This window comes from Pseudomonas sp. KBS0707 (genome assembly GCF_005937945.2).
In the GTDB taxonomy this organism is placed as follows: domain Bacteria; phylum Pseudomonadota; class Gammaproteobacteria; order Pseudomonadales; family Pseudomonadaceae; genus Aquipseudomonas; species Aquipseudomonas amygdali.
In genome coordinates this window covers 229,489-460,174 of the sequence record NZ_CP041754.1, presented here as the reverse complement: position 1 = coordinate 460,174, position 230,686 = coordinate 229,489, and the positions used below count along the sequence as shown (strand labels likewise).

203 protein-coding genes, 1 other RNA gene, 7 pseudogenes and 1 riboswitch (1 of these 212 cut by a window edge) are annotated in these 230,686 nt (G+C 59.3%); of the genes and pseudogenes, 129 read left to right on the top strand and 82 right to left on the bottom strand.

Features of this window, described 5'->3' with window-relative positions; translation table 11 throughout:
• The 4 genes in view from FFH21_RS02275 to pilG are tightly spaced (at most 48 nt apart) and all read right to left on the bottom strand, a layout consistent with a single transcriptional unit that may run on beyond the window.
• Nucleotides 1-1,952, bottom strand: the 5' portion of a protein-coding gene (locus FFH21_RS02275) for a methyl-accepting chemotaxis protein (RefSeq protein ID WP_011167501.1). 91 nt of this gene lie to the left of the window's left edge; only the first 1,952 of its 2,043 coding nucleotides appear in the window; the start codon lies at nt 1,950-1,952; the stop codon falls past the left edge of the window.
• Between the two features lie 48 nt (nt 1,953-2,000).
• Nucleotides 2,001-2,540 (bottom strand): chemotaxis protein CheW, encoded by a 540-nt coding sequence (locus tag FFH21_RS02270; RefSeq protein ID WP_011167500.1) that lies wholly within the window; start codon nt 2,538-2,540, stop codon nt 2,001-2,003.
• A 14-nt stretch (nt 2,541-2,554) separates the two neighbouring features.
• Complete coding sequence (gene pilH, locus FFH21_RS02265) at nt 2,555-2,920, bottom strand: twitching motility response regulator PilH (protein ID WP_002551739.1); 366 nt, start codon at nt 2,918-2,920, stop codon at nt 2,555-2,557.
• Nucleotides 2,921-2,966: 46 nt separating this feature from the next.
• Entirely contained in the window at nt 2,967-3,377 is a 411-nt protein-coding gene (gene pilG, locus FFH21_RS02260) for a twitching motility response regulator PilG (RefSeq protein WP_004654414.1), read from the bottom strand.
• 244 nt (nt 3,378-3,621) lie between these two features.
• On the opposite strand from pilG, the gene gshB reads away from it, so the two are divergent.
• From gshB to FFH21_RS02220, 7 genes are all read left to right on the top strand, one after another.
• Entirely contained in the window at nt 3,622-4,581 is a 960-nt protein-coding gene (gshB, locus tag FFH21_RS02255; RefSeq protein ID WP_011167499.1) for a glutathione synthase, read from the top strand.
• A 156-nt stretch (nt 4,582-4,737) separates the two neighbouring features.
• Complete coding sequence (locus FFH21_RS02250) at nt 4,738-5,640, top strand: energy transducer TonB (RefSeq protein ID WP_041924402.1); 903 nt, start codon at nt 4,738-4,740, stop codon at nt 5,638-5,640.
• 75 nt (nt 5,641-5,715) lie between these two features.
• Nucleotides 5,716-6,288 (top strand): YqgE/AlgH family protein, encoded by a 573-nt coding sequence (locus FFH21_RS02245; protein WP_002551735.1) that lies wholly within the window; start codon nt 5,716-5,718, stop codon nt 6,286-6,288.
• Nucleotides 6,288-6,728, top strand: coding sequence for a Holliday junction resolvase RuvX (gene ruvX, locus FFH21_RS02240; protein ID WP_004666453.1), 441 nt, complete (start codon nt 6,288-6,290; stop codon nt 6,726-6,728). The genes FFH21_RS02245 and ruvX overlap by 1 nt, the downstream gene beginning before the upstream one ends.
• Nucleotides 6,729-6,970: 242 nt before the next feature.
• On the top strand, nt 6,971-7,483 hold the full coding sequence (pyrR, locus tag FFH21_RS02230) for a bifunctional pyr operon transcriptional regulator/uracil phosphoribosyltransferase PyrR (protein ID WP_002551733.1): 513 nt from the start codon (nt 6,971-6,973) through the stop codon (nt 7,481-7,483).
• A 12-nt stretch (nt 7,484-7,495) separates the two neighbouring features.
• Complete coding sequence (locus FFH21_RS02225; protein ID WP_004666454.1) at nt 7,496-8,500, top strand: aspartate carbamoyltransferase catalytic subunit; 1,005 nt, start codon at nt 7,496-7,498, stop codon at nt 8,498-8,500.
• Complete coding sequence (locus FFH21_RS02220; protein WP_004654402.1) at nt 8,497-9,768, top strand: dihydroorotase; 1,272 nt, start codon at nt 8,497-8,499, stop codon at nt 9,766-9,768. Before FFH21_RS02225 ends, FFH21_RS02220 begins: the two co-directional genes overlap by 4 nt.
• A gap of 1,070 nt (nt 9,769-10,838) precedes the next feature.
• On the opposite strand, the gene FFH21_RS02210 is transcribed toward FFH21_RS02220, so the two are convergent.
• A complete protein-coding gene (locus FFH21_RS02210; RefSeq protein ID WP_004666455.1) occupies nt 10,839-11,243 on the bottom strand; it encodes a TM2 domain-containing protein in 405 nt (134 codons plus the stop codon).
• Between the two features lie 250 nt (nt 11,244-11,493).
• Between FFH21_RS02210 and FFH21_RS02205 the strand changes: the two genes are divergently transcribed.
• Complete coding sequence (locus FFH21_RS02205; protein ID WP_019740415.1) at nt 11,494-12,171, top strand: C40 family peptidase; 678 nt, start codon at nt 11,494-11,496, stop codon at nt 12,169-12,171.
• 94 nt (nt 12,172-12,265) lie between these two features.
• On the opposite strand, the pseudogene FFH21_RS02200 reads toward FFH21_RS02205, so the two are convergent.
• Nucleotides 12,266-13,300: pseudogene (locus FFH21_RS02200) on the bottom strand (type IV pilus twitching motility protein PilT).
• Nucleotides 13,301-13,355: 55 nt separating this feature from the next.
• Between FFH21_RS02200 and FFH21_RS02195 the strand changes: the two are divergent.
• From FFH21_RS02195 to FFH21_RS02160, 8 genes are all read left to right on the top strand, one after another.
• Nucleotides 13,356-14,042, top strand: coding sequence for a YggS family pyridoxal phosphate-dependent enzyme (locus FFH21_RS02195; protein ID WP_004666456.1), 687 nt, complete (start codon nt 13,356-13,358; stop codon nt 14,040-14,042).
• Between the two features lie 22 nt (nt 14,043-14,064).
• Nucleotides 14,065-14,883, top strand: coding sequence for a pyrroline-5-carboxylate reductase (gene proC, locus FFH21_RS02190; RefSeq protein WP_019740614.1), 819 nt, complete (start codon nt 14,065-14,067; stop codon nt 14,881-14,883).
• 25 nt (nt 14,884-14,908) lie between these two features.
• Nucleotides 14,909-15,499, top strand: a complete 591-nt coding sequence (locus FFH21_RS02185) for a YggT family protein (RefSeq protein ID WP_004666457.1) — start codon at nt 14,909-14,911, stop codon at nt 15,497-15,499.
• 192 nt (nt 15,500-15,691) lie between these two features.
• Nucleotides 15,692-16,831, top strand: coding sequence for a homoserine O-acetyltransferase (locus tag FFH21_RS02180; RefSeq protein ID WP_011167495.1), 1,140 nt, complete (start codon nt 15,692-15,694; stop codon nt 16,829-16,831).
• A gap of 7 nt (nt 16,832-16,838) precedes the next feature.
• Nucleotides 16,839-17,459: a methionine biosynthesis protein MetW gene (gene metW, locus FFH21_RS02175; RefSeq protein WP_004666458.1), complete on the top strand. Its 621-nt coding sequence runs from the start codon at nt 16,839-16,841 to the stop codon at nt 17,457-17,459.
• A 33-nt stretch (nt 17,460-17,492) separates the two neighbouring features.
• The gene (gene rdgB / locus FFH21_RS02170) at nt 17,493-18,086 is read left to right on the top strand and encodes an RdgB/HAM1 family non-canonical purine NTP pyrophosphatase (protein WP_004654385.1); all 594 of its coding nucleotides are present in this window, start codon (nt 17,493-17,495) and stop codon (nt 18,084-18,086) included.
• Nucleotides 18,083-19,297: a radical SAM family heme chaperone HemW gene (gene hemW / locus FFH21_RS02165; protein WP_011167494.1), complete on the top strand. Its 1,215-nt coding sequence runs from the start codon at nt 18,083-18,085 to the stop codon at nt 19,295-19,297. The genes rdgB and hemW overlap by 4 nt, the downstream gene beginning before the upstream one ends.
• 9 nt (nt 19,298-19,306) lie before the next feature.
• Nucleotides 19,307-19,630, top strand: a complete 324-nt coding sequence (locus tag FFH21_RS02160; protein WP_002551720.1) for a DUF3392 domain-containing protein — start codon at nt 19,307-19,309, stop codon at nt 19,628-19,630.
• 69 nt (nt 19,631-19,699) lie between these two features.
• On the opposite strand, the gene ilvD is transcribed toward FFH21_RS02160, so the two are convergent.
• Entirely contained in the window at nt 19,700-21,547 is a 1,848-nt protein-coding gene (gene ilvD, locus FFH21_RS02155) for a dihydroxy-acid dehydratase (RefSeq protein ID WP_004667272.1), read from the bottom strand.
• Nucleotides 21,548-21,884: 337 nt separating this feature from the next.
• On the opposite strand from ilvD, the gene alaC reads away from it, so the two are divergent.
• The 7 genes from alaC to otnI all read left to right on the top strand — a co-directional run bounded on the left by alaC (nt 21,885) and on the right by otnI (nt 29,195).
• Nucleotides 21,885-23,093, top strand: coding sequence for an alanine transaminase (gene alaC, locus FFH21_RS02150; RefSeq protein WP_002551718.1), 1,209 nt, complete (start codon nt 21,885-21,887; stop codon nt 23,091-23,093).
• 174 nt (nt 23,094-23,267) lie between these two features.
• Nucleotides 23,268-23,723: a YkgJ family cysteine cluster protein gene (locus tag FFH21_RS02145; RefSeq protein WP_003422458.1), complete on the top strand. Its 456-nt coding sequence runs from the start codon at nt 23,268-23,270 to the stop codon at nt 23,721-23,723.
• 227 nt (nt 23,724-23,950) lie between these two features.
• Nucleotides 23,951-24,856, top strand: coding sequence for an L-threonate dehydrogenase (gene ltnD, locus FFH21_RS02140; RefSeq protein WP_011167493.1), 906 nt, complete (start codon nt 23,951-23,953; stop codon nt 24,854-24,856).
• 10 nt (nt 24,857-24,866) lie between these two features.
• On the top strand, nt 24,867-26,156 hold the full coding sequence (gene otnK / locus FFH21_RS02135; RefSeq protein ID WP_004666462.1) for a 3-oxo-tetronate kinase: 1,290 nt from the start codon (nt 24,867-24,869) through the stop codon (nt 26,154-26,156).
• Nucleotides 26,156-26,794, top strand: coding sequence for an aldolase (locus FFH21_RS02130; protein WP_011167492.1), 639 nt, complete (start codon nt 26,156-26,158; stop codon nt 26,792-26,794). The genes otnK and FFH21_RS02130 overlap by 1 nt, the downstream gene beginning before the upstream one ends.
• Before the next feature lie 135 nt (nt 26,795-26,929).
• Nucleotides 26,930-28,387: an SLC13 family permease gene (locus FFH21_RS02125; protein WP_011167491.1), complete on the top strand. Its 1,458-nt coding sequence runs from the start codon at nt 26,930-26,932 to the stop codon at nt 28,385-28,387.
• Between the two features lie 22 nt (nt 28,388-28,409).
• The gene (gene otnI / locus FFH21_RS02120; RefSeq protein ID WP_011167490.1) at nt 28,410-29,195 is read left to right on the top strand and encodes a 2-oxo-tetronate isomerase; all 786 of its coding nucleotides are present in this window, start codon (nt 28,410-28,412) and stop codon (nt 29,193-29,195) included.
• Between the two features lie 154 nt (nt 29,196-29,349).
• On the opposite strand, the gene FFH21_RS02115 is transcribed toward otnI, so the two are convergent.
• A complete protein-coding gene (locus tag FFH21_RS02115; protein ID WP_004409331.1) occupies nt 29,350-29,745 on the bottom strand; it encodes an acyl-CoA thioesterase in 396 nt (131 codons plus the stop codon).
• Nucleotides 29,746-29,965: 220 nt separating this feature from the next.
• A riboswitch (S-adenosyl-L-homocysteine riboswitch) is annotated at nt 29,966-30,076 on the top strand.
• Between the two features lie 23 nt (nt 30,077-30,099).
• On the opposite strand from FFH21_RS02115, the gene ahcY reads away from it, so the two are divergent.
• From ahcY to FFH21_RS02100, 3 genes are all read left to right on the top strand, one after another.
• Complete coding sequence (ahcY, locus tag FFH21_RS02110; protein WP_011167489.1) at nt 30,100-31,509, top strand: adenosylhomocysteinase; 1,410 nt, start codon at nt 30,100-30,102, stop codon at nt 31,507-31,509.
• Nucleotides 31,510-31,701: 192 nt separating this feature from the next.
• Nucleotides 31,702-32,547, top strand: coding sequence for a methylenetetrahydrofolate reductase [NAD(P)H] (metF, locus tag FFH21_RS02105; protein WP_041924401.1), 846 nt, complete (start codon nt 31,702-31,704; stop codon nt 32,545-32,547).
• Between the two features lie 311 nt (nt 32,548-32,858).
• Nucleotides 32,859-34,736 carry a DEAD/DEAH box helicase gene (locus tag FFH21_RS02100; RefSeq protein WP_002551708.1) on the top strand — a complete coding sequence of 626 codons (1,878 nt, stop codon included), beginning with the start codon at nt 32,859-32,861 and terminating at the stop codon, nt 34,734-34,736.
• A gap of 277 nt (nt 34,737-35,013) precedes the next feature.
• Here the strand turns inward: FFH21_RS02100 and FFH21_RS02090 are convergent, their stop codons facing one another.
• The 3 genes from FFH21_RS02090 to FFH21_RS02080 all read right to left on the bottom strand — a co-directional run bounded on the left by FFH21_RS02090 (nt 35,014) and on the right by FFH21_RS02080 (nt 38,384).
• Nucleotides 35,014-35,592 (bottom strand): YceI family protein, encoded by a 579-nt coding sequence (locus tag FFH21_RS02090; RefSeq protein WP_002551707.1) that lies wholly within the window; start codon nt 35,590-35,592, stop codon nt 35,014-35,016.
• A gap of 27 nt (nt 35,593-35,619) precedes the next feature.
• Entirely contained in the window at nt 35,620-36,168 is a 549-nt protein-coding gene (locus FFH21_RS02085; RefSeq protein ID WP_002551706.1) for a cytochrome b, read from the bottom strand.
• A gap of 356 nt (nt 36,169-36,524) precedes the next feature.
• Nucleotides 36,525-38,384: a flavin monoamine oxidase family protein gene (locus tag FFH21_RS02080; protein WP_004667268.1), complete on the bottom strand. Its 1,860-nt coding sequence runs from the start codon at nt 38,382-38,384 to the stop codon at nt 36,525-36,527.
• A gap of 209 nt (nt 38,385-38,593) precedes the next feature.
• On the opposite strand from FFH21_RS02080, the gene FFH21_RS02075 reads away from it, so the two are divergent.
• A complete protein-coding gene (locus tag FFH21_RS02075; RefSeq protein WP_004666469.1) occupies nt 38,594-40,000 on the top strand; it encodes an adenosylmethionine--8-amino-7-oxononanoate transaminase in 1,407 nt (468 codons plus the stop codon).
• Between the two features lie 142 nt (nt 40,001-40,142).
• Nucleotides 40,143-40,862: a 16S rRNA (uracil(1498)-N(3))-methyltransferase gene (locus FFH21_RS02070; protein ID WP_011167487.1), complete on the top strand. Its 720-nt coding sequence runs from the start codon at nt 40,143-40,145 to the stop codon at nt 40,860-40,862.
• A gap of 21 nt (nt 40,863-40,883) precedes the next feature.
• On the opposite strand, the gene FFH21_RS02065 is transcribed toward FFH21_RS02070, so the two are convergent.
• Complete coding sequence (locus FFH21_RS02065) at nt 40,884-41,498, bottom strand: hemolysin III family protein (RefSeq protein ID WP_019740887.1); 615 nt, start codon at nt 41,496-41,498, stop codon at nt 40,884-40,886.
• Between the two features lie 154 nt (nt 41,499-41,652).
• On the opposite strand from FFH21_RS02065, the gene FFH21_RS02060 reads away from it, so the two are divergent.
• Nucleotides 41,653-42,579 (top strand): LysR substrate-binding domain-containing protein, encoded by a 927-nt coding sequence (locus FFH21_RS02060; protein WP_004654350.1) that lies wholly within the window; start codon nt 41,653-41,655, stop codon nt 42,577-42,579.
• A 10-nt stretch (nt 42,580-42,589) separates the two neighbouring features.
• On the opposite strand, the gene madM is transcribed toward FFH21_RS02060, so the two are convergent.
• The 9 genes from madM to mdcA all read right to left on the bottom strand — a co-directional run bounded on the left by madM (nt 42,590) and on the right by mdcA (nt 49,911).
• Nucleotides 42,590-43,354: a malonate transporter subunit MadM gene (gene madM, locus FFH21_RS02055; RefSeq protein ID WP_011167485.1), complete on the bottom strand. Its 765-nt coding sequence runs from the start codon at nt 43,352-43,354 to the stop codon at nt 42,590-42,592.
• A gap of 1 nt (nt 43,355) precedes the next feature.
• On the bottom strand, nt 43,356-43,784 hold the full coding sequence (gene madL / locus FFH21_RS02050; protein ID WP_004654343.1) for a malonate transporter subunit MadL: 429 nt from the start codon (nt 43,782-43,784) through the stop codon (nt 43,356-43,358).
• 69 nt (nt 43,785-43,853) lie between these two features.
• On the bottom strand, nt 43,854-44,789 hold the full coding sequence (mdcH, locus tag FFH21_RS02045; RefSeq protein WP_011167484.1) for a malonate decarboxylase subunit epsilon: 936 nt from the start codon (nt 44,787-44,789) through the stop codon (nt 43,854-43,856).
• The gene (locus FFH21_RS02040; RefSeq protein WP_004654338.1) at nt 44,786-45,424 is read right to left on the bottom strand and encodes a malonate decarboxylase holo-ACP synthase; all 639 of its coding nucleotides are present in this window, start codon (nt 45,422-45,424) and stop codon (nt 44,786-44,788) included. The genes mdcH and FFH21_RS02040 overlap by 4 nt, the downstream gene beginning before the upstream one ends.
• Nucleotides 45,418-46,218, bottom strand: a complete 801-nt coding sequence (gene mdcE / locus FFH21_RS02035) for a biotin-independent malonate decarboxylase subunit gamma (protein ID WP_004666472.1) — start codon at nt 46,216-46,218, stop codon at nt 45,418-45,420. The genes FFH21_RS02040 and mdcE overlap by 7 nt, the downstream gene beginning before the upstream one ends.
• Nucleotides 46,215-47,066 (bottom strand): biotin-independent malonate decarboxylase subunit beta, encoded by an 852-nt coding sequence (locus FFH21_RS02030; protein WP_011167483.1) that lies wholly within the window; start codon nt 47,064-47,066, stop codon nt 46,215-46,217. The genes mdcE and FFH21_RS02030 overlap by 4 nt, the downstream gene beginning before the upstream one ends.
• Nucleotides 47,059-47,358 carry a malonate decarboxylase subunit delta gene (locus tag FFH21_RS02025; protein ID WP_004654333.1) on the bottom strand — a complete coding sequence of 100 codons (300 nt, stop codon included), beginning with the start codon at nt 47,356-47,358 and terminating at the stop codon, nt 47,059-47,061. The genes FFH21_RS02030 and FFH21_RS02025 overlap by 8 nt, the downstream gene beginning before the upstream one ends.
• Nucleotide 47,359: 1 nt before the next feature.
• Nucleotides 47,360-48,235, bottom strand: a complete 876-nt coding sequence (locus FFH21_RS02020; protein WP_004666473.1) for a triphosphoribosyl-dephospho-CoA synthase — start codon at nt 48,233-48,235, stop codon at nt 47,360-47,362.
• Nucleotides 48,235-49,911 carry a malonate decarboxylase subunit alpha gene (mdcA, locus tag FFH21_RS02015; protein ID WP_004654329.1) on the bottom strand — a complete coding sequence of 559 codons (1,677 nt, stop codon included), beginning with the start codon at nt 49,909-49,911 and terminating at the stop codon, nt 48,235-48,237. Before mdcA ends, FFH21_RS02020 begins: the two co-directional genes overlap by 1 nt.
• Before the next feature lie 262 nt (nt 49,912-50,173).
• Here mdcA and FFH21_RS02010 point away from each other — a divergent pair, with 262 nt between their 5' ends.
• Nucleotides 50,174-50,566 carry a PAAR domain-containing protein gene (locus tag FFH21_RS02010; RefSeq protein ID WP_011167482.1) on the top strand — a complete coding sequence of 131 codons (393 nt, stop codon included), beginning with the start codon at nt 50,174-50,176 and terminating at the stop codon, nt 50,564-50,566.
• Nucleotides 50,567-50,787: 221 nt separating this feature from the next.
• Here FFH21_RS02010 and FFH21_RS02005 read toward each other — a convergent pair whose 3' ends face one another.
• Nucleotides 50,788-51,567 (bottom strand): ParA family protein, encoded by a 780-nt coding sequence (locus FFH21_RS02005; RefSeq protein ID WP_004654324.1) that lies wholly within the window; start codon nt 51,565-51,567, stop codon nt 50,788-50,790.
• 308 nt (nt 51,568-51,875) lie between these two features.
• On the opposite strand from FFH21_RS02005, the gene FFH21_RS02000 reads away from it, so the two are divergent.
• Genes FFH21_RS02000 through FFH21_RS01910 form a run of 19 tightly spaced genes read left to right on the top strand, consistent with a single transcriptional unit; the run spans nt 51,876 to nt 68,797 of the window.
• A complete protein-coding gene (locus FFH21_RS02000; RefSeq protein WP_004654322.1) occupies nt 51,876-52,595 on the top strand; it encodes a beta-ketoacyl synthase chain length factor in 720 nt (239 codons plus the stop codon).
• Complete coding sequence (locus FFH21_RS01995; RefSeq protein ID WP_004666474.1) at nt 52,571-53,383, top strand: 1-acyl-sn-glycerol-3-phosphate acyltransferase; 813 nt, start codon at nt 52,571-52,573, stop codon at nt 53,381-53,383. Before FFH21_RS02000 ends, FFH21_RS01995 begins: the two co-directional genes overlap by 25 nt.
• Nucleotides 53,358-53,618: a phosphopantetheine-binding protein gene (locus tag FFH21_RS01990; RefSeq protein WP_002551687.1), complete on the top strand. Its 261-nt coding sequence runs from the start codon at nt 53,358-53,360 to the stop codon at nt 53,616-53,618. Before FFH21_RS01995 ends, FFH21_RS01990 begins: the two co-directional genes overlap by 26 nt.
• A gap of 9 nt (nt 53,619-53,627) precedes the next feature.
• On the top strand, nt 53,628-53,882 hold the full coding sequence (locus FFH21_RS01985; RefSeq protein WP_004654315.1) for an acyl carrier protein: 255 nt from the start codon (nt 53,628-53,630) through the stop codon (nt 53,880-53,882).
• Entirely contained in the window at nt 53,879-54,424 is a 546-nt protein-coding gene (locus tag FFH21_RS01980) for a membrane protein (RefSeq protein ID WP_004654313.1), read from the top strand. Before FFH21_RS01985 ends, FFH21_RS01980 begins: the two co-directional genes overlap by 4 nt.
• Nucleotides 54,425-54,434: 10 nt before the next feature.
• Complete coding sequence (locus FFH21_RS01975) at nt 54,435-56,117, top strand: acyl-CoA synthetase family protein (RefSeq protein WP_041924705.1); 1,683 nt, start codon at nt 54,435-54,437, stop codon at nt 56,115-56,117.
• Nucleotides 56,110-56,844, top strand: a complete 735-nt coding sequence (locus FFH21_RS01970; protein ID WP_002551683.1) for a glycosyltransferase family 2 protein — start codon at nt 56,110-56,112, stop codon at nt 56,842-56,844. Before FFH21_RS01975 ends, FFH21_RS01970 begins: the two co-directional genes overlap by 8 nt.
• Nucleotides 56,841-57,788 (top strand): glycosyl transferase, encoded by a 948-nt coding sequence (locus tag FFH21_RS01965; protein WP_004654308.1) that lies wholly within the window; start codon nt 56,841-56,843, stop codon nt 57,786-57,788. Before FFH21_RS01970 ends, FFH21_RS01965 begins: the two co-directional genes overlap by 4 nt.
• The gene (hutH, locus tag FFH21_RS01960) at nt 57,769-59,316 is read left to right on the top strand and encodes a histidine ammonia-lyase (protein WP_011167479.1); all 1,548 of its coding nucleotides are present in this window, start codon (nt 57,769-57,771) and stop codon (nt 59,314-59,316) included. The genes FFH21_RS01965 and hutH overlap by 20 nt, the downstream gene beginning before the upstream one ends.
• Nucleotides 59,306-59,731: a thioesterase family protein gene (locus tag FFH21_RS01955; RefSeq protein ID WP_002551680.1), complete on the top strand. Its 426-nt coding sequence runs from the start codon at nt 59,306-59,308 to the stop codon at nt 59,729-59,731. Before hutH ends, FFH21_RS01955 begins: the two co-directional genes overlap by 11 nt.
• Nucleotides 59,728-60,342: an outer membrane lipoprotein carrier protein LolA gene (locus FFH21_RS01950; RefSeq protein ID WP_011167478.1), complete on the top strand. Its 615-nt coding sequence runs from the start codon at nt 59,728-59,730 to the stop codon at nt 60,340-60,342. The genes FFH21_RS01955 and FFH21_RS01950 overlap by 4 nt, the downstream gene beginning before the upstream one ends.
• Nucleotides 60,326-62,689, top strand: a complete 2,364-nt coding sequence (locus FFH21_RS01945; RefSeq protein WP_011167477.1) for an MMPL family transporter — start codon at nt 60,326-60,328, stop codon at nt 62,687-62,689. The genes FFH21_RS01950 and FFH21_RS01945 overlap by 17 nt, the downstream gene beginning before the upstream one ends.
• Before the next feature lie 54 nt (nt 62,690-62,743).
• Nucleotides 62,744-63,991: an NAD(P)/FAD-dependent oxidoreductase gene (locus FFH21_RS01940; protein WP_011167476.1), complete on the top strand. Its 1,248-nt coding sequence runs from the start codon at nt 62,744-62,746 to the stop codon at nt 63,989-63,991.
• Nucleotides 63,988-64,722, top strand: coding sequence for a class I SAM-dependent methyltransferase (locus FFH21_RS01935; protein ID WP_004654296.1), 735 nt, complete (start codon nt 63,988-63,990; stop codon nt 64,720-64,722). Before FFH21_RS01940 ends, FFH21_RS01935 begins: the two co-directional genes overlap by 4 nt.
• Nucleotides 64,719-65,201: a hypothetical protein gene (locus tag FFH21_RS01930; RefSeq protein ID WP_002551675.1), complete on the top strand. Its 483-nt coding sequence runs from the start codon at nt 64,719-64,721 to the stop codon at nt 65,199-65,201. Before FFH21_RS01935 ends, FFH21_RS01930 begins: the two co-directional genes overlap by 4 nt.
• Nucleotides 65,198-66,394, top strand: coding sequence for a beta-ketoacyl-[acyl-carrier-protein] synthase family protein (locus FFH21_RS01925; RefSeq protein ID WP_004666478.1), 1,197 nt, complete (start codon nt 65,198-65,200; stop codon nt 66,392-66,394). The genes FFH21_RS01930 and FFH21_RS01925 overlap by 4 nt, the downstream gene beginning before the upstream one ends.
• Entirely contained in the window at nt 66,391-66,846 is a 456-nt protein-coding gene (locus FFH21_RS01920; RefSeq protein ID WP_011167474.1) for a hotdog family protein, read from the top strand. Before FFH21_RS01925 ends, FFH21_RS01920 begins: the two co-directional genes overlap by 4 nt.
• Complete coding sequence (gene fabG / locus FFH21_RS01915) at nt 66,843-67,571, top strand: 3-oxoacyl-ACP reductase FabG (RefSeq protein WP_005743101.1); 729 nt, start codon at nt 66,843-66,845, stop codon at nt 67,569-67,571. The genes FFH21_RS01920 and fabG overlap by 4 nt, the downstream gene beginning before the upstream one ends.
• On the top strand, nt 67,571-68,797 hold the full coding sequence (locus FFH21_RS01910; RefSeq protein ID WP_004654289.1) for a beta-ketoacyl-ACP synthase: 1,227 nt from the start codon (nt 67,571-67,573) through the stop codon (nt 68,795-68,797). The genes fabG and FFH21_RS01910 overlap by 1 nt, the downstream gene beginning before the upstream one ends.
• Before the next feature lie 155 nt (nt 68,798-68,952).
• On the opposite strand, the gene FFH21_RS01900 is transcribed toward FFH21_RS01910, so the two are convergent.
• Nucleotides 68,953-69,846, bottom strand: a complete 894-nt coding sequence (locus tag FFH21_RS01900) for a LysR family transcriptional regulator (RefSeq protein WP_004666481.1) — start codon at nt 69,844-69,846, stop codon at nt 68,953-68,955.
• Between the two features lie 116 nt (nt 69,847-69,962).
• Between FFH21_RS01900 and FFH21_RS01895 the strand changes: the two genes are divergently transcribed.
• From FFH21_RS01895 to FFH21_RS01870, 6 genes are all read left to right on the top strand, one after another.
• Nucleotides 69,963-71,219 carry an MFS transporter gene (locus tag FFH21_RS01895; protein WP_005778703.1) on the top strand — a complete coding sequence of 419 codons (1,257 nt, stop codon included), beginning with the start codon at nt 69,963-69,965 and terminating at the stop codon, nt 71,217-71,219.
• A 77-nt stretch (nt 71,220-71,296) separates the two neighbouring features.
• Complete coding sequence (locus FFH21_RS01890) at nt 71,297-72,562, top strand: AAA family ATPase (RefSeq protein ID WP_011167473.1); 1,266 nt, start codon at nt 71,297-71,299, stop codon at nt 72,560-72,562.
• Nucleotides 72,559-73,203 carry a retron system putative HNH endonuclease gene (locus FFH21_RS01885; protein ID WP_011167472.1) on the top strand — a complete coding sequence of 215 codons (645 nt, stop codon included), beginning with the start codon at nt 72,559-72,561 and terminating at the stop codon, nt 73,201-73,203. The genes FFH21_RS01890 and FFH21_RS01885 overlap by 4 nt, the downstream gene beginning before the upstream one ends.
• Nucleotides 73,204-73,492: 289 nt before the next feature.
• Nucleotides 73,493-74,842 (top strand): gluconate:H+ symporter, encoded by a 1,350-nt coding sequence (locus FFH21_RS01880; RefSeq protein WP_004654277.1) that lies wholly within the window; start codon nt 73,493-73,495, stop codon nt 74,840-74,842.
• Nucleotides 74,843-75,703, top strand: coding sequence for a MurR/RpiR family transcriptional regulator (locus tag FFH21_RS01875; protein WP_011167471.1), 861 nt, complete (start codon nt 74,843-74,845; stop codon nt 75,701-75,703). It abuts the gene before it with no gap.
• Nucleotides 75,704-75,706: 3 nt separating this feature from the next.
• Nucleotides 75,707-77,182 (top strand): amidohydrolase family protein, encoded by a 1,476-nt coding sequence (locus FFH21_RS01870; RefSeq protein ID WP_011167470.1) that lies wholly within the window; start codon nt 75,707-75,709, stop codon nt 77,180-77,182.
• A 60-nt stretch (nt 77,183-77,242) separates the two neighbouring features.
• On the opposite strand, the gene hemE is transcribed toward FFH21_RS01870, so the two are convergent.
• The 13 genes and pseudogenes from hemE to FFH21_RS01795 all read right to left on the bottom strand — a co-directional run bounded on the left by hemE (nt 77,243) and on the right by FFH21_RS01795 (nt 98,384).
• A complete protein-coding gene (gene hemE / locus FFH21_RS01865; RefSeq protein ID WP_011167469.1) occupies nt 77,243-78,307 on the bottom strand; it encodes a uroporphyrinogen decarboxylase in 1,065 nt (354 codons plus the stop codon).
• 142 nt (nt 78,308-78,449) lie between these two features.
• Nucleotides 78,450-81,661, bottom strand: a pseudogene (locus FFH21_RS01860) (dermonecrotic toxin domain-containing protein).
• 333 nt (nt 81,662-81,994) lie between these two features.
• Nucleotides 81,995-83,539: an amidase family protein gene (locus tag FFH21_RS01855; RefSeq protein ID WP_011167466.1), complete on the bottom strand. Its 1,545-nt coding sequence runs from the start codon at nt 83,537-83,539 to the stop codon at nt 81,995-81,997.
• 165 nt (nt 83,540-83,704) lie between these two features.
• Nucleotides 83,705-85,123, bottom strand: coding sequence for an FAD-dependent oxidoreductase (locus tag FFH21_RS01850; RefSeq protein ID WP_002551661.1), 1,419 nt, complete (start codon nt 85,121-85,123; stop codon nt 83,705-83,707).
• A 122-nt stretch (nt 85,124-85,245) separates the two neighbouring features.
• Entirely contained in the window at nt 85,246-89,691 is a 4,446-nt protein-coding gene (gene gltB / locus FFH21_RS01845; RefSeq protein WP_004667265.1) for a glutamate synthase large subunit, read from the bottom strand.
• A 360-nt stretch (nt 89,692-90,051) separates the two neighbouring features.
• The gene (locus FFH21_RS01830; RefSeq protein WP_004667264.1) at nt 90,052-91,671 is read right to left on the bottom strand and encodes an SPOR domain-containing protein; all 1,620 of its coding nucleotides are present in this window, start codon (nt 91,669-91,671) and stop codon (nt 90,052-90,054) included.
• Nucleotides 91,672-91,681: 10 nt separating this feature from the next.
• A complete protein-coding gene (gene aroB / locus FFH21_RS01825; protein WP_002551658.1) occupies nt 91,682-92,785 on the bottom strand; it encodes a 3-dehydroquinate synthase in 1,104 nt (367 codons plus the stop codon).
• Nucleotides 92,786-92,900: 115 nt separating this feature from the next.
• On the bottom strand, nt 92,901-93,419 hold the full coding sequence (aroK, locus tag FFH21_RS01820) for a shikimate kinase AroK (RefSeq protein ID WP_002551657.1): 519 nt from the start codon (nt 93,417-93,419) through the stop codon (nt 92,901-92,903).
• 4 nt (nt 93,420-93,423) lie between these two features.
• On the bottom strand, nt 93,424-95,529 hold the full coding sequence (pilQ, locus tag FFH21_RS01815) for a type IV pilus secretin PilQ (RefSeq protein WP_011167465.1): 2,106 nt from the start codon (nt 95,527-95,529) through the stop codon (nt 93,424-93,426).
• Nucleotides 95,530-95,576: 47 nt separating this feature from the next.
• Nucleotides 95,577-96,104: a type 4a pilus biogenesis lipoprotein PilP gene (gene pilP / locus FFH21_RS01810; protein ID WP_002551655.1), complete on the bottom strand. Its 528-nt coding sequence runs from the start codon at nt 96,102-96,104 to the stop codon at nt 95,577-95,579.
• The gene (gene pilO, locus FFH21_RS01805; RefSeq protein ID WP_002551654.1) at nt 96,101-96,724 is read right to left on the bottom strand and encodes a type 4a pilus biogenesis protein PilO; all 624 of its coding nucleotides are present in this window, start codon (nt 96,722-96,724) and stop codon (nt 96,101-96,103) included. Before pilO ends, pilP begins: the two co-directional genes overlap by 4 nt.
• The gene (locus tag FFH21_RS01800) at nt 96,721-97,320 is read right to left on the bottom strand and encodes a PilN domain-containing protein (protein WP_004654254.1); all 600 of its coding nucleotides are present in this window, start codon (nt 97,318-97,320) and stop codon (nt 96,721-96,723) included. The genes pilO and FFH21_RS01800 overlap by 4 nt, the downstream gene beginning before the upstream one ends.
• On the bottom strand, nt 97,320-98,384 hold the full coding sequence (locus tag FFH21_RS01795; RefSeq protein WP_002551652.1) for a pilus assembly protein PilM: 1,065 nt from the start codon (nt 98,382-98,384) through the stop codon (nt 97,320-97,322). The genes FFH21_RS01800 and FFH21_RS01795 overlap by 1 nt, the downstream gene beginning before the upstream one ends.
• A 209-nt stretch (nt 98,385-98,593) precedes the next feature.
• Here FFH21_RS01795 and FFH21_RS01790 point away from each other — a divergent pair, with 209 nt between their 5' ends.
• Entirely contained in the window at nt 98,594-101,035 is a 2,442-nt protein-coding gene (locus tag FFH21_RS01790) for a penicillin-binding protein 1A (protein ID WP_371217760.1), read from the top strand.
• Between the two features lie 604 nt (nt 101,036-101,639).
• Here the strand turns inward: FFH21_RS01790 and FFH21_RS01770 are convergent.
• From FFH21_RS01770 to rpmE, 3 genes are read right to left on the bottom strand one after another with little or no spacing between them, the layout of a single operon-like run.
• Complete coding sequence (locus FFH21_RS01770) at nt 101,640-102,908, bottom strand: malic enzyme-like NAD(P)-binding protein (RefSeq protein ID WP_011167463.1); 1,269 nt, start codon at nt 102,906-102,908, stop codon at nt 101,640-101,642.
• 19 nt (nt 102,909-102,927) lie between these two features.
• Nucleotides 102,928-103,698, bottom strand: coding sequence for a thermonuclease family protein (locus FFH21_RS01765; RefSeq protein ID WP_230383529.1), 771 nt, complete (start codon nt 103,696-103,698; stop codon nt 102,928-102,930).
• A gap of 13 nt (nt 103,699-103,711) precedes the next feature.
• Entirely contained in the window at nt 103,712-103,933 is a 222-nt protein-coding gene (rpmE, locus tag FFH21_RS01760) for a 50S ribosomal protein L31 (protein WP_002551648.1), read from the bottom strand.
• Nucleotides 103,934-104,102: 169 nt separating this feature from the next.
• Between rpmE and FFH21_RS01755 the strand changes: the two genes are divergently transcribed.
• The 10 genes from FFH21_RS01755 to FFH21_RS01710 all read left to right on the top strand — a co-directional run bounded on the left by FFH21_RS01755 (nt 104,103) and on the right by FFH21_RS01710 (nt 117,073).
• Nucleotides 104,103-106,322: a primosomal protein N' gene (locus FFH21_RS01755; RefSeq protein ID WP_005752528.1), complete on the top strand. Its 2,220-nt coding sequence runs from the start codon at nt 104,103-104,105 to the stop codon at nt 106,320-106,322.
• A gap of 97 nt (nt 106,323-106,419) precedes the next feature.
• Nucleotides 106,420-108,156: an arginine--tRNA ligase gene (argS, locus tag FFH21_RS01750; RefSeq protein WP_011167461.1), complete on the top strand. Its 1,737-nt coding sequence runs from the start codon at nt 106,420-106,422 to the stop codon at nt 108,154-108,156.
• A 1-nt stretch (nt 108,157) separates the two neighbouring features.
• Nucleotides 108,158-108,853 (top strand): SPOR domain-containing protein, encoded by a 696-nt coding sequence (locus FFH21_RS01745; RefSeq protein WP_002551645.1) that lies wholly within the window; start codon nt 108,158-108,160, stop codon nt 108,851-108,853.
• A gap of 376 nt (nt 108,854-109,229) precedes the next feature.
• Nucleotides 109,230-109,760: an ATP-dependent protease subunit HslV gene (gene hslV, locus FFH21_RS01740; protein WP_002551644.1), complete on the top strand. Its 531-nt coding sequence runs from the start codon at nt 109,230-109,232 to the stop codon at nt 109,758-109,760.
• Between the two features lie 66 nt (nt 109,761-109,826).
• A complete protein-coding gene (hslU, locus tag FFH21_RS01735) occupies nt 109,827-111,164 on the top strand; it encodes an ATP-dependent protease ATPase subunit HslU (protein WP_011167460.1) in 1,338 nt (445 codons plus the stop codon).
• Nucleotides 111,165-111,264: 100 nt separating this feature from the next.
• Nucleotides 111,265-111,636: a gamma-butyrobetaine hydroxylase-like domain-containing protein gene (locus tag FFH21_RS01730; RefSeq protein WP_002551642.1), complete on the top strand. Its 372-nt coding sequence runs from the start codon at nt 111,265-111,267 to the stop codon at nt 111,634-111,636.
• A gap of 313 nt (nt 111,637-111,949) precedes the next feature.
• The gene (gene phaC, locus FFH21_RS01725; protein WP_005778670.1) at nt 111,950-113,629 is read left to right on the top strand and encodes a class II poly(R)-hydroxyalkanoic acid synthase; all 1,680 of its coding nucleotides are present in this window, start codon (nt 111,950-111,952) and stop codon (nt 113,627-113,629) included.
• Between the two features lie 63 nt (nt 113,630-113,692).
• Nucleotides 113,693-114,550 (top strand): poly(3-hydroxyalkanoate) depolymerase, encoded by an 858-nt coding sequence (gene phaZ / locus FFH21_RS01720; RefSeq protein ID WP_004654231.1) that lies wholly within the window; start codon nt 113,693-113,695, stop codon nt 114,548-114,550.
• A 156-nt stretch (nt 114,551-114,706) separates the two neighbouring features.
• A complete protein-coding gene (gene phaC, locus FFH21_RS01715; protein ID WP_011167458.1) occupies nt 114,707-116,392 on the top strand; it encodes a class II poly(R)-hydroxyalkanoic acid synthase in 1,686 nt (561 codons plus the stop codon).
• A 66-nt stretch (nt 116,393-116,458) separates the two neighbouring features.
• Nucleotides 116,459-117,073: a TetR/AcrR family transcriptional regulator gene (locus FFH21_RS01710; RefSeq protein ID WP_004654227.1), complete on the top strand. Its 615-nt coding sequence runs from the start codon at nt 116,459-116,461 to the stop codon at nt 117,071-117,073.
• A gap of 234 nt (nt 117,074-117,307) precedes the next feature.
• Here FFH21_RS01710 and FFH21_RS01705 read toward each other — a convergent pair whose 3' ends face one another.
• The 3 genes from FFH21_RS01705 to FFH21_RS01695 all read right to left on the bottom strand — a co-directional run bounded on the left by FFH21_RS01705 (nt 117,308) and on the right by FFH21_RS01695 (nt 118,954).
• Nucleotides 117,308-118,093 (bottom strand): phasin family protein, encoded by a 786-nt coding sequence (locus FFH21_RS01705; RefSeq protein WP_004666500.1) that lies wholly within the window; start codon nt 118,091-118,093, stop codon nt 117,308-117,310.
• A 10-nt stretch (nt 118,094-118,103) separates the two neighbouring features.
• Nucleotides 118,104-118,577, bottom strand: coding sequence for a phasin family protein (locus tag FFH21_RS01700; protein WP_041924400.1), 474 nt, complete (start codon nt 118,575-118,577; stop codon nt 118,104-118,106).
• A 98-nt stretch (nt 118,578-118,675) separates the two neighbouring features.
• A complete protein-coding gene (locus FFH21_RS01695) occupies nt 118,676-118,954 on the bottom strand; it encodes a polyhydroxyalkanoic acid system family protein (protein WP_002551636.1) in 279 nt (92 codons plus the stop codon).
• A 143-nt stretch (nt 118,955-119,097) separates the two neighbouring features.
• Between FFH21_RS01695 and ubiE the strand changes: the two genes are divergently transcribed.
• The 12 genes and pseudogenes from ubiE to FFH21_RS30945 all read left to right on the top strand — a co-directional run bounded on the left by ubiE (nt 119,098) and on the right by FFH21_RS30945 (nt 129,342).
• Nucleotides 119,098-119,868 (top strand): bifunctional demethylmenaquinone methyltransferase/2-methoxy-6-polyprenyl-1,4-benzoquinol methylase UbiE, encoded by a 771-nt coding sequence (gene ubiE, locus FFH21_RS01690; RefSeq protein ID WP_002551635.1) that lies wholly within the window; start codon nt 119,098-119,100, stop codon nt 119,866-119,868.
• Nucleotides 119,868-120,491: an SCP2 domain-containing protein gene (locus FFH21_RS01685; protein ID WP_004654219.1), complete on the top strand. Its 624-nt coding sequence runs from the start codon at nt 119,868-119,870 to the stop codon at nt 120,489-120,491. Before ubiE ends, FFH21_RS01685 begins: the two co-directional genes overlap by 1 nt.
• Nucleotides 120,488-122,107 (top strand): ubiquinone biosynthesis regulatory protein kinase UbiB, encoded by a 1,620-nt coding sequence (gene ubiB, locus FFH21_RS01680; RefSeq protein ID WP_004654216.1) that lies wholly within the window; start codon nt 120,488-120,490, stop codon nt 122,105-122,107. Before FFH21_RS01685 ends, ubiB begins: the two co-directional genes overlap by 4 nt.
• Nucleotides 122,108-122,174: 67 nt before the next feature.
• Nucleotides 122,175-122,567 (top strand): phosphoribosyl-AMP cyclohydrolase, encoded by a 393-nt coding sequence (gene hisI / locus FFH21_RS01675; protein WP_002551632.1) that lies wholly within the window; start codon nt 122,175-122,177, stop codon nt 122,565-122,567.
• Between the two features lie 2 nt (nt 122,568-122,569).
• Nucleotides 122,570-122,902 (top strand): phosphoribosyl-ATP diphosphatase, encoded by a 333-nt coding sequence (locus tag FFH21_RS01670; protein WP_002551631.1) that lies wholly within the window; start codon nt 122,570-122,572, stop codon nt 122,900-122,902.
• A 44-nt stretch (nt 122,903-122,946) separates the two neighbouring features.
• On the top strand, nt 122,947-123,222 hold the full coding sequence (locus tag FFH21_RS01665; RefSeq protein ID WP_002551630.1) for a twin-arginine translocase TatA/TatE family subunit: 276 nt from the start codon (nt 122,947-122,949) through the stop codon (nt 123,220-123,222).
• Nucleotides 123,223-123,226: 4 nt separating this feature from the next.
• The gene (tatB, locus tag FFH21_RS01660) at nt 123,227-123,688 is read left to right on the top strand and encodes a Sec-independent protein translocase protein TatB (RefSeq protein WP_002551629.1); all 462 of its coding nucleotides are present in this window, start codon (nt 123,227-123,229) and stop codon (nt 123,686-123,688) included.
• A complete protein-coding gene (gene tatC, locus FFH21_RS01655) occupies nt 123,685-124,485 on the top strand; it encodes a twin-arginine translocase subunit TatC (RefSeq protein ID WP_004654207.1) in 801 nt (266 codons plus the stop codon). Before tatB ends, tatC begins: the two co-directional genes overlap by 4 nt.
• Nucleotides 124,482-125,189 carry a 16S rRNA (uracil(1498)-N(3))-methyltransferase gene (locus FFH21_RS01650; RefSeq protein WP_011167455.1) on the top strand — a complete coding sequence of 236 codons (708 nt, stop codon included), beginning with the start codon at nt 124,482-124,484 and terminating at the stop codon, nt 125,187-125,189. The genes tatC and FFH21_RS01650 overlap by 4 nt, the downstream gene beginning before the upstream one ends.
• 171 nt (nt 125,190-125,360) lie before the next feature.
• Nucleotides 125,361-127,196, top strand: coding sequence for a methyl-accepting chemotaxis protein (locus FFH21_RS01645; protein WP_371217758.1), 1,836 nt, complete (start codon nt 125,361-125,363; stop codon nt 127,194-127,196).
• 118 nt (nt 127,197-127,314) lie between these two features.
• Nucleotides 127,315-128,484: pseudogene (locus FFH21_RS30950) on the top strand (methyl-accepting chemotaxis protein); the annotation flags it as partial.
• Nucleotides 128,467-129,342: a methyl-accepting chemotaxis protein gene (locus tag FFH21_RS30945; RefSeq protein WP_371217756.1), complete on the top strand. Its 876-nt coding sequence runs from the start codon at nt 128,467-128,469 to the stop codon at nt 129,340-129,342. The pseudogene FFH21_RS30950 and the gene FFH21_RS30945, both read left to right, overlap by 18 nt.
• A 1,000-nt stretch (nt 129,343-130,342) precedes the next feature.
• Here the strand turns inward: FFH21_RS30945 and mdoH are convergent.
• The 4 genes from mdoH to pip all read right to left on the bottom strand — a co-directional run bounded on the left by mdoH (nt 130,343) and on the right by pip (nt 136,560).
• Complete coding sequence (gene mdoH / locus FFH21_RS01630; protein ID WP_004666504.1) at nt 130,343-132,925, bottom strand: glucans biosynthesis glucosyltransferase MdoH; 2,583 nt, start codon at nt 132,923-132,925, stop codon at nt 130,343-130,345.
• A complete protein-coding gene (locus tag FFH21_RS01625; protein WP_011167451.1) occupies nt 132,918-134,846 on the bottom strand; it encodes a glucan biosynthesis protein G in 1,929 nt (642 codons plus the stop codon). Before FFH21_RS01625 ends, mdoH begins: the two co-directional genes overlap by 8 nt.
• A 265-nt stretch (nt 134,847-135,111) precedes the next feature.
• Complete coding sequence (gene dtd / locus FFH21_RS01620; RefSeq protein WP_004654194.1) at nt 135,112-135,549, bottom strand: D-aminoacyl-tRNA deacylase; 438 nt, start codon at nt 135,547-135,549, stop codon at nt 135,112-135,114.
• A gap of 39 nt (nt 135,550-135,588) precedes the next feature.
• Nucleotides 135,589-136,560 carry a prolyl aminopeptidase gene (gene pip / locus FFH21_RS01615; protein ID WP_004654190.1) on the bottom strand — a complete coding sequence of 324 codons (972 nt, stop codon included), beginning with the start codon at nt 136,558-136,560 and terminating at the stop codon, nt 135,589-135,591.
• A 280-nt stretch (nt 136,561-136,840) separates the two neighbouring features.
• Between pip and FFH21_RS01610 the strand changes: the two genes are divergently transcribed.
• The 6 genes from FFH21_RS01610 to FFH21_RS01585 all read left to right on the top strand — a co-directional run bounded on the left by FFH21_RS01610 (nt 136,841) and on the right by FFH21_RS01585 (nt 145,946).
• Nucleotides 136,841-139,291, top strand: coding sequence for a glycogen/starch/alpha-glucan phosphorylase (locus FFH21_RS01610; RefSeq protein WP_054073169.1), 2,451 nt, complete (start codon nt 136,841-136,843; stop codon nt 139,289-139,291).
• Nucleotides 139,292-139,543: 252 nt separating this feature from the next.
• The gene (locus tag FFH21_RS01605; protein ID WP_041924399.1) at nt 139,544-142,348 is read left to right on the top strand and encodes a DUF2339 domain-containing protein; all 2,805 of its coding nucleotides are present in this window, start codon (nt 139,544-139,546) and stop codon (nt 142,346-142,348) included.
• A 26-nt stretch (nt 142,349-142,374) separates the two neighbouring features.
• On the top strand, nt 142,375-143,724 hold the full coding sequence (locus FFH21_RS01600) for a DUF3999 domain-containing protein (protein WP_041924398.1): 1,350 nt from the start codon (nt 142,375-142,377) through the stop codon (nt 143,722-143,724).
• Nucleotides 143,725-143,858: 134 nt separating this feature from the next.
• Nucleotides 143,859-144,869 (top strand): class 1 fructose-bisphosphatase, encoded by a 1,011-nt coding sequence (locus tag FFH21_RS01595; RefSeq protein ID WP_004666507.1) that lies wholly within the window; start codon nt 143,859-143,861, stop codon nt 144,867-144,869.
• A gap of 240 nt (nt 144,870-145,109) precedes the next feature.
• A complete protein-coding gene (gene bamE, locus FFH21_RS01590; RefSeq protein WP_002551616.1) occupies nt 145,110-145,364 on the top strand; it encodes an outer membrane protein assembly factor BamE in 255 nt (84 codons plus the stop codon).
• A gap of 3 nt (nt 145,365-145,367) precedes the next feature.
• Nucleotides 145,368-145,946 (top strand): lipocalin family protein, encoded by a 579-nt coding sequence (locus FFH21_RS01585; RefSeq protein ID WP_011167447.1) that lies wholly within the window; start codon nt 145,368-145,370, stop codon nt 145,944-145,946.
• Between the two features lie 445 nt (nt 145,947-146,391).
• Here FFH21_RS01585 and FFH21_RS01575 read toward each other — a convergent pair whose 3' ends face one another.
• Nucleotides 146,392-147,756, bottom strand: coding sequence for a formimidoylglutamate deiminase (locus tag FFH21_RS01575; protein WP_011167446.1), 1,365 nt, complete (start codon nt 147,754-147,756; stop codon nt 146,392-146,394).
• Nucleotides 147,757-147,958: 202 nt separating this feature from the next.
• Between FFH21_RS01575 and hutC the strand changes: the two genes are divergently transcribed.
• The 6 genes and pseudogenes from hutC (at nt 147,959) to FFH21_RS01545 (ending at nt 152,503) form a co-directional block, all read left to right on the top strand.
• On the top strand, nt 147,959-148,669 hold the full coding sequence (gene hutC, locus FFH21_RS01570; protein ID WP_161796169.1) for a histidine utilization repressor: 711 nt from the start codon (nt 147,959-147,961) through the stop codon (nt 148,667-148,669).
• A complete protein-coding gene (locus FFH21_RS01565) occupies nt 148,666-149,262 on the top strand; it encodes a HutD family protein (protein WP_004654178.1) in 597 nt (198 codons plus the stop codon). Before hutC ends, FFH21_RS01565 begins: the two co-directional genes overlap by 4 nt.
• Before the next feature lie 51 nt (nt 149,263-149,313).
• Nucleotides 149,314-150,489, top strand: coding sequence for a Na+/H+ antiporter NhaA (nhaA, locus tag FFH21_RS01560; protein ID WP_011167445.1), 1,176 nt, complete (start codon nt 149,314-149,316; stop codon nt 150,487-150,489).
• Nucleotides 150,490-150,594: 105 nt separating this feature from the next.
• Nucleotides 150,595-151,128, top strand: a complete 534-nt coding sequence (locus FFH21_RS01555) for a DUF3455 domain-containing protein (RefSeq protein WP_011167444.1) — start codon at nt 150,595-150,597, stop codon at nt 151,126-151,128.
• A 103-nt stretch (nt 151,129-151,231) separates the two neighbouring features.
• A pseudogene (locus tag FFH21_RS01550) lies at nt 151,232-151,799 on the top strand (sigma-70 family RNA polymerase sigma factor).
• Nucleotides 151,796-152,503 (top strand): anti-sigma factor domain-containing protein, encoded by a 708-nt coding sequence (locus tag FFH21_RS01545; RefSeq protein WP_004654169.1) that lies wholly within the window; start codon nt 151,796-151,798, stop codon nt 152,501-152,503. Before FFH21_RS01550 ends, FFH21_RS01545 begins: the two are co-directional and overlap by 4 nt.
• 13 nt (nt 152,504-152,516) lie before the next feature.
• Here the strand turns inward: FFH21_RS01545 and epsC are convergent, their stop codons facing one another.
• On the bottom strand, nt 152,517-153,470 hold the full coding sequence (gene epsC, locus FFH21_RS01540; protein WP_002551607.1) for a serine O-acetyltransferase EpsC: 954 nt from the start codon (nt 153,468-153,470) through the stop codon (nt 152,517-152,519).
• Nucleotides 153,471-153,667: 197 nt separating this feature from the next.
• Here epsC and FFH21_RS01535 point away from each other — a divergent pair, with 197 nt between their 5' ends.
• The 4 genes and pseudogenes from FFH21_RS01535 to tcyN form a co-directional block, all read left to right on the top strand.
• Nucleotides 153,668-154,666, top strand: a complete 999-nt coding sequence (locus FFH21_RS01535; RefSeq protein ID WP_011167442.1) for a D-cysteine desulfhydrase — start codon at nt 153,668-153,670, stop codon at nt 154,664-154,666.
• Between the two features lie 219 nt (nt 154,667-154,885).
• Entirely contained in the window at nt 154,886-155,683 is a 798-nt protein-coding gene (gene tcyJ, locus FFH21_RS01530) for a cystine ABC transporter substrate-binding protein (RefSeq protein WP_004654165.1), read from the top strand.
• Nucleotides 155,680-156,348 carry a cystine ABC transporter permease gene (gene tcyL / locus FFH21_RS01525; protein ID WP_004666511.1) on the top strand — a complete coding sequence of 223 codons (669 nt, stop codon included), beginning with the start codon at nt 155,680-155,682 and terminating at the stop codon, nt 156,346-156,348. Before tcyJ ends, tcyL begins: the two co-directional genes overlap by 4 nt.
• A 3-nt stretch (nt 156,349-156,351) precedes the next feature.
• Nucleotides 156,352-157,077, top strand: a pseudogene (gene tcyN, locus FFH21_RS01520) (L-cystine ABC transporter ATP-binding protein TcyN); the annotation flags it as partial.
• 60 nt (nt 157,078-157,137) lie between these two features.
• Here the strand turns inward: tcyN and FFH21_RS01510 are convergent.
• Nucleotides 157,138-158,397: an IS256-like element ISPsy17 family transposase gene (locus tag FFH21_RS01510; protein ID WP_004666928.1), complete on the bottom strand. Its 1,260-nt coding sequence runs from the start codon at nt 158,395-158,397 to the stop codon at nt 157,138-157,140.
• 654 nt (nt 158,398-159,051) lie between these two features.
• Here FFH21_RS01510 and FFH21_RS01505 point away from each other — a divergent pair.
• The 9 genes from FFH21_RS01505 (at nt 159,052) to FFH21_RS01465 (ending at nt 168,183) form a co-directional block, all read left to right on the top strand.
• The gene (locus tag FFH21_RS01505; RefSeq protein ID WP_004654158.1) at nt 159,052-159,780 is read left to right on the top strand and encodes a hypothetical protein; all 729 of its coding nucleotides are present in this window, start codon (nt 159,052-159,054) and stop codon (nt 159,778-159,780) included.
• Between the two features lie 534 nt (nt 159,781-160,314).
• Entirely contained in the window at nt 160,315-161,487 is a 1,173-nt protein-coding gene (locus FFH21_RS01500; protein ID WP_041924395.1) for an SfnB family sulfur acquisition oxidoreductase, read from the top strand.
• A gap of 25 nt (nt 161,488-161,512) precedes the next feature.
• The gene (locus FFH21_RS01495; protein WP_004666514.1) at nt 161,513-162,718 is read left to right on the top strand and encodes an SfnB family sulfur acquisition oxidoreductase; all 1,206 of its coding nucleotides are present in this window, start codon (nt 161,513-161,515) and stop codon (nt 162,716-162,718) included.
• Entirely contained in the window at nt 162,718-164,076 is a 1,359-nt protein-coding gene (locus FFH21_RS01490; RefSeq protein ID WP_011167439.1) for an LLM class flavin-dependent oxidoreductase, read from the top strand. The genes FFH21_RS01495 and FFH21_RS01490 overlap by 1 nt, the downstream gene beginning before the upstream one ends.
• Before the next feature lie 255 nt (nt 164,077-164,331).
• Nucleotides 164,332-165,120 (top strand): MetQ/NlpA family ABC transporter substrate-binding protein, encoded by a 789-nt coding sequence (locus tag FFH21_RS01485; protein WP_004654148.1) that lies wholly within the window; start codon nt 164,332-164,334, stop codon nt 165,118-165,120.
• Nucleotides 165,117-166,247 carry a methionine ABC transporter ATP-binding protein gene (locus FFH21_RS01480; protein ID WP_004654146.1) on the top strand — a complete coding sequence of 377 codons (1,131 nt, stop codon included), beginning with the start codon at nt 165,117-165,119 and terminating at the stop codon, nt 166,245-166,247. Before FFH21_RS01485 ends, FFH21_RS01480 begins: the two co-directional genes overlap by 4 nt.
• The gene (locus FFH21_RS01475; RefSeq protein ID WP_002551596.1) at nt 166,237-166,881 is read left to right on the top strand and encodes a methionine ABC transporter permease; all 645 of its coding nucleotides are present in this window, start codon (nt 166,237-166,239) and stop codon (nt 166,879-166,881) included. Before FFH21_RS01480 ends, FFH21_RS01475 begins: the two co-directional genes overlap by 11 nt.
• 56 nt (nt 166,882-166,937) lie before the next feature.
• Nucleotides 166,938-167,564: a bifunctional 2-polyprenyl-6-hydroxyphenol methylase/3-demethylubiquinol 3-O-methyltransferase UbiG gene (locus tag FFH21_RS01470; protein WP_004654142.1), complete on the top strand. Its 627-nt coding sequence runs from the start codon at nt 166,938-166,940 to the stop codon at nt 167,562-167,564.
• Between the two features lie 130 nt (nt 167,565-167,694).
• Nucleotides 167,695-168,183 carry a hypothetical protein gene (locus FFH21_RS01465; protein ID WP_011167438.1) on the top strand — a complete coding sequence of 163 codons (489 nt, stop codon included), beginning with the start codon at nt 167,695-167,697 and terminating at the stop codon, nt 168,181-168,183.
• Between the two features lie 52 nt (nt 168,184-168,235).
• Here the strand turns inward: FFH21_RS01465 and FFH21_RS01460 are convergent, their stop codons facing one another.
• The 10 genes from FFH21_RS01460 to FFH21_RS01410 all read right to left on the bottom strand — a co-directional run bounded on the left by FFH21_RS01460 (nt 168,236) and on the right by FFH21_RS01410 (nt 180,435).
• A complete protein-coding gene (locus FFH21_RS01460) occupies nt 168,236-171,337 on the bottom strand; it encodes an efflux RND transporter permease subunit (RefSeq protein WP_011167437.1) in 3,102 nt (1,033 codons plus the stop codon).
• The gene (locus FFH21_RS01455) at nt 171,334-172,422 is read right to left on the bottom strand and encodes an efflux RND transporter periplasmic adaptor subunit (RefSeq protein WP_004654132.1); all 1,089 of its coding nucleotides are present in this window, start codon (nt 172,420-172,422) and stop codon (nt 171,334-171,336) included. Before FFH21_RS01455 ends, FFH21_RS01460 begins: the two co-directional genes overlap by 4 nt.
• Nucleotides 172,419-173,537, bottom strand: coding sequence for an efflux RND transporter periplasmic adaptor subunit (locus tag FFH21_RS01450; RefSeq protein WP_011167436.1), 1,119 nt, complete (start codon nt 173,535-173,537; stop codon nt 172,419-172,421). Before FFH21_RS01450 ends, FFH21_RS01455 begins: the two co-directional genes overlap by 4 nt.
• A gap of 210 nt (nt 173,538-173,747) precedes the next feature.
• The gene (locus tag FFH21_RS01445; protein ID WP_004654126.1) at nt 173,748-174,782 is read right to left on the bottom strand and encodes an RHS repeat-associated core domain-containing protein; all 1,035 of its coding nucleotides are present in this window, start codon (nt 174,780-174,782) and stop codon (nt 173,748-173,750) included.
• Between the two features lie 70 nt (nt 174,783-174,852).
• Nucleotides 174,853-175,803 carry an RHS repeat-associated core domain-containing protein gene (locus FFH21_RS01440; RefSeq protein ID WP_004666518.1) on the bottom strand — a complete coding sequence of 317 codons (951 nt, stop codon included), beginning with the start codon at nt 175,801-175,803 and terminating at the stop codon, nt 174,853-174,855.
• Between the two features lie 110 nt (nt 175,804-175,913).
• Nucleotides 175,914-176,129, bottom strand: a complete 216-nt coding sequence (locus FFH21_RS01435; protein WP_005747748.1) for a DUF6124 family protein — start codon at nt 176,127-176,129, stop codon at nt 175,914-175,916.
• Nucleotides 176,130-176,624: 495 nt separating this feature from the next.
• Nucleotides 176,625-177,644 carry an ABC transporter substrate-binding protein gene (locus tag FFH21_RS01425; RefSeq protein ID WP_005730944.1) on the bottom strand — a complete coding sequence of 340 codons (1,020 nt, stop codon included), beginning with the start codon at nt 177,642-177,644 and terminating at the stop codon, nt 176,625-176,627.
• A gap of 38 nt (nt 177,645-177,682) precedes the next feature.
• On the bottom strand, nt 177,683-178,549 hold the full coding sequence (locus tag FFH21_RS01420) for an ABC transporter permease (RefSeq protein ID WP_005744777.1): 867 nt from the start codon (nt 178,547-178,549) through the stop codon (nt 177,683-177,685).
• A gap of 91 nt (nt 178,550-178,640) precedes the next feature.
• The gene (locus tag FFH21_RS01415; protein ID WP_004654120.1) at nt 178,641-179,522 is read right to left on the bottom strand and encodes an ABC transporter ATP-binding protein; all 882 of its coding nucleotides are present in this window, start codon (nt 179,520-179,522) and stop codon (nt 178,641-178,643) included.
• 16 nt (nt 179,523-179,538) lie between these two features.
• Nucleotides 179,539-180,435 (bottom strand): TauD/TfdA family dioxygenase, encoded by an 897-nt coding sequence (locus FFH21_RS01410; protein WP_004654116.1) that lies wholly within the window; start codon nt 180,433-180,435, stop codon nt 179,539-179,541.
• Nucleotides 180,436-180,653: 218 nt separating this feature from the next.
• Here FFH21_RS01410 and FFH21_RS01405 point away from each other — a divergent pair, with 218 nt between their 5' ends.
• From FFH21_RS01405 to FFH21_RS01390, 4 genes are all read left to right on the top strand, one after another.
• Complete coding sequence (locus FFH21_RS01405) at nt 180,654-183,752, top strand: autotransporter domain-containing protein (protein WP_011167435.1); 3,099 nt, start codon at nt 180,654-180,656, stop codon at nt 183,750-183,752.
• A gap of 160 nt (nt 183,753-183,912) precedes the next feature.
• Nucleotides 183,913-185,277 carry a DUF6861 domain-containing protein gene (locus FFH21_RS01400; protein ID WP_011167434.1) on the top strand — a complete coding sequence of 455 codons (1,365 nt, stop codon included), beginning with the start codon at nt 183,913-183,915 and terminating at the stop codon, nt 185,275-185,277.
• A gap of 10 nt (nt 185,278-185,287) precedes the next feature.
• Complete coding sequence (locus FFH21_RS01395) at nt 185,288-185,905, top strand: GAD-like domain-containing protein (protein ID WP_004655118.1); 618 nt, start codon at nt 185,288-185,290, stop codon at nt 185,903-185,905.
• A 54-nt stretch (nt 185,906-185,959) separates the two neighbouring features.
• Nucleotides 185,960-186,577, top strand: coding sequence for a GAD-like domain-containing protein (locus tag FFH21_RS01390; RefSeq protein ID WP_004666522.1), 618 nt, complete (start codon nt 185,960-185,962; stop codon nt 186,575-186,577).
• Nucleotides 186,578-186,697: 120 nt separating this feature from the next.
• Here FFH21_RS01390 and FFH21_RS01385 read toward each other — a convergent pair whose 3' ends face one another.
• Complete coding sequence (locus tag FFH21_RS01385; RefSeq protein ID WP_004655124.1) at nt 186,698-187,924, bottom strand: MFS transporter; 1,227 nt, start codon at nt 187,922-187,924, stop codon at nt 186,698-186,700.
• Between the two features lie 116 nt (nt 187,925-188,040).
• On the opposite strand from FFH21_RS01385, the gene FFH21_RS01380 reads away from it, so the two are divergent.
• Complete coding sequence (locus FFH21_RS01380) at nt 188,041-189,300, top strand: lipase family protein (RefSeq protein WP_004667131.1); 1,260 nt, start codon at nt 188,041-188,043, stop codon at nt 189,298-189,300.
• Nucleotides 189,301-189,465: 165 nt separating this feature from the next.
• Here the strand turns inward: FFH21_RS01380 and FFH21_RS01370 are convergent, their stop codons facing one another.
• From FFH21_RS01370 to FFH21_RS01355, 4 genes are all read right to left on the bottom strand, one after another.
• Entirely contained in the window at nt 189,466-190,248 is a 783-nt protein-coding gene (locus FFH21_RS01370) for a MetQ/NlpA family ABC transporter substrate-binding protein (protein WP_011167432.1), read from the bottom strand.
• Nucleotides 190,249-190,418: 170 nt separating this feature from the next.
• Nucleotides 190,419-191,369, bottom strand: coding sequence for a sigma 54-interacting transcriptional regulator (locus FFH21_RS01365; protein WP_011167431.1), 951 nt, complete (start codon nt 191,367-191,369; stop codon nt 190,419-190,421).
• A gap of 80 nt (nt 191,370-191,449) precedes the next feature.
• Nucleotides 191,450-192,031: an alpha/beta hydrolase gene (locus FFH21_RS01360; protein WP_004655134.1), complete on the bottom strand. Its 582-nt coding sequence runs from the start codon at nt 192,029-192,031 to the stop codon at nt 191,450-191,452.
• Between the two features lie 214 nt (nt 192,032-192,245).
• Nucleotides 192,246-193,529 (bottom strand): MFS transporter, encoded by a 1,284-nt coding sequence (locus tag FFH21_RS01355; protein WP_041924394.1) that lies wholly within the window; start codon nt 193,527-193,529, stop codon nt 192,246-192,248.
• A gap of 635 nt (nt 193,530-194,164) precedes the next feature.
• Here FFH21_RS01355 and FFH21_RS01350 point away from each other — a divergent pair.
• Nucleotides 194,165-195,157 (top strand): annotated as a pseudogene (locus FFH21_RS01350) (AraC family transcriptional regulator).
• Nucleotides 195,158-195,323: 166 nt separating this feature from the next.
• Here the strand turns inward: FFH21_RS01350 and FFH21_RS01340 are convergent.
• The 4 genes from FFH21_RS01340 to FFH21_RS01325 all read right to left on the bottom strand — a co-directional run bounded on the left by FFH21_RS01340 (nt 195,324) and on the right by FFH21_RS01325 (nt 199,762).
• Nucleotides 195,324-196,562, bottom strand: a complete 1,239-nt coding sequence (locus tag FFH21_RS01340; RefSeq protein WP_011167429.1) for a 2-octaprenyl-3-methyl-6-methoxy-1,4-benzoquinol hydroxylase — start codon at nt 196,560-196,562, stop codon at nt 195,324-195,326.
• A gap of 51 nt (nt 196,563-196,613) precedes the next feature.
• Entirely contained in the window at nt 196,614-197,801 is a 1,188-nt protein-coding gene (gene ubiH / locus FFH21_RS01335; protein WP_002551576.1) for a 2-octaprenyl-6-methoxyphenyl hydroxylase, read from the bottom strand.
• Entirely contained in the window at nt 197,798-199,132 is a 1,335-nt protein-coding gene (gene pepP, locus FFH21_RS01330) for a Xaa-Pro aminopeptidase (RefSeq protein WP_004655140.1), read from the bottom strand. Before pepP ends, ubiH begins: the two co-directional genes overlap by 4 nt.
• Before the next feature lie 75 nt (nt 199,133-199,207).
• Nucleotides 199,208-199,762: a YecA family protein gene (locus tag FFH21_RS01325; RefSeq protein ID WP_004655142.1), complete on the bottom strand. Its 555-nt coding sequence runs from the start codon at nt 199,760-199,762 to the stop codon at nt 199,208-199,210.
• A gap of 150 nt (nt 199,763-199,912) precedes the next feature.
• On the opposite strand from FFH21_RS01325, the gene FFH21_RS01320 reads away from it, so the two are divergent.
• From FFH21_RS01320 to FFH21_RS01305, 4 genes are all read left to right on the top strand, one after another.
• Nucleotides 199,913-200,122, top strand: coding sequence for a TIGR02449 family protein (locus FFH21_RS01320; protein ID WP_004655143.1), 210 nt, complete (start codon nt 199,913-199,915; stop codon nt 200,120-200,122).
• Nucleotides 200,119-200,448 carry a cell division protein ZapA gene (locus FFH21_RS01315; RefSeq protein ID WP_003317331.1) on the top strand — a complete coding sequence of 110 codons (330 nt, stop codon included), beginning with the start codon at nt 200,119-200,121 and terminating at the stop codon, nt 200,446-200,448. Before FFH21_RS01320 ends, FFH21_RS01315 begins: the two co-directional genes overlap by 4 nt.
• Nucleotides 200,449-200,478: 30 nt before the next feature.
• Nucleotides 200,479-200,657, top strand: a non-coding RNA gene (ssrS, locus tag FFH21_RS01310) — 6S RNA.
• 94 nt (nt 200,658-200,751) lie between these two features.
• Entirely contained in the window at nt 200,752-201,363 is a 612-nt protein-coding gene (locus FFH21_RS01305) for a 5-formyltetrahydrofolate cyclo-ligase (RefSeq protein ID WP_004666527.1), read from the top strand.
• Nucleotides 201,364-201,408: 45 nt separating this feature from the next.
• Here the strand turns inward: FFH21_RS01305 and FFH21_RS01300 are convergent, their stop codons facing one another.
• Nucleotides 201,409-201,561, bottom strand: a complete 153-nt coding sequence (locus FFH21_RS01300; RefSeq protein WP_004655149.1) for a hypothetical protein — start codon at nt 201,559-201,561, stop codon at nt 201,409-201,411.
• A gap of 193 nt (nt 201,562-201,754) precedes the next feature.
• Between FFH21_RS01300 and FFH21_RS01295 the strand changes: the two genes are divergently transcribed.
• A complete protein-coding gene (locus FFH21_RS01295; RefSeq protein ID WP_011167428.1) occupies nt 201,755-202,204 on the top strand; it encodes an EVE domain-containing protein in 450 nt (149 codons plus the stop codon).
• Nucleotides 202,205-202,210: 6 nt separating this feature from the next.
• On the opposite strand, the gene FFH21_RS01290 is transcribed toward FFH21_RS01295, so the two are convergent.
• Entirely contained in the window at nt 202,211-202,618 is a 408-nt protein-coding gene (locus FFH21_RS01290; protein ID WP_004655152.1) for a flagellar basal body-associated protein FliL, read from the bottom strand.
• Between the two features lie 130 nt (nt 202,619-202,748).
• On the opposite strand from FFH21_RS01290, the gene FFH21_RS01285 reads away from it, so the two are divergent.
• Complete coding sequence (locus tag FFH21_RS01285) at nt 202,749-203,726, top strand: NADPH:quinone oxidoreductase family protein (RefSeq protein ID WP_011167427.1); 978 nt, start codon at nt 202,749-202,751, stop codon at nt 203,724-203,726.
• 448 nt (nt 203,727-204,174) lie between these two features.
• On the opposite strand, the gene FFH21_RS29845 is transcribed toward FFH21_RS01285, so the two are convergent.
• Nucleotides 204,175-204,333, bottom strand: a complete 159-nt coding sequence (locus FFH21_RS29845; RefSeq protein WP_155007562.1) for a hypothetical protein — start codon at nt 204,331-204,333, stop codon at nt 204,175-204,177.
• On the opposite strand from FFH21_RS29845, the pseudogene FFH21_RS01275 reads away from it, so the two are divergent.
• The 3 genes and pseudogenes from FFH21_RS01275 (at nt 204,289) to FFH21_RS01265 (ending at nt 206,964) form a co-directional block, all read left to right on the top strand.
• A pseudogene (locus FFH21_RS01275) lies at nt 204,289-205,910 on the top strand (S-type pyocin domain-containing protein). The gene FFH21_RS29845 and the pseudogene FFH21_RS01275 sit on opposite strands and share 45 nt — an antisense overlap.
• A complete protein-coding gene (locus tag FFH21_RS01270) occupies nt 205,907-206,179 on the top strand; it encodes a bacteriocin immunity protein (RefSeq protein ID WP_004655162.1) in 273 nt (90 codons plus the stop codon). Before FFH21_RS01275 ends, FFH21_RS01270 begins: the two are co-directional and overlap by 4 nt.
• Before the next feature lie 47 nt (nt 206,180-206,226).
• On the top strand, nt 206,227-206,964 hold the full coding sequence (locus FFH21_RS01265) for a hypothetical protein (protein WP_004666532.1): 738 nt from the start codon (nt 206,227-206,229) through the stop codon (nt 206,962-206,964).
• Nucleotides 206,965-207,061: 97 nt separating this feature from the next.
• Here the strand turns inward: FFH21_RS01265 and FFH21_RS01260 are convergent, their stop codons facing one another.
• Both FFH21_RS01260 and FFH21_RS01255 read right to left on the bottom strand, forming a co-directional pair.
• On the bottom strand, nt 207,062-207,697 hold the full coding sequence (locus FFH21_RS01260) for a hypothetical protein (RefSeq protein ID WP_004655169.1): 636 nt from the start codon (nt 207,695-207,697) through the stop codon (nt 207,062-207,064).
• Nucleotides 207,694-208,359, bottom strand: a complete 666-nt coding sequence (locus FFH21_RS01255; protein WP_011167426.1) for an energy transducer TonB — start codon at nt 208,357-208,359, stop codon at nt 207,694-207,696. The genes FFH21_RS01260 and FFH21_RS01255 overlap by 4 nt, the downstream gene beginning before the upstream one ends.
• Before the next feature lie 274 nt (nt 208,360-208,633).
• On the opposite strand from FFH21_RS01255, the gene glpT reads away from it, so the two are divergent.
• Complete coding sequence (gene glpT, locus FFH21_RS01250) at nt 208,634-209,983, top strand: glycerol-3-phosphate transporter (RefSeq protein WP_011167425.1); 1,350 nt, start codon at nt 208,634-208,636, stop codon at nt 209,981-209,983.
• A gap of 12 nt (nt 209,984-209,995) precedes the next feature.
• Here the strand turns inward: glpT and FFH21_RS01245 are convergent, their stop codons facing one another.
• From FFH21_RS01245 to FFH21_RS01220, 6 genes are all read right to left on the bottom strand, one after another.
• Nucleotides 209,996-210,664, bottom strand: a complete 669-nt coding sequence (locus tag FFH21_RS01245; RefSeq protein ID WP_011167424.1) for a gamma-glutamylcyclotransferase — start codon at nt 210,662-210,664, stop codon at nt 209,996-209,998.
• A gap of 208 nt (nt 210,665-210,872) precedes the next feature.
• A complete protein-coding gene (locus FFH21_RS01240) occupies nt 210,873-211,841 on the bottom strand; it encodes a CDP-6-deoxy-delta-3,4-glucoseen reductase (RefSeq protein WP_004655176.1) in 969 nt (322 codons plus the stop codon).
• Entirely contained in the window at nt 211,841-213,307 is a 1,467-nt protein-coding gene (gene ubiD, locus FFH21_RS01235) for a 4-hydroxy-3-polyprenylbenzoate decarboxylase (RefSeq protein ID WP_011167423.1), read from the bottom strand. Before ubiD ends, FFH21_RS01240 begins: the two co-directional genes overlap by 1 nt.
• A 128-nt stretch (nt 213,308-213,435) precedes the next feature.
• Nucleotides 213,436-214,695 carry a transcription termination factor Rho gene (gene rho, locus FFH21_RS01230; protein ID WP_002551560.1) on the bottom strand — a complete coding sequence of 420 codons (1,260 nt, stop codon included), beginning with the start codon at nt 214,693-214,695 and terminating at the stop codon, nt 213,436-213,438.
• Between the two features lie 231 nt (nt 214,696-214,926).
• Nucleotides 214,927-215,256 (bottom strand): thioredoxin TrxA, encoded by a 330-nt coding sequence (gene trxA / locus FFH21_RS01225; RefSeq protein ID WP_004655183.1) that lies wholly within the window; start codon nt 215,254-215,256, stop codon nt 214,927-214,929.
• 121 nt (nt 215,257-215,377) lie between these two features.
• Nucleotides 215,378-216,082 (bottom strand): FadR/GntR family transcriptional regulator, encoded by a 705-nt coding sequence (locus FFH21_RS01220; RefSeq protein WP_004655184.1) that lies wholly within the window; start codon nt 216,080-216,082, stop codon nt 215,378-215,380.
• 249 nt (nt 216,083-216,331) lie between these two features.
• On the opposite strand from FFH21_RS01220, the gene FFH21_RS01215 reads away from it, so the two are divergent.
• From FFH21_RS01215 to ppx, 5 genes are all read left to right on the top strand, one after another.
• Entirely contained in the window at nt 216,332-217,117 is a 786-nt protein-coding gene (locus FFH21_RS01215; RefSeq protein ID WP_002551557.1) for a transporter substrate-binding domain-containing protein, read from the top strand.
• 29 nt (nt 217,118-217,146) lie between these two features.
• Nucleotides 217,147-217,812 carry an amino acid ABC transporter permease gene (locus FFH21_RS01210; protein WP_004666535.1) on the top strand — a complete coding sequence of 222 codons (666 nt, stop codon included), beginning with the start codon at nt 217,147-217,149 and terminating at the stop codon, nt 217,810-217,812.
• Complete coding sequence (locus FFH21_RS01205; RefSeq protein ID WP_032704319.1) at nt 217,809-218,459, top strand: amino acid ABC transporter permease; 651 nt, start codon at nt 217,809-217,811, stop codon at nt 218,457-218,459. The genes FFH21_RS01210 and FFH21_RS01205 overlap by 4 nt, the downstream gene beginning before the upstream one ends.
• Nucleotides 218,446-219,210 carry an amino acid ABC transporter ATP-binding protein gene (locus FFH21_RS01200; RefSeq protein ID WP_011167420.1) on the top strand — a complete coding sequence of 255 codons (765 nt, stop codon included), beginning with the start codon at nt 218,446-218,448 and terminating at the stop codon, nt 219,208-219,210. Before FFH21_RS01205 ends, FFH21_RS01200 begins: the two co-directional genes overlap by 14 nt.
• 375 nt (nt 219,211-219,585) lie before the next feature.
• Nucleotides 219,586-221,088 (top strand): exopolyphosphatase, encoded by a 1,503-nt coding sequence (ppx, locus tag FFH21_RS01195; protein ID WP_005731673.1) that lies wholly within the window; start codon nt 219,586-219,588, stop codon nt 221,086-221,088.
• Here ppx and ppk1 read toward each other — a convergent pair.
• Nucleotides 221,075-223,285, bottom strand: a complete 2,211-nt coding sequence (gene ppk1 / locus FFH21_RS01190) for a polyphosphate kinase 1 (RefSeq protein ID WP_011167419.1) — start codon at nt 223,283-223,285, stop codon at nt 221,075-221,077. The genes ppx and ppk1 overlap by 14 nt on opposite strands.
• 16 nt (nt 223,286-223,301) lie before the next feature.
• The gene (gene hemB, locus FFH21_RS01185; RefSeq protein ID WP_004655202.1) at nt 223,302-224,312 is read right to left on the bottom strand and encodes a porphobilinogen synthase; all 1,011 of its coding nucleotides are present in this window, start codon (nt 224,310-224,312) and stop codon (nt 223,302-223,304) included.
• A gap of 231 nt (nt 224,313-224,543) precedes the next feature.
• Here hemB and FFH21_RS01180 point away from each other — a divergent pair, with 231 nt between their 5' ends.
• The 5 genes from FFH21_RS01180 to FFH21_RS01160 all read left to right on the top strand — a co-directional run bounded on the left by FFH21_RS01180 (nt 224,544) and on the right by FFH21_RS01160 (nt 229,847).
• A complete protein-coding gene (locus FFH21_RS01180; protein WP_011167418.1) occupies nt 224,544-225,206 on the top strand; it encodes a DedA family protein in 663 nt (220 codons plus the stop codon).
• Between the two features lie 207 nt (nt 225,207-225,413).
• Nucleotides 225,414-226,082, top strand: coding sequence for an isoprenoid biosynthesis glyoxalase ElbB (elbB, locus tag FFH21_RS01175; RefSeq protein ID WP_004655205.1), 669 nt, complete (start codon nt 225,414-225,416; stop codon nt 226,080-226,082).
• 123 nt (nt 226,083-226,205) lie between these two features.
• Complete coding sequence (locus tag FFH21_RS01170) at nt 226,206-227,264, top strand: PA0069 family radical SAM protein (RefSeq protein ID WP_011167417.1); 1,059 nt, start codon at nt 226,206-226,208, stop codon at nt 227,262-227,264.
• 205 nt (nt 227,265-227,469) lie between these two features.
• On the top strand, nt 227,470-228,210 hold the full coding sequence (locus FFH21_RS01165; RefSeq protein WP_004655211.1) for a carbonic anhydrase: 741 nt from the start codon (nt 227,470-227,472) through the stop codon (nt 228,208-228,210).
• 104 nt (nt 228,211-228,314) lie between these two features.
• Nucleotides 228,315-229,847 (top strand): SulP family inorganic anion transporter, encoded by a 1,533-nt coding sequence (locus tag FFH21_RS01160; RefSeq protein WP_041924393.1) that lies wholly within the window; start codon nt 228,315-228,317, stop codon nt 229,845-229,847.
• 122 nt (nt 229,848-229,969) lie between these two features.
• On the opposite strand, the gene FFH21_RS01155 is transcribed toward FFH21_RS01160, so the two are convergent.
• Entirely contained in the window at nt 229,970-230,620 is a 651-nt protein-coding gene (locus FFH21_RS01155; RefSeq protein ID WP_002551545.1) for a hypothetical protein, read from the bottom strand.
• Nucleotides 230,621-230,686 lie beyond the last annotated feature (66 nt).

Sequence of the window (230,686 nt, the reverse complement as noted above, 5' to 3'; positions counted from 1 at the left end):
GCCGTGGCCGAGGTGCCCGAGGTGGTCTGCGAGATGGTCTGCTGAATGACGGTCATGATCTGCGAAATCTGCCCGGCAGACTCGGCCTGTTGGTGGGCGGCATCGGTGATACTTTCGATCAGTTCGGCCAGCACTCGGGAAACCCCTTCGATTTCCCCCAGCGCCACCCCGGCGTCCTGCGCCAGTCGTGCGCCGCGTACCACCTCGCTGGTGGTCTGCTCCATGGAGATAACCGCCTCGTTGGTGTCGTTCTGAATGGCCCGCACCAGCGTTTCGATCTGCTTGGTGGCAGACGACGAGCGCTCGGCCAGCCGCTGTACTTCGTCAGCCACCACGGCAAAGCCACGTCCGGCATCACCGGCCATCGAAGCCTGAATGGCCGCGTTGAGGGCCAGAATATTAGTCTGATCGGCAATGTCGTCGATCAGACTGACAATATCGCCGATTTCCTGAGAAGACTCACCCAGGCGCTTAATACGCTTGGACGTGTCCTGAATCTGTTCGCGAATGTTGTCCATGCCGTGGATGGTGTTGTGTACGACCTCGTTGCCCTTGTTGGCAATCGCTACGGAGCGCTCTGCCACCGCCGAGGATTCCGATGCATTGGTCGACACCTGATTGATGGACGCTGCCATGTCGTTGATTGCCGTCGAAGCCGCGCTGATCTGCAGCGCCTGATGCTCGGAGGCGGCAGACAACTGCATGGCCGTGGCCTGAGTTTCGGTAACGGCAGCAGCAACCTGTTCGACCGTCAGGTTGATGGTCACCACCAGCTCGCGCAACTGGTCGATGGAATAATTGATGGAATCGGCAATCGCGCCAGTGAAATCTTCGGTCACCGAGGCCGTCACCGTCAGATCACCGTCAGCGAGGTTCTCGATCTCGTCCAGCAAGCGCATGATCGCCGTCTGGTTACGCTCGCTCTTCTGTGCGGTTTCGCGCAACTGGCGGTTGGTCTCGCGGACCATGACCAGACCGATAAGGATGATCGACATCAGCGCCAGCAAGCCCAGTACATAGCCACCGATGGTATTCACAGTACGGCGCTTGGCCATGTTTTCCAGGCTGTTGGTGAGTACCGAGGTTTCATCCAGCAGGGTCTGTGAGGTGTTGAAAATGTTTCCGGACGCCTCACGCACCTGATACAGCTCGGGCGAGGTTTCAAGAATCTCGTCCACCGAGCCGGACACAAACTCGAACAGCTCGGCAATTTCCGCCAACCGTGCACGGGCATCGCGGTCTTCAACCTGGGAGATTCGCAGCGTGGCGTTGCCCTCCAGCATGCCGTTGAGCACACGACCAAACTGGCTGGCGTCGCGGCCAAACGCATCGGCTGCCTGCACCGCTGTTTCGTCACCGGCCAGCACGGTATTGACCGAGCCGAGGATTCGTTCTGCGAGCAGCGCCTGACGTTGCGCAACCACCACCTGCGCAGCCGGCGCACGGCTTTGCAGAAGGCTTTCCACGACCTTTTCGTATTCGGCCTGCAATTGCGGGATGGTTTCGGCCAGTGTCGCAGCCACCTGATGCAGCGACAAAACCGTCTGTTCGCTGGCCAGAATCACATCGGTACTTTTGCGCAGCCCTTCCCAGTCGCGCTGAACGGTGCGCAATTCGTCGCGTATCAGATCAGGAGCCGCAGGCAGCCCGGTGGCCGGATCGCCTTTTCTCAGGTAGCCCCAGCGCACGTCGAAATCGTTGCGCGCATCGGCCAGCAGCTTGAACGCCTGGGTTTTACCGGCGGCCGCTTCGGTGGCGTTTTTCGCGATGCGCTGGGATAACACGCGTAGCTCACCAGCATGCCCGATGTACTGTTTGTCGTAGTTCGATTGAGTGTTGAGATAGGCGAAGTTGGCGAACAGCAACATGATGAAAACGATAAGCGCGACAAACAGCAGAATAATCTGCGTCCGGCTGCGCGCGCCTTCCCTTGATCTGCCTGTATTACTCATTAATCAGGCCCCCGCCTGGATCAATTGTGAAACAAAACAAACCAGAGCCTAAGATGCCAGGTCCATGAAGTCTGCAGACTGCACCAGCGCCCACGGACTGAATATCTGCCACGCCTGCTCGCGAATGAACTGCCCGCGCAAGAACGGCGCGATACCTTGATTGATGTCTTGTGATGTCTGGGGTATGAGGCTCAACTGACTGAAACGTTGCATGCCGAACACCTCATCGACCAGCAGACCGGCGAACACATCGTTGTGCTCGACAACCAGCACCCGGCGCTGTTTGCGCGCGGGGGTCAGTTCGTGGCCGAAAAACCCGCATAAATCCATGAGTGGCAACAGTCGGCCGCGCAGATTGGCGATACCCGCCACCCAGAACTTCACGCCCGGCATAACTGCATGATGAGGCTCGTGAAGGATTTCGGCGATTTCGCCGATAGGTGCCACGAAGCGCTGCTCACCCATCCGGAAACCGATGCCGACCCAATCCTGCTGATGAGCTTCCTGCAGCGGCAGGCCCGCCGCCAGCGAACGACAGCGTCGATCCATATCAAGAAGCAGTTCAAAGGCAGTACGTGGCTCGGCCATGGCGATTCCGGCAATCAGCCGGCCAGCACCGCATTCAGGGTTTTCATCAGGGTTTCTTCATCCACCGGTTTGGTCAGGTAATCCCGCGCGCCCTGGCGTTTGCCCCAGACCTTGTCGGTCTCCTGATCCTTGGTGGTGATCATGATCACCGGGATCATGTTGGTGTCGGCATCCTTGGTCAGCTGACGCGTGGCCTGAAAGCCGTTGAGCCCGGGCATAACGATGTCCATCAGCACTGCATCGGGTTTTTCCTGACGGGCCAAGGCCACGCCATCAGCGCCATTTTCGGCCTTGAGCACTTCATGACCGTGCTTTTCCAGCATGCCGGTGAGTTTGTACATTTCAGTCGGCGAGTCATCGACGATCAATATTCGAGCCATGGGTGTTCCCCGTCAGGTTACGAGCGTGCCACATCGGGCGCGGGCGTCATGATATGTGATGTTCTGCTGCAACGAAGCCCGGCACATGAGCCTTGATCGCGCTGAGCAGTTCTTCCTTGCTGAAAGGCTTTGTCAAAAACTGATCGGAACCGACAATCCGCCCCTTGGCCTTGTCGAACAGACCATCCTTGGAGGACAGCATGATGACCGGCGTGGACTTGAATGCGCGGTTGTTCTTGATCAGCGCACACGTCTGATAACCGTCCAGACGCGGCATCATGATATCTACGAATATGATTCGTGGGTGGTTATCGGCAATCTTGGCCAGCGCGTCGAAACCGTCTATCGCAGTGATGACTTCACAACCTGCGTTTTTAAGCAGTGTTTCGGCGGTGCGGCGAATGGTCTTCGAGTCATCGATGACCATGACTTTCAAGGCGGAGGCGTGTTGTTCCATAGCTGCTCTTCCATCGCCGCAGCGAATTTTTGCGCATTCTGCGAGGCACTGGGAGCCTGACGGTATCGCTTCATTGATCCCCAAGGATCGAAAACCGGATGCCGAGCCTTTTTAGCATACTCTCCAGACTCAATCCATAAAGCGCACCGTGGCGGGCCTGCCCCTTGACCCGGAGCAAACGGAACGCCACCCTGATGCCAATTTTACGGCCGTTGCGGCCCTTACCGATCAGAGGATATTGCCCATGAGCGTTCGCCTAGGGATTGTCATGGACCCCATTGAGCGCATTTCCTATAAAAAGGACAGCTCGCTGGCCATGCTCCTTGCCGCACAGGAACGCGGCTGGTCTCTGTTCTATATGGAACAGAAAGACCTGTATCAGGACGCTGGCCAGGCCCGCGCGCGCATGAAGCCGCTCAAGGTGTTTGCCGATCCGGCCAAATGGTTCGAGTTCGAAGCCGAAGTCGACGCAGGTCTCGACGACCTGGACGTGATCCTGATGCGCAAGGACCTGCCGTTCGACATGGAATTCGTCTACGCCACCTATTTGCTGGAACAGGCCGAGCGTGCAGGCGTGCTAGTCGTCAACAAGCCGCAGAGCCTGCGTGACTGCAACGAGAAGCTGTTCGCCACGCTGTTCCCCCAATGCACCCCGCCGACCCTGGTCAGTCGCCGCGCAGATATCATTCGCGAATTCGCCGAAAAGCACGGCGACGTCATCCTCAAGCCGTTGGACGGCATGGGCGGCGCGTCGATCTTCCGCCATCGGGCGGGCGATCCGAACCTGTCGGTGATCCTTGAAACCCTGACCGCTCATGGCACACAGCAAATCATGGCGCAGGGCTACCTGCCCGCCATCAAGGACGGCGACAAGCGCATCCTGATGGTCGATGGCGAACCAGTCCCGTATTGCCTAGCGCGCATCCCTGCCGCAGGTGAAACACGTGGCAACCTGGCCGCAGGCGGGCGTGGCGAAGCCCGTCCGCTGAGCGACAAGGACCGCTGGATCGCCGAGCAGATCGGCCCCACCCTGCGCGAAAAAGGCCTGTTGTTCGTCGGCCTCGACGTGATCGGTGAGCACCTGACCGAAATCAACGTCACCAGCCCGGGCGGCATCCGCGAAATCGACAATGCTTTCGGCACCAATATTGGTGGCCTTTTAATAGATGCGATCGATAAGAAGCTGCAGGCGCGCAGGGGCTGATCAACGACTGACCCCGCTGGCCACGGATCAAACCGTGCGCCGCGGCGTCCCTTCGTCTGATCCGCAACAGAGCTTCGCCGTACATTGCGTTATCATGCGCCACCTGTAACACGACACGGATTTTGACATGCAGGCTGACGAGATGCTGAACCGCCAATGACATCCATGGCCAGAAACGACCTTCCCCTCGAACTCGCCAATGTGGGTGTGCGTCCTGCCGATCGCCTGGGCTTTACCATGATGATCGCGGCGCTGATCCACCTCGCGGTGATCCTTGGCGTGGGTTTCACCTATGTAAAGCCGGAGCAGATCTCGCAGACCCTGGAAATCACCCTCGCTACGTTCAAAAGTGAAGAAAAGCCTAAACAGGCGGATTTCCTGGCACAGGACGATCAGCAGGGCAGTGGCACGCTGGACAAGGCCGAAACGCTCAAGACCACCGAACTGGCGCCGTATCAGGACACCAAGGTCAACAAGGTCACCCCGCCTCCGGCCAGCAAGCCGGTGGTCAAGCAGGAAGCGCCAAAGACTGCCGTCGCGACCACTGCGCCCAGCCAGCAGAAAACCGTCGCCAAGCGCGATGAAGTCAAGCCCGAGCCAACCACCAAGGCCGCACCGACCTTTGACAGCTTGGAGCTGAGCAATGAAATTGCCAGCCTGGAAGCCGAACTGTCGACCGAGCAGCAGCTTTATGCCAAGCGCCCGAAGATCCACCGCCTCAATGCGGCCTCGACCATGCGCGACAAAGGTGCCTGGTACAAGGACGACTGGCGCAAGAAGGTCGAGCGGGTCGGAAACCTGAACTATCCTGAAGAAGCACGACGCAAGCAGATCTACGGCAATTTGCGACTTCTTGTGTCAATCAATCGCGACGGCTCGTTGTATGAAGTGCTGGTGCTTGAATCATCAGGGCAACCTTTGCTGGATCAGGCAGCACAACGAATCGTGCGTCTGGCGGCACCTTTTGCGCCGTTCACCGGCGATCTGGCCGACATCGACAGGCTGGAGATCATCCGCACCTGGAAATTTGCACGCGGCGACAAGCTGTCGAGTAATTGAATTTTTTGCAAACTGACACTCGACACGTACAAGTGTCAGTTGTCAGGCGCGCAAGGCAACGCCAAACTAGGACTCATGAAAAAAGTCTCCCCGAGTTATCTAAAGCACCAGTTCCTGATCGCCATGCCGCACATGCACGACGAGAACTTTGCTCAGACCTTGACCTACGTTGTCGAGCACAACGCCAATGGCGCAATGGGGCTGGTGATCAACCGCCCGCAAAGCCTGACCCTGGCGGATGTACTCGAACAACTGCGACCGGAGCTTCCTGCGCCCAAACGCTGCCAGGAAATCGCCATACATTCGGGTGGCCCGGTGCAGACCGATCGCGGCTTTGTCCTGCATCCCAGTGGCCAGACGTTTCAGGCCACAGTCAATCTTCCCGGCGGGATTTCGCTGTCGACCTCACAGGACGTGCTGTTTTCCATCGCCGATGGCTACGGGCCTGATCAAAATGTGATCACCCTCGGCTACGCAGGGTGGGACGCAGGCCAACTGGATGCGGAAATGGCCGATAATGCCTGGCTGACCTGCTCGTTTGACCCGGCCATCCTGTTCGATGTCGACAGCGAGCAACGCCTGGATGCGGCAGCCAGACGCCTGGGCATCAATCTCAACCTCATATCGACCCAGGCAGGACACGCTTGATGGCCGCTTTACGGCTGCTGCTGGGGATTGATTACGGCACCAAACAGATCGGCGTTGCGGTCGGTCAGGCCATTACCGGTCAGGCACGTGAACTCTGTACGCTCAAGGCGCAGAATGGCGTGCCGGACTGGGACAAGGTTCAGGCACTGATCAACGAATGGAAACCTGACGCCATCGTGGTCGGCCTGCCGTTGAACATGGACGGCACGCCCAGCGACATGAGCGCGCGCGCGGAAAAGTTTTCGCGCAAGCTCAACGGCCGCTTTGGTGTAACCGTCTACACCCATGATGAACGCCTGACCACCTTCGAAGCCAAGGGCGAGCGCATGGCTCGCGGCGGCCAGAAAGGCAGCTACCGCAATAATCCGGTGGATGCCATTGCTGCTGCGCTTCTTCTGCAAGGCTGGCTGGACGAGCACCCCGAGCTGTTGAATGTGTGACTTTTTCTGCCTTTATCGCTTCGAGATACCCGGATTCCACGTTATCGCTTGAGCACTCCGCCACGGACCAGGCTGTGTAAAAACGTCACGAGCGAAGGCAAGACAAGGCAAAAACAGGCGAAAAAGCGGAGTTTAAGTGTTCTAAATGAGCATTTTTCGCCTGTTTTTAACGCAGTATTGCCAAGCGCAGTAGTTTTTACACAGTCTGGGAAGGACGCTGCCCGAGCCTCAAAGGAGCAAATATGAGCCTGCCCGATCCCGCCGAATTGATTCGTCAGATGGCCACTGACCTGAACGCTCACCTGAGCAAGCGCGGCATCAGCGACCCTCGTTTCATTGGTATCCGCACGGGCGGTGTATGGGTTGCCCAGGCGCTGCTCAAGGCACTGAACAACCCCGCTCCGCTCGGCACCCTGGACGTTTCGTTCTATCGCGATGACTTCAGCCAGAACGGCCTGCACCCTCAAGTGCGACCTTCGGACCTGCCGTTCGAAATAGAAGGGCAGCATCTGGTGCTGATCGACGACGTGCTGATGAGTGGTCGTACCGTCCGCGCCGCCCTCAATGAACTGTTCGACTACGGTCGCCCGGCCAGCGTTACGCTGGTCTGCCTGCTGGACCTGGACGCCGGTGAACTGCCGATCCGCCCGAATGTGGTTGGCGCGACTCTGTCGCTGGCACCCGATGAACGCATCAAGCTGTCCGGCCCAGAGCCGCTGGCGCTCGAACTTCAAGACCTCTCCACCGCCCTTTAAGAGTCCATTGCGATGACGCCTCTCGACGCCAAGCGCCCGCTGCAGCTCAACCACCAGGGCCAGCTGCGCCATTTTCTGTCTCTGGACGGCTTGCCCCGCGAGCTGCTTACCGAAATTCTCGACACCGCTGACTCGTTCCTTGAAGTCGGCGCGCGGGCGGTGAAAAAAGTCCCGCTGTTGCGCGGCAAGACGGTGTGCAACGTGTTCTTCGAGAACTCCACCCGTACCCGCACCACCTTTGAACTGGCTGCGCAGCGGCTGTCGGCCGACGTGATCACGCTGAACGTCTCGACCTCGTCCACCAGCAAGGGCGAAACGCTGTTCGATACCTTGCGCAACCTTGAGGCGATGGCCGCCGACATGTTCGTTGTGCGTCACGCAGATTCGGGCGCTGCGCACTTCATCGCCGAACACGTATGCCCGGATGTCGCGATCATCAACGGCGGCGATGGCCGCCACGCACACCCGACCCAGGGCATGCTCGACATGCTGACGATTCGTCGGCACAAGGGCGGCTTTGAAAACCTGTCGGTGGCCATCGTTGGAGACATCCTGCATTCACGGGTAGCGCGCTCCAACATGCTCGCGCTCCAGGCGCTCGGCTGCCCGGACATCCGCGTGATAGGGCCGAAAACCCTGCTGCCGGTCGGCGTCGAACAATATGGGGTGAAGGTCTACACCGACCTCAACGAAGGCTTGAAGGACGTGGACGTGGTCATCATGCTGCGCCTGCAACGCGAACGCATGACCGGTGGGCTGCTGCCCAGCGAAGGCGAGTTCTACCGCCTGTTCGGCCTGACCACCGCGCGCCTTGCGGCCGCGAAGCCGGATGCGATTGTCATGCACCCCGGCCCGATCAACCGCGGCGTGGAGATCGAATCGGCAGTGGCCGACGGCGCGCATTCGGTGATTCTCAATCAAGTGACCTACGGCATCGCAATCCGCATGGCGGTGCTGTCCATGGCCATGAGCGGGCAAAACGCACAACGTCAATTCGAACAGGAGAACGCCCAGTGAAGCTCAGCATCCTCGGCGCTCGCGTCATCGACCCGGTCAGCGGGATGGATCAGGTTACCGACCTGCATGTTGAAGCAGGCAAGCTCACCGCTATCGGTGCCGCCCCGGAGGGTTTCGAGCCCACCCAGACCATCGATGCTGCAGGACTGGTCGCAGCACCCGGTCTGGTCGACCTCAACGTGTCCCTGCGCGAGCCGGGCTACAGCCGCAAAGGCAGCATCGCCAGCGAAACCCGCGCGGCGGTGGCAGGCGGCGTGACCAGCCTGTGCTGCCCGCCGCAGACCAAACCGGTGCTCGACACCTCGGCGGTGGCCGAACTGATTCTGGACCGCGCCCGTGAAGCCGGTTTCAGCAAGGTGTTTCCTGTCGGCGCACTGAGCAAGGGCCTGGAAGGCGAACAACTGGCAGAGCTGATCGCCCTGCGCGACGCAGGCTGCGTGGCGTTCGGCAACGGTCTGAGCAGCTTCAGCAACACCCGTACGCTGTGCCGGGCGCTGGAATATGCGGCCACCTTCGACCTGACGGTGATTTTCAATTCGCAGGATCGTGATCTGGCCGAAGGTGGTCTGGCGCACGATGGCGCGACGGCGGCGTTTCTGGGTCTGGCGGGCATCCCCGAGACGGCCGAGACAGTGGCGCTGGCTCGCGACCTGTTGCTGGTCGAGCAAAGCGGTGTGCGCGCACATTTCAGCCAGTTAACCAGTGCGCGTGGTGCGGCGCTGATTGCCCAGGCGCAGGCACGTGGTCTGCCAGTGACAGCGGATGTGGCGTTGTATCAGTTGATTCTGACTGACGAGGCGCTGATCGACTTCTCCAGCCTCTATCACGTCCAGCCGCCACTGCGCACCCGCGCCGATCGCGATGGCCTGCGTGAGGCAGTGAAGTCGGGTGTCATTCAGGCGATTTCCAGCCATCACCAGCCACATGAGCGTGACGCCAAGCTGGCGCCGTTTGGCGCTACGGAACCGGGCATCAGCAGCGTGGAGTTGCTGTTGCCGCTGGCCATGACGCTGGTGGATGACGGCCTGCTCGACCTGCCGACCCTGATCGCCCGCCTGAGCAGCGGCCCTGCCGCCGCCTTGCGCCTGCCAGCCGGCAAGCTCAGCGCAGGAGCGCCAGCGGATATCGTGCTGTTCGACCCTGCCGCCTCGACGGTTGCGGGCGAGACCTGGCTGTCAAAAGGCGAGAACTGCCCCTTCATCGGCCACTGCCTGCCCGGCTCGGTACGCTATACGCTGGTGGATGGACGGATCAGCTACAGCCGTTGAGGCACTACGCTCAGACCAACGAAGGAGAGCGAGACCCCTGTAGGAGCGGACCGGGCGACGCTTCGCTCGTCCGCGAAGACAGTGTGTCAGTCGATGTATTCTCGACGATCATAAAGACCCCTTCGCGAACAAGTTCGCTCCCACGCCCTGCGGGCAGAAGCTTTAATGATTGGGCTTCTGTAGGAGCGGACTTGTCCGCGAAGACTGTATAATTCAATCGATGAACTTTCGGTGAATGTAACGGCCCTTTCGCGAACAAGTTTGCTCCCACGCCCTTCGGCCAGAGGCTTCAATGATGGGGCTTCTGTAGGAGCGGACTTGTCCGCGAAGACTGTAATTCAATCGATGAACTTTCGGTGAATGTAACGGCCCTTTCGCGAACAAGTTCGCTCCCACGCCTTTCGGCCAGAGGCTTTAATGAGGGGGCTTCTGTAGGAGCGGACTTGTCCGCGAAGACTGTAATTCAATCGATGAACTTTCGGCGAATGTAACGGCCCTTTCGCGAACAAGTTCGCTCCCACGCCCTTCGGCCAGAGGCTTTAATGATGGGGCTTCTGTAGGAGCGGACTTGTCCGCGAAGACTGTAATTCAATCGATGAACTTTCGGTGAATGTAACGGCCCCTTCGCGAACACGTTCGCTCCCACGCCCTTCGGCCAGAGGCTTTAATGATGGGGCTTCTGTAGGAGCGGACTTGTCCGCGAAGACTGTAATTCAATCGATGAACTTTCGGTGAATGTAACGGCCCTTTCGCGAACAAGTTCGCTCCCACGCCCTTCGGCCAGAGGCTTTAATGATGGGACTTCTGTAGGAGCGGACTTGTCCGCGAAGACTGTAATTCAATCAATGAACTTTCGGTGAATGTAACGACCCTTTCGCGAACAAGTTCGCTCCCACGCCCTTCGACCAGAGGCTTTAATGATGGGCCTTCTGTAGGAGCGGACTTGTCCGCGAAGACTGTAATTCAATCGATTAACTTTCGGTGAATGTAACGGCCCTTTCGCGAACAAGTTCGCTCCCACACCCTGCGGGCAGAAGCCCTGACGCTCTGCGTCCGCCGCTGAGCAAGCCTCACCCGCGCTGGGCGTTCTTCATCGAGATCTGGTCATTCAGGGTCCAGAAGTCATACAGAATCCCCAAGAGAAACAACCCGCCCGTGCACAGGTAGATAATGCCGGTGATCCACTTGCCCTGATACATGCGGTGTACACCAAACAGGCCCAGGAAGGTCAGCAGGATCCACGCCAGGCTGTAATCGGTGGAACCCGAGGTAAAGCGCAGGTCGGCTTCGCGGTCCATCGAAGGGATCAGAAACAGGTCAATCAGCCAGCCGATACCAAACAGACCGAAGGTGAAGAACCAGAGGGTCCCGGTCACCGGCTTGCCGTAGTAAAAGCGATGCGCCCCCAGGAACCCGAAAATCCACATCAGGTAGCCCATGACCTTGCTGTGCGTGTCCGAACGATAGGCGTTCATTTTTACCCTCTTTGCGCTGATAGAAAAAAATACATAACAAATTTGTGACTTGGTTTCCCTCTTCCGACGTATGGCACACGAGGCGGTTTTATGCCGCCAAGCCCTTGTCGTTAAAGGGATTAGCAAGAAAAAAGAAAGAGTCTGTCGCATAAAACGCAATGATACCAGTGTGATGCGCTCGACAAATGGGGTCAGATTTTCCGAAAAAGCTGTTATAAAGTTGCGCGCTGACCACTACGAGCCCTGCCGAATGCGTCCTTTTTTCAAGACATGGCTAACCATTTGCCTTTTTATGCCACTGGCCGCCCACGCCACCAATCGTGAGCAACAACTTCCTGCGAGCTTCACGGGCTACACCGCCAAAAGTCACTCTTCACCGGCACTCGCGACTCGCAATGCACCTCAGGAAGCCACACCAGTACCCGTTCACCCCAAAAACGCCCGCGCCTCCAAGCCTGTTTCACGCAAGAACGCCAGCAAGGCCACCTTGCAGGCGTCGGCTGCTGTCCCTGCCAAACAGGGCAATGCCGTCGTAAAACGCGCCCTGCAGGCTGTCGGTACGCCTTACCGCTGGGGCGGCACCACGCCCGGCAAGGGCCTGGACTGCAGCGGGCTGGTCAAATATGCCTACACGGATGTCCGTGAGGTCGACCTGCCACGCACCTCCAATGCAATGGCCCAGGGTCATGGTCAGACGGTGGATCGCAAGGATCTGAAACCCGGTGACCTGCTGTTCTTCAATATCAAGAGCCGCAACATCAACCACGTCGCCATTTACCTGGGCGACAACAAGTTCGTTCATGCGCCGCGCCGTGGCAAGGCGGTAACTGTCGATACGCTGAACAAACCGTATTGGAACAGTCACTACAAGATCGCCAAGCGCGTTCTGCCAAAACAGCCCGGCCAGATGCGCGTGGTTCAGCGCTGATACTGACGTGAATCCGCAGTCCGCAAGCTGCATCTGAAAAAGGGGTCTTGAACGCGTTCAAGACCCCTTTTTCGTTCCTGCAGCCTCCCTGCGATCAGAAGTTATCCGGCACCTTGGCACGTTCGCGCGCGCTTTCGCGGGTGATCAGCCCCTTCTTCACCAGATCGGCCAGGCACATGTCCAGCGTCTGCATGCCCATCGAACCGCCGGTCTGGATAGACGAATACATCTGCGCCACCTTGTCCTCGCGAATCAGGTTACGGATGGCCGGGGTGCCCATCATGATTTCATGCGCTGCCACGCGTCCGCCGCCGACCTTCTTGAGCAGCGCCTACGAAACCACGGCGTGCAGCGATTCGGAGAGCATCGAGCGAATCATCGATTTTTCCTGAGCCGGAAATACATCGACGATCCGGTCGATGGTCTTGGCTGCTGACGTGGTGTGCAGCGTGCCGAACACCAGGTGACCGGTTTCAGCCGCGGTGAGCGCCAGGCGAATGGTCTCCAGGTCACGCATCTCGCCGACCAGAATCACGTCAGGGTCTTCACGCAACGCCGAGCGCAGCGCCTCCGAGAAACCCAGTGTGTCGCGGTGCACCTCGCGCTGGTTGACCAGGCACTTCTTCGATTCATGAACGAATTCGATCGGGTCCTCGATGGTCAGGATGTGGTGATGCTTGTTGCAATTGAGGTAGTCGATCATCGCCGCCAGCGTCGTCGACTTGCCTGAGCCGGTCGGCCCGGTGACCAGAATCAGGCCGCGTGCCACGTCGGTAATCTTCCGAAACACACTGCCCATCCCCAAGTCTTCCATGCTCAGGATTTTCGAGGGAATGGTACGAAACACCGCGCCTGCGCCGCGATTCTGGTTGAATGCGTTGACCCGAAAACGCGCAACGCCCGGCACTTCAAAGGAAAAGTCGGTTTCCAGACGCTCCTCGAAATCCTGCCGCTGCTTGTCGTTCATGATGTCGTAGATCAGCGCCTTGACCTCTTTGGCGTCCAGCGGGGGCAGGTTGATACGCCGCACATCGCCGTCGACGCGGATCATCGGTGGCAGACCTGCAGAGAGGTGCAAGTCCGACGCGCCCTGTTTGGCACTGAAGGCCAGCAGCTCGGTAATATCCATACAGCTCCTCAATCACATAGAATGCCGCAGACTTTAGCCCTGCTGGCGCAAATCAATGTCCACGATAGCAGCGAACATTTCAACGCTCGAACAACGAATTCGCGACGCAGCCCTCGCCGCCAACCGCGAACCGGCGTCCGTCGGCCTGCTGGCGGTGAGCAAAACCAAGCCCGCCGGCGACTTGCGTGAAGCTTACACCGCAGGCTTGCGCAACTTTGGCGAAAATTATTTACAGGAAGCATTGGGCAAACAGCTCGAACTGAGCGACCTGCCCTTGTGCTGGCACTTCATCGGCCCCATTCAATCGAACAAGACGCGCGCTATCGCCGAGAACTTCGCCTGGGTACATTCCGTGGACCGCCTGAAAATCGCCCAACGCCTGTCCGAGCAACGCCCCGAGGCGCTTGAACCACTGAACATCTGCATTCAGGTGAACGTCAGTGGCGAAGCCAGCAAGTCGGGCTGCACGCCTCAGGACCTGCCGACACTGGCCGCCGCCATCATCGCCCTGCCGCGACTGAAATTGCGTGGCCTCATGGCGATCCCCGAGCCCACAGACGACCCTGCGGCTCAGCATGCCTCGTTCGCCGCTGTGCGCACGTTGCAGGAGCAATTGAACCTGGCGCTCGACACACTTTCCATGGGCATGAGCCACGACCTGGAAGCCGCCATTGCACAAGGCGCAACCTGGGTGCGTATCGGCACAGCTCTCTTTGGCGCCCGCGACTATGGTCAGCCATAACCTTCCCCATAAGGACCCCTTCATGAGCAAGACTCGTATTGCCTTCGTCGGTGCCGGAAACATGGCTGCCAGCCTGATCGGCGGCATGCGCGCCCAAGGCGTGGACGCGGCACTGATCTGTGCCAGCGCGCCGGGTGCCGAAACCCGCGAACGCATCGCCAACGATCATGGCATCCAGGTATTTGCCGACAACGCCGAGGCGATCAAGGGCGCAGATGTCGTGGTGCTGGCGGTCAAGCCGCAGATGATGAAAAACGTCTGCCAGGCGTTGAAGTCCAGCCTTGAAGCCAATCAGTTGATTGTTTCGGTCGCAGCCGGCATTACCTGCGCCAGCCTGACTCAATGGCTTGGCGATCAGCCGGTGGTGCGCTGCATGCCCAATACCCCATCACTGCTGCGTCAGGGTGCCAGCGGGCTGTATGCGACCGACAAGGTCACTGCCGAACAACGCGAGCAGGCCGAGCAACTGCTGTCGGCCGTGGGTGTGGCAGTCTGGGTCGAGCAGGAAAAACACATGGACGCTGTAACAGCGGTGTCCGGCAGTGGCCCTGCGTACTTCTTTTTGATGATGGAAGCGATGACCGCGGCAGGTGTAAAACTGGGCCTGCCGGAAGACATCGCGAAAAAGCTGACCCTGCAAACCGCACTGGGCTCGGCACTGATCGCGACCGGCAGTGATGTGGGTGCGGGCGAGCTGCGTCGTCGTGTCACCTCGCCGGGCGGGACCACCGAGGCGGCCATCAAGGCATTTCAGGCAGGCGGCTTCGAAGCACTGGTGGAAACGGCACTGACTGCCGCAGATCACCGTGCAGCCGAGCTGGCTGAGCAACTGGGCAAATAATTTTCGGGTTTTCTGGAGCAGATCGATGATCGGATTGAACACCGCTGCAATTTACGTCCTGCAAACGCTTGGCAGTCTTTACCTGCTGATCGTGCTGTTGCGCTTTGTGCTGCAACTGGTGCGGGCCAATTTCTACAACCCGCTGTGCCAGTTCATCGTGCGCGCCACCCAGCCGCTGCTCAAGCCGCTGCGGCGCATTATCCCAAGCCTGGGCGGGCTGGACATGTCTTCGCTGGTACTGGCGATCATCGTGCAGATGATCCTGATGGCCCTGACCCTGCTGCTGATGTTCGGCACCACGGGCGATCCGCTGCACCTGCTGCTCTGGTCGATCATCGGCGTCACCGCACTGTTCCTGAAGATATTCTTCTTTGCCCTGATCATCAGCGTGATTCTGTCGTGGGTAGCACCGGGTAGCAGCAACCCCGGCGCAGAGCTGGTCAACCAGATCTGTGAGCCTGCCCTGGCACCGTTTCGCAAGATCGTCCCTAACCTGGGCGGGCTGGATATCTCGCCGATCCTGGCGTTTCTGGTACTCAAGTTGCTGGACATGCTGGTCATCAACAACCTCGCCGCCATGAGCGGCATGCCGGATGTGCTGCGGCTGTTGATGTAAGCACTCTTGTTCCACGCTGGAGCGTGAGGAACGATAACCTCAACTATCGTGCGACGCTCCGCGTCGCATGCCGTTCTGGACGCTCTGCGTCCTGTCCCGAGGTGCAGCTGATTTGTGCCTCACAACATCGCTTATTGCCGCTGCACCCCGCGGTCTTTAGACTTACGCCTCATTTATGCGAGAGCAGGGTCGATGCCCACGGTATTCCCTCACGATTCTGTCGGACTGGTCACACCACAGACGGCGCACTTCAGCGAGCCTCTGGCGCTGGCGTGCGGTCGTTCGTTGCCGGCCTATGACCTGATTTACGAAACTTACGGTCAGCTCAACGCCGCACGCAGCAATGCCGTGCTGATCTGCCACGCGCTGTCCGGGCATCACCATGCCGCAGGCTTCCACAGCGCCGATGACCGCAAACCGGGCTGGTGGGACAGTTGCATCGGCCCTGGCAAGCCTATCGACACCAACACGTTCTTCGTCGTCAGCCTCAACAACCTGGGCGGCTGCAACGGCTCTACCGGCCCGAGCAGTATCGACCCGGACACCGGCAAGCCGTTGGGCGCCAACTTCCCGGTGGTGACCGTGGAAGACTGGGTCAACAGCCAGGCCCGGCTGGCGGATCTGCTCGGCATCGACACCTGGGCAGCGGTCATTGGCGGCAGCCTGGGTGGCATGCAGGCACTGCAATGGACCATCAGCTACCCGGATCGCGTGCGCCATTGCCTGGCAATCGCCTCGGCCCCCAAGCTGTCGGCACAGAACATCGCGTTCAACGAGGTGGCACGTCAGGCCATTCTCACCGACCCTGAATTCCACGGTGGCTCGTTTCAGGAGCGCGGAGTGATCCCCAAACGCGGCCTGATGCTGGCACGGATGGTCGGGCACATCACCTACCTGTCGGATGACTCGATGGGCGAGAAATTCGGCCGTGGTCTGAAGAGCGAAAAACTCAACTACGACTTCCACAGCGTCGAGTTTCAGGTCGAAAGCTATCTGCGCTATCAGGGTGAGGAGTTTTCCGGGCGTTTCGACGCCAATACCTACCTGTTGATGACCAAAGCGCTGGATTACTTCGACCCTGCCGCCAACTTCAACGACGATCTGGCCAAGACCTTCGCCAATGCCACCGCCAAATTCTGCGTGATGTCGTTTACTACCGACTGGCGCTTCTCGCCGGCCCGCTCGCGGGAACTGGTTGACGCACTGATGGCCGCACGCAAGGACGTCTGTTACCTGGAAATCGACGCACCTCAAGGCCACGACGCCTTTTTGATCCCGATTCCGCGCTACTTGCAGGCTTTCGGTAATTACATGAACCGAATTTCGTTGTGAGGACGCCATGAGAGCCGATCTGGAAATCATTCAGGAATGGATTCCCGCGGGCAGCCGCGTGCTCGACCTGGGCTGCGGTGACGGCGAATTGCTGACCTGGCTGCGTGACCACAAGCAGGTCACCGGCTACGGACTGGAAAACGACGCTGCCAACATTGCCGAGTGTGTCGCCAAGGGCATCAACGTCATCGAGCAGGACCTCGACAAAGGGCTGGGCAACTTTGCCAGCAACAGCTTCGATGTCGTGGTCATGACCCAGGCCCTGCAAGCTGTGCATTACCCGGACCGAATCCTCGACGAGATGCTGCGCGTCGGGCGTCAGTGCATCATCACCTTTCCGAACTTCGGTCACTGGCGCTGCCGCTGGTATCTGGCGAGCAAGGGCCGCATGCCGGTGTCCGAATTCCTGCCGTATACCTGGTACAACACGCCGAACATCCACTTCTGCACCTTCGGCGACTTCGAAGAACTATGCCGTGAACGCGATGCAAAGGTGCTCGACAGGCTGGCCGTCGATCAACAGCATCGTCACGGCTGGGCCAGTAAACTCTGGCCCAACCTTCTGGGTGAAATCGGCATCTACCGGGTCACCAGCCCTGGGCTGACAGACCACAAGATTGCCGTTTAACCGACCGTTTTCAAGCACCACGACAGGCCAACCATGAACCTCACACAACTCGTACTGGCCAGCCACAATGGCGGCAAACTCAAGGAACTCCAGGCCATGCTCGGCGGCAGCGTAACGCTGCGCTCGGTCAGTGAGTTCAGCCTGGTAGAGCCGGAAGAAACCGGCCTGTCCTTCGTCGAAAACGCGATCCTCAAGGCACGCAATGCCTCGCGCCTGTCCGGGCTGCCGGCGCTGGCCGACGACTCGGGGTTGGCGGTGGATTTCCTCGGCGGTGCGCCGGGTATCTATTCCGCTCGCTATGCCGAGGGCAAGGGCGATGCCGCCAACAACGCCAAGCTGCTGGAGGCGCTCAAAGACGTGCCGGACGAGCAGCGTGGCGCACAATTTGTCTGCGTATTGGCACTGGTGCGTCACGCCGACGACCCGCTGCCGATTCTGTGTGAAGGCCTGTGGCATGGGCGCATCCTGCACGCAGCCAGCGGCGAACACGGTTTTGGCTACGATCCGCTGTTTTGGGTGCCGGAGCGCAATTGCTCCAGCGCCGAACTCGGCCCGAGCGAGAAGAACCAGCTCAGCCACCGCGCCCGCGCCATGGTCCTGTTGCGGCAACGCCTGGGTCTGCAATGACCCACGATTCGCCTGCGCAGCCGCTGTTTCTCGGCGAGAGCGGTTTCTCGTCAGAAAGCCCACGCCCTGCGCTGCCGCACCTGCCACCGCTGTCGCTGTACATCCATATTCCGTGGTGCGTGCGCAAATGCCCGTACTGCGACTTCAATTCGCACACTGCCAGCCCGGTATTGCCGGAACAGGAATACGTCGACGCCCTGCTCGCCGACCTGGACCTTGACCTGCCGCACGTCTATGGCCGCGAACTGCAATCGATCTTCTTTGGCGGCGGTACGCCAAGCCTGTTCAGCGCAGACGCACTGGGCCGCCTGCTCAAGGGCGTGGAACAACGCATCCGCTTTGCCAGCGACATCGAAATTACCCTGGAAGCCAACCCCGGCACCTTTGAACAGGTCAAATTCAGCGCCTATCGCGGTCTGGGCATCAATCGACTGTCGATCGGCATTCAGAGCTTTCAGGAGTCCAAACTCAAGGCGCTGGGCCGCATCCACAATGGCGACGAAGCGATTCGGGCTGCCGATATGGCGCGTCAGGCCGGTTTCGACAACTTCAACCTGGACCTGATGCACGGTCTGCCGGACCAGTCCCAGGACGAAGCGCTGGCCGATCTGCGCCAGGCCATTGCCCTCGCGCCGACTCATCTGTCCTGGTATCAACTGACCCTGGAGCCCAACACGGTGTTCTGGAATCAGCCACCGGTGCTGCCCGAAGACGACATTCTTTGGGATATTCAGGAAACCGGACAGCAGTTGCTGGCCACTCATGGCTACGCGCAATACGAAGTGTCGGCTTATGCACAGCCCGGAAAACCGGCCAGGCATAACCTCAACTATTGGGCATTCGGAGATTTCATCGGTATCGGCGCAGGCGCACATAGCAAGTTGAGCCATCCGGACGGACGCATCATGCGTACCTGGAAGACCCGGCTGCCCAAGGATTACCTGAACCCGGACAAGCCGTTTCAGGCCGGGGCAAAGCTGTTGCCGCTCGATGAATTGCCGTTTGAATTCTTGATGAATGCATTGCGACTGACAAATGGAGTGGACGCTGCGTTATTTCGTAAAAGAACCGGTCTAAGCCTCGATTCGCTGACCGAGGCGCGTCGACAGGCTGAACAAAAGGGGTTGCTGCACCAGGACCCGACACGCCTGATCGCCACGCCGCAAGGCCAGCTGTTCCTCAACGACCTGCTGCAATACTTTCTGATCTAAGGACCCTGCATGGATTTCGTACTCGATTTGCTCGCCACCGTCTCGCGCTGGAGCCGCAGCAATCTCTCGGAAATCGCGCTCGCGCTGGTGGGCTGCCTGCTGGTGCTGTTCGGCTCGGACATCAAAGGCTGGCTGGAACAGCGAATCAGCGGCATCACAGGCGCTCTGCGCATCCCGCTCATCGCCCTGCTGTGCGCCGTGGGCAGCGGCGCGGCGCTGATCTATGCCACGCCTTGGGTAGTGCGTGGCCTGAGCCAGTTCAACAACTACAGCCTGGCGCCGGTGCTGTTGGTGGTGCTGGTGCTGATCGGGGTAATTGCGGACCGCAAGTAAGCGCTGCTCTTTCAAACGCAGCAAAAAGCCCGGCATCTCTGCCGGGCTTTTTAGTGTTGCCGATGCAGATCAAGGCACCAGTTTGTCCAGCAACGCCTTGTCACGCACCGCGCCCTTGTCAGCGCTGGTCGCCAGCAGGGCGTAGGCCTTGAGGGCGGTGGTCACTTTGCGTGGACGCGACTCGACAGGTTTCCAGCCTTTCTTGTCCTGTTCGGTGCGACGCTCGGCCATCTCGGCATCGTCGATCAGCAGGTTGATCGAGCGATTGGGGATGTCGATCAGCACCTTGTCACCGTCGCGCACCAGACCGATCGCTCCGCCTGCCGCCGCTTCCGGTGAGGCGTGGCCGATGGACAGGCCGGACGTACCGCCCGAGAAGCGGCCATCAGTCAGCAGTGCGCAATCCTTGCCCAGCCCCTTGGACTTCAGGTAGGACGTCGGGTAGAGCATTTCCTGCATGCCCGGGCCGCCTTTCGGGCCTTCGTAGCGGATGATGACAATGTCGCCCGCTTTGACTTCGTCAGCGAGAATCCCGCGCACCGCGCTGTCCTGGCTTTCGAAGATCTTCGCGTTGCCTTCGAAGACGTGAATCGACTCGTCGACGCCAGCGGTTTTCACCACGCAGCCGTCCAGTGCGATGTTGCCGTACAACACGGCCAGGCCGCCTTCTTGCGAATAGGCGTGCTCTACGCTGCGGATGCAGCCGTTTTCACGGTCATCATCCAGACTGTCCCAACGGGTCGACTGGCTGAACGCGGTCTGCGTCGGGATGCCCGCCGGGCCTGCCTTGAAGAAGGTGTGCACGGCCTCGTCGTCAGTCTGGGTGATGTCCCATTTGGCGATGCCTTCGGCCAGGGTCTTGCTGTGCACGGTCGGCAGGTCGGTGTGCAGCAGGCCGCCACGGGCCAGCTCGCCAAGGATGCTGAAGATCCCGCCAGCGCGGTGCACGTCTTCCATGTGGTACTTCTGGATGTTCGGCGCGACCTTGCACAGCTGCGGCACCTTGCGCGACAGACGGTCGATGTGGCGCAGGTCGAAATCGATCTCGGCTTCCTGAGCGGCGGCCAGCAAGTGCAGGATGGTGTTGGTCGAGCCGCCCATGGCGATGTCCAGCGTCATGGCGTTTTCGAACGCCTTGAAGTTGGCGATGTTGCGCGGCAACACCGAATCGTCGTTTTCCTTGTAGTACTGACGGCACAGGTCAACGATGGTGCGGCCAGCCTGCAGGAACAGTTGCTCGCGGTCGCTGTGGGTGGCGAGAGCCGAGCCATTGCCCGGCAACGCCAGGCCCAGTGCTTCGGTCAGGCAGTTCATCGAGTTGGCGGTGAACATGCCGGAACACGACCCGCAGGTCGGACAGGCGCTGCGCTCGTACTCGGCGACTTTTTCGTCACTGGCTGTCGAGTCGGCGGCGATGACCATCGCATCGACCAGATCGAGGCCGTGGCTGGCCAGTTTGGTCTTGCCCGCTTCCATTGGCCCGCCGGAAACGAAGATCACCGGAATGTTCAGGCGCAACGACGCCATCAGCATGCCCGGGGTGATCTTGTCGCAGTTGGAAATGCACACGATGGCGTCGGCGCAATGCGCATTGACCATGTACTCGACGGAGTCGGCAATGATCTCGCGGCTCGGCAGCGAATAGAGCATCCCGTCGTGGCCCATGGCGATGCCATCGTCGACCGCAATGGTGTTGAATTCCTTGGCCACGCCACCGGCGCGCTCGACTTCACGCGCGACCAACTGGCCCATGTCCTTGAGGTGGACGTGGCCGGGTACGAACTGGGTGAAGGAGTTGGCGATGGCAATGATCGGTTTCTTGAAGTCTTCGTCCTTCATGCCCGTGGCGCGCCACAGGGCACGGGCGCCGGCCATGTTGCGGCCGTGGGTGGACGTTTTCGAGCGGTAATCAGGCATTGAAACACTCCGGCAAAAATAAGGCTGATCAGGAAGGGAGTGAGCTTCTATTGACGTCGCGAACGAGCGGCAGTGACCGCAGGCAGCGAAGAAACCGAACACCACGGGATCACCGTGTATTCGGCCTGAGCTCATAAACCCGCCGGGGATGACTGGCGATGAATAGCGCCGATTCTACAACGCCGGGTGGTTTGGTGGGGTCCGAATATCGGTCTTGGCACGGCGTTGCAAATCCCGATGGACAAAATGCTATCAGGGCATTTATCTTCCTCGGCAGGCCGCCTCATGTGGCCACGTCGCTCGGACGGTTCCGGGCGCTTACGTTTGCGAGATACTCATGGCTGACCAAGGTTCGCCGCGCCGCTTTGCGCGCATCGATCGACTCCCCCCTTATGTGTTCAACATCACCGCCGAGCTGAAAATGGCTGCTCGTCGTCGTGGTGAGGACATTATCGACCTGAGCATGGGCAACCCCGACGGGGCCACACCGCCGCACATTGTCGAAAAACTGATCACCGTCGCCCAGCGCGAAGACACCCACGGTTACTCCACCTCGCGGGGCATTCCGCGCCTGCGCCGGGCCATTTCCAACTGGTACAAGAAGCGCTACGAGGTCGACATCGACCCTGAAAGCGAAGCGATCGTGACCATTGGTTCCAAGGAAGGCCTGGCCCACCTGATGCTCGCCACGCTGGATCAGGGCGACACGGTGCTGGTGCCCAACCCCAGTTACCCGATCCACATCTACGGTGCCGTGATTGCCGGCGCCCAGGTGCGATCGGTGCCGCTGGTGCCAGGCGTGGACTTCTTCGACGAGCTGGAAAAAGCCATTCGCGGCTCGATTCCCAAGCCGAAGATGATGATTCTGGGCTTCCCGTCCAACCCGACGGCGCAATGTGTGGAGCTGGATTTCTTCGAGCGCGTGGTGGCGCTGGCCAAGCAGTATGACGTGCTGGTGGTTCACGATCTGGCGTACGCCGATATTGTCTACGATGGCTGGAAAGCCCCGTCGATCATGCAGGTGCCGGGTGCCAAGGACATTGCCGTCGAGTTCTTCACCCTGTCCAAAAGCTACAACATGGCGGGCTGGCGGATTGGCTTCATGGTCGGCAACCCGGAGCTGGTGAACGCTCTTGCGCGGATCAAGAGTTACCACGACTACGGCACCTTCACGCCACTGCAGGTGGCGGCGATTGCCGCGCTGGAAGGCGATCAGCAGTGCGTGCTCGACATTGCCGAGCAGTATCGCCAGCGCCGCAACGTACTGGTCAAAGGCCTGCACGAACTGGGCTGGATGGTCGAAAACCCCAAGGCGTCGATGTACGTCTGGGCGAAGATTCCCGAAGCCTACGCGCATCTGGGCTCGCTGGAGTTCGCCAAGAAGCTGCTGGCCGAAGCCAAGGTGTGTGTCTCGCCGGGCATCGGTTTCGGTGAGTACGGCGACGATCACGTGCGCTTCGCGCTGATCGAGAATCAGGACCGCATCCGTCAGGCCGTGCGCGGCATCCGGAGCATGTTCAGGGCTGACGACAAGCTCAAGTCCTGAGGCTAACCTGAACGCCATGCCTGCTGACCGAATGCGCTCGGCAGGCATGGACCTCGATACCGATGATGCCCTTCCCTGACTGACCGACAGTCGCCTCGACAATTTTTACTTACTGCAAATGGCCGCGGCCCGGTATGATCGCGCGCCCCGATACACCCGGAATTCTGAAATAAAATGAAACCCACCTTGATCGCCGCCGCAGAACTCGATCGCATCGACACCTGGGCCAAATACTCCAGCCACATGTGCGGGGGCTGCGTGTCCAGTTGCTGCACGTTGCCGGTAGAAGTGAAGATCAAGGACCTGATACGCATCGGCATCGTCGATGAGTTCGAGCGCGGCGACCCGGCGAAGAACATCGCCAAGCGTCTGCAGAAAGAAGGCATCGTCGAGCGTTACAACCAGAAGTCGGAAATCTTCACGTTGCAGCGCATGAGCAACAACGACTGCCTGTATCTGGACCGTAAAAGCCGCCTGTGCACCATCTATGACAAGCGCCCGGACACCTGCCGCAACCACCCGAAAATCGGGCCGCGCCCAGGTTATTGCGCGTACAAACCCAAAGAAGTCGTGCGTCAGGAAAGCGGCTCACTGAGAAACGCCACCAGCGCGCCAGTGCCGAAGTTCTGACCCCTTGAAGGGCTGCGCAACGCGCAGAATATCGGTTCATATCAATCAAGCCCCGCACAGGGGCTTTTTTGTGGGCGATGGAAAAAGCCTATCGATGTTAATTTTTGTGAAAAATAAAAATACTTCACATTATTTACTCATTGATTCACTATCCGATTCACAGATCAGAACAATAACGCTCGAATGCCAGCAACACAGGCATCGGCACTGACTTTGAGGATTACTGCATGACCAACAAAAACGTTGGCGTTATCGGCCTCGGTGCGATGGGTCTGGGCATTGCCCGCTCGTTGCTGCGTAGCGGCTTCACTGTGCATGCCTGCGATGTGCGCAGCAGCGTGACCGAAGCGTTTGCCCAGGAAGGCGGCGTTGCCTGCCAATCCCCAGCCAGCATGGCCGCTGCCTGCGATGTGATCATCACAGTCGTAGTCAACGCCGAGCAGACCGAAACCGTGCTGTTTGGCGAAAACGGCGCCATTGCCGCCCTGCGCCCAGGCTGCCTGGTCATCGGTTGCGCCACCGTCGCGCCCACCTTCGCCGTCGAACTGGGCGAGCGTCTGGCCGCACAGAACCTGCTGTACCTCGATGCGCCTATCTCCGGCGGTGCCGCCAAGGCTGCCGCAGGTCAGATGACCATGATGACGTCCGGCCCTGCCGAGTCCTACGCCAAGGCAGAAGCCATCCTCAACGGCATGGCCGGCAAGGTCTATCGCCTGGGCGACGTCCACGGGCTGGGCTCGAAAGTCAAAATCATCAATCAGTTGCTCGCTGGCGTACACATCGCAGCCAGCGCCGAAGCCATGGCCCTCGGCCTGCGTGAAGGCGTCGATGCTGATGCGCTGTATGAAGTGATCACCAACAGTGCCGGTAACTCGTGGATGTTCGAAAACCGCGTGCCGCACATCCTCAATGCCGATTACACGCCGCTGTCGGCTGTGGATATCTTCGTCAAAGACCTCGGCCTGGTACTGGATACCGCACGCAGCAGCAAATTCCCGCTGCCGCTGTCGGCCACCGCACACCAGATGTTCATGCAGGCCTCCAGCACCGGTTTCGGCCGCGAGGATGACTCGGCGGTGATCAAGATTTTCCCGGGCATCGAATTGCCGAAAGCCAAGCCAGAAAAAGCCTGAGGAGCGACTGATGAGCCTGAACAACGCTCGCCCGCTGCTGGGCTGCATTGCCGATGACTTCACCGGCGCGACCGACCTTGCCAACATGCTGGTGCGCGGCGGTATGCGCACCGTGCAGAGCATCGGCATCCCCAGCGCCGAAATGGCTGCCGGCCTGGACGCCGACGCGATTGTCATCGCCCTGAAATCGCGTACCACACCAAGCGCCGACGCGGTGGCTGAATCCCTCGCTGCGCTGGAATGGCTGCGCGAGCGCGGCTGCGAGCAGATCTTCTTCAAATACTGCTCGACCTTCGATTCCACCGCCGCTGGCAATATCGGTCAGGTGAGTGAAGCACTGCTGGAGCAGCTGGACAGCGACTTCACCCTCGCCTGCCCGGCCTTCCCGGAAAATGGCCGCACGATTTTCCGTGGCCATCTGTTCGTACAGGACCAGTTACTCAGCGAATCGGGCATGCAGAACCACCCGCTGACGCCCATGACCGACGCCAATCTGGTGCGTGTGCTGCAAGCGCAGACCCGCCACAAGGTCGGCCTATTGCGCTATGACAGTATTGCCCAGGGCGTCGAAGGCGTGCGCAACAGAATTGCCGAGCTACGCGCCGAAGGTGTGAGCATGGCGATCGCCGATGCCCTGTCGGATGCCGATTTGTACACCCTTGGCGAAGCCTGCGCCGACTTGCCGCTGCTGACCGGTGGCTCGGGTCTGGCGCTGGGCCTGCCGGGTAACTTCCGCAAGGCAGGCAAGCTGCGCGATATCGATGCCGCCAAACAGGTCGCCATCAGTGGCGGCGAAGTGGTGTTGGCGGGCAGCGCTTCGGTTGCCACCAATGGCCAGGTCGCGGCCTGGCTGGAAGACAATCGCCCTGCACTGCGCATCAATCCGCTGGATCTGGCCGCAGGCAAGCCGGTGGTCGAGCAGGCGCTGACCTTTGCCAGAGACGCCGGGCAAACCGTGTTGATCTACGCCACCAGTACGCCGGATGAAGTCAAAGCCGTGCAGAAAGAGCTGGGTGTTGAACGCTCCGGTGCAATGGTCGAAGCCGCGTTGGGCGAGATCGCCAAAGGGCTGCTTAACGCTGGTGTGCGCCGCTTTGTGGTCGCCGGTGGCGAAACTTCCGGTGCGGTGGTTCAGGCGCTGGGCGTGCAACTGTTACAGATCGGCGCACAGATCGATCCGGGCGTTCCGGCCACGGTGAGCAGCGGCGCACAACCGCTGGCTCTGGCCCTCAAATCCGGCAATTTCGGTGCACGCGACTTCTTCGCCAAGGCGCTCAAGCAACTGGCGGGTGCGGCCTGATGATCGACGAAAACGCACTGCGTCAGGAAATCTGCGACGTCGGCCGTCTGCTGTATGGCCGTGGCTATACGGTGGGCAGCGCCGGCAACATCAGCGCACGACTCGACGACGGCTGGCTGATTACCCCGACCGACGCCTGCCTGGGCCGCATGGACCCGGCCGATATCGCCAAGGTCAATCTGGCCGGTGAATGGGTATCCGGTAGCAAGCCGTCCAAGACCCTGGCCCTGCACCGCGAAGTCTACGACCGCAACCCTGAGGTCGGCGGCGTGGTGCACACCCACTCGACGCATCTGGTGGCGCTGACCCTGGCGGGCGTATGGCGCGAAGACGACATTCTGCCGCCGCTGACGCCGTATCAGGTCATGAAGGTCGGGCATATCCCGCTGATCCCTTACGAGCGTCCGGGCTCGCCGAAAGTCGCCGAGCGCGTGGCGGAGCTGGCCAACAGCGTGCGCGGCGTGATGCTCGAGCGGCTCGGCCCGGTGGTCTGGGAAAGTTCGGTGGCCAAGGCCTGCTACGCCCTGGAAGAGCTGGAGGAAACAGCGCGTCTGTGGCTGATGAGCAATCCCAAACCTGCGCCGCTGGACCCGGCGGCGCTTGAAGAACTGCGTCAGGTGTTCGGCGCGAAGTGGTAACGGACACACATTGATCGGGGGGCGCGCTGCGCCTCCCGGACGAAAAACAATAACAACAGGAATCGAGAGCATGACTCACCCCTATCCCGCTGTTTCGTTGTTCCTCTTTACCACCATCGACCGGAGTGCACGGGCATGACGCCGCTCATGTTGATGATCGTCGCCGGTGCGGGCATCGCACTGCTGTTGTTCCTGGTGCTCAAGTACAAATTCCAGCCCTTTGTCGCCCTGATGCTGGTCAGCATTATCGTGGCGCTGGTCGCCGGTGTTAAACCGGCCGATCTGGTTACCACCATTGAAGGCGGCATGGGCAAGACCCTTGGCCACATCGCGATCATCATCGCTTTGGGCGCGATGATCGGACGTATCATCGATCTGTCGGGCGGGGCCGAGGCGCTGGCCAAAACCCTGATCAACCGCTTCGGTAACAAACGCACGCCACTGGCGCTGACCGTTGCAGGCTTCATGGTCGGTATTCCGGTGTTCTTCGAGGTCGGCGTGATCATCCTCATGCCGCTGGCTTACGGTGTGGCGCGTGCGGCACGCAAGCCGCTGCTGATTTTCGCACTACCGATGTGCGCCGCACTGCTCGCCGTGCATGCGTTTCTGCCGCCGCACCCTGGCGCTGTTGCCGCCGCCAGCCAGTTGGGCGCGGACCTGGGCCGGGTGCTGATGCTGGGTATTCCGATCGTTGCCGTGCTGTGCATGATCGGCTACTTCGTCGCGGGGCGCATGACCCGTAAGACCTACCCGATGACCGATGATATTCGCGCCGAAGTCTACGGCCCGCACGTTACCAACGAAGACCTGGAAGCCTGGGCGCGCAACGATTATTCCGCTGTGCGTGAAGCCACTGAAACCAGAGCAATGGGCATCGAAGAAAGCGCCAGCAGCCTGGCGAGCAAACTGCCGCCAGCACCTGCACCGGGTTTCGGGCTGATCATCGCGCTCATTCTGTTGCCGATCGTGCTGATTCTGATGGGCACCCTGGCCACCACCATGCTGCCAGCCACGTCCACGTTGCGTGCAGTGCTGACCGTTCTCGGTGCGCCGCTTGTGGCATTGCTGATCGATACCCTGCTGTGCGCATGGCTGTTGGGCTCGCGTCGTGGCTGGAGTCGCACTCAGGTGTCCGACGTGATCGGCTCGGCCTTGCCCGGTGTGGCCATGGTGATTCTGATTGCCGGTGCCGGTGGCGTGTTTGGCAAGGTGCTGGTCGACACCGGCATTGGTGCGGTGGTCTCCGAGGCGCTGCGTAACACCGGTCTGCCGGTACTCGCGCTGGGCTTCCTGCTGACCCTGCTGCTGCGCGCTGTTCAGGGTTCGACCACCGTTGCACTGGTGACCACTGCAGGCATTCTCAGCCCGCTGATCGCCACGCTGGACCTGAGCGCCAACCACCTGGCTCTATTGTGCCTGGCGATGGGCGGTGGCGGTCTGGCCATGTCGCACATCAATGATGCCGGTTACTGGATGTTCACCAAGCTGGCAGGCCTCAACGTCGCCGACGGCTTGCGCACCTGGACCGTACTGGTCACGCTGCTCGGCACACTGGGCTTCGTGATCACCCTGCTGCTTTGGCCATTCGTCTGACCCTTTGAAGACTGGAGTTAACATGCCTCGTTTTGCCGCCAACCTCAGCATGCTGTACCCGCAGCATGATTTTCTTGAGCGCTTTGCCGCAGCCGCAGCCGATGGTTTCGGCGCGGTCGAGTACCTGTTCCCCTACGCCTATAGCCCTCAGGAACTCAAGCAGCGCCTGAGCGACAACGGTCTGGTGCAGGCGCTGTTCAATGCTCCACCGGGCGACTGGGAGGCAGGCGAGCGAGGGATTGCCACGCTGCCGGGCCGTGAAGCAGAGTTTCGCAGCGGTATTGAGCGGGCTCTGGAGTACGCACAGGTGCTGGGCAATGACCGAGTGCATCTCATGGCTGGCTTGCTGGCCGATGAAAGCTTGCGTGAGCGTCATCAGGCGGTCTATCTGGAAAACCTCGCGTTCGCGGCTGAGCAAGCCAAGGGCGCAGGCGTCACGATTCTGATCGAGCCGATCAACACCCGCGACATGCCGGGCTTCTTCCTCAACCGTCAGGATCAGGCACAGGAAATCTGCAAGCTGGTGGGTGCCGACAACCTGAAGGTGCAGTTCGACTGCTATCACTGCCAGATCGTCGAAGGCGACCTGACCAGCAAACTGCGCCGGGACTTTGCGGGCATTGGCCATATTCAGATTGCAGGCGTCCCGGACCGCCATGAGCCGAACCTTGGCGAGCTGAACTACGAACACCTCTTCAATGTGATCGACGAGTTGGGCTACAGCGGCTGGATCGGCTGCGAATACCGCCCCAAAGGCGACACCAGCGTTGGTCTGGCGTGGTTGCGCAAGCTACAAGCCAAGAGCTGAAAAACGCGGTATAGACGACGCGGAGCGTGAGGAACGATCACTCTGTAACTGTCGTGCCCGGGCACGCCAGGCTTGCGCAAGAACACTATCGCGCGACGCTCCGCGTCGCATGCCGTTCTGGACGCTCTGCGTCCGCTCTTCAGCGACCCGAGCCTCAATCCTCTACGTCGAACTGGTCCTTTATATAGCGGATTTCAGTCCGGCCATGCGGCGCTGGCTGGCCGTCTTCGTCGAGGTTGACGAAGACGATCTTGTCGACAGTCAAAATGCTTTTGCGGGTGATCTTGTTGCGCACCTGGCACTTGAGGGTGATCGAGGTGCGGCCGAATTCTGTGGCGGTGATGCCTAGCTCAATGATGTCGCCCTGACGCGAGGCGCTGACAAAGTTGATTTCAGAGATGTACTTGGTCACCACCCGCTGATTACCCAGTTGAACAATCGCGTAGATCGCCGCTTCTTCATCGATCCAGCGCAGCAGGCTACCGCCGAACAACGTGCCGTTGGGGTTGAGGTCTTCGGGCTTGACCCACTTGCGGGTGTGGAAATTCATGTTCACTCCTGAGCGTCTGGCCGGTAGAGACGTGCATGATGGCAGAGCCGACGGCCCGCGCCCATGCCTGTGTCATAGCGAATGTGCATCGACTCGATTACAGACAGATGGCAATTGTATGGCCTTTAAACCGACAGAAAGCCTTGGGAAGAATCGCGAGCGCAGCTATACTGCCCAACGTTTCAAAACGGTCATCCACGCTTGATACCGTTCCCGCCACCTGTCCGAGGGGCGCTGCAGCAGGTTTTCCCTGTCAGGCTCGGATGGGGCGTTGTTTGCCAGGACGATCCTCGACCGGCAAACCTTAAACGCACAACGGCGCCCATTCGCATTTTTATGGAATGGAGACTCTCAATGAGTGCTGTAATCACGCCCGCAGAATTTAATGACTACAAGGTTGCCGACATTTCCCTGGCCGCCTGGGGTCGTCGCGAAACCATCATTGCCGAATCCGAAATGCCTGCCCTGATGGGTCTGCGCCGCAAATACGCCGGTGACCAGCCGCTCAAGGGCGCGAAAATTCTCGGCTGCATCCACATGACCATTCAGACCGCCGTGCTGATCGAAACCCTGGTTGCCCTGGGTGCCGAAGTTCGCTGGTCGTCGTGCAACATTTTCTCCACTCAGGACCAGGCCGCCGCTGCCATTGCCGCTGCCGGCATTCCTGTGTTCGCCTGGAAGGGCGAAACCGAAGAAGAATACGAGTGGTGCATCGAGCAGACCATCCTCAAGGATGGCCAGCCATGGGACGCCAACATGATTCTCGACGACGGCGGCGACCTGACCGTGATCATCCACAAGAAATACCCGGCGATGCTGGACAAGATCCACGGCGTTACCGAAGAAACCACCACGGGTGTTCACCGCCTGCTGGACATGCTGGCCAAGGGCGAGCTGAAAATCCCGGCCATCAACGTCAACGACTCGGTGACCAAGAGCAAGAACGACAACAAGTACGGCTGCCGTCACAGCCTGAACGACGCCATCAAGCGCGGCACCGACCACTTGCTGTCCGGCAAGCAGGCACTGGTGATCGGCTACGGTGACGTGGGCAAGGGCTCGGCTCAGTCGCTGCGCCAGGAAGGCATGATCGTCAAAGTGACCGAAGTCGACCCGATCTGCGCCATGCAGGCCTGCATGGACGGTTTCGAGCTGGTCTCCCCGTTCATCGACGGCGAAAACGACGGCACTGAAGCAAGCATCGACAAAGCGCTGCTGGGTAAGATCGACCTGATCGTGACCACCACCGGTAACGTCAACGTTTGTGATTCGAACATGCTCAAAGCGCTGAAAAAACGCGCTGTGGTGTGCAACATCGGTCACTTCGACAACGAAATCGACACCGCTTTCATGCGCAAGAACTGGGCATGGGAAGAAGTGAAGCCACAGGTTCACAAGATCCATCGCACTGGCCCAGGCTCGTTCGACGCACAGAACGACGACTACCTGATCCTGCTGGCCGAAGGCCGTCTGGTAAACCTGGGTAACGCCACTGGCCACCCAAGCCGCATCATGGATGGCTCGTTCGCCAACCAGGTTCTGGCGCAGATCTTCCTCTTCGAGCAGAAGTACGCTGACCTGGCACCGGCCAAAAAGGCCGAGCGTCTGACCGTTGAAGTGCTGCCGAAGAAACTCGACGAAGAAGTGGCCCTGGAAATGGTCCGCGGCTTCGGCGGCGTTGTGACCAAGCTGACCAAGACTCAGGCCGATTACATCGGCGTGACCGTCGAAGGTCCGTTCAAGCCGCACGCTTATCGCTACTGATTGATCTTCTGTGAAGAGTGCGCGGCGTTCCTGACGCCTCTCACTCTCTCAGTTGGCAATTATCTGTGGGAGCGGACTTGTCCGCGAAGGGGCCTGTGCATTCAATCAAGATGCAGCGTCTGAAATAAAGCCTTCGCGGACAAGTCCGCTCCTACAAAGTATGTGTTCGTTTCTATATCGAGATCGGCCTCCATGAGCCAAGAACGCCGCTTCAGCTTCGAGTTCTTTCCTACTAAGACCGACGCTGGACATGAAAAACTGCTGACCGTTGCTCGTCAGCTCGCTACGTACAACCCCGATTTTTTCTCCTGCACCTATGGTGCCGGTGGCTCGACCCGCGACCGCACGCTCAATACCGTGCTGCAGCTGGAAAACGAGATCAAAGTCCCTGCTGCGCCGCATTTGTCCTGCGTGGGCGACAGCAAGGACGACCTGCGCAACCTGTTGGCGCAGTACAAGGATGCGGGCATCAAACGCATCGTGGCACTGCGCGGCGACCTGCCTTCCGGCATGGGCATGGCCAGCGGTGAGTTGCGTCACGCCAATGACCTGGTGAGCTTCATTCGCCAGGAAAGCGGCAGCCATTTCCACATCGAAGTCGCCGCCTACCCGGAAATGCATCCGCAGGCGCGCAATTTCGAGGACGACCTCAAGCACTTCGTCAACAAGGCCAACGCCGGCGCCGACAGTGCAATCACGCAGTACTTCTTCAACGCCGACAGCTATTTCAACTTCGTCGAGCGGGTCGAGAAAATGGGCGTCAGCATTCCGATCGTGCCGGGCATCATGCCGATCACCAACTACAGCAAGCTGGCGCGTTTCTCGGATGCCTGCGGTGCGGAAATCCCGCGCTGGATCCGCAAACAGCTGGAAGCCTACGGCGATGACGTGCAAAGCATCCAGGCGTTTGGCGAAGAAGTCATCACGCAGATGTGCGAACGACTGCTGCAAGGCGGCACCCCCGGCCTGCATTTCTACACGCTGAACCAGGCAGAACCGAGCCTGGCGGTGTGGAACAACCTGCAACTGCCACGCTGAAAACGGCTGCGGCACCGCGGTCCGACCGGTAATTTCCGGGGGATCGCGGCCTCATACACCGTTGGGCAGCAGGAAAGCGGCGTATTGCGCTCGCTCTGTTATACTTCAGCCTTCCCGCCAGGCTTACGCCCGGACGCCCGGTCTTGCAATCGTCATCCGTTCACGCCAACAGCGCAATTTTCATCAAGCGCAGACGTCACGGAATGCACTGAAGACCCGGCAGGACCGGACGGGATCGCGTTGTCTTTACACGCCATTCGCGCCAGGCAAGACATCCCTTGAGCTTAAGCTCCAACAGAACAGGATTACTCATGTCCTTTGCTTCCCTCGGTCTCTCCGAGGCTTTAGTCCGCGCCATCGAGGCAGCGGGCTATACCCAGCCTACCCCCGTGCAACAGCGGGCCATTCCCGCCGTGTTGCAAGGTCGCGACCTGATGGTTGCGGCGCAGACCGGTACTGGTAAAACCGGTGGTTTCGCCCTCCCTATTCTGGAGCGGCTGTTTCCCAATGGTGTTCCGGACAAATCCCAGCGTCACGGCCCGCGTCAACCACGCGTTCTGGTCCTGACCCCGACCCGCGAACTGGCCGCACAGGTGCACGAGAGCTTCAAGCTCTATGCCCGCGACCTGAAATTCGTCAGCGCCTGCATCTTCGGTGGCGTCGGCATGAACCCGCAGGTTCAGGCCATGTCCCGTGGTGTAGACGTCCTGGTGGCCTGCCCTGGCCGCCTGCTCGACCTGGCCGGTCAAGGCAGTGTCGACCTGTCCCACGTCGAAATCCTGGTGCTCGATGAAGCAGACCGGATGCTCGACATGGGCTTCGTCCATGACGTGAAAAAGGTCCTCGCGCGGCTGCCGGCCAAGCGCCAGAACCTGCTGTTCTCGGCTACCTTCTCCAATGACATCACGTCGTTGGCCGGCAAGCTGCTGCACAACCCAGAGCGCATCGAAGTCACGCCGCCGAACACCACGGTCGAGCGTATCGAGCAACGGGTTTTCCGCCTTGCCGCCAACCACAAGCGTTCACTGCTGGCGCACCTGATTACCGTCGGTGCCTGGGAACAGGTGCTGGTCTTCACCCGCACCAAGCACGGCGCCAACCGTCTGGCCGAGTACCTGGACAAGCACGGCCTTGCGGCGGTCGCGATCCACGGCAACAAGAGCCAGAACGCCCGTACCAAGGCACTGGCCGACTTCAAGGCAGGTGATGTACGCATCATGGTTGCGACCGATATCGCCGCACGCGGCCTGGATATCGACCAGCTGCCGCATGTCGTCAACTTCGAGCTGCCAAACGTCGATGAAGACTACGTTCACCGTATCGGTCGTACCGGCCGGGCCGGTCGTTCGGGCGAAGCCATTTCCCTGGTTGCGCCGGACGAAGAGAAGCTGCTCAAAAGCATTGAGCGCATGACTAAACAGAAGATCGCCGATGGCGACCTGATGGGCTTCGACATCACCGCAGTCGAGGCTGAAAAACCGGAAGTGCGTGAGCGTCCGGATGTTCGCAACTCTCGTGGTGCACGTCCTGCCGGCGACAAGAACAACGGCGGTCGTCGCGACAAGGGCAAGGACAAAGGCAAGGAAAAACCTGCCGCTGCAGCCGCCACTGGCGAACGCCCTGCAAGGCAGCCACGCGAAAAAAAACCTCGTGAGGGCACGCCTCGCAGCGAACAGCGTGCATCGCAGCCATCCATACCGCGCCCGGCAGCCGATCGTGCGCCGGACGAGTTCCGCGATGATGAAGTAGACAACTTCGGCAATCGTGCTGACTACGTCAGTCCTTATCAGGGCAAAGGCCAGAACCGTGGTCGTCGTCCTGCTGCTGCGCCCGGTGCAGCACCGGCTGCTGGCGGCGCAGCTCGCCCAGCCAATTCGGGTCGACCTGCGGGCGGCGCTCGTAACGGTTCCGGTACTGGCGCGCCAAAGCGCAACGGTTCGGGTTCGTCGGCTCCGCGTTCGCGTGATGGCCAGCCGCGCGGTCGTCGCCCGGCACGTGAAGATCAGCCCTTGCCGCGTGAAGGTCAGGAGCCAGCCGTGCGTGCCCCGCGCGACGGTCAGCCTCAGCCGAAGATCGTGCACAAGGAATCCAAGATCGACCGTTTCCCGTCTGCCGAGCAACTGGACCAGTTGCCAACACGCCCACGCGGTGAAAAACCGGCCCTGCTGACCCGCAATCGCGACAGCTGATAGCCACGCAACACTAAAAACGCCCCGACCTGCTCGGGGCGTTTTTGTTTGTGGCCCTGGAGGATGTTGATCATCGCTCCCACGCTCCGCGTGGTAGCGCAGCCCTGGACGCTCCGCGTCCGATCTTAAGCGGGTGGCGCAGCGCCGATCTGTGACGCAGAGCGTCACGAAATGCATGCCAACGCGGAGCATTGGCACGATAGTCATCCCAAGACGTTTCATCGCACCCACAAAAACGCCGCCCCAAGGGTCGGCGTTCTGTCGATCAAGCGTGCAATTACTTCTTCTGTACGCCTTCGAAGCTGATGTCCAGATCCAGCGTCTGCGACGTCGGGCCTGGGCCCTTGATGCCGAAGTCGTTCAGGTTCAGCGTCGAAGTACCGTTGAAGCCGGCACGGTAGCCGCCCCACGGATCCTTGCCTTCGCCGTTGAAGGTTGCCTTGATGACGATTGGCTTGGTCACGCCGTGCAGGGTCAGGTCGCCAGTGACGTCAGCCGTTTTCTCGCCAGTCGATTTGACTGCGGTGGAAACGAATTTGGCTTCCGGGTATTTGGCAACGTCCAGGAAATCCTTGCTGGAGATGTGTTTGTCGCGCTCGGCGTGGTTGGTGAACAGGCTGGCGGTTTTCAGCTCGACATTGATTTTGCTGGCTTCAGGCTTGGCAGCGTCGAAGCTGAACGTGCCGTCCCAGTCCTTGAAGGTACCGTGAATGAAGCTGTAGCCCAGGTGGCTGATCTTGAAGTCAACGAATGCGTGTTGACCTTCCTTGTCGATAACGTAGTCGGCGGCCATGGCCTGGCCAGCAGACAACAGTGCGGTACCCAGAGCCAGAGCGGCGAGAGACTTCTTCAACATGCTTTTATTCCCGTTTTGGTTGAACAATCAATTACGACCCAGCATGCGCTTGAGGGTCACATCGCGATCGATGAAGTGGTGCTTCAATGCAGCAAGACCATGGAGCCCCGCGAATATCACGATGACCCAGGCCAGATACAGGTGAATCCAGCCCGCCGTTTCTGCCTGATCAGGAAGGCCCGAAACCAGCGCGGGCACATCGAACAGGCCGAATACCGGAATCCCCACGCCGTCGGCGGTGGAAATGAGATACCCGGCGAACATCACGGCAAACAGTGCGACGTACAAAAACAGATGGCCGAATGCAGCACCGATGCGCGTCAACTTACTGTAGCTGGTCAACGGCGGCGGTGGCGGACTGAGCAGACGCCAGACCACGCGGATCAGCATGATCGCAAACAGCGTGATGCCGATGCTCTTGTGCAGATCAGGGCCCGCCTTGCGCCACGTATCGTAGTAATCCAGCCCGACCATCCACAGCCCCAGCGCAAACATTCCAAACACGACAGCAGCCACACCCCAGTGCAGCACCATGCTGACCAGACCGTAGCGAGAGGATGAATTACGTAGCTGCATTACCAGTACCTTGTCAGAAGTGTTACCAGACTAGCTTTTTATCTATCGAATGAAAGCGCAAAATTTCGCTCGGACGTATCGAACAATACGATAGGTCTGTTTGACCTTTCGTACGCCGGTTCTGCTGGTTACACCAACACCTGACAGGCTTTACAGCATCTCAGGCTGTCCTCGCTGCGGCAGCATCTCGATAATTTGCCGTCAGTAATACTTTGCAATGACCATCGGCCGTTCGATACCGATGAACGGCATGATCCGCTCAGATATCCCCAGCCCACACAGACAGAACGAATTCAGCGCGCATAAAAAAAGGACGCGGCATACACCGCGTCCTCTTTCGCTCAGCTATTGCCCGGTCAGTTGTTAACGTCTGCGGGCGCTGTTTCAGCAGGGGTTTTGGCAGGAGCCGGTTTGCTCTGAGCCTTTTTCGCAGCTTCCTTTTTTGCTGCTTCTTTCTTCGCCGCTTCTTTTTTGGCGGCTTCCTTGCTCTGCGGCTTTTTCGCAGGCTCAGCCTTGGTCGCCGGTTTCTTCGCAGGCTCGGCTTTTACCGGCGGCTTGGCAGGCTGGACAACCGGCGCAACCACGGGTGCCGGAGCGGCAGCCGGTGCAGGCGCTGGAGCAGGCTCTACAGCCTTCTCTACCGGAGCAGGGGCCGGGGCCGGAGCTTCATCACTACCGAACAGGCGCGAGAAGAAGCCTGGCTTGTCAGCCTGCGGCTTGGCGGGTTCGGCCGGCTTGTCGGAGGAACCACCGAACAGATTGCTGAAGAAATTGCCTTCGGACTTCTGCGAAGCCGGGGCTGGTGCTTTCGGCGGTGCAACCTTGACCGGTTCGAACGACTTGCCAGCGGCCAGATCCTGCACCTGACCGGCTGCACGCTGACCACTGCGCAGGGCGCCTTCCAGAGTGCCGGGGTACAAGGTGTCGGTGTGCTCGCCAGCAAAGGCTACACGCAGAATCGGCCGTTCCCACAGACGCCAGTATTTGCTGATCTGACCGGGGCCGAACGCCAGGTAAGAACCGCCAGTGGACGGATCGACGCTGTAGCGGCGGATTTCATAGCCGGTGTACGCACCGCGTGCTTCAGGGTAGAACGCATGCAGACGGATCAGCACCTGATCGACCATCTGCTTGTCGCCGAAGGCCTGCATGATGCGCGCGTTGTCGCCCGACAGGTTGATCACCACGTTGGCGCCGCCCTTGAGCGCGGGCTCTACCCACAACATGCCCAGACCGGTGTTACTGAACACTTCACCGGACATGCGTGCCTTGCTGTCCCAGACCGGGGTCTTGAACTTGAGCATGATCTGGTCGCGCCAGCCGTAGTTGGTGCTCTTGATCGCGCCCATGTGCTGAGCGTCCAGCGCAGGCGTCATCTGGATCTTGCCCAGCGAGCGCAGCGGTACGGCCATGACCACGTAATCTGCGGTGTAGCTGGTTGCGCCAGCCTTGACGGTGACCTTGTCCTTCTCCTGAACGACTGCCGTCACCGGCGAATTGGTCTTGACGGTCTTGAGCTGCTTGACGAACGCCTGGGTCAGCACCGCACTGCCACCGGGCAGGCGCGCAGCACGCAAGTCACGCTCGTCGACCGAGCGATAAACCCGCGATTGCTGGGCGAGGTACAGCAACGACAGGCGCGAAGGCTCATCGTAGCGGGTGCGGATCTGCTGGTTGATCAACTGACGCGCCGTGGCAGGCAGGTTCAGGCGGTCCAGCCAGTTGGCGACGTTGATTTGGTCCAGCGCGAACAAGGTGCTGTTGGACGCCGGGTTTTCCGGGTCGTCAACCGAGCGCGCGAGGTTGTCCAGCGTGTCGTTGTAGCGCTTGATGGCTTCGGCGGTCGCAGGCTGTTTGACGGCCAGGTCAGCCTGGGTGAAGTACACACCGTCGATCAGGTAGCTGGGCGTGCGAACAAATTCAGGCGCAGGCACGGTAGGCAGCTTGAAGCTGTCCAGGTAGCGGTTCAGCACTGGCTGAGCCTTGGTGTTGCCGATCCACTCGCTGGTCGCCAGACCGGAACGTCCGCCCAGGCTGGGCTTGGCTTCCAGTAGCGTCACCTGCCAGCCTTTGGCCTGCAGTTCATAGGCAGCGGTCAAGCCTGCCAGACCACCACCGACGACAATGGCGGTTCGTTGTTTTTCATCGGCGAGCGTAGAAACGCTGACCAACCCTGCCACTATCAGCGCACAGGCGCGCAGCCACCCAGAAAGCATTCGGCGAACTCCAGAAAACATAGGGAAGATTGGGCAAGTCAGCCCGGCACATCGACTTGCTGCGCAGGATACGCGAGCCATCAAATAGCCGCCAGCAATGTCCATCAGCTGTTAAAACTGCATCAAAGGTTGTTCCGCAGCCGGGCATTGCATAGGCTTGCGCGATTGTTCGTCCTCGCATCAGGCGAGTCGCTACCCGGAGATTGAAAATGGGCCTCAATGACCAGTGGATGCAGCGTGACCTGAAGGTCCTGTGGCACCCCTGCACCCAGATGAAAGACCACGAAAATCTGCCGTTGATACCGATCAAGCGTGGTGAAGGCGTATGGCTTGAAGACTTCGAGGGCAAGCGTTATCTGGACGCTGTCAGTTCCTGGTGGGTCAACGTTTTCGGACACGCCAACCCGCGCATCAACCAGCGCATCAAGGATCAGGTCGACCAACTGGAACACGTGATTCTTGCCGGTTTCAGTCATCAGCCGGTCATCGAGCTGTCCGAACGGCTGGTCAAACTGACCCCTGAAGGCCTCAACCGCTGCTTCTACGCCGACAATGGCTCATCGTGCATTGAAGTCGCGCTGAAGATGAGCTTTCACTACTGGCTCAATCGCGGCCAGCCGGACAAGAAACGCTTCGTCACCCTGACCAACAGCTACCACGGCGAGACCATGGCGGCGATGTCGGTGGGCGACGTGCCGCTGTTTACCGAAACCTACAAGGCGCTGCTGCTCGACACCATCAAGGTGCCGAGCCCCGACTGCTATCACCGCCCGGAAGGCATGAGCTGGGAAGAGCATTCGCGCAACATGTTCGCCGCCATGGAGCAGACCCTTGCCGAACACCACGCCAGCGTTGCGGCGGTGATCGTCGAACCGCTGATCCAGGGCGCGGGCGGCATGCGCATGTATCACCCGGTCTACCTCAAGCTGCTGCGCGACGCCTGCGACCGCTATGGCGTGCACCTGATCCACGATGAAATCGCTGTCGGTTTCGGCCGTACCGGGACCATGTTCGCCTGCGAACAGGCCGGCATCCGTCCGGATTTCCTGTGCCTGTCCAAGGCGCTGACCGGTGGCTACCTGCCGCTGGCGGCCTGCCTGACCACCGATGATGTGTACGACGCGTTCTACGACGACTACCCAACGCTGCGCGCGTTTCTGCACTCACACAGTTACACCGGCAACCCGCTGGCCTGTGCGGCGGCGCTGGCGACACTGGATATCTTCGAGCAGGACAACGTCATCGAAAACAACAAGGCCCTGGCGCAGCGTATGGCGACAGCCACGGCGCATCTGGTGGACCATCCACATGTGGCGGAAGTGCGTCAGACCGGCATGGCCATCGCTATCGAAATGGTTCAGGACAAAGCCACCAAGACCGCCTACCCGTGGCAGGAACGGCGTGGCATGAAGGTCTTTCAGCATGCGCTGGAGCGCGGTGCATTGCTGCGACCACTGGGCAGTGTGGTGTATTTTCTGCCGCCGTACGTGATTACCCCGGAGCAGATCGACTTTCTGGCCGAGGTGGCCACCGAGGGCATTGATATCGCTACGCGCAGCAGTGTCAGTGTTGCCGTGCGCGAGAACTTTCATCCGGATTTCAGAGATCCGGGCTAGTGCTGGAATTTGCGGCGCCGCGACTGACGCCTTCGCGGACAAGTCCGCTCCCACGAGCGGACCGGGCAACACCGCATTAATGTGGGAGCGGACTTGTCCGCGAAAGGGCCATAACAAAACAACACCGGAACCGAGACACACCATGAGACTCTCCCGCTTTTTTACTGAAGCGCCGCTTAGCCTGGGCGAGCACGAACTGCCTGAGGCCCAGACGCATTACATCAGCCGCGTGCTGCGCATGACCGAAGGTGACGCGCTGCAACTGTTCGACGGATCGGGCCAGGAGTTTCGCGGCACCTTGCTGGAAGTCGGCAAGAAGCGCGTGCATGTGCAACTGACCGAAAGCTTTGCCGGGCAAGTCGAGTCAGGGCTGCGCATTCATCTGGGCCAGGGCCTGTCGCGTGGTGAACGCATGGACTGGGCTATTCAGAAGGCCACCGAGCTGGGCGTCAGCGAAATTACCCCGATTGTCAGCGAGCGCTGTGAGGTGCGTCTCAAGGACGAGCGCGCCGAGAAGCGCCAGGCGCATTGGCAACAGATCGCAATCAGCGCCTGCGAGCAGTGCGGTCGCTCGGTGGTGCCGGTGATTCATGCGCCGATGCCGCTGGCCGAGTGGATCAAGCACACCGAGGCCGACCTGAAACTGGTCCTGCACCCGGTGGCCGAGCCGCTGACCAGCCATGACAAGCCAGCCAGCCTGGCCTTCCTGATTGGTCCGGAAGGCGGCTTGAACGACGCAGAAGTCGATCAGGCGCAAGACGCCGGCTTCCACGCCGCACGCCTCGGCCCACGCGTTCTGCGCACGGAAACCGCTCCCGTGGTCGCGCTCAGCGTGGCGCAACAGCTGTGGGGCGATTTCTGACTACTGATGCTCGTCCCCTCCTCACAGCACATAAAAACAAATCGCCACGAAGTGCATCAAACTGCCGCCGATGACGAACAGGTGCCAGATGCCGTGAAAGTGGCGGATCTGGTCGTAGGCGAAGAACAGAATGCCGACGGTGTACAGCACGCCGCCGCCGGCCAGCCAGATGAAGCCCGTCAGGCCGAGCGCAGCAATCAGTGGTTTGACCGCCACGAGGACGATCCAGCCCATCACGGCGTAGATCACGATGGACATGATTCGCGCTTCAGAGCGGGGTTTTATCTCCTGCACAATGCCGATCAGCGCCAGCCCCCAGACGATACCGAACAGGGTCCAGCCCCACGCGCCGCGCAATGTCGCAAGACAGAACGGCGTGTAGCTGCCCGCAATCATCAGGTAGATCGAAAAGTGATCGACCTTCTGCATGATCGATTTCGAACGGCCCTTGACGCTGTGGTAAATCGTCGAAACGCTGTACAGCGTGACCAGACAGGCGCCATAGATCGCAATACTGACCACCTTCCAGACATCGCCGTGCAGACTCGCCATCACCAATAGCCAGATTGCGCCGACACCGGCCAGTACTGCGCCCACCAAGTGGGACCAGGCGTTGAATTTTTCTCCGTAATACATCCGCTCAATACCCTCTTGTGGCAAAACACTGGGAGCAGAGGCTCGCGGTTATTGAAACAAATCGCAACACCCTGTTTCAGTGACGGATATTTTAAGCAGCTATCGGCGCACGACTTGTGCACAATCAGCGCACATCAATAACCAGCGCCACGACATGCAGATCGATGACGAACTGACGCTCAAGAAACTGGAAATATTCCTGGCCTTCATGCGCACCGGCAATCTGGCGCGGGCGGCGGAGGAGTTGCAGACCAGCAACGTCAGCGTGCACCGCGCCATTCACTCGTTGGAAAGCGCCCTGCGTTGCCCGCTGTTCAAACACGAAGGCCGTAACCTTACGCCGCTGGAAAGCGCGTATGTGCTGGAAAAGCGTGCGCAGAAGCTGGTGCAGGATGTGCTCGCCACCGTAGAGCTGACCCGTCAGGCGGCAGGCTTTTCGGCGGCACGCTTCCGCCTTGGGGCTTTGTATTCACTGACCGTCAAGACGGTGCCGCAGCTGATCATGGGCCTGAAAATCCGCCGCAGCGAGCTGAATATCGATCTGATTCTGGGTTCGAACATGGACCTGCTGTACAAGCTCAAGAACATGGAAGTCGACGCCATGCTGGTGTCGCTGGATGAAAGCACCCATGACCCGGACTGCGAGCAGCTGGCGTTGTTTTCCGACGATATCTTCCTGGCTGTGCCCACCGACTCGCCGTTTGCCGAGCACAGCGAGGTGGATCTCAGCGACCTGCGTGAAGCGACATTTATCACCCTCACCCAAGGCTTTGCCACTCATCGCGATGGCATACGGGTGTTTCAGCAGGCCGGGTTCGAGCCCAAAGTGGCGATGCAGGTCAATGACATCTTCACCCTGCTGAGCATGGTCAGTTCCGGCGTCGGCTATGCGCTGCTGCCGGGGCGCATAGCCGCAGTGTATGAAAACCGCGTGCGGCTGATTCCATTGCAGAGCCGCTACCGGATGCAGCAACACATCGGCATGGTCTTTCTCAAGTCCAGAGAGCGAGACCCTAACCTGCTGGCGCTGCTGGCTGAGTGTCGGATGTATGCGAATCGCCTGCTGGAGCAGGCGACCTGATCGAAGGGATCTAACCGACGATTGCGCGCACGATGAAATACAGCACAGACGGCCCCAGCAGACAGCCCAGTCCGGTATGAAAAGTGGCGGTCAGCGCGCCATAAGGCACCAGACGCCGATCCGTTGCCGCCAGCCCTGCGGTAACGCCGCTGACAGTACCCGCCAGACCACCGAAAACCATCGCCGAACGCGGGTTGTCCAGCCCCATCCAGCGCGCCGCCATGGGCGTACCGACCATCACCAGAATCGCCTTGATCAGGCCGGTGGCAATCGACAGGGCCATCACGTCGGAGGTCGCACCCAACGCAGCACCGGTCACCGGGCCGACGATGTAGGTCACAGCACCCGCGCCAATGGTGGTCATGCTGATTGCATCGCGGTAGCCAAACACCCAGGCAATGCTCGCGCCCACGATAAACGGCAGAATCGTGCCCAACAGCAAGGCAATTGCTCCGATCAGCCCGGCCTTGCGTGCCTCGGTTGCCTGCACTTCAAAGGCAGTCGCCACGATGGCGAAGTCACGCAACATCGCCCCGCCCATCAGGCCGATGCCTGAGAACAGCGCCATATCGGCAAGCCCCTTCTGGCCGCCGGTCAACGTGCCGCCGATCCAGGCCAGAATCAGCCCGATGACAATCGCGATGGCCGAGCCATGCACCCGGCCGAAGGTCAGGCGCTTTGAAAGCACCACCGAGACCCACATGATGATACCGACGAAGGCAAATGCGGTGATCAGCCCGTTGTGTTCAAGTCCTTTCTCGATGAGGTCCCACATATCAGCGACCTCCAACCGGGGCTATTTCAGGCTTGATCACAGGCGTCAGCAGCGGCTCTTCCTTGGGTAAAGGCTCGCCGCGATTGGTGCGGCTGATCACTGCGATGGTGCAGGCGCAGAGCACCACAGAACCGACAGCGGCCAATACCGCCACCGGCCCGCCCTTGAGTGCGGTCACAACGTTTTGTTGCGCGGCCATCGCCACCACGACCGGTATGTACAGCGCGCCCCAGAAACCCACGCCCATTTCGCAGTCCTTGGTCATGCCGCCGTGTTTCTGCATCCACAGACGTGCGCAGATCAACAGGATCATGGCGATCCCGACCCCGCCCACATTGGATTTCACGCCCAGCAGAACGCCGAGCATGTCACCGAGAATCACGCCCGCGAGCGTGCAGATAGCCAGTAGTGCAACACCATAGATAATCATTTTTGTTAGTCCTCTGTTTGCATTGCTGAAGTTGTTGTTTTTGTCCTTCGTAGCAGCTGCACGGCGGCTCTATGGAGTGCGGCGACCCTCCTCGCGCGACAGCGCGATCAGGCTGTCCAGACGCGCAGCCTGAAAGGCCAGCGCTGTTCCTTGCTGGAAGACTTTGCGCGCCAGCCCGGTCAACACGGCACCGGGCGGCAATTCGATGTGCAGGCGCACGCCTCGCTCCCAGGCAGTTTCCACGGTGCTGCGCCAATCGATGACCCGGCACATGTTGAAGGCCAGGTCGTCACGCAGCTTCTCGGCATTGCGCACAGGTCGCGCCGTGCTACCGCTCAGGTAACGTATCCTGGGTGCCGTTAGCGCGACCCTTGAAAAGGCCTCGGCCAGTTGTTGCGCGGGAGCGTCCAGCAAGGCGCAATGTGACGGCACGCTGACCGCAAGACGCTTGACCGCTGCCGCTCCAGCAGCCTTGGCCAGTTGACCGACCTGATGCATCGCCTCGGCACTGCCGGAGATCACCATCTGGTTGTCGGCGTTGATATTGGCGAGAAATACCGGTGTCTTCGCGCTGTGTACCTGCGCGATCAGCGCTTCTACCTGCATCTGGTCCAGACCGACGAGCGCGGTCATGCCGTAACCCTGCGGCCAGGCGCCTTGCATCAGCTCGCCACGCAACGCCACCAGGCGCACGGCATCGTCAAAGGCCAGCGCCCCGGAGATCACCGCTGCCGGATAAGCGCCGATGGACAACCCTGCAACGTAATCCGGCACACAGTCACGCGCCTGCAACAGACGGGCGCAGGCGACACCGGCGATCAACAGGCAAAGCTGGACGGCGCGGGTCGCTTGCAGCGCCTGAGTGCTGTCCAGCGCCAGTACGTCTTCGCCCAGAGCATCGGCAGCGTCCTGCAGGCAATCGTGGACGACAGGGTCGTCGGGTAATTGATGCAGCATGCCGGCCTGCTGCGCGCCCTGACCGGGAAACACCCACAGGCTACTCATGCGCACGCCCCGATCAGATGCCACGGATCTGCAACCAGCCGCGCCCCTGCTGCGGTCTTGAGCAACACCCGCCCCGCTGGGCGCGCCCATTCACGCAATGCCACAGCGCCATGATCGAGTTGCAGCTGGACATCGACCCGGCAGACCGATATTTCCAGCGCCTCGACCAATTCGGCTGCGCAACTGCGACTTAACGGCTCAGGCGTACGCAAAATCAGGTCCAGATCGCTGTCCTGATTCAACGCCGCGATACCACTGGCCAATTCGAACCCGGCGCTGCCACCGACGCCCCAGACCAGTTCCAGCGCATCCATCACCGGGCGGACCTGACGCAAGGCACGCAACGCGGGCCAGTCCTGAATATTCTCGACCGGGCACAAGACCAGTTGTTCGGGGGTTACCCGCCGATAGACATCCGTCAACAGCATGCTCGCGGCATAGCGCTGCTCACGACCGTAGCCGCGCAACCCTACGGCCACTTGACCGACTGGCATGGCCTGCCGACGCACCACAACCGGCTGCCCGGCCAGCACCGTTTCGACCGCCCATTTGGGCGCATCGTCCGGCAAGGCAGACAGTGGCATGCCCCACAGCAAATCATGGGGCAATACTGCGCAAGCGCTGTCGATCACCATTGCGCCCGCAGCAACTGGCGCACGGTAGCCGATGCCGCACGATTGCTCGCGCCCAGACGGCTACTCAGGTCGACCCCGCTGGCCTGCACGTCGTTGATCGCACTGCTTAGAACATTGCGGACCTGAGTCAGGTCGTTCGCAGTGGGCTGCTCGATCTGGCTGACCGAGAGGGTTTCCCACAGCAGACCAAGGCTAGCATAGCTGTCAATGTCGTAGGCCATTGGCGGGATGCTGGCGGCGAGCTTTTCCAGGTCTTCGACACTGCGCAGCGTTACCCGAGCGGCGGAAGCCTTGCCCATCGCATGCACCATCACGCCGGGATCACGCAGTGCAATCAGCCGATTGGCCTGATACCCGTGGGCCAGAAACGCGCCGGACATAGCCTTGCCAACCAGCAGACCAATCACCGCATGCCCGGCAAGACGCGCCCGTGCATAGCTGTCCACCGCCCCAGCCAGCGCCTGATGAATGCCCAGCGCTTCTTCGCGGCGGCCATAGGCCTGGCTCGGCACATCGACAATCGCAATCAATGCACGCTTTTCGGCGCGGTCGCGGTCCTGCTCGATGGCATCATCCACAGCTTTGGCCAGGCCCCAGCCTTCCAGCAGACCGACCTCGCCCTGACGCGCCCGAGGAAAACGATTGCCGGTATCGGCAACCACCGCCACAAATCGTACCGGCTGGTCGCCCAGCAAGCCATCGGCGACCTTGAGCGAGGCAGGCAGACCGTCAACTTGCGTAGCACCTGCGCTCAACGCGTTGAACCAGTGCAAACCCCTTTGTGAATAGCTCATGACCGGGCTCCTTGATAAAGGGTACGTACACTCTGCGGATCGATTTGCGCTTCGGTGTGGAGGCTGGTGAGGCGCTGCAAAAACAGTTCGTACTGGCTGCTGCGATACGCTGCCGGTACGCCCTGCTTGAGCCAGCCGCTGACCTGCTGCCGGATATCGGCCACATCGTCTGCGGCAAAACCGTCCACCAGATCACTGGCAAACCGCTGCTGGCCACCGGTCAGGCTCCAGATAAACGGGCGGTCACGGGAATCGTATTCTTCGATGCCGGCTTCCTGCTCGATCACCTGCGGGCCGTTCAGGCCCAAGCGGGCCTCCTGGGTCACCAGCAAATAGCTGCACAAGCCTGCAGCAATGGACATCCCGCCAAAACAGCCAACACTGCCCGCCACCACACCAATCACCGGCTGGTACTGACGCAAGTCGACCATTGCGGCATGAATCTCGGCAATCGCCGCCAGGCCCAGATTGGCTTCCTGCAAACGCACACCGCCGGTTTCCAGCAGCACGATGGCAGCGGTGGGAATACCGTTGCGGTTGTCTTCGGCAGCCAGCTCCAACGCGCCTGCCATTTTTGCACCGCCGACTTCGCCCATGCTGCCGCCCTGAAACGAGCCTTCAATGGCCGCAATGACTACCGGCCGCCCGTCAACAGTGCCCTTGGCAACCACCACGCCATCGTCGGCTTGAGGGACAACGCCTTGTCTGGCAAGCCAGGGCGACATGACGCGATCAAACGGGCCAAGCAATTCGCGGAAGCTGTCGGCATCCAGCAGAGCGCGGGCGCGCTGCCGGGCACCGAGCTCGATGAAACTGTGCTGGCTCAGCAAACGTGCGTTATCAGTCATGACCGATCTCCTCGAAGCCCTGCTCCAGACGCAAGCGCACCACGCCGGGCGTGGCCCCGAAGTCGTGGATGTCGATGCTCAGCGCAGGCGGGGTCTGGCCGTCGAACATGCGCTCGAAAAGATGTTTCCAACGCAGCGAGGCACCGTTGACCGAGGTCACCACCTGAATTGATAGCTTGCCTGGCGAACCGGGCTCCAGCAGCACTTCCAGATCGCCCGAGCCAACCACACCTACCAGCGCGCGGCCTTTGGGCGGCTGTCCGGCAGGGAATTCAAAAGACAGGGTTTCCATTTCAGACACTCCTCGAAACACGGCCGAGCGCAGGCTCCAGGCCGTCGATAAACAGGCAGGCAGCCAGCAGATCAGCCGCGCCGCCAGGCGAAGCATTCAGCGCCAGCAGTTGCTGATCCAGTTGGTTCAGTGCGCGGCGCCCGGCAAGGCTGGCACTGCCGCCAACGTCCAGCACGTGCTGAGCGCCGCGCTGCATGGTGTGCAAGCCTTCGATACCGGCACGATGCAGCACGCAGGTGTCGGACAGGGTGGTCATGATCGCCAGCAGCGCATCCAGCCGGGCGTTCTGCTCGCCACTGCCCGCCGCGCGACTGCGTTGCAGTTGCGGCAAGGCGAAATCCCTGACTGCCGGGAAGCCTTGCTGCGCCTGTTCCCGGGCACCCATTACACCGTAACGGCGAACCACTTCATTACCGTGACTGCCTTGCACGAGCACTTGGCGGTCCTTGATCTGCGCCAGGCTGGCAGCCCGCGCGAGAACGGCTTCGGGTGCGCAGTTGCGGGCGTCCAGCGCGGCAGCCGTCACCAGCAGGCCCAGCGCCCAGATCGCACCTCGATGAGTATTCACACCCTGGGTGGTGCGCAGCATCGTGGCTTCACCATCGCGACCGAGACGACCGAGCGCCTCACGTAATGGCTGGCCCACTGTGTTGAATTGCCCGGCGGCATCAGCCATTAACTTGAAGGTCGGCCACAGTGACAGCGCCGAGGAATGCATCAGGCCCAGATGCAGGTCGGTGTGTGCGCCGCTGCCACGTCGGTCCACCAGTGCAGGTTTGGGCGACAGGTCGGCTTCGGCGATCAGGGCATCGACGGCCAGATCGGCCAGTCGCTCGGCAAGCGAAGCAGCTTGCGGTGTCAATTGAAGTGCGCTCATCACCAACTCCTGAATTTGGCAGGCGGGCTGTACAGACCACCGGACCACTGAACCAGATCGGCAATGCTCTTGGCCGCAAGCAGTTCACGGCTGGCATCGGTGCGCCGGATGCCGAGGTCTTCCGGCAGCGCGATCAGCCCTTCACGACGCATACGTGCAGTGTCTTTCGGGTTATGGCGCAAGCCGATCACGGTCACGCCCGCCACGGCGGCGATCATCGCCTGACGCTCTTCCAGGCTGCGCGCCTTGTAGAGGTAGGCGATGCCTTCTTCGGTCAACAAATGGGTGACGTCGTCGCCGTAGATCATAATCGGTGCCAGCGGCATGCCGCTTTTCTTCGCCACTTCTACAGCGTCCAGCGTTTCAACGAAGGTCGGCTTGCCGCCCTCCTGAAACGTCTCGACCATCTGCACCACGAGCTTTTTGCCGCGCTCCAGATAGGCATCCGGGCCGCTCTCGTTCTGTTGGCGCATGTCCAGCCATGCCGGGGTGGCATGACGTCTGCCGCGCGGATCATGGCCCATGTTCGGTGCGCCGCCAAAACCTGCCAGCCTGCCACGGGTGACGGTCGAGGAATGCCCGTCTCCATCCACCTGCAGGGTCGCGCCGATAAACAGGTCAACGGCATATTGGCCAGCAAGCTGACAGAGTTGGCGATTGGAACGCAGCGAGCCATCGCGCCCGGTGAAGAACACATCCGGGCGCGCAGCAATGTAGTTTTCCATGCCCAGTTCGGTGCCGAAGCAATGCACGCTCTCGACCCAGCCGCTTTCGATGGCCGGGATCAGCGTCGGATGCGGGTTAAGTGTCCAGTTACGGCAGATCTTGCCCTTGAGGCCCAGCGACTCGCCGTAAGTCGGCAGAATCAGTTCAATGGCTGCGGTATTGAAGCCAATGCCGTGGTTCAGCGACTGAACGTTGTGTTTTTCGTAGATGCCGCGAATCGCCATCATCGCCATCAATACGTGCACCGGCTTGATGTGGCGTGGGTCGCGGGTGAACAGCGGCTCGATGTAGAACGGCTTGTCGGCTACCACCACAAAATCGACCCACGAGGCCGGAATGTCCACGCGAGGCAGTTCGCTGACGTCATCCACCAATTGATTGACCTGAACGATGACGATGCCATCGCTGAACGCAGCCGGCTCGATCAACGCGGGGGTGTCTTCGGTGCTCGGGCCGGTGTAGATGTTGCCTGCCCGGTCGGCCATGAAGCCTGCGGCCAGCACCACGTTGGGGATCAGGTCCACCACCAGCCGCGAATACAGTTCGATGTAGGTGTGGATCGCACCGATTTCCAGCAGGCCGTCTTCCAGCAACTGGCTGATGCGCAGGCTCTGCGTGCCAGCAAACGAGAAGTCCAGTTTGCGTGCGATGCCTTGCTCGAAAAGGTCGAGGTGCTCGGCGCGGCCAACGCTTGGCATGATCATGTGCAGGTCATGGACCTTGCCCGGATCGACTTTGGCCAGCGCGCGGGACAGGAAGTCCGCCTGTTTCTGGTTATTGCCCTCAAGCACCACCCGATCACCGGAAACCAGCAAGGCCTCCAGCGCCGCGACAATCTTGTCGGTCGGCAGCACTACGCCATCGGCCAGCGTCCGCACCTGCTCCAGACGCCGCTGCTTCTCGGTGCGACGACGTGTCCAGCGTGCGTCGGGGGAAGTTGTTGTTGTCATGATCGCTCCACGATTTTGCTGTCGTGGGCCACCTTAGGAGCGATAGGGGCAAGCATCAATCAAGCAGCGAGGTGAATCGTTACGGCTGGAGTAACGATAGTAGAAGTGATCATTTTTTGATCACCTTTATTGATGCCCGTAACATCCGCGAAACGCTCTGCTGATCTTTGCGTAGGACCGGTCTTTAACAGGGCTTCTGCGCAATCAGGCAGCCGATTTGCGCCTAGCCTTGAGGCTTCCAACACCCACAGGAAGCACTGCCATGTCGTTCATAGTCAGGGAAGGCGATCCAACCACCACCGGCGGGTTTGTGCTGAGCGGCTCGTCAAGCGAAGTCATCGACCAGCGCCGCGTTGCCCGCATGGGCGACCCCGTGTGGTGCCCGGCGTGCACCCGCATCGGTTTCATTGCTCAGGGCAACCCGACGTATGTCGACGATCTGGTGGCGGTTGCCACGCAGGGACATGCAGTGGAGTGCGGCTGCAAACCCGGCAGCAACCGCCTGAGCGCCTCGCAGGAACACGTTCAGGCCGACATGGACGCTGCTGTCACCATCTCCACCGAACTGGCCTCGGCCGCGCGGCTGCATTCAGAGCACCTGGCCTGCTCATTGAGAGACGGCAGCTATACGCCCGAGGTGCTCAGGCCACGATGATTTCTGTGTCTGAGCGTTATGCATAAGTCTTTAGATGCTCACAGATTGGCTTCTGCCCGCAGGGCGTGGGAGCGAACTTGTTCGCGAATACGGTAGTTCAGACGATACATTTTCTGTGACTATACCGGCCCTTTCGTGAACAAGTTCACTCCCACGGCCTTCGGCCAGAATCAAAAGCGGACTTGTTTGCGAAGCTGAGTGCTAAGCGTGGTGCATACCCATCACGGATGGGCATTGGTCTCCAGCAAGTGATGCAGGTCCACGAACTGCTGCGTCAGCTTGTGACGGGGGTCCAGGTGGATCAGCGGCAGGCTGGCCTGATGCGACTCACGCATTTTCACCGATGCGCCCAGGTAGACCGGCAACACCGGCAGCCCCTCGGCTATCAGCTCGTCGAGCATCTGCTGCGGCAGGCTGGCTCGGGGCTGGAACTGGTTGACGATGATGCCTTCAACCTGAAGATCTTCGTTGTGATCCTCTTTCAGCTCCTCGATCTCGCGCATCAGTCCGTACAGCGCCTGTCGGGAAAAGCTGTCGCAGTCGAACGGAATCAATACACGATCAGACGCAATAAGCGCCGAAACCGCATAAAAGTTCAGTGCTGGCGGCGTATCCAGATAAATCCGCTCGTAATCCTCACTCAGTTCGTCGAGCAGTTTGCGCAGCTTATTGATCTTGTGCTTTGCCTCAAGTTTGGGCTGCAAGTCGGCAAGCTCGGCAGTGGCCGTGACCACATGCAGGTTATCGAAAGGTGTTTCATAGATATCAACGTGGTTTTTCTTGGCGAACGGTGCTGCTGACAGTGTGTTCTTGAAGAACTCGGCAATACCCATCGGAATATCCTGACCGGTAAGGCCGGTGAGGTACTGAGTCGAGTTGGCCTGGGCATCGAGATCGATCAACAACGTCCGATAGCCTTCGTGAGCGCTGACTGCAGCCAGATTGCAGGCGATGCTCGATTTGCCTACACCGCCCTTCTGATTGAATACCACGCGACGCATGCTTTGGGTTCCTTGAAAGATGAAGAAACAGCAGGTGTGGCCGATAACGACCTTAAGAGGTGTAGAGTCTAGGCAGTACATATGACAACAGCGAGCTTATCGCAAAACGGCACGTACCTGACTGTCATCCTAAAGCCAGACTTGAACTTTAAAATACACGTATGTAAACGATTTTTATGTAACAAATTTGCTAGTAATGACCCCCATCGGGATAATGCGCGCACTCGGTAAAATTACCGCACCCAGGCTGATATCTACCTGATATCGATGTAGCGAGAAACAAGCCCGCAGGGGCGGGAAGAGAAGTATTGATCACCTTCAACATTGCACGATGGCATGCCTGGGCTCCGGGCCTGGCGAGCGCGGACGACTGGCTGCAATGGAGCCGCAATCCGACGCTACTGGAAACCAGTGATGCCGCGCCAGACGTGTCTTTCCTGCCTGCCATGCAACGTCGCCGCCTGGGCCGCATGGCCAGAATGGCATTTGCCGTCGGCTGGCCATTGACTGAAGGTTTGGGGCGCGTACCGCTGGTGTTTGTCTCGCGCCACGGAGAAACCCCGAGAACGTTTGAAATTCTGCGCGATCTGGCTGCGAACGAGCCGGTTTCACCGACCCAGTTCAGCCTTTCAGTGCATAACGCAGTGATTGGCCTGTGGTCGATCATGCGCGGTGAAACAAGTGAGATGACAGCCCTGGCCGCCGCAGGCGACGGGCTGGAGTATGGAGCGTTCGAGGCCGCAGCGTTGCTGGCCGAGGGTGCAGAAGCAGTATTGCTTGTGGTGACTGAAGAGCAGCCACCACACGCTTATGCACAATGGATTGATGACGTGCCCTTTCCCTACGCGGTCGGCTTGCTGCTGACGCCCGGCAACCAGTGGGAATTGTCTTTGCACAGCGACACACAAGGGAACCCGCAGACTCGATGGCCCCACGCATTGAATCTGCTGCAAGCCTTGCACACTGATCAATCCGTCTGCCTGCACCCCTGGAATAACCGGTTATGGAACTGGCAACGCAAGAACTGAAAAAACGTCAGGATGCTTATTACTGGCGTTTGCTGGCAACCGCCTTCAGCTTTGCCCTCTTCGGGCTCAGCGGCCTGTGCCTGCGCTTGTTCGTTTTTCCGATACTGAGTTGCCTGCCCGGCAGTGTAGCCAGTCATCAGCGCCGCGCCAGGCAGACCATCAGCCGCCTGTTCTGGCTGTTCATCCGCATCATGGCGCGCATGGGCGTGTTGACCTACGAGGTACAGGGTGCCGAAAAGCTTGGCCGCCCCGGGCAGATGATCATTGCCAACCACCCGTCACTGATCGACGTGGTGTTCCTGATCGGGCTGGTGCGTGACGCCAATTGCGTGGTCAAGCGCAGCCTGTGGGAAAACCCGTTCACCCGTGGCCCGGTGCGCTCCACAGGTTACATCAGCAACGACGGCAGCATGGACATGCTCGATGCCGCCGTGGAGCGCCTGCAAAGCGGCCAGACACTGATTATTTTCCCCGAAGGCACCCGCACCCAGCCGGGTCAGCCGCCGGTCTTTCACCGGGGCGCGGCCGCCATTGCACTGCGTGGCGCGAGCATGATCACTCCGGTGACCATCAAGGTCCAGCCGACCACTCTGACCAAGGCCGAGCCCTGGTATCGCATTGCACAACGCCGCGTGCACTTCAGTTTGCGCGTCGGTGCCGATATAGACCCCACCGCCTTCAGTTCGCTGGGTCCGCCGCCCGTGGCGTCCCGCAAGCTCAACGATTACCTGCATGACTATTTCACCAAGGAGCTCGCCTCAGATGAGCGATCTGCACCAGGACATTAAATTGTTGATCATCGATGCCCTGGGCCTCGAAGACATCACCCCGGAAGATATCGGCAACGATATGACGCTGTTCGGCGAAGGACTGGGACTGGACTCGGTGGATGCGCTCGAACTGGGCCTGGCCATCCAGAAGCGCTATGGCATCAAGATCGATGCCGATGCAAAGGACACCCGTAACCATTTCGCCAGCGTCGACAGCCTTGCGGCCTTCGTCAGCGCCAGACAACCGGCCTGAGAATTGAACATGCAAACCCGTGAAGACATCTTCGAAATCCTGCGCGCCGCAATGGTGGAACTGTTCGAACTGGAGCCTGAGAGGGTCACACTTGAAGCCAACCTGTATCAGGACCTGGAAATCGACAGCATCGATGCCGTGGACCTGATAGACCACATCAAACGCAAGACCGGCAAGAAGATTGCCGCTGAAGAGTTCAAGTCAGTCAGAACCGTGAACGACGTGGTAGAGGCCGTCTACAAACTGGTCAACGCGGCCGAATGAAGCGGCTGATTGGCCTGATTCTGGTGCTGGCCGGTGTGCTGTATCCGTTTGCCGTCTACTGGGGAACCGAACACTTCGCCCCGTGGCAGTTCGCGCTGCTGCTGGGCAGCCTGTGGCTGGCGCGCGCACTGACCGGCGAGCGCAAGCCCGGCAGCCTGGCGATGGCGCTCGTCGCCCTGGTTTTTTGCGTGGCGCTGGGCGTAATCGACAGCCACCTGATGCTGCGCTGGTATCCGGTACTGGTCAGCGCGTTCATGCTCGGCCTGTTCGGTTCAAGCCTGATCTACGGCCCGCCTATCGTAGAAAGAATGGCGCGCATAAACCGCCCTGAACTGCCCGAGTCCGGCATCCGCTACACCCGTAAAGTCACGCAGATCTGGTGCCTGTTCTTCCTCGCCAATGGCCTCACGGCAGCCATACTGACGCTCTGGGCACCGTTGTCCTGGTGGACGCTGTACACCGGCCTGGTTTCCTACGGATTGATGGGCCTGTTGTTCGCTGTTGAATGGATCGTCCGCCCACCCTCTGCGGGCGGCAAATGAAATGGATCGCATGAACTGGTTGAACCTTGAACACCTGCTGCTCGACGCCCTGCCCGACCGGCCGCTGACACTGGCCCCGACCCTGGACCACGCGCAATTTCGTGATCAGGCACTGAGTGTGGCCGCAGGACTGCAAGCCCGCGGTATCAAAAACCTCGCGGTACACCTTGAAGATGCCGCTGACCTGGCCGTCGCCTTGTTCGGTGCCTGGCGCGCCGGTGTGCATGTATTGCTGCCCGCGGACTTGCAAGGCCAGACCCGCGAGCGCTGGGCCAATCGGGTCGACCTGTGGCTGACCGACCTGGCGCACGACACGCATTTAAGCGATCTGCACGCCGCGCAGTTGGCTCCGGCAGCGCTTGACCTTGACCAGTGCCGGTTGAGCCTGTGCACCTCGGGTTCCAGCGGCGAGCCCAAACTGATTGAAAAACGCCTGCGCCAGCTGGCCAACGAAGTCTGCGGGCTGGAACAGCTGTGGGGCGCGCAGCTTGGTTCGGCATGCATGATCGGCAGCGTTGCGACGCAACATATTTATGGGCTGCTGTTCCGTTTGCTATGGCCGCTGTGCGCCGCGCGCCCGTTCGTGCGCCGCCAGTTGCCGTTTGCCGAAGACCTGCAACGCGCCAGCCGCGAATACCCGTCCTTTGCCTGGGTCGCCAGCCCGGCACTGCTCAAGCGCATGGGCGACAACCTCGACTGGAGCAGCCTCAGTGCCGTGAGCCGGGTGTTTTCATCCGGCGGCGCATTGCCAGCCGAAGCGGCGCAAAGCCTGCTACAACGTCTTGGCCAGTGGCCGACGGAAATTCTCGGCAGTTCGGAAACCGGTGGCATCGCCTGGCGGCAGGGCGAACAGCAATGGCAAGCCTTCGACGGCGTAGAGCTGAGTCAGAACAACGAAGGGGCGCTGCGCATCAGCTCGCCCTATCTGCCGCCCGGTCACGTAGAGCAGACCGCCGATGCCGTGCAGATTGGCAATGATGGGCGATTCGAACTGCTGGGCAGGCTGGACCGCATCGTCAAGCTTGAAGAAAAGCGCGTGTCGTTGCCGCTGATCGAGCAGGCCCTTACGACTCACGAATGGGTAAATGAAGCGCGCCTTGGCGTGGTTCAGGAAAACCGTGCGTCGCTTGGCGCGCTGCTGGTGCTGAGCGATGCGGGCTTGCTGGCCCTGCGCAATCAGGGCCGTCGAGCGCTTACCGAAGCCTTGCGCCAGTATCTGCGACCGCACTGCGAAACCATCGCCCTGCCGCGGCGCTGGCGTCTGCTGCGGCAAATGCCCTTCAATGCTCAGGGCAAACTGGCGCAGATGGTCGTGCAGAACCTGCTCATGGCCTCACGCCCCAGGCAACCGCAAGTGCTTGACCAACAGACGGTCGACGGCGAATTGCACCTGCAACTGATGGTCCCGCCAGATCTGGCATTTTTCAGCGGCCACTTTCCCAAGGCACCGGTCTTGCCCGGCGTGGTTCAGGTCGAATGGGCGATCAGTCTGGGCCAGCGCCTGTTGAATCTGCCAACCGACTTTGCTGGCATGGAAGTGCTCAAGTTTCAGCAACTGGTGCGCCCCGGCGACCGCCTGAAACTGACCCTGCGCTTCGATGCCGCTCGCTCAAAGCTGCATTTCGCCTTTCACAACAGCGAAAACGCACCCTGCTCCAGCGGCCGGATTGTGCTGGAGGGAGATCATGCATAAGCCTTGCGTGATCATTCCGGTGTTCGACCACGAACTGGCCGTGCCCAGCGTGGTCAAGGCCGTCCGCAACGCAGGCTTGCCCTGCATACTGGTGGACGATGCCAGCAGCCCGGCTTGCGCCGCAGTGTTACAGCAGCTGGCGCAGGGTGAGGGTATTTACCTGTTGCGCCTGCCGGTCAATCAAGGCAAGGGCGGCGCGGTCATGGCCGGGTTCCGCGAGGCGGCACGCCTGGGTTTCAGCCATGCGTTGCAGGTCGATGCCGATGGTCAGCATGACCTGAACGATATTCCGGTGTTTCTGGAGCAGTCACGCCAGTACCCGCAAGCGTTGATCTGTGGCTATCCGCAGTACGACGAAAGCGTGCCCAAAGGCCGCCTGTACGCCCGTTATCTCACTCACGTCTGGGTATGGATCAACACCCTGTCACTGCATATTCGCGATTCCATGTGCGGCTTTCGGCTCTACCCGCTGGCCCCGGTTCTGGCGCTGATCGACAGCGTGCAGATCGGCAGGCGCATGGACTTCGACTCGGAAATTCTCGTGCGCCTGTCATGGCGTGGCCAGGCGATGCGCTGGCTGCCGACCCGCGTTCACTATCCGCAGGACGGCCTGTCGCATTTCCGCCTGTTTCACGACAACGCCCTGATCTCGAAAATGCACGCCAAGCTGTTCTTCGGCATGCTGATGCGTCTGCCGGTGATCCTCTGGCGGCGGTGGCGCTCATGACCATTGAAAAATCGCCCAAGGAACATTGGGCCAGTCACGAAGAGCGTGGCAGCTTCCTGCTCATGAAGCTTACCGCCTGGGGCATGCGCGTGCTCGGTCGTCGCCTGCTCAGCCCGGTGCTGTATGGCATCGTTCTATATTTCTTCGCCTTCGGCCGCCGTGCCCGACACAGCATCTGGGAATACCAGCAGCGCCTGGCGGACTGGAGCGCCAGACCCGAACTGCGCCCCAGCCAGCGGAGCGTGTTTGGCCAGTTCATGGCCTTCGCCGAAGCACTGCTCGACAAGCTTGACGTATGGAACGGCAAGCTGGGCATCGAACAGATCGAGATCATCGACCCTGCCCTGCTGCGCCACAACCTGCGCGGCGAGCGCGGGCAGATGCTGGTCGGGGCGCATCTGGGCAACCTTGAGGTGTGCCGCGCACTGGCCGAGCTCGGCGAAAAAGTCACCATGAACGTGCTGGTACACACCAAGCACGCCGAACGCTTCAATCGCCTGCTCGGTGAAGCCGGAGCGACTAACCTGCGGCTGATTCAGGTCAGCGAACTGGACCCGGCGATCATGCTGCAACTCAGCCAGCGTCTGGACGAAGGCGAGTGGCTGGCCATCGCCGGTGACCGCGTTGCCCTGCACGGCGGGCGCAATGTGCGGGTCGACTTTCTGGGCAAGCCCGCGACGTTTCCGCAAGGCCCGTGGCTGCTGGCCGGTCTGCTCAAGTGCCCGGTCAATCTGTTTTTCTGCCTTAAAGGCCCGAGGGGCTATCGGGTGATTCTCGAACCGTTCTCCGACGCCATCGAATGGCGACGCAGCGACCGAGCCCAGGTCATCGCCCACTGGGCCACGCGTTATGCCGAGCGTCTTGGGCACTACTGCCTGGAAGCCCCGCAGCAGTGGTTCAATTTCTACCCATTCTGGAAGTCCGATGATGATTCAAGCTCCTGACCCGATCATTTTCGGCGAGCGCGCTCTGTGTATCGAAGACGTGCTGGCCCTGGCCAATCGTCAAGCGCCGAGTGCGTTGCAAGGCGACGCTGAATTTCGCGCACGCATTGCCAGGGGCGCGCAGTTTCTCGATTCGTTACTGAACAAGGAAGGCGTGATCTACGGCGTCACCACCGGCTACGGCGACTCCTGCGTGGTGGCCGTGCCATTGGAGCATGTCGAGGCGCTGCCGCAGCATTTGTACACGTTTCACGGCTGCGGGCTGGGCAAGCTGCTGGACGCCCAAGCCACCCGCGCAGTGCTGGCGGCACGTTTGCAGTCACTATGTCAGGGCGTTTCCGGGGTGCGCGTCGAACTGCTTGAGCGTTTGCAGGCGTTTATCGATCAGGACGTGCTGCCGCTGATCCCGGAAGAGGGCTCGGTGGGTGCCAGCGGTGATCTGACCCCACTGTCTTACGTGGCCGCGACCCTGTCCGGCGAGCGCGACGTGATGTTCCGTGGCGAGCGCCGTCCGGCCAGCGACGTGCACCGCGAACTGGGCTGGACGCCGCTGGTGCTGCGCCCCAAGGAAGCGCTGGCGCTGATGAACGGCACCGCCGTCATGACCGGCATCGCGTGCCTGGCGTTCGCCCGCGCCGATTACCTGTTGCAACTGGCGACCCGTATCACCGCCATGAACGTGGTGGCGCTGCAAGGCAACCCGGAGCACTTCGACGAGCGCCTGTTCGCCGCCAAGCCGCATCCGGGCCAGATGCAGGTAGCCACGTGGTTGCGTCAGGACCTGGCCATCGACGCGCCAACCGCCCCACTGCATCGTTTGCAGGACCGCTATTCGCTGCGCTGCGCACCGCATGTGCTGGGCGTGCTGGCCGACAGCCTGAACTGGCTGCGCTCGTTCATCGAGATCGAGCTGAACAGCGCCAACGACAACCCGATCATCGATGCCGAAGCAGAGCGCGTGTTGCACGGCGGGCATTTCTACGGCGGGCACATTGCTTTTGCCATGGACAGCCTGAAAACGCTGGTGGCCAATGTCGCAGACCTGCTCGACCGGCAATTGGCGCTGCTGGTCGACGAACGTTACAACCACGGCTTGCCGAGCAATCTGTCGGGTGCCAGCGCCGAGCGGGCCATGCTCAATCACGGTTTCAAGGCGGTGCAGATAGGCACCAGCGCATGGACCGCCGAAGCACTGAAAAATACCATGCCGGCCAGCGTATTCTCGCGCTCCACCGAATGCCACAATCAGGACAAGGTGAGCATGGGCACCATCGCTGCGCGTGACGCCATTCGGGTGCTGGAGCTGACCGAGCAGGTTGCCGCCGCCACGCTGATCGCCGCCAACCAAGGTATATGGCTGCGCAGCAAGGCCGCCGATGCGCGCCCGCTGCCACCGGCACTGGCGGCCATGCACCAACAACTGGGCGAGGACTTTGCCCCTGTCATCGAAGACCGAGCGCTGGAGAATGAACTGCGCCTGTGCCTGAAACATATTGCCAACCGCCGCTGGAGCTTGCATGCGCAGTAAGGGTTTTCTGCACGTCGACACCGAAATCGTGGTGCCGTTTTTCGACGTCGACATGATGAACATCGTCTGGCACGGGCATTACGTCAAATACCTGGAAGTCGCACGTTGCGCATTGCTCGACCACATTGGTCATAACTACATGCAGATGCTCGAATCCGGTTATGGTTGGCCGGTGATCGACCTGCAACTGCGCTACGTGCGCAGCGCGGTGTTCGGCCAGACACTGAACGTACGCGCCAGTCTGGTGGAGTGGGAGAACCGTCTGAAGATCAACTACCTGATCACCGACGCACACACCGGCGAACGCTTGACCCGCGCCAGCACCGTGCAGGTTGCGGTCGACAGCCAGAGCCGGGAAATGCAACTGGCATCGCCCCAGGTCTTTATCGATGCCGTGAAGAGAGCTTTGCCATGAACCGTCCGTTTCGCGCCTTGCTGCTACTGGGGTTGCTGTGCCTGTCTTCACTGGCGCAGGCTTTCGATCTACAACAACTGAGTGATCAGCTCGCTAAACCTGCGGTGGTGCAAGGGAGCTTCATTCAGGAAAAACACCTGCGCGCCCTGCCGCAACCACTGCTCAGCAAAGGCCGCTTCGTGCTCGCCAGGGATTTCGGGCTGCTCTGGCTGCTGGAAACACCGCTGAAACAGGATTACCGCATCAATGCCAGCGGCATTTCCCGCCGCGAAAGCGTAGGCGACGTCAGCACCTGGAAGCCCGTACCAAACAAAAATGCCGGGGCCGAGCAGAACCGCTTGTTCCTTGCTGTACTGCAGGGCGACAGCAGCGGCCTGCAACGGGATTTCGACTTGCAGCTCAACGGCGACGCGAACGCCTGGCAACTCACGCTCACGCCGCGCTCGATGCTGCTGCAACAAGTGTTCAAACAGATCAACATCGATGGCGGCGGACTGGTCCAGCGTATCGAGTTGCTGGAAACCCAAGGCGACAGTACCGTCCTGAAAATGATCGACAGCAGCAGTGCTTCCTCCCTGACCGATGCGCAGCGCAATGACTTCAACGACTGAGCGGCTATTGCCGCGACTGTTCCTGCTGATTCTGGCAAGCGTGCTGGCGCTGGCCGGCTGGCAGTGGCACGACCGCTCGCCGCTGTCGGCCAACCTCATGGAACTGGTGCCAGGCACTGACAACGACGAACTGGTGGTGAGCGCCGAAAAGCGCATGCAGGAACCGCTCAATCGCGAAATGCTTGTGCTGGTGGGTCATACCGACCGCCAGCAGGCTGTGGAACTGGCTCGCACGCTGGCGGAGCAATGGCAAGCGAGCGGCCTGTTCGAGAAGGTTCAGTGGTCGCTGCAAGCCGATCTGCCCGCGTTGCGCACCCAGTTGCTGCAAGGGCGAATCGCGATGTTGCCGGCAGCGGATCGCGCTCTGTTGATCGATGAGCCGAAGACTTTCATTGAGCAGCGCGTACAAACTCTCTTCGACCCGTTTGCCGGGTTCAGCCTGGTGCCAAGTCAGGATGACTGGCTGGGGCTGACCGGACGTATCCAGAACGGCTTGCCGAAACAGGGCTCGGTCGAGGCGGATCTGGCCAGCGGCGCGCTGATCGCCAGCGCCGAGGGCAAAAGCTGGGTACTGCTGCGTTCGCGAACCCGAACCGATGCTTTCGATCTGCACCTGCCCGGTCAGGTCGCCGACCTGCTGGCGAAAGCGCGGGGGCAGGCGCAGCAGGCCGGTGGGCAATTGCTCGCCGCCAGCGGCCTGCTGTACGCCGCCGACGGGCAGAAGCAGGCCAGCCGGGAAATCACCTGGGTCGGCGGGGGCGCCACGCTCGGTATTCTGTTGCTGCTGTTGCTGGCATTCCGACGCTGGAGCGTGCTGCTGGCGTTTGTACCGGTGGTAGTCGGCATGCTCTTCGGTGCAGTGGCTTGCGTGGCGCTGTTTGGCAGCATGCACGTCATGACGCTGGTGCTGGGTTCCAGCCTGATTGGTGTGGCGGTGGATTACCCACTGCATTACCTGTCCAAGAGCTGGAGCCTGAAACCCTGGCGCAGTTGGCCCGCCTTGCGCCTGACCCTGCCGGGCCTGACGCTGAGCCTGATCACCAGTTGTATCGGCTATCTCGCCCTGGCCTGGACGCCGTTCCCGGCACTGACACAAATTGCCGTGTTCTCCGCCGCGGGCCTGATCGGCGCTTACCTGACTGCAGTGTGTCTGCTGCCTGCGCTGCTTGCAAAGGTCGAGATCAGCCCCGCGCAATGGCCGCTGAAACTGGCGCAACTGATGCTTGATTGCCGCGCTGCGCTGTTGCAGCGCATCAGCACGCCGATTCTGCTGGCGCTACTGTTGGCCTTCTGCGGCGGCGGGCTCTGGCACCTGACCACCAAGAACGATATTCGCCAATGGGTCTCGGCACCTCAGGCATTGACCGACGAAGCCCAGGCTATCGCACGGATCACCGGTTATCAGCCCACCAGCCAGTTCTTCCTGGTGCGCGGCAAGGATCAACAGCAGTTGCTGGATCGGCAGTCGGCGCTGACTCAGCGGCTCGATCAACTGATCAGCATGGACAAGCTGCAGGGTTTCATGGCCCTCAACCAGTTGCTGGATTCGCCTGCCGAGCAGCAACTGACCCGTGATGCGCTGGGCAAATTGCCGCAACACTGGGCACCACTGGTGCAGCTTGGCGTCCCGGCCAACGCGCTGAAGACCGAACTCTCTCAATTGCAGGCACTGCCAACGCAAGACATTGATCAGGCGCTTCAAGGCCCGCTCAGCGAACCGTGGCGCACGCTCTGGCTAGGCGCCAGCGAAGATGCCGAAGGCGACGCTCAGGTAGCCAGCATCGTCAGCCTGCGTGGCATGAACAGCATGGCGTTGCTGCGCGTGCAGGCCATCGGCCTGGAGGGCGTGCAACTGGTCGACCGCCTGGGTGAGCTCAACGAGGTGTTTGCCCACACGCAGATCAGCGCTGCAGAATTGAAGCTGGCATCGTGCGTACTGATCGTCCTGCTGCTGATCGCTCCGTTTGGCTTCGGCGGTGCGTTGCGCATCGTCGCCCTGCCCCTGCTGGCGGCCCTGTGCAGCCTCGCCAGCCTGGGCTGGCGAGGTCAGCCGCTGACTCTGTTCAGCCTGTTCGGCCTGTTGCTGGTCACGGCGATCAGCGTCGATTACGCCATCCTGATGCGCGAGCAGATAGGCGGCGCGGCAGTCAGCCTGCTGGGCACGCTGCTGGCAGCGGTCACCACCTGGCTGTCGTTCGGGCTGCTGGCTGTTTCCGGCACCCCGGCGATCAGCAATTTCGGCCTGTCGGTCAGCCTGGGGCTGGCCTTCAGCTTTCTTTTGGCACCGTGGGCCAGCCCGCGTAAAGCGCTTCATTCGCCAGCCAATGCTGAAGGGCCACACGCATGAGTCTTGCAGCGTTGTCGTCACTCCCTGCCACCGCCCAATCGGAAAGGAATACCTGTGCCCATCACTGATAGGGAAATTCGTCAGGTCGTCGTCATCGGTGCCGGCCCGGCCGGTTCCATTGCGGCAGCCCTGCTCAAACGCCAGGGCCACGACGTGCTGATTATCGAGCGTCAGCTGTTCCCGCGCTTCTCCATCGGCGAAAGTCTGCTGTGCCATTGCCTGGACTTCGTCGAAGAAGCCGGGATGCTCGACGCCGTGCAGGCGGCCGGTTTCCAGCTCAAGAACGGTGCTGCCTTTGCGCGCGGCGAGCAATACAGCGATTTCGACTTCAGCGATACGTTCAGCAACGGCAAGCCGACGACCTTTCAGGTGCAGCGCAGCGAGTTCGACAAACTGCTCGCCGATCAGGCTGCGCTGCAAGGCGTGGACATCCGCTATCAGGAAGAGATCGTCAGCGCCGACTTCGATGGCCCGCAGCCGGTATTGCGGGTAAAACGCGAGGACGGCAGCGAATACAGCGTACAGGCGACCTTCGTACTCGACGCCAGCGGCTATGGCCGCGTGTTGCCGCGCCTGCTGGATCTGGAAGCGCCGTCGGGCTTTCCGGTGCGTCAGGCGGTGTTTACCCATATCGAAGACCATATCGAAAGCCCGCCCTTCGACCGTCAGAAGATCCTGGTCAGCATCCATCCGCAGCACAGCGATGTGTGGTTCTGGTCGATCCCGTTCAGCGAAGGTCGCTGTTCGATAGGCGTCGTGGCCTCGGCCGAGCGCTTCAAAGACAAGCCCGATGACCTGGACGCCTGCCTGCGCGCCTTTATCGATGAAACACCGCAACTGGCCAGCGTGCTGAAAAATGCGGTCTGGGATACACCCGCAAGGACCATCGGCGGCTACTCGGTGAACGTCACAACGCTGCATGGGAAGGGCTTTGCGCTGCTGGGCAATGCGGCGGAATTCCTCGATCCGGTGTTTTCATCTGGCGTGACCATCGCCATGCGTTCGGCGAGCATGGCCGCTGGCGTGCTGAATCGACAATTGCAGGGTGAGAGCGTGGACTGGGAAACCGAGTTCGCCGTTCCGCTGAAGCGTGGCGTCGATACCTTCCGGGCCTATGTCGAAGGCTGGTACGACGGCTCGTTCCAGAGCGTCATTTTCTACCCGGGAAGCGCGCCGGATATCCGCCGCATGATCAGCGCCATTCTGGCTGGCTATGCCTGGGACGAGCGTAATCCGTTTGTCAGCGAGCCCAAACGCCGCTTGCGCACGCTTTCGGAAATCTGCGCGGACGGTGGTTCATGAGTCGACCGTTCCTGAGTGACAGTTATGTCGAGGAAACCCGCTTCGGCCTGTGGTTTCTGCGCAGCAACATCTGGCAGTACCGCGTGCTGCGCGTGGCGATAGACGACTTGCGCAGCCTGTTCGCCAGCCCGCCGCCGGTTGCGCCGGTGTTGCTCGACGCAGGGTGCGGGCAAGGCCGCTCGTTCCAGCATCTGAACAAGGTTTTTCAGCCGTCCAGGCTCATCGGTGTCGACGCCGATCCGCACAGCCTCGAGATGAGTCGCGAAGAGGCGCGGGCCAGAGGCGTAGAGGTCGAGCTGATCGGCAGCGACTGCGCAGCTCTACCAGTACCCGACGCCAGCGTCGATTTGCTGTTCTGCCACCAGACTTTCCATCATCTGGTGGAGCAGGAACAAGCGCTGGCCGAGTTTTACCGGGTACTCAAACCGGGCGGCTACCTGCTGTTCGCCGAGTCGACCGAAGCGTACATCGACACTTGGGTGATTCGCTGGCTGTTCCGCCATCCGATGCACGTTCAGAAAAGCGCTGCGCAGTATCTGCAGATGATCCGCGACCAGGGTTTCGAGTTCGGCGCACAGCATGTTTCGTACCCTTACCTTTGGTGGAGCCGCGCCAGGGATTTCGGCCTGCTCGAAGCCTTGAAACTGCAAAAACCCAAGCCGTTCGGGCAACGGGAAGAAACGCTGGTCAATGTCGTGGCCTGCAAACCGCTACAAGGTGGCGCATCATGATCCGGGTATTATTTCTGGCCTTTCTGCTGCTGGGCGGCTGCGCTGCACAGGCACCGCTGCCGACTACCGCACCGACGATGCAATTGCCGATGCAACTGCACATCGAACGCCGACAGGCTGATCAGCGGCAAGACTGGATGCTGGTCATCCAGCGCGAAAACGCCGGGTTGCGCTGGTCGATGATGGACCCGCTGGGTATCCCCCAGGCTCGCCAGTTGCTGATCAACGGACAATGGCAAGCCGACGGTCTGCTGCCCCCCAACCCCGAAGCACGCGAGCTGTTTGCGGCAATAATGTTTGCCATGACCTCGGATCTGGAAATGCATGGCCGCTACCCCACGGCGTACCGCCAGGGCATGCAGCGGCGTCTGGATGATCGCTGGCTGGTCGAATATCAGTCAGCCAACGCCTACACCATCCGTCTCAAGGACGGGTTGAGCTACAGGGTTACACCGCTGAACGACGAGAGCATGCCATGACTGCCTATCTCAATGCGCTGGGCCTGATCTGCTCGCTGGGCGACAGCCGTGAAGAGGTGTCGCGCAGACTGTTCGCAGGCGACAGCTCGGGCATGGTGTTCGAAAGCGGCTGGGTGCCGGAACGCGCATTGCCGGTCGGCGCGGTAAAATCCGCATTGCCGCCCATTCCGCCCGCCATGCAATCGCAGCGCAGCCGCAACAACCAGTTGCTGCTGGCCGCGGCCTTGCAGATCGAAGATGACATTCGTCAGGCTATCGCGCGCTACGGAGCCGGGCGGATTGGCGTGATCGTCGGCACCAGCACCTCGGGTATCGATGAAGCAAGCGAGAGCATGGCAAGCTGGCTGCGTGATAAGACCTTCCCCGACGATTACGATTATCGCCAACAGGAACTGGGCGCACCGGCGAACTTCCTGGCCGGCTGGCTGCAATTGAGCGGCCCGGCCTATGTGATTTCCACAGCCTGCACGTCCAGCGCGCGGGCGCTGCTCAGCGCACGACGGGCGCTGGACATGGGCCTGTGCGATGCGGTGCTGTGCGGCGGCGTCGACAGCCTGTGCAGGTTGACCCTCAATGGGTTCTCGGCGCTTGAAGCCATGTCGCCACAACTGTGCAATCCGTTTTCAAGTCACCGCAACGGGATAAACATCGGCGAGGCGGCAGCGCTGTTTCTGATGACCCGCGAAGCTGGCAACAGCCACTCGATTGCCCTGTTGGGCGCGGGTGCCAGTTGCGACGCCCACCACATCTCGGCCCCCGAACCTACCGGCCGGGGTGCGCAGGATGCCATGCTGCAAGCGTTGACCAACGCCCGGCTCGATGCCGCACAGATCGGTTACCTGAACCTGCATGGCACCGCTACGCCGCATAACGATGCGATGGAAAGCCTGGCCGTGCAGGCGGTATTCCCGAACGGTGTGCCTTGCTCGTCGACAAAGCCGCTCAGCGGCCACACGCTGGGTGCCGCGGGAGCGCTGGAAGTGGCGTTTTGCTGGTTGAGCCTGGCACCGGACAACAGCGAACAGGCCCTGCCCCCGCACCTGTGGGACGGCGAAGCTGACCCGCTATTGCCTGCACTGCAATGGACACTGCCAGGTTCGCGCCTGGCACCTGCAAATGCTCGTTACATGATGAGCAATTCGTTTGCCTTCGGTGGCAACAACATCAGCCTGATTATCGGAGATGCCCCATGACCGAGTGGTCGCTCGCCGAACTCATACCCCATGCTGGCGACATGATTCTCATCGATCAGGTGCTGAGTTTTGACCAAGAGCAGATTCAAACCCGCCTGACCGTGCGCGCCGATGGTCTGTTCAACCAGCCGGACGGCAGCCTGCCCGCCTGGCTTGGCATAGAGCTGATGGCCCAGAGCGTCGCGGCCTATGCCGGTTGCCAGGCGCGCACCAAGGGTGAAGCGGTCAAGCTGGGGTTTCTGCTCGGCAGCCGCAAGTTCGAATGCAACGTAGCGCGCATCCCGCTGGGCAGCGAACTGCATATCCATGCCGTGCGCTCCTTGCAGGACGACAGCGGCATGGGCGTGTTCGAATGCACCCTGACCGGACCGGATATCAAGGCTTTTGCCCGACTCAATGTATATTGCCCGCCCAACACTGCTGACTATCTGGCTGAAGGAGCCCCGGCATGACTGAATCGATACTGGTCACCGGCTCCAGCCGTGGCATCGGCCGCGCCATCGCTCTGCGTCTGGCCCAGGCCGGATACGACCTGATCCTGCATTGCCGCACCGGCCGCAGCGAAGCCGAAGCCGTGCAGGCCGAAGTCGTTGCGCTGGGCCGTCAGGCGCGCGTTCTGCAATTCGATGTCTCGGACCGTGCCGCCTGCAAGGCAATTCTGGAACAGGATGTGGAGACGCACGGCGCCTATTACGGCGTGGTACTCAACGCCGGGCTGACCCGCGACGGCGCGTTTCCGGCACTCAGCGATGATGACTGGGATCAGGTGCTGCGCACCAACCTGGACGGTTTTTATAACGTTCTGCACCCGCTGACCATGCCGATGATTCGTCGTCGTGCGGCGGGCCGTATTGTCTGCATCACCTCGGTTTCCGGCCTTATCGGCAACCGTGGCCAGGTCAATTACAGCGCCTCCAAGGCAGGCCTGATCGGTGCCGCCAAGGCCTTGGCCATCGAACTGGGCAAACGCAAAATCACTGTCAACTGCGTCGCACCAGGTTTGATCGACACCGCAATGCTCGACGAGAACGTGCCAGTCGACGAACTGCTGAAAATGATCCCGGCGCAACGCATGGGCACGCCCGAGGAAGTGGCGGGTGCCGTGAATTTCCTGATGTCGGCCGAAGCAAGCTACATCACTCGTCAGGTGCTGGCCGTCAACGGAGGGCTGTGTTGATGAAGCGTGTGGTCGTCACCGGGATGTCCGGCATTACCTCGGTGGGCAGCGACTGGCCGACTATCGATGCAAGCTTCATCGCCAATCGCAGCGGCATTCGCCGAATGGACGAGTGGAACCGTTTCGCCGAACTGAATACCCGACTGGCTGGCCCCATCGACGATTTCGCCGTGCCCGCACACTGGACACGCAAGCAACTGCGCAGCATGGGCCGCGTATCGCGACTGGCAGTGGCTGCTGCGGAACAGGCGCTGATCGACGCCGGGCTGCTGAATGATCCGCTCATTCGCGATGGGCGCATGGGCACCGCCTGCGGCTCGTCAACCGGCAGCACCGACGAGATCAAGGCCTTCGGCAACATGCTGATCAACTCGGTGGCAGTAGGCCTGAACGCCAACTCCTACGTGCGGATGATGCCGCACACCACCGCCGCCAACATCAGCATTTTCTTCGGCCTGACCGGACGCCTGATTCCGACTTCCAGCGCCTGTACCAGTGGCAGCCAAGGCATTGGCTATGCCTACGAGTCGATCAAGTTTGGCCGTCTGCCGCTGATGCTGGCCGGCGGGGCCGAAGAGCTGTGCCCGACCGAGGCCATGGTGTTCGACGCGCTGTACGCCACCAGCCTCAAGAATGACGCGCCACACACCACGCCACGCCCCTACGACAGCGGGCGAGACGGACTGGTGATCGGTGAAGGCGGCGGCATGCTGGTGCTCGAAGAACTTGAGCACGCTCAGGCACGTGGTGCACACATCTACGCCGAAATCGTCGGCTTCGGCAGCAATGCCGACGGCGCCCACAGCACTCGTCCCGAGCAGGCCACCATGCGTCGCGCCATGGAACTGGCCCTGGAAGATGCCAACCTGCCTCCCGACGCCATCGGTTACGTCAACGGTCACGGCACCGCCACCGAACAGGGCGACATCGCCGAAACCCTGGCCACCAGCAGCCTGTTCGGCCCGCGCATGCCACTGAGCTCGCAGAAAAGCTTCCTCGGCCACACGCTGGGAGCCTGCGGCGCACTGGAGTCTTGGTTCAGTATCGAAATGCTCAATAGCGACCGCTACATTCATACGCTGAATCTGGTCGACATCGACTCACAGTGCGGCGAACTGGACTACATCGTCGGCGAACCCCGGCGGATGAGTAACGAATATGTGATGAACAACAACTTTGCCTTTGGCGGTGTCAATACGTCATTGATATTCAAGCGCTGGGGGTGAGGCCACGCACGTCTCAACTCTCGTACGTCGCTCCACGTCGCATGCCGTTCTGGAAGCTCTGCGTCCGGTCTTGAGTCTGCGGCGCGGCGCAGATTTGTGACGCAGAGCGTCACGACAGGCATTTCCACGCGGAGCGTGCGAAACGATAACCTCAACTATCGTGCGACATTGCGCGTTAAAAGCTCGGTAAACGCCTTGGCCATCGGTGACTGTTCGTCCTTGCGCTGTACCAGCCACACCGCGCTTGTCGCGCCGGGGTCGAGGACATTGCGATAGACCACGCCGTCGATGCGCATTCGGCGGTAGGACGCTGGCAGCACGGTGACGCCCAGTCCAGCCGCCACCAGGCCGATGATGGTCATCACTTCACCCGCTTCCTGAGTGATCAGCGGGCTGAAACCCGCGGCGCGCGCCAGACTCAGAACCTGCGCGTAAATGCCGCTGCCATAAGTGCGCGGGAAGAACACGAACGGCTCGGCGGCCAGGGCAGACATATAGATCCCGTTCTCGCTTTCTGCCGCCAGTGGATGGTCAGCACGCATGATCGCCACCAGCGGCTCGTTCAGCAGCTCAAACACCACCAATGAGTCGGGTAACGCCAACGGGCGCATGATGCCGACCTGAATGGTCTTGTCCTCAAGCCCTGCTGCCACTTCCTGGCTGGTGATTTCGGTCAGGGTCAGGTGCACATCCGGATAAGCCTGACGGAAGGCAAAAATTGCCTGTGGAATGCTGGAAGTGAACGGTGCCGACGAAGTAAAGCCAATCTTCAGCTCGCCGATTTCCCCCAGTTGCGCACGCCGGGCAACATCAGTGGCTTTATCGACCTGCGCCAGCACCAGCCGCGCCTCATCGAGAAACAACCTGCCGGATTCACTCAGATCGACACGCCGGTTGGTGCGATCAAACAGACGCGTGCCCAGCTCCTGCTCCAGCGTCTGGATCTGCTGACTCAGCGGCGGCTGGGAGATACCTAGCGCCTGTGCCGCACGACCGAAATGCAACTCTTCGGCAACCGCGATGAAGTAACGCAGATGGCGCAATTCCATGCGGCCTCCATTAAGTCGTTTTACCTATCAAACAGGTCGAACAATATATTGGATGGAATGATTGGCGGGCTATATGATTTTTTCATTGCCTGCCCAATCGTGCTCCGAGGTCTCCCTTGAATCCTGCCGTCGCCCCGCCCACCACAGACTTGAATGCCTCCGCTAAACCGTCTGGCGACACTTACATCGAGAAAAATACGCCGCTTTTCAAACGCACCGCACTGGCGCTGTTCGCTGGCGGGTTCTCGACATTCACCCTGCTGTATTGCGTCCAGCCGATGATGCCAACGCTGTCCGGCGAGTTCTCCCTTTCGGCAGCCCAGAGCAGCCTGATTCTGTCCGTCGCCACGGCGATGCTCGCCATCGGCCTACTGATCACCGGACCGATATCCGACCGGCTGGGGCGCAAATCGGTGATGGTCATGGCGCTATTCTGTGCATCGCTGTTCACCATCGCCAGCGCGCTGATGCCCAGCTGGGAAGGCGTACTTATCACACGGGCAATGGTGGGCCTGTCGCTGAGCGGTCTGGCGGCAGTGGCGATGACTTACCTGAGCGAGGAAATCCACCCCACGCATCTGGGCCTGGCAATGGGGCTGTATATCGGCGGCAGCGCGGTCGGCGGGATGAGCGGGCGGCTGATCGTCGGGGTCATGATCGATTACGTAAGCTGGCACGCGGCGATGCTGGTGGTCGGTGGGCTGGCCCTGATCGCAGCCGTGGTGTTCTGGAAGATCCTCCCGGAATCGCGCAACTTCCGCCCTCGCTCACTGCACCCTCGCAGCCTGCTGGACGGCTTTGTGGTGCAGTTCAAAGACGCCGGGTTGCCGCTGCTGTTTCTGGTCGGGTTTCTGCTGATGGGCGCATTCGTCACGCTGTTCAACTACATCGCCTACCGCTTTTTGAGCGCACCCTACAACCTGAGCCAGGCCGTGGTCGGGGTGTTTTCCGTGGTGTATCTGTCGGGTATTTACAGCTCGGCAAAGATCGGCTCATTGGCCGACCGCCTTGGCCGCCGACGGGTGCTATGGGCCGTGATCGTGATGATGCTGGCCGGCCTGCTGCTGACCCTGTTCACACCGCTGCCACTGGTTATCGCAGGTGTGCTGATATTCACCTTCGGCTTCTTCGGTGCGCATTCGGTAGCCAGCAGCTGGGTGGGACGCAGAGCGACAACGGCCAGAGGTCAGGCTGCTTCGCTTTACCTGTTCTGCTATTACGCGGGCTCAAGCGTAGCCGGAACCGGTGGCGGAGTGTTCTGGCATTACGCGGGCTGGAACGGCATCGGGCTGTTTATCGGGGTGTTGCTGTTGATTGCCCTCGGGGTAGCGTTGCGGCTGGCGAGGTTGCAGCCGCTGGGGGCGAAGGTTTAGTCACAGATAGGGCGATGGCGGATAGAGTGAGCCAAGGTACACTGGCGCATCCGCCAGTTCTGGTAAAGGAAACCGACATGCGCCTCGACCACCTCCATCTGCAGAATTTTCGTTGTTACGAAGATGCTCATTTTGATTTCCAGCCGGGGTTCAATCTGGTGGTGGGGGTTAATGGCAGTGGGAAGACGTCGCTGTTGCTGGGTGTCGCGGGATGCGTCGGGAATTTACTTGGAAGCATTGGCGTCCATCAGCCATCGATAGCTGAGTCCGATGTTCGGTTCGCGTTAGTAAAGTTCGAAGACAGGATTCGTTTCGAACGCAGCTATCCTCTTGTATTGACTGCCCAAGGTGGCGCGTTTGAGCGTCAGGAATGGCACGTATCGCTAGAACGCAGCAGTCTTCAGACAAATTTCAGCGCGCTGAACAGTCTCGTATTTTCGGAAAATCTGATTAGCATCGATGTAAGTACCCACGGGGATTTGCCTGTATTCGCCGTCTATCAAGCTAATCGACGCTGGCTGACGATGAGTGTAACCGCTGAGCTTGCTGCACAGAGCAAACCATCAAGACTGGATGCGTACACCTCTTGGTTCGATGCCGCCTCCAATTTGAAAAACTTCGAGACCTGGTTCATCGGCAAAACACTGGAGCGCTTTCAAAGGCTATCCCGAGTAGGTTCTTCCAGCGTTTTCAACGACGAACTGACCTGGATAAACTCAGCCATCCAATGCGCACTACCCGACGCCAAGGGAATAGAGTACGACATGGAGCTACGTGCGTTGGTAGTCGATATGGATGACCGAAAAATCCCGTTCAACGACCTGAGCGACGGACAACGCGGAATGGTCGCACTCTTCGCCGATATCGCTCGCCGTATCTGCCTGCTCAACCCGCACATGGGGAAGGATGTTCTAAGCAAGACAAACGGCATCATCGTCATCGATGAACTCGATATCCATCTTCACCCCGGCTGGCAACGCACCATTGCTCCAGCACTGAAAAAAGCATTTCCCAACATCCAGTTCATCGCCGCCAGCCACTCGCCACAGGTCATCGGCAGCCTGCAACCGGGCGAGGTCATCCTGCTGAATAACCATGACGGCTCTCACCCAAGAGCAACCTACGGCCTGGACTCCAGCAGTATTCTGGAAGAAGTCATGGGTGTACCGCAGCGCGAGCCTGAAATTGAAGCACTGCTCGACGAGCTATTCAGCACACTGGAAAACAACGAACTTGAAAAAGCCAGACTGCAGCTTGATGCGTTAAAGCAGAAAGCGCCCGATCTGCCCGAGTTCGCAGGTGCCGAAGCGTTGCTCAAACGCAAGGAGCTCATTGGCCGATGAAACGCGTAATCACAGGAGCTGAGCCTGCGTCATTCATCGGATGGAAAGCCCGCGCAAACGAAGACTGGACGCCCACCTATCCAACCCTGCAGAACCCGCAAAAACGCGACTTGCATAATTGCTTGCTGCAAGAGCAGAACTTCTCATGCTGCTATTGCGGCAGGGAAATAGAGCTTGATAGCAGCCACATCGAACATTTCAGACCGCAGGATCATTATCTGCCATTGGCACTGGAATACAGCAATCTTCATGCGTCTTGCCTGCGCGAGACCACACCAGGAAACCCGTTGCACTGCGGTCACTATAAAAGCAACTGGTTCGATGAGGACCTGCACATTTCCCCGACAGAGGACGATTGCGAACAGCGCTTCCGTTATTTGCTCACAGGGAAAATCCAAAGCACGTCCCACACAGATCTTCCCGCCACGACGATGATCGAAAAGCTCGCACTCGATATCGCGTATCTGACAAAAAGACGCCAAGAGGCAATCATGCGTGTGTTTGATGAGCAAATCTTAGCCGGCATCAGTGATACAGAGCTGAACATTTTGGTGCAAGGCCTGCGCTCTGGGGATGCCAACAAACAGCTCGCCTTTGGCCACGTTGTTGCCCGCTATGCGGAGCAATTGCTGGCATCTTGAGGCCCCCCCCCCGAAAAAGCTCGGTCGGGAATACGCGACACGCGTCGTCCTGCGCACGTATGCGGAAAGAAAATTACTTTCATATATTCGTTTATATTTCATTTTCGTGTAATTTATTTTCATCACGAAAACAGAGATAAAAATAATGAATACCTGTGATCGCCTCGAAACCTGCTTCACTCCTTTTCCTGCGTCATCCATGCCGAGTACTCCCGAGTCGCCTTCCGGCTGACGGCTTCAGCCGTCGGTATTGCGCCCTCGCCTACCCATTCTGCAAGGAACCGCCGCTATGTCGCCGTCACCCGGTATTTCGCTGTTGGTCTACGCCGCTGTCGCAATCATTGCCTTGATCGTGCTGATTGCGCGCTATCGTCTCAATCCGTTTATTGTCATTACGCTGGTGTCGGTCGGTCTGGCGCTGGTTGCCGGGATGCCGGCCAGTGGCGTGGTCGCCTCTTACGAAGCGGGAGTGGGCAAAACGCTGGGGCATATCGCGCTGGTCGTCGCGCTGGGCACCATGCTCGGCAAAATGATGGCCGAGTCCGGTGGTGCCGAGCAGGTGGCGCGCACTTTGATTGACCGCTTTGGCGAACGTAACGCGCACTGGGCCATGGTCTGCATTGCGTTTCTGGTGGGTTTGCCGCTGTTTTTCGAAGTGGGTTTCGTTCTGCTGGTGCCGATTGCCTTTACTGTGGCCCGACGTGTCGGGGTGTCGATCCTGATGGTAGGCCTGCCGATGGTCGCCGGTCTGTCGGTGGTGCACGCGCTGGTGCCGCCACACCCTGCGGCAATGCTCGCCGTTCAGGCTTATCAGGCGTCGGTAGGGCAAACGCTGTTCTATGCCATTCTGATCGGTATACCCACGGCCATCATCGCCGGTCCGGTATATGCCAAATTCATCGTGCCGCATATCCATCTACCGGCTGAAAACCCGTTGGCGAAGCAGTTTCTCGACCGCGAACCAAGAGCAAAACTGCCCAGTTTTGGCCTGACCATGGCGACAATTCTGCTGCCGGTGGTGCTGATGTTGCTGGGTGGCTGGGCCAACCTGATCAGTACGCCGGGCAGTGCGTTCAATGGCTTTTTGCTGTTTATCGGCAACTCGGTGATCGCCCTGCTGCTGGCCACCCTGCTGAGTTTCTGGACGCTGGGCATCGCTCAGGGTTTCAATCGCGACTCGATCCTGAAATTCACCAATGAGTGCCTGGCACCGACCGCCAGCATCACGTTGCTGGTCGGTGCCGGTGGCGGTTTGAACCGTATTCTGGTCGACAGCGGCGTCACCAACCAGATCGTTGGTCTGGCGCAGGACTTTCATCTCTCGCCTTTGCTGATGGGCTGGCTGTTCGCGGCGCTGATGCGTGTTGCGACAGGCTCGGCAACGGTGGCTATGACCACCGCATCGGGGATCGTTGCACCAGTGGCGATGGGCCTGGGTTACCCGCACCCCGAGTTGCTGGTGCTGGCGACAGGCGCAGGCTCGGTGATCTTTTCCCACGTCAACGACGGCGGTTTCTGGCTTATCAAGGAATATTTCAACATGACTGTAACGCAAACCTTCAAGACCTGGACGGTACTGGAGACACTGATTTCCATCGTCGCTTTCGCCTTGACGCTGGGCCTGGCGCAGGTGCTCTGAGTGGACATTCTGTACCAGATACGTGCCCGTCAGGATTCACTCAGCGCGGGAGAAGGCCGGATCGCCAGGCTGGTGCTCAGCGATATCGCCTTTGCCGCAAGTGCCAGTCTGGACGAGCTGGCCAGCCGCGCCGGGGTCAGCAGCGCGACGCTGTCACGCTTCGCTCGCAGCATCGGTTGTCGGGACCTGCGCGACTTGCGCCTGCAACTGGCTCAGGCGAGCGGCGTGGGCAGTCGTTTTCTCAACCCTGAGCCGGCCCCGGAGCAGTCGGCCTTTTTCACCCGGATTGTCGGTGACATAGAGGCCACTCTGCATCAGCACCTGGCCGGGTTTGATGAGTCGCGCTTTGCCGCAGCCGTAGCGTGCCTCAGCGATGCACGCATGATTCATGCGTTCGGCATGGGCGGTTGCTCCAGCCTGTGCAGCGAGGAGCTGCAAACCCGGTTGGTGCGTCTGGGCTACCCGGTGGCGGCCTGCCACGACCCGGTGATGATGCGCATGATTGCGGCCACGCTTGGTCCGCAACACAGCCTGATTGTCTGCTCGCTCAGCGGGCGCACGCCGGAGCTGCTCGACGCAGTAACCCTGGCGCGCAGCTATGGCGCGCGCGTGCTGGCCATTACCTTGCCTGACTCCCCTCTGGCGCAACTGGCCGAGGTGGTGTTGCCGTTGCAAATTGCTGAGACCAATTTCATTTATAAACCCACCGCCGCGCGCTACGGCATGCTGCTGACCATTGATGTGCTGGCCACTGAACTGGCGCTGCTGAGCCCTGAAGACAATCAGGAACGGCTGCGTCGGATCAAGCTTGCACTGGATGAATACCGTGGTGGCGAAGACGGCCTGCCGTTGGGAGACTGAAGCATGATTTACGACCTGATCATCCGCGATGCGCTGGTCATCGATGGCAGCGATACGCCCGGAGTGCGCGCCGATGTAGCGATTAGCGACGGGCGCATCCAGCGCATCGGCAACCTGATCGATGCCACTGCGCAGGAAGAGGTCAACGCTGCCGGTCGTGTGCTGGCCCCCGGCTTTATCGACGTCCACACCCATGACGACACGGTAGTGATTCGTAAGCCCGACATGCTGCCCAAGATCAGCCAGGGCGTAACCACAGTTATCGTCGGCAATTGCGGGATCAGCGCATCACCGGTCTCGCTGCGCGGCAATCCGCCAGACCCCATGAACCTGCTGGGCGACGCGGCAGCGTTTGTCTATCCGCGCTTCGCCGACTATCGCGCAGCCGTAGATAACGCCCGGCCCGCCGTGAACGTGGCCGCTTTGATTGGCCATACGGCGCTGCGCAGCAATCACATGGATGATTTGTTTCGCAGCGCCAGCCCGGAAGAGATTGACGCGATGCGCGAGCAGTTGCGCGACAGCCTCGAAGCCGGCGCGCTGGGTTTGTCGACCGGCCTTGCTTACGCTTCGGCCTTCTCGGCCGAGACCAGCGAAGTCAAGCAGCTGGCTGAAGTGCTCAGCGCTTTTGGCGCGATCTACACCACCCACTTGCGCAGCGAATTCGAGCCGGTGCTGGAGGCGATGGCGGAGGCCTTCGACATAGGCCGCCATGCGCGCTCGCCAGTGGTGATTTCCCACATGAAATGCGCTGGCGCGGGTAACTGGGGCCGCAGCCCGCAACTGCTGGCGGCCTTGGAAAAAGCTGCGCAGGACCATCCGGTCGGTTGCGATTGTTACCCTTATGCAGCCAGCTCTTCGACGCTGGACCTGAAGCAGGTCACCGATGCATTCCGTATCACCATCACCTGGTCAACGCCGCACCCGGATCAGGGCGGCCGGGATCTACAGGACATTGCCGCCGACTGGGGGTTGTCATTGCTGGACGCCGCACGCAAGTTGCAGCCTGCGGGTGCGGTGTACTACGGCATGGATGAGGGCGACGTCGAGCGCATCATGTCTCATCCGCTGTCGATGATCGGCTCCGATGGCCTTCCGGAGGATCCGTTCCCCCATCCCCGCTTATGGGGCGCATTCCCCAGAGTGCTTGGCCATTTCAGCCGCGACAAAGGGCTGTTTGCATTGCACACCGCCGTACACAAAATGACCGGGCTGTCGGCAGCGCGCTTTGCCTTGCACGAGCGCGGCTTTATTCGCGAGGGCTATTGGGCAGACCTGGTGCTGTTCAATCCCCAAACCGTGCACGATGTGGCGGATTTTAAAGACCCTCAGCGAGCGGCGCAGGGCATTGACGGCGTCTGGGTAAACGGCCGATTGAGCTATGCCGAAGGCAAGCCGCAAGGCGAGCGCCAGGGCAGGTTCCTGCCTCGCAGCGGTTCGCTGCTGGAGGGTTTTACAGATGGAAAAGCGCCAACGTAAGCGTCGGCGCTGAAAAGAGCCGATGCGCCCTGATGTATCGACGCATCGTCAGCAGGACAATTACTGGTGATACTGCGCCGACAACTCATGTATTGCGTTGATGAACGCACCAGCATTGGCCGGGTCGACTTCAGGGGTGATGCCGTGGCCGAGGTTGAAGACGTGGCCGGTGCCGCTGCCGTAGCTGGCGAGGATGCGTGCGACTTCCTGGCGGATGGCTTCCGGGCGGGCGTAAAGCACGGTCGGGTCCATGTTGCCCTGCAACGAAACCTTGCTGCCGACGCGCTGACGCGCTTCGCCGATGTCGCAGGTCCAGTCCAGGCCCAGAGTATCGGCGCCGATGTCGGCGATGCTTTCCAGCCACAGACCGCCGCCTTTGGTGAACACGATGACCGGCACTTTGCGCCCATCGTGCTCGCGAATCAGGCCGTTGACGATCTTGCGCATGTAAGCCAGCGAGAATTCCTGATACGCCGCCGAAGACAGGCTACCGCCCCAGCTGTCGAAGATCTGCACCGCCTGGGCGCCCGCGAGAATCTGGCCATTCAGGTAGGCCGTGACTGACTGCGCCAGCTTGTCGAGCAGCAGGTGCATGGCTTGCGGGTTGTCGTAGAGCATGGCCTTGGATTTGCGGAAGTCCTTCGAGGAGCCGCCTTCGACCATATAGGTCGCCAGGGTCCAAGGGCTGCCGGCAAAGCCGATCAGCGGCACACGGCCGTTGAGTTCGCGACGGATGGTGCTGACCGCGTCCATCACATAGCCCAGGTCTTTCTGTGCATCCGGGATGGGCAGTGCTTCGATGTCAGCCAGCGTGCTGACGGTTTTCTTGAAGCGCGGGCCTTCGCCGGTCTCGAAGTACAGGCCCAGGCCCATTGCGTCGGGAATGGTCAGGATGTCGGAGAACAGAATCGCCGCATCCAGCGGGTAGCGATCCAGCGGCTGCAGCGTGACTTCACAGGCGAACTGCGGGTTCTTGCACAAGCTCATGAAGTCCCCGGCACTGGCGCGGCTGGCGCGGTATTCAGGCAGGTAACGGCCTGCCTGGCGCATCATCCATACCGGCGTGACGTCTACGGGTTGCTTAAGCAAAGCGCGAAGGAAACGGTCGTTCTTCAGGGCAGTCATGTCGGCATCCGCAATAAAAGTGCCGGCATTTTCTCAGAGCGCGACGCAAAAGGCACGGCAAGAGCCGTGCCTTTTGTCTATCGTGCCGATTTGCCGTGCTAATACAGCTCCGCGCCCGGCGTAAGACTGGGGCGGACCTGCGCTATTTGTGGGGATCTATGACGTCAAACGCCTTGATAACGCTTTTTTCAGCCCGGGCAAGTATCAGGCGCCAGGCACCTCTGCCGGTGCTCCTGCCAATACCGGGAAGGTCCAGCGAGAACTGGCTTTTACCATACTTGTGCAGACTGCCATTGCCATCCAGCACATATCTATCAACTGCTTTTTTGACAGCAGCTTCAAGGTCATCGTTAGGGAGGTCATTTTCCGCATGCCTGAAACGCCGACTTTCAAAAAAGCCATCGATGTCCACTTTGTATCTTTTTATCCGATTGCTATCCGAGGAATCGCCATCACTCCCCGAGCCGTTCGATGATCTGCCTTTTAATCGTTTGTTGCCGCCGCGCAACCCTGCGGACGCATGTACCCAGACGCCTTGCCTATCAAGTTGAATCGGCAATTGATAATGCGCATCTGGCCGCCGGGGATCGATCACCCTCCATGCTGCGAAATCGGCATCGTATCTGACGGCATAGGTCTTACCTTGTTGCACAGCATAAAAGCGGCTTGGCGCACCTTCCTGAGTCTTTTCATAAACGCCGTTGTCGAGCTGTTTCAATCCACCGGGTGTTTTTGCCACTGCTGTTTTCGGATCAAGGACAGAACGGCCGATTGATGTGGTCGACGATGTCTGAACCCTTCGTGCTCTGGGCAGCGTCAAACCATCAGCCAGCAGCAACGCCACCTGGACAAAATACAAGGGGGCACCTTGCTCTTCACCGCCAGCTTTTGCGACGCCCTGCCAGATGGCATAGAAGCTGCGCAATGCTGCAATCGGCAGCCTTACCTTGAAAGGCGCGAAGGTGAGCACGATGTCGCCAACGACTTTGGTGATTTCCCAGGCACTTTCCCAATAGCTTTCCCAGTTGGTTTTGGTCTGTTCATCGACAGCAGAAATCACCCTCCCGACTTCAGAGTCATAGACTGCCTCAAGAAAACTTCCAGTGCAGGGCTGCAGTTCCATGAACAGCGTTTCACGGCGGACGGTCAGAATATGCCTGACATCGTCCTGGGAGGCCAAAGGCGCCCTGTCCACCAGATAGTCCAGTAAATCCGGTTCAAGCAGTATCCGCTGCTGAAACTCCTGCGGATCGCTCATTTCCCGGAAGCATATTCCGTCAGGAGCCTGCGGGGTAAAAACCACAAAAGCGGCGACGCTGGAGCGCGACTCTGCGCCGATCACCAGTACGCCGCTCAATGACACGTCATTGATGGATAACTGGCTGACCTGAATGCGATGCCCCTCCACCGTTGCACGGTCATCACTGTCAATTGGGTGATCAAGCACGGCAGCAACCCATTTGTAGCCCCTGCTCGCCAGCTCGGGAGGAAGTCCGCCATCGCCCAGAAAGTCACCCGCCATCTTCGCCTCTATCACATCGAGGCGCATTTGCGCGCGCATGACGCGCGCATAACGTTCACGGTGCCATTGCCCTGCCGCCGACGTGGACAGTACTGTGCGGAGGTATCTTGAATAATCTTCGCCAATATTCAGATCACGAATCAGGCCGAACAGATAACCGGCGTTGAGGAAACTGACCAGTTGCCCCTGATCGTCAAACGCGCGGCTGGTGAGCAGAAAGTTGATATTGGTGAGTGCAATGTTTTCCAGCGACAGATCTGTAAGGCTGCGCTTATGCGTTTCATAATGCGGCTCCAGTTCTGAAGGGCCGATATATTCGTAATCGGTATCAATAATAATGCCTGGATCAATCTCGATGCTGACGGTATGCACGCTGATATGGTCAGGATCCACTGCAATACCGTGGTCGAGCAAAATCCGTTCCTGCAGCTTTTGCCGCGCATATTTGCGCAATTGGTGGGCTGTCCGTAGCCGGAAGGATCCAGCAGGTCAGGTGCCTGAGCTTCGAGCAAGGCTTGGCTGTAGTCCTGCACCGCCATTTTCCAGCTTTGTTTTTCGGCAGCCGTCGCGTTCGCGAACCAATCAGGCAGAAACCCGCTTTCGATTTCGGTTGGTTTGCCGGGGTCGAACCAGCCGCGATTTTCCTCGATCGCGTGCTGGGTCAGAACATCGCGAAAGCCCTGTACGTCCTGCTCGAATTGCATACCCAGCGATGACCGCTCGTCAGCCTTCAATTGCGAACTGATTGCCAGATAGAAGCTGTCCGTGCCCTGTTTGAATGAAGTTATCTCACCGTTGCCGGTGTCCTTTGCGCTGTAATTTCCGTAGTTGTCATGCAGCAGAATAATACGGTTATCGTCAGTATCTGCCGGGGCGTAATTGCTCGCGCCAGCGTCGAAGATCAACACGTCCCGGCCCGATTCGGCCGCCAGTAATTTGCGGACGATACTGCGGGCCAGCTCATCCGTGTACGAATTGAAGCTTCGCGTTCGCGACAGCCCGTCGATAGCCAGACTGTTGCTCCACTCATCCAGCGAAATGTTCATTGCTTCGCCAAATGCGTCCGGCAGAACAAGATTATTCAGGAAATCGGCCTCTTCCTGTTCTGTCAGCGGCATCTGCTGCAACAGCTCTTCGAGACGTCCTGCCGGAACCTCGGGGCATAAGGCGCACAGCGCGCTAAGGGCCGGAGACAGCGGCGTCTGCTGACGAACCCACAGAGGCAGGAAAGGATTGCGCGCGCGGGTATCCAGTTGGCCCTTTGAGGTGCCTTCATCAACTGCCACCAGCGCATCGAACAACAGCGGTCTCTGGTCTTTTGCCAGCCCCGCTATTTGCTCACGCAGGGTAACGATTCGCCCGGCATCACTGCTACTGCCCGGAAAGTTACCCCCCATTCCAACGCTGGAACCTGCCGGCAACTGACTGAACACCCAGCGCAGTAACGGCTCGTCATCGGCGACCTGAACATTGTCCGGGACGATGTAAGCGTCGACATTTTGCGTCAGGACAATGCTGTCCTGAACGACGCTTTCATCACTGCCTTTCAGAAAGACCGCGAGTACTTCATCGTTTTCGTTGTGAATCCTGATGGACAGGTCTGCTGGCCAGTCTGGCAACTGAACCAGCAAGGAGAACAGCGCGTCTTCACCGTCTTCAGGAAAAAAATCCTTTTCTGTAAAGCGCTCGACGAACTGGTCGATTATCCGGTCCGCGCGTTCTCGGGTCCGGTGTTCGCGCACGGCAACCGTGCTTGGCGTGAACCTGTCCGGCCCGAGAGATTTCTGCTCATTGGATCGAGCAAGTTTGCCCATGGGTGCTGCTTTCAACATGGCTATTTCCTTATAGCGACATGGATGGCGGGAGTATCTAAGGCGATGAACTCCCCAAAAGGATCAGGAGCCTAAACCTTTTTAAGAGCAGGTACAGAGGGCGGAAAACAGCTGTAAACAATCGCTTGTCGCAGACGCCGGAACAGGCCTTGATCGGGACCTGGACAAGAGGGTTGAAACCTTGATGCGCCGCCTCTGGCGGGGCGACGCAACTTAATGAAAGGCGGTTGTAATTCCGGGACCGGATTATTTCAAAACGTCACAAAACCGTTTTCCGACGCCCGTCCCTGACATCCAGGCCTGGCCTGGCCTGCACCAGACAGGGGTAGGGAATCAATCAGCCTGGCTGATACCCGAATGAACCGAAGCTGCCGATGTTGCAAGCGCCTGTTCAAGTGCGTAGGCATAGCTCAGCAAATTAGCTTCATCCCAGGCCTTGGAAAGAAAATACAGCCCTTCTGGCATGCCATCATCATGGCGCATGAAAGGCACGGTTATTCCCGGATAACCCGCGACAGCACCAACCCCTTTGAAGGAGACGTACGACAAGTCAACGAGTGCATCAAGCGAGTGTTGTTGCACAAGCCCATCTATCAGCTGTTGATTAGCATTGCGCAAATCAGTTGCCTTGGACAAATAATCCGGATCGACAGGCGTGTTAGAAGACTGAATCAATAGGTTCTGGTCATAGACTTGCGTCGAAGGAGATGCGGTGTTGAACGCGATGATGTCATCCAGCGTGCTCACCTCAAGCCCAGGGCGCGTGTTCAAGTAAGCGTTAAGCTCACGCTTGAAATCCTGCAGCATCACGCCAAACTCTGGACTGTTATCAATATCCGGAACGTCGATGGGGACCAGTATCGCCCCGGCAGACTGCAAACTGATCTTTGCCTTTTGGAAATCAGGATCATCGTCCATTGACTTGTCGTCCCACGTCAACCTCGGATAGCCCAGTCGTTTGCCTCTTAACGCGTCCGTGCTGAGGTGATCGAAGTAGTTCACGGTGTCGGTGGAGGCTTGGCCGGTGGCGTCGTCGAGAGGGTCTGTGCCGCTCATGGCCGTCAGCATGATGGCGGTATCAGTGACGGATCGCGCCATGGGACCGGGGGTGTCCTGACGACGGGTGAGCGGAATCAGACCGGTGCGGCTGAGCAGACCCAGCGTAGGCCTTAGCCCTACGACACCATTCGTTTGCGCAGGTTGAATGATCGAACCGTTAGTCTCGGTGCCCAATGCCAGAGGCGAAAAACCAGCGGCAAGACCCACTGCCGAACCGGTACTGGAGCCACGCGGATCAACGCTTAGGTTATAGGGATGAAGCGTCTGCCCGTCTCGGCCGCTCCAACCGCTCGGTGGATTCTCCCCACGAAAAAAAGCCCATTCGCTGAGATTGGCCTTGCCGATAATGATCGCGCCGGCCTCGCGAAGCCGCTTCACCACAAAAGCATCGTGCGGAGCAGGCGACCCGACCATCGCGAGAGCGCCCGCAGTCGTCTGCATCTTGTCGCCCGTATTGATATTGTCTTTCACCAGCACGGGGATACCGTGCAGCGGCCCACGTTTTTCGCCGCGGGAACGCTCCCCGTCCATTTGCGCGGCGATCTGCAGAGCGTCGGGGTTGACTTCAATGACAGCGTTAAGCTGTGGGCCATTGTTGTTCAGCGCTTCAATACGCTGGAGCAAGTCTTGAACCAGCTCGGCAGAGGTCAGGCTGCCCGCGCTCATGCGTTGCTGAAGCTCAACACTGGATTCAAAGTAAACGGCCTTGTTTTCGATGATCGAACCGAAAACGGGTCCATCGAAGTTGGCGGGTGTCTGGCTGGCAAATGCAAAGGGCGCTATCGAGAGCGCGAGGCAGAAACCAAACTGATTTTTCATGATGTCCTTCCCTGGTTGATAAAACGCTCGTCTTGAGCGAGTTACACCCAGCTTAGGAAGGAGGGGGCAGAAGGTATGTCAGAAAAGTCGGCAAATCACTCGTGATGGGTAGACGCCTGTTGTCAGAGCGCGCCTCAGTAACGGCGCGCTCTGGCTACACAAGGCTTAGACGCCCAGATAATCCAGAATCCCTTCAGCCGCATTACGGCCTTCGAAGATAGCGGTCACCACCAGGTCAGAGCCGCGCACCATGTCGCCACCGGCGAAGATCTTCGGGTTGCTGGTCTGGTGCTTGTACTGTGCTTGTTCCGGGGCCACCACACGGCCCTGGCTGTCAGTGCTGATGGTGAACTGCTCGAACCAGGGTGCCGGGCTTGGGCGGAAGCCGAAGGCGATGACCACGGCTTCTGCCGGGATGATCTCTTCGGAACCCGGAATCGGCTCCGGGCTGCGACGGCCACGAGCATCAGGCTCGCCGAGACGCGTCTCGACCACCTTCACGCCTTCGACCTTGCCATCGCCCACGATGGCGATAGGCTGACGGTTGTAGAGAAACTTCACGCCTTCTTCCTTGGCGTTTTTCACTTCCTTACGCGAGCCAGGCATGTTTTCTTCGTCGCGACGATAAGCGCACGTCACCGACTTGGCACCCTGACGGATCGAGGTGCGGTTGCAGTCCATCGCGGTGTCGCCACCGCCCAGAACCACGACCCGCTTGCCCTTCATGTCGACGAAGTCTTCCGGGGCCTTTTCAAAGCCCAGGTTGCGGTTGACGTTGGCGATCAGGAAGTCGAGCGCATCGTGCACGCCCGGCAGATCCTCACCGGGGAAGCCGCCTTTCATGTAGGTGTAGGTGCCCATGCCCATGAACACGGCATCGTATTCTTCGAGCAGTTGATCGATGGTGACGTCCTTGCCGACTTCGGTGTTGAGCCGAAACTCGATGCCCATGCCGGTGAACACTTCGCGACGATGGCTGAGCACGGATTTTTCCAGCTTGAACTCGGGGATGCCGAAGGTCAGCAGACCACCGATTTCCGGATTCTTGTCGAACACCACCGGCGTCACGCCGCCACGCACCAACACGTCGGCACAGCCCAGGCCTGCAGGCCCTGCACCAATGATGGCGACGCGTTTGCCGGTCGGTACGACTCTGGACATGTCCGGACGCCAGCCCATGGCAAACGCGGTGTCGGTGATGTACTTCTCGACCGAGCCGATGGTGACCGCGCCGAAACCGTCGTTCAGCGTGCAGGCACCTTCACACAGGCGATCCTGCGGGCACACGCGGCCGCAGACTTCCGGCAGAGTGTTGGTCTGATGAGACAACTCCGCCGCCGCGAGGATGTTGCCCTCGGCGACCAGCTTGAGCCAGTTGGGAATGAAGTTGTGCACCGGGCACTTCCACTCGCAATACGGGTTGCCGCAACCCAGGCAGCGATGCGCCTGATCGGCGGACTGCTGGGGCTTGAACGGTTCGTAGATTTCCACGAACTCCTTCTTGCGTTGACGCAGCAGTTTCTTCTTCGGGTCTTTACGTCCGACGTCGATGAACTGGAAGTCGTTACTGAGACGTTCAGCCATTCTCTGGAGCCTCTTTACGGCAGCTTCAGGTTACAAGCCTGAAGCTGCAAAAAATCGTGATCGCAGGCAATTAGCGCACTGCCGTTGGCTTGCGGTTTGAAGCTCACCGCTAGCAGCTGCTTTTATTGCGGATTCGCCCGAGTGCTGGAGAGCAGCGATTTCAGGTTGGCAGCCTTGGGCTTGACCAGCCAGAAACGACGCAGGTAGTCGTCCAGGTTTTCCGCAAGATTGCGGCCCCATTCGCTGTCGGTTTCAGCCACGTACTCGTTGAGAACGCTCTGCAAGTGTGTGCGATAGGCTTCCATCGACTCGCCGCTGATGCGCTGGATCTCGACCAGCTCATGGTTGACCAGGTCAACGAAGGTGTTGTCCTGGTCGAGCACATAGGCGAAACCGCCCGTCATACCGGAACCGAAGTTGTAGCCGGTCTTGCCCAGTACGCAGACGAAACCACCGGTCATGTATTCGCAGCAGTGATCACCAGTGCCTTCCACAACGGTGTGGGCACCCGAGTTACGCACCGCGAAACGCTCGCCCGCCGTGCCCGCCGCAAACAGCTTGCCGCCGGTTGCGCCGTACAGGCAGGTGTTGCCGATGATCGCGCTCTCGTTGGTCTTGAACGGGCTGCCCTTGGGCGGCACGATCACCAGCTTGCCAGCGGTCATGCCCTTGCCGACGTAGTCGTTGGCATCGCCTTCCAGATACATGTTCAGGCCACCGGCGTTCCACACTCCGAAGCTCTGACCGGCAGTGCCTTTGAAGCGGAAAGTGATCGGTGCCTTGTTCATGCCCTGGTTGCCGTGCAATCGGGCGATTTCGCCGGAAATCCGTGCGCCAATGGAACGGTCGCAGTTACAGATGTCCAGTTCATACTCGCCACCGCTGAGGGATTCAATGGCCGGCTTGGCCATCTCCACCATCTGCTCGGCCAACAGACCCTTGTCGAACGGCGGGTTGCGATCTACCAGGCTGAACTGAGGCTTGTCAGCCGGAATGTGGTCGCTGCCCAGCAATGGTGTCAGGTCCAGATGCTGCTGCTTCTCGGTTTCGCCCGGCAGGATATCCAGCAGGTCGGTACGACCGATCAGCTCTTCCAGCGTGCGAACGCCAAGCTTGGCCAACCACTCACGGGTTTCTTCAGCCACGTAGGTGAAGAAGTTGATCACCATATCGACGGTGCCGATGTAGTGGTCCTTGCGCAGCTTTTCGTTCTGCGTCGCAACGCCGGTAGCGCAGTTGTTCAGGTGGCAGATACGCAGGTATTTGCAGCCCAGCGCGATCATCGGCGCGGTGCCGAAACCGAAGCTTTCAGCACCGAGAATGGCCGCCTTGATCACGTCCAGTCCGGTTTTCAGGCCACCGTCGGTCTGCACCCGGACCTTGCCGCGCAGGTCGTTGCCGCGCAGGGTCTGGTGAGTTTCGGCCAGACCCAGCTCCCAAGGCGCGCCAGCGTACTTGATCGAGGTCAGCGGCGATGCACCGGTGCCGCCGTCGTAACCAGAAATGGTGATCAGGTCGGCATAGGCCTTGGCCACGCCAGCGGCAATGGTGCCAACGCCTGCTTCTGCCACCAGCTTGACCGAAACCAGCGCTGCCGGGTTGACCTGTTTCAAGTCAAAAATCAGCTGCGACAAATCTTCGATGGAATAGATGTCGTGGTGCGGCGGCGGCGAAATCAGCGTCACGCCCGGTACGGCATAGCGCAGCTTGGCGATCAGGCCATTGACCTTGCCACCCGGCAGCTGCCCGCCCTCGCCCGGCTTGGCACCCTGTGCAACCTTGATTTGCAGCACATCGGCATTGACCAGGTATTCGGGCGTTACACCAAAGCGGCCCGTGGCGATCTGCTTGATCTTGGAGCTGCGGATGGTGCCGTAACGCGCCGGATCTTCGCCGCCTTCACCGGAGTTGGAACGCGCGCCCAGGCGGTTCATTGCCTCAGCCAGCGCTTCGTGAGCCTCCGGCGACAAGGCACCCAGAGAAATACCGGCCGAATCGAAGCGCTTGAGGATTTCGCTCAGCGGCTCGATTTCGTCGATGTTCAGCGGCTGGTCAAGCGTTTTGACCTGCAGCAGGTCGCGAATCATCGACACCGGACGCTGGTCTACCAGCGAGGTGTATTCCTTGAACTTGCTGTAGTCGCCCTGCTGCACGGCGGCTTGCAGGGTGCTGACCACGTCCGGGTTGTAGGCATGGTATTCGCCACCAAACACGAACTTGAGCAGACCGCCTTGCTGGATCGGCTTGCGCGTGCTCCAGGCTTCGGCTGCCAGCGCTTTCTGTTCGGCTTCAATATCGACGAAACGCGCGCCTTTCAGGCGGCTCGGCACACCGCGGAAACTGGTGTCGCAAACTTCCTCGGACAGACCGATGGCTTCAAACAACTGCGCGCCACGGTAGGACGCAACGGTCGAGATACCCATCTTCGACAGGATCTTGAGCAGGCCCTTGGTGATGCCTTTGCGGTAGTTCTTGAAGACTTCGTACAGATCGCCCAGCACTTCGCCAGTACGGATCAGATCGCCCAGCACTTCATAGGCCAGGAACGGATAGACCGCCGACGCGCCGAAGCCGATCAACACCGCGAAATGGTGCGGGTCACGCGCGGTTGCGGTTTCGACCAGGATGTTGCTGTCGCAGCGCAGGCCCTGTTCGGTCAGACGGTGGTGAACCGCGCCGACCGCCAGCGAAGCATGCACCGGCAGTTTGCCCGGTGCGATGTGTCGGTCGCTCAGCACGATCAGGGTACGACCGGCACGCACGGCCTCTTCGGCCTGATCGGCAACGCTGCGCACAGCGGCTTCAAGACCCAGGCTTTCATCGTAGTTCAGGTCAATGATGTGGCGTTCGAAGCCCGGACGCTCCAGGTTCATCAGCGAACGCCATTTGGCTGGCGAAATGACCGGCGAACTAAGGATTACGCGTGAGGCGTGCTCTGGCGATTCCTGGAAGATATTGCGCTCGGCACCGAGGCAGATTTCCAGCGACATGACGATGGCTTCACGCAGCGGGTCGATCGGCGGGTTGGTGACCTGCGCGAACTGCTGGCGGAAGTAATCGTAGGGCGAACGCACACGACGCGACAACACCGCCATCGGTGTGTCGTCACCCATCGAGCCCACAGCTTCCTGGCCCTGTTCACCCAGCGGGCGCAGCACCTGATCGCGTTCTTCGAACGTGACCTGATACATCTTCATGTACTGCTTGAGCTGCTCGCTGTCGTAAAAAGCCGAGCCGTGGTCGTTGTCTTCCATGGTGGCCTGAATGCGCAGGGCATTCTTGCGCAGCCATTGCTTGTACGGATGACGCGACTTGAGACGGTTGTCGATGGCGTCGGTGTCGAGGATCTGACCGGTTTCAGTGTCCACGGCAAAGATCTGCCCAGGACCAACGCGGCCCTTGGCGATAACGTCTTCAGGCTTGTAGTCCCACACGCCGATTTCCGACGCCAGGGTGATGTAGCCGTTCTTGGTCGTGACCCAGCGCGCCGGGCGCAGGCCATTGCGGTCGAGCAGGCAGACGGCATGACGACCTTCGGTCATCACGATGCCGGCCGGGCCGTCCCACGGCTCCATGTGCATGGAGTTGTATTCATAGAAGGCGCGTAGATCCGGGTCCATGGTCTCGACGTTCTGCCACGCAGGCGGAATGATCATGCGCACGCCACGGAACAGGTCGATGCCGCCGGTCACCATCAGCTCAAGCATGTTGTCCATGCTCGATGAGTCCGAACCCACGCGGTTGACCAGCGGGCCCAGCTCGTCCAGATCCATCAGGTCGTTGGTGAACTTGGTGCGGCGCGCCTGTGCCCAGTTGCGGTTGCCGGTGATGGTGTTGATCTCGCCGTTGTGGGCAAGAAAGCGGAACGGCTGCGCCAGCGGCCATTTCGGCAGGGTATTGGTGGAAAAGCGCTGGTGGAACACGCAAATGGCAGTCTGCAGACGCTCGTCGCTCAGGTCCGGGAAGAAGGCCGTGAGATCGGCCGGCATCATCAGGCCTTTATAAATGATGGTCTTGTGCGAAAAGCTGCAGATGTAATGATCGGTATCTGCGGCGTTGGACACTGACGAACGGCGGCGCGCGCTGAACAGTTTGATGGCGAATTCCTGATCGCTCAGGCCTTCACCACCAATGTACACCTGCTCGATTTTCGGCAGGCGCTCCAGTGCCAGACGGCCCAGGACGCTGGTATCGATCGGCACCTGACGCCAGCCGACCAGTTCCAGGCCCTCGGCGAGGATCTCGCGGTTCATGTTTTCGCGTGCGGCGTCCGCCTTGGCGTCGTCCTGATTAAGGAACACCATGCCCACAGCATATTGGCGGGGCAGATCGGCACCGAAGTGCTCTTTGGCCATCGCACGCAAGAAGCCATCGGGCTTCTGAATCAACAGACCGCAACCGTCACCGGTCTTGCCGTCGGCGTTGATACCGCCACGGTGGGTCATGCAGGTCAGGGCCTGAACGGCCGTCTGCAACAGGTGATGACTGGGCTCGCCCTGCATATGAGCGATCAGGCCGAAGCCGCAGTTATCCTTGAATTCATCTGGTTGGTACAGACCTGCTTTCATAGACACTTTCTCACCAGGCTGCCTCTATACGAGGCAAATTTCCTTTTAATTCAACCAATTACCTGTCACGCCGAACGTACGCCAGCTTCGGACAGGCAAAACGGAGGTCATTGTACACAGCGACACAAGGGCTAACAAATTTAACGACGACTGGTTGATAATCAATGTCGCAATTATGAAAGTTTTAAAACGGGTCGCTGTGCTAGTCAAAGCATTTCTTCAAGTATCTGACTGACGCGACGGGAGACTGTAAAGCGCTTGTAACGCAGACGCCGCAAGGCGCGCACCAATCAGGTGGCGCGCTTTGCGGGTTAAGTCAGGCTGGCTGGGTGAAGCGGCCCGGATAAGGCCGCTGCGACTTCAGCGACTGGCACCAAGCTCTTGTTGGACGCTGGCGACAGTACGGGGCCAAGGTTTACCAGCCTGAACCTTGGCTGGCAATACTTTGATGGCTGCCAGGGCGGCAGCACGGTCAGGAAAGTTGCCATACGTGATGACGTACAGCGGCTTGCCCTGCAGGGTTTTCTTGAAATAACGGTACTCGCCACCTTGCTCTGCGATGTAGGCCTGAGCGGTCGCTTCGGAGCTGGTGCCCAGAATCTGTACCACATAATGGCCTGGCGCCTGACTGCTGTACCAATTGCTACCGGCAGCCGGTTTGGCGGCTGCTGGCGCAGGTTTTTCCGCAGGCTTGGCAGCCGGGGCCGGAGCGGGCTTGGCTGTGGCGACCTGAGCAGGCGCAGGTGCAGGCGCTGGCGCTGGCTTGGCGGCTGGGGCAGGAATAGACGAGCGTGGCGTCTGGGCAGCAGCCTGACCGGCAGGCACGCCCGCAGGCGGCGCAGTGGTGGTCACGGTCGGCGGCTGGGCAGGCGAACCTGTCGGTACCGCGTCTTCGTCGGAATCACTCGACCCGGCTGCTTCAGCCAGCGGGCCGCGCATCACCGGTTGCGAGTTGCCATTCATCGGCAGCGGCATCGGCTGGGAATTGCCCGCGAACTCGATGGCCGGGCTACCGTTGTTCGATTGCTGAGCAGTTGGCTTGCCCTCGCCCAGCGGCAATTGCGCCTGAGCAGAAGCAGGGGCATTGGCTGGCGTGCCCGTTTTGTCACCGCGACCCGGGATCAGCACTGCTGCTGCCACGGCCACTATGACGACGGCACCCAAGGCCAATACGTGTTTTTTCGGCATGTTGAACCCCACACTTGGACGCTTGACCACGGAACGACTCGCGATCATCGCCTCGATCATTGAATCGCGGGCTACCTGGTTGATTGCCCCAGGCCAGCCATCGGACTGTTCATGAATATCGGTGATCTGGTCGGCAGTGAACAACGCGATTCCTTGCCCTGCACCCTCCAGACGCTGAGCCAGATACTCTCGGGTTTCCTCTTCCGTATAGGGTTGCAGCTCGATGACGTGAAAGCGTTCGCCTTCGACATCGCCCTGCAGGTCGGCACACATCTGATCGAGACGATCGAGCAGCGATGGCTCTCCGAACAGGAATACATGCGGACGCCCTTCAGGCGTTCCCGCAGCAAGACCCAGCAACGCTTCGAGCGCCGAATCGCCCAGTTGTTCCGCGTCGTCAACCAGCAAGTAGACTTCCTGGCCGGTCAGCCCGAGCTGCACGACCTGCGACAGGATCGCCTGCATTTCAGCCTGGGCAACGCTCAGCGCCTGGGCAACCTGCTGCAGCACACCTGCCGCATCGCCAGCGCCGCGTGCAGAAACCACAACGCTTTGCACCGACTGCTTGTTGGTGCTTGCTACCAGCGCCTGACGCAGCAGGGTCTTGCCGCTGCCCTGCGGCCCGGTCACTGCCAGCAACAACTGGCTGTAACGCGCCAGATGATGAAGCTGACCCAGTACAGGCTTGCGCTGGGCAGGAAAGAATTTGAAGCCAGGTACCCGCGCTGCAAAGGGGTCATGACTCAACTGATAATGGCCGAGGAAGGCCTCGTCGGCATGCAAACTAGTCATGGGTTTTCCGTTAACCTCTAAGCTGATCCACCAGGGCGCGATAGTCCGCAACCAGAGTGGCCTGTAATACTTCTTTTGGATAATCGTCCGTGATAACCGCTTCACCCATCTGGCGCAACAGCACCAGACGCAAGCGACCGTCGATGACTTTCTTGTCGATCGCCATGTGTTCGAGGAAATTGTCTTCCGTCATGTCCTGTGGTGGCACCACAGGCAGCCCGGCGCGCTGAAACAGGCGAATACCGCGATCCCGATCCTGCGTGCTGATCCAGCCCAGACGCGAGGACATTTCCAGCGCCATGACCGTACCAGCAGCTACCGCCTCGCCATGCAGCCAGACACCATAGCCCATATGCGTCTCGATGGCGTGACCGAATGTGTGACCCAGGTTCAATGTGGCGCGAACACCGGACTCACGCTCGTCGGCGCCGACCACCAGCGCCTTGGCTGCACAGGAGCGTTCGATGGCCACGGTCAGCGCCGCCTGATCCAGTCCGCGCAGCGCGTCGACGTGCTCTTCAAGCCAGGTCAGAAACGGCTCGTCGCAGATCAGGCCGTACTTGATGACCTCTGCCAGCCCGGCGGACAGCTCACGCTCGGGCAGGGTATTGAGCGAGGTGGTATCGATCAGCACGACGCTTGGCTGATAGAAGGCCCCCACCATGTTCTTGCCCAACGGGTGATTGATGCCGGTCTTGCCGCCGACCGAGGAGTCCACCTGGGACAGCAACGTGGTGGGGATCTGGATGAAATTCACGCCGCGCTGATAACAGGCGGCAGCAAACCCGGCCATGTCGCCAATCACACCGCCGCCCAGGGCGATGACCGTGGTGCGGCGATCATGACGAGCGGTCAGCAGGCCATCGAAAATGGTCTGCAGGGTTTCCCAGTTCTTGAACGCCTCGCCATCGGGCAGAACAATCGGAAGAACGTTGTAACCGGCCAGGGTCTGCGTCAGACGCTCCAGATACAGCGGTGCCACTGTCGTGTTGGAAACGATAGCCACCTGACGCCCGACGATATGCGGGGTCAGGAGCTCTGGCTGATCCAGCAGGCCTTCGCCAATATGGATCGGGTAGCTACGCTCACCAAGCTCGACCTTAAGTGTCTGCATGTGTCCCCACATTGATTACCGGTTGGACGGTTTGTGCTTCAGCAGGTGATGACGCAAGGCCATGCACCGTCGCTGTTTTGCTGGTCGACGAGAATAGCGCATTTTCGCCTGCGCTTTAACGGGGAGGAAGCTCTGCAAGGCGCGCCAATATCTCGAGAACCACCATTCGGGGTGGCCGCTCATCGGTTTCAATCACCACGTCGGCGATTTCCCGATAAAGCGGGTCGCGGATAGCCAGCAATTCGCTCAGCACCCGGGCCGGATCAGCGGTACGCAACAAAGGACGATTTCGGTCACGCGCGGTGCGCCCGACCTGCTGTTCTATGGAAGCATGCAGATACACCACGCGCCCACCGGCACGCAACGCCTGACGGTTTTCACCGCGCATGACGGCACCGCCACCGGTGGCCAGAACCAGGCCATCGGCTTCGCACAGCTCGGCAATCATGGCCTGCTCGCGCTCACGGAAACCCGGCTCGCCTTCCTTGTCGAAGATCCACGGGATATTGGCGCCCGTGCGCAACTCGATTTCCTTGTCGGAATCCTTGAACGGCAGTCGCAACTCTTTGGCAAGCAAACGGCCGATGGTGCTTTTGCCAGCACCCATCGGCCCCACAAGTATTAAATTTCGCACAAAATCAACGACTCACAGAAATCGCCTGGTTGTTCATGATACGCGGAGTCAAAAATACCAACAGCTCGGATTTGGACTCGGATACCACATCGCGCCTGAAAAGCCGGCCAAGATACGGTACATCGCCAAGAAATGGCACTTTATCGACAACTTTACTTTGCGTATTTGAGAACACACCACCAATGACGATGGTTTCGCCATCGGAAATCAGCACTTTGGCGTTGACCTCGTTTTTCTTGATCGGTGGTACGCCAAGCACCGCATTCAGGTAGTCCGGCTCATCCTTGGTGACCTTGACCTCCATGATGATGCGGTTATCCGGCGTGATCTGTGGCGTTACCTCAAGCGACAGCGAGGCCTCCTTGAAGCTCACCGTGGTTGCACCGCTGGAGCTGGATTCCTGATACGGAATCTCGGTGCCCTTGAGGATCTTGGCGGTTTCCTTGTCGGAAGTGACTACCTTGGGCTGGGAGACGATTTCACCGTTGCCGGTCTTCTCCATCGCGCTCAGTTCAAGGTCCAGCAACGTATTGTTGGTGACGAAGCCCAGGCCAATGCCGGAGGTTGCGCCAGATGCGCCCATATCGACAAACGGCACGTTGGAGGTCACGTTACTGCCAGTGTTACCTGCCTCATCGCCATTATTATCAAGGCCATAGGTTGTCCATTTTCCATTGCCGCTGGTGTTGGTCGAGCCGCCCCAGCGCACACCCAGTTGCTTGTTGTAATCGACATTGGCCTCGACGATGCGCGCCTCGATCATCACCTGACGCACCGGAATGTCCAGTTGCGAGACGATGCGACGCAGTTCGTCGAGCCGGTCCTGGGTTTGATAGGCAATGATGTTGTTGGTCCGGTCGTCCACAGTGATCGAGCCACGCTCGTCGGTCTTGGACTCGGCGCTGGTCACCGACTGGAACAGCTTGGCGATATCGGCAGCCTTGGCGTAATTAACCTGCAACAATTCACGACGCAGGGGCGCCAGCTCGGCGATCTGCTTGAGCGATTCAAGCTCCTGACGCTCGCGGGCAGCAATTTCATCGGCGGGCGCGACCAGCAGAACGCTGCCGACCTTGCGCTTGTCCAGGCCCTTGGTTTTCAGCACCAGGTCCAGCGCCTGATCCCATGGCACGTTCTGCAGACGCAGAGTAATACCGCCCTGAACCGTGTCGCTGGCCACCAGATTGAGGTTGGTGAAGTCGGCAATCAGTTGCAGCACCGAGCGTACATCGATGTCCTGGAAGTTCAGCGATAGCTTTTCACCGGTGTACACCGGTTTGTCAGCGGCGCGGCGGTCAAGATCCTCATTGGTCAACGGCCGCACACTGATGGTCAGCTTGTTTTCGGTCTGAAACGCCGAGTAGTCGAAGGCACCCGACGGTTCGATCAGAATACTGGCCTTGTCACCCGTAGCCGACGCACTGACAAACTGCACCGGCGTGGCGAAGTCCTTGACGTCCAGCCGCACGCGCAGCGGTTCGGGCAGTTGGGTCTTGGCGAAGTCGACACGGATCTTGCCGCCCTGCTCCTGAATATCCGGGGCGATACCGGGGTTGCTCAGGTCTATGATCACATTGCCTTCACCCAGCTCGCCGCGCTGGAAATCGACATTCCTGATAGCCTTGACGCCCGCAGGGATAAACGGTCTGGCAGATGCCGGAGTGGGTGGCGGCACCGCTACCCGTTGCGCGCCCATCGCGGTGGTTGGCTGGGAAGCCTGCGCAGCGGCTGCGCCCTGACCGATAACCACGTAAAGGTTGTTGCCGTCGACGCGGGAGCTGTAGGGCGAAAGCATGGTCAGGTTGATGATTACCCGCGTGCGGTCCTGAGCCTGTACAACGACCACGCTGCGTGCGTTACCGTTACCGAGCTCACGGCTTTTGGTCGCCAACTGACTGGTCACGCCCGGCAGGTCCAGCGCAATACGCGCAGGTTGCGCCGTGGTGTAACCGCGCGGCGCAGGCACCGGCGAGTCGAATGCCAGCTTGAGCTCGATGCGATCACCCGGCAGGGCGGCGACATCCAGGGTCTTGAGGTTGGCAGCCTGGAGAACCGGCGAAAGCATCGCGATGCATAACGACACGCCGATAATCGAGAGAATCCGGGTCATGATCAATTTCCGTTGAGCGCTACTGTGCATACTTGGCCTTGCCCACTTCATGAGCGTTCTTTGAGGGCGATAGTGCGCGGCCTTTCCAGCCAGGCCCCCTCTCCATCAGGAACAATTTCAATGACATCTACCTGCGCATCACCGATTGACACTACCCGGCCGTTGTTACGGCCCAGGTAATCTCCCACCTTGACGCGATGAACGCCTCCCGCACCGCGCAGCAGGGCAAATGTCCCTGACTCGTTGCCAATCGTGCCGACCATCTCGAACGACTCGATATTGAACCCTTCCAGGAACTGCCTGACCCGGTGCTCGTCCGGTGCTACCAGCCGCGAGCCCTTCTGGCGGTTGAGCAGGTCGATCTTGACCGGAGGCTGAAAAGGACTGCGCAGCGTAGAGGCGTTGTAGGTGAACGCTTCATACGGACGAAACTTCGGCAGGGCCTCGATAGTGCCGCTCGGGCGCGCTCTGGCCTGATCCATGAACGCCGACAGGTCGGCAAAATCATTGTCATTACCGCAACCGGCCAACCCTGTCATAACCACACTGACGCACAGCAATCGCGCCGCCCTCATTTCTTCAGCCCTTCATCGTTGTAGCGGTAGGTCTTGGCCAGAATGCTCATGCGCAACTTGGTCGGCACCTTCGGATCGACCGGTTTGATCTCGAAATCATGCAGCGTGACGATGCGCGGCAGGCTGGCGACACCGCTGACGAAGGTTGCCAGGTCGTGATAACCACCGACTACCGTGATCTGTATCGGCAGCTCGATGTAGAACTGCTGGACCGCCTCGGGCAGCAGCTTGATTTCCTCGAACTCAAGCCCGCTTCCCAGTCCGGTCCGGGTTATATCCTCAAGCAAGCCAGGCACTTCGGTGTCGCTGGGCAATTGCCGCAGCAGGGCCCCGAAGGTGTTTTCCATTTCTTCCATCTGCTTCTTGTAAGGCTCAAGGTTGGCAGCCTGGAAGGCCTTGTTGGAAAACTGCTCCTTGAGCGTCACTTCACTGTTCTGTGCGCTTTCCAGCTGGGTTTCCAGGTCCTGAATAAAGAAGAAGTAGCCCAGTGCGAAAATCAGTACCGCGACCAGCACGCCGGCAATGGCCTTGACCGCTGCTGGCCAGGAACCCAGGTTGTTCAGGTCCAGCTCGCTCAGGTCAACCTTGCGAAGCCCTTCCAGCCATTCAGACATATTCATGGCTTGGCTCCTGTAGCAGGCGTAGTTGCAGCGGGTGCAGCCGCGGCAACCGGCGGCTGGGTCTGACGCACTGTCAACTGAAAGACGTTGGCCTGATCCACGGCCCCTGCAGTCGTGGCCTTCACTTCGGTCAGGCTCGGCGCTTCCAGCCAGTCAGAGGCTTCAAGGTTGCGCATCAGGTCGGAAACCCGGTTGTTCGATTCGGCAGCGCCACTGATGGCAATCAGCTTGTCGGTCATTTTGACCTGCGAGAAATAAACGCCATCCGGAAGAGTGCGCGCCAGTTGATCGAATACACGCCCCGTGATCGGGCGGTTGCCTTGCAGGTCCTGAATGATCTTCATGCGCTCAAGTAACTGTTTGCGACGCGCCTTCAGGTCGCTGATCTCCTTGATGCGTATATCGAGCTGAGCGATCTGCGTCTGCACAAACGCGTTGCGCGCCATCTGATGCTCAATGGCGTTGCTGACGTAACGATCAATCAGAAACAGAATACCGACTGACACCACCAACACGCCGACCAGCGCGGTCAGGAAGCGCTTTTTACGTTCTTCGCGAAGCTCTTCGCGCCACGGTAATAAGTTGATCCGCGCCATCAGTCGAAGCTCCTCAACGCCAGACCGCACGCGATCATCAACGCGGGAGCGTCACTGGCCAGCGCCCCGGCATTGACCTTGGAGCTCAGGGCCATGTCGGCAAACGGGTTAGCGACCATCGTCGGGGTGCCAATGCGTCGTTGAATCAAATGCTCCAGCCCTGAAATCGAAGCCGTGCCGCCTGCCAGCATGATGTGATCCACGGAGTTGTATTGACCGGCCGCAAAGAAGAACTGCAAAGAACGGGAGACCTGCTGCACCAACGCATCCTTGAAGGGGTCCAGCACCTCGCTGACATAGTCGTCGGGCAACCCGCCCTGCTTCTTGGCAAGCCCGGCCTCCTCCATGGAAAGGCCATAGCGGCGCTGGATTTCGTCAGTCAGCTGGCGGCCGCCGAACAGTTGCTCGCGGGTATAGATGATCCGGCCATGATGCAGCACGCTGAGGGTGGTCATGGTGGCGCCGATATCGACCACCGCCACGGTAAGCTCGTCATGACCGTTACCCAGTTGCGCAGCCAGCAGGCCGAACGAGCGCTCCAGGGCATAGGCCTCGACGTCCACCACGCGCGCGGTCAGCCCGGCCAGAGCCAGCGCCGCCTCACGCACTTCGACGTTCTCTTTGCGGCAGGCAGCCAGCAATACTTCGACGCGTTCGGGATTGCGCACCGAGTAGCCCTGCACTTCGAAATCGATGGCGACTTCTTCCAGCGGATAAGGGATGTACTGGTCAGCCTCAAGCTTGAGCTGGTTTTCCATGTCGTCGTCGGAAAGACCGGCGTCCATTTCAATCGTCTTGGTGATCACGGCGGAACCGGCTACGGCGACCGCCACGATCTTGACGCTGGTCTTGGCCTTGGCGAGCACGCGAGACAGCGCCTGACCAACTCCTTCGAGCTCGGCAATATTCTTTTCGACGACAGCGTTGGCCGGCAACGGCTCGACTGCGTAAGACTCGACCTTGTAACGAGTGCCGGAACGACTCAATTCCAGGAGTTTTACCGAGGTGGAGCTAATATCGATCCCTAGAAGGGTGTTGGCCTTCTTACTGAAGAGTTCGAACACAACCTGATTCCTATGAGTTTCCGCCACTTACGGAGTTATTTCGGGCCAACGTCACTGTCGACAGCCTTGACAGTAGCGCAAATCACGCTCGTGGACGAAAAATGCTTATAATGCCCAGCGATTTTTTCATTTAAGAAAGCTTCAAGGCGTGTTCATTTGTAAATGCCTGCGCTTAACCCATTATTTTTTCTGGAAATCCAAAAGCCTTGATACGCCTGCTGAAGTTTTTCTGGTGGTCCCTCGTCGCGGTATTCTGCTCGCTGTTGCTTGGCCTGAGTGGCGCGTTTCTCTACCTGAGCCCGACCCTGCCATCGGTTGAAGCGCTGCGAAGCATTCAACTGCAAATTCCCCTGCGCGTATTCAGCAGCGACGGCAAGCTGATTGCCGAGTTTGGCGAGATGCGCCGCACGCCGATTCGCTTCGCGGAAATTCCGCCCAACTTCATCAACGCCCTGCTATCGGCCGAAGACGACAACTTTGCCAACCACTATGGCGTCGACCCGAGCAGCCTGATGCGCGCTGCCACACAACTGGTAAAAAGCGGCCATATTCAGTCAGGCGGCAGTACCATCACCATGCAGGTCGCGAAAAACTTCTTCCTGACCAGCGAAAGAAGCTTTTCACGCAAAACCACCGAGATTCTGTTGGCCTTGCAAATCGAGCGCCAACTTACCAAAGACGAGATTCTCGAGCTGTACGTCAACAAGATTTATCTGGGTAACCGCGCCTACGGAATCGAAGCCGCGGCGCAAGTCTACTATGGCAAATCGATTCGCGATGTAAGCCTTGCGCAAATGGCCATGATTGCCGGTCTGCCCAAGGCGCCGTCACGCTTCAACCCGCTGGCCAACCCGACCCGCGCCAAGGAACGCCGCGACTGGATCCTCGGCCGCATGTATCGCCTGGGCAAGATTGACCAGACCGCTTACCAGACAGCCTTGAACGAACCGCTCAACGCCAGCTATCACGTGCCGACGCCGGAAGTGAACGCGCCGTACATTGCTGAAATGGCGCGCGCCGAAATGGTCGGCCGTTACGGCAGCGAGGCCTATACAGAGGGCTTCCGCGTCACTACCACGGTGCCGAGCGACCTTCAGGAACACGCCAACAAGTCCATCCAGCAGGGCCTGATTGATTACGACCAGCGCCACGGCTATCGCGGCCCGGAAAGCCGCTTCCCGGGCATGACGCGCGCCAACTGGGTACAGGAACTGACCAAACAACGCATGATCAATGGCCTCGAGCCCGGCATCGTGACCCAGGTCGACAAGACCGGCTTGCGCGTGCTGACCCGCAACGGCGAGAAGGAAGAAACCGTCGATTGGGCCACCATGAAGTGGGCGCGGCCTTATCTGAATACCAACAGCCTGGGCGCGAATCCGAAGCAGCCAGGCGATGTTGCGAAGGTGGGCGATCTTGTTCGGCTGTTGCGCCAGGACGACGGTTCGCTGAAATTCAGTCAAATTCCCGTCGCGCAGAGCGCCCTGGTCTCGCTTGACCCGCAAAACGGCGCCATTCGTGCACTGGTCGGCGGCTTCGCTTTCGAGCAGAGCAACTACAACCGCGCCATGCAGGCCAAGCGTCAGCCGGGCTCCAGCTTCAAACCGTTCATCTACAGCGCTGCACTGGATAATGGCTACACCGCCTCCAGTCTGGTGAACGACGCACCCATCGTGTTTGTCGACGAGTATCTGGACAAGGTATGGCGTCCGAAAAATGACACCAACACCTTCCTTGGGCCGATCCGCCTGCGCGAGGCGCTGTACAAGTCTCGCAACCTGGTATCGATCCGCCTGCTCCAGGCCCTCGGTATCGACAGCACCATCGACTACATCACCCGCTTTGGCTTCTCCAAGCAAGACTTGCCGCGCAACCTGTCGCTGGCATTGGGCACGGCTACATTGACCCCCATGGAAATCGCCACCGGCTGGGCCACCTTTGCCAATGGCGGTTACAAGGTCAGTCCTTATCTGATCCAGACCATCGAGAACCGTGACGGGCAGACCCTGTTTGTGGCCAATCCGCCAAGCGTTCCGGCCAACGACGTCAATACTGCGCCCAACACATCGACCTTTGCCGTGCATGATAGCCCGAGCGTGATCGCAGGCCCACTAGGGACACCGGCCCAGCCGCAAGCGCCCGCCGTTGCAGAGCGCGTTGTGGATGGCCGCACGACCTACATTCTGAACAGCATGTTGCAGGACGTAATCAAGCGCGGCACCGGACGGCGCGCTCTGTCGATGAACAGGCCGGATATCGCCGGCAAGACCGGTACGACCAACGATTCCAAGGATGCGTGGTTCTCCGGTTACAACGCGGACTATGTGACAACTGTCTGGAGCGGCTTCGATCAGCCTGAAAGCCTTGGTCGTCATGAATTTGGCGGTACGGTCTCCCTGCCGATCTGGATGGACTACATGAGCGCTGCACTCAAGGACAAGCCACCGCATCAGCAGGCAGAACCGCCGGGCATCCTCAGCCTGCGCGTAGACCCACTGAGCGGCCGCGCTGCCACGCCCAGCACGCCGAACGCGTTCTTCGAACTGTTCAAAAGCGAAGACACACCGCCAAGCGTCAACGAACTGGGCGGCAGCAGCGCACCGGGCAGCCCGTTGCCAGCGGATGAGTCAGCACCGATCGATTTGTTCTGATAGCACTGCGCAGGCAGGTGACGCAGAGCGTCACCCAAGGCATTCCCACGCGGGAGCGTGAGGAAAGATGATCCCAACTATCCTGTTAATCCCAACTATCGTGCGACGCTCTGCGTCGCATGCCGTTCTGGACGCTCCGCGTCCTCTTTTGATTCAGCGGCGCTGCGCAGATTTGTGACGCGGAGCGTCACCCAAGGCATTCCCACGCTGGAGCGTGAGGAACGATGATCCCCACTATCCCGTTAATCCCAACTATCGTGCGATGCTCCGCGTCGCATGCCGTTCTGGACGCTCCGCGTCCTCTTTTGATTCAGCGGCGCTGCGCAGATTTGTGACGCGGAGCGTCACCCAAGGCATTCCCACGCTGGAGCGTGAGGAACGATGATCCCAACTATCCTGTTAATCCCAACTATCGTGCGACGCTCTGCGTCGCATGCCGTTCCGGACGCTCCGCGTCCTCTTTTGATTCAGCGGCGCGGCGCAGATTTGTGACGCAGAGCGTCACCCAGGGCATTCACACGCTGGAGCGTGAGGAACGATAATCTCAATTCCAGGCATAAAAAAACCCCTGCATCGCTGCAGGGGTTTTTTATTGGGTCAGGGATCAGCCCTTGAACACATCGTCCACGCTGGTCAGCGGGTAGTGCTTCGGATACGGCAGGGTGGCAACACCGCTCTCGATGGCTGCCTTGGCAACTGCATCGGCGATCAAGCCCAGCAGGCGGGTGTCCATTGGTTTCGGGATGATGTACTCACGACCGAATTCCAGTTTGATACCGCCGTAGGCATCGCTGACTTCCTGAGGAACAGGCAGTTTGGCCAGTTCACGCAGGGCGTTGGCTGCAGCGATCTTCATTTCTTCGTTGATACGCTTGGCGCGAACGTCCAGAGCACCGCGGAAGATGAACGGGAAGCCCAGAACGTTGTTGACCTGGTTCGGGTAATCCGAACGGCCGGTCGCCATGATCACATCGCTACGGGTGGCGTGAGCCAGCTCCGGGGAGATCTCCGGGTCCGGGTTCGAGCAGGCGAACACGATCGGGTCCTTGGCCATCAGCTTGAGGTTTTCAGCGCTCAGCAGATTAGGACCTGACAGGCCCACGAATACGTCAGCGCCATCCAGCGCATCGGTCAGCGAGCGTTTCTCGGTCGCGTGAGCGAACACAGCCTTGTACTGGTTCAGGTCGGTACGGCCGGAGTGAATGACGCCGGTACGATCGACCATGAAGATGTTTTCGATCTTCGCGCCCATGCTCACCAGCAGCTTCATGCAGGAGATGGCTGCAGCGCCAGCGCCCAGGCAGACGATCTTCGCGGTATCGAGGGTTTTACCGACAATTTCCAGTGCGTTGATCATGCCGGCAGCAGTCACGATAGCGGTGCCGTGCTGGTCATCGTGGAAAACCGGGATGTCGCACTGTTCGATCAGCGCTTTCTCGATTTCAAAGCACTCAGGTGCCTTGATGTCTTCCAGGTTGATGCCACCGAAGGTGATGGAGATACGTTTTACGGTGTCGATGAAGGCCTGTGGGCTTTCGGAATCGACTTCGATATCGAAAACGTCGATACCGGCGAAACGCTTGAACAGAACCCCTTTACCTTCCATGACCGGCTTGGAGGCCAATGGGCCCAGATCGCCGAGGCCGAGAATAGCGGTGCCATCGGAAATAACTGCTACCAGGTTGCCTTTGCCGGTGTACTTGTAAGCCAGCTCGGGGTCACGGGCAATTTCACGCACGGGTTCAGCAACGCCAGGGCTGTAGGCCAGAGCCAGGTCACGAGCGGTTGCAGTCGGCTTGGTGAGTTCGACGCTCAGCTTCCCCGGACGAGGATTGGCATGGTATTCGAGCGCGGCAGTTTTCAAATCTGACATGTATTGGATTCCGCTTTTTTTACTGTGGGACAGACGGACCGCCGAGGATACGCAAGATGCATAGTCCTAACAAGACTGGCCAGCCACTGCTGTCAATAGGCACAGGATTAGACTTTACGCTTAGATGCCTGAAACGTGAACAACCGGCCACCCATCGCCAGACAACTGGCCAAAAGGCAGTATCTATCGACCTGACGGGCTCAGCATCGCGGGGTGGTTGCACGCTCTTGACCTGACCGGACACAATCGCAAAGCCGCTTTTGCTCAGCCTGGTCGAGGGCTGAACCGGCGGGTCGCGCCACACACCCAATTGCGCCTGCCGCGCCGCACGTTCGGCAACTTGCTGGCAATCGACCAGCGCAACGTTGGGCGCAACGGCCACCAGATACCCCAGCCCTTCGCTGAGCAACTGCACCTCAAGGTTTGCACCCTTGCGATCATAGACGTTGGCCAGAGTACGACCGTAATGGTCCTTGCCCTGCTGGCCGACACGCAAACCGATCTGACCGCCGCTTTCATCCACCAGTGCCTGCAAACGTCTTTTCGCAGCCTCGGCAAACGGCTCGGCAGACTGGCCTTTCTTGCCGGTCTCAGGCGTGTTGAGCCCAATCATCCGCACGCTGCGACCATCACTCAGACGCAGCGTGTCGCCATCGACCACGCGCTGCACCTGTGCAACCGGCAACGAAGCAGGCGCAGGACAGAAGGCCTGCGCGCCGGACACCCAAATCGCGGGCATAAAAAAGACGCCCACAAGGAGCGCCTTTTCAAGCAGTCTGGAGATGCCCATGGGGCAGCCAGTCTTACTTCGCTTTGGTAGCGCCGAACGCACCGAAACGGGATTTGAACTTGTCGACACGGCCGCCAACGTCAAGCGTCTTCTGCTTGCCGGTGTAGAACGGGTGGCACTCGTTGCACACGTCCAGGCTCAGCGGAGCGGCCAGGGTGGAACGGGTCTTGATGACATTGCCGCAGCTGCAGGTAGCGTCAATGGCTTCGTAAACTGGATGGATATCAGCTTTCATCGGTACTTCCTCGGTCTAACGCGCCGCCATCCAACACTATTGTTGAATACCGCACGGAAATAGGCTGCGGATAGTACCAGACAATTGCAACGACGCAAGCGAACCTTCACACCGGTCGTCTGCTAAGATCGCGCCTCCGTCATCACTTATCACCACAGGGAAACAACGCGTGCCCGACGCCATCCTGCGCCTTGCCCTGCCCTCGCCGCTTCGCCGCCTGTTCGACTACCGCGCTCCTGCGGGCGTGTCGCGTAGCGCCCTGCAGCCTGGCATGCGTCTGCGGGTGCCATTCGGGCGACGGGAAATGATCGGCATTCTGGTGGAAGTGGTCGATCACAGCGAAGTGCCTGCCGACAAGCTCAAACCGGCCATCGCCCTGCTCGACAGCGAAGCGCCATTGCCGCCCGCGCTGTTCAAGCTGTGCCTGTGGACCTCGCAGTATTATCAGCACAGCCTGGGCGACACGCTGAGCTGGGCCTTGCCGGTGCTGTTGCGTCAGGGCGAACTGGCCGAAAGTCGCCAGGAACGCTTCTGGCACGTTGCACCGGGTGCCAGCGTCGGCGACCCGCGCATCGCGCGAGCGCCCAAGCAACGCGAAGCGCTGACCACCCTCGCCCAGCACCCGCATGGCGTGGCGCATCAGTTGCTGAGCAAGCTGATGCTTAATAAAGACAGCCTCAACCTGCTGCTGGCCAAGGAGCTGGTATATGTCGAGGTTCGCAGCCACGCACCCAGTGCACGCCATGAACACTGGCTGGCCCAGCCTGAATTGCCGCTCAACACCGAGCAACGCGCTGCTTACGAAGCTATCCGTGCCGGGTTCGACAGCTTTCATGCGTTTTTGCTGGCTGGCGTCACTGGCAGTGGCAAGACTGAAGTCTATCTGCAACTGATCCGCGAAACGCTTGAGGCCGGCAAACAGGCGCTGGTGCTGATTCCGGAAATCAACCTGGGGCCACAAACCCTGGCGCGTTTCGAACAGCGCTTCAATGCCCGCATCGCGCTGCTGCATTCGGCAGTCAACGACCGCGAACGACTGGATGCCTGGCTGGCAGCCCGCGATGGCGAGGCCGACATTATTATCGGCACGCGCTCGGCGCTGTTCACGCCGATGAAAAACCCCGGGCTGATCATCATCGACGAAGAACACGATGGCTCCTATAAACAGCAGGAAGGTCTGCGCTATCACGCCCGTGATCTGGCCCTGGTGCGGGCCCGTCAGGAAAACATTCCGATTGTCCTGGGCTCGGCCACCCCGTCCCTGGAAAGCCTGCACAACGCCTACACCGGCCGCTACGGCCTGTTACGCCTGAACCAGCGTGCAGGCGGTGCGCAACAGCCGCGCTTCATGCGCCTGGACGTCAAAAGCAGGCCACTGGACAGCGGCATTTCCGGGCCGATGCAGCAGGCTATCGGCCAGACGCTTGCGGCAGGTCAGCAGGTGCTGGTCTTCCTCAACCGTCGCGGCTTCGCACCCACCTTGTTGTGCCACGACTGCGGCTGGATGTCTGGCTGCCAGCGCTGCGATGCGCGCATGACCGTGCACCAGCGCTCGGGCGAGCTGCGCTGCCATCACTGCGGGTATGTCGAACGTGTACCGCGCCAGTGCCCGTCCTGCGGCAAAGTGGATTTGCGCCCGGTAGGCGCGGGCACCGAGCGCGCCGAAGAGCGCCTGGCGATCCTGTTTCCGGACTTTCCCGTGCTGCGCGTGGATCGCGACAGCACCTCGCGCAAGGACGCCATGAATCAGTTATTCGCGACCATCCAGCGCGGCCAGCCGTGCATTCTGGTGGGCACGCAAATGCTCGCCAAAGGGCATCACTTCCCACGGGTAACGCTGGTGTCGATTCTGGATGCCGACGGCGGGCTGTTTTCCGGTGACTTCCGGGCCAGCGAGCGCATGGCGCAGTTGATCGTGCAGGTTGCAGGTCGTGCAGGCCGCGCGGAAGAGCCGGGCAAGGTGATCATCCAGACTCATCTGGCCGATCACCCACTGCTGATCCAACTGACCGAGCAGGGTTATTTCGCCTTCGCCGAGCAGGCCTTGAGCGAGCGTCGTTCGGCTGGCTTGCCGCCGTTTTCACACCTCGCCCTGCTGCGCGCCGAAGCGCACAAGCCGGGGCAGGCCGAAGCCTTTCTCGATCAGGCTTGCAGTGACGCCGAGCAACTGGTTGCGCAAATGGGCCTGGGCGGCATCGAGCTGCTGGGGCCGGTTCCGGCACCTATGGAACGCCGCGCCGGGCGTTACCGGGCACAGCTGCTGATACAGTCCAGCGCACGCGCGCCACTGCACAAATTGCTTGCCACCTGGCTGCTCGCGCTGGAGCAGATGCCCAGCGGACGACAGGTCAGATGGTCGCTGGATGTGGACCCGGTGGATCTTTATTAAGTCACGCCGTTGGCAAGCACGCTTGAGCAACGGATAATGCGGAGTTTTTCCACCCGCGCATCGAAGCGCCACCGCGCTTGCGGTCGAAGAGAGCACAATGAAAGACACCATTCGCCAGCTGATTCAACAAGCCCTGACCCGTCTCGTCACCGAGGGCGTCTTGCCAGAAGGGCTGACGCCGGCGATTCAGGTGGAAAACGCCCGCGACAAGACGCACGGCGATTTCGCCAGCAATATCGCGATGATGCTCGCCAAGCCTGCCGGCATGAAACCGCGCGATCTGGCTGAAAAGCTGATCGCCGCCCTGCCTTCCGACGAGCAGGTCAGCAAGGTCGAAATTGCCGGTCCGGGCTTTCTGAACTTCTTCCAGAACACTGCGGCGCTGGCCGCACGCCTCGACGCTGCACTGGCCGACGCGCACCTGTCAGTCCGCAAGGCGGGCGCTGTACAGCGCGTGGTCGTCGATCTGTCGGCACCGAATCTGGCCAAGGAAATGCACGTTGGCCATTTGCGCTCGACCATTATTGGCGACGGCGTGGCGAACGTTCTGACGTTTTTGGGCGACACAGTCATTCGCCAGAACCATGTGGGCGACTGGGGCACCCAGTTCGGCATGCTGCTGGCCTATCTGCAGGAAAAACCGGCGACCAGCGACGAGCTGTCCGACCTGGAAAACTTCTACCGCGCCGCCAAGCAGCGCTTTGACGAATCCGAAGAGTTCGCCGAGCGGGCGCGAGGCCTGGTGGTCAAGTTGCAGGCAGGCGATGCCGAGTGTCTGGCCCTGTGGACACGCTTCAAGGACATCTCGCTGTCGCACTGCCAGGAAACCTACGAGCGCCTCAACGTCAAGCTGACCCCGGCAGACGTGATGGGCGAAAGTGCCTACAACGATGACCTGGCCAACGTGGTCAACGATCTGAAAGCCACTGGCCTGCTGGTCGAGAGCAACGGTGCGCAATGTGTGTTCCTCGAAGAATTCCGCACCGCCGATGACACGCCTCTGCCGGTGATCGTGCAGAAGGCCGGTGGCGGCTACCTGTACGCCACCACCGATCTGGCCGCCATCCGCTACCGCAGTAAGGTGCTCAAGGCCGACCGCGTGCTGTATTTCGTCGACCAGCGTCAGGCCCTGCACTTCCAGCAAGTGTTCGAAGTCGCTCGCCGCGCCGGTTTCGTCCACGACGGCATGCAGCTGGAACACATGGGTTTTGGCACCATGAACGGCGCCGATGGCCGTCCGTTCAAGACCCGCGACGGCGGCACGGTCAAACTCATCGACCTGCTCGATGAAGCCGAAGAACGTGCCTACACGCTGGTGAAGGAAAAGAACCCGGAAGTCGCCGAGGCCGAGCTGCGCAGCATCGCCAAAGCCGTGGGCATCAGCGCGGTGAAATACGCTGACCTGTCCAAGCACCGCGCCAGTGATTACAGCTTCAACTTCGATCAGATGCTGAGCTTCGAAGGCAATACCGCGCCTTATCTGCTGTACGCCTACACCCGTGTGGCCGGTGTATTCCGCAAGCTGGGCACGCCGTTCGACGCCAGCAAGGGGCAGATTGTCCTGGCAGCACCGCAAGAGCAGGAACTGGCTGCACGTCTGGCGCAGTTCACTGAAACATTGAATAACGTCGCAGAAAAAGGCACACCGCACGTACTTTGTGCTTACCTGTATGACCTTGCGGGTCTGTTTTCGAGCTTTTACGAAAACTGCCCGATCCTTGGTGCGGAAAATCCCGATCAGCAGCAAAGCCGTCTGCGTCTGGCTGCCCTGACCGGCCGCACCCTCAAGCAAGGCCTGGACCTGTTGGGTCTGGAAACTCTGGAGCGTATGTAAGTTGGCAGTTGCGAAGAAGAAACCGGCACCCAAGCGGGGCGCCAGCCGTTATCAGGCACCCGCGAAGAAGCCGATTCCAGGATGGTTGTGGCTGGCGATTGGCTTGACCGTGGGTGCGTTCGTGGTCTTTCTGATGAAGCTTGAACCGGGCGGCGAAGACGTCAAGCGGGTCAAGGCGGACGCCAAGGCCGCGAAGATCGCCGAGGCGAATAAAACACCACCGAGCCCGACGGCTCCGGTCAAGCCGAAGTACGACTTCTACACATTGCTGCCGGAATCGGAAGTGATCGTGCCGAACGAAGCCGTGCCGGAGAAGACCCCGCCGCCTGTGGCACCGACAGCACCGGTCTCGCCGGAGCAGGCAGCCAAGATCGACACGGCACGTGCCCAGGCAGCCCTCAGCGGCCTGACGCCTCCGCCGGCGCCACCGGTTGCCACGACCAAGCCGGCAGCAGTCACGACGTTCTTCCTGCAGGCGGGCTCGTTCCGCAAACAGGCTGACGCCGAGAAAGTCCGCGCGCAGATCATCCTGCTGGGCCAGACGTCTACCGTCGAGTCAGGTACTGTGAAAGATGAAACCTGGTACCGCGTACTGGTCGGCCCGTTCAGCAACCGCGAACAACTGACCACCGCCCAGAAACAACTGGCAAGCGGTGGATTTAGTAACCTGTTGTTGCAACAGCGTCAGAGCCGTTAGTCAAAGCACCTCTGTTTCCATGCTCATCGCGATGTTTCGATGAGTACGAAAAACGGAGCTTCTGCCGGGTCGTCGTAGGAGCGGACTTGTCCGCGATCTGCCGGGAACCGGCAGCAAAACCAGCCGCATCGGTTTATCAGGCGCAGCCGAGGCAGCCTATTCTGGGGCCGCTTCTCAGCCCATCGCGGACAAGTCCGCTCCCATAAAAGCAGGGAGATCGCGGACAAAAGAAGCGTCGTCCGGTCCGCTTAAAGGGTTGGGACAAGAATCGTACGATCATTTCCCCCCGATTTACCCCCAAGGTTGAAATACTCACCCACACCCCCATATGAGTTTGCATCAGGGCATTTTCGCCCCGCAGTGTGGAGACTCTCCCTTGACCACCATCGTTTCAGTGCGCCGCCACGGTAAAGTCGTCATGGCTGGCGACGGCCAGGTTTCTCTGGGCAACACCGTCATGAAAGGCAACGCCAAGAAGGTGCGCCGTCTTTATCACGGTGAAGTAATCGCCGGGTTCGCTGGCGCAACCGCCGATGCATTCACGCTGTTCGAACGCTTTGAAGCCCAGCTGGAAAAACACCAGGGGCATCTGGTTCGTGCAGCTGTCGAGCTGGCCAAGGACTGGCGTACCGATCGCTCGCTGAGCCGTCTTGAAGCAATGCTGGCCGTCGCCAACAAGGACGCCTCGCTGATCATCACCGGCAACGGCGATGTGGTCGAGCCCGAGGACGGCCTGATCGCCATGGGCTCCGGCGGCGCATTTGCTCAGGCCGCCGCACGCGCCCTGCTGCTCAAGACCGACCTGTCGGCACGCGAAATCGCCGAGACCTCGTTGCATATCGCTGGCGACATTTGCGTGTTCACCAACCACAACATCACCATTGAGGAGCAGGACCTCGTCGGCTAAGCCCTTGCCGGGCCGCACAGTCTGCGGCCCCTTCGGCTTGACCGTACCAGAGGACCGTGAATTACCATGTCCATGACTCCCCGCGAAATCGTCCACGAACTTAACCGCCATATCATCGGCCAGGACGATGCCAAGCGCGCCGTCGCCATTGCCCTGCGCAATCGCTGGCGCCGCATGCAGCTGCATGAAGAGCTGCGCGTTGAAGTGACGCCCAAGAACATTCTGATGATCGGCCCGACCGGTGTCGGCAAGACCGAAATCGCCCGTCGCCTGGCCAAGCTCGCCAATGCGCCGTTCATCAAGGTTGAAGCGACCAAGTTCACCGAAGTGGGCTATGTAGGACGCGATGTCGAGTCGATCATCCGCGACCTGGCCGATGCGGCTATCAAGCTTCTGCGTGAACAGGAGATCATCAAGGTCCGTCATCGCGCCGAAGACGCGGCCGAAGACCGTATTCTCGATGCCCTGTTGCCGCCTGCGCGTGTCGGTTTCAATGAAGACCCTGCTCAAAGCAACGATTCCAACACCCGTCAGCTGTTCCGCAAGCGTTTGCGCGAAGGCCAGCTGGACGACAAGGAAATCGAGATCGAGATCAACGAAGCCGTAGGTGTGGATATCTCCGCGCCACCCGGCATGGAAGAAATGACCAATCAGCTGCAGAGCCTGTTTGCCAACATGGGCAAAGGCAAGACCAAGAGCCGCAAACTCAAGGTCAAGGACGCGCTCAAGCTAGTACGCGAAGAAGAAGCGGGCCGTCTGGTCAATGACGAAGAGTTGAAGGCCAAGGCGCTGGAAGCGGTCGAGCAACACGGCATCGTGTTCATCGACGAAATCGACAAGGTTGCCAAGCGCGGTAATTCGGGCGGTGTCGATGTGTCCCGGGAAGGCGTACAGCGCGACCTGCTGCCGCTGATCGAAGGCTGCACCGTGAATACCAAACTGGGCATGGTCAAGACTGACCACATCCTGTTCATTGCATCTGGCGCGTTCCATTTGAGCAAGCCAAGTGATCTGGTCCCCGAGCTGCAAGGTCGTCTGCCGATCCGCGTTGAACTCAAGGCGCTATCGCCGCAGGACTTCGAACGCATTCTCAGCGAGCCACATGCGTCGTTGACCGAACAGTATCGCGAGCTGCTCAAGACCGAAGGCCTGAAGATCGAGTTCAAGCCTGAAGGCATCAAGCGTCTTGCCGAGATTGCCTGGCAGGTCAACGAGAAAACCGAGAACATCGGTGCCCGTCGCCTGCACACGCTGCTTGAGCGTCTGCTTGAGGAAGTCTCGTTCAGCGCTGGCGATCTGGCTATCAGCCCTGACGCAGCACCGATTGAAATCGATGCAGAATACGTCAACAGCCACTTGGGCGATCTGGCCGAAAACGAAGACCTCTCGCGGTATATCCTTTAAAGCTGCAAGCGGTTAGCTACAAGCTGCAAGAGGTTCTCCTCTTGCAGCTTTTTTGCTTCTGCCTGTAGCTTGTAGCTGCTATTCCTTGAGGCTGCTTTCAATGCTCCCCACCGCCATCCAGCTGCACAAAGCTTCCAAAACCCTGACGCTGAAGTACGCGCCGGATGAGGAATATCATCTGCCCGCCGAATTTCTGCGGGTGCATTCCCCTTCTGCCGAGGTTCAGGGCCATGGCAGGCCGATCCTGCAATTCGGCAAACTGGGCGTCGGTCTGAGCAAGGTCGAGCCGGCAGGGCAATATGCACTGAAATTGACCTTTGATGATGGTCACGACTCAGGACTGTTCACCTGGGAGTACCTGTACGAGCTGGCAAGACGCCAGGAGTCCCTGTGGGAGGACTATCTGCAAGAGCTGAAAAAAGCCGGCAAATCCCGCGATCCCTCCGAGCAAGTCATCAAGCTGATGCTCTGATCCCGCCCGCCCGCGCGATCCTCACAGAACATTCAAACCCGTGCAGCCTCACCGCTCGCCGTTTTAGGACGCGCTTTCTAATCGTTTTTGTTTCAATGTTCCGCACAGCGGCCAATGAGTGGCTGACGCTGCTTGCGATTTTTTGAAATCTCGCGTAACCAATAACCTTGGCAAGTTCCCTGCATCGAAGTCGATGCGAGAAACAGCCTGCAAGGCATGAGTTACACGAGCAGTAGTGCTGGCTAACCGCCTGTGTCACTGGTTCACGGGCAAGGAATGTCAGTGTTCGCATCAAGACAATGGAGCGTCGTAGATGAGTAACGCGAAAGACGATGACCTGCAGCGCCAGGCTTCCGAGCACACCTTGGGCCTCAACCCAGTCGTTGGCCTGCGGCGCAAGGATTTACTGAGCACTGCCCGGATGGTTTTGCGTCAGGCTTTCAAACAACCGATCCACAGCATCAAGCACGTCGCACACCTGAGCGTCGAACTCGGCAATGTAATTTTCGGTAAATCTGCCTTGCAGCCAACACCGGAAGACCGCCGCTTCGCTGATCCGGCCTGGAGCCAGAACCCGCTGTATCGCCGTTACTTGCAGACTTACCTCGCCTGGCGCAAGGAACTGCATGACTGGATCGGTGGCAGCGATCTCACCCCGCAAGACATCAGTCGCGCGCACTTTGTGATCAACCTCATGACCGAGGCCATGTCACCGACCAACTCTGCCGCTAACCCGGCCGCCGTGAAACGGTTCTTTGAAACCGGCGGTAAAAGCCTGCTCGATGGTCTGTCGCACTTGGCCAAGGACCTGGTGAACAACGGCGGAATGCCGAGCCAGGTCAACATGGACGCGTTTGAGGTTGGCAAAAACCTGGGCACCACCGAGGGGGCCGTGGTGTTTCGCAATGACGTACTGGAACTGATCCAGTACAAGCCGATTACCGAGCAGGTTCACGAGCGACCGCTGCTGGTGATCCCGCCGCAGATCAACAAATTCTATGTCTTCGACCTGAGCCCGGAAAAAAGCCTGGCGCGCTTCTGCCTGCGCAGTAACGTGCAGACCTTCATCATCAGTTGGCGCAACCCGACCAAGGCGCAACGCGAATGGGGGCTGTCGACCTATATCGAGGCGCTCAAGGAAGCGGTCGATGTGGTGCTGGCGATCACCGGCAGCAAAGACCTCAACATGCTGGGTGCCTGCTCCGGCGGCATTACCTGCACGGCGCTGCTGGGCCACTACGCAGCCTTGGGCGAAAAGAAAGTCAACGCCATGACCCTGCTGGTCAGCGTGCTCGATACAACGCTGGATACCGAGGTCGCGCTGTTCGTCGACGAGCAGACTTTGGAAACCGCCAAGCGCCATTCCTATCAGGCGGGCGTGCTGGAAGGTCGTGACATGGCCAAGGTGTTTGCCTGGATGCGCCCTAACGACCTGATCTGGAATTACTGGGTCAACAATTACCTGCTGGGCAACGAGCCGCCCGTCTTCGACATTCTGTTCTGGAACAACGACACCACACGCCTGCCCGCCGCCTTTCACGGCGACCTGATCGAAATGTTCAAGAACAACCCGCTGACCCGCGCCAACGCGCTGGAAGTCTGCGGCACGCCGATCGACCTCAAGCAGGTAACGGCCGACGTGTTCTGCCTGGCTGGCACCAATGACCACATCACGCCGTGGGCCTCATGCTACAAATCAGCACGGCTGTTTGGTGGCAAGACCGAGTTTGTACTGTCCAGCAGCGGCCATATCCAGAGCATCCTCAACCCGCCGGGCAACCCCAAGTCGCGTTACATGACTCACGACGAGCTGCCAGCAGACCCGGCGGCCTGGCAGGAAAACGCGACCAAGCACACCGATTCCTGGTGGCTACACTGGCAAGAATGGCTGGCCACGCGCTCGGGCAAGTTGAAAAAGGCGCCTGCCGGGCTCGGCAACAAAGCCTATCCGGCAGCCGAGGCAGCGCCTGGAACCTATGTTCACGAGCGTTAGACCCGTCAGTCTTGAAAAAAACCGGGGTGCGTTCCCGGCGGTTAAATCAACAGGGCTTAGCGCATGCCGCAACCGTTTGTTTTTCGCTCCATCGACCTGAACGGACACACAATTCGTACGGCCGTGCGCCCAGGCAAGAGCCATCTGACACCACTGCTGATATTCAACGGCATCGGGGCCAACCTGGAGCTGGTGTTCCCGTTTGTCGAAGCACTGGATCCGGACCTGGAAGTCATCGCGTTCGATGTGCCGGGGGTCGGTGGTTCGTCGACACCCAATCGGCCTTATCGCTTTCCGGGGCTGGCCAAGCTCGCAGCGCGCATGCTCGATTACCTCAACTACGGGCAGGTCAATGCGATCGGTGTTTCGTGGGGCGGGGCGCTGGCCCAGCAGTTCGCTCATGACTACCCGGAGCGCTGCAAGAAACTGGTGCTGGCCGCCACGTCGGCAGGCATGGCGATGGTGCCGGGCAAGCCTCGGGTGCTGTGGTTGATGGCCAGCCCGCGTCGCTACATTCAGCCGTCGCATGTGATCCGTATCGCGCCGGAGATCTATGGCGGGGCGTTTCGACGTGACCCCAATCTGGCGGCCAATCATGCTGCCAAGGTGCGCTCGTCCGGCAAGCTGGGCTATTACTGGCAATTGTTCGCGGGCATGGGCTGGACCAGCATTCACTGGCTGCACAAGGTTCACCAGCCGACCCTGGTTCTGGCCGGTGATGACGACCCGCTGATTCCGCTGGTGAATATGCGCCTGTTGGCCTGGCGGATACCCAATGCCCAGCTACACATCATCGATGACGGGCATTTGTTCCTGATCACGCGTGCCGAAGCCGTGGCACCGATCATCATGGGTTTTCTGCAACAGGAACGGCAGCGCGCAGTCATGCACCCGCAGCCAACGCCGCCCAGAACGCGCTGATAGCGCCAGCACGCCCGTTAATGTGAACAGCCCGAGAGAAACAGCGTCACCCACTGCGCAACACACTGGAGTTTCGACCGCGCAGAACGAAGCCAGCCCCTTCGCAAGCGGACTGGTGCCAACCCATGAGTTGCCTGACGAAGGAGTGTTGCCCTCATGCAAGAAAAATCGGCGAAGGTTGCCAGCGCTGCACCCACAAACTTCATCAACGCGCAGAGCGCCATCACCGGCCTGCGCGGGCGAGACCTGTTTTCTACCTTGCGTAACGTCGCAGCCCAGGGTTTACGGCACCCGGTTCGCAGCGCTCGCCACGCGCTGGCGCTGGGCAAGCAGTTGGGACGAGTGGTGGTGCTGGGCGAAACACCCTATCCGCACAACCCCAAAGACCCCCGCTTCGCCGACCCGACCTGGAGCCTCAACCCGCTTTATCGCCGGGGCCTGCAGGTGTATCTCAGTTGCCAGCATCAGGTCAGACAGTGGATCGATGACAGCGATATGTCCACAGAAGACCGGGCGCGCGCGCACTTTCTGTTCACACTGATCAACGATGCGCTGGCCCCTTCCAATACGCTGCTCAACCCGCAGGCCGTCAAAGAGCTGTTCAACTCGGGTGGTACCAGCCTGATCAAGGGCCTGAGCCACATGGCCGATGATCTGTTGCACAACAGCGGGCTACCCAGCCAGACCACCAAAGACGCTTTTGAGGTAGGCCGAACCGTAGCGACCACGCCCGGTGCGGTGGTGTTTCGCAACGAAATGTTCGAGCTGATCCAGTATCGGCCGATGAGCGAAAAGCAGTTCAGCCGACCGGTCCTGATCGTGCCGCCGCAGATCAACAAGTTCTACATCTTCGACCTCAGCCCAACCAACAGCTTTGTGCAATATGCCCTCAAGAACGGCCTGCAGACCTTTGTCATCAGCTGGCGCAACCCGGATATCCGCCATCGGGAGTGGGGGCTGTCCAGTTATGTCGAAGCGACCGAGCAGGCGATGAATATCTGCCGGGCGATTACCGCAGCACGCGAGGTCAATCTGGTGGGCGCTTGCGCGGGTGGTCTGACCGTTGCCGCGTTGCTGGGTCACTTGCAGGCCAAGCGACAGACACGCCGCGTGGCCAGCGCAACCTATATGGTCAGCCTGCTGGACAGCCAGATCGAAAGCCCCGCCACGCTGTTTATCGACGAGCAAACGCTTGAAGCTGCAAAGCGCCGCTCCTATCAGCGCGGCGTACTGGAGGGCAGCGAGATGAATCGGGTGTTTTCCTGGATGCGCCCCAATGATCTGATCTGGACTTACTGGATCAACAATTACCTGCTGGGCAAATCGCCACCTCCGTTCGACATTCTTTACTGGAACAACGACACCACACGCTTACCCGCTGCGTTGCACGGTGATCTGCTGGACTTCTTCAAGCACAACCCGCTCAGCCATCCGGGTGGCCTGGAGGTCTGCGGGACACCCATCGACCTGCAGAAAGTCACGGTGGACAGTTTCAGCATCGCTGGCATCAACGACCACATCACGCCATGGGACGCGGTGTACCGCTCTACGCTGCTATTGGGCGGTGAGCGGCGCTTCGTGCTGTCCAACAGCGGCCATGTGCAGAGCATTCTCAACCCGCCGGGCAACCCGAAAGCCAACTATGTCGAGAACAGCAAGCTGAGCAGCGACCCGCGCGCCTGGTACTACGACGCGCAGCATCATGACGGCAGCTGGTGGCCGAACTGGCTGAAGTGGGTTCAGGAGCATTCCGGGGCCGAGCACAACACCAGGATGGAGTTGGGCAACGCTACTTATCCACCAATGGAGGCCGCGCCCGGGACCTATGTGCATGTGCGATGAAACGCTGGATTGCGCCCTGCCCGATCAGGCAAAGCCGGCCCTTTGACTCTTGAACAAGAAGACTGGATGAAAACCCGCGACCGTATCCTTGAATGTGCCTTGACGCTGTTCAACCAGCAGGGCGAGCCGAACGTTTCTACGCTGGAAATTGCCAATGAAATGGGTATCAGCCCCGGCAATCTGTATTACCACTTTCATGGCAAGGAGCCATTGATTCTGAGTCTTTTCGAGCGGTTCCAGGCAGAGCTGGCACCCCTGCTCGATCCGCCTTCGGATGCCAGGCTTGAGGCCGAAGACTACTGGATGTTTCTGCACCTGATTGTCGAGCGGTTATCGCACTATCGTTTCCTGTTTCAAGACCTGTCCAACCTCGCCGGAAGGTTGCCAAAGCTGGCCCGCGGCATTCGCAACCTGCTCAACTCGATCAAGAAAACCCTCGCGTCACTGCTGGCCCGTTTGAAATCGCGGGGGCAACTGGTCAGCGAAACCCAAGCGCTGGGGCAGCTGGTGGAGCAGATCACCATGAACCTGCTGTTTTCGCTGGATTACCAACGCATTCTGGGCCGCGAGGGTAATGTGCGGGTGGTGGTCTACCAGATCATGATGCTCGTGACCCCACACCTGCTGCCCACATCGAGGCAGGCTGCCGAACAGTTGGCGATGGAGTATCTGGGTAGGTAAACCTGGGCACGATAAGAAAACGCATCGGCAGGCTGAACGCAACCCCTTGTGGGAGCGAGCTTGTTCGCGAAGTCGGTGGTTCAGGCGATACATATTCGCGGAATGTGCCGGCCCCTTCGCGAACAAGTTCGCTCCCACGGCCTTCGGCCAGAAGCATTGGCACAGGCGGTGTTCGGGGATATCAAAAAAGCCCGGCCTGCTTGGCAGACCGGGCTTCGATGTTGCAGCCGGTTGTCAGGACTGGCTGGCGGGTGTTGCCGGTGCTGCGCTCGGGGCTGATGCAGCGGGTGCCGCACCGGTTGCCGGAGTCGCCGATGCAGCAGGCTTGGCGGCAGGCTTGGCAGCCGGTTTTCTGGCTGCTGGTTTCTTCGCCGCGGCCGGTTTGGCAACCGTTTTGGCCTTGCTGGCGGTGGCAGTAGCGGCCTTGCTGGCTGCATCGACCGGTTTGGCCGCAGCTTTCTTGACTGCTGGTTTGGCCGCTGCGGTTTTCTGCGCCGTTTTATCCGCTGTTTTGGCGACGGTTTTAGCCGCAGCCTTGACCAAAGGTTTTGCCGCAGTTTTCGGTGCAGGTTTAGCCGCAGCAGCACGCGAAGCGACCGGTTTGGCTTTCTCACCCGTCAACAGCTCGATCTGCCGGGTCAGTTGGTCGACCTTGCTGTGCAGCGCCTGAACTTCATTGCGGCTCGGCACGCCCAGACGCGAAATGGCACTGTTCAGGCGCTTGTCGAAGGCCCCTTCCAGCTCATTCCATTTACCCACCGCGAGGTCTTTCACATCACCGACCCGCGATTTGGCGGTCTTGGCGGTGTCCTTGACCTCATCGAGCTGCTTCTGCGCCTCGACCTTGGTCTGCTTCTCGGCCTTCTCGCCGTCTTTGACCAGCGTCTCGAAAAGCTTGCTGCCGTCATTGCTTATCTTGGAATAAGCGCCCAGGCCCGCCAGCCAGATCTGGCGAGAGTATTTCTCGACCTCACCAATCCATGAGCTGCCGTCTTTGTCGGTTTTTTTCTTGCCAGCCATCCTGCTCTCCTTATTGTCCAGACTCTGAACGTTCGAATCGTTTCGACCCGGAGCGTTCAAGCTTTTTAGGCACGACACGTTCAAGCAATGCCGTCAGCTCGTCGAGCTTGGCAGAGAGCGTGTCAACATCATGTTTAGACGGGATTGCGATGCGGTTCAAGGCTTTGGCGACACGACGGTCGAAAGCACTCTCGATTCTGCCGAGTTGCGCCTCGACACGACCTTTGGCGTAAGGCACTTCGCCCTTGATCGAGTCGATTTCGCTGTTGGCCGCAAGACGCTTTTCATCGACCGTTTTGACGACTTCCTTTTCGGCCTGCTCGCCAGTCCTGATCAAGTCCCTGACGTACTGTGTGCCTTCCTCGTTGACCCTGGAATAGGCCCCCAGACCGGCCAGCCAGATCTTGCGGGCATACAGCCTGACGTCGGAAAGCGTGGAGGATTGCTGGTCTTCGATGTTTTTCTTCGTATTCGCTCTGGCCATGGTGCACCTCATGCTCGAAAGTTGAAGGAACCGCCCAGCTATGGGCATAAGCACAACGTTACGGAGAAAAATTAGAATGCTCACCCTAGGGCGAATGCTCAGGCGGCCAGTGCTTTATCCAGGACGCGCTCGACTTCAGTCTTGATGGAGCCGCTCATGGCCGACAGGATGAAGTTCAGCTCGATGTTGATACGGATCAACGCGTCTTCGACTTCAACCTTGCCCTTGGCCCCCTTGCCTTCCAGTTTTACGGTATCGCCTGCCCATTCGTGGGCCAGTCCGTATTTGTCGGAAAGCTTCTCGACCAGTTGCTCGGCCCTCTCGCGAGCCTTTTCCCGGCCCAGTGCGTGCGGGCGTTCAACGGTTATCTTGGCCATGCAGGCTTCCTTGATGATCAGATGAAATGCGGCGCAACTATATACAGCCGTCTGCATCCAAGAAAGCGTTGCCGGTGAGCCTTGTCAAGACAAAGCCGGCCCTGGCGATTAGAATGACCCGCACTCTATTCCGGTGAAGCGATATGAACGATCAGCGCAAAGGCAGCGATGCCGAACCTACGACTCACTTCGGTTACAAAAATGTACCGGAAAGCCAGAAGGCAGAAAAAGTCGCTGAGGTTTTCCATTCGGTTGCAGCCAAATACGACCTGATGAACGACCTGCTGTCCGGTGGCATGCATCGTCTGTGGAAGCGTTTTGCAATCGAGCTTTCGGGCGTCCGTACCGGCAATCGTGTGCTCGACATTGCGGGCGGCACGGGCGATCTGACTCGCAAGTTCTCTAATCTGGTCGGCCCGACCGGGCAGGTCGTGCTGGCAGACATCAACGCCTCCATGCTCAAGGTCGGCCGTGACCGCCTGCTGGACCTTGGCGTGTCGGGCAACGTCGAGTTTGTCCAGGCCGACGCCGAGAAACTGCCCTTCCCGGACAACCATTTCGACTGCGTGACCATCGCCTTCGGTCTGCGCAACGTGACGCACAAGGAAGACGCTCTGCGTTCCATGCTGCGCGTGCTCAAGCCCGGTGGACGCCTGCTGGTGCTGGAGTTTTCCAAGCCGACCAACAAGCTCATGTCCAAGGCCTATGACGCCTATTCGTTCGCGTTCATGCCGTTGATGGGCAAACTGGTCACCAATGACTCGGAAAGCTATCGCTATCTGGCCGAATCGATCCGCATGCACCCCAACCAGGAAACCCTCAAGTCGATGATGGTGGAAGCCGGTTTTGACCGCGTGACCTACCACAACATGACGGCGGGCGTCGTGGCCTTGCATCGCGGTATCAAACCCTGATGTTGCTTCGGGGGCTGCTCGCCAGTATCGAGCACGGCATCAATCGCGTGTTGCGCCTGGACAGCACCGCGCTACCGCGTATGGCGCGCTTGTCCGGGCATGTCATTGCCGTAGACTGTCGCGATCCGTCCCTGAAAATCTTCATCCTGCCCAGTGACGAAGGCCTGCTGCTGGCAGCAGACTGGGCTGCTGACGCCGACTGCACCTTGCGTGCGCCAGCCTCCAGCCTGCTGCGTCTGGCCCTGAGCAAGGACAAGACCGCTGTGCTGCATGGCCCCGACGTCGAGCTGGACGGTGACAGTGGCGTACTGCTGGAACTGGTCGGCATTCTTCAGGATCTGGAACTGGACTGGGAACACGAACTGTCCAACTGGGTCGGCCCGGTGGCCAGTCAGTTGTTCAGCAGCCGACTGCGCAACAGTGGACGCTGGACACGTGAAAGTTTCACCAGCCTCAGCCAGAACGTTGCCGACTACCTCAGCGAAGAATCGCGTACGCTGGTGGGTAAGCACGAAGCTGAAGCACGATTCGCCGAACTCGATCAGATCAAACTCGATCTGGACCGTCTCGAGGCGCGCTTTGCCCGCCTCGCCCACTCCCTCAATACCAGCGATAACGCATGAAGCTGCTTGCCGTCCGCCGTTTGTTTCGCATTCAACGTGTCGTTATCCGCTATCGCCTTGATGACCTGTTGTTCGCCCTGCCCCTGCCCTGGTGGATGCTCGCGGTGCGGTTCGTGCTGCCCTGGCGCTGGCTGCCACGGCGTAAATCCGAGCTGAGCCGTGGTGTACGCTTTCGTCTGGCATTGCAGGACCTGGGGCCGATTTTCATCAAGTTCGGGCAACTGCTGTCTACCCGGCGCGACCTGCTGCCCGAAGACATCGCCGACGAACTGATGCTGCTGCAGGACCGCGTGCCGCCGTTCGACCAGCAGGTGGCCATCAATCTCATCGAAGAACAACTGGGCGCACGTATCTGCGACGTCTTCAGTCGCTTTGACGAAACCCCGCTGGCATCTGCTTCGGTCGCCCAGGTGCATGCCGCCTGTTTGAAGACCGGCGAAGAAGTCGTGGTGAAAGTGGTACGCCCAGGCCTCAAGCCGGTTATTGGCCAGGACCTCGCGTGGCTGTTCATCCTTGCCCGCATGGCCGAGCGCGTGTCAGCCGATGCACGCCTGCTGCACCCGGTGCAGGTGGTGATGGATTACGAAAAAACCATCTACGACGAGCTGGACCTGCTGCGTGAAGCCGCCAACTCCAGCCAGTTGCGTCGCAACTTCGAAGGCTCGGACCTGCTCTACGTGCCACAAGTCTACTGGGACTGGTGCCGCCCCAAAGTGCTGGTCATGGAGCGTATCTACGGCCTGCAGGTCACCGATATGGCCGGGCTGGCCGACCAGCGTACCGACATGAAACTGCTGGCCGAGCGCGGTGTGGAAATCTTCTTCACCCAGATATTTCGCGACAGTTTCTTCCACGCCGACATGCACCCCGGCAATATTTTCGTCAGCACGGTCAACCCGTGGAGCCCGAAATACATTGCCATCGACTGCGGCATCGTCGGCAGCCTGACGCCGGAAGATCAGGATTATCTGGCCCGTAACCTGTTTGCCTTCTTCAAGCGTGATTATCGTCGGGTTGCTCAGCTGCACATTGATTCGGGCTGGGTGCCGGCAGAAACCAAGCTCAATGAATTCGAAGCTGCAATCCGCACGGTCTGCGAGCCGATTTTCGAGAAGCCGCTCAAGGATATTTCCTTTGGTCAGGTGCTGATGCGCCTGTTTCAAACCGCGCGCCGCTTCAATATGGAAGTCCAGCCGCAATTGGTTCTGCTGCAAAAGACCCTGCTCAATATCGAGGGGCTGGGTCGTCAGTTGTACCCTGATCTGGACCTGTGGAGCACCGCGCAGCCTTATCTGGAGCGCTGGATGCGTGAACGGGTAAGCCCGAAAACCCTGTTTGGCAATCTGCAGTCACAGGTCGAGCAGCTGCCGCATATAGCGGGCATGACCCGCGACTTGCTGGAGCGCATGTCTCGCCCGCATGCTTCGGATCCGCCACGTCCCTGGCACGAGCGCAAGGACGAGCCGGTCCTGCGGCTTATCGGTGCAGCGTTGCTGGTAGGTGGCGCGATACAGGGCTGGGTGATGAGCGAGGCAGCTACGCAGCTACTGACGCTCACCGCCTGGCCAGCGGCGATCATGCTGATTGCCGGGCTGTATCTGATCGTTCGCCGATAGCCAGCAGCGTATGGCGCTGGCACACTGTTCAATCCGCCGGGCATGAAAGCCGGCTGCCGGAGTAGATATGAAAGACTGGCTGGACGAGATTCACTGGAACAGCGACGGTCTGGTGCCTGCAATCGCTCAGGATCACAAGACCGGTCGAGTATTGATGATGGCCTGGATGAACCGCGAAGCCCTGAGCCTGACGGCGTCGGAGAATCGTGCCATCTATTGGTCGCGTTCGCGTGGCAAACTCTGGCGTAAAGGTGAAGAATCAGGTCACGTGCAAAAGCTGCACGAACTGCGCCTGGACTGCGATGCCGATGTCATTATCCTGATGGTCGAGCAGATCGGCGGTATCGCGTGCCACACCGGCCGCGAAAGTTGCTTTTACCGAGTGTACGAAAACTCAGGCTGGAAGACCGTCGACCCGGTTTTGAAAGATCCTGACGCTATTTACTCAGCAGGCCACTGAACATGACTGATACGTTGTCCCGTCTGGCCGAGGTGCTGGAATCACGCAAGGACGCCGCTGCCGACAGTTCCTACGTCGCCAGCCTGTATCACAAGGGCCTGAACAAGATTCTGGAAAAGCTCGGTGAAGAATCGATCGAGACCATCATCGCTGCCAAGGACGCTGCAGTCAGCGGAGATTGCAGCGACGTGATCTATGAAACCGCTGACCTGTGGTTTCATAGCATGGTGATGCTCGCAGCGCTGGGTCAGCACCCACAAGCCGTGCTCGATGAACTGGACCGCCGATTCGGCCTGTCCGGCCACGCGGAAAAAGCCGCTCGCACGGCAGAATAACGCTCACCCCTTTCAAGCTTGAAATCTTTTACGAGGACTGTTTCATGGGTATTTTTGACTGGAAACACTGGATCGTCATCCTGATCGTCGTGGTACTGGTTTTCGGGACCAAGAAACTCAAGGGTCTGGGCAGCGACGTCGGCGAATCGATCAAGGGCTTTCGCAAGGCGATGAATGACGATGACAAGCCAGCAGAACAGCCTGCACCTCAGCCACAGCAGGCACAGGCTGCCCCTCAGGGTTCGCCATTGAATCAGCCGCATACCATCGACGCGCAGGCGCACAAAGTCGACGAGCCGATCCGCAAAGACCAGGTTTAAGCCCATGTTCGGTATCAGCTTCTCTGAACTGCTGCTTGTCGGCCTGGTTGCCTTGCTGGTACTGGGCCCAGAGCGCCTGCCGGGTGCGGCACGCACCGCAGGCTTATGGATCGGCCGGTTGAAGCGCAGCTTCAATGCGATCAAACAGGAAGTTGAACGTGAAATCGGGGCCGACGAAATTCGTCGGCAGCTGCACAACGAGCACATTATTTCGCTGGAAGACGAGGCGCGCAAAATGTTCGCGCAGAATCAGCACCCCGAGACCACCTACGAGCCGGTTAGCCCGCAGCCGGCCTCGGTGCAGCCCGACGCCGCCAACACCGGTCACAACACCCTCGGCCCAGCGGAGCCTGCGGCACCAAAACCCGCGCTATCGCTGGAGAAAACCGCGAAGCCAGTCGATGCCGATACACCGGTCCCGACGCCTCCCGTCCACGATTCGTCATTGCCACCGCGAGCCCCATGAGCGCTGATACCCCGGAAAACGATCAGCAAATGCCGCTGATCTCGCACCTCACCGAGTTGCGTACACGTCTGTTGCGTTGTGTTGCGGCAGTGTTCCTGATTTTTGCCGGCCTGTTCTACTTCACGCAGAAGATCTACACACTGGTCTCGGCGCCGCTGCGCGTCTATCTGCCTGAAGGCGCGACAATGATCGCCACCGACGTGGCCTCGCCGTTCATCACGCCGTTCAAGCTGACCATGATGGTCGCGCTGTTTCTGTCCATGCCGGTCATCCTGCACCAGATCTGGGGCTTTATCGCGCCGGGCTTGTATAAGCACGAGAAGCGCGTTGCAGTGCCACTGCTGGTGTCGAGCATCATCCTGTTCTACGCAGGCATGGCCTTCGCGTACTTTTTGGTCTTCCCGCTGATTTTCCACTTCTTCGCCAGCGTTACACCGGAAGGCGTGTCGATGATGACCGACATCGCCAGTTATCTGGACTTCGTGATGACGTTGTTCTTCGCCTTTGGCGTGGCCTTCGAAATCCCGGTGGCCGTGGTGCTGCTGGTGTGGATCGGTATTGTCGACGTCAAGTACCTGAAGAAGATCCGTCCCTACGTGATCATCGGCTGCTTCGTGGTCGGCATGATCCTGACGCCGCCGGACATCTTCTCGCAGACGCTGCTGGCAGTACCGATGTGGCTGCTGTTCGAGCTGGGCGTGCTGTGCAGTTCGATGATCAAGAAGCGTGGTGAACATCCGGACGATCAGGCCGAGGACGCTGACAAGCAGGATCAGCCGCCCGCGACCGCACCGTGAACCTACTGTTGCTTGAGGAAGCCGATTTCATTGCGGCTGACCGGGTGGTCCTGCGTGACCGCCGTCTGAAGCACATGCAGGAGGTGCATCGTGCAGAGGTCGGCGACAGTCTGCGCGTCGGCCGCATTAATGGCCTGCTGGGCAGCGCCGAACTGCTACGCCTTGAACCTCATGAAGCAGAGCTGCGTGTTTCGCTGGATAGCGCCCCGCCGGAAAAACTGCCCATCACCCTGTTGCTGGCACTGCCACGCCCCAAGATGCTCCGCCGGGTGTTCCAGACCATCGCGACCATGGGGGTGCCGAAAGTCATCCTACTGAACAGCTACCGGGTAGAAAAAAGCTTCTGGCAGACGCCATTTCTGGAGCCCGAGGCCATTCGCGAGCAATTGATTCTGGGGCTGGAGCAAGCGCGCGATTCTGTGCTGCCGGAAGTCATCATCGAAAAGCGCTTCAAGCCGTTCGTTGAAGACCGTTTGCCGCACATGGCTGCAGGCACCCTGGGCCTGGTCGGCCACCCCGGTGACTTGCCTGCCTGCCCGCGCGCGGTTACCCAGCCTGTCACGCTGGCTATCGGCCCCGAAGGCGGCTGGATCCCTTATGAAGTCGACTTGTTGCGACAATCCGGCTTGCAGCCTGTGCAACTTGGCGAGCGCATTCTGCGCGTCGAAACCGCTGTAACTGCCCTTCTCGCTCGTCTGTTCTAGACTCTGTTACATCAACTAGGCCGCTTCAGTTAGTTGATGCGCTGCCGATGTAAGTGCATTCATAAAAGAACAGACAGCTAAGGAGTGGTCATGTCTCGTGGGTTATCTCAACGTCTCGCCAATGCGAGTGTCAGCCTGAAATTGGGAATAGGCTTTGGTCTGGTCATGCTAATGACCCTGATGATCTCGGCCACAGGCTGGTTCAGCAACCAGGCACTGATCGATCGTGGAGATCGTGTCACAGCGATTGCAAAAATCAACGAGCTGACGCTCCAGCTACGCATCGACCGCACCCGTTACGAAGACCTGTTCAACGCAGAAAGCGCGGCCGAAGTCAGAAAGACCCTGGATCAACTTGATGCCGCACTGGTGCACGCGCGAAATCTGCTGCGCTCGCCCGAAAATATCCAGTCACTCGACGGTCAGATTCAGTCCGCTCGCGAATACCGCCAGTCTTTCGCTGACGTGACCAAAGCTATCGATGCTCGCGAGATCAGCCGCAGCCAGATGGGCGACAATGCTGACAAGGCGGTGGATCAGGCAAACAAGGTTGAAGCCGAGCTGCTCAAGGCAGACAACATCCTCGCCTTTAACGGCATCGTCGGCGTCAGCAAGCTGATTCAGCAGGCGCGCTTCCAGGTTCGCGGTTACACCTACAGCGGCCGTCCGGATTTCGAAAAGAACGCCAACCAGGCCATTGATGAAGCCATTACCGGGATCAATACCTTGGCCGGTGACATTTCCTCCGAGTACCTGCCGTTGCTGCAGCAGGCCGTTGTCGGGCTCAACGGCTACCGCGCTGCAGTAGGCCAGTATCGGGACACGCAAGCCGCCAGCAAGGCCGCGCTGGAGAAAATGACGGCACTGGGCACCAAGATGCTGACCACCAGCGATGACATGATCGCCAGGCAGAACAAAAGCCGCGACGCAGACAGCGAAAAATCTGTTTTTATGATCGCGGTGGCCACCGCTCTGGCCTTGGTGATCAGCATTCTGGCAGCCTGGGTAATCACTCGTCAGATTACAACGCCCCTGCAGGAAACCCTTGAAGTGGTGGAGCGGGTTGCTTCCGGCGACCTGAGTCGCAACCTGCGGGTCGACCGCAAGGACGAGTTGGGCAAGCTGCAAAGCACGATCCAGCGCATGACCGTCAGCCTGCGCGAGCTGGTGGGCGGAATTCGCGATGGCGTGACCCAGATCGCCAGCGCAGCGGAAGAACTCTCGGCAGTGACCGAACAGACCAGTGCCGGGGTCAACAGCCAGAAGGTCGAGACCGATCAGGTCGCCACCGCCATGCATGAAATGACTGCGACCGTTCAGGAAGTCGCGCGCAACGCCGAAGAAGCCTCTGAAGCAGCCGTCGCCGCCGACCAGCAGGCCCGTGATGGTGAGCGAGTGGTCAACGAAGCCATTGCGCAAATCGAGCGCCTGGCTTCTGCAGTGGGCAATTCCAGCGAAGCCATGGGCGCTCTGAAACAGGAAAGCGACAAGATCGGCAGCGTGCTGGACGTCATCAAGTCGGTCGCGGAACAGACCAACCTGCTGGCGCTGAACGCCGCCATCGAGGCCGCCCGCGCCGGTGAAGCGGGTCGGGGCTTTGCCGTGGTCGCCGATGAAGTGCGCAGCCTGGCGCAGCGCACGCAAAAGTCTACCGAAGAGATCGAAGCGCTGATCGCCCGTCTGCAAAGCGGCACACAGCAGGCCGCAACCGTCATGGACAGCAGCCGGGAACTGAGCACCAGTAGCGTTGAGCTGACACGTCGGGCCGGTGGCTCATTGGAAAACATCACCAAAACCGTCTCGGCTATCCAGGCAATGAACCAGCAGATTGCAGCGGCCGCCGAGGAACAGAGCGCGACCGCCGAAGAGATCAACCGCAGCATCATCAATGTCCGCGATGTGTCCGAACAGACGTCTGCGGCCAGCGAAGAGACCGCGGCGTCCAGTGTCGAACTGGCAAGACTTGGCAACCATCTTCAGTTGCTGGTGAGTCGCTTTACTGTCTGACCTGGCAGCATTCAGCCCGCGCCAGCACTGAGCGCGGGCTTCTTTTCCCGTAAAAACGTGACACCGTTCACCCCTCCTTCGTGCTCGGAAATATCCTACGACCTTCTCAGGTCACGCAATGAATCACCACGCCGATGCGCTCACAACGCATGTTCTGACTCGCCCGGAACATGCTTTTGTTCGCTCATTGCAGGAGATTCCTATGTTCCGACTGATCAATCACGCGCTCGGCAACATGAACGTCAGATTCAAACTGTCACTGGGTTTTGGCCTGGTGCTGTTATTGACGCTGATCATCACACTGACCGGCTGGCATGGTCTGTACACCATGATCGACCGCTCCGAGTCGCTCTCGGACATTGCCCAGCTCAACAGCCTCACCAAAGACCTGCGTGCCGAACGTATCACCGATCGCGTGGAAAAGACGCCAGAAAGCACGGCATTGGTGACAGACAAGCTCAACGAAATGAAAGCCCAGCTCACAACGCTGCACCGACAGAGCCTGGAGACGGAAACCATTACGCTGCTCAACGGACAGTTTGAGACGGTAAGCAGACTCGAGAAAACCTTCGCCGACGTCCGGGCCAACCGTCAGACTCGTAACCAGGTACGCACGCGCCTGGAGCAGACGTCAGAGCAGGCCTTGCAGGCCATCGCACTGGTTGAGAGCGAGGTACTCAAGAGCGTAAGCCAGGAACAGGACAGCACTGAGCGGATGGAGGAATTCACCAACATTTCCCAGCTCAGGCAGGAGGTACAGATCGCTCGCTATCAGGTACAGGCCTACACCTTCACCACTCGCGATGCCGATGAAGCCGCAGCCATTGTCGCCATCGACGAAGCGCTCAAGGAAATCGGGCAGATCGGGCAGGACGAGGACAGTGAAAGCCTTCGGGGCCTGGGAGCCGCCACTACAGCCCTGCAAGGCTATCGGGAAAGGCTCAACGAGTTCAAACAGATACAAACCAAAGCCGAGGCGGACCAGGAACTTATGAGAAGTCTCGGCGATCAGTTGCTGGACTCCGTAGCCGCGTTGAACCGTCTGCAAACCGCTCAGCGCGACAGTGAAGCAGTCAATTCCAGCACCACACTGAGCAGCGTTGCGGGCCTGGCGCTGCTGGTCGGGTTGCTGGCCGCCTGGGTCATGACCCGGCAGATCACCGTACCTTTACAGCAGACGCTGCTTGTCGCAGCACGCATCGCTCAGGGTGATCTGAGTCGGGACATGTCAGTGACCCGTCGTGACGAAATGGGTCAGTTACAAGGCAGTATGCAGACCATGACGGTCAGCCTGCGCGAGCTGGTCGGCGGTATCAGCGAGGGCGTATCGCAGATCGCCAGCGCGGCCGAGCAGTTGTCAGCGGTGACCAAGCAGACTTGCATCGGGGTCACCAGTCAGAAAGACGAGACCGACCAGGTGGCCACGGCCATGAATGAAATGGCCGCGACGGTGCAGGAAGTCGCGCGTAATGCTCAGGAGGCTTCCCAGGCTGCGGCTCAGGCGGATCAACAGGCCCGCAGCGGTGACGAGGTTGTCGGGCGGGCAATCAGTCAGATCGAGCAACTGGCTCGCGAGGTAGTGAACTCTACGCAGTCGATGAGCGAACTCAAGCTGGAAAGCAACAAGATCGTCGGCGTTCTCGACGTAATCAAGTCGGTTTCGCAGCAAACCAACCTGCTGGCCCTGAATGCGGCCATCGAAGCAGCTCGCGCTGGTGAAGCCGGGCGCGGCTTCGCGGTGGTCGCCGATGAGGTACGCGGCCTGGCGCAACGCACGCAAAAGTCCACAGAAGAGATCGAGGAATTGATCGCCGCACTGCAAACCGGCACTCAGCAGGTCGCAACCACGCTGGACAACAGCCGCACCCTGACCGACAACACCGTTGAACTGAGCCGCCGCGCGGGAAGCGCGCTGGAGCAGATCACCCGTACGGTGGCGACCATCCAGCACATGAACGAACAGATCGCCACCGCCAGCGAAGAACAAAGCGTGGTTGCCGAACAGATCAACCGTAACGTCATCAGCGTACGCGACATCTCCGAACAGAACGCCGCCGCCAGCGAGCAAACCGCAGCCTCCAGCGTCGAACTCGCCAGACTGGGAACTCACTTGCAGACACTGGTGGGGAAATTCAGAGTGAGTTGAACCACCATTGCACCAGCAGGCGGCCCGGCTAACACTATCGTGCCCATGCTCCGCGTAGGCATACCGGTCCGGACGCTCCGCCTCCTCTGACGACGCAGAGCGTCGTAAACTGCATTCCCACGCTGGAGCGTGAGGAACGAGCGTCGACAGGGATAACACCATCGTGCCCATGCTCCGCGTAGGCATGCCGGTCTGGACGCTCCGCGTCCTCTGACGACGTAGAGCGTCGTAAACTGCATTCCCACGCTGGAGCGTGAGGAACGAGCGTCGTCAGGGATAACACTATCGTGCCCATGCTCCGCGTAGGCATGCCGGTCTGGACGCTCTGCGTCCTCTTGCGACGCTCCGCGTCGTGAACTGCATTCCCACGCTGGAGCGCGAGGAACGAGCGTCGTCAGGGATAACACTATCGTGCCCATGCTCCGCGTGGGCATGCCGGTCTGGACGCTCCGCCTCCTCTGACGACGCAGAGCGTCGTAAACTGCATTCCCACGCTGGAGCGTGAGGAACGAGCGTCGACAGGGATAACACCATCGTGCCCATGCTCCGCGTAGGCATGCCGGTCTGGACGCTCCGCGTCCTCTGACGACGTAGAGCGTCGTGAACTGCATTCCCACGCTGGAGCGTGAGGAACGAGCGTCGTCAGGGATAACACTATCGTGCCCGTGCTCCGCGTGGGCATGCCGGTCTGGACGCTCCGCGTCCTCTTGCGACGCAGAGCGTCGTGAACTGCATTCCCACGCTGGAGCGTGAGGAACGAGCGTCGTCAGGGATAACACTATCGTGCCCATGCTCCGCGTAGGCATGCCGGTCTGGACGCTCCGCGTCCTCTTGCGACGCAGAGCGTCGAGAACTGCATTCCCACGCTGGAGCGTGAGGAACGATCGGGGTTCTGGAGAACCCGTCTTGACCATGTCCTCTGCATGTATGTGCCACAAAGCCCAATAAAAAAGCCCCCGACGCGCTAAGCGGCAGGGGCTTTTTTCGTAGCCGGGCGGTCTTAGACCGGGACCGGCTCCGACGCTTTACCTACAGGCTGCAAAGGCAGCAAGGGCGCATGTGGATCAGCTTCGATGGAAGCTCTCCAGGCGGCCAGCCACTCTTCGTGACCTTCGCTCCAAACACGCTCATGCAGGCGCCCAAGGGCGACTGGGTCGCTCAGCAGCATCAGACGTTCCTGATTGCCGAGTTTGGCCGGACCTACCTTCAGAGCCTGATCAACACGCTCCATACGCACCACTTCGATCGGCTGTGCCTGACGGTGACGCGAGGTTGCCAGGGCGCAGGCCAGAGCATTCTGCCGAGGATCCACCACAGCCCGAATGAAGCCTTGTTTCAGCGCATGCCAGCGGTTCTCGTAGGTGTACTGATCCGTCGAGATCAACTCTTGCGGCGGTTCGAACTCTTCAGGAATCAGGAAGAACTTCTCGTCACGCGCCTTGACGCCCAGATTGGTACGGCTGGAAATCACCGACACAGGAATCGACAGCATCAACGAGACCACAATCGGCGCAAGCCACCACAGGAAGCTCGGGTTCAACCAGAACACCAGCAAGGCCCAGCATGCGCCCAGCAGTGTCTGTGGACCATGACGCTTAACGGCTTCGATCCACGGCGTGGAGTCGTCGTCGCGTTGCGGAGAGTTCCAGGTTGCGGCCCAGCCCAGGAAAGCGGCCAGTACGAAGCGGGTGTGGAACAGCATGCGCACCGGTGCCAGCAGCACCGAAAAGAGCATTTCCAGCAGCATCGAAACGGTGACCTTGAACTTGCCACCGAAGCCTTTCGCGCCCTTGGCCCAGATCAGAATGACGCTGAGCAGTTTAGGCAGGAACAGCAGGACGATGGTCGTCGAGAACAACGCAACAGCTTTTTCCGGGTGCCATTGTGGCCACAGCGGATACAGCTGACGCGGTTCAAGGAAGTAAGTCGGCTCCATCAGTGTGTTCACCGCCAGCAAGGCCGTGGACAGAACGAGGAAGAAGAACCACAACGGTGCCGACAGATACGACATCACACCGGTCAGGAACACCGCACGGTGAACCGGGTGCATGCCCTTGACCAGGAACAGCCTGAAGTTCATCAGGTTGCCGTGGCACCAACGGCGGTCACGCTTGAGTTCGTCCAGCAGGTTGGGCGGCAATTCTTCATAACTGCCCGGCAGGTCGTAAGCAATCCACACGCCCCAGCCGGCACGGCGCATCAGCGCAGCTTCGACGAAGTCGTGAGACAGGATCGCACCGGCAAAGGCACCTTTACCCGGCAGCGGCGCCAGGGCGCAATGCTCGATAAACGGCTTCATGCGGATGATCGCGTTGTGACCCCAATAGTGGGATTCACCCAACTGCCAGAAGTGCAGACCGGCCGTGAACAGCGGACCGTAGACCCGCGTAGCGAACTGCTGCATGCGTGCATACAGCGTGTCCATACCCGACGCACGTGGCGCGGTCTGGATGATACCGGCGTCCGGCGTGGCTTCCATCAGGCGAACCAGACTGGTCAGACACTCTCCGCTCATGACGCTATCGGCATCGAGCACGACCATGTAGCGGTATTCACCACCCCAACGACGGCAGAAGTCGTCCAGGTTGCCGCTTTTGCGTTTTACGCGACGACGACGACGGCGATAGAAGATCTTGCCGAAACCTTTGGTCTCGCGGCATACGTCCAGCCAGGCCTGTTGCTCGGCAACGGCAATGTCAGTCTCGTTGGTGTCGCTGAGTACGAAGAAATCGAAACGATCCAGATCACCCGTAGCCGCGACCGACTCGAACGTAGCGCGCAGGCCGGCGAAAACCCGTGGCACGTCTTCGTTGCAGATCGGCATGACCAGCGCAGTACGTGCGCCCTTTTCGATCGGCTCGTTGCCAGCACTGGCACCCGAGATACGGTATTTGTCGCGACCGGTGAGCAGCTCAAGGAAGCCCATCAGTGCGGTCCAGAAACCGGCCGACACCCAGCAGAAGAGAATCCCGAACAGCAACAGAATGCTGGTCTGCAAGGCATAAGGCATGACCTGCAAAGCAGTCTGCACGAAGGTCTGACGGGTGATTTCGTCGAGCGAAACCAGCGACCAGCCCTGATACGGCAGAATGCCCTTCATGTACCAGCCAGCCACGATCGTTTGACCCAGCATCAGGATCAGCAGGATGTAACGACGGATCGAACCGACGGTGCGCCAGCGCGCCTTGGGCAGATCACGAGGCAGATCGTCGTGCTCTGGCTTGGGCGGGTTGGTCTTGCCGGTCAGGCGACGCCAGCCGCGTACCAGAATGTTGGTGCGCCATGGCTCTGGCACGACCTTGGTCCGGCGAATCGGCGGTGTGGCCTTGAGGCACAGGCGACCGCTGGCATCGACGCCGAGCATCTCGGCGTCCTCCAGCTGGTCTGCGGTGGTCAGCGTAAGGCGGCGACCCACCGAAGCCTGAGCGGCCTCGGCAGGGTCATTGACCGGCTGCGCAGAAAGACGCTCATGCAACTCGGCGAAGGTCTTGCAGCCGGCAAGTTCTGCCCGCTGCTCGTCGCTCATCGGTAAATGCGCCAGGTACTCGTTCAGAGACACTGGCACCGGTAGAGAATTACTCATCGCTCGGCAACTGATAGCTCCAGGTCTCGGTCATGACTTGCAACGTCTTGGCCGGTTCCGGATGGGTGGGTGCTGCCTCGGTTTCAGGCTGCTGAATCTCTTTACCGTCCTTGTCCTTGGCTACGTCAGCCTTGGCTGCGTCGGCTTTGGCTGCATCGGCTTTGGCAACTTCGCCTTTACCTTTCGCAGCGTCGGCCTTGCCAGCTTCAGGCTTGGCGGTCTCGGGTTTGGCGGCTTCAGGCTTCGGCGCGTCGGCCTTGGCGATTTCTACCTGGTCGTTGGCAGATTCCTTGGCAACTGCCGGTTTGGCAGCTTCCTTGGCAGCAGCCTTCTTCTCTTCAGCTTTGTCTGCAACGAGCAGCGCAGGTTCCTTGCCCGGTTCGGCAGGGATCTCACGCAGCAGGTAAGCGAGCATTTCGGTTGGCTTGCCGGAATCCTTGACCTTCACACGCAGGGTCAGGCGGTAGCCTTTGGTGACAGGGTTGTAGCGCAGGTTGTTTTCCACCAGTTCGACGTTGTCGTCAGTGGTCACCTGGCTGCGAATGGTCTTGTCTTCCGGCAATGCGGCCAGTACCGGGCCCACGAAATCGACCAGGAAGGCAAGGCTGCCATCCGGCTGACGGATCAGGTTGGACTGACGCACATCACCGATGGAGCGTTGGGTCTGCTTGACCCAGCCCAGATCCGGCGAGTGGATCGAGTTTTCCTGCATGGTCCAGTGCAGACGGTAATCGAATGCCATTTCCTTGCCCGGCTCTGCGAGAGTCTCAGGCTTCCAGTAGGCCACGATGTTGTCGTTGGTCTCGTCGGCAGTCGGAATTTCGACCAGCTCGACGGTGCCCTTGCCCCAGTCACCCTTCGGCTCGATCCAGGCGCTTGGACGCTTGTCATAGCGGTCATCCAAGTCTTCGTACTGACTGAAGTCACGGCCACGTTGCAGCAGACCGAAACCACGCGGGTTTTCGACCGAGAAGCTGCTGATGGACAGATGTTTAGGGTTGTTCAGCGGACGCCACAACCACTCACCGTTGGCAGCCTGAATCGACAGACCGCTGGAGTCGTGCAGCTCGCGACGGTAGTTAGGTACACGCGAAGGCTGGTTGGCACCGAACAGGAACATGCTGGTCAATGGGGCAACACCGAGCTTGTTGACCTTGTCACGCAGGAACATGCGCGATTTGACGTCAACCAGAGTGTTGGTGCCAGGACGCAGGGTCAACTGATAAGCACCGGTAGCGCGCGGCGAGTCGAGCAGCGCGAAGATCACCAGATGATTGTCATCCGGGCCCGGCTTCTCGATCCAGAATTCCTTGAAGCGCGGGAACTCCTCACCAGACGGCGATGCAGTGTCGATTGCCATGCCGCGTGCGGACAGTCCATAGACCTGACCCTTGCCGATCACGCGGAAGTAGCTCGCGCCCAGCATGGTCATGATTTCGTCCTGCTTGTCATCCTTGTTGATCGGATACAGGACACGGAAACCGGCATAACCCAGTTTCTCGGTGGATTTGGGGTCGATCTTCAGATCGCCGAAATCGAAACGACTGGAGTCGTACTTGATTTCGTCGACGCTGGTAGCGGTCACTTCGTTGATCTTGACCGGCGTGTCGAAGTGCATGCCCTGGTGGTAGAAAGACACTTTGAACGGAGTCTTCTCGCCCGCCCATTCGGCCTTGTCATCGCGGAAGCGAATCTTCTGATAGTCGGCAAACTTCATATCGCGAAGCTCGTTCGGCAGATTGCTCCTTGGAGCCTCGAACTTCTGCCCGGCCAGTTCTTTGGCTTTTGCCGTTACATCATCAAGATTGAACGCCCACAGCTGACCTGCACTGAACAGGCATACAAGGGCCGAGCTTGCCAGAAGTGCACTACGCAACCGCTTGACAGGTGTCTTTGGAGCATCACAGGGACTAACAATCACGAGCAACCCTCGCCGAAAAACAGATGAAAAAACCAACGGCCAGCTATCAATGCCGGGTTGGCGAGCATTGTTCCGACTCCGAATGGGCTTAATGATTCCCCAACCCGGTGTCAGAACCGCTTTTGTCATACCAAATGGACCAACAGTGTCGATCCCCGTAACGCGCGATTATCCAGCAGCGCGCGCCACAACGCATCAGGTATGACAAAGAAATTTATTTCCCGTGCGACCGGAAAATTCAGGGGAGAAACGATGAAATCGTATCTTATGTATCGAACAAAAATGTCACTGGGCCATCATTTATCAAATGCACTTGCATGTCCGCACCAAATTGGCCCGCAGCCACAGCGGTATGCGCGATTCTGGCCTGACTCAATAGATAGTCGAACAGCTCGGCGCCCAGCGCTGGAGCAGCGGCTTTCGAGAACCCCGCACGCAACCCGCTTTTGGTATCCGCGGCCAGCGTGAACTGCGAAACCAGCAACAACCCGCCACCTACCTCGCGCAAGGATAAATTCATCTTGCCGTCGGCATCGCTGAACACTCGATAATTAAGCAGCTTGTGCAGCAACTTATCGGCACTGGCGCGGGTGTCTTGAGGCTCTATGCCCACCAGCACCAATATGCCCTGATCGATAGCACCGACAACTTCGCCGCCCACCTCCACGCGTGCGTTTCGCACGCGCTGCAACAAACCTTTCATAAATGCCTTTCCAGACTCAAAACCAATACCAGGCTGCTGTCATGCTTCTTCGGGCGGGAGGTCGAGCAGGTTGCGCGCAATTTCTGCAGCGGCACGCACCAACGCATCGGCGATACCGGATTCCGACGCCGAATGGCCAGCCTCACGAATGACCTGCAGTTCGCTGCCGGGCCAGTTCTGATGCAACTCCCAGGCATTATCCAGCGGGCAGATGACGTCGTAACGACCGTGAACGATGATTGCCGGCAGGTGCGCGATCTTTGGCATGTCGCGAATCAACTGGTTTTCCTCAAGGAACGCCTTGTTCATGAAGTAATGGCATTCGATGCGCGCAATGGACAGCGCACGGTGCGGTTCGGCGAAGCGATCGACCACTTGCGGGTTGGGGCGCAAGGTTGCACAACGCCCTTCCCAGGTCGACCAGGCTTTGGCAGCGTGCATCTGGGCGATCTGGTCCGGCCCGGTGAGGCGCTTGTGGAAGGCAGCCAGTATGTTGTCGCGCTCATCCAGCGGGATCGGTGCTACATAATCCTGCCAGTAATCCGGGAACAGACGGCTGGCACCCGCTTGATAGAACCAGTCGATTTCCTGCTGACGGGCCAGGAATATGCCTCGCAAAATCAGCGCGTGTACGCGGTCTGGATGGGTCTGCGCATAAGCCAGGGCCAGAGTCGAGCCCCACGAGCCGCCGAACAGCACCCATTTGTCGATTCCGAGGTGCTCGCGAATCCGCTCCAGGTCCTCCACCAGTTTCCAGGTGGTATTGTTCTCAAGGCTGGCATGCGGTGTGGAGCGACCGCAGCCACGCTGATCGAACGTTACGATACGGTACAGGTTAGGATCGAAATAGCAGCGACTGTGCGCATCGCATCCGGAACCAGGGCCGCCATGAATGAATACCACTGGCAACCCTTCTGGCGAGCCACTTTCATCGACGTAAAGCACATGCGGTTGTTCCACGGCCAGATCGTGCCGGGCGTAGGGTTTGATCTGCGGGTACAAAGTCTGCATAAGTGCTCCATAAGTCCAGTTCAGAGGCTTCTATTATTCTGCCGTTGGGCATCATAAACCCGAAACGAAGAATCAGCATGCTGCACGTCATTGATCGGGATGGAACGATCGATGCAAGCGTTTTGCCAATTTGGTCAGCGCGCGAACCAGAGCCGTTGCCTTGGGTCGAAGCGAGGGCGCTGCCTTCAATTATTTCTACTATTTTCAGGAAATAACTGACGACACGCCTACAGTCTAAGAATCCCGTTTTCCATTCGTCAGACTACTTGAGGTTGTACCGATGTCTCAGGAACCACTTGTTCGTGACGCTGATGTGGCTGCTTTCCGCGCCGCTGTGCTCGCCAAACTCACCTATTCGGTGGGCAAGGACCCCGACCATGCGTTTGAGCATGACTGGTTTGAAGCTGTTGCCCTTGCCGCCCGCGACCACATGGTCGAACACTGGATGGACCACACGCGGCAGATTTATCGCAAGGTCCAGAAGCGCGTTTACTACCTGTCTCTGGAATTCCTCATTGGCCGACTGCTCTACGACAGCCTGAGCAACCTCGGCCTGCTGGAAGTGGCTCGCGAAGTATTGACCGAGCTGGGTGTGGATATCGAACGTATCCGCTTGCTTGAACCGGATGCTGCGCTGGGCAACGGCGGCCTGGGTCGTCTGGCAGCGTGCTTCATGGAAAGCATGTCGACCCTGGGCATTGCCGGGCACGGTTATGGGATTCGTTACGAGCACGGGCTGTTTCGTCAGGGCATCGTCGACGGCTGGCAGCAGGAACAGACCGAAAACTGGCTGGACTTCGGCAACCCGTGGGAATTCGAGCGTCCTGAGGTGGTTTACTCCATCGGTTTCAGTGGCAGCGTCGACACTGTGGTGACCGAAGCGGGCGACTCGCGTCAGGTCTGGCGTCCGGGCGAAACCGTTCGGGCCATTGCTTACGACACCCCTGTGGTCGGCTGGCGCGGGAAAAGCGTCAACACCCTGCGTTTGTGGCGCGCCCGTGCGGTGGAAGACCTGCATCTGGAACGTTTCAACGCGGGCGACCACTTTGGCGCCGTCGCCGAAGTAGTGCGCGCCGAAAGTATTTCCCGCGTGCTGTACCCGAACGATGCAACCGAAGCGGGCCAGGAACTGCGCCTGCGCCAGGAATACTTCTTTGTTTCCGCATCGCTGCAGGATTTGCTGCGCCGCCATCTGAACCAGCACGCCACGCTGACCGATCTGCCAGACCATGCAGCGATTCAGATGAACGACACGCACCCGTCCATTGCAGTGGCCGAGCTGATGCGTCAGTTGATCGACAACCACAACATCCCGTGGGACACCGCCTGGAAAATCACCGTCGGCACCCTTGGCTACACCAACCATACGCTGCTGCCGGAAGCGCTGGAGACCTGGTCGGTCGGCCTGATGGAGCGGATGCTGCCGCGCCACATGCAGATCATCTACCTGATCAACGCACAACACATCGACACACTGCGCGCCAAAGGCGTCGACGACGTCAACGTGCTGCGTGCGGTATCGCTGATCGAAGAAGACAATGGTCGTCGGGTACGCATGGGCAACCTGGCGTTCCTCGGCTCGCACAGCGTCAACGGCGTTTCGGCGCTGCATACCCAACTGATGCGCAAGACCGTGTTTGCCGAGCTGCACAAGATCTATCCGGAGCGGATCAACAACAAGACCAACGGCATCACCTTCCGCCGCTGGCTGTTCCAAGCCAACCCGAAGCTGACCGAAATGCTCATCGAAGCGCTGGGTGAGGACGTTCTGGATAATGCCGAGACTCGCCTCAAAGAGCTTGAGCCGTTCGCCGATAAGTCTTCGTTCCGCAAGCAGATGGCCGACCAACGCCTGCACAGCAAGCGCGCACTGGCAGCGATCATTCATGAACGCTTGGGTATTGCCGTCAATCCTGCTGCGATGTTCGACGTCCAGGTCAAACGGATTCACGAATACAAACGCCAGTTGCTGAACCTGTTCCACACCGTCGCGCTGTATCAGGCGATTCGTGCCGAGCCAGGCACAGACTGGGTTCCGCGGGTGAAGATCTTCGCTGGCAAGGCCGCGGCCAGTTATAACTCGGCCAAGCTGATTATCAAGCTGACCAACGATATCGCGCGGACCGTGAACAACGACCCGACGGTGCGTGGCCTGCTGAAAGTGGTGTTCATGCCCAACTACAACGTCAGTCTGGCGGAGAGCATCATCCCGGCAGCCGACCTGTCCGAGCAGATTTCCACGGCAGGCCTGGAAGCTTCAGGGACCAGTAACATGAAGTTCGGCCTCAACGGCGCACTGACCATCGGCACGCTGGACGGTGCCAACGTGGAAATGAGCGAGCAGGTCGGGCTGGAGCACATGTTCATCTTCGGCATGTCCTCGCAACAGGTCGAAGCCCGCAAGCGCGCAGGCGAATTCAACGCACATGGAGACGTGGCGGCATCGGGGCGTTTGAACGATGTACTGCAAGCGATTCGTGGTGGCGTGTTCTCGCCGGATGATCCGAACCGTTACGTGGGACTGATCGATCAGCTGCTGGATTATGACCGCTTCCTGGTCTGTGCCGACTTCGATTCGTACTGGGCAGCACAGGCCAAAGTCGAGGAACGCTGGCACGATTCCAAGGAATGGTGGCGCTCGGCGGTGCTCAACACCGCACGCATGGGCTGGTTCTCTTCGGACCGGACTATTCGCGAGTACGCCGGCGACATCTGGAAGGCGCTGGACTAACGTCAAAACCTGAAAAAACTCACAACCCCAGTGGGAGCGAGCTTGCTCGCGAAGAGGCCATTAAGGTCTCCGCAAAGAAGGCGCTCGAAACGACGCCTTCGTGAGCAAGCTCACTCCCACAAGCGCCACAAGGATCTGTCTCAGTCCTGCAGAGACTCTGGTGCCCCCGGTATAAAACATTACAAACGATGTCCGCCCGCCCCTATATACTGCGCTCGATGAACCTTCACACATCGAAAAGGATGTCGTCGCGTGCTTTGGATTTGTCTGGTGGTGGGCGGTGCAGCGCTGGGCTACGCGCTGAGCTATGACGAGTGGGCAGGTGCGCTGATCGGCGCAGTCATGGGCTGGGCCGTCTGGGCAGGCATTCGCATGCGCCTGCTTGGCAGGCAATCTGCCGACCAACTGCAACAACTGCTCGCAACCCGCCAATCCCTCGACGCCGTTCAACAGCGCCTGAACGCGCTCGAGCGTCAGTCCGCACCCGGCGTGCCACCTGCGCAGGACGCCGCACCGCTCCCAGTGGATGCGGTCATTATCGAGACACCCATTGGCGGCCCCGAGCTGATCTGGGACCTCCCGGACGAAGAGCCGCAGGCAGCAAGACCTGTCGAACCCGCCACCGAGATCCGCCAGCCTTCAAAGGCCGCTCAGCCCAATCTGCTGGACAGCGCCATCAATCGCGCAAAAGACTGGCTGCTGGGCGGCAATACGGTACTGCGCGTGGGCGTAGTGGTGCTGTTTCTCGGGCTGGCCTTTCTGTTGCGCTACGCCACCGAAGGCATGGTCGTACCAATTGAAGCGCGCTACGCCGGTGTTGCAGCCAGTGCGCTGGCCCTGCTAGGTCTGGGTTGGTGGCTGCGTTTGCGCAACGGTCCTTACGCGCTGATGTTGCAAGGCGCAGGCGTAGGCGTGCTGTACCTGACCGTCTTTGCGGCGATGAAATTGCACACCCTGCTCGATCCGGCAGCGGGCTTTGTGCTGCTGGTAGCAATCACCGCTTTCTCGGCCATTCTGGCGCTGACACAGAATGCTCTGGCCCTGGCCTGCGCCGGTGCGCTGGGTGGATTCGCAGCACCACTGCTTGCTTCCACCGGGCAAGGCAGCCACATCTCGCTGTTCAGTTACTTTGCCCTGCTCAACGCGGGCATCATTGCCATCGCCTGGTTCAAGGCCTGGCGCATTCTCAACCTGATCGGCTTCTTCGGCACGTTCGGCATCGGTTTCGCCTGGGGCATACGGGCTTACACCCCAGAGCTGTTCTGGAGCACCGAGCCCTTTCTGATTCTGTTCTTTGTGATGTACCTGGCCATCGGTCTGCTGTATGCGCGTCGCAAGCTGCTGGAACTCACTGACGCGCCACCGGAGGCCAGTCGCGAAGCGCTGCTGCGCTGGTCGGCACGTCAGGGTGATTACGTCGACGGCACACTGCTGTTTGGCACGCCGATCGTCGGGTTCGGCCTGCAATACGCGCTGGTCGAACACCTTGAGTTCGGTGCCGCGTTCAGCGCGCTCGCGCTGGGCCTGATCTATATGGGGCTCGCACGCTGGCTGGCGGCACGTGCGAACGGCCGAACCGTTTTGTTGATGGAAACCTGCCTGGCGCTGGGCGTGGTGTTTGCCACCCTGGCCATCCCGTTGGGCCTCGGTTCGCAATGGACGACCTGCGCGTGGGCCGTGGAAGGCGCAGCGGTTTTCTGGCTGGGCCTGCGCCAGCACCGCAAGCTGGCACAGGTTTTCGGCCTGGTGTTGCAGGTGTGTGCCAGCGCAATGCTGATCAGTGATTCAGACAATTCCAGCTGGGCTGGCGACTACTGGACACCGATGATTCTGGCCATCGCGGCCCTGATCAGCGCCTGGAGCGTGTTCCGCCTCAACACCCTGATGATCATCGATCAGAAAATCGCCAGAACGGTACTGACGATATGGGGCGCGATCTGGTGGGCGGCTTCATTGATCAGCGTCGTGCAACTGTACGCACCGAAGAGCGTGCAGACGCCACTGCTGTTGATCGCGGCTGCGCTCAGCGTAGCTATCTGGGCAGTGCTGGCCCTGCGTTTGCACTGGCCAGACCTCGCCGTATTGTGCAGCGTACTCACCCCAGTCAGCGCCCTTCTGTTACTGGGCTCGCTGAGTGAGCATTACCACCCGGCCGCGAACTGGGGCTGGCTGGCCTGGGCAGCCGTGTTCGCCGTGCATCTGCTGACCTTGCACTATCTGGCAGACACGCTGCCGATCCTCGCGCAACGTATCGCTCACACCACAGGCTGCCTGCTGATCATCAGCGTACTGGCACTGGAATTGCGTTTCGGCCTGCTGCAGCTGTCCGAGTCTTACAACGCCTGGCGCTGGCTGGGCTGGGCGATTCTGCCCAGCCTGTTCCTGCTGGCGATGAGCTCAGAGCGTCAGTGGCCATGGCCGGTGAAGGCTTGCCCCGAGGCCTACCATGTCGGGGCCGCGGCACCACTGGCGGCATTGATGCTGGCGTGGTTCTGGCTGGCGAACACGTTCAGCGACGGTGCGGCGGAACCGCTGCCCTATATCCCGCTGCTCAACCCGCTGGAAATCGGCCTGCTGCTCGCTCTGGCCGGGGTATGCCTGTGGATACGCAAGTACCTCACACGCCCTCGCAATGTTGCCTTGCTGGTGGCAGGCGCTTCACTGTTTGCACTCGTCACGGCAATGGTCATGCGCACGGCCCATCATTGGGCTCAAGTGCCGTGGCACACCGAGGCGCTGCTTGAGTCGATGCGCGTTCAGGCCGGGTTATCGATAGTCTGGACGCTGATGGCACTGGCCCTGATGATCGGCGGTCATATGCGCAGCAACCGCGAGCTCTGGCTGGGCGGCGCAGCATTGATCGGCGTGGTGGTGATCAAGCTGTTCTTCGTCGAGCTGAGCAACCGTGGCGGCATGGAGCGAATCGTCTCGTTCATCGGTGTTGGCATTCTGCTACTGGTGGTGGGATATTTCGCACCATTGCCGCCGAAACACTCTGCCAGAGAGGTCGGCGAAGAACCCGGCCCAGGCCCGACCGCCGCGCCGGATAAGCTATGAGGAAAACGTTCTTGAGTCATCCCGCCATGAAGATCGCCGTGCTTGGCCTGGCCTTGTGCACGGCGGTAACCGCCGTCGCCCAGGACAAGCCGACGGACTTTGCCAGCCAGCCCCCACTGAGCCTTAGCGGCGACGGGCCTTGGTATCGCATCGAGTTACCGCTTGCCGTCCAGTTGAATGCCCGGCAGGGCGACCTGGGTGATGTGCGCGTGTTCAATGCCGAAGGCCAGCCGCAGGCTTATTCGATCACGCCGCGACAGCCTGCACGCGAGCAGGAACCCACGCCGATCCCGGTCAAATGGTTTGCTCTGTACAGCACGCAGGAAGCAGGCGATGCCGCGCCGGTCATCCGTATCGAGCGCTCAAGCAACGGCAGCGTGATCGAGGTCCAGCCGCAAAGCGATATCGAGGCTGGTGAAGAAGTGCTGCGCGGCTGGTTGCTGGACACCAGCGCGATCAAGGCGCCACTGGAGCAGCTGGTGATCGACTGGAGCACCGAGCGTGAAGGTTTCCAGAATTTCAGCATCGAAGCCAGCGATGACCTGCAGCACTGGCGCAACTGGGGCGAAGGGCAGGTTGCCCGGCTGTCATTTGCCGACGAAGTGATTGAGCAACGTGAAGTCGGCCTGCCCGGCCAGAGCGCCCGCTACCTGCGTCTGTTGTGGCGCGCCCCGCACAGCGCCCCCCTGTTGATCTCCGCCCACCTGCTCAGCGCCAGCACTGAAAGCCCGACCCCGCCGCTGACCTGGTCGCCACCGGTCAAGGGCGTCGTCGAAAGCCCCAACGAATATGTCTGGCAACTGCCGAGCGGCTTGCCGGTTGGGCGCGTCAAGGTCGACATTGCCCAGCCAAACAGCCTCGCACCGGCGACGCTTTACGGTCGGATGGACGCGAAACAGCCTTGGCAGCCGATCAGCAGTGGCCTGTTGTACCGGTTATCGCAGAACAACAGCGATATCTTGCAGGACCAGCTGCAATTGTCCGGACGCATCGTTCAACAGCTAAAACTGGTGGTGGATGATCGCGGCGGCGGGCTGGGCAGTGAAGCGCCGCAGTTGAGCGTGGCCGTGCCTGCCACGGAAATCGTATTCCTGGCACGCGGTGAAGGGCCCTTCACGCTGGCCATCGGCAACCCGAACGTCAAGGCGGCGAACCTGTCGCTGGCCACCCTGATCCCCGACTTGAGTCCGGAAAAACTGGCCTCGCTCGGGACAGCGGAACCCGCTACGGCATCTGTTGCCAACATGGCAGCTGCGCCGATAGCGGTGCCGCAGAGCATGGACTTCAAACGCCTCGGGCTTTGGGCTGTTCTGCTGCTCGGGGTGCTGTTTCTGGGCTGGATGGCGTTCAGCACCCTGCGCGCATCAAAACGCTGAAACACACAGGCTGTCGGGTGCGCTTTGCCCGACATCTGAACTGAAACAGTCATAAGCCAGTCTGATAGCAGTATTACGTCGCCACTCGCGTTAAACTGCGCGGGTTTTCATACCCCCTATTTTCGGAGCTATCCATGTCCCGCGTTACACTAAGTCGTTACTTGATTGAGCAGACTCGCAGCAACAACACCCCTGCCGATCTGCGCTTCCTGATCGAAGTTGTGGCGCGCGCATGCAAGGAAATCAGCCACGCCGTCTCCAAAGGCGCGCTGGGCGGCGTACTTGGCAGCATGGGCACCGAAAACGTTCAGGGCGAAGTGCAGAAAAAGCTCGATGTGATCTCCAACGAGATCCTGCTTGAGGCAAACGAATGGGGCGGTCACCTGGCCGGCATGGCGTCCGAAGAAATGGACAACGCCTACCAGATCCCGGGCAAATACCCGAAGGGCGCGTACCTGCTGGTTTTCGACCCGCTGGATGGCTCGTCGAACATCGACATCAACGCTCCGGTCGGCACCATCTTTTCGGTACTGCGTTGCCCGAACGAATACCTCAGCCAGAACGAAGCGCTGAATGAAAAGGCCTTCCTGCAGCCGGGCACCGAACAGGTCGCCGCCGGTTACGCCATCTACGGCCCGCAGACCATGCTGGTGCTGACCCTGGGTGACGGCGTGAAAGGCTTCACCTTGGACCGCGAAATGGGCAGCTTCGTGCTCACTCACGAAGACATCAAAATCCCGGAGTCCACCCAGGAATTCGCGATCAACATGTCCAACCAGCGCCACTGGGAAGCCCCGGTACAGCGCTACGTGAACGAGTTGCTGGCCGGCGAAGAAGGCCCGTTGAAAAAGAACTACAACATGCGCTGGGTCGCTGCGATGGTGGCCGACGTGCACCGTATCCTCACCCGTGGCGGTCTGTTCATGTACCCGCGCGACAGCCGCGAGCCTTCCAAACCGGGCAAACTGCGTCTGATGTATGAAGCCAACCCGATGTCCTTCCTGGTCGAGCAGGCTGGCGGCGCGTCCACCGACGGTCATCAGCGCATTCTCGACATTCAGCCGGAAGGCCTGCACCAGCGCGTAGCGGTTTACCTGGGTTCGAAAGAAGAAGTCGAGCGCGCTACTGCGTATCACAAAGAGTAAGAAGGCTTGCTGTGCGCCAGTGGTGATTCGGCCCGTCTGAATCACCACTTGGCGACAGGCAAACGAACATTCAATGCTGCGTTCGGCACAGGCCTGCGGGCCAACCATCTGATCTACGGCATAAATCCTTGCGCCGTCCGGGAACCAGATTCCCTTTTTCTCTTCTAAGCTTGCGGTACTGCGCCAGCCTGCCTCCGCTTGCACTGCGACGCGACCCCCTTCCGTTCAGGAGCTACACCCATGTCCTTGCGCACTGTCGCTTTACTCTCGTTCTGCGTATTTCTGGCTGCCTGCAGCAAGATCACCCAGGAAAACTACTCGAAAATTTCAGCTGGCATGCCCAAGGCACAGGTCGAATCCTTGCTGGGCAGCCCGACGGAATGCTCCGGCGCACTGGGCATGTCCAGTTGCACATGGGGTGACCAGAACACCTTTATCAGCGTGCAGTATGCGGCAGACAAGGTTGTGCTGTTCTCGGGTCAGGGTCTGAAATAAAACATGATCAAGGTACTGGTACGTTTCGGAATTTTTGTCATGGCCAGCTTTCTGGCCATCGGTTTTGCCCACTCGGCTGACAACCTCGAGCCAAGGACAGTCGACAGCGTCGACCTCAAGCAATATCAGGGCACCTGGTACGAGATCGCCCGCCTGCCAATGTTTTTCCAGCGCAAATGCGCCCAGTCCGAGGCGCTTTACGCGCTCAAGGACGACGGCAACATCGCTGTGACCAACCGCTGCCGCACTATCGAGGGCAAGTGGGAAGAAGCCAAAGGCACCGCTTCGCCGCAAGTGCCGGGCAAGACCGACAAGCTGTGGGTGGTGTTCGATAACTGGTTCTCACGCCTGCTGCCGGGCGTTGCCAAAGGTGACTACTGGATTCTGGACGTCAGCGAAGGCTACCGGACCGCCGTGGTCGCCAACCCGGACCGCAAATACCTGTGGCTGCTGTCGCGCACGCCGACAGTGTCTGCATCGGTCAAGGAAAACATGCTGAGCAAGGCTCGCCAACAAGGCTACGACACCTCCCGCCTGATCTGGCGCGAAGATGATTCGAAGATCGGCAAGGGCGAGAAGTAAGCGGACTCCACTTATTGTGCTCACGCTTGATCATCGTGCGACGCTCTGCGTCGCATGCCTTTCTGGACGCTCCGCGTCCGATTTTCGATGGGCGGCGCGGCGCAGATTTGTGACGCGGAGCGTCACCCACAGCATTCCCACGCTGGAGCGTGAGGAACGATAAGCGTCGTGCCTGGAAAGTGAGGAACGCCAAGCGTCCGCAAGAACACTATCGTGCCCATGCTCCGCGTCGGAATGCCTTTCTGGACGCTCCGCGTCCGATTTTCGATGGGCGGCGCGGCGTAGATTTGTGACGCGGAGCGTCACCCACGGCATTTCCACGCTGGAGCGTGAGGAACGATAAGCGTGGCTGGAAAGTGAAGAACGCTAGGCGTCCGTAAGAACACTATCGTGCCCATGCTCTGCGTGGGCATGCCGTTCTGGACGCTGTGCGTCCTCTCTTGCATCAGCCGAGCAATTCCCTCAACACCTGCGCGAACTCGCGGTTGCTTTGTTCTTCTGCGGCGTGTCGCCCTTCGCGTATGACCCAGCGTCCATTCACTGCCACGTCGCGAATCTGTCGGTCGCTGCCAGCGAACAACCAGCGGTTGAGGATGGCGTCGCCCGAGGCCGTGGCGATGTACGGGTCGTTGCCATCCAGCACCAGCCAGTCAGCGCGTTGTCCCACTTGCAGTGCACCAACCTGCTGCCCCAACGCCTGCGCGCCACCCGCGAGCGCGGCGTCGTACAAGGTGCGACCAACCATCGGCTGATCACTGCGATACAGCCGGTTACGGCGCTGATCGCGCAGACGCTGGCCATACTCCAGCCAGCGCAATTCCTCAACCACGCTGAGCGAAACGTGACTGTCCGAGCCAATTCCCCACCGGCCACCCTGGGCAATGTAGTCCACCGCCGGAAAGATACCGTCGCCCAGATTGGCCTCGGTGGTCAGGCATAACCCGGCCACCGCGCCACTCTGCGCCATCAGTTGCACCTCATCTGCCTCGGCGAGGGTCGCATGCACCAAGCACCAGCGGTTATCCACAGGGGCATTTTCATACAGCCATTGCAGCGGACGCCGACCGCTCCAGCTCAGGCAGTCATCGACTTCCTTCTGCTGTTCGGCAATATGAATATGCACAGGGCACTGCTGGTCGCTGGCCGTAAGCACTTCACTGATTTGCTGTGGCGTCACCGCACGCAGCGAGTGGAAGCACAGCCCCAACTGCTGCGTGGGCTGAGCCGCAAGAAGCGGGCGTAGACGAGCCTGCAAATCCAGATAGCTGTCAGTGCTGTGGATAAACCGCCGCTGCCCTTCGTTGGGTGCCTGCCCGCCAAACCCCGAGTGGCTGTAAAGCACCGGCAGCAGGGTCAGGCCGATGCCGACCGAACTTGCCGCCTGACTGATCTGCACGGCCAGTTCGGCAGGATCTGCATAGGGTTTGCCGTCCAGGTCCTGATGCACGTAATGAAATTCGGCAACCGAGGTGTAACCGCCCTTGAGCATTTCGATGTACAGCTGGCGAGCGATAACGCTCAGTTGCTGCGGACTGATGCGCCCTACCAGGCGATACATGAGGTCGCGCCAGGTCCAGAAACTATCGTTGGGGTTGCCCGCCACTTCCGCCAGCCCGGCCATCGCCCGCTGAAACGCATGAGAGTGCAGGTTCGGCATGCCAGGCAGCAACGGGCCACTGACGATTTCGGCACCCTGCCGATCCGCATTGGCCTCGATGCGGGTCAAAACGCCTTCCTGGCTGACCTCCAGACGCACATTGTTGGCCCAGCCGTCGGGGAGTAACGCGCGCTCGGCAAAGAAGGCTGACATTGACTTCACACCTCATCACTGTAATTTGTATATACATATACAGACGTTTAAGCGACCGGTAAACCTTCGGCACGCTTGCCGAGCAGCAGGTTAATGGTTAGCGTGGCGCTCTCAGGCGTCTGAATCATCGTCAAAACGTCATTTTGAAAACAAGGACTCACACGTGTCGACTCCGCCCGCCTCTTCTTCCCTGGCAGCCCAGATGGGCGAAAGTCCCGCACCCTTGTACGCCCGCGTCAAACACATGATCGCCCTGCAGATCCAGAATGGCACCTGGCCGCCGCACCATCGCGTACCGTCGGAAAGCGAGCTGGTGACGCAACTGGGTTTCAGCCGAATGACCATCAACCGCGCCCTGCGTGAGCTGACCGTTGAAGGTTTGCTGGTGCGCATGCAGGGTGTTGGCACTTTTGTCGCCGAACCCAAAAGCCAGTCGGCGCTGTTCGAAGTGCATAACATTGCGGACGAGATCGCCGCGCGCGGCCATCGCCATACCTGCAAGGTCATGGTGCTAAAGGAAGAAGCCGCAGGCTCGGAGCGCGCGCTGGCGCTGGACATGCGCGAAGGCCAGCGGGTGTTCCATTCACTGATCGTGCACTACGAGAACGACATTCCGGTGCAGATCGAAGACCGCTTCGTGAACGCCCAGGTCGCCCCGGACTACCTCAGGCAGGACTTCACCCTACAGACGCCTTATGCCTATCTGTCGCAGGTTGCACCGCTCACCGAAGGCGAGCATGTGGTCGAGGCGATCCTCGCCGAAGCCGATGAATGCACGTTGTTGCAGATCGATGCCGGAGAGCCCTGCCTGCTGATTCGTCGCCGTACCTGGTCAGGCCGCCAGCCCGTCACCGCTGCGCGCCTGATCCACCCCGGCTCCCGCCATCGCCTGGAAGGACGCTTTACCAAATGAGCCAGACTCACCTCCTGCGTGCCGTCGACTACCCGCGCATGCCGTGGAAAAACGGCGGTGGCAGCACTGAAGAAATCGCTCGCGATGCAGGCCAGGACCTCGACGGTTTCGGCTGGCGGCTGTCGATCGCCGACATTGAAACCTCGGGCGGCTTCTCGGTGTTCGCCGGTTATCAACGCATCATCACCGTCTTGCAGGGCGCGGGCATGACGCTGGACGTGGACGGTGTGTCCAGCCGCCCGTTGCTACCATCGGACCCGTTTGCGTTCAGCGGCGACAGTGAAGTCAGTTGCACACTGCTGGACGGGCCGATTCGCGACTTCAATCTGATCTATGCTCCTCATCGTTACACGGCACGCCTGCACTGGATAGACGTGCGTCATCCGCAACGGCTGTTCAGTTCAGCTGGCACCTTTGTGCTGTTCAGCATGGCCGAGCAAGTAGCGATAAGCGTGAACGGCCAGCCGTGGGAAATTCTCGGTAAACTTGATTGCGCTCAAGTGGATAATTCTGGCGGTTTGCTGGAAATCGAACTGCAATCACCTCGCGCCAGTCGTTGCTGCCTGATCGAACTCACCGCCTCGGGCCTGTAGACGCATTCCTGGCACCTCATAACAAAAATAGCCTTGCACTCAAGGATGACCATGACTCAAGTTTCCAACCGGGAAACGCCCAGAGGCGTTGCCGTCCTCAGCCGTTTCCTCGCCTCCGAATCAGCAGGCGGCATCGTCTTGATGGCGGCGGCGCTGGCCGCCCTTATCGTCGCCAACTCTTCTCTCTCAGCGAGCTACTTCTCGATTCTGCACAGCGTCTGGCTGGGCCTGTCGGTGGAGCTGTGGATCAACGACGGGCTGATGGCCATCTTTTTTCTGATGGTCGGCCTGGAGATCAAGCGCGAAGTGCTGGCCGGCGGCCTGGCAACCTGGGGACAACGCGCCCTGCCCGGCTTTGCAGCGGCGGGCGGCATGCTGGTGCCTGCGCTGATCTACATCGCGATTAACTGGGGCAACCCGCAAACCCTCAGCGGCTGGGCGATTCCAGCGGCCACCGACATCGCCTTCGCCCTCGGCGTGCTGTCGCTGCTGGGCAATCGGGTGCCGACCTCGCTGAAAGTCTTTCTGGCCGCGCTGGCGATTCTCGATGACTTGGGTGCTGTAACCATCATCGCGTTTTTCTACAGCTCGGGGCTTAACCTGCCGATGCTGGCCGCCGCATTCGCGACCCTCGCCGTACTGATCGCGCTGAATCGCCTGAACGTCCGCCGCCTGCTGCCCTATTTGCTGCTCGGCGCACTGCTATGGTTCTTCGTCCTGCAATCGGGCGTACACGCCACGCTGGCCGGCGTGGCGCTGGCGCTGTGCATCCCGATGGGCAAGCCCGAGGAGGAAGCACGCTCGCCGCTGCTGTTTCTTGAAGAAAAAATGCATTACTGGGTGGCGTTCGCTGTGGTGCCGATCTTCGGCTTTGCCAATGCGGGTGTATCGCTTTCCGGCATCACCCTGGCAAACCTGATCGACCCGGTGCCTATGGGTGTCGCATTGGGCCTGTTCGTCGGCAAGCAGATCGGAGTGTTCCTTGCCGCAGTGCTGGCGATTCGTGCCGGGCTGGCGACATTGCCGGAAAACAGCAATTGGGTGCAGTTATACGGCGTCGCTATTCTGTGCGGCATCGGTTTTACCATGAGCCTGTTCATCGGCAACCTGGCGTTTCCTGGTTCGCAGCACCTGATCGATGAAGTAAAAGTCGGCGTGCTGATCGGCTCGGGCCTCGCGGCAATTGCCGGTATTTTGCTGCTGCGCACCCGTTTCAGCCGGCACTGAAAAAATATTTTCAAATCACTGCATCCGGATGGGTTTCTCGCGGGTAGTACATTCAGCAGCCACTTCGAGTTGCTGAGCGCGGTTAAACAATCTGGAGATTTCTGCATGAACGCAAAACGCTTGCTCTGCCTTGCTGGTAGCACCCTGGCTTTCACTTGCCTGTCATCCATTGCCATGGCTCAGACTGACCTGCCCGAAAGCGTCAGGGTACCGGCCGGCAACAAAGTCAGAATGACCACCACCGGGGTCGGCGAGATCACTTACGAGTGCCGCGCCAAAGCCAACATGCCCAACGAGATGGAGTGGGCATTCGTCGGTCCCAAGGCCGTGCTCAATGACAAGAGCGGCAAACAGGTCGGCACCTACTACGGCCCACCGGCCACCTGGGAAGCCAAAGACGGCTCGAAACTGACCGGTACTCAGGTTGCTGTGGCCCCGTCGAGCGCAGGCAACCTGCCGTACCAACTGGTCAAGGCCAACCCGGCTGAAGGCAAGGGCGCAATGACGGGCGTCACTTACATTCAGCGCGTGGCCTTGAAAGGCGGCGTAGCCCCGGCCAAAGCCTGTGCAGAGAGCAACAAGGGCGCGAAGGAAGTGGTCAAGTATCAGGCCGATTACCTGTTCTGGACCGCCAGCTGATCAATGCGCTTAATCAGGTGACCGTGCAACAGTAGGCTATGCTGCTGCACGGGAGCCTCGTGATGTCAGCGAGGCAGTAGTCTTCCTTCGATGGCGGATCATCTTGTCCTCGCACGAATCTCTCTTTGATTACGAAGCAACGTTGCAGGCCTGCGCGCGCGGTGACAAGCAGGCCTTGCAGCGTCTTTATCAACAGGAAAGCGCGCGGCTGCTCGGCGTCGCTCAGCGGCTGGTGCGTGACCAGGCGCTGGCTGAAGACATCGTGCATGACGCATTCCTGAAAATCTGGAGCCACGCGGCCAGCTTCGACGCGGCGCGCGGTTCGGCGCGTGGCTGGATATTCAGCGTGACCCGGCATCTTGCGCTGAACACGCTGCGCAACACGGCGCGCGAGGTACGTGTCGAGGATGACGGCAGCGACGATCATCACGAACAGGCAACCCTGGAAGGCTGGCAGGAAACCGGGGATGCTTTCGATTGGCGGGTCAATCCAGGACGGATTGACTTCATGCATGGAGCAACTCGAGCCGGTACGCCGAAACTGTATCTTTCACGCTTACGTAGACGGCTATTCGTATCAGGAAATCGCGCAGAAGATTGGCGCGCCATTGGGTACGGTCAAAGCCTGGATCAAGCGCAGCCTGACGGCTTTGCGGGAGTGCATGGGATGAACCGGCCTTTAGACGACAACATTCATGACCTGGCGGGCGAGTATGTGCTCGGCACCCTGTCGGCACAGGAAAGGCTCGACGTACAGCGTCGCCTGCCCCACGAGCCTGATCTGCAGGCGGCCATCGATGCCTGGGAACAGCGCCTGCTGCCCCTGACAGAGTTGGCCGAACCGGTTACGCCATCGCCCGGCCTGTGGGATCGCATCGAACGTAACTTGCTGGAGCTGGCAGCACCCGCCAAAGCGCTGCACAGACAGCGAGTGCGCTGGTGGGACAACCTGTCGGTCTGGCGGGGGCTGGCGGGTGCCGGATTAGCGGCGTCGCTGGTGCTGGGCATGACGTTGCTGACCCGCGCGCCGGCGCAACCGTCCTACCTCGTGGTATTGGTCGGGCAGCAGGACAAGGCTCCCGGCTGGGTTGTGCAAGCCAGCAACTCGCAGGAAATCCAGCTTATTCCGCTTGGCGTGTTCGAGGTTCCGAACGACAAGGCGCTGGAGTTCTGGACCAAGGGTGACGACTGGCAAGGCCCGGTCTCACTCGGGCTGGTCAAGCCGGGTCAGAGCCTGCATGTTCCGCTGGACAAACTGCCGCCTCTGCAACCCAATCAGCTGTTCGAACTGACCCTGGAGAAATCCACCGGTTCGCCAATAGGCAAGCCTACCGGGCCGATCCAGTTCATCGGCCGGGCAGTGAAGGTGATCTGATAACGGAGCGATCTCACTTCTTGCTGCAATCATCCTGTTGCAGCAAATTGGCCTGGGTCAGGTTGCAGCCCGCCGGTACGCTGCGGGTCAGCCAGACATTGCCGCCGATGGTCGAGCCCTTACCAATGGTGATGCGCCCCAGAATGGTCGCACCCGCGTAGATCACCACGTCGTCTTCAACGATTGGATGCCGTGCATGGCCTTTCTGCAACTGGCCGTCCTCGTCCGACGGGAAGCGCTTGGCGCCCAGGGTCACGGCCTGATAGATCCGCACCCGCTCGCCGATGATCGCGGTTTCGCCAATTACTACGCCTGTTCCATGGTCGATAAAGAAGCTCGGGCCGATCTGCGCGCCCGGATGAATGTCGATACCGGTCGCCGAATGGGCGATCTCCGAGCTGATGCGCGCCAGCAATGGCAAACCGGCGCGATACAAATGGTGCGCCAGACGATGGTGGATCACCGCCAGAATGCCGGGGTAGCACAGCAGCACTTCATCGACGCTGCGTGCGGCCGGGTCGCCGTGGTAGGCGGCCAGCACGTCAGTGTCCAGTAACAGACGAATACCCGGCAGGGCCATGGCGAAACCCTGAATCAGCTCGAGCGCTCGTGCATCGATGCTCTTCAGGTCACCGCCCTGCTGATGGGCGACGTAGCGCAGCTCCAGGCGGGCCTGGGCCAGCAGCGCATTGAGTGCCACATCCAGCGTATGCCCCACGTAAAAATCTTCGCTTTCTTCACGCAGGTCCACCGGGCCAAGCCGCATCGGGAACAACGCCCCGCTCAGCGCTTCAAGAATTTCGCCCATGGCTGCACGCGAAGGCAGTTCGCGCCCGCCGTGCTCGCCGCTTACCCGACGGTTGCGCGCCCGCCAGTCTTCACGCGCGCCGCGCAACTGGCTGACGATCCGCTGCAACTGCCAGTGGCTGGAACTGCCGTCGGCGGATGCTTCTGGAATATCGCTCACGCTTGACTCTCCTTGATGTGAAGGGTGGCGACCGACAGTGCTGGCCGCTGCTGTTGCCACTCTACGGCAAACATTCAGACGAAAAAAACAACAATTTCTGTAGGAATACGCCAACAGAGCAGTGAGCACAGATAAGTTGCCGTGCGGGAAACGTCTGCCTATAGTCCGGTGACTCTCTACGCGGCTTACCGACCACCATGATCAAAAATCAGCTTGCCCGTTTCAATCGCCTGGACTTGATCAGCGCGCCGACGGCTCTGGAAAAGCTTGAGCGCCTGTCGATCTGGGCAGATCGCGATATCTACATCAAGCGTGATGACACCACCACCCTGGCGCTGGGCGGCAACAAGGTTCGCAAACTTGAATACCTCGCCGCAGACGCGCTGGCCCAAGGTGCCGACACGCTGATCACTGCGGGCGCTATCCAGTCCAACCATGTTCGCCAGACTGCTGCCCTGGCGGCGCGCCTGGGCTTTGGCTGCGTGGCGCTGCTGGAAAACCCCATCGGCACTGAAGACCCGAGTTACCTGAAAAACGGCAATCGCCTGCTGCTGGAGCTGTTCGATGCCAAGGTCGAGCTGGTCGAAAACCTCGACAACGCCGACGAACAACTGCACGCGCTGGCTGCGCGTCTGCGCTCCAGCGGCAAGAAGCCTTATCTGGTACCCATCGGTGGCTCAAGCCCGGTCGGTGCGCTGGGTTATGTTCGCGCCGGGCTGGAACTGGCTGAGCAGATCAAGCAGACCGGCATCGACTTTGCGGCGGTTGTTCTGGCCTCCGGCAGCGCGGGCACCCACAGCGGCCTGGCGTTGGCACTGGCTCACGAGTTGCCGCAATTGCCGGTTATCGGCGTGACCGTTTCGCGCAGTGAAGAAGCACAACTGCCCAAAGTGCAGGGCTTGGCCGAGCGTACGGCAGAATTACTGGATATCGCCCTGCCGGAGCACTTCAAGGTTGAACTGTGGGACGAATATTTCGCTCCGCGTTATGGCGAACCGAACGCCGGTACGCTGGCGGCGATCAAGCTGGTGGCCAGCCACGAAGGGCTGTTGCTGGACCCGGTTTATACCGGCAAGGCCATGTCCGGCTTGCTGGATGGCATTGGCCGTCAACGCTTCAACGACGGCCCGCTGATCTTTCTGCACACTGGCGGTGCTCCGGCGCTGTTTGCCTACCCGGATGCGTTTGATCAGTAACTTTTCAGCCGGCGCAGCTTTTATGCCTTTTGATAGGAAAAATAACTTTTTTTGTTATTTTTCCTCATAAGCAGATGGCTATATAGTCGCGCCCGGCAGGCAACAACTCTGACGCAACACCTGACGTAACTGCCTGAAAAAAAGCTGAATAATCAGCACGATGTTGCTTGAGTCGGGTCAGAAAATGGCCAGACACTTCCATACCAACAAGGGGCTCGCATGAACATTTCCGCTATTCGTCGCACGTTTCTTTTCTCGGCACTGGGCTTGATGCTCGGTACCGGTATCGCCGGGCAAGCCATGGCTGGCGAGCAACTGCAGAAAATCAAGGATAGCGGCACGCTTAATGTGGGCCTGGAAGGCACTTACCCGCCGTTCAGCTTCGTCGATGAAAACGGCAAGCTCACCGGCTTCGAAGTAGAGTTTTCCGAAGCGCTGGCCAAGGAACTGGGTGTGAAAGCCAAGATCCAGCCATCGAAATGGGACGGCATTCTGGCCGCTCTGGATTCCAAGCGTCTGGATGTGGTGATCAATCAGGTGACCATCTCCGAGGAGCGCAAGAAGAAGTACGACTTCTCCGAGCCCTACACCGTGTCCGGCATTCAGGCGCTGGTTCTGAAGAAGAACGCAGACACCATCAAGACAGCCAAGGACCTGACCGGCAAGAAGGTTGGCGTGGGGCTGGGCACCAACTACGAACAATGGTTGAAGGAAAACGTCCCGGGCGCAATCGTCAAAACCTATGACGATGACCCGAGCAAGATTCAGGACCTGAGTGTAGGCCGTATCGACGCGATTCTCGTTGATCGCCTGGCAGCCCTGGAAATGGCCACCAAGACCAAAAACAAACTGGTGCCCGCAGGTGACGCGTTTTCCCGTCAGGAGTCCGGCATTGCCCTGCGCAAAGGCGAACCCGAGTTGCAGGCAGCTATCGACAAGGCCATCGACAAACTGCGTGCCAACGGCACCCTGGAAAAACTGTCGAAGAAATACTTCAACGCTGACGTCACCAAATGATCGAAGAGAGCCTTCAGCTCGCGCTGGACTCCGCGCCCTTTCTGCTCAAGGGCGCGTATTACACCGTCTTCCTCAGCCTGGGCGGGATGTTTTTCGGATTGCTGCTGGGCTTCGGCCTGGCATTGATGCGCCTGTCGCGCCTCAAACTGGTGAACTGGATTGCACGCATCTACGTGTCGTTCTTTCGCGGTACGCCCTTGCTGGTTCAGCTGTTCGTGATTTATTACGGCCTGCCGGAAATGGGTATCCAGCTTGAACCCCTGAGCGCGGCACTGATCGGCTTTTCGTTGAACATGGCCGCTTATGCTTGTGAAATTCTGCGTGCGGCCATCAGCTCTGTGGAACGCGGTCAGTGGGAGGCTGCCGCAAGCATCGGCATGACCCGCTGGCAGACCATGCGCCGGGCCATACTGCCGCAAGCAGCACGCACGGCCTTGCCGCCGCTGGGCAACAGCTTCATTTCGCTGGTCAAGGACACCGCGCTGGCCGCCACCATTCAGGTGCCGGAGCTGTTCCGCCAGGCGCAGTTGATCACCGCACGCACCTTTGAAATTTTCACCATGTACCTGGCCGCCGCACTGATCTACTGGATCCTTGCCACGGCGCTCTCGCACCTGCAAAACAAGCTGGAAGCCAGGGTCAACCGGCATGATCTGGAGACCTGACGCATGATAGTCGTTGAAAAACTCACCAAGAAATTCAAGGGCAATCAGGTGCTCAAGGGCATAGATCTGCGTATCGAAGCCGGGGAAGTCGTCGCCATCATCGGTCCCAGTGGCTCGGGCAAGACCACCCTGCTGCGCTGCCTGAACCTGCTGGAGACACCGGATAGCGGCAGGATCAAGGTGGGCGACATCGAGATCGATGGCACACGTTCCATGAACCAGCAACAGAGGTTGATTCGCCAGTTGCGCCAGCAGGTAGGGTTCGTGTTTCAGAACTTCAATCTGTTTCCGCATCGCACAGCGCTGGAAAACGTCATTGAAGGCCCGGTAGTGGTCAAGAAGGTCGCGCGGGAAGCCGCCGAGGCGCTGGGCAGGAAACTGCTCGCCAAGGTCGGTCTGACCGGCAAGGAAGACGCCTACCCGCGTCGTCTCTCGGGCGGGCAGCAGCAGCGCGTGGCGATTGCACGGGCGCTGGCGATGGAGCCGCAAGTGATTCTGTTCGACGAGCCAACCTCGGCACTGGACCCGGAACTGGTTGGCGAGGTGCTGACCACTATTCGCGCCCTGGCCGAAGAAAAGCGCACGATGGTGATCGTCACCCACGAGATGAGCTTTGCACGGGAGGTCGCCAACCGGGTGATCTTCATCGACAAGGGGGTGATCGTGGAGCAAGGCGAAGCCAAAGCACTGTTCGCCGACCCTAAGGAAGAGCGCACACGGCAGTTTCTGGGAGTATCAGTTTTTTTGTGTTCGGGCTGGTTAGGGCCTGCCGTCAGGCAGGCCCTTGTTTTACCAGCTCGGTCTGGTAAATCGGTCTCCGTACAGGATCGCAAATTGATTCATTGCCACTTTCCAGTCGTGTGCCGCATGACCCCAGTTGGCGGTGATGTTGCGCAACCCAAGCCATATCAGTTTCGTCGCAGCCTCATCGGTCGGGAAGTGCCCTCGAGTCTTGATGATCTTGCGTAACTGGGCATTGATGCTCTCGATGGCATTGGTCGTGTAAACCACTTTGCGAATGCCCGCCGGAAAAACAAAAAACGGTATAACCCGATCCCAGGCGCGACGCCATGCAGCAACTACAGTCGGATACTGCTTGCCCCAGGGGCCCGCTTCAAAGGCGTTAAGCTCTTGCTCAGCCACATCGGCATTGATCGCCTGGTAGATCGGCTTGAGTGCTTTGGCCAGTGCCCGACGTTTATCCCAAGCGGCATAGTCCAAGCTGTTGCGGATCAGATGCACGATGCAGGTTTGCAGCGTCGTGGCAGGAAAAACCGCCCCCAACGCCTCCGGTATTCCTTTGAGGCCATCCGTGACGGCGATCAGAACATCTTCAACGCCACGAGTCTTGAGGTCGTTGAACACCTTCATCCAAAACTTGGCACCCTCGGTGCTCTCGATCCATATACCCAGAATGTCGCGCGTGCCATCAGGTAATACCCCCAGCGCCAGATAAATAGCCTTGTTGCACACTAACCCCTCGTCCCGGATTTTGACCCGTAACGCATCGAAGAAGATCACCGGATACATCGGTTCCAAGGGTCGTTGCTGCCAAGCGCCCACCTCTTCCATGACCGCATCGGTGACTGAGCTGATGAAGTCATGGGACACGTCAGTTCCATACTGCTCAGATAGAAAAGCGCGGATCTCACGCACCGTCATGCCCCGGGCGTACATGGCAATTATCTTGTCGTCGAAGCCTGTAAAACGTCGTTCGTGCTTGGGAATCAGGATCGGGGCGAAGCTACCATCGCGGTCTCTGGGGATATCCAGGCGAAGCGGCCCGTCGTCGGTCAGAACCGTCTTGCTGCTTTTGCCATTGCGCTGATTGGTCGACTCCTCAGGGCGCTCCGCGCCCTGAGGATAACCAAGGTGGTGACCCAGCTCGGCGCCTAGCGCACGCTCGATCAGAGCCTTCTTGAACGCCATGGACGCGTCTTGAATGGCTTCGGCGCTCATCGGGCCTTTAACAAACTGCTCGATCAGCTCTTGGGGAATCGAGGGCAACTCCCTCGCTGTTGCATTGGCGGACTTCTTTTTGGTCGGCATACATGCACCTCTAGCTACATGTTATGCCCGAACACAAAATTTCTGACAGTCTCCAGTTTCTTGAGCGCACTCGTCACTGATCATGCCGGTAGGTCCCCAAAAAAGCAGCGTCCATCAACGGCGCTGCTTTTTTCTTACATTTCAGAAGGCGTTAATCGTTCAAGATCCTTGCTCAATTCCCGCGTAATTTTCCGAAAAATCATCGAAATAATAAAATCGGCCTACGTCAGCTCTCATACCTGATTCGTAGTCGGCTGGCCTGAGACACACACCCCTTGCCGAACACCCTCTTCGGAGCCCTCCTCCGTCGGTTACTGCCTGTTGCTATTGGTACTTTGTGGTAGGACGGTTGTTTATCGCGAAGTAAACAGTTCCAAATAAACCGTGTAGGAAGTCTCCGGTTTTCAAGTAAAACACTAACAAACGCCACCCACATATTGACAAGTGCCTGCAAAGCCCATTAGCTCATATACATCACTCAGTTAGTGAGACACTAAAGTTTCAAGCCCTCTTTTCATACCATTTGTAATGTTTGCCATAAGTTGGATACTTAAGGTACTTATCCCACCGCCTTAAGCGCACCTCTTATTACTTCAACATGACAATTTATGACGAATCGTTACTTGAACTATTGATTATCAGGAGCACCCGTACATGAGCCAAATCATTTGCAAACCGACCCCTATGGGCCTGTCAGCCCCTTCCATACCGCTGGCCAGCCGACATGGCATAGGCGTGAGAGGTGCCTCTCAACTGCTTGTTCATGTGGCCCCCTATGACAGCATGGACGAGGGAGACCTGATCGAACTGTTCTGGGACGGCTGTTACGTCGCGTCAAAAATATTGAAGGCATCTGACGTCGGCAAACCCGTTGTCCTACGCGTGCCGGAAAGCTTTCTACAGAACGGCAAAGCAAGAACTTACTACCGGGTCATGAAAATAGGCGGTTTGCCCGTAACCTCGCCCTGCCGCAAGCTGTGGGTGAAGCTGAACGCACCAGGCGGGCAATTGGTCAGCACCAACACGGAAGAAAACCAGGGGCTGGCACCGCTGTATGTTGTGCCATCGGTAATACGTCGAGGACTGTCGCGCAGGCACCTGGAAGGCGGTTTACCGATGACCATCGAACCGTACCTGAACATGGCTGTTCACGACGAGATCACTGTGCGCTGGGGCGATTTGCGTATGGACCTGCCGCCGCTTGTTGCCGAAGACGTCGGTGAGCCTGTCGATCTGGTCGTGCCGCCCGCGCTGATACTGGAAGGCGGAGAGGAACAACAACTGGAAGTGACTTACTGTGTTATAGACCGAGTGGGTAACAACTCGCTCTGGGCTCCGCCACGGGTAATACGGGTTCAGCCACTGGGCCATTCAACTGATTGAATACGACGAATCGAATAATCGAGGCTCCTGAAAAAATCACCTGCAAAATAGCCGGCACGGTGATAGCAGTCATCCATAAAATAAACATTGGCAACTTATGTCCGCTACTTTTTAAACCTATGCCGCGCATGCAATAAACGGCGAAATCGCGCAGGCGTCAGCGGTGTTCATTTCGCATTTGATTCTGCACCTCGGTCTGGCACCTCGGGTGACGTCGGTTGAGGCGCTGAACGGACGCAGACGACTGACAATTACTGTCTATGCTTATTCCAAAAAGCACGTTTTAAAAAATTTTATACACGCTTAGGGTATATATACCGGACCACCGGACATCGTGATGTTTTTCCAGCCGCACTTGATGCGGTCTACTGCTACGAGGTTCCGATGGTCCCTTTCACAACTACCCCTGTGGATAAACCCAGGGCTGTACCTACTGACGGTGAGCGACGCGAGTCTGATCCGGCGGCGGTAGCAGCCCACCACGTCGAGGCTTCACAAGAGCCTGACGTAGCTCCCCGACTGCTTGCGGCCAAGGTGTTGCAAAACGACGCCGAGGCCATTGCAGCCGCTCATGAACTGGCAGCGGCAGCCAGGATCAACGCTGCAAACCGCGATCGGCAACGCGCTTTGCCGTGGGCTGAAATCGAACAATTCACCCGTAGCGGACTGGGCAGCATATCCATCCCGCGCGCGTACGGCGGGCCGCAAGTATCGTTCGTCACGGTGGCCGAGGTGTTCAGGATTATTTCTGCTGCCGACCCCGCATTGGGACAAATTCCGCAAAATCAGTTTGGCATCCTGCACCTGTTGCAGGGCAGCGCCACCGAACAGCAGAAAAAAACACTGTTTCAGAGCGTCCTGGACGGCTGGCGCATCGGCAACGCCGGGCCGGAGCGTGGCACCAAAAACACGCTGGAACTCAAGGCACGGATCACCGCCAATGGCGACCGCCTGACTATCACCGGACAAAAATTCTATTCCACCGGCGCGTTGTTTGCGCATTGGGTCGCGGTCAAGGCGCTGGATGATCAGGGCCGGCAGATCATGGCCTTCGTCAAACGCGGCACACCGGGGCTGCGCATCGTCGATGACTGGTCGGGCTTTGGCCAGCGCACCACCGCAAGCGGTACCGTGCTGCTCGACAATGTTGCGGTCGACGCCGGGCAGGTGGTCGACAACTGGCGTCTGGCCCTGACGCCCAATATTCAGGGTGCGGTATCGCAGTTGATCCAGGCCGCGATAGACGCGGGCATTGCTCGCGGTGCAATTGATGATGCGATTGCGTTCGTTCGCGAGAAATCCCGTCCGTGGATCGACGCCAACGTCGAGCGTGCCAGCGACGATCTCTACGTGATTGCCGACATCGGCAAGCTGAAACTTGAGCTACACGCCGCCGGAGCGTTACTGCGCAAGGCGGGTCAGGAACTCGACGAAATCAACGCTGCGCCCATAGACGAGCACTCGGCAGCGCGCGCTTCCATTGCCGTGGCGCGTGCCAAGGTGCTGACCACCGAAATCTCCTTGTTGGCCAGCGAAAAGCTGTTCGAACTGGCGGGCAGCCGCGCGACCCTGGCCGAGTTCAATCTCGACCGCCACTGGCGTAACGCACGCGTCCATACCCTCCACGACCCGGTGCGCTGGAAATACCACGCAGTCGGCACTTGGCATTTGAACGGCACCCTGCCTGCTCGCCATTCCTGGATCTGAACCAGACCACTGGAGAACACCTTTGATGAGTTCCAACCTTCAGGCGCGCGACAACGCAGCGCTGATTACCAGTGACGCTCAGGCCCTGCAAACAGCGCGCGAACTGGCCCTGCACTTCAAGACCGACAGCGCACAACGCGACCGCGAGCGTCGTTTGCCTCATGCCGAACTCGACCTGTTCAGTCAGTCCGGTCTGTGGGGCATCAGTGTCCCGAAGGCCTTTGACGGCGCGGGTGTTTCAAACGTTACGCTGGCCAAGGTGATACAGCTGATTTCCGAAGCTGATGGCTCGCTGGGCCAGATTCCGCAAAACCATTTCTATGCCCTCGAAGTGTTGCGCGTGAACGGCAACCCGCAGCAACAGGCGCAACTGTATGCCGAGGCGCTGGCTGGCGTGCGGTTCGGCAACGCGCTGGCCGAACTGGGGACCAAAACGGCACATGACCGCACCACTCGCCTGACCCGTGACGGCGACGGTTATCGCATCAATGGCCGCAAGTTCTACGCGACCGGCGCGCTGTACGCGCAACGTATTCCCACCTCGGTGATCGACGACGAGGGTGTGCAGCAACTGGTTTTCGTCGCGCATGACAGCGAGGGCCTGACCGTCATCGACGACTGGAGCGGTTTCGGGCAGCGCACCACGGGCAGCGGCTCGGTGCTGTTCGACAACGTGTACGTCCGCGCTAACGACGTCGTGCCGTTCCAGAGCGCTTTCCAGCGCCCCACTACGGTCGGGCCGCTTGCGCAGATTCTTCATGCGGCGATCGACACCGGCATCGCCCGCGCAGCCTTTGAGGACGCCCTGACCTTCGTGCAGACGCGCACCCGGCCGTGGATCGACTCGGGTATCGAAAAGGCCGTGGACGACCCACTGACGCTGCACAGCTTCGGCAAGCTGGGTATTCGCCTGCACGCCGCCGAAGCACTGCTCGAGCGCGCCGGGGAGTTTCTCGACGTTGCCCAGGCAGACAGCAATGCCGAAACCGTGGCCGCCGCCTCGATAGCCGTGGCCGAAGCCCGCGCCATCAGCACAGAGATTTCCCTGGCGGCCGGCAGCACGTTGTTCGAACTGGCTGGCAGTCAATCGACACTGGCTGAACACGGCCTGGATCGCCACTGGCGCAATGCGCGCGTTCATACGCTGCACGATCCGGTGCGCTGGAAGTTTCACGCCATCGGCAATTACTACCTCAACGACACTAATCCTCCCCTGCGGGGGACGATCTGATGGCGCGTAAAAAGATCCTCCTCAACGCGTTCAACATGAACTGCATCGGCCATATCAACCATGGCCTGTGGACCCATCCACGGGACACCTCGACGCAATTCAACAGCCTGGAGTACTGGACTGACCTGGCGAAACTGCTCGAACGCGGGTTGCTCGACGGCCTGTTCATCGCCGACATCGTGGGCGTGTATGACGTGTATCAGAACTCGGTGGACGTTACCCTCAAGGAGGCGATCCAGTTGCCGGTCAACGACCCACTGCTGCTGGTCTCGGCGATGGCAGGGGTCACGAAACACCTGGGCTTCGGCCTGACCGCCAACCTGACCTACGACGCGCCCTATCTGTTCGCCAGGCGCATGTCGACGCTGGATCACCTGAGCCGTGGCCGGGTGGGCTGGAACATCGTGACCGGCTACCTCGACAGCGCGGCGCGCGCGATGGGTCTCACCGAGCAGAACGAGCACGACCGCCGTTACGATCAGGCCGATGAATACCTGGAGGTGCTCTACAAACTCTGGGAAGGCAGTTGGGAAGACGATGCCGTCATCAATGACCGCGAGCAGCGCGTCTATGCCCAGCCGGGCAAGGTGCACAAGGTACGGCACCAGGGCGAGTTCTATCAGGTCGAGGGCTACCACCTGTGCGAGCCGTCACCGCAACGCACGCCAGTGCTGTTTCAGGCCGGCAGTTCGGAGCGCGGCCTGCAATTTGCCGGGCAAAACGCAGAATGCGTGTTCATCAGCGGCCAGAACAAGACCGCGACCCGCGAGCAGGTAGACAAGGTGCGCGCCAGCGCAGTGAAGGCCGGGCGCAACCCGGAGGACATCAAGGTGTTCATGGGCCTTAACGTCATTGTCGCCGCGACCGAGGCGCTGGCTCGGGAGAAACACGCCGAGTACCGCCACCATGCCAGCGCCGAAGCAGGCGTGGCGCACTTTGCGGCGTCGACCGGTATCGATTTTGCCGACTACGAACTGGACGAACCCATTCAATACGTGAAGAGCAACGCCATTCAGTCCGCGACCAGAAACCTGAAAAACAACGACTGGACCCGCCAGAAACTACTAGATCAGCACGCGCTGGGCGGCCGTTATATCACCCTGGTCGGCTCGCCTGAACAGGTCGCTGATGAGCTGGAATCGTGGATTGCAGAAACCGGCCTGGATGGTTTCAACCTGACCCGCATCGTCACGCCAGAGAGCTACGAGGACTTCATCGATCTGGTGATCCCGGAGCTGCAACGCCGCGGGTCCTACAAGACCGCTTACGAAGACGGCAGCCTGCGCAAAAAACTGTTTCCGGAAGGTACGGATCGATTGCCGGAACGGCACGCGGGAGCGGCACACCGGCGTATTTGATTTTCAAACGGACGCAGAGCGTCCAGAACGGCATTACCACGCAGAATGCTCGGCGTTATACATAAGTCTGCTCTTGATTCTGGCCGAAGGTCGTGGGAGCGGACTTGTCCGCGAAAGGGCCGGTATATTCTCTGAAAATGCATCTACTGAGATACCGTCTTCGCGGACAAGTCCGCTCCCACGAAGCTCCATATTCAAGGAATCTCAGGACTTTGTGCAGAACGCAGGAGCAATAATTTCTTAAAGGACCGCACCATGAGCAAAACCCTCGCTGCACTGGCCCTCGGGCTGTTGACCCTGACCGCTTACGCTGACGACAAGCCCTTGAAAGTCGGCACCACGGCAGCCTTCGCCATACCGCTTGAAGCCGCTGTCGAAGAAGCTGGCAAGCAGGGCCTGAAAGTCGAGCTGGTCGAATTCACCGACTGGATCGCCCCCAACGTCACCCTCGCCGCAGGCGATATAGACGTGAACTACTTCCAGCACATCCCTTTCCTGACCAACGCCAATGAAGCCGCCGGTTTCGGCCTGGTGCCCTACGCGCCGGGAATCATCAACAACGTGGGTCTGTACTCGAAAAAGTACAAAAGCTTCGATGAGCTGCCGACCGGCGCCACCGTGGCCATTGCCAATGACCCGATCAACAGTGGACGCGGCCTGCAACTGCTGGCCAAGGCCGGGCTGATCACGCTCAAGCAAGGTGTCGGCTACAAGGCGACCGAGGAAGACATCACCGCCAACCCGAAAAAGCTCAAGATCATTCAGGTTGAAGCCGTACAGCTGGTGCGCGCCTACGATGACGCCGATCTGGTGCAGGGCTACCCTGCCTATATCCGTCTGGCCAAAACCTTTCCCGCCGACTCGGCCATCCTGTTCGATGGCCTGGACCACCCGGAATACGTCATTCAGTTCGTGATCAAACCTGACCACAAGGACGACCCGCGTCTGGCTAAATTCGTCGATATCTATCAGCACTCGCCCGTCGTCCGCGCTTCGCTGGACAAGGTCAACGGCAAGCTTTACCAGGCGGGATGGAAAGAATGACCGCAACCGCGCAACGCCAACTGCCACTCGACACCCCGAGCGCAAGCACACTGGCGCAACAGGCCGAGCTGCACCCAGAGCTGAATCGCGCCCATGTGCGGTTCATCAACCTGGGCAAGACCTATCACGGCAAGCAAGGCCCTGTTGAAGCGCTGGGCAATATCGACCTGGCTGTCCAGCGCGGCGAGATCTTCGGCATTATCGGCCGCAGCGGCGCAGGCAAGTCCTCGCTGATCCGCACCATCAATCGCCTGGAACAACCCAGCAGCGGCCGGGTGCTGATCGATCAGGTGGACATCGGCGAGTTCGACGAAGACAAACTGGTGGAGCTGCGCCGACGCATCGGCATGATCTTCCAGCACTTCAACCTGATGTCGGCCAAAACCGTCTGGCAGAACGTCGAGCTGCCGCTCAAGGTCGCAGGCGTGCCCAGGGAGCAACGCGCGCGCAAGGTCGCGCAGTTGCTGGAACTGGTGGGTTTGCAGGACAAACACAACGCATACCCCGCGCAACTGTCCGGCGGGCAGAAACAGCGCGTCGGCATTGCCCGCGCACTGGTGCATGATCCCGCAATCCTGTTGTGCGACGAGGCCACTTCAGCACTGGACCCGGAAACCACTCAGTCGATCTTGGGCCTGTTGCGCGAAATCAATCAGCGCCTGGGCCTGACCATCGTGCTGATCACCCATGAAATGGCGGTTATTCGTGATATCTGCCACCGCGTTGTGGTGCTGGAGCAAGGCCGGATAGTCGAGCAAGGGCCGGTCTGGCAAGTGTTTGGCGACCCGCAGCACGACGTCAGCAAAACCCTGCTGGCACCGCTGCAAACCGGGCTGCCGAAGGAATGGGCCGAGCGTCTGAGCGATCAGCCGCAACGGCCTGATGCAGCTCTGTTACTGGATGTGCATTTTACCGGTGCCAGTGACCAGGGGCCTGATCTGGCCGCGCTGTTTGCCGCGCTGGGCGGCAAGGTGCAATTGCTGCAGGGCGGGGTCGAGCGCATTCAGGAGCGGGCCATCGGCCACTTGATTCTGTCGGTCGCCGGCTCAGTACATACACGCGACGAGTTGCTGGCACGCGCCCGTCAACTGGCGCCACGCGCGGAGGTATTGGGTTATGTGGGTTGATCGTTTGCTGCAAGGCACCCTCGACACGTTTTTGATGGTCGGTGTGTCGTCATTGATCGCACTGCTGCTGGGCATCCCGCTGGCGGTGATTCTGGTCACCAGTTCCAAAGGCGGCATCTATGAGGCACCGGGGATCAACCGCGTGCTGGGTGCCTTCGTGAACCTGTTTCGCTCTATTCCCTTCCTGATTCTGATGGTCGCGCTGATCCCGTTCACGCGGATGATCGTCGGCACCACGTATGGTGTCTGGGCAGCCGTTGTGCCGCTGACCATTGCTGCCACGCCGTTCTTTGCACGGATCGCCGAAGTGAGCCTGCGCGAGGTCGATCACGGCCTGGTCGAAGCGGCGCAAGCGATGGGCTGTCGGCGCTGGCACATCATCTGGCACGTATTGCTGCCAGAAGCGCGCCCCGGCATCGTCGGCGGCTTTACCATCACGCTGGTGACCATGATCAACTCATCGGCCATGGCCGGTGCCATCGGCGCAGGCGGGCTGGGCGACATTGCCTATCGCTACGGCTATCAGCGCTTCGATACGCAGGTGATGCTGACCGTGATCGTCTTGCTGGTGGCGGTCGTAGCGCTGGTGCAACTGGGCGGTGACCGGCTGGCGCGCAGCTTCGACAGGCGCTGAGCAGCCGCAACGCAGCGAGGGTATATTGGCGGTCTTCCTTTACCGGACCGCCCCTGATGAAACTCGACCCTCAGACGCTTGCGCAGATTACCTCGACCACCGTCAGCCATTACAACAGCGTGGCCGACGAATTTCGCGAAGGCACACGCGACCACGACGTCAGCCAGAATATCGGTGCCCTGTTGCGGCATATCGAAGGCCCGGCACCGTTGCAGATTCTCGACTTCGGCTGCGGGCCGGGGCGTGATTTGAAGACGTTCACAGCGATGGGCCATGTGGCGGTCGGGCTAGACGGCTCCGAACGTTTCGCCGAAATGGCACGCGCCGAGACCGGTTGCGAAGTGCTACAGCAGAACTTCCTCGAACTCGACCTGCCGCAAGGCCGCTTCGATGGCCTCTTCGCCAACGCAGTGCTGTTCCACATCCCCAGACAGGAACTGCCACGCGTGCTGCGCGAACTGTATGCCACACTCAAACCGGGCGGCGTGCTGTTCAGCTCCAACCCGCGTGGTGAGAATCAGGAAGGCTGGAACGGCGAGCGTTACGGCGCGTACCACGACCTCGAAACATGGCGCGAACTGCTGACCGAAGCCGGGTTTAGCGAGCTGGAACACTACTACCGCCCCGCCGGGTTGCCGAGAGAGCAGCAGCCTTGGTTGGCGAGTGTCTGGCGGCGTCAGTGATGTGCGGCGCTGTGCAGTTCGTGTGCTGGTACTTCTGACAGTATCGTTCAGCAACCTGTGCGTCTTAGGATAGATTCAGCCACTTAAACAGGCGGCTTGCATCCATCCGAATCGATCAAAGGAACTGATCATGGCGAACGAATATCTGGAAAATGGCGATTTCAGCGACAATCTTACTCACTGGACAGCCCCAGTGGACTTTGAGCCAGACTTCAAGCCCAAAGGCGAAGGTCAAAGCATCAAGCTGAATACAGGAGTGACCGTAAGCCAGTCTATTATTGAACTGCCCGCCCAGCGTCTGCATCTCGAGTTCGACGTTCTTAACGCAGAGGATGTAGACGAGGTGTTCTTCGTCGTGGTCGTGGGTGGCTACACCATTAAGGATGAGATTAATCTGACGCAGGTCGTAAACTTCGCAACTCAGGAATGGGTGCATTATTCTGGCGACTTCGATTTTCAGGTGCAGCTCAAGAAATGCTTCTTGAATATATCTGCCCCGGCGGAGACCTCCAGCTTTTCGCCTTCAGGCCTGACAAAGGCCTCGCCGTTCGGCCCGGTACGGTTCGCCAACCTCACCCTGTCCACGATCGACGTCAAGGACGCAGGCGAGACCGACTGATTGCCGGGTCGTCAGCCCTGCCCCGCGTTACAGGCGGCAGGGCACGCCGACCTCAATGCGCTGGCTGCGCGTGCTCGCCGTCACCCTTGTCAGCCGCTTCGCGACGCTGTTCGTCGGTTGGTTCCTTGATGCGGTACCAGGCCACGTACAACGCAGGCAGGAATAGCAGGGTCAGCAACGTGGCGATGATGATGCCACCGATCATGGCGTAGGCCATCGGGCCCCAGAACACTTCCCGCGCAATAGGGATCATGCCCAGGCTCGCCGCGGCCGCGGTCAGCAAAATCGGACGACGGCGATGCTCGGTGGCTTCGACCACAGCGTCCCAAGGCAGATACCCACTGCGCTCATAGGCATCGATCTGTGTCACCAGAATCACCGAGTTGCGGATGATGATGCCGATCAGCGCCAGCACCCCGAGAATCGCCACGAACCCCAGTGGCGTCCCCGTCGGGATCAGCGCCAGCACCACACCGATTAGCCCCAGAGGCGCGACACTGGCCACCAGAAACATCTTCTGAATGCTGTGCAACTGAATCATCAGGAACGTCGCCATGAGGAACAGCATCAGCGGCGCAACGCTGGCAATCGGCCCCTGCGCCTTGCTGCTTTCTTCGACCGTGCCGCCCGTTGCAACCTTGTAGCCGACCGGCAGACCAGCGGCGAACTTGTCGATTTCAGGTTGCAGCTGTTTGACCAGATCGGTTGGCTGAATCGCGTCCCGTACCGCGCCCTTGACGGTGATGGTCGGCATGCGATCGCGGCGCCAGACCAACGGCTGCTCCAGCTCGTAACCAACGGTGGCGAACGCCAGCAGCGGAATGGATGTTCCAGTTTGGGTCACGATTTGCAGGTTCTGCAGGGTTTCCGGCGTGCCGCGTTCTGCGTCTTCAGCACGTCCGATCACATTGATCAGATAGATATCATCACGCACCTGGGTCACGGTTGAACCGCTGACCACGCTGTTCATCAGCTTGGCGACGTCTTCCGACGACAGGCCCAACTGCCGGGCCTTGTCCTGATTGATATCGATGCGCAGCACCTTGCCCGGCTCGTTCCAGTCGTAGATCACTTCGCCCACATGCGAGTTGTGATCGAGCAGTTTGGCCAGCTCGATGGCGTGCTGGCGCACCTTGTCGATGTTCTCGCCGCTGACGCGATACTGCAACGGACGACCCACCGGAGGGCCCATCTCCAGCGCCTGCACATACGAACCGATGCCGACGAAGTCATCACGCAAGCGTTTTTGCAGACGGGCAGTCAACGCGCTCCGCTCCTCCAGGCCTTTGCTGACAATCACCAGCTGGGCGTAGAACGGATTTTCCAGCTGCTGATCGAGTGGCAGGTAGAAACGCAACGCGCCCTGGCCGATGTAGGTGCTCCAGCGCTCGATGTCCGGATCGTCCTTGAGGCTCGCTTCAAAACGATCCACCACCTTGCGCGTTTCGTTGATTGAGGCGTTCTGTGGCAGGTTCAGGTCGACCAGAATTTCCGGGCGGTCCGAAGACGGGAAGAACTGGTTCTGCACGAACTGCATGGAGAACAGCGACGCGGCGAACAACCCTACCGTGATGGCAATCGCCAGCCAGCGATGGCGCATGGCCCAGAGCATGCTGCCGTTGAATGCCCGGCCGATGCGGCCCGGCTCTTCGGATTTCGGTTTGATGTTGGCGCTCAGAATGTGCACGCCGATCACCGGTGCGAACAGAACGGCGACCAGCCACGACACCAGCATCGCCACGGCTATCACGGCAAACAGCGTGAATGTGTATTCCCCCGCAGAGCTGTTGTTCAGGCCGATCGGCACAAAGCCGGCCACGGTCACCAGCGTACCGGTGAGCATCGGGAACGCTGTCGAGGTATAGGCGTACGTCGCGGCCTGCTCCTTGGATTCACCCATTTCCAAACGTGTGACCATCATTTCCACGGTAATCATGGCGTCATCCACCAGCAGGCCGAGGGCGATGATCAGCGCGCCGAGGGAAATCCGTTGCATGGTGATGCCGCTGTATTCCATGAACACGAACACCATCGCCAACACCAGCGGAATCGAACACGCGACCACCAACCCTGCGCGAAACCCGAGGCTGACGAAGCTGACCAACAGCACGATAATCACTGCCTCGAACAACGCGCTGGTGAAGCCGCCCACAGCCTTGTTGACCACCTCGGCCTGATCCGACACCTTGTGCACGCCAATGCCGACTGGCAGCTCCGCTGTTGTAGCGTCCATACGTTCGTGCAGCGCCTTGCCGAACGACTGGATATTGCCGCCCTTCTGCATCGCGATGGCCAGGCCTATCGCCGGTTTGCCGTCGAAGCGGAACAGCGGCTTGGGCGGATCGGTGTAGCCACGGGTTATGTCAGCAATGTCGCTCAGACGATAAAAACGGTCATTGATGCGCAGATTGACTGCAGCCAGATCCTTCTCGGACGCGAACTGGCCGGAGGTACGCACCGAGATCCGCTCCGGCCCGGCTTCTATCACCCCGGCAGGCGTCACCGCGTTCTGCGATTGCAGGCTTTGCACCACCTGGCTCTGGTCGATGCCCAATGCTGCGAGCTTGCGTGTCGAGAAGTTCAGGTACACCACTTCGTCCTGCTGACCGATCATCTCGACCTTGCCCAGCCCGGGCACGTCGCGGATGTCGGCGCGGACCTTCTCGACGTAGTCACGCAACTGACGCATCGAGAAACCGTCTGCGGTAAACGCATAGATCGAGCCGTATACATCGCCGAACTCGTCGTTGAACGACGGGCCTTGCAGGCCCTGCGGGAACTGGCCACGGATGTCATCGACCTTCTTGCGCACCTGATACCAGATTTCCGGTATCGCCTTGGCACTGGTGGTGTCACGCAGGTAGACGAAGACTGTGGACTCGCCCGGTCGTGTGTAGCTCTTCACGTAGTCCAGCGAGTCCAGTTCTTCGAGCTTCTTCTCGATGCGGTCGGTGACCTGCTTGAGGGTCTCATCCACCGTCGCGCCCGGCCAGCGGGTCTGGATAATCATGGTCTTGATGGTGAAGGACGGGTCTTCCTCGCGCCCAAGCTTCATGTAGGAAAACACGCCCATCAGCAGCGCGACAAACATCAGGTACCAGACGAACGATTGATGCTTGATGGCCCACTCGGACAGATTGAAATTCCCTTTCATCGCGGGCTTTCCTCATCGACTTTGACTTTCTGGCCCGGCTTGAGGCTGTTGACGCCCGCGCTTACCACTTTTTCACCTGCCTTGACGCCATTGGCCAGCACGAAGCTGTTGCTGTCACGGCTGATAATGTTCACAGCCCTCGGGTTGACCGTCTGGTTTTGCGGGTCGACGATCCATATCTGGCTTTTGCCATCGGCCTGCTGCAAGGCATTGATCGGCAAACGCATGCGCGGCGTGATGGTCGAGCTGAGCGTCACGCTGATGGCCGTGCCCAGCCGGAACGCCGCTGGCGTTTGCGCCAGCGTCAGACGTGCACGGCGGGTACGTGTGGTACGGTCGGCCTGAGGTTCGATTTCACGAATGGTGGCGGTGGTGTTCACTTCCGGGTTCAACTGACTGGCGACGGTGAATACCACGTCGGACGGCAGCTGGTCGGCCAGTGTGTCAGGGAGGTCGATCACCGCTTCCTTGATGTCCGGCCGCGCCAGGGTCACGACTTCCTGCCCGGCCGTAACAACCTGACCGGCTTCAACTTTCCATTCGGTGACCACAGCATCGTGATCACTGCGCAGCTCGCTGTAGCTCAATTGATCGCGGGCCTGTTGTGCAGCGGCTTTGGCCTGTTCCTGCGACGAGCTGGCGGTCTTCAGATCGGTCAGGGCGATGTCCAGTTGCGCCTGGGCACCCACACCGCGATCAAACAGTTCCTGCTGGCGGCGAGCATTGGCCTGAGCATTGATCAACTGCGCCTGCACATTGGCCAGGTCGCCCTGCCGGGCACGCACTGTATTCTGCTGATCGGTCGGATCAAGGGTGGCGAGCAAATCGCCTTTCTTCACTTCAGCGCCTACGTCGACGTTGCGCCGGACAATACGTCCCGCCACACGAAAACCCAACACGCTCTGATAACGCGCCTGAATATTGCCGGCAAAACGCCCGAAATCCTGATTTGACTCAGGCCTGGCTTCGACGAACACCACAGGACGCACCGGCTCCGGAGGGGCCTCGTCCTTGCCGCAGCCACTCAACAGAAAGCCACTGGACAGAAGGCCGCCCAGCAACAGGCATGACGACAGACGCTTCATGGCTGCACCTGCGCGTTCTGCTGTTTGGGCTGTTCGGCAATCTCGACCTGCATGTCCGGGTGTAACAACTGTCCGCCTGCCACCACGACTTTCTCTCCACTTTTAAGCCCGTCGCCGATGATGACTTTGGCAGTCAGATAACGAGTAACGGTGACCCTGCGCAAATTGACTTTGCCCTGCTCGTCCACCACCCACACGGCAGGCTTGCCCAACTGCTCGCCAAGGTCCTTGGTCAGCGCCGCCCAAGGCAGCTCGACACTGGCATTGGCCGGTGCGCTCAGCGCCACGCTGACTACCGAGCCCAGGTCCATGCCTTCAGGCAGCGGATCGAGTGCGATCTTGACCTGTAAAGTGCCGGTTTGCGCCGAGACTGCCGGGGTCACTTCGCGTACTTTGCCGCTGACCTTGATGTCCGGGTTGTCGAGCAGCGTGACCTGCACAGGCTGATTGGTCGGCGGCTGAACGAACAGGGACTCGTAGACATTGAACACCGCATCCCGATCACCGTCGCGTGCCAGATCGAAAATCGGCATCGTGGCCTGCACCACCTGCCCGACTTCAGCCTGACGCGCGGTGATCACACCCGGCGCATCCGCGACCAGTGCGGTATACCCCAATTGTTCACGGGCATTGGCCAGTTGCGCTTGCGCAGCCTTCAACGAGCTTTCGCTGCCGCGCAAGGCGGCCTGGGCCGAGTCATATTCACTGCGGCTGGTATAGCCTTTGGGCAACAGCTTTTGTTGCCGGACAAAAGCGGCGCGGGTCTGATTCACGCGGGCCTGCTCGGCGGCCACAGAGGCTGCGGCCGAATCGACATTGATCTGCAAATCCTTCGGATCAAGCCGGGCCAGCACCTGCCGGGCCGTTACCCGGTCGCCCACATCGACATTACGCTGAATGATCTTGCCATTGACCCGGAATGAAAGCCGGGTCTGCACCCGCGCCTGAACATCACCGATCAGGGCGACACTGGCGGCGAAGTCGGCACTTTTTACCGTTTGCACATAAACCCTGGGCAGTTCGGGCGCCGCCGGTTTTTCCTCGCCACACCCCGTTAACATCGCCAAGGCAGCAGCGAGACCGAATGTAACCAGTCTGGAAGGAAGAACGGGCATGCAGACTCCTTGTGCGGCTGCCGGATGTGGGCGCGATAGGGCGAGAGAATAGCGTGACTATGCGACTGTGCGCGAGAGGGAGGGTTCATTAACTGGGCAGAGGTTGCGCGGGAGGGGCCCGCAGCAGCTTTCTTTTGAATGTGGTCAGTTCAAACTCCTGCAGAGACACTGTCTTGAATGTCTCTGCCGAACTTGAACATAGTGTATATATCAAACCACCGATTCATGCCCCCCACGGATTGAATGCGAGGGTTGTTCAGGTATAGTTGGCATCCTATCTACTTCATAAAAATACTTTTGAAAAACAGGCCTTCTTATATTTCGGTATTTAGGATAGCCCGTTCTGCGAATAGTAGCCGACCGTGCCGGCGCGACGCTTGATGGTAATAGCCGTGGTCGTGGTAATGCAAAGGATGCGGCCGGTAAATCAGCACTGGATTGCGGAGGGCGTTGATTTGGAAATATTAGCGAATTTCTGCCTGCCGGACGCTGGTTCTTTCTAGCAAGCCCGAAACTCTCCAGCCTGGAGGTTGAACGCCCCACTCCAGCAGCCTTCTTTACAATTGAACTCAGAGCAAAACCAACGCCCGCAACAGCTAACACACTGCCCACGCCCATAAGCACCCCACTGAGCGTTGGATTCGATTCTTTTACGTGCGTAGACACATAAATTGACCCACCTCCAGTGAGCAATAACCCAGCCGCCAAAACCCCACTTAAGAAAGACGAAAAATGCCCGGTCGGGTCTATGTATTTGATCGGATTGTTTAGCCCATACGCATACGCATTCAACCCACCCTCACCAAACGGGCTAAAACTGTCCGGGCTGTTAAAGCGCATCAGCACCGGGTTGTAGGCGCGATAGCCATTGCCGAGCAGGTAATGGCCGGTTACCAGGTCAGGCTGCTCGCCGTTGAAACCGGGTAGTGCTGCGACTGTCTGCTCGGCTTGACGATGCCCGAACGGCGTATACGCGATATCAACCTGCCTCCCGTCTTCGCTCGCGTGCAGAACGCTGTTGTGCAGGTCACTGGCGACCATCGTCGTCACGACCTCTTCGCCCTCGCGACTCTGCTGCGCCAGTAACTGGCCGCCTGCGCGGATACAGGTTCGTTGCCTGTCGCCCAGTAACTCGGTCATCAGTTGCTCGCTGTTATAGAACCGACTGGAGAGGACCTGAGCCAGCGGGTTCAATGTGGAGACACGGTCCAGCGGGTCGTAGGTGTACGTGCAGAGGAGAGCCATGATCGATCCTTGATGATGGAGTAAGCGTTCAGGTGAATCAGGCTGGAGAAATCATGTACAGATAAACGTATCAGTACATCATGCGACTCAATTCGTCTGCCGGATCACCCCAAGGGCGTGTTTCTCGAATGGCGCTAGCGGTATCAGCGAACTCACTTTTTAAACTTGAACGCCTATCATTGAGCAGTATTATATCTGCCCCTGCATCCTCCCAACGCTTGATGCGCGGGTTGAATGTCCGAACGGCCAGCACTGGAATCACCATGCCTATTGCAGTCGCGAGCAAAACATCCTTGGCAGGGCCGTCAGGGTCGACCGCGTTGATTACACGGCTTACGGTAAACACGGTGCTCGCTGCGATCTGGCCGAGTGCGGAGGAAGCTGTCAGTTTCGTCGATAGCGAAGCATTGCCCTTGGCGACAGCCTTTATCGCAGGAACAGCCGCTTTTACACCCAGGTAAGCACCGAACAAACCGAGCCCTATCCAAACAAATGAAAGTATCTGACTCTCATCTATCTTATGCCCGGTCGGATCAGACCGATTAACCGGATCACCCGCGCAGTACGCATAGGCATTCATACCGCCCTTGCCAAACGGGCTCAGGCTGTCCGGGCTGTTGAAGCGCATCAGAACGGGGTTGTAGGCGCGATAACCATTGCCCAACAGATAATGACCGGTCAATGGGTCGGGGCGCTCACCGTTGAAACCTGGCAGTTGGTTCAACGCTTGCCTATGCCCATAGGGGGTGTAAGCGATAGGGTCAGACAAGCTGGCCGATACGGTGTGGAGCACGCTGTGCTGTTGATCCGAGCCGATCAACAGCGTAGCGAGCGCTGACTGCGTGGCCAGCAACTGACGGTCGCGATGCAGGAACCGAACGTGTTCTGCCCCCTGAATCTCGCTGACCAGGGTGTCGGACTGATAGAACGAGCGGGCAATGGTCCCTGCCACAGGCGTGCGAGCCGCAAGCCGGTCAAGCGCGTCGTAGCGGTAACGGCACAGGGTAGTTTGCTGGCGCATGGTGAGTAACCGGAGTGGTCTTGATCGGCGAGGCAGGCCTCTTCAGGCACACAATGCATTGCGGGGACCGCAGCGGCTACTCGTAGAACTGCTAGGTTCGTCAGGGGCTGTCAGTGGCTCTGAACACATTCCAGCGAGCGCTCCAGCTCGGCCTTGGCCATGTTGATCAGATGCACCACCGAGAACGCAAGATCACGTTTCAGGCCCTCAAGGTTGTCACCGGTTTCAGAAGCGGTGGCAGAGGCACAGCGCAGTATTTCGCTGACCTGTATCAGGGAATCTTCAAGAGAGTTGGGGAGCGGTGGAGACGGGGTCGAGTTGATCATCGCTTATTCCTTTAGCTGACAAGACCACCAGATGCCTGCGGCTAAACAAACAAGGGTGGCGACTTTGACGCGGGTTAGCAGACCGGTGTGGAACAAGCGCAAGCAACCGGCGCACCCGAAGGTGCCCCACGCAAAGCCGCCATAAACGGCACTTGCGCCACTTGTAATCCACAAACAGGCTGCTAAACCCGACCGCTGAAAAATCAGCGACCGACGCAGCCTAGTGCGCAGAGTTGGCAGGCACAAGGGCCCGGGATTTTCTAGCAAAGGTCATGCGCAGGAAAGAGAAAAGACTGAAAGAAATGTCCCGCAGGACAGGTTTTTCGTGAGCGGAAGTAACCTGATTTGTTCAGAAGAGGACGCAGAGCGTCCAGAACGGCATTCCCACGCTGGAGCGTGAGGAACGATAGGCGCCCGGGAGATCTTCTATCGTTCCTCACGCTCCGCGTGGGAATGCCCTTCGTGACGCTCCGCGTCGTCCTCAAACCGCCCGGATTAACTGCCCTCTGTGCCGTGCGCCTCTTCGAAGAAGTAGTCCTTCCAGCTCGCCGCCTTGTTTTTCAACACGCCCAGTTCATGCAGTTTTTCGGCGTAGATGAAGGTGCGCTGCGGGGTGACGGTGAAGTCGATTTCCGGGTCAGCGACGATTTTCTCTACCAGCGGCAACGGCAGTTTCGATTGCTCGACACGGATGTAGGTCTGCGCGGCAGCGGGCTTGTCGGCCTTTATGATCTTCTCGGCTTCGGCCAGCGCGTCGTAGAACGCCTTGTAGGTCTTGGGGTTCTCGTCGTGGAATTTCTCGGTGGTGTAGAGCACGTTGAACGTCGCCTGACCGCCCAGCACGTCATAGGAACTGAGCACTTTGTGGACGTTGGGGTTTTCCAGCGCCTGGTACTGGAACGGCGGGCTGGAGAAGTGCGAGTTGATTTCCGAGCCGCCCGCCAGCAGCGCTGCGGTGGCATCCGGGTGCGCCAGGCTCACCGAGATGTTGTCGAATTTCTTGTAGTTGTCGTTACCGAATACCTTGGCGGTCTCGATCTGCAAAGTACGCGACTGAAAGCCCACACCGGCAGCCGGTACAGCGATGCGGTCCTTGTCGGTGAAGTCCTTGATGGTTTTCACGTTGGGGTTGTTGGTCAGCAGGTAGTTGGGCATGGAACCCAACGAAGCAATGGCTTTGACGTTCTGTTTGCCCTTGGTGCGATCCCAGACGGTCAGCATCGGTGGCACACCTGCCGACACCACGTCCAGCGCACCGGCCAGCAGCGCTTCGTTCATCGCGGTGGCACCGGAGATGCTGTTCCAGTCGACCTTGATATCCAGACCCTGCTCCTTGCCGTGTTTCTCGATCAGCTTCTGATCGCGCACCACGTCGAGGATCAGGTAGCCGATGCCGAATTGCTGAGCGATGCTGATCTTGCCTTCCGCCTGCACGCCGCTGCTGAGCAGGGCACCGAACAGGCCAAGTGTCGCCGCCAATACAGTCAGCGCCGGACGATGAAATGTTGTTGTCATGTGGTTCCCACCCTGATTATTCAAAAAAAGACGGTGCTTCAACGCTGCATGCCCCAGCGCTTGACGGTCAGGCGCTCGATATTGGCGAACAGCAGGTTCTCGACCAACAGGCCGATGAGAATGACTGCCGCCAGACCTGCAAAAACCTTGTCGGTATACAGCTCGTTACGATTCTGGAAGATGTACCAGCCCAACCCGCCCTTGCCGGACGACGCACCAAACACCAGCTCGGCGGCGATCAGCGTGCGCCAGGCGAAAGCCCAGCCGATTTTCAAGCCGGCGAGGATCGATGGCAGCGCAGCGGGAATCAGGATGTGCCAGACAAAGCGCAAGCCCTTAAGGCCATAGTTGCGCCCGGCCATACGCTGGGTTTCCGAAACGCCGAGAAAACCTGCGTAGGTATTGAGCGCCAGCGCCCACAGTACCGAATGCACCAGCACGAAGATCAGGCTGTTCTGGCCCAGCCCGAACCACAGCAGCGCCAGCGGCAACAGGGCAATGGCCGGCAGCGGATTGAACATCGCAGTCAGCGTGCCGAGCAGGTCGCGGCCCAGTTGGGTGGACACTGCCAGGGTGGTCAGGGCGAACGCCAGCACGATGCCGATCAGGTAGCCCTGAATCAGTACGGTCAGGGAAATCCACACCTTGCCTGGAAGCTCGCCGGAGATCAGCCCGTCATAAAAGGCGGCCGCCGTTTGCAGAAAGCTCGGCAACAGCAGGTCGTTGTTCTGCAGACGTGCAGCCAGTTCCCAGATCACCGCCAGAGCGATCATGATGACGCATTTGCGCACCCAGCCCAGTTGCCAGATGCGCTGTGCCAAGGGCAGATCGCGGGCCAGGTCTTCCTGAGTGAAAGGCTCCAGCGTGATTTCATATTCTTCGCGAGCGGGAGGTGCGAGGCTCATGGTTCGGGTTTCCCGGTAATCGTGTAGATAGGACGCGGAGCGTCCTGAAAGGCATTACCACGCGGAGCGTGGGAACGATCAAGGCAGTCGTCTAGTAAGCAATCCGGATGTCCTGAAAATTCAGATCCTGCTCCACCGGCCCGGCATCGCCCTCATCGAACAACAGGCGATGAATACGCTGCGCGGTTTGCTGGAAACCAACGCCGCCGAGGCTTTTCAGGTCGTATTGATGGCTGTTGATTTCCGCTCGCACACGGCCCGGATGCGGTGACAGCAGCAGGATGCGGTTGCCCACCACCAGCGCTTCTTCAATGGAATGGGTAACGAACAGCAGCGTGAAACGCACCTCGTCCCACAGCTCCAGCAGTTCTTCCTGCATCTTGCGCCGGGTCAGTGCATCGAGCGCGGCGAACGGCTCGTCCATCAGGAGAATTTTCGGCTGCATGGCCAGGGCTCGGGCAATCGCCACGCGGGCTTTCATGCCACCGGACAAGGTATGCGGATAGGCATCGGCAAACGCGCTGAGGCCGACTTTTTCCAGGTAATAACGAGCGCGCTCCAGCGCCTCGGGACGCTTCAGGGTGCGTGACGCCAGCAGCGGAAACATGACGTTCTCGATCACGGTTTTCCATGGCGGTAACTGGTCGAATTCCTGAAACACCACGATGCGGTCCGGGCCAGGTTCGGTGACCTGATGACCTGCCAGACGAATCTCGCCCTCGCTGGGCCGGATGAACCCGGCTACGGCTTTGAGCAATGTGGACTTGCCGCAACCGGATGGGCCGAGCAGCACAAAACGATCGGCCGGGTCGACCTCGAAACTGACCTGATGCGTCGCCCGGACCACGCGCTCTGGCGTGCGGTATTCAAGGCTTACACCGCGAACTTGCAACAAGGCTTCAGTGGTGTGCTGAACAGTCGGTTGCGGTTGGGCGCTCGTGCTGGCCGTGTGGCCTTGCGCGACAGCATTCATGAACGGCTATCCTGAATCAAAATGGCGCGGTGCCTTGAATGGTCGTGCGATGCAGTTTGCGTCGCAGATGGGCCGGGCAGCCGGCAGCCAGGTGAATCAGGGAACGGTTGTCCCAGAACACCATGTCGTTGGCTTGCCATTGGTGCCGGTAAATATGCTCGGGCTTCACGCTGTGGGCGTAGATCTCGTTGAGAATCTGGCGGCTCTCGTCTTCCGGCAGGTCAAGAATCCGGGTGGTGAAACCTTCGCTGACAAACAACGCCTTGCGACCGGTTTCAGGATGCGAGCGAACAATCGGGTGGCTGACTTCGACCACTTGGGCCAGTTGCTCGGCGGTCAGGGTCGGACGCCAGTTGGCGGCGTTATGGCCCTCGGCGTAGCGCGCAGTGTAGCTGTGAACCGCCGAGCGCCCTTCGACGGCATCACGCAGGTGTTGCGGCAAGGTGTCCCACGCTTGATGCATGTCGGCGAACAGCGTGTCGCCACCTTCGCTCGGCAACTCTTGTGCGTAAAGCATCGAACCCAGGCTTGGCAGCTCTTTATAAGACAGGTCCGAATGCCAGTATTTACCGGCATCGCCCAGCCCCACAGGCTTCTCGTTCTCGACAATGTTGGAGACGATCAGGATTTCCGGATGGTTAGCCAGCAGAAACTGCTTGAGCACATGGATCTGCAACACACCAAAACGACGGCTGAAATCGACCTGCTGCTGCGGCGTGATCTGCTGATCGCGGAACACCACGACGTGGTGATCCAGATGCGCCTGATGCACTCGCGCAAAATCTGCGTCATTCAACGGCCTGGACAGATCCAGCCCGACGATTTCCGCGCCCACCTTTCCGGTGAATGGACGCACGTCGAACGATTGCGAAGCAGATTGAGCGGACGATGAAGCGAGGGAGGCTGCTGGCATGAGAACTCCGACTCCAGAACAGTGTGACTGAAAGGCGGAACTGTATAGATATAAGAAAGAGAATTTAAATACCGTTAAGGAATATCCATAGTGCTGAATTTTTCGCAGGCTCACTGTGTAGCTTCAGCCAGCATAAATGTGTCATGGCAGATACATCCAAGTGTAAGACCGCCTTGCTAGGGTCGGCGCCTTATCCAGATTGAGTACAGGCGCTCGCCATGCGATGTAATAAACCGGTTGCCCACGTAATGATGTCGTCGTTGATACTTTCACTGCTTGCGGTATCGGTACAGGCAGCGAGCCGTGCAAATGACGACCGGATCAACGGGGTCGATCTGCTTTCCGGGTTCAACACGCTGTGGACGACCGGCGCGACCTGGGATACCGGCACACCTACTGCGCTGGGGCAGAGCCTGCTCCGACGCAACCTGCAAATTGTCGTCGACCGTGCCAACTCGCGCACGCTGGCGCAGGAAACCGCCGCCTACTTCGATGATCGCCGCGATCAGAGCTACAGCGCCATCAGCGGTCTGGGCTCGTTGAGTGATGCCTATAAAGCAGGAGCGGGTGCCTTCACCACCATCACGCAATTTGACGACAGCAACAAAACCGTCAAGTACGACGACAAGGGCAATGGCGCAGGCAGTTCGTCTTCAGCGCTGGGCAAAGTGGTCGATCTGGTCGGCGCCGTGCGCAATGACGCCTCCACGACCCCGGCCAAGTCCCACTATCTGTATCCACGGCCATGGCGGCAGAGCCTGGACGGACAAAACCTGGCATTCGTCGTCGCGCCGTCTTTGCGCCCGGCCGAAAGCACCACGCCGGCCAGTGACTCGGGCTTCCCCAGCGGGCACACCAACGCTGCCTACCTGTCAGCCTACGCCTTGGCCTACGCGATCCCCGAGCGGTTCAGCGAGTTGATGCTGCGTGCCTCGGAGATCGGCGACAACCGCATCGAAGCGGGCATGCACTCGCCCTTCGACGTGATGGGCGGGCGAATCACCGCGACCTATTTCGCCATCGACAACCTGTCCAATTCAGCCAACGCACAGTTGCGCGCCGACGCCCGCGCCCAGGCACTGACTTACTTCACGGCGCAATGCGGTGGCAACATCAACAACTGCATAGCCAGCATTGACCCGGCCACTGACCGCACTTCCCAGCATGCCCAGGACAAAGCGCTGTATACCTCACGCATGACCTACGGTTTCGATCCGGTCGGCCCCACCAACCTGGCTCCGGTAGTGCCGACCAACGCAGAAGTGCTGCTGGAAACCCGCTTTCCGTACCTGGACGCCAGCCAAAGACGCGAGGTTCTGGGGACCACTGAAATGTCTTCGGGCTACGCGGTAATCGACCAGTCGGGTGGCTACGGTCGCTTGAACCTGTATGCCGCAGGCGATGGCTACGGCGCGTTCAATTCCAACGTCACCGTCAACATGAACGCCAGCCTCGGCGGCTATAACGCCATCGACGCCTGGCGCAACGACATCAGCGGCAGTGGAGCACTGATCAAAAACGGCACCGGCAACCTGATACTGACAGGCAACAACACCTACTCGGGCGGCACCGTGATCAACGGCGGCACCCTGACCGGCCATGCTCAGGCCTTCGGCAGCGGAACGATCACCGACAACGCAACGCTGGTGCTCGATCAGTCCACCAACAACACCCTCGCCAACACGCTGACGGGCAGCGGCGCGTTGATCAAGCGCGGTGCCGGTTCGCTTAACCTGACCGGCAACAGCAGCCTGTCCGGCGCGACGACCGTGCAGGCCGGTCGCCTGGCAGTGAATGGCAACCTCGGCAACTCCATCGTCAGCGTGCAGCAAGGCGCGACGCTGGGTGGCAACGGTACCGTTGGCGGCATCAACGTCGCTCAGGGCGGCGTGGTCGCACCGGGTAATTCGGTCGGGCAGCTGAACGTCAACGGTGACGTCAACCTGGCTCAGGGCTCGGTTTACCAAGTGGAGTCGGACGCCAATGGCAATGCCGACCGCATCGTCGCCAGCGGCCGTGCGACCCTCAATAACAGCACGCTGTCATTGGTTGAAGGCGGTAACTGGGTAGCAGCAAGCCGTTACTCGATTATCTCCGCAGCCGGTGGCGTAAGCGGTGCATTTGCCGCCGTGCAAACCAACTTCGCGTTCCTTACCCCGACGCTGAACTACACCGCGACCGACGTAGGGCTGACGCTGGATCGCAACGCACAAACCTTCGCCAGCCTGGCGACCACGCGCAATGCCAGCGCCGTCGCTCAGGGGCTCGACAGCGCGGGCGCAGGCAATGCGCTATGGCGTCAGGTGGTGCAGGACGACGCAGCAACCGCACAGGCGACCTTCAAGGCGCTGTCCAACGAGCTGCACGCATCGACTCAATCTGCGCTGATCGAAGACAGCCGTCTGGTGCGCAACGCCATGAACGATCGCATGCAACAAGCGCAATCCGCACAGTCATTCGGCAGCACAACACAAACCCTGGCCGGCGATGCCTCGCGTGGCGTGGTGTGGACTCAAGCCATCGGCGCGACCGGGCAGACCGACAGCAGCCGCGACGCCTCGGGCCTGGAAACCCGCACCAGCGGCCTGTTGTTCGGCACCGACGTACCGCTCGACGACACCTGGCGTGTGGGTGCATTGGCAGGCTTCAGCAACAGCAGCTTCGACCTGCGCCATGCGTCCGGCTCTACCGACAGCGACAACTACCACCTGGGCGTTTATGGCGGCGCGAAATGGGGCCAACTGGGCCTGCGTCTCGGCGCAGTGCACACCTGGCATGAACTGACCGCCAAGCGCACGCTGGACCTGCCGGGCTCGTCCGAGCACTTCAAGGAAGACTACAAGGCAGCGACCAATCAGGTCTTCGGCGAACTGGGCTACACCTTGGAAATGGGCAACGCACAGCTTGAACCCTTCGCCAACCTGGCGCACGTACGCCTCGACACCGACGCCTTCGACGAGAACAGCAACGCCATCAGCCTGCAGAACAAATCCCAGGACAACCACATCACCTTCAGCACCCTGGGCCTGCGCGCTGCCACTCGCTTGAACGCCGGCAGCGTGACGATCAAACCCAACGCCACACTGGGCTGGCGTCGCGCCTACGGTGACGTCACCCCGGAAAGCCGCTCGGCCTTCAGCGGCGGCAGCACCTTCGAACTCTCCGGCGCACCGATTGCCCGCAGCGCCGCAGTGCTCGGCGCAGGTGTCGACCTGGGGTTGAGCGATACGCTGAGCGTGGGCCTGAGTTACGACGGTCAGGTGAGCAACGACGCATCGGATCAATCACTGAATGCCCGGGTGACATTGGCGTTTTAAAGGCAGGTAATGGTGCTGCTCTCTGTAGGTTCAGAGGGCAGCATGCGGGACTTCCCGCTCCAACGTGTAGGACCAATCAGAAAACCTCTGGCCACTTTGACTTCATTATCGGCCTTCTCTATGGTGCATCTACCAGCCGGGGCAGTCAGGGAGACACCGAATGCCGCTATGGAGCATTGTGCCGTCGTGGCTCGATATAGAACGACGCTTTAGCCGAAGCATGGGCTACCAGCCTGGAGCCAGCTTCCAGCGCAGCCTCAACAATGAGCCGGTTTCAACACTACAGCTCAACCTCAGACGCGTCGGCAATATCAGAAGCGCGTTCAACCGCGGCGAATTGGAAGCGGCCCGTCGGCTTGGGCGGCGTTTCGCAGATATCGACATCTCCAGCATCATCAACGACCTGATAGACGTGGTTAGCCAAATGGCTATGATCGTCGCGGGCAGTACGCTCGCCGGTGGCGCAATAGGTGCGGGAGTCGGCAGCTTTTTCTTTGGTGCAGGCGCCGTGCCTATGGGCATGGCGGGTGCCGCAATCGGCCTGGAACTTAGCACCTGGATCCTTGGCATTCTCGGCTTGGCATCCATTGCCGAATTCTTCGTCGACGGCCTTCCTCGTATTGTCGACAACTACACGCGTGGCATCGCCATCGCCTGGCAAGGCACCCGTGGCGAGCCTGGCCTCAACCCCTTCGGCGGCGACGATCCGCAGGTTGTAAGCCGTGCAGCGCACCACATCGCCCAAGGCCATGAAGAAGTTGTGATACTGCTACTGGGCGCCATCGTCGCCTACCTGACGCGCGGCCGAGGTAACGCAAGCGTGCTTGCCAATGAAATGCAAGCCAGTAAAAAAGGTGCGAAGCTGGGCCAATGGATGCTCCAGCACGAAGACGCCCTGACAAGACACCCCGACCTGCAAAACGCCAGCCCTCGTAAAAGTGCACTGGACAAACAGGAACCGCCACCGCCACCGCCCAATCGACGTGCGGACGAGCCCGAGCCGAAAAGAGCGTCGGGCATGCCTGAGCATAAGGTGCCATGCTTTAACGTGAGCGATAAGCACCTCGACCGGATCCCTGAGTTTGATCGTCAACTGGCGGGCCAAGAGAAGGGATTGAATGATTTGACGGTGGAAGAGTATTTGAAGGGGCGGGAAGCGTTTAAGAGCGGGGAAGCGTTGAGGGATCCGAAAGTGGCAGCGGATGCGCGTAAACTACTCGGTCGAAAAATGGAATTGAACATTTTCCGCGAGCTAAGATTAGGCGGTATGAGCCCAGAGGTAGCAGAGGCGACTGCCAAGAAAGAAGTATTAGAAAAAATGACGACACTAGCCGCGTTGCACAATCCTGACATTATCGCCGGAGGCAAAGATGTCATTAATGATCTTGGTGATCGACGTATTAACTCAAGTATAGGACCGCAATGGCCCAGTCGCATCGGGGAGCTAGATAGAGCAGCCAACTTAGTCCCTAACGAATTACGTAACGCCACAAAAATCAATGCTAAACTTGAAAGATGCAAATAGGAGGCTAGTAATGGATGAAGATTATGCTTTTTTCCTAAAAAAATTCGGACCAGCAATTGAACAGCAAGCAGTTCCAACGTCTAGCATTGAGCGATATAAAAAAAGGCTCCCTGAACAACTACTTAAATACTGGGAGGATTTTGGCTGGTGCGGATACGCTAAAGGCCTATTTTGGACTGTAAATCCGCAGGATTATGAGGATCTGCTCACTGATTGGCTTGTAGGTAAAGAAGCCTTCAAAAATGATAACTACCACGTTATTGCTCGTAGCGCGTTTGGAGAGCTGTATCTATGGGGCGAGAAAAGCGCAGACAGTTTATCGATAACCAGCTATATGTCACGTTACTCTACTAACAATTCGATATTTGCGGATGGAGAAAAGGATTTCGGCATCAGAGTATTTTTCTCGTCGATGCAGCTCGAGCACAACGACTTAGATAGTTTTTTTGAACCAGCACTAAAAAATCTCGGGCAGCTCCAATCGGACGAAATGTACGGTTTCGTACCTGCCCTCGCGCTCGGCGGTCCTGTGGAACTAAAAAATTTACAAAAGGTGAAAACCACCGAACACCTAATGTTTCTGTCTCAGCTCTCGCCACTACAGGACTGGGGATTTCCTGATGTCTAAATTCGGAAATCAGAAGCTTAATTTCTTTATGACGCTGTCAGTTCGGACTGCATGATGGACGAAGATTTTGCTTTCTTTCTAGAAAAATTCGGCCCTGCAATTGAACATCATGCAGTTCCAGAGGCAAGCATCGCAAAGTACAAAAACAAACTTCCGGAGCAACTGCTTCAATATTGGTCTTTATATGGCTGGTGCGGCTATGCTAGCGGACTTTTTTGGAGCGTAAACCCCCAAGACTATGACCAACTACTTAATCGTTGGCTAGCCACAACACCGCTGCATCAGCGAGATAACTATCGTGTAATAGCACGTAGTGCATTCGGCATCCTTTACGTTTGGGGAGAAAACAGCGGTTATTGCTTGACGCTGAATTCATATATATCGCGATACTCAGGTCGCACTTCAATATTTACTGGTGAAAAACTAAACTTCGGGGTTAGGGCATTCTTTTCATCAATGATTGCCGAGTACAACGATTTGGATGACTTGTTCAAACCAGCGTTGAAAAGTCTCGGACCGCTCAAATCCGACGAGATGTACGGCTTCGTCCCTGCCTTGGCACTCGGCGGACAGATGGAACTGAAAAACCTGCAAAAAGTAAAAACCATCGAGCACCTAACATTTCTGTCTCAGCTCTCCCCCCTTCAGGATTGGGGATTTCCCGATCTTTGACTACAGCAATGAAATCAATTCTTCACCGCGCTCTTGGCGTTGCATCGTGGACAAGCACAATGCTTTTGCTCAAAAGCCCTGACTCCATCCAGATTCAGCGAAACGGATTCAGCCCCATTTTCATTTCCCGGCCTCCCGATTCGCCTCAACAATCGAGGCAGAGAACGGGCCGCGCGCTTTTGCAAACCACCACATCGCACCTGCCCCGAGAAGGGAAGTCAGCACGGCCAGCATCAGGATGACCTGCCGGGTGCCCAAGGGTGCGGCCAGCAAAGCCACAAGCAAACCTGCCAAGGGCTGGGACATGTTATTAAGCAGCGTGATCACGCCCACCGTCTTGCCGAAGTCCTGGGGCGGTATCACCCGCTGCCGGAGGGTGCGCATGTAGACGTTGAACATCTTGTCGAAGCCGACGATCAACAAAAAACCCAATACATAGCCCATCAGGTTCGGGCTCAGGGCGCTGATAAATGCCCCGATCGCGATCATTGAATACCCGACACCGCCCAGCACCCGCAAAGGCAGCACCACACGGGCCAGGAAGAACAGGATCACGATAGTGGTCACCGCACCCGCCGCCTGCAGCCCTGCGTAGTTATCTTTGCCTGCGCTGTACTGGCCGATGACCATGGCTGCCGAGGTCGCCAGCGTGACGCCGACGATCAGGTTGACCCCTACTGCCAGCGTGATGATCTTTTTCAATTCGGCCAGGCCACGGATATGCCCGAACGCAATCCGCAAGGGCTGCAGCCAGATGTCTTGATGCTGCTCGAACACTTCCAGCTTAAAACGGCCAAGACGTTGCCACGCCAACATGCAGAGGTCTGCCAGCAGGAATAGTCCGGCGATCCAGAGCACTACCCAGTGCCAGGCCCACACTTCAAGCATCAGTGCCGCCACCAGCGGCCCGAGGACCAGCCCTGACTGGTCGGCGATCTGGGAATAGGACAACGTTTTGGTGTAGCTGTAGTGCTGAAAGATATGCGGCATGAGCACTTCGCGCGCCATGATGCCTTGCGTGGTCAGCACCCCGCACAATGCCGACAGCACCACCAGCCACCCAATGCCACCAAAGAGTGCGTAGAGCACCATCGCCAGCACGCAGAGCGATGCCCGGTAGACCTGGCTGATATGCAGAATTCTGATAGGCGAATACTTGTCGCACAGCGCGCCGCATAACGGAAACGCGAGAAACCTCGGTAACGATTCGACGAAAAACGCCAGCCCGGCCCATGAGGCGCTGTTGGTGGTCTGGAACACCACCAGCGGCACTATGAACAACAGGATCTGATCCGCCAGCCTGGACAGGAAAAGCGAGATGAAGAAAGCGAGGTAATCCTTGCGCATGAAGAACTCCGTTCAGCACTGGCAGCGCGTGCGTCAGTTATCATCGCTCAGGTCATAATCGGCTTGATACATCGATGCTGATGCGTTCTCTCCTGTCAGCTTGTGGAGAAATACCGATGAACTCATCGCCAAGGTATTCGGCCGTTCTGGCCACCCTGTTGATGGTCCTGCTCGCAGCTTGCAGCGCAGTGCCAGGCACTTCCATGAAAACAGTCGCCGTTGCCCAGTCAGACCCGGGCGAAGGTGGTGTTCCCGCATTTTACAAATGGCCGGATAAAATGCCGTCGACACCGGGCCAACTGCTGCGCTCGGAACCGCTGACGGCCAAACAGAGCCTTGAGAATGCCGGACAGAATGTCCGCATCCTGTACACCTCGACAGACGGGCTCAACAACCAGCCAGTCGCAGTGTCAGGAGCCTTGTTCATGCCCAAGGGTGAGCCGCCAAAGGGCGGATGGCCGCTGATGGCGTGGGCGCATGGCACGGTTGGCAGCGCGGACATCTGTGCGCCTTCCTTTGCCGGGCGCAGTGATCGCGACACGCGCTATCTGAATGAATGGCTCGGGCGGGGCTACGCGATTGTGGCTACTGATTACCAGGGTTTGGGCACGCCGGGGCTGCACCCGTTCGGGCTGAGCAGTCCGCTGGCGTATGGTGTGCTCGACAGCATTCGTGCGGTTCAGAAGGCGGACTTCAATCTGTCTTCGCGGGTAGTTGTGTTCGGGCAGTCGCAAGGTGGCCGTGCCGCTTTCGCAACGGCCGTCTACCAGAAGACTTATGCGCCCGAATTGAACATTGTCGGTGTGGTTGCGACAGGGACGCCGTATCCGATGGCTCAATCGCGTGAGAAACATGCCGAACCGGACACCTTCCGCGATCAGGTCACGCCGTCGCTGGCCTATAACCTGTTGCGACTGAGCACTGCCGCACTGATCGACCCGTCGCTGCATCCTGCCGACTACCTGAGCGACCGCGCAAAGCCTGCGTTCGAAACCAGTCAGCGTGAATGCCTGCAAGCCATCGAGCGCAAGGTGGTCGCGGATGGACTGACATTCAACAACAGTTTCAAACGCTCACCCGATAAGGCGCTCGATCAGGTAAATCGCCATTCGGACTACCCGACGTTAAAGTCGGACATTCCGGTTTTTATCGGCACGGGGGGCAAGGATGTCATTTCACCTGTTCGCAGCCAGATCGCGCTGGTGAAAGATGCGTGCAAGGTCGGCGACCGCATCGAGTGGCATTACTACCCGCAGCTGGATCACTCCGGCGCAGTGAATGGCTCTCTGCCGAACTCGACACGCTTTGTCGAGAAAGCGTTTTCAGGGGCCTTTATGGCGGGTAATTGTGGGGCGATGCGGAGCGACGCACGATAGACGAGATTATCGTTCGGTACGCTCCAGCGTCGGAGTGCCTTGGGTGACGCTCTGCGTCACAGATCCGTGCCGCGCCACATGCTCGAAAGAGGACGCAGAGCGTCAAGAACGGCATGCGACGCGGAGCGTCGCACGATAGTTGGATTACGCACGACACTCAGTGGGTCAGAACGCAGGCAGTACCACGCCCTCGTACTTCTTGTTGATGAAGTCTTTGACTTCCTGACTGGTCAACGCTTTCGACAGCTTTTCGATGGCGTCGGCGTGAGCGTTGTCTTCGCGGGTGACGAGGAAGTTCACGTACGGCGAATCGGCACCTTCGATGATCAGCGCGTCTTTCTTCGGATTGAGCTTGGCTTCCAGCGCGTAATTGGTGTTGATCAGGGCAAGGTCGACCTGGCTCAACGCACGTGGCAGTACAGCTGATTCGAGTTCGCGGAATTTGAATCTCTTCGGGTTGCTCGCGATGTCTTTCGGCGTGGACAGGGCGTTGGTCGGATCCTTCAGGGTGATCAGGCCACCTTTTTGCAACAGCAGCAGTGCGCGGCCTGCGTTGCTGCCTTCATTTGGAATGGCGATGGTTGCACCTTCAGGCAGATCAGCCAGTTTCTTGTACTTGCTGGAATAGCCGCCGAACGGTTCAACGTGTACGCCCACGCCAGTCACCAGATTGGTGCCTTTGCCCTTGTTGAAGCCATCCAGATAAGGCTTGGTTTGAAAATAGTTGGCATCCAGACGCTTTTCGCTCAATTGAACGTTTGGCTGTACGTAGTCAGTGAAGACCTTGATTTCCAGGTCCACGCCTTCCTTGGCCAGGGTCGGCTGGATCAGCTTCAGGATTTCCGCATGCGGCACGGGCGTTGCACCGACCACCAGTTTTTCGCCTGCGTGAGCCAGGCCAATCGAGAACGCAGCCGCCAGAGCGGTCATCAGAAACGTCTTTTTCATGCAATGTCCTTAGCGAAATCCGGGAGCGTCATCAGAAAATGACGCTTTATTACTCAATGGTTTGCCGTCGCGCGATCCAAACCCTGCGACATCATGCTGACATTACCGAGATTTTATATTCCGATAAAAGACTTTTTAATCGAGTACTTATATCTTTTTGTCTCACGCCTTCACGCAGGGTTCTGCTCAAGCTGCGATGTCACCGTTTCGAGCAATCGCCGCAGCGCGCGAAGCTGCTCGCGATCCCCGCTGCTGACCAACAACCTGGCCTGACGCTCGATCAGCGTCAGTGGCGCGGCAATATCCGGCAGATTGATATCTTCAGCCCGAATTTCGTCGCCACTGCTGACCAGCAAGGCAAAGTGAATGACGTTCTCCAGCTCACGGGTGTTGCCGGGCCAGCTGTGGGCTTCAAGCGTGCGCTGCGCGTCTTCGCTGATCAGTTGCACAGGCAGGCTGAGGCGCTGGCTGTAGATACCGACAAAATATTCGGCCAGCGGCAGGATATTGCCCGGTTGCTCGCGCAACGCCGGCAGGTCAAGACGCCCCTCGCTCAGGTAGTGATAAAGCCGCTCGTGAAATTTTCCGGCAGCCACCGCCTGTGCCAGATCGATGCTGGTGGCGGCTACCAGACGCACATCGACCGGGCTCGGCTGGTGCGCGCCCACTCGTGTGACTTCGTGGTTTTCCAGGGCGGCGAGCAGCTTGACCTGAATGGGCAGCGGCAAGTCGCCGATCTCATCCAGATACAAAGTGCCGCCGTTGGCCGAGCCAAACCAGCCGGCCCGACTGCTGACCGAACCGCTGTGCGCTCCGGCGGCATAACCGAACAACTCCGCATCGGCGTAAGTCGGGCTGATGGCACCGCAGTTGACTGAAACGAACAAGCCCGAGCGATCACTGCCGCGATGAATATGCCGCGCCAGTAATTCCTTACCAGTCCCGGACTCACCACGGATCAAGACCGGCAGCGAACGAGGCGCCAGCTGCTCCATTTCTTCGCGTAAACGGCGCGAGCGCGGGTCGATGAATACCAGCGCCTTGGCGCGAATGCTCAGCGGGCTTTTTTCTGCATCGGGGAAAGTCAGCAGCGGCTGACCGAAATTTTCGTGAAGGCTCATGACACACTCCCGCCTGAGCCCTTGCGACGGCTCAAGCGTTTAAAAGACAGGACCCGTTGGGTCGATAAACAAGCTGCCGCTCATGCGCGGCGACGCGCATGCTGCTCCAGACGGTTTTGCAGCCGGTACAGGTAGGCGAACCCCTGCTCCCAGCGCTGATGACCGGACTTGACGTTGATATGCCCGGCCTGACTCAGAAACCCGACTTCCGCCCCCCAGTGACGGGCCATTTCCATAGCGCGCTGAGAGCTGACCGCAGGGTCGTTGTCAGAATTGACAATTTGTGTCGGAAACGGCAGCAGATCATTAGGGATCGGCGCAAAATTACGCAATGCAGGCGGGCAATTCGGACGTTCGACGTCGGCAGGTGCTACCAGCAACGCACCTTGCACCTGACGCAGAGTCTCCAGCGGTGCGAGTTGTGCCCAATGCGCGACTGTCACACAACCCAGGCTGTGAGCGATCAGGATCACCGGCGTGCTGTGCGCTGCAATCGTGCGTTGCAACTCGCCCACCCAATCCTCACGGCGTGGTTTGAGCCAGTCGGCCTGTTCCACGCGCGTGCTGTTGGGCAGGCTGTTTTGCCAGTGGGTCTGCCAATGATCATCAGGAGACCCTTGCCAGCCTGGCACGATCAGATACCGGATCGACTCGTTATGCATGGATTCGCCTCCTGCATGTATGCGTTCATGAGACGAGTATAGGGATTGAAGTTATATTCGCTAAGGAATAAGAAGCTATTTATTAATTCCTAAAACGAATATCAGATATCAGGCGAAAAAAGAAGCCGCCCCCTGCCTTCGAGGAACGGCCTCCAATAAAAAATCACTTTCAGAGCAGAGAATATCCGCACTTCGTTACAGGATTACGACGGCCTCACGTTGCGGGAACAGTTCGAGAACCTGATTCATCAACGCTCAGCGCCACGGCCTCGTCGTTCTGCGGCACTTCGCGGGCGACGGTCCACACCACAATGGCGGCGACGATATCGAAAATCGCCAGCACCACGAACAGCGGGCTGTAGCCGATTTTGGTGACCAGCACGCCGAACACCATGGTGAACGCCGCCGCCCCGAAAAAGCCGAACATTCCGCCCATCCCGGTCGCTGTGGCCACCTCGTTTTTGCCGAACGAATCGGAGGTGATCGAGTACAGTGCGCCAGACAGGGTCTGGTGCGCGAAACCACCGATGCACAGCAATGCGATAGCGGTGTAAGGGCTTTCGACCAGCCCGATACAGGCCGGGCCGATCATGCATGAACAGCCGAACAGCATGACCATCTTGCGAGATGTGAACAGCGACACCTTGCAGTATTTGTGAAACAGCGGGCTCAGATAGCCGCCCAGTACACAGCCAATGTCAGCCGCCAGAAACGGCAGCCAGGCGAACATCGCGACTTCCTTGATGTTCATGTGGCGTTCGGTCATCAGGTACAGCGGGATCCACGCGTTGAAGGTTTGCCAAGCAGGCTCGGACAGGATGCGCGCCGAAGCGATAGCGTAGAAATTGCGGTTCTTGAACAGGCGTTTCCAACTGCCTTTCTGGGCAGGTGCATCCTTGAGGCGCGATTCCTGGCCGCTGAGAATATAGTCACGCTCGGCATCGCCCAGACGCTTCTGGTCACGCGGGTGCTTGTACAACAGCAGCCATAGCCCGCTCCACACAATACCCAGACCACCGACAATCAGAAACGCCAGCTCCCAGCCACTTTGCAGGATGGCCCAGACCACCAGCGGGGGCGCAAGCAATGCGCCGAACGACGAGCCAATGTTGAACCAGCCGATGGCAACCGAACGCTCCTTGGCCGGAAACCATTCGGTCGTGGCCTTGACGCCTGCCGGCAGGCCCGCTGCTTCGGTCAGCCCGAGCATGCCACGGAAGATGGCCAGGCTCTGCCAGCCGGTTGCGAACGCTGCGGCAGCGCAGGCAGCCGACCAGGCAATGGCAAAAATCGCAAAACCCATTTTGGTGCCGATGGCGTCGATAATGTAGCCCGCCACCGGCTGCATGATGGCGTAGCACAGCTGCCAGGCGACGACGATGTGCGCGTACTGCTCGGTGGAAATGCTCAGTTCGCTCATGAGCGTCGGCGCTGCGACGGACAGCGTGTTGCGTGCAAGGTAGTTGACGACCAGGCCAGCTGCTACCAGCCCCACCATCCACCACCGAATGCCTTTTATTTTCATCTCTTCACCCTGTTTATTTTTAGATTGGCGATGAGCGTCCCGCGGCCATGACCGTGAGGCGGCTGGTTTTATGTAACTTCAGATTACGGGCGTTTTAGGCAGGGTTATCGAGGTAATTCGCCGACAATCGTGCGAAAAAGTTGAAAAAACGGGGAATATAAACTTTTTTATTGCCTGAGAAATCAGACTGGTCATGGACTTGTTACTCTTTGAATTATTTTTGTGGTTGTAATTTTCTGCAAGTCTTAGGTTGTCGTACAACATGGCGCATTTATAGTCATTTGCCATGCCAGTGTCAAATGACATCAACGCTCGGCTTCCTCAGGAAAAGGGCCCGCGGAGGTTTACTGAAAAGGCTCGGTTTTTTTGTTATACGACAACTGCTTGGTCGAAGCGTATTCATAGGCCGCTTTGACCTATTCAGCGCTGCCCGACGCCCCTGACACGTGACGATTGCCGCCCGATGGCAAGAAACGTGTCTAAAGACTTGTACAACTGTCACAAAAGCTTTCATTCTTGGTCACGGCGTCAGGCAACGGAAATTCCCCGCGAAACCATGTCGGCACAGCCCGACGCTGAATCACCTCATGTCAGGGAGAGGCGTCCACATGCCTGAGCCAAGCAGTCTCGCCAGCTGGACCCCTGCATTGCGCAAGCAGCTCGATGCCTTGGGCGTGGATAGCAACGCGTTGTGCCAGAGCGCTGGCATAGACTCGAGTATGCTGGGTGATCCCGGCGCACAGTTTCCCTCAGACATCACCGCCGACCTCTGGCAGCGAGCGGTACAGGCCTGCCTCGATCCAACCCTGGGTTTGCGTGTCTAGCGCTTTGTCAGCCCCACGTCGTTCCACGCGCTGGGCTATACGCTGGTGGCCAGCGGTTCACTGCGCGAGGTTTTCGAACGCATCGTACGTTACCGCTCAATGGCTGAGGACTCTCTGGAGCTGGACTTCAGAACGGTGGGCGAGCGCTATGAATTCCGCTTCGGCACGCCGAAATCGTGTCAGCTACCCGCTCATGAGTTGCTGGATGCATTCGCCGCCATTTATGTGCGCACCTGCCGCAACCGGTTAGGCAGGGGCTACGCGCCGCTGGCGGTGCATCTGCAACGTCCCGCACCTGATAATCCGCAGCCCTGGCAGGATCTGTTCCGCTCACCGGTAATCTTCGCGGCGCAAGAGAACTTGCTGGAATTTGGCGGTGATCAGTTCGACAGCCACCTGGATGACGGCCCGGTACAGGTAAACAGGCAGGAATCCAAGGGCGATCCGTTACCTTCGCTGATCTGGGAGCAGCGCGTGCGCTCGGCCATCGAAACCCTTCTGCCGGATGGCGAACCCACCGTCAGAACCATCGCCGAAGCCCTGCACCTGAGCACGCGCAGTTTGCAACGTCATCTGGCCGACGAGGGTTGCTGTTACGACCTGCTGCTCAATCAATGCCGCCAGAACCTGGCATTGCTGCACATGAACGACCCGCAAAGCTCGCTGAGCGAAATCGCCTACCTGCTGGGCTTTACCGACACCACCAGCCTGAGCCGCGCCTTTAAACGCTGGACCGGACTGACACCAGGGCAGTATCGCAACGGGTTGGTGCGCTGAGTATGAGGAACGATAATCTGACTATCGTGCGACGCTCCGCGTCGCATGCCGTTCTGGACGCTCTGCGTCCTCTCTTGATTAAGCGGCGCGGCGCACACGCAAGGCATTCCTACGCTGGAGCATGAGGAACGATCTTCAACTATCGTGCGACGCTCCGCGTCCGACCCTATAGAGTAGTGGCGGGCTCAATCCGCGCCAGCTCAGGCAAATCTCCCGACAACCCTAACGCTTCGCGCACGAACAGAGCCTTGGCTTCGGGCATCCGGTTGACCATTTTCAAACCGGTATTACGCAACCAGCGCAGTGGCAATTGGTTGGCCTGAAACAGCCGTTCGAAGCCTTCCATTGCGGCCATCAATGCCAGGTTGTGCGGCATGCGACGACGCTCGTAGCGGCCCAGCACGCGCAGGTCAGACCAACGTTCGCCACGCCCGGCAGCGTGGGTCAGGACTTGCGCCAGCACGGCGGCGTCGAGAAAGCCCAGGTTCACGCCCTGCCCGGCCAGCGGGTGAATGGTATGTGCCGCATCGCCAATCAGCGCCAACCCCCTGGCAACGTAACGCTTGGCGTGACGCTGACGCAGTGGCACACAAACGCGCTCATCGGCAGACACTACCTGACCCAGACGCCCCTCGAATGCCTGCTCCAGTTCACGACAGAACAGGTCATCTTCCAGCACCATCAGGCGCTCGGCTTCAGCCGGTGTGACTGACCAGACAATAGAGCACCAGTGCTCGCCCTCGCGCTCCAGTGGCAGAAAAGCCAAGGGACCGTCGTCGGTAAAACGCTGCCAGGCAGTTTTCCTGTGGGAATCAGCGGTGCGCACACTGGTGACGATAGCGTGATGCAGGTAATCCCACTCACGGGTCGGCGTTTCGGTCAGGCGGCGCACCGCCGAATTCGCACCATCGGCTGCAACCACCAGCGGTGCGCGTAACTGGCGACCGTCGGCCAGGGTCAGCAGCCAGTCATCTCCGGAGTGGCGCATCTGCTCCAGCCGCGCATTGGCCAGCAAGCTGATGTCGCTTTCATGCAGGCGATCGAGCAACGCATCCTGCACCACGCGGTTCTCGACGATATGGCCCAGCACATCAGCGTGCACGCTGGAGGCAGAGAAGTGAATCTGCCCGGTGCCGCTGCCATCCCAGACCTGCATGTGCGCGTACGGGCTGATGCGACGGGCCGCGATGCCTTCCCATACGCCCAGCCGCTGAAGAATTCGCTGACTGGCTGTCGACAAGGCACTGACCCGTGGCTCGAAAGCCGAGTGTTGGTCAAAGGGTTTGACGCTCAGCGGCCCACCGTCGACCACCAGCACATCAAGACCGCTGCCCTGCAACGCCAGAGCAAGGGCGCTGCCGACCATTCCGGCTCCGACAATCAGCACATCTGCGCGCGTTTCCATGGTCAAACCGTTCTCGCTTGCGGCCGAAGCCGTGTGTTTAAAGTGTGTGATTCACACATCGGATCGAGTCCCCAGGCCCATCGCCTGACGGGCAAACCAGCGCTTGGCGGCTGGCAACAGATCGAGGCCAAGCAACCCGACGTTACGCCCGGTGGCAACCGCCGACCGGGAGCTGCCGAACAGGCGTGTCACCTTGTCGGAGAAGCCCACGGTCAATTGCTGATCATGACGCTGACGCTCACGGTAGAGCTGCAGAGTAGACAACTCACCGGGCGGCGCGGCGCTGTCCAGCAGCGTCCCGGCCAGTGCATCGGCGTCACGCAAGGACAGATTGAACCCCTGCCCGGCAACCGGATGCAGGCTGTGCGCCGCATTACCCAGAATCACCAGATGCGAACGCACCTGCTCTTCGGCCTCGATCAGCGCCAGGGGGTAGACATGCCGTGCACCGACCTGACGCAGCGTGCCCAGACGATAGCCAAACACGCCCTGCAGCTCTTCCAGAAAACTGCGGTCGTCCAGCTCGGCCAGGCGCTGGGTATCGTTGCCCGGACGCGTCCAGACCAGCGCACAGCGGTTTTCCGGCAATGGCAGCAGCGCCATCGGCCCGTCCTCGGTAAAACGTTCGAACGCCTGCCCACAGTGAGCTTCGCTCGGCGTGATATTGGCAATCAGCGCATGCTGGTCGTAGGGCCGTTGCCGCACTCCAATACCCAGCTGCTCGCGCAGGCTGGAGCGACCGCCATCGGCCAGCACGGCCAGATCACAATCCAGCTCGGTTTCGTCACTGAGGCTCAGGCGATAACCATCGGCCAGCGGCTGCATGTGCCTGACCTCGGCCGGCACACGCCAACTGACGACATCCCGATCCAGCGCCGCCCACAGTGCCTGACCGAGCCAGGCGTTCTCGACCACGTAGCCGAGCGCCGGAACACCCTCTTCAATCGCAGACAAACGGGTCGCGCCGAAGCGGCCACGGTCCGAGACCTGAATTTGCAGAATCGGCTCGGCGCGGCGGGATATCTGCTGCCAGAGGCCAAGCCGCTCATAGATGCGTCGCGAGCCGAACGACAGTGCCGAAGAACGCGCATCGTAGCTGGGCTGCCAGGCTTCACCCGGCGCAAAGGGTTCGATGAGCACGATCTTCCAGCCACGTGCCCTGGCACCGGCCTGAAGTGAAAGCGCGAGACTTGCCCCCACCAATCCGCCGCCGACGATGGCGATATTAAAGCGGCTCATGCGACCTGTGCCTTTGCAGCCGCCATCAGCGCCTCGATCTCGGCGACGGTCTTGGGCACGCCACCGGACAGAATTTCACAGCCCTGCCTGGTTACAACCACGTCGTCTTCGATTCGCACACCAATACCTCGCCATTTCTTCGCGACGTCCAGATTGTCGGGGGATATGTAGATCCCGGGTTCAACAGTCAGCGTCATGCCGACCTCCAGTACACGCCACTCGCCGCCGACCTTGTATTCGCCGACGTCGTGTACATCCATGCCCAGCCAATGCCCGGCACGGTGCATGTAAAACATCTTGTAGGCCTCGCTCTCGATCAACTGATCGACGTCGCCTCGCAGCAAACCCAGCTCGACCAGCCCTGCGGTAATCACCTTGACCGTCGCTTCGTGCGCCTGGTTCCAGTGCTTGTCGGGGCCGATGGCCTCGAAAGCCGCATACTGAGACTTGAGCACCAGCTCGTAGATCGCTTTTTGCTCGGGAGAAAACTTGCCGCTCACCGGAAACGTCCGGGTGATGTCACTGGCATAGCAGTCGATTTCGCAGCCCGCATCGATCAACACCAGATCGCCATCCTTGAGAACGGCATCGTTCTGCTGGTAATGCAGGATGCAACCGTTGCGCCCCGAGGCGACGATTGAGCCGTAGGCAGGCATCTTCGAACCGCCCTTGCGAAACTCATAATCCAGCTCGGCTTCCAGGCTGAACTCGTGCAGGCCTGCGCGACAGGCCTGCATCGCACGCACATGAGCCCGCGCAGAGATGTCCGCCGCGCTACGCATGACTTTGATTTCGGCCGCCGATTTGTACAGGCGCATGTCGTGCAACAGATGATCCAGCGCGACAAATTCCTTGGGCGGCTGGGCACCGAGGTGCGCCTTGGAGCGGATCACGTTGATCCAGTCCATCAGATGCCGGTCGAATTCAGGGTTGCTGCCCATCGCCGAATACACCCGGTCACGGCCCTCGATGAGGCCCGGCAGAATTTCGTCGATGTCGTTGATCGGGAATGCATCGTCCGCACCGAAATCGCGGATCGCGCCTTCCTGTCCGGCGCGCAGACCTTCCCACAATTCGCGCTCGGGGTTGCGTTCACGGCAGAACAAAACGTACTCGCCATATTCGCGTCCGGGAATCAGCACCACCACCGCTTCCGGCTCGGGAAAGCCGCTCAGGTACTGAAAGTCACTGTCCTGCCGGTAGACATGTTCGACATCACGATTGCGAATGGCAACCGCCGCAGCAGGCAGGATGGCAATGCTGTCCGGCTCCATCTGAGCCATCAGAGCCTTGCGGCGGCGGGCGTATTCGGACTTCGGGATCTGAATCATGGGCAGCAGGAGTCCTGATGGAGTCTACCGGGCCGCACTGTCGTCAGCGCGGGCCGGTGTCGCAGTGATGGGCAATCAGTGCAGAGAAGGCTTGGGTTGCGGCGCAGCAGGCTCATTGAATTCGGTGAAGAGCAACAATGGCGCTACGCGCATGTATTCCATGACTTCCATATAGTCGGTCTCGCCGTCTTCGGACTCGTCCAGTGCATCCTGCACCTGGGCAATGGCCGCCAGATCCTCAAGAACATCCTTGGCTTCAGTGCCGAGCGTCTTGTCGCCAATGGCCAGACCGAAGCCTGCCAGAAACCCCTGACACCATTGGCCCAGCGCGGCAGCACGCTCGGTCAGAGGCTCATCGTCGCCCGGCAGCAACAGCACGACGGTCATGTCGTCACCGGTGAGTTCGCCCTTGACCATCTCTTGCAAGCCGATGAGCGCCTGGCGGATATTGTCTTGCGGCTCGGTTTCCAGCAGCACCGAAGCATCGGCAAACCAGCCTTCGTTGTCGAAACCGGCACCTGCGCAACTACGCCCCAGCAGCAGGCCATGCAGCTCGGCAGGGGATACCTGGTGACCGCCACTGTTAAGCAGAGTGGCGAACGCTTTGTACGGAGAATTCTGAATGGGCATGGGTAGCTAGTCGCCAAACGGCGCAATGTCTAGAATGAAGGCCTTGTATCCTAGACTATCCGCGCGACAAGATCACCCGGACGGCGGTTCGAGCTTGAGCACAAGCATCGCCTCCCCTGCCATTCATCAGAAAGTATTCAGTGGAAAACAATGGAAGACACCGACCTGCAAGCGCTGATGAAACGTGTGGAGCTGCTCCTGAAGTATGCCGAGCAACTTAAAGGCCAAAATGCAATCCTATTAGCTCAGGAAAAGACCTGGCGCGAGGAACGCGCCCAACTCATTGAAAAAAACGAAATCGCCCGGCAGAAGGTCGAGTCAATGATTTCGCGCCTCAAAGCCCTGGAGCAAGACTCATGAGCAATGGCAACAGCGTTACCGTTCAGATCCTCGACAAGGAATACTCGATCATCTGCCCTCAGGAAGAGCGCACCAACCTGGTCAGTGCCGCCCGTTATCTGGACGGCAAGATGCGTGAAATCCGCAGCAGCGGCAAAGTCATCGGCGCCGATCGCATCGCCGTGATGGCCGCGCTCAACATCACTCACGACCTGCTGCATAAAGAACATTTGCCTGACGTACAGACCAGCGGTTCGACTCGCGAACAGGTCCGCGATCTGCTCGACAAGGTCGATCTGGTGCTGGCCACAGACACGCCCGGCACACCGGATTCAACTCGGGGCTGATTATTGCGAGGCATTTCTGTATACTCGCGCTGCTCCCTGGAGTGCTTGCCAGTCGGTCATGTCCCTGAGCCGATACGCACAACCACGGGGGTTGCACGTTGGGGTTGGTGTGCATGTCCGCTCGACGGAAAGCCTTAAAACCTCCTGCAATCTCCACCTTGAACTTTCGGGTTCAAGGGCTAAACCGACAGCGGTTCGTCGGGGAGTCCACATTCAGTTCGTTGCCAGCCCTGCTGTCTGGCAACGACGATTCTGCTCTGGTTTCAACTCCCTTCCCGGATCAGCCTGCATGACCTTCTGCTCATGATCAGCGCCCAATCGCTCACACGTCCGCAACTGCGCCGCCAGCTACGCAAGGCACGCAGGGCGCTGACTCGCAGCCAGCAACGCGAAGCCGCCCGCGATGTTTACCGACAATTGGCGCAGCACCCGCTGTTTCGACGTGCCCGGCATGTTTCGCTATACCTGCCGATGGATGGCGAGATCGACCCGCGGCTGCTGCTGCGTGAAGCACAACGACGCGGCAAGGCCACTTACCTGCCAGTGCTCAATGCATGGCCGCGAACGCGCATGGTTTTTCAGCGCGTGCGTCCAGGCGAGAAATTCATCCCCAATCGCTTCCGCATTCCCGAGCCTCTCATCAACCGTGCGAAACAACGCCATGTGTGGGCACTCGATCTGGTGCTTATGCCATTGGTAGGGTTCGATAACGAAGGCGGTCGCCTGGGCATGGGCGGAGGGTTTTATGACCGAAGCCTGGCGTATCTGGCGCGCAGGAAGGCCTGGCGCAAACCGGTTCTGCTCGGGCTGGCTCACGAATGTCAGAAAGTGGATCGACTGGCGCAGGCCAGTTGGGATGTACCGCTACAAGGCACGGTATCTGATAAAGGCTGGTATCTGACACAGATACTCTGATCGTTCAGCCAACAGGGCAATCAACGATCAGAGCAGAAGCAGGGCTTAATGCCTGCCGGGGACTTTTTGCTGTTGTTGAGTGATCTCGACTGGAGCGTCATCCTTGCTGGTCCACAAGCTTTGCGCATAACCGGTTGTCACGACACCCAAGCCAAACAGAATAACCAGAATCCAGAGTAAATCAGGCTTGCGTTTCATTGACTGCCCTCCTTAGGCAAATCAATACGATGTCAGCATCGGTTTTTGTATAGGCCGTGCAACAGCGTGGAGCTTTAAAGGGCGGCATTTTGCGGTAACGTGAACCAGTACGCAAATAGTGGCGCAAGCCGACTGTCGGTTTGTGATCAAACTGTCGGTAATACCGTGAACTTTTGTCTCTGGAGAGAGAGCAATGGCCTATTGGCTGATGAAGTCCGAGCCTGACGAATTCTCGATCAGCGACCTGCAAAAACGGGGTAACGCTCGCTGGGACGGGGTGCACAACTATCAGGCACGTAATTTTTTGAGAACCATGGCAGAGGGTGACGAATTCTTTTTCTACCACTCCAGTTGCCCGGAGCCGGGAATCGCCGGCATCGGCAAAATCGCCAAAGCCGCTTATCCGGACCCCACTGCGCTGGACCCCGACAGCCACTATCACGACGCCAAGGCCACCGCGGATAAAAACCCGTGGAGTGCCATAGACGTCGAGTTTGTGGATATCTTCAAGAGCGTGCTGGGGCTCGGTTATCTGAAACAACAAAGCCAGCTGGAGCAACTGCCTCTGGTGCAAAAAGGCAGTCGGCTTTCAGTGATGCCCGTCACCGCCGAACAGTGGGCGGCGATCCTGGCACTGCGCTGACACGCGTTATTGAACGATGAAGTTATTGAACAGCAAGTCTTCGACAATCGGCTTGCCTTCTTCATCGGTCATGACGCGCTGCACCTGCTTGAGCGCTTCCTGACGAATGTTTTCCTTCGCTTCGGCACTGCTCATGGAATCAACCGTCTGCTGAGTGAACAACGACACCAGTTGATTACGGATCAAGGCGTCATTGCGCTTCACCGCCGCCTCGGCATCGGCACCCGTTACACGCAACGCGATGTCAGCCTTGTAGACGCGCAGCTTGGGGCCGCCATCCAGCGCGTAGTTGCCCACGAACGGCGGCGTCAGCGAGACATAGGCCGCTTTGGGCGGGCCGCCTTCTTCCTTGGCTTCCTCTTGCGCCATGACAGGCAATGACAAGGCCAGCAATACCAGAATCCACGCTTTCACAGTCCACTCCTTAATACGGTTTGCCACGTAGCTTACAGCTTATGTGTGCTTATCAGGCCGGGCCATGCTTGTTGACCCGAGAACCCACTTAACTCACTTTATCGGCCATTACCGAAAAAGGAATAGCCTAATGAAAGCCCTGTTATGCAAAGCCTTCGGTCCGGCCAGCACGCTGGTGCTTGAAGACGTGCCTGGCCCCGAGATCAAAAAGAACGAAATCCTCCTCGACGTACACGCCGCCGGGGTCAACTTTCCCGACACGTTGATCATTGAGGGCAAATACCAGTTCAAGCCACCCTTCCCTTTCTCGCCGGGTGGCGAGGCAGCAGGCGTGATATCAGCCGTCGGGGAAAAGGTAACCCATCTCAAGCCCGGCGACCGCGTGATGGCCCTCACCGGCTGGGGCAGTTTTGCCGAGCAGGTCGCTGTACCCGGTTACAACGTACTGCCGATACCGACGAGCATGGACTTCACCACCGCTGCGGCGTTCAGCATGACCTACGGCACCTCCATGCATGCGCTCAAACAACGCGCCAACCTGCAAGCCGGCGAAACCCTGCTGGTGCTCGGCGCATCCGGCGGCGTGGGCCTGGCCGCCGTGGAAATTGGTAAAGCCCTCGGCGCACGCGTCATCGCCGCCGCCAGTAGCGCGGAAAAACTTGAAGTCGCCAAAAACGCAGGCGCAGACGAACTGATCAATTACAGCGAAACCAGCCTCAAGGACGAAGTAAAACGTCTCACCAACGACAACGGCGCCGACGTGATCTACGACCCGGTCGGCGGCGACCTTTTCGACCAGGCCATCCGCGCCATCGCCTGGAACGGCCGCCTGCTGGTCGTCGGCTTCGCAAGCGGCCGCATCCCGGACCTGCCCGTCAACCTGACCCTGCTTAAGGGCGCATCGGTGGTCGGCGTGTTCTGGGGCTCGTTTGCGCAGCGGCAACCGCAGGACAATGCGGCGAACTTCAAGCAGCTGTTTGCGTGGTTTGAAGAGGGGAAGTTGAAGCCGCTGGTGTCGACGGTTTATCCGCTGGAAAAGGCTGGGGAGGCGATTGATTTGTTGGGTGAGCGCAGGGCTGTGGGGAAGGTGGTGGTTTTGGTGAATTGATACCTTGAGCCTGTACTATTAAGTAAATCGTTAGTATCAAGTCGAAACTGTTAAGAAAAATATATATCTACACCACCTAACCACTCTTGAGGAAATACTGTATCGCCATACACAAACAAGGACTTAATGTATGGCAGACCAAAACCCTAATGAACAAGAACAAAAGCATCTATACGTAGTACCTAACATGGGAGGTAACAAAAGCGTAAATACCAGTATTACTGGACCTGAAAGTAACACGGGCGGCGGAATTGAAGTAAAGGTCAGCCCTCAGCATACCGGCGCCCCTGATGCTACTCACGGATCCAGAACACGCCAGGGTGGCGATTGGTCGTTCGGCTTCAACAGTGGAACTGGTGGTGGCTTCAATGGAGGACTCAGCGGCGGCTTTGGTGGCTCAAGTAGTAAAAGAGCCAAAAAACGCGCCCGCGCTCGCGCTCAAGCCAGATCAGAAGCTCAGGCTTCGGCCCAGCGGCAAGCGGAAGAACACGCGGCCCACCTCGCAAGAGTAGACGCTGAGGCACATGCCCAGGCAATGGCATAAGCCGCCGAGCGAGAACGTATTGAAGCGCAAGTACGTGCACAGGCCGAAAAGGATCAGGCTCATCGACTGGCTCTTGAAGCGCTGACGAATGCCTACCCGTCGTTACAATCTGGATTTGCACAAAACTATTTACTGGCTTCTGCGTCGCTGCCGAATACTCTTCAAAAAGAAATAGCGCCGGGTCATGACCTGAATGTTGATTACCCAGGCGACAAGCAGGCTCTTGAGCTGATACTTCAGAAAAAAACCAGCGTTAACTACTTACTCGCAACCAAACAGCCTTTACTGGAAGAGCATCGCGCTCAGGCTCTGAGTCTCACCGGTCAAGAACTTGACCATGCCACACAAAAGGACCACCTGAACTATCTGGTGCACTACAGCCAGGGTGATCCTCTACGTGTGCAGCAGGCCCATGAAGCGTGGGTAAACGCGTTATCTCAAACCTACGAAGCAAAGCTTCTTGCCGAGTCGGTCACGCTGCTCAATGAACAATCAGCAGCACTTTCCATGCGCCATGCTGAACTGTCGCTAGCCGATAAAACGGCGAGTCAGGATGCAGATCGGACATCATCCCGACAGGCCGCTGGCATCAACAAGCTGTGGTCAGTTATTGCCCCCGCGTCAACCACCACCGCAGCACCGGGCATCAGGACCGTTGCGACCAACATCGCGAAAGACCAGCTCATCAGGATCGCGACCAGAACGCTTGGCAGCAATCTGGTCACCTTGCTGGCGATGTATCCACAACCGTTGGGCGACTCAGAGCTGCCGCCTGCTGTGATCGCCACACCTCTGTCGCAGCTCAACCTGCCACCGCATATCGATCTGCAATACCTTGCCAGCGTCAAAGGCACGCTGGATGTGCCTCATCGACTTACATCCGATGGAGCTAGCGCAAGCGGCGGTGCACGCTGGGTAGCTACGGACGGTGTGAAAGTTGGTACCAAGGTTCGCGTAAGAACTTTCACCTATAACGCACTGAACAAGTCCTACGAGTTTATCCGTGACGGGGAATCGACACCGGCCCTTATATGGACGCCAATAGCACAACCGGCGGACAGTTCGACAAGCTAACCGCTGGGCCACCCGCGTTGCCGAAAGATACAGGCAACGTGGTGACACCTTTTGTACCCGAGCTTGAAGCTTACCCGGCGATTGATCGAGATGATCCTGATGATTACATTCTCATATCGCCGATTGATTCAGGGCTGCCGAATAGCTACCTGCTGTTCAAGGACCCGAGGTCGATCCCGGGGGTTGCGAGTGGGTATGGTGAAGCGGTGACTGGAGTTTGGCTAGGAGACAGAACGCGTGCAGAAGGCGCATCGATTCCGACGCATATTGCAGATCAACTGCGCGGACGACGATTTGGTGATTTTGCTTCACTGAGGAAAGCAACCTGGATAGCCGTAGCCGATGATCCCGAGCTAGGGAAACAGTTTACTCAGAATAACCTTGAAATAATGCGAGGTGGTGGTGCGCCCCACCCTAGACTCAGCGACCAAGCCGGAGGCCGTACGAGATTTGAAATCCATCATGAAAATTATATTTCAAAAGGCGGCGCGGTTTATGACATCGACAACTTGGTTATTATGACACCAAGGCAACATATTGATCATCACAGGAGCCAAAAAAAATGATCTTTAAAGAAAAGCTAGAAGATTACACCGAAGAAGAATTCCTGGAATTTTTGAGGGGACTCTCTTCTCAACACATTCAACTTCATGGTGATGAGTTTGTTAAGCACATGGATCGTTTAGTTAAGCACTTTGTAAAGGTGACAGAGCATCCAGCGCAAACAGACGTAATCTTTTATCCCGAGGAAGGTCAGGAGGACACCCCGGAGGGTATTTTAAAAACAATCAAAGAATGGCGAGCTAAAAATGGCAAGCCGGGATTCAAAAACTAAACACCCCTTATACCATCAGCTCAACTACTGTAAAAAGGAAGACACTCATGGAAGAACTAAATTATCACCTTCGGCAATTACCTGACCATATACATACCGAGCTTGCAGCTTACGTCGGCGACTGGAGCGGGATGAACTATATAGAAATAGCCGACAAATACATACATGCCGCAAACCATCTGATCAGCAGTAAACGAGCACATCTGCAGCCGGGATATATCGAGCTTGCCAATACGCCCAAGGAAAACATACGAATTGCGCCCGGGAACGGCGGCCTTGCGGATTTGGTAGCCGAAGCGAGATCTTTCTTAGACAGCATTCTTGGCTTGGAGAACTTCAAGCGCAGCATCGAAGACTTATTTGCCAGGCTATCAGAACTTGGTCGCCAACACGCTGAGCGCCTTGCCCAGGAAGCCCAAGTCGAAGAAGCTGCGCGCGCAAGAGCCGAGGCTGAAGCGGCAGTTCGACGACTCGCGGAGGAACAAGCAGCGCAGCAGCGGGCCATAGAGGCCGCGTTACAACTTGCACAGCGTCAGGTCGAAGAAGCCAAGCACGCTTTGGCCTTACGCAACGCCGAGGAAGCTCGCGCTAAAGAGGCCGAATCCCGCCATGCGGTCGAGGTGACATTTGGACCTGAAGCGTCGCGAGAAATCGATAATGCAATCAAGGTACTGAAAGGCACTATCGAAATCGCGATCACAGACTTCTCGAACGCGTTCAACGCTCACGGCGCGCTCGGACTGAGCCGACTTGAAACGATTCAGAATATGAGCGCCACTCACTAATCTTTCGCGACAAGGCCGGGACCAAGGCGATGACGCTTTGGCCCCGGCACTGTGCATCAAGTGGAACTGACGCAAGCCATCAAAACAGACCCGACCGCTACAAAGCACTCCTCACATTCTCCGGCAAATAATCCACATACTTACGCATCGGATTCTTTTGACATTGGGCGATAATGTCCGGCACCGCCTCCAGCAGTTCAAGAACCAATGCCTGACGTTCGTCCAGGGTGAGAAATTGCGCTATGACCGGACCGCTCGACAGGTACAGCTCTGTCCGCATTAGCGCATCCGGCTTGACGTCCTTGCGCCATTTGCGACCCTCGAACATTTCCCTGTTCAACTGCCAGCACAACTCCTGCTTCAGCTCGGCATTGGCTGTCAGCGGCGGGTTGCTGTGTGGTCGCCCTGTGAAGGTAAACGTGACTGTGACTGCTTCGCCCTCGGGATGAGAGGCCGGTGGGTCCCAGGGTTCAAAGGTCCATAGTTCAACAGCACTTCGGGTCAGGCTGATGAACCTCGGATCAGTTGCCCCCTGCACTTCAAGAAAGCGCACGCCGCCATCGGCCTGAATGAAAATCCTGACGGTGACACTGTTTTTTACCAAGGCATAACGCATCGACGCCGGATAGTCCGGCTCCGGCATATACAACGGCACCGGATACGACGGCAACGCCTGTGCTGTCCCCGCCGAGAGTAACCCCGCCAACACGATCACACTCAGCACGCGGCTCATTCGCTGCCCTCCGCTTGCTCGGCCAACCCGACCATCAATACCTTGACCGGCCCAGGCAGGTAATCCCCATACAGATGATCCGGATTGCTTCTGCAGTTGCTCACTACCGCAGGTATCGACGCTCCGAGCAATTCAAGCAACGCCTTGCGCTGGGGCTCGCTGCGCTGGTGGGCAACATGACTGCCGAACAGCGCCTGCCCGGTGTACCAGAACACGTCGACTTTACTCAGCGGCTCTTTGGGATAGTCCTGGCGGGCGGATTTCACTTCGTGGTTGAGGTAACCGCAACGGATGTTGCCCAGGCCGACGGTGACTTCGGTATTGAAACGCCTATAGCCATGGGAGCCGAAAATCACCGGCACGGTGATCGTGGTCATGGGCGGCGCGCCGACTGTTCCGACCCAGGGTTTGTAACGCCACTGGCGGAGCGCCTGCTCCACCGCTTCGGCGAGTTGCGGGTGGCCGCTCTCGACGGCTCTGACTTCGCGGACCTGACCGTCGGACTTTATCCACAGCTGTGCCCGGACCTTTCCTGCGTAGCGGGTCTTGACCAGTTCAGGAGGAAACACCGGTGCTGGCGTGTACACCGGCACCAGAAATGACTCCGTCGCGCCAACGTGCGGGGCCAGTGCGACGGCAATCATGAAGGCGGAAATTCTCATTGTTGTAAGGGCTCATCGTCGTGGTGCGCCGCTGCGGCGCAATGACGACGATGGTAAAAGCCTGCCGAAAGGCCAGTAAGCACGCGTCTTCCGATACGCCTGTAGGACCCATCCCAAACTTTTGAAACACATACAAACGCTCGCCAAATGTTCATAAAAGAACAGAAAAACGTCCGTATCTCCTACAAAAAATCAGTCCAAAGGCACTGCTTTTTTCTGTAATGAAAATGTAATATTCGCATTCGCAAAAAAAACAACAATCAGGAGCTTCTCCATGTTTGGGTTCTTCCGCCCCGCCAGGCATCAGGCACCCCTTCCCGAAGAAAAGGTCGATAGCACCTATCGGCGTCTGCGCTGGCAGATCTTCGCAGGCATCTTTATCGGTTATGCCGGTTACTACCTGCTGCGCAAGAATTTCTCGCTGGCGATGCCGTATCTGATCGACGAAGGCTATACGCGTGGCCAGCTGGGCGTGGCGATGTCGGCCATCGCGATTGCCTATGGCCTGTCGAAATTCCTCATGGGGATCGTTTCAGACCGCTCCAATCCGCGGTACTTCCTGCCGTTCGGCCTGCTGGTGTCTGCCGGGATCATGTTCATCTTCGGCTTCGCGCCGTGGGCGACGTCCAGTGTCACGATCATGTTCGTGCTGCTGTTCATCAATGGCTGGGCACAGGGCATGGGCTGGCCGCCGAGCGGGCGGACGATGGTCCACTGGTGGTCGCAGAAAGAGCGCGGCGGCGTGGTGTCGGTGTGGAACGTGGCGCACAACGTTGGCGGCGGCCTGATTGGCCCGCTGTTCCTGCTTGGCATGGGCTGGACCAACGACTGGCACGCAGCATTCTATGTGCCGGCGGCCGTTGCGCTGCTGGTGGCGGTCTTTGCTTTCGCCACCATGCGCGACACCCCGCAATCGGTGGGCCTGCCGCCTATCGAGCACTACAAGAACGATTACCCGGAAGGCTACGATGCCAGCCACGAAGAGGAATTCAGCGCCCGGGAAATCTTCGTCAAATACGTGCTGCGCAACAAGTTCCTGTGGTACATCGCGATGGCCAACGTGTTCGTTTATCTGCTGCGCTACGACGTGCTGGACTGGGCCCCGACCTACCTGAAAGAAGCCAAGCATTTCACGGTCGACAAGACCTCATGGGCCTATTTTCTTTACGAGTGGGCAGGTATTCCGGGCACGCTGCTGTGCGGCTGGATGTCGGACAGGATCTTCAAGGGTAATCGCGGCCTGACCGGCATGGTGTTCATGTTTCTGGTGACCATTGCCACGCTGGTGTATTGGCTGAACCCTGAAGGCAACCCGACCGTCGACATGATCGCGCTGGTGTCTATCGGTTTCCTGATCTACGGCCCGGTCATGCTGATCGGCCTGCAGGCGCTGGAACTGGCACCGAAGAAGGCAGCGGGTACGGCAGCCGGCTTTACCGGGCTGTTCGGCTACCTGGGCGGGTCGGTCGCGGCGAGTGCTGCGATGGGCTACACGGTCGACCACTTCGGCTGGGACGGCGGCTTTGTGCTGCTGATCGGCGCGTGCATTCTGGCGATGGCATTCCTTGCGCCGACGCTGCGGCACAAACAGGTCGCCAGCACCTCGCGCGATACCAAGGACTGACCCAAAGGCCGGTCAGGCGGTCTCTGACTTGCAGCGCTTGAGCCGCGCCTCCAGATTCAGGTCTGGCATGGCGTGGCTACGCAGGGCCTTGGCCGTCTGTTCCACGTACTCGCGAGTGGTTCCATAGCGCCCGCTGGCGCTGGCCAGCACCTGGCTCAGCACGCTGTCGGGCAGGTTGCCAGCGTAGCTGGGCAAATGCCGTTCCAGCACGAAGCCCAGCGCCTGTACTTTCCTGCCGTCTTCGAGGCGGCAATTGAGCCAGTGCGGGCGATACGAGGGATATCGCATCTCACGCTCCCACAAGGCCAGCAGCGATTTCTCCAGGCATTCATCCGGCAGGCGATAGGCAAAGCCGGTGCATGAACCGCCGCGATCCAGCCCGAATACCAGGCCTGGCACCTCAGGCGTACCGCGATGTTCGTGCGACCACAGGTAAAGCCCACGGTGATAACCGTGCACTCGACCGCGCTGGCTCTCTACCGCAGTGCACTCGGGACGCCAGATTAGCGAGCCGTAGGCAAACAGCCAGACCGGGCCGCCTTTATGAAGACGCATGGTGGCGTCCATGGATGCGAGCAGTTGCTCGCGGGTAAGCTGCGGACCCAGATCGATAACGGGCGGGTACGTCAGCCCAAGGCCGTCATGCACTGCAGCGGCCAACTCGTTGATTGGATTCTCCATTTGCCCCCCTGACAGTCTGGCTGTCAGTTTTTACCGAGCCCCGCTGACTCGCTCGTGGGTGAGCGGCATCAGGGTGTCGTGGTTCGGTTGTTGCCACAGACCAAAGGCCTGCCTCTACAAAAAGTTGTCTGGCGGCGAATTGGCATCGCCGTAAGCTATAAGCAGCTGAAGCAATTTACACTCCAGTTATGCAGCCGTCAGTCCGGCGTTACGGACGCGGTGCGTAGGCGAATACGTCTGCGCGCATCTGGTGAGCGTCCATTCCGGCACTGACAAGAGCGTCCAGCGTTCCGTAAACCATGGCAGGCGAGCCGCTGGCGTAGACGTAAACCGCCGACAGGTCCTTGATGTCTTCGCAAACTGCCTCGTGCAGCAGACCACAGCGCCCTTCCCAGCCACACAGGTCACTGACGACCTTGTGCAGGAACAGGTTCGGCAGTGCCGTCCACTCATCCCAGTGGCTGACCTGGTAAAAATCCTCGGGCCGACGCACGCCCCAGTACAAATGCACCGGATGACTGAAGCCTGCTGAGCGACAGTGCTCAAGCAAACTGTTCATTTGCGCCATACCTGTACCGGCAGCGATCAGTACCAACGGCCCGTCCGGCAGCTCGGCAAGGTGGGTATCGCCAAACGGCAGCTCGACCCGCGCCATTTTGTTGCGTTGCAGTTGCTCGATCAGGCTGCGCGCACTGTCTTCACGAGCCAGTACATGCAGCTCAAGATCACGGCCACTGTGCGGTGCCGATGCGATGGAGAATGCCGACTTCTCGCCATTCTCCCGCTCGATCATCAGGTACTGTCCAGCGTGGTAACGCGGTGGTTTGCCTGCCGGGGCGCGCAAGCCTACCCGCCAGACATCGCCACCGATTTCGACACACTCGCTCAACTGGCAGGCAAAGCTGCGCACCGGCAGTTCACCCTTGGCCAGCACGCCATCCCAGAGCACAACACAATCTTCAAGCGGCTCTGCTACACACGTATGAATCTCGCCGTGATCAAGCTCCTGACCCGACTGCATCACTCGCCCCTCGACCAGCAAGGCCGAGCAGATATGACAGTTACCGTTACGACAGCTCTGCGGGCATTCATAGCCCAGACGCTGCGCAGCATCGAGAATCCGCTCGCCCGGCAGGGTGTCCAGCACCGCACCTGACGGCTGCAAGGTTACGCGCATCAGTCTATTCCCAACTGAGTCCAGATCTCGTCCACGCGGCGTGTGGTGGCTTCGTCCTTGACGATAGCCCTGCCCCATTCACGCGTGGTTTCGCCTGGCCATTTGTTAGTGACGTCCAGGCCCATTTTCGATCCCAACCCGGACACCGGAGAGGCAAAATCGAGGTAATCGATAGGCGTGTTGTCGATCATGACCGTGTCGCGCTTGGGGTCCATGCGGGTGGTGATGGCCCAGATCACGTCATTCCAGTCACGAGCATTGATGTCGTCGTCGGTGACGATCACGAACTTGGTGTACATGAACTGGCGCAGGAACGACCAGACCCCCAGCATCACGCGCTTGGCATGACCGGGGTACTGTTTCTTGATGGTCACCACCGCCATGCGATACGAGCAACCTTCGGGCGGCAGGTAAAAATCGACGATCTCCGGAAACTGCTTTTGCAGAATCGGCACGAACACTTCGTTCAGCGCGACGCCCAGAATGGCGGGCTCATCCGGTGGACGGCCGGTGTAGGTGCTGTGGTAGATCGGCTTGATACGGTGCGTGATGCGCTCGACGGTCAACACTGGAAAGCTGTCGACTTCGTTGTAATAGCCGGTGTGGTCGCCATAAGGCCCTTCGTCGGCCATCTCGCCCGGATGAATCACACCCTCCAGCACGATCTCGGCGCTGGCCGGCACCTGCAGGTTGCTGCCACGGCATTTGATCAGCTCGGTGCGCGAGCCACGCAACAGCCCGGCGAAGGCATATTCGGACAGGCTGTCCGGTACTGGCGTCACGGCACCGAGAATGGTCGCCGGGTCAGCGCCCAGCGCGACGGCAACCGGATAAGGTTCGCCGGGATGCTTGGCGCACCAGTCGCGAAAATCCAGCGCGCCGCCACGATGACTGAGCCAACGCATGATGATCTTGTTGCGGCCAATGACCTGCTGACGGTAAATGCCGAGGTTCTGCCGCTCTTTGTTCGGGCCCTTGGTGACCGTCAGGCCCCAGGTAATCAGCGGTGCGACGTCGCCCGGCCAGCAGGTTTGAACGGGCAGCATGCCGAGATCGACGTCATCGCCTTCGATGACAATCTCCTGGCAGGGTGCATCCTTGACCACCTTGGGGGCCATGGCGATGACTTTGCGGAAGATGGGCAGCTTGGACCAGGCATCTTTCAGACCCTTGGGCGGCTCGGGTTCTTTCAGAAACGCCAGCAGCTTGCCGATTTCACGCAACTCACTGACCGCTTCGGCGCCCATGCCCATGGCTACGCGCTCTGGCGTGCCGAACAGATTGCCCAGCACCGGGATATCAAAACCGACCGGTTTTTCGAACAGCAGGGCCGGGCCCTTGGCACGCAAGGTACGGTCACAGATTTCAGTCATTTCCAGCACAGGCGAGATCGGCATCTGGATGCGTTTCAACTCTCCGCGCTGCTCAAGCTGCTGCACGAAATCCCTAAGATCTTTGAATTTCATTAACCCGGCCATTTATCCAAATAGACGCACATCGTACCTGCTCCAGCCCTTCAAGGCAGCTAATCGGCGGCGCGCGGGCAAAAAAAATGGTGCCCCGAAGGACACCATTCTTTGTTTCAGCCTGCCAGTTACTTGCGTTTCATGGACAGGAAGAACTCATCGTTGGTCTTGGTCTGCTTCAGCTTGTCGATCAGGAACTCGATAGCCGCGACTTCGTCCATCGGGTGCAGCAGCTTGCGCAGGATCCACATGCGCTGCAACTCGTCATCAGCGGTCAACAGCTCTTCGCGGCGTGTGCCGGAGCGGTTGATGTTGATGGCCGGGAACACACGCTTCTCTGCGATCTTGCGATCCAGAGGCAGCTCCATGTTGCCAGTACCCTTGAACTCTTCGTAGATGACTTCATCCATCTTCGAACCGGTTTCAACCAGTGCGGTGGCGATGATAGTCAACGAGCCGCCTTCTTCGATGTTTCGCGCAGCACCGAAGAAGCGCTTTGGCTTCTCGAGCGCATGAGCATCGACACCACCGGTCAGTACCTTGCCGGAGCTCGGGATGACGGTGTTGTAGGCGCGAGCCAGGCGGGTGATGGAGTCAAGCAGGATGACGACGTCTTTCTTGTGCTCGACCAGGCGCTTGGCCTTCTCGATCACCATTTCGGCAACCTGTACGTGACGGGTTGGCGGTTCGTCGAATGTCGAGGCAACCACTTCGCCGCGCACGGTGCGCTGCATTTCGGTTACTTCTTCCGGACGCTCATCGATCAGCAGAACGATCAGGTGCACTTCCGGGTTGTTACGCGTGATGTTCGACGCGATGTTCTGCAGCATGATGGTCTTGCCCGCTTTCGGCGGAGCAACGATCAGACCACGCTGACCTTTACCGATCGGTGCGCACAGATCAATCACACGACCGGTCAGGTCTTCGGTGGAACCGTTACCGGCTTCCATCTTCATGCGAATAGTCGGGAACAACGGCGTCAGGTTTTCGAACAGAATCTTGTTCTTGGCGTTTTCCGGACGGTCGTAGTTGATCGTGTCGACCTTGAGCAGAGCGAAATAACGCTCACCTTCCTTTGGTGGACGGATCTTGCCAACGATGGTGTCGCCGGTACGCAGGTTGAAGCGGCGGATCTGGCTAGGAGAGACATAGATGTCATCCGGGCCGGCCAGGTAGGAAGCGTCTGCAGAGCGCAGGAAACCGAAGCCGTCCTGGAGAATCTCCAGCACGCCATCACCGGATATTTCCTCGCCACTTTTGGCGTGCCGTTTGAGCAGGGAAAAAATGACGTCCTGCTTGCGCGAACGGGCCATATTTTCTATGCCAGCCTGTTCGGCCATTTCGAGCAATTCGGTAATCGGCTTTTGCTTGAGTTCAGTCAGGTTCATATGGGGAATGACGTAATCATGTATGGAGGGGGAAATTAAGCTTTTGGCTTAATGAGGCCGCGCCGCAGAAAAGGCGACAGGATCGCGTACTAAATCGAAAGGAGAGCGTCGGCGACGGCTAGCAGGGGGCAACGGAGAAGCCGTTGCGGGGCCGAATGTACCACCTGATTTTCCAGGCGTCTAGTACGACACCCGAAAAAAACCCCGCTATTTGCGGGGCTTTGAAGTGCTTCAGATGTTGGCGTCGAGAAACGCGGCCAACTGCGACTTCGACAGAGCGCCCACTTTGGTAGCTTCGACGTTGCCATTCTTGAACAGCATCAACGTCGGGATACCGCGCACGCCATGCTTGGCAGGGGTTTCCTGATTCTCGTCAATATTCAGCTTGGCAATTGTCAGCTTGCCGGCATAGGTGTCGGCGATTTCGTCCAGCACCGGGGCAATCATCTTGCACGGACCGCACCACTCAGCCCAGTAATCTACAAGCACAGCACCCTCAGCCTTGAGTACTTCGGCTTCGAAGTTAGCGTCGGTGACGTGTTTGATCTTTTCGTTGCTCATGGAAGTCTCCGAGGTCATAGGCGAAAAACGACGCTCATCATAGCGGGCCGCAAGTCATTCAGGAAGCGAAGGTTCATTGAGTCTGGCTATGGTGGTGCATGACTGGAGTTATGGCAGAGGCTCAGCTGGAAGGCGAAACGAACACAATGCCAGTACGAAGCGCTGCGCCACGGATGTGATCCTGCATGGCCTTTTGCGCGGGCCCCGACGCATGCCGGGCCAGCGCGCGAAGGATCTTGCGGTGCTCCTGCCAGGTTTCCATGACCCTTGCCGCACGTATGAACGGCATTTTCTGGCTCTCAAGGAAGATGTCGGCACCTGCGGTCACGATCCCCAGCATGGCCTGATTGCCACTGGCGACCAGAATATGCCGGTGAAACTCGAAATCCAGCCGGGCTGCGGCCTCGAAGTCACCGGCACGCAATTCCATACGCATGGCTTCGACATTGTCTTCAAGCACATCTCGTTCATCAGCGGTGAGGGTGACGGCTGCCAGGCCCGCGGCGAAGCCTTCCAGCGCGTAACGCAGTTGAAACGTGTCGGCCGGAGAAACCTGTGCCTCAAAAGGCCAGGAAAAACCACTCGTGCGCTGTTCTGGTTCAGAAATGGACTGCACGAACACGCCTTTACCCGGCTGGACGCTGACCACTCCCAATGCGCTGAGCGATGACAAGGCCTCACGCAATGAAGCACGACTGACTCCCAGCAAAACAGCCAGATCGCGCTGCGATGGCAGGCTTTCGCCGGGCTTGTAGCCTTGCTCGGCAATCAACTTGCGAATGGCCCGGAGGGCTGATTCGGGTACTGCGAGTGAGGTGTGGGGCATCACTGTTCAGGCCAGTCAGTCCAGTAAAAATCCCTTTTATCGCCATCCCGAAGATTCGGCAAGCGACGCCCAGTGCTGGGGCGGCAGCGCTTTTCAACGCGCCAAAGCAGGGCGAGCCACACCTTTACTGGTCAGACCAGTAAGACCATAAACACGCTGCAAAGCTTGAGTTATGGCACGTCATCGCCTGATGGCATGCGCTGTGCACTGGAGACGGACCAACATCCTACGTTTCGCCCGGAGATTTCTATGACCAAGCGTTACAGCGCCCTGCTTGCTGCACTGTTTGCTAGCCTGATGCTGAGCCAGACACCCGCCCACGCCAACGGCCTGGACGACGTTGTAGCGCGTGGCACCTTGAAGGTGGCCGTTCCGCAGGACTTCCCGCCATTCGGTTCGGTCGGTCCGGACATGAAGCCTCGCGGCCTGGACATCGACACCGCGCAACTGCTGGCCGACCAATTGAAGGTCAAGCTGGAACTGACGCCGGTCAACAGCACCAACCGCATCCCGTTCCTGACCACCGGCAAGGTTGATCTGGTGATCTCCAGCCTGGGCAAGAACCCGGATCGCGAGAAAGTCATCGATTTCTCCCGCGCGTACGCGCCATTCTACCTGGCGGTATTCGGCCCACCTGATTCTCCGGTCAAGGACATCGCTGACCTGAAAGGCAAGACCATCAGTGTTACCCGTGGCGCTATCGAAGACATCGAGCTGTCGAAAGTTGCACCGGAAGGCGCAACCATCAAGCGCTTTGAAGATAACAACTCGACCATCGCCGCCTACCTGGCTGGCCAGACCGACCTGATCGCCAGCGGCAACGTGGTGATGGTCGCTATCAGCGAGCGCAACCCCAAGCGCATTCCAGCGCTGAAAGTGAAACTCAAGGATTCGCCTGTTTATGTCGGCGTAAACAAAGGCCAGCCGGAACTGCTGGGCAAGGTCGACGAGATCCTCAACGCCGCCAAGGCTGACGGCGCGCTGGAAAAAGCGTCGCAGAAATGGCTGAAGCAACCGCTGCCTGCCGATCTCTGATCACTGCTTTCCGGTAACAGGATTCACCAATGGCTTATCATTTCGACTTTACACCGGTCCTGCAGAACATTGATGTGCTGTTGCGCGGGGCTTTGTTCACGCTGGAACTGACGGCCATTGGCACCCTGCTGGGCGTCAGCCTCGGCATTGTCGGTGCCGTCGTGAGGGCCTGGAAGATCCAGCCCTTTGCGACGATCTTTGCGATCTATGTCGAGCTGATCCGCAACACACCGTTTCTGGTCCAGCTGTTCTTCATTTTCTTCGGCCTGCCGTCGCTGGGCGTGCAGATCTCGGAATGGCAGGCAGCGGTACTGGCGATGGTGATCAACCTGGGCGCCTACTCGACAGAAATCATTCGGGCAGGCATCCAGGCGATTCCCAAGGGACAGCTTGAAGCGTCGGCAGCGCTGGCGATGAATCGTTATGAAGCGTTTCGCTACGTGGTGCTGGTTCCGGCGCTGGGCAAGGTCTGGCCGGCACTGAGCAGCCAGATCATCATTGTGATGCTGGGCTCGGCGGTCTGCTCGCAGATTGCCACTGAAGAACTGAGCTTCTTTGCCAACTTCATTCAGTCGCGCAACTTCCGCTCGTTCGAAACCTACATTGTGACCACGCTGATTTACCTGGCCATGGCGCTGCTGATCCGGCAACTGCTGGCCTGGATCGGGCGTCGCTACATATCGAGGAACAGCTGATGGATTTCACCCTCTGGGACATCCTGCGCAATCTGCTGATCGGCCTGCAATGGACCGTTGCCCTGTCGCTGATGGCCTTCATTGGCGGTGGCTTGATCGGCTTGCTGGTGATGGGCATGCGTACCTCGGAAAAAACCGGCCCGCGTGTGACCGCCAAGCTCTATATAGAATTGTTTCAAGGCACACCATTGCTGATGCAACTGTTTCTGGTGTTCTTCGGTGTTGCCCTGATGGGCATGAACATTTCGCCCTGGGCAGCGGCAGCGCTGGCCTTGACGCTGTTTACCAGCGCCTACCTCGCCGAGATCTGGCGCGGCTGCGTGGAGTCGATCTCCAAGGGCCAGTGGGAAGCGTCTGCCAGCCTGGCGATGACTCCGTTCGAGCAAATGCGCTACGTGATATTGCCTCAGGCGCTGCGTATCGCAGTTGCGCCAACGGTCGGCTTTTCCGTGCAGGTGGTCAAAGGCACCGCGGTGACGTCGATCATCGGTTTCACCGAATTGACCAAGACCGGCAGTATGCTGGCCAACGCTACGTTCGAACCTTTCATGGTCTATGGCTTCGTTGCTCTGGGCTACTTCATCCTGTGCTACCCCTTGTCGCTGTGCGCGCGCCATCTGGAAAGGAGACTGCATGCCTCTGCTTAGAATTTCCGCCCTGCATAAATACTATGGCGATCATCACGTACTCAAAGGCATCGATCTGTCGGTCGAAGAGGGCCAGGTCGTGGCAATCATTGGTCGCAGCGGCTCGGGCAAAAGCACCCTGTTGCGCACGCTCAACGGCCTGGAGTCGATCAACGATGGTGTGATCGAGGTCGATGGCGAATATCTGGACGCCGCACGCGCCGATCTGCGCACCCTGCGTCAGAAGGTCGGCATGGTGTTTCAGCAGTTCAACCTGTTCCCGCATCTGAGCGTGGGCGAGAACGTGATGCTCGCCCCGCAGGTCGTGCAGAAGGTGCCCAAGGCCGAAGCGGCAAAGCTGGCGAGAAAGATGCTGGAGCGCGTCGGGCTGGGCGAGAAGTTCGACGCCTTCCCGGATCGCCTGTCCGGTGGCCAGCAGCAACGCGTGGCGATTGCCCGCGCACTGGCGATGTCGCCCAAGGTGTTGCTGTGCGACGAAATCACCTCGGCGCTGGACCCGGAGCTGGTCAACGAAGTGCTCAGCGTGGTGCGCCAGCTGGCTGCCGACGGCATGACCCTGATCATGGTGACCCACGAAATGCGCTTCGCCCGTGAAGTGGGCGACAAGCTGGTGTTCATGCACCAGGGCAAGGTGCATGAAGTGGGCGACCCGAAAGTACTCTTCGCCAACCCGAAAACCCCGGAACTGGCGAACTTCATCGGCACCGTGGAGCACGCCTGGCAAGAGCCGACGCAGAGCGTCGCACGATAGGTGGGGTCATCGTTCCTCCAGTGTAGGAACGCAGTAGTGGACGCCCCTGTGGGAGCGAACTTGTTCGCGAAAGGGCCGGTACATCCACCGAAGATGCGTCGCCTGGCACACCGCCTTCGCGAACAAGTTCGCTCCCACGGCCTTCGGCCAGAAGCCTGTAAGCTCAATTGTCCGGACTGTGTATAACGCCGAGCACTCCAACGTGGGAACGCAAAGCATCGGCACGACAATGACATAACTATCACATTGATTAGCTAGCCATCCGCCATCTCACAAGAGTAATACCGGGTATTTCCGCTGCCTGGACAGCTTCGCGTTGGCGGCAGGCATGGATCGTGGCACGATGGTCCGGTTATCGAACTGGATTTCCTGACCATGCCGCACTCAACACCCAAGAATTTTTCACTGATCGCCGCCATCGACCTGGGCTCCAACAGCTTTCATATGGTTGTGGCAAAAGCCAATCAGGGCGAAATTCGCATTCTTGAGCGCCTGGGCGAGAAGGTGCAGTTGGCCGCTGGCATCGACGAAGAACGCCAGTTGACTGAAGAGTCCATGCAGCGCGGTCTCGACTGCCTGAAACGTTTTGCCCAGCTGATCAATGGCCTGCCGCCCGGTGCCGTACGCATCGTGGGGACCAACGCGCTGCGCGAAGCCCGCAACCGCAACGACTTCATTCATCGCGCCGAAGAGATTCTCGGCCATCCGGTGGAAGTGATCTCCGGCCGCGAAGAAGCGCGCCTCATTTATCTGGGCGTTTCGCACACGCTGGCCGACACCCCCGGCAAGCGACTGGTCGCCGACATCGGCGGCGGCAGTACCGAATTCATCATCGGCCAGCGCTTTGAGCCGCTGCTGCGTGAAAGCCTGCAGATGGGCTGCGTGAGTTTTACTCAGCGCTACTTCCGCGACGGCAAGGTGACACCCGCGCGTTACGCACAGGCCTACACCGCTGCCCGCCTGGAAATCATGAGCATCGAACATGCGCTGCATCGCCTGAAGTGGGATGAAGCCATCGGTTCGTCAGGCACCATCCGCGCTATCGGCCTTGCACTCAAAGCCAACGGTTACGGCGCTGGCGAGGTCAATGCCGAAGGGCTGGCCTGGCTCAAGCGCAAGCTGTTCAAGCTGGGTGACGTCGAAAAGATCGACTTCGACGGCATCAAGCCCGACCGCCGCGCGATTTTCCCCGCAGGCCTGGCGATTCTGGAAGCGATCTTCGATGCGCTTGAGCTCAAGCGCATGGATCACTGCGAAGGTGCCCTGCGTGAAGGCGTGCTGTACGACCTGATGGGCCGCCACCATCACGAAGACGTGCGTGAGCGCACGCTCAGCTCGCTGATGGAGCGCTACCATGTTGATCTGGAACAGGCCGCACGCGTCGAAGCCAAGGCGCTGCATGCGCTGGAGCAGGTTGCCGAAAGCTGGGAATTGCAACACGAGAGCTACGCCGAACTGCTGAGCTGGGCCGCCAAGGTGCATGAGATCGGCCTGGACATTGCTCACTATCACTACCACAAGCACGGCGCGTACCTGATCGAGCACTCTGACCTTGCCGGTTTCTCCCGCGAAGACCAGCAAATGCTCGCTCTGCTGGTGCGCGGTCATCGCCGTAATATTCCCAAGGACAAGTTCGCCGATTTCGGCGCAGAAGGCATCAAGCTGATTCGCCTGTGCGTGTTGTTGCGCTTTGCGATTCTGTTTCACCACATTCGTGGCACACAGGAGATGCCGCGTGTGATCTTGCGTGCCGACGGCCCGAATCTGGACGCCGAGTTCCCCACAGGCTGGCTGGAAAACAACCAGCTGACTCAGGCCGACTTCGCGCTGGAAGCGGAGTGGCTGACCCGAGTCGGCATCGTCTTCAGCGTACGCTGAGAACCGGGTTGCTCAGGCGCTCCAGCAGGGTCGCCTGGGCGCTTCGGGCGTTCTGATTGCCTGTCGGCATGCTACGCACGTAACGCCCGTCTGGCTGCAGCAGCCAGCTGTGAGTGTTGTCGGTCAGGTAGCTTTCCAGCTCCTTCTTCACACGCAGAATCAATTTCTTGCCTTCCACCGGGAAGCAGGTCTCGACACGCTTGTCGAGGTTGCGCTCCATCCAGTCGGCACTCGACAGGAACATTTGCTCGTCGCCGCCGTTGAGGAAGTAGAACACCCGCGTGTGCTCCAGGAATCGGCCGATGATCGAGCGCACATGGATGTTGTGCGAAACCCCGGCGATGCCCGGACGCAAACAGCACATGCCGCGCACCACCAGATCGATGCGCACACCGGACTGACTGGCCTTGTACAACGCGCGAATGATCTTCGGATCGGTCAGCGAGTTGAACTTGGCGATGATGTGCGCTGGCTTGCCGTCGAGCGCAAACTGCGTCTCGCGGGCAATCATGTCGAGCATGCCTTTCTTGAGCGTGAACGGCGCATGCAGTAGTTTCTTCATGCGCAGCGTTTTGCCCATGCCGATCAGCTGACTGAACAGTTTGCCGACGTCTTCGCACAATGCGTCGTCAGAGGTCAGCAGGCTGTAGTCGGTGTAAAGACGCGCATTACCAGCGTGATAGTTACCGGTCCCGAGGTGTGCATAACGTACGATCTCGCCGGCTTCGCGACGCAGGATCAGCATCATCTTGGCGTGGGTCTTGAAGCCGACCACACCATAGATCACCACCGCACCGGCAGCCTGAAGACGGCTGGCCAGTTGCAGGTTGGACTCTTCGTCGAAGCGGGCACGCAATTCGATCACCGCGGTGACCTCTTTGCCGTTACGCGCCGCATCAACCAGCGCATCGACGATTTCCGAGTTTGCACCGCTGCGGTACAGCGTCTGGCGCACAGCCAGAACATGTGGATCCTTTGCCGCCTGACGCAGCAGGTCGACGACCGGGGTGAACGACTCGAAAGGGTGCAGCAGCAGAATGTCCTGCTTGCTGATCACGCTGAAAATGTTTTCGCTGTTCTGCAGCAGTTTGGGGATCGCTGGCGTGAACGGCGGGTATTGCAATTCAGGGTGGCTGTCCAGGCCAGTAATACTGAACAGGCGCGTCAGGTTGACCGGCCCGTTGACCTGATACAGCTCGGACTCGTTCAGGTTGAACTGCTTGAGCAGGTAGTCCGACAGGTCTTTGGGGCAGGTATCCGCTACCTCCAGACGTACCGCATCGCCGTAGCGACGCGAGAACAGCTCGCCGCGCAGGGCACGTGCCAAGTCTTCCACGTCTTCCGAGTCCAGCGCCAGATCGGCGTTTCGGGTCAGGCGGAACTGGTAGCAGCCCTTGACCTTCATGCCCTGAAACAGATCGTCGGCGTGAGCGTGGATCATCGACGACAGGAAAACGAAGTTGTCGCCAGGGCCACAGACCTCTTCCGGCACCTTGATGACACGCGGCAGCAAACGCGGTGCCGGAATGATCGCAAGGCCCGAGTCGCGACCGAAGGCGTCGATACCTTCAAGCTCGACAATGAAGTTCAGGCTCTTGTTGACCAGCAACGGGAACGGATGGGTTGGGTCCAGACCGATCGGGGTGATGATCGGCGCGATCTCGTCACGGAAGTAACGACGTACCCAGGCCTTGAGCTTGGCCGTCCAGTGACGACGACGAATGAAGCGGACCTGATGCTTTTCCAGCTCAGGGAGCAGAATGTCGTTGAGGATCGCGTACTGACGATCAACATGACCATGCACCAGCTCGCTGATTCTGGCCAACGCCTGATGCGGCTGCAAACCGTCGGCCCCGGCCTGTTCACGGGCAAAGGTGATCTGTTTCTTCAGACCTGCGACACGAATCTCGAAGAACTCATCGAGGTTGCTGGAGAAGATCAGCAGGAACTTCAGCCGCTCCAGCAACGGGTAGGACTCATCGAGCGCCTGTTCCAGTACCCGGATGTTGAACTGCAATTGCGACAGTTCACGGTGGATATACAGGCTGCTGTCGTCCAGGTTCGGAGCGACGATAGCGGGCACTGTAGCGGCAGGTGCCTCAATGGCCGGGATTACTTCGATGTCAGGTTCAACCGCGGGCGTCGCCTGCGGAACATCGACTTCAACAGCGGCTTCGATGAGTGCTTCGGTATTCATGAATGATCCTGTGAGGCTATTGCCCCTTCAACAGTTGAGCGGCGCGAACAGCGAAGTAGGTAAGGATGCCGTCGGCACCGGCGCGTTTGAAGGCTGTGAGGGACTCGAGAATAACCCCTTCACTCAGCCAACCATTCTGGATTGCTGCCATGTGCATCGCGTATTCACCACTGACCTGATAGACAAAGGTCGGCACTTTGAACTCATCCTTGACCCTGTGCAGGATGTCCAGATAAGGCATGCCCGGCTTGACCATCACCATGTCGGCACCTTCAGCCAAGTCAGCTGCGACTTCGTGCAGTGCCTCGTTGCTGTTGGCCGGGTCCATCTGATAGGACGCCTTGTTGGCCTTGCCCAGATTCAGCGAAGAACCCACCGCATCACGGAACGGGCCGTAATAGGCACTGGCGTATTTGGCCGAGTAGGCCATGATCCGCACATTGACGTGCCCGGCCAGCTCCAGCGACTCACGGATGGCCTGGATACGACCGTCCATCATGTCCGAAGGCGCGATCACCTGAGCGCCTGCATCGGCGTGCGACAAGGCCTGCTTCACCAGTGCATCGACAGTGATGTCGTTCTGCACATAGCCCTCTTCGTCGAGGATGCCGTCCTGACCATGGGTGGTAAACGGGTCCAGCGCCACATCAGTGATGACGCCCAGCTCCGGGAAGCGGTCACGCAACGCGCGGGTGGCGCGTTGCGCAATGCCATCCGGGTTCCAGGCTTCAGCGCCGTCCAGAGATTTTTTCTCGGCCGGCGTTACCGGGAACAAGGCCAGCGCTGGAATGCCCAGTGCGACCCAGTGCTCGGCTTCCTCAAGCAACAGATCGACACTGAGACGCTCGACGCCAGGCATCGAGGCAATGGATTCACGACGGTTTTCACCATCGAGGACGAATACGGGGAGAATCAGATCATCAACGGTGACAACGTTTTCACGCACCAGCCTACGGGAAAAGTCGTCGCGGCGATTACGGCGCAGACGAGTGAGAGGAAACAGGCGGTTTGCGGGGGTAAAGCTCACGGCGAGACTCCTGAGCCCGCTTACGCGGGCAAGCGCGACAGTTATAAGCCGCCATTATGACCAATGTGTGACAGTCATGGTTCGACCTGCGACTGCACGTCGCGGTCATAGGCCTTATGAGGATCCAACCATTGTGGTTGTAAGAATCTTTAACGTCGAGACACATATCGACACTTTCATCATTGTCTTGGGCGCGTTAGGCTGCGCGTTCATTTCGCCAGCATCCAGACAATGCTCCAGAATTTCTTGAACGAATTCGGCTACTTTGCCCTGTTCCTCGGCACCTTTTTTGAAGGCGAGACCATTCTCGTTCTCGCCGGCTTTCTGGCGTTTCGCGGATACATGGACCTCAATATCGTCATACTCGTTGCCTTCTGCGGCAGCTATGCGGGTGACCAGTTGTGGTATTTCATGGGGCGCAAACACGGCCGCAAGCTCCTGGCGCGCAAGCCCCGCTGGCAACTCATGGGCGACAAGGCCCTGCGGCTGGTGCGCAAGCACCCGGATATATGGGTACTGAGCTTCCGCTTCGTGTATGGCCTGCGAACGGTCATGCCGGTGGCCATCGGCCTGTCAGGCTACCCACCGGGGCGTTACCTGCTGCTTAACGGTATCGGCGCGGCTGTCTGGGCGGCTGCACTGGGTTCGGGGGCCTACCATTTCGGCGCGGTTCTCGAGGGCTTGCTGGGCAACGTCAAGAAATACGAACTCTGGGTGCTGGGTGCGCTGATATTGCTCGGCCTTGGTCTGTGGCTGCGCCGACGCATCAAGAATGCGCGTATTGCCCGTGAAGAGCGTGAAGAAAAGAGCCGCTTCTGTGCATCTGCAGCGGCGTCCGATCTGGATACACCTGTCCCCGTGCCCGTCGACCTGACGAAAAAATCAGACGAGTAATTTCTCCGTTTCCTTCCCCGAGTGCAGGCTGACAGGCCTCACTCGGCGGCAGTGCGCCGCCGCTGCCTGACCTTGCGAGCATCACCCTTCCCCACGCATTTTTGCGTAGTCTGTAACGCGTCAACTGAACACTCGGCCCATAAAGCGATCAATCAATGGACGAATTAAAAGAAGCCTTAGATTGCTCAAGTACAAGGAGCCGAATCGATGCAGAAAAAAGTGGCTGTAATCCTGTCCGGTTGTGGCGTCTATGACGGTGCCGAAATCCATGAAAGCGTCCTCACCCTGCTTCGTCTGGATCAACGTGGTGCGCAGGTCCAGTGCTTTGCGCCGAACATCGCCCAGCATCACGTCATCAACCACCTGACTGGCGAGGAAATGCCCGAGTCGCGCAATGTGCTGATCGAATCTGCGCGCATTGCACGGGGTGACGTGAAGGACATCCGCGATGCAAACGCAGAGGACTTTGACGCCCTGATCATCCCGGGCGGTTTCGGCTCGGCGAAGAACCTTTCCGACCTTGCCCTGCAAGGCCCTGCCTGCCAGGTGGAAGCCGGGCTGCTGGAACTCGCAGAGGCGTTCGCAGAAGCAGGCAAACCGGTCGGGCTGATCTGCATCACCCCGGCACTTGCAGCGAAGATCTACGGTCCCGGCGTTACCTGCACCATCGGCAACGACCCTGATACCGCTGCGGCCATTACCAAAATGGGCGGCAGCCACGCGCCATGCGCTGTCGATGACATCGTCGAAGACGAAGCACGAAAACTGGTCTGCACGCCCGCCTACATGGTTGCCAAAAGCATCAGTGAGGCTGCATCGGGCATTAACAAGCTGGTTGACCGCGTGCTGGAGCTGACGCACGAGGGCGATGCCTGACCTGCCGCGGGACAAATCCAATGCACCGCCCGTCAGACGAGCGGTGTTTTACAAGCCAGCCATAGTGATATATCACGGCCTTATGCTTTACTGTATGCATAAACAGCATTTGAGTATTGCCAGATGTCCAGCCCCTATCCGGTTCGTGGCCGCGGTACTGCCAGCAACCCGCATAATCGCTTCGCACCCAGCCAGTCCGTGGCCGAGGACGACGGCTGGTATCAGGAAGTGCCACTTACCCAAGGCACTCAGGTTACCAGCGAGACCGCCAAAAGCATCATTACCCGCAACAGCTCGCCGGATATTCCCTTTGATCGCTCGATCAACCCTTACTGGGGCTGCGAACATGGCTGCATCTATTGTTTCGCCAGGCCCAGCCATGCCTACTGGGACATGTCGCCGGGGCTTGATTTCGAAACAAAGCTGATCGCCAAGACCAACGCAGCGGCGCTGTTGGAGCAACAGCTCTCCAAACCAGGCTACCGCTGTGCGCCCATTACGTTAGGGGCCAATACCGACCCGTATCAGCCTATCGAACGTGAATACCGCATTACTCGCGCCACGCTTGAGGTGTTGTTGCGCTATCGGCACCCGGTCAGCATCATTACCAAGGGCTCGCTGATCCTGCGAGACCTGGACCTGCTCGCAGAGATGGCCAGACTTCGGCTGGTGTCAGTATTCATCAGCCTGACTACACTGGATGACGAGCTCAAATGCATCCTCGAACCCAGGGCGGCAGCGCCCAAGGCTCGCTTACGGGCCATTCGGGTGTTGCGTCAGGCGGGCGTTCCCGTCGGGGTGCTGTGCGCGCCCATGATTCCGATGATCAATGACAGCGAACTGGAGGCGCTGCTGAGCGAGGCGAAAGCGGCAGGCGCGCTAAGCGCAAGTTACGTGATGCTGCGCCTGCCGCTGGAGGTCGCCCCGTTGTTCGACGAATGGCTGAAGACACATTACCCGCAACGCGCCGAACATGTTATGAGCCTGATTCGTCAAAGCCGCGGCGGAGCGCTGTACGACAGTCAGTTTGGCTCGCGGATGCGCGGCGAAGGACCGTTTGCTGATCTACTGGCTCAACGCTATGCCTTGGCAATCAAACGGCTTGGATTGAACAAACGTGGTGGCTTCACACTCGATTGCGATGCGTTTTGTCCGCCAGGAGGACAAATGTCACTGCTGTGACGAACTTGGTACTATCGTGCAAACCCGCGTCCCAGAGCCATCGCATTCAGTTTCGCTTAAGCTTGGGCGATTAGTCTGTAATTCGGAGTGTCACCAGCGATAGTGCTCAAGGGATTTGTTCGTGATGCCACTTACAGGGATCACATCCGGCTCTGGTCAAACAGGCATGAAGAATCCACATCAATCCGTCAGAGAGGATGAAGACATGACAGACATCGGTAAACAGCATTCGGCTACGTCGTCCAGCACATCAAGCCATTCAGACAGCGCCGACGTAGCGTTGAAACATATTGTCGATGGCTTTGTACATTTTCGTAACGAGGTCTTCCCCCAGCAGGAAGAACTGTTCAAGAAGCTGGCTACCGCCCAGTCGCCACGGGCCATGTTCATCACCTGCGCCGACTCGCGCATCGTGCCTGAACTGATTACCCAAAGCTCGCCAGGCGACCTGTTCGTGACGCGTAACGTCGGTAACGTTGTGCCTCCGTATGGCCAGATGAACGGTGGTGTGTCCACAGCTCTGGAGTACGCAGTTGTCGCGCTGGGTGTGCAACACATCATTGTCTGCGGACATTCCGACTGCGGCGCCATGCGTGCAGTGCTCAACCCTGACAGCCTGGACAAGATGCCTACGGTAAAGGCCTGGTTGCGGCATGCCGAGGTCGCCCGCACAGTGGTCGAGCAGAACTGCAGTTGCAGCGGCGAGCTGGAAACCATGCAGGTCCTGACTCAGGAAAACGTGATTTCCCAGTTGCATCACCTGCGTACCCACCCTTCGGTCGCAGCGAAAATGGCCAGCGGCCAATTGTTCATTCATGGCTGGGTCTACAGCATCGAAACCAGCGAAATCCTGGCTTATGACGCCGAGCTCGATCGTTTCATACCGCTCGACGGTTCGGGACCGACGCCGATGGCTTCACCGAAAGCACGCTTTTCAGCCGACTGATCACCAGTCCGACTGACGGCAAGCCCTTCTATATCAGCTGATGGCGGCTGCGCAGGATGCGCGTCGCCCGTCTTGCCTCGTCTGAAGAATCCCGGAGAAGCGTCATGGGTATTACAGCATTGAAAACCGCTTTACCACGGGAGCTGCTCGCTTCCGTGGTCGTGTTTCTGGTCGCCCTGCCGCTGTGCATGGGGATCGCCATTGCATCCGGCATGCCTCCGGCCAAAGGTCTGATCACCGGCATCGTGGGCGGGCTGATAGTCGGCTGGATAGCGGGTTCGCCGTTGCAGGTCAGCGGTCCCGCAGCCGGTCTGGCAGTACTGGTTTTTGAAGTGGTACGCGAGCACGGCATGGCCATGCTGGGTCCTATTCTGGTACTCGCCGGGTTGCTTCAGCTGCTGGCAGGTCGATTCAAGCTTGGCTGCTGGTTCCGGGTCACGGCACCTGCGGTGGTCTATGGCATGCTCGCCGGTATCGGGGTGTTGATCGTACTGTCACAGGCACACGTGATGTTCGACAGCAGTCCCAAACCTTCCGGGCTGGACAATCTGATCGCCTTCCCTTCCACACTAATCCAGGCCTTCGGACCAGGCACCGGCATGCAGGCCGGTATGCTCGGTCTGGGCACCATGCTGATCATGTGGGGCTGGGAAAAACTTCGTCCGCAGTCTTTGCGCTTCGTACCCGGCGCGCTGCTGGGCGTGGGTATCGCAACCGGCATCAGCCTGTTCATGGCCCTGCAGGTGAAGCGTGTCGAAGTGCCTGACAACCTGGCCGACGCCATTGACTGGCTGCGTCCGACCGACCTGATGAATCTGGCCGACCCGGCCATTCTGGTTGCCGCTATCGTCGTAGCATTCATTGCCAGTGCCGAAACCCTGCTTTCCGCCTCGGCGGTTGACCGCATGCACAGTGGCCAGCGTTCGGACTTCGACAAGGAACTCAGCGCGCAAGGCGTGGGCAATATGCTCTGCGGCGTGCTCGGTGCGTTGCCGATGACCGGCGTTATCGTGCGCAGCTCGGCCAATGTCCAGGCCGGTGCCACCACGCGCTTCTCGACGATCTTCCACGGCCTGTGGCTGCTGGCGTTCGTGTTGCTGCTGTCGAGCGTACTGCAGAGTATTCCGGTCGCGAGCCTGGCTGGCGTGCTGGTTTATACCGGTCTGAAGCTGGTCGATCTGAAGGCATTTCGTGGTCTGGGCCGCTATGGCCGGATGCCGATGTTCACGTATGCGGCGACTGCCGTGGCGATCATCTTCACCGACCTGCTGACCGGTGTACTGGTCGGGTTCGGTCTGACCCTGGTGAAGCTGGCGTTCAAGGCTTCGCGCCTGAAGATCAACGTGGTCGAACTGGCGGGCGAGAAGGAATTCGAGCTGCGTCTGGTCGGTGCCGCGACGTTCCTCAAGGTGCCTGCGCTGACTCAGGCTCTGGGCACCATCCCGCAGGGCAGTACCGTGCATGTGCCGCTGGGCAATCTTTCCTACATAGACCACTCGTGCCTGGAACTGCTGGAAGAGTGGGGACGTTCCAATGCCGCTCATGGCACCCGACTGCTCATTGAGCCGCATGGGTTGAAGCGTCGTCTTGAAGGGCGGATCTACACAACAACGGGTATAGGCTCGGGCGCCGCCTGATAGTCAAAGCGTTGGGGCTGAAGCCTGGGATGACGATAGGAGCCGGATGGGTCTTCGCGTAGCAGCGGAGCGATATCCGGCTCCTTCCATTGCGGGCGAAGACATTGATTCGGGCCTCTGAATCAGATGACGGAGCGTTCCAGCTCCAGGCCGATACCCAATTGCCGTGACAGGCTTGGCCAGCGCTTCCACGCTGCACCTGTATCAGGACTGGTCAGTTTTTCGCGGTAGGCCTCGACAGAGTCCAGCGCGAAACTTTCATCATCAAGCAGCTTGTCGACGGCATGGTGAACCGCCTCGTCCAGCTGGTTGGCAAATTGCTCGCCGATCAACTGGTGGGCAATCACGCTGGCAACCGTGGTATTTGACGGTATCAGCGGCTGACCAAAATGCTTGATGTACAGATCGTTCACCTCCTCGACCAGTCTGTGTGCCAGATAGGCCTCGTCCAGCAGGCTTTCCAGCCCTTCATGTCCGTCCATGATGGAAGGGGGTGCTGCGAAAAAATGCTCTGCGATTTTCAGTACCGGTTTAATCTGCCCTTCGATACCGGCTTCTACGGCGACCTCGTGAGCAGCGTCCAGCAGGTCGGGGACCAAGTCGATGTAAGCAGTGACGAAACGCGTCAACACGTCCTTCGCGTCGACATCCGGGAGGTGAATGGCGGGATGAAGATGTGGGAGCTTTTGTTCCAACTGTTGCAGCAAGTGGCCGGTCTCGGCTTCATGTTGATGGGCTAGTTGTATCTGCTCGCGCAATGCGGCGGTGTTCATGGCAGTGGGGACTCCTGAGGGCGTTAAACCCCGTGGTTCGGTTATGGAGAGTCATACGTTAGCTCG

Excerpts from the sequence above, each read along its gene's own strand:
- FFH21_RS02270 (WP_011167500.1), bottom strand. The coding sequence starts at position 2,540 with ATGGCCGAGCCACGTACTGCCTTTGAACTGCTTCTTGATATGGATCGA.
- pilH (WP_002551739.1), bottom strand. The coding sequence starts at position 2,920 with ATGGCTCGAATATTGATCGTCGATGACTCGCCGACTGAAATGTACAAA.
- pilG (WP_004654414.1), bottom strand. The coding sequence starts at position 3,377 with ATGGAACAACACGCCTCCGCCTTGAAAGTCATGGTCATCGATGACTCG.
- gshB (WP_011167499.1), top strand. The coding sequence starts at position 3,622 with ATGAGCGTTCGCCTAGGGATTGTCATGGACCCCATTGAGCGCATTTCC.
- FFH21_RS02250 (WP_041924402.1), top strand. The coding sequence starts at position 4,738 with ATGACATCCATGGCCAGAAACGACCTTCCCCTCGAACTCGCCAATGTG.
- FFH21_RS02245 (WP_002551735.1), top strand. The coding sequence starts at position 5,716 with ATGAAAAAAGTCTCCCCGAGTTATCTAAAGCACCAGTTCCTGATCGCC.
- ruvX (WP_004666453.1), top strand. The coding sequence starts at position 6,288 with ATGGCCGCTTTACGGCTGCTGCTGGGGATTGATTACGGCACCAAACAG.
- pyrR (WP_002551733.1), top strand. The coding sequence starts at position 6,971 with ATGAGCCTGCCCGATCCCGCCGAATTGATTCGTCAGATGGCCACTGAC.
- FFH21_RS02225 (WP_004666454.1), top strand. The coding sequence starts at position 7,496 with ATGACGCCTCTCGACGCCAAGCGCCCGCTGCAGCTCAACCACCAGGGC.
- FFH21_RS02210 (WP_004666455.1), bottom strand. The coding sequence starts at position 11,243 with ATGAACGCCTATCGTTCGGACACGCACAGCAAGGTCATGGGCTACCTG.
- FFH21_RS02205 (WP_019740415.1), top strand. The coding sequence starts at position 11,494 with ATGCGTCCTTTTTTCAAGACATGGCTAACCATTTGCCTTTTTATGCCA.
- FFH21_RS02195 (WP_004666456.1), top strand. The coding sequence starts at position 13,356 with ATGTCCACGATAGCAGCGAACATTTCAACGCTCGAACAACGAATTCGC.
- proC (WP_019740614.1), top strand. The coding sequence starts at position 14,065 with ATGAGCAAGACTCGTATTGCCTTCGTCGGTGCCGGAAACATGGCTGCC.
- FFH21_RS02185 (WP_004666457.1), top strand. The coding sequence starts at position 14,909 with ATGATCGGATTGAACACCGCTGCAATTTACGTCCTGCAAACGCTTGGC.
- FFH21_RS02180 (WP_011167495.1), top strand. The coding sequence starts at position 15,692 with ATGCCCACGGTATTCCCTCACGATTCTGTCGGACTGGTCACACCACAG.
- metW (WP_004666458.1), top strand. The coding sequence starts at position 16,839 with ATGAGAGCCGATCTGGAAATCATTCAGGAATGGATTCCCGCGGGCAGC.
- rdgB (WP_004654385.1), top strand. The coding sequence starts at position 17,493 with ATGAACCTCACACAACTCGTACTGGCCAGCCACAATGGCGGCAAACTC.
- hemW (WP_011167494.1), top strand. The coding sequence starts at position 18,083 with ATGACCCACGATTCGCCTGCGCAGCCGCTGTTTCTCGGCGAGAGCGGT.
- FFH21_RS02160 (WP_002551720.1), top strand. The coding sequence starts at position 19,307 with ATGGATTTCGTACTCGATTTGCTCGCCACCGTCTCGCGCTGGAGCCGC.
- ilvD (WP_004667272.1), bottom strand. The coding sequence starts at position 21,547 with ATGCCTGATTACCGCTCGAAAACGTCCACCCACGGCCGCAACATGGCC.
- alaC (WP_002551718.1), top strand. The coding sequence starts at position 21,885 with ATGGCTGACCAAGGTTCGCCGCGCCGCTTTGCGCGCATCGATCGACTC.
- FFH21_RS02145 (WP_003422458.1), top strand. The coding sequence starts at position 23,268 with ATGAAACCCACCTTGATCGCCGCCGCAGAACTCGATCGCATCGACACC.
- ltnD (WP_011167493.1), top strand. The coding sequence starts at position 23,951 with ATGACCAACAAAAACGTTGGCGTTATCGGCCTCGGTGCGATGGGTCTG.
- otnK (WP_004666462.1), top strand. The coding sequence starts at position 24,867 with ATGAGCCTGAACAACGCTCGCCCGCTGCTGGGCTGCATTGCCGATGAC.
- FFH21_RS02130 (WP_011167492.1), top strand. The coding sequence starts at position 26,156 with ATGATCGACGAAAACGCACTGCGTCAGGAAATCTGCGACGTCGGCCGT.
- FFH21_RS02125 (WP_011167491.1), top strand. The coding sequence starts at position 26,930 with ATGACGCCGCTCATGTTGATGATCGTCGCCGGTGCGGGCATCGCACTG.
- otnI (WP_011167490.1), top strand. The coding sequence starts at position 28,410 with ATGCCTCGTTTTGCCGCCAACCTCAGCATGCTGTACCCGCAGCATGAT.
- FFH21_RS02115 (WP_004409331.1), bottom strand. The coding sequence starts at position 29,745 with ATGAATTTCCACACCCGCAAGTGGGTCAAGCCCGAAGACCTCAACCCC.
- ahcY (WP_011167489.1), top strand. The coding sequence starts at position 30,100 with ATGAGTGCTGTAATCACGCCCGCAGAATTTAATGACTACAAGGTTGCC.
- metF (WP_041924401.1), top strand. The coding sequence starts at position 31,702 with ATGAGCCAAGAACGCCGCTTCAGCTTCGAGTTCTTTCCTACTAAGACC.
- FFH21_RS02100 (WP_002551708.1), top strand. The coding sequence starts at position 32,859 with ATGTCCTTTGCTTCCCTCGGTCTCTCCGAGGCTTTAGTCCGCGCCATC.
- FFH21_RS02090 (WP_002551707.1), bottom strand. The coding sequence starts at position 35,592 with ATGTTGAAGAAGTCTCTCGCCGCTCTGGCTCTGGGTACCGCACTGTTG.
- FFH21_RS02085 (WP_002551706.1), bottom strand. The coding sequence starts at position 36,168 with ATGCAGCTACGTAATTCATCCTCTCGCTACGGTCTGGTCAGCATGGTG.
- FFH21_RS02080 (WP_004667268.1), bottom strand. The coding sequence starts at position 38,384 with ATGCTTTCTGGGTGGCTGCGCGCCTGTGCGCTGATAGTGGCAGGGTTG.
- FFH21_RS02075 (WP_004666469.1), top strand. The coding sequence starts at position 38,594 with ATGGGCCTCAATGACCAGTGGATGCAGCGTGACCTGAAGGTCCTGTGG.
- FFH21_RS02070 (WP_011167487.1), top strand. The coding sequence starts at position 40,143 with ATGAGACTCTCCCGCTTTTTTACTGAAGCGCCGCTTAGCCTGGGCGAG.
- FFH21_RS02065 (WP_019740887.1), bottom strand. The coding sequence starts at position 41,498 with ATGTATTACGGAGAAAAATTCAACGCCTGGTCCCACTTGGTGGGCGCA.
- FFH21_RS02060 (WP_004654350.1), top strand. The coding sequence starts at position 41,653 with ATGCAGATCGATGACGAACTGACGCTCAAGAAACTGGAAATATTCCTG.
- madM (WP_011167485.1), bottom strand. The coding sequence starts at position 43,354 with ATGTGGGACCTCATCGAGAAAGGACTTGAACACAACGGGCTGATCACC.
- madL (WP_004654343.1), bottom strand. The coding sequence starts at position 43,784 with ATGATTATCTATGGTGTTGCACTACTGGCTATCTGCACGCTCGCGGGC.
- mdcH (WP_011167484.1), bottom strand. The coding sequence starts at position 44,789 with ATGAGTAGCCTGTGGGTGTTTCCCGGTCAGGGCGCGCAGCAGGCCGGC.
- FFH21_RS02040 (WP_004654338.1), bottom strand. The coding sequence starts at position 45,424 with ATGGTGATCGACAGCGCTTGCGCAGTATTGCCCCATGATTTGCTGTGG.
- mdcE (WP_004666472.1), bottom strand. The coding sequence starts at position 46,218 with ATGAGCTATTCACAAAGGGGTTTGCACTGGTTCAACGCGTTGAGCGCA.
- FFH21_RS02030 (WP_011167483.1), bottom strand. The coding sequence starts at position 47,066 with ATGACTGATAACGCACGTTTGCTGAGCCAGCACAGTTTCATCGAGCTC.
- FFH21_RS02025 (WP_004654333.1), bottom strand. The coding sequence starts at position 47,358 with ATGGAAACCCTGTCTTTTGAATTCCCTGCCGGACAGCCGCCCAAAGGC.
- FFH21_RS02020 (WP_004666473.1), bottom strand. The coding sequence starts at position 48,235 with ATGAGCGCACTTCAATTGACACCGCAAGCTGCTTCGCTTGCCGAGCGA.
- mdcA (WP_004654329.1), bottom strand. The coding sequence starts at position 49,911 with ATGACAACAACAACTTCCCCCGACGCACGCTGGACACGTCGTCGCACC.
- FFH21_RS02010 (WP_011167482.1), top strand. The coding sequence starts at position 50,174 with ATGTCGTTCATAGTCAGGGAAGGCGATCCAACCACCACCGGCGGGTTT.
- FFH21_RS02005 (WP_004654324.1), bottom strand. The coding sequence starts at position 51,567 with ATGCGTCGCGTGGTATTCAATCAGAAGGGCGGTGTAGGCAAATCGAGC.
- FFH21_RS01995 (WP_004666474.1), top strand. The coding sequence starts at position 52,571 with ATGGAACTGGCAACGCAAGAACTGAAAAAACGTCAGGATGCTTATTAC.
- FFH21_RS01990 (WP_002551687.1), top strand. The coding sequence starts at position 53,358 with ATGAGCGATCTGCACCAGGACATTAAATTGTTGATCATCGATGCCCTG.
- FFH21_RS01985 (WP_004654315.1), top strand. The coding sequence starts at position 53,628 with ATGCAAACCCGTGAAGACATCTTCGAAATCCTGCGCGCCGCAATGGTG.
- FFH21_RS01980 (WP_004654313.1), top strand. The coding sequence starts at position 53,879 with ATGAAGCGGCTGATTGGCCTGATTCTGGTGCTGGCCGGTGTGCTGTAT.
- FFH21_RS01975 (WP_041924705.1), top strand. The coding sequence starts at position 54,435 with ATGAACTGGTTGAACCTTGAACACCTGCTGCTCGACGCCCTGCCCGAC.
- FFH21_RS01970 (WP_002551683.1), top strand. The coding sequence starts at position 56,110 with ATGCATAAGCCTTGCGTGATCATTCCGGTGTTCGACCACGAACTGGCC.
- FFH21_RS01965 (WP_004654308.1), top strand. The coding sequence starts at position 56,841 with ATGACCATTGAAAAATCGCCCAAGGAACATTGGGCCAGTCACGAAGAG.
- hutH (WP_011167479.1), top strand. The coding sequence starts at position 57,769 with ATGATGATTCAAGCTCCTGACCCGATCATTTTCGGCGAGCGCGCTCTG.
- FFH21_RS01955 (WP_002551680.1), top strand. The coding sequence starts at position 59,306 with ATGCGCAGTAAGGGTTTTCTGCACGTCGACACCGAAATCGTGGTGCCG.
- FFH21_RS01950 (WP_011167478.1), top strand. The coding sequence starts at position 59,728 with ATGAACCGTCCGTTTCGCGCCTTGCTGCTACTGGGGTTGCTGTGCCTG.
- FFH21_RS01945 (WP_011167477.1), top strand. The coding sequence starts at position 60,326 with ATGACTTCAACGACTGAGCGGCTATTGCCGCGACTGTTCCTGCTGATT.
- FFH21_RS01935 (WP_004654296.1), top strand. The coding sequence starts at position 63,988 with ATGAGTCGACCGTTCCTGAGTGACAGTTATGTCGAGGAAACCCGCTTC.
- FFH21_RS01930 (WP_002551675.1), top strand. The coding sequence starts at position 64,719 with ATGATCCGGGTATTATTTCTGGCCTTTCTGCTGCTGGGCGGCTGCGCT.
- FFH21_RS01925 (WP_004666478.1), top strand. The coding sequence starts at position 65,198 with ATGACTGCCTATCTCAATGCGCTGGGCCTGATCTGCTCGCTGGGCGAC.
- FFH21_RS01920 (WP_011167474.1), top strand. The coding sequence starts at position 66,391 with ATGACCGAGTGGTCGCTCGCCGAACTCATACCCCATGCTGGCGACATG.
- fabG (WP_005743101.1), top strand. The coding sequence starts at position 66,843 with ATGACTGAATCGATACTGGTCACCGGCTCCAGCCGTGGCATCGGCCGC.
- FFH21_RS01910 (WP_004654289.1), top strand. The coding sequence starts at position 67,571 with ATGAAGCGTGTGGTCGTCACCGGGATGTCCGGCATTACCTCGGTGGGC.
- FFH21_RS01900 (WP_004666481.1), bottom strand. The coding sequence starts at position 69,846 with ATGGAATTGCGCCATCTGCGTTACTTCATCGCGGTTGCCGAAGAGTTG.
- FFH21_RS01890 (WP_011167473.1), top strand. The coding sequence starts at position 71,297 with ATGCGCCTCGACCACCTCCATCTGCAGAATTTTCGTTGTTACGAAGAT.
- FFH21_RS01885 (WP_011167472.1), top strand. The coding sequence starts at position 72,559 with ATGAAACGCGTAATCACAGGAGCTGAGCCTGCGTCATTCATCGGATGG.
- FFH21_RS01880 (WP_004654277.1), top strand. The coding sequence starts at position 73,493 with ATGTCGCCGTCACCCGGTATTTCGCTGTTGGTCTACGCCGCTGTCGCA.
- FFH21_RS01870 (WP_011167470.1), top strand. The coding sequence starts at position 75,707 with ATGATTTACGACCTGATCATCCGCGATGCGCTGGTCATCGATGGCAGC.
- hemE (WP_011167469.1), bottom strand. The coding sequence starts at position 78,307 with ATGACTGCCCTGAAGAACGACCGTTTCCTTCGCGCTTTGCTTAAGCAA.
- FFH21_RS01855 (WP_011167466.1), bottom strand. The coding sequence starts at position 83,539 with ATGAAAAATCAGTTTGGTTTCTGCCTCGCGCTCTCGATAGCGCCCTTT.
- FFH21_RS01850 (WP_002551661.1), bottom strand. The coding sequence starts at position 85,123 with ATGGCTGAACGTCTCAGTAACGACTTCCAGTTCATCGACGTCGGACGT.
- gltB (WP_004667265.1), bottom strand. The coding sequence starts at position 89,691 with ATGAAAGCAGGTCTGTACCAACCAGATGAATTCAAGGATAACTGCGGC.
- FFH21_RS01830 (WP_004667264.1), bottom strand. The coding sequence starts at position 91,671 with ATGACTAGTTTGCATGCCGACGAGGCCTTCCTCGGCCATTATCAGTTG.
- aroB (WP_002551658.1), bottom strand. The coding sequence starts at position 92,785 with ATGCAGACACTTAAGGTCGAGCTTGGTGAGCGTAGCTACCCGATCCAT.
- pilQ (WP_011167465.1), bottom strand. The coding sequence starts at position 95,529 with ATGACCCGGATTCTCTCGATTATCGGCGTGTCGTTATGCATCGCGATG.
- pilP (WP_002551655.1), bottom strand. The coding sequence starts at position 96,104 with ATGAGGGCGGCGCGATTGCTGTGCGTCAGTGTGGTTATGACAGGGTTG.
- pilO (WP_002551654.1), bottom strand. The coding sequence starts at position 96,724 with ATGAATATGTCTGAATGGCTGGAAGGGCTTCGCAAGGTTGACCTGAGC.
- FFH21_RS01800 (WP_004654254.1), bottom strand. The coding sequence starts at position 97,320 with ATGGCGCGGATCAACTTATTACCGTGGCGCGAAGAGCTTCGCGAAGAA.
- FFH21_RS01770 (WP_011167463.1), bottom strand. The coding sequence starts at position 102,908 with ATGTCAGATTTGAAAACTGCCGCGCTCGAATACCATGCCAATCCTCGT.
- FFH21_RS01765 (WP_230383529.1), bottom strand. The coding sequence starts at position 103,698 with ATGGGCATCTCCAGACTGCTTGAAAAGGCGCTCCTTGTGGGCGTCTTT.
- rpmE (WP_002551648.1), bottom strand. The coding sequence starts at position 103,933 with ATGAAAGCTGATATCCATCCAGTTTACGAAGCCATTGACGCTACCTGC.
- argS (WP_011167461.1), top strand. The coding sequence starts at position 106,420 with ATGAAAGACACCATTCGCCAGCTGATTCAACAAGCCCTGACCCGTCTC.
- hslU (WP_011167460.1), top strand. The coding sequence starts at position 109,827 with ATGTCCATGACTCCCCGCGAAATCGTCCACGAACTTAACCGCCATATC.
- FFH21_RS01730 (WP_002551642.1), top strand. The coding sequence starts at position 111,265 with ATGCTCCCCACCGCCATCCAGCTGCACAAAGCTTCCAAAACCCTGACG.
- phaC (WP_005778670.1), top strand. The coding sequence starts at position 111,950 with ATGAGTAACGCGAAAGACGATGACCTGCAGCGCCAGGCTTCCGAGCAC.
- phaZ (WP_004654231.1), top strand. The coding sequence starts at position 113,693 with ATGCCGCAACCGTTTGTTTTTCGCTCCATCGACCTGAACGGACACACA.
- phaC (WP_011167458.1), top strand. The coding sequence starts at position 114,707 with ATGCAAGAAAAATCGGCGAAGGTTGCCAGCGCTGCACCCACAAACTTC.
- FFH21_RS01710 (WP_004654227.1), top strand. The coding sequence starts at position 116,459 with ATGAAAACCCGCGACCGTATCCTTGAATGTGCCTTGACGCTGTTCAAC.
- FFH21_RS01705 (WP_004666500.1), bottom strand. The coding sequence starts at position 118,093 with ATGGCTGGCAAGAAAAAAACCGACAAAGACGGCAGCTCATGGATTGGT.
- FFH21_RS01700 (WP_041924400.1), bottom strand. The coding sequence starts at position 118,577 with ATGGCCAGAGCGAATACGAAGAAAAACATCGAAGACCAGCAATCCTCC.
- FFH21_RS01695 (WP_002551636.1), bottom strand. The coding sequence starts at position 118,954 with ATGGCCAAGATAACCGTTGAACGCCCGCACGCACTGGGCCGGGAAAAG.
- ubiE (WP_002551635.1), top strand. The coding sequence starts at position 119,098 with ATGAACGATCAGCGCAAAGGCAGCGATGCCGAACCTACGACTCACTTC.
- FFH21_RS01685 (WP_004654219.1), top strand. The coding sequence starts at position 119,868 with ATGTTGCTTCGGGGGCTGCTCGCCAGTATCGAGCACGGCATCAATCGC.
- ubiB (WP_004654216.1), top strand. The coding sequence starts at position 120,488 with ATGAAGCTGCTTGCCGTCCGCCGTTTGTTTCGCATTCAACGTGTCGTT.
- hisI (WP_002551632.1), top strand. The coding sequence starts at position 122,175 with ATGAAAGACTGGCTGGACGAGATTCACTGGAACAGCGACGGTCTGGTG.
- FFH21_RS01670 (WP_002551631.1), top strand. The coding sequence starts at position 122,570 with ATGACTGATACGTTGTCCCGTCTGGCCGAGGTGCTGGAATCACGCAAG.
- FFH21_RS01665 (WP_002551630.1), top strand. The coding sequence starts at position 122,947 with ATGGGTATTTTTGACTGGAAACACTGGATCGTCATCCTGATCGTCGTG.
- tatB (WP_002551629.1), top strand. The coding sequence starts at position 123,227 with ATGTTCGGTATCAGCTTCTCTGAACTGCTGCTTGTCGGCCTGGTTGCC.
- tatC (WP_004654207.1), top strand. The coding sequence starts at position 123,685 with ATGAGCGCTGATACCCCGGAAAACGATCAGCAAATGCCGCTGATCTCG.
- FFH21_RS01645 (WP_371217758.1), top strand. The coding sequence starts at position 125,361 with ATGACCCTGATGATCTCGGCCACAGGCTGGTTCAGCAACCAGGCACTG.
- FFH21_RS30945 (WP_371217756.1), top strand. The coding sequence starts at position 128,467 with ATGCAGACCATGACGGTCAGCCTGCGCGAGCTGGTCGGCGGTATCAGC.
- mdoH (WP_004666504.1), bottom strand. The coding sequence starts at position 132,925 with ATGAGTAATTCTCTACCGGTGCCAGTGTCTCTGAACGAGTACCTGGCG.
- dtd (WP_004654194.1), bottom strand. The coding sequence starts at position 135,549 with ATGAAAGGTTTGTTGCAGCGCGTGCGAAACGCACGCGTGGAGGTGGGC.
- pip (WP_004654190.1), bottom strand. The coding sequence starts at position 136,560 with ATGCAGACTTTGTACCCGCAGATCAAACCCTACGCCCGGCACGATCTG.
- FFH21_RS01610 (WP_054073169.1), top strand. The coding sequence starts at position 136,841 with ATGTCTCAGGAACCACTTGTTCGTGACGCTGATGTGGCTGCTTTCCGC.
- FFH21_RS01600 (WP_041924398.1), top strand. The coding sequence starts at position 142,375 with ATGAAGATCGCCGTGCTTGGCCTGGCCTTGTGCACGGCGGTAACCGCC.
- FFH21_RS01595 (WP_004666507.1), top strand. The coding sequence starts at position 143,859 with ATGTCCCGCGTTACACTAAGTCGTTACTTGATTGAGCAGACTCGCAGC.
- bamE (WP_002551616.1), top strand. The coding sequence starts at position 145,110 with ATGTCCTTGCGCACTGTCGCTTTACTCTCGTTCTGCGTATTTCTGGCT.
- FFH21_RS01585 (WP_011167447.1), top strand. The coding sequence starts at position 145,368 with ATGATCAAGGTACTGGTACGTTTCGGAATTTTTGTCATGGCCAGCTTT.
- FFH21_RS01575 (WP_011167446.1), bottom strand. The coding sequence starts at position 147,756 with ATGTCAGCCTTCTTTGCCGAGCGCGCGTTACTCCCCGACGGCTGGGCC.
- hutC (WP_161796169.1), top strand. The coding sequence starts at position 147,959 with ATGGGCGAAAGTCCCGCACCCTTGTACGCCCGCGTCAAACACATGATC.
- FFH21_RS01565 (WP_004654178.1), top strand. The coding sequence starts at position 148,666 with ATGAGCCAGACTCACCTCCTGCGTGCCGTCGACTACCCGCGCATGCCG.
- nhaA (WP_011167445.1), top strand. The coding sequence starts at position 149,314 with ATGACTCAAGTTTCCAACCGGGAAACGCCCAGAGGCGTTGCCGTCCTC.
- FFH21_RS01555 (WP_011167444.1), top strand. The coding sequence starts at position 150,595 with ATGAACGCAAAACGCTTGCTCTGCCTTGCTGGTAGCACCCTGGCTTTC.
- FFH21_RS01545 (WP_004654169.1), top strand. The coding sequence starts at position 151,796 with ATGAACCGGCCTTTAGACGACAACATTCATGACCTGGCGGGCGAGTAT.
- FFH21_RS01535 (WP_011167442.1), top strand. The coding sequence starts at position 153,668 with ATGATCAAAAATCAGCTTGCCCGTTTCAATCGCCTGGACTTGATCAGC.
- tcyJ (WP_004654165.1), top strand. The coding sequence starts at position 154,886 with ATGAACATTTCCGCTATTCGTCGCACGTTTCTTTTCTCGGCACTGGGC.
- tcyL (WP_004666511.1), top strand. The coding sequence starts at position 155,680 with ATGATCGAAGAGAGCCTTCAGCTCGCGCTGGACTCCGCGCCCTTTCTG.
- FFH21_RS01510 (WP_004666928.1), bottom strand. The coding sequence starts at position 158,397 with ATGCCGACCAAAAAGAAGTCCGCCAATGCAACAGCGAGGGAGTTGCCC.
- FFH21_RS01505 (WP_004654158.1), top strand. The coding sequence starts at position 159,052 with ATGAGCCAAATCATTTGCAAACCGACCCCTATGGGCCTGTCAGCCCCT.
- FFH21_RS01495 (WP_004666514.1), top strand. The coding sequence starts at position 161,513 with ATGAGTTCCAACCTTCAGGCGCGCGACAACGCAGCGCTGATTACCAGT.
- FFH21_RS01490 (WP_011167439.1), top strand. The coding sequence starts at position 162,718 with ATGGCGCGTAAAAAGATCCTCCTCAACGCGTTCAACATGAACTGCATC.
- FFH21_RS01485 (WP_004654148.1), top strand. The coding sequence starts at position 164,332 with ATGAGCAAAACCCTCGCTGCACTGGCCCTCGGGCTGTTGACCCTGACC.
- FFH21_RS01480 (WP_004654146.1), top strand. The coding sequence starts at position 165,117 with ATGACCGCAACCGCGCAACGCCAACTGCCACTCGACACCCCGAGCGCA.
- FFH21_RS01475 (WP_002551596.1), top strand. The coding sequence starts at position 166,237 with ATGTGGGTTGATCGTTTGCTGCAAGGCACCCTCGACACGTTTTTGATG.
- FFH21_RS01470 (WP_004654142.1), top strand. The coding sequence starts at position 166,938 with ATGAAACTCGACCCTCAGACGCTTGCGCAGATTACCTCGACCACCGTC.
- FFH21_RS01465 (WP_011167438.1), top strand. The coding sequence starts at position 167,695 with ATGGCGAACGAATATCTGGAAAATGGCGATTTCAGCGACAATCTTACT.
- FFH21_RS01460 (WP_011167437.1), bottom strand. The coding sequence starts at position 171,337 with ATGAAAGGGAATTTCAATCTGTCCGAGTGGGCCATCAAGCATCAATCG.
- FFH21_RS01455 (WP_004654132.1), bottom strand. The coding sequence starts at position 172,422 with ATGAAGCGTCTGTCGTCATGCCTGTTGCTGGGCGGCCTTCTGTCCAGT.
- FFH21_RS01450 (WP_011167436.1), bottom strand. The coding sequence starts at position 173,537 with ATGCCCGTTCTTCCTTCCAGACTGGTTACATTCGGTCTCGCTGCTGCC.
- FFH21_RS01445 (WP_004654126.1), bottom strand. The coding sequence starts at position 174,782 with ATGGCTCTCCTCTGCACGTACACCTACGACCCGCTGGACCGTGTCTCC.
- FFH21_RS01440 (WP_004666518.1), bottom strand. The coding sequence starts at position 175,803 with ATGCGCCAGCAAACTACCCTGTGCCGTTACCGCTACGACGCGCTTGAC.
- FFH21_RS01435 (WP_005747748.1), bottom strand. The coding sequence starts at position 176,129 with ATGATCAACTCGACCCCGTCTCCACCGCTCCCCAACTCTCTTGAAGAT.
- FFH21_RS01425 (WP_005730944.1), bottom strand. The coding sequence starts at position 177,644 with ATGACAACAACATTTCATCGTCCGGCGCTGACTGTATTGGCGGCGACA.
- FFH21_RS01420 (WP_005744777.1), bottom strand. The coding sequence starts at position 178,549 with ATGAGCCTCGCACCTCCCGCTCGCGAAGAATATGAAATCACGCTGGAG.
- FFH21_RS01415 (WP_004654120.1), bottom strand. The coding sequence starts at position 179,522 with ATGAATGCTGTCGCGCAAGGCCACACGGCCAGCACGAGCGCCCAACCG.
- FFH21_RS01410 (WP_004654116.1), bottom strand. The coding sequence starts at position 180,435 with ATGCCAGCAGCCTCCCTCGCTTCATCGTCCGCTCAATCTGCTTCGCAA.
- FFH21_RS01405 (WP_011167435.1), top strand. The coding sequence starts at position 180,654 with ATGCGATGTAATAAACCGGTTGCCCACGTAATGATGTCGTCGTTGATA.
- FFH21_RS01400 (WP_011167434.1), top strand. The coding sequence starts at position 183,913 with ATGCCGCTATGGAGCATTGTGCCGTCGTGGCTCGATATAGAACGACGC.
- FFH21_RS01395 (WP_004655118.1), top strand. The coding sequence starts at position 185,288 with ATGGATGAAGATTATGCTTTTTTCCTAAAAAAATTCGGACCAGCAATT.
- FFH21_RS01390 (WP_004666522.1), top strand. The coding sequence starts at position 185,960 with ATGGACGAAGATTTTGCTTTCTTTCTAGAAAAATTCGGCCCTGCAATT.
- FFH21_RS01385 (WP_004655124.1), bottom strand. The coding sequence starts at position 187,924 with ATGCGCAAGGATTACCTCGCTTTCTTCATCTCGCTTTTCCTGTCCAGG.
- FFH21_RS01380 (WP_004667131.1), top strand. The coding sequence starts at position 188,041 with ATGAACTCATCGCCAAGGTATTCGGCCGTTCTGGCCACCCTGTTGATG.
- FFH21_RS01370 (WP_011167432.1), bottom strand. The coding sequence starts at position 190,248 with ATGAAAAAGACGTTTCTGATGACCGCTCTGGCGGCTGCGTTCTCGATT.
- FFH21_RS01365 (WP_011167431.1), bottom strand. The coding sequence starts at position 191,369 with ATGAGCCTTCACGAAAATTTCGGTCAGCCGCTGCTGACTTTCCCCGAT.
- FFH21_RS01360 (WP_004655134.1), bottom strand. The coding sequence starts at position 192,031 with ATGCATAACGAGTCGATCCGGTATCTGATCGTGCCAGGCTGGCAAGGG.
- FFH21_RS01355 (WP_041924394.1), bottom strand. The coding sequence starts at position 193,529 with ATGGTGGGGCTGGTAGCAGCTGGCCTGGTCGTCAACTACCTTGCACGC.
- FFH21_RS01340 (WP_011167429.1), bottom strand. The coding sequence starts at position 196,562 with ATGGAAACGCGCGCAGATGTGCTGATTGTCGGAGCCGGAATGGTCGGC.
- ubiH (WP_002551576.1), bottom strand. The coding sequence starts at position 197,801 with ATGAGCCGCTTTAATATCGCCATCGTCGGCGGCGGATTGGTGGGGGCA.
- pepP (WP_004655140.1), bottom strand. The coding sequence starts at position 199,132 with ATGATTCAGATCCCGAAGTCCGAATACGCCCGCCGCCGCAAGGCTCTG.
- FFH21_RS01325 (WP_004655142.1), bottom strand. The coding sequence starts at position 199,762 with ATGCCCATTCAGAATTCTCCGTACAAAGCGTTCGCCACTCTGCTTAAC.
- FFH21_RS01320 (WP_004655143.1), top strand. The coding sequence starts at position 199,913 with ATGGAAGACACCGACCTGCAAGCGCTGATGAAACGTGTGGAGCTGCTC.
- FFH21_RS01315 (WP_003317331.1), top strand. The coding sequence starts at position 200,119 with ATGAGCAATGGCAACAGCGTTACCGTTCAGATCCTCGACAAGGAATAC.
- FFH21_RS01305 (WP_004666527.1), top strand. The coding sequence starts at position 200,752 with ATGATCAGCGCCCAATCGCTCACACGTCCGCAACTGCGCCGCCAGCTA.
- FFH21_RS01300 (WP_004655149.1), bottom strand. The coding sequence starts at position 201,561 with ATGAAACGCAAGCCTGATTTACTCTGGATTCTGGTTATTCTGTTTGGC.
- FFH21_RS01295 (WP_011167428.1), top strand. The coding sequence starts at position 201,755 with ATGGCCTATTGGCTGATGAAGTCCGAGCCTGACGAATTCTCGATCAGC.
- FFH21_RS01285 (WP_011167427.1), top strand. The coding sequence starts at position 202,749 with ATGAAAGCCCTGTTATGCAAAGCCTTCGGTCCGGCCAGCACGCTGGTG.
- FFH21_RS29845 (WP_155007562.1), bottom strand. The coding sequence starts at position 204,333 with ATGAGCCTGATCCTTTTCGGCCTGTGCACGTACTTGCGCTTCAATACG.
- FFH21_RS01270 (WP_004655162.1), top strand. The coding sequence starts at position 205,907 with ATGATCTTTAAAGAAAAGCTAGAAGATTACACCGAAGAAGAATTCCTG.
- FFH21_RS01265 (WP_004666532.1), top strand. The coding sequence starts at position 206,227 with ATGGAAGAACTAAATTATCACCTTCGGCAATTACCTGACCATATACAT.
- FFH21_RS01260 (WP_004655169.1), bottom strand. The coding sequence starts at position 207,697 with ATGAGCCGCGTGCTGAGTGTGATCGTGTTGGCGGGGTTACTCTCGGCG.
- FFH21_RS01255 (WP_011167426.1), bottom strand. The coding sequence starts at position 208,359 with ATGAGAATTTCCGCCTTCATGATTGCCGTCGCACTGGCCCCGCACGTT.
- glpT (WP_011167425.1), top strand. The coding sequence starts at position 208,634 with ATGTTTGGGTTCTTCCGCCCCGCCAGGCATCAGGCACCCCTTCCCGAA.
- FFH21_RS01245 (WP_011167424.1), bottom strand. The coding sequence starts at position 210,664 with ATGGAGAATCCAATCAACGAGTTGGCCGCTGCAGTGCATGACGGCCTT.
- FFH21_RS01240 (WP_004655176.1), bottom strand. The coding sequence starts at position 211,841 with ATGCGCGTAACCTTGCAGCCGTCAGGTGCGGTGCTGGACACCCTGCCG.
- ubiD (WP_011167423.1), bottom strand. The coding sequence starts at position 213,307 with ATGAAATTCAAAGATCTTAGGGATTTCGTGCAGCAGCTTGAGCAGCGC.
- rho (WP_002551560.1), bottom strand. The coding sequence starts at position 214,695 with ATGAACCTGACTGAACTCAAGCAAAAGCCGATTACCGAATTGCTCGAA.
- trxA (WP_004655183.1), bottom strand. The coding sequence starts at position 215,256 with ATGAGCAACGAAAAGATCAAACACGTCACCGACGCTAACTTCGAAGCC.
- FFH21_RS01220 (WP_004655184.1), bottom strand. The coding sequence starts at position 216,082 with ATGCCCCACACCTCACTCGCAGTACCCGAATCAGCCCTCCGGGCCATT.
- FFH21_RS01215 (WP_002551557.1), top strand. The coding sequence starts at position 216,332 with ATGACCAAGCGTTACAGCGCCCTGCTTGCTGCACTGTTTGCTAGCCTG.
- FFH21_RS01210 (WP_004666535.1), top strand. The coding sequence starts at position 217,147 with ATGGCTTATCATTTCGACTTTACACCGGTCCTGCAGAACATTGATGTG.
- FFH21_RS01200 (WP_011167420.1), top strand. The coding sequence starts at position 218,446 with ATGCCTCTGCTTAGAATTTCCGCCCTGCATAAATACTATGGCGATCAT.
- ppx (WP_005731673.1), top strand. The coding sequence starts at position 219,586 with ATGCCGCACTCAACACCCAAGAATTTTTCACTGATCGCCGCCATCGAC.
- ppk1 (WP_011167419.1), bottom strand. The coding sequence starts at position 223,285 with ATGAATACCGAAGCACTCATCGAAGCCGCTGTTGAAGTCGATGTTCCG.
- FFH21_RS01180 (WP_011167418.1), top strand. The coding sequence starts at position 224,544 with ATGCTCCAGAATTTCTTGAACGAATTCGGCTACTTTGCCCTGTTCCTC.
- elbB (WP_004655205.1), top strand. The coding sequence starts at position 225,414 with ATGCAGAAAAAAGTGGCTGTAATCCTGTCCGGTTGTGGCGTCTATGAC.
- FFH21_RS01170 (WP_011167417.1), top strand. The coding sequence starts at position 226,206 with ATGTCCAGCCCCTATCCGGTTCGTGGCCGCGGTACTGCCAGCAACCCG.
- FFH21_RS01165 (WP_004655211.1), top strand. The coding sequence starts at position 227,470 with ATGACAGACATCGGTAAACAGCATTCGGCTACGTCGTCCAGCACATCA.
- FFH21_RS01160 (WP_041924393.1), top strand. The coding sequence starts at position 228,315 with ATGGGTATTACAGCATTGAAAACCGCTTTACCACGGGAGCTGCTCGCT.
- FFH21_RS01155 (WP_002551545.1), bottom strand. The coding sequence starts at position 230,620 with ATGAACACCGCCGCATTGCGCGAGCAGATACAACTAGCCCATCAACAT.